The organism is Streptomyces capillispiralis (assembly GCF_007829875.1).
Taxonomy (GTDB): Bacteria; Actinomycetota; Actinomycetes; order Streptomycetales; family Streptomycetaceae; genus Streptomyces; species Streptomyces capillispiralis.
Window position 1 is genome coordinate 115,029 of the sequence record NZ_VIWV01000001.1, and the last position, 230,686, is coordinate 345,714.

The window sequence follows — 230,686 nt, forward strand, 5'->3', positions numbered from 1 at the left end:
AGCAACCCGCCCGCCGTCTGCTGCTGCGCTCCGCGCTGACCGGCGCCGCGGCCGTCGGCACCGGACTCGCCGTCGGTGCCGCTCCGGCCTCCGCGACTCCCCGGAAGCGCCGGCGGCCCGAGACCCCCGAGGAGGCCCTGCGCGAGCTGGCGGCCGGCAACGCGCGCTGGCGCACCTTCCGGGAGAAGCACCCGGACGAGACACGTGCCGTGCGCGAGGAACTGGTCGCGGGCCAGCACCCCTTCGCCGTGGTGCTCAGCTGCATCGACTCCCGCGTCCCGCCGGAGCTGGTGTTCGACCAGGGACTCGGCGACCTGATCACCGTGCGCAGCGCCGGCGAGGTGCTGGACGAGGCGGTGCTCGGCAGCGTGGCCTACGGCGTGCTGGAACTGGAGATACCCCTGGTCCTGGTGCTCGGGCACCAGTCGTGCGGTGCCGTGCGCGCGGCGGTCGAGTCCGAGGAGTCCGGGGAGCCGCTGCCCGCGCACATCCAGTACCTCGCCGATCAGATCGCCCCGGCCATCGACCACGGCAAGCAGGGCGAGGCACGCATCGACGCGACCATCGACGCCAACATACGGCGGGTCCGCGAGCACCTGGCGGCCGAACCGGACCTGGCCGCCCGGGTGTCCGCCGGCCGGCTGGCCGTCGTGGGGGCCCGCTACGAGCTGACGAACCAGCTCGTGCACCGAGTGGACTGAGGAACCGCGTCCACCCCGGGACGAACGGGCCCGCGCCGGGCGGTGAACGGCCGCCGCTCCCCCGCGCCGCGTCGGCCTCTCCCACCAAAAGAAGTTCTCCATTCAACATTCATGGAAGGATGACAGGGCACCGAGCGGAGACCGCACGACGAAGGAGTCCACGTGACAGAGACGGCGGCGAGGACCGGAGAGCACCGGGTCTACATCGACAAGCAGAGCCCCGACGCGTACCGGGCCCTGCGGAACGTGTCCGAGACGGTCCGGGGCGTCGCCGCCTCGGCCGGGCTCGACCGCCTGCTCGTCGAACTGATCAACATGCGGGTCTCCCAGCTCAACGCCTGCGCCTACTGCCTGAGCGTGCACACCGCGGCCGCGCTGCGCGCCGGTGAGACCACGCAGCGGCTCGGTGTCCTGCCGGCCTGGCGCGACACCGAGCTCTTCTCGCCCCGCGAGCGCGCCGCCCTCGCCCTGGCCGAGGCCACCACCGACCCCGCCGACGGCAGGGCGCAGTCCGAGGCGTACGCCGAGGCCCGGTCGGTGCTGACGGACGACGAGATCTCCGCCGTGATCTGGGTGGCGATCACCATCAACGCCTTCAACCGGCTGTCGGTCATGAGCAAGCACCCGGTCCGCGGCACCTCCACGCCGGCGTCGTGAGAGCCGGGTGCCGGGCCCGCCCGCCGGTCACGCCGTGACCGTCGGCTCGGAGCAGCCGGACTCCTGCCGGCACAGGGGGTAGAGCGGCGCGGGCAGCGTGGTGCCGGTCTGCGCACCGCGAACCCCGCGCCGCCCGGCAGACACACCCGCCACCCGCGGCGATCACCGGCCAAGGCACCGAAGCCACCTCCTCGCGCCACCCTCCCCCGGCACGCCACGTGCGGCCCGGGTACCGGCGGACGATTTTGCAGAGCATGCATTTTTGCATAGCATGCAAGACATGACGGGCAAGGACAGCGGGAGCGGTGGGCTGCGGGAGCGCAAGAAGCGGGCCACCCGTGCCGCCCTCACCGAGGCCGCAGTGCGCCTCGCCGCCGAACAAGGGGCGGACAACGTCACGGTCGAGGCCATCAGCGCGGCGGCCGGGGTGTCCGTGCGGACCTTCTTCAACTACTTCGACTCGCGGGACGACGCCTTCGTCGTCATCGACGCGGACGCGGGCCTGCGCGTCCGGCGGGCGCTCCTCGACGCCCCGGCGGCCCTCTCCCCCCTGGACGCGCTGCGGGAGGCGCTCGCCGTCGAGCTCTCGGAGGCCGAACGGCAGCACGAGCTGTGGAGCCTGCACGCCGAGGTGCTGCGCACGTCCCCGCACCTGCTGGTGCGCAGCCTCGGCGCCCACATGGCCGACGAGACGGGCCTCGCCGAGGTGATCGCACAGCGGCTCGCCGCCGGTGGCGTCCCCCTGGAGGACGGGGCCGACGGGGAGCGCCGGCCCGTGCTCGACCTGTACCCGAGGCTGCTGGCGGCCGTGGCCGGCACGGCGGTGCGGGTCAGCGTGCAGCACTGGTGCGAACGGCAGGACGAACACGCCTTCGCCGATGTATTCCGTGAGGTGTTCGCCCTGCTCGCTGCCGGTCTGCCGGCCCCGGCCCGGTAAGCGCGCCGCACAGGCGGACGGCGCACGCCGGCTCCGCCGCGGGTCCGCCCCGGCACGCCCCGCCCGACCTTCCCACGCCCCCGCCCCGGCCGGGGCACGACCCAGCTTTCGTCACCGACCGTTGAGAGAGAAGCCGTGACCGCAGCACAGGCGCCCGACGTGGCGCCGCCCGCCCCCATGTCCCACCGACAGATACTCCAGGCCATGTCCGGGCTCATGGCCGGCATGTTCGTGGCGATCCTGGCGGGCACGGTGGTGTCCAACGCACTGCCCACGATCATCACCGACCTGGGAGCCAGCCAGTCCTCCTACACCTGGGTCGTCACCGCGGAACTGCTGGCGATGACGGCGACCGTTCCGCTCTGGGGCAAGCTGTCCGACCTGTTCGACAAGAAGCTGCTGCTCCAGCTGTCCCTGGCCCTGTTCGTGGTCGGCTCGCTGCTGGCCGGCTTCTCGCACGGCGTCGAACTGCTGATCTTCAGCCGCGTGGTGCAGGGCATCGGCGCGGGCGGACTCACCGCGCTCGCCCAGGTCGTGATGGCCGCGATCATCCCGCCCCGCAGGCTCGGCAAGTACGCCGGCGTCTTCGGCGCCGTGTTCGCCGTGGGCACGGTGGCCGGCCCGCTGGTCGGCGGCGTGCTGGTGGACACCTCCTGGCTGGGCTGGCGCTGGTGCTTCTTCATCGGCGTGCCGTTCGCGCTGCTCGCCATCGTGCTGCTCCAGCGCACCCTGAACCTGCCCGTGACACGGCGCGAGGTGAAGATCGACTTCCTGGGTGCCTTCCTCATCGTCGCGGGCGTCTGCGCCCTGCTCATCTGGGTCTCCCTGGCGGGCAACCAGTTCGACTGGGCCTCCTGGCAGACCGCCGCGCTCACCGGCGGCGGCCTCCTGCTGCTGGCCGCCGCCGTGGTCGTCGAGGCCCGGACCGCCGAGCCGGTCATCCCGCTGGACATCTTCCGCAACCGCACCGTGACGCTCACCACCGTCGCCAGCCTGCTGGTCGGCGTCGCCATGTTCGGTGGCACCGTCTTCCTCTCCCAGTACTTCCAGGTGTCCCTCGGCAAGTCGCCCACCGTGGCGGGCCTGATGAGCCTGCCGATGATCCTGGGCCTGCTGGTGTCGTCCACCGTGGCCGGGCAGCTGATCAGCAGGACCGGCGTCTGGAAGCGCTACCTGGTGGCCGGTGCGGTGACCATGACGGTCGGCCTCGGTCTCCTCTCCACCATCGGCGCGGACACCTCCTTCACCCTGCTGAGCCTCTATATGGCGGTGCTCGGCGTCGGCGTCGGCCTGCTGATGCAGAACCTGGTGCTGGCCGCCCAGAACGACGTGCCCGCCAGTGAGCTGGGCGCGGCGACCTCCGTGCTGTCCTTCTTCCGCAGCATGGGCGGCACCATCGGCACCAGTGTCCTCGGCGCGATCCTCGCCAACCGGGTCGCCTCCGAGATGGCCAAGGGCATGGACGCGGCGGGCGTCCCCGCGGGCGGCGGCTCGGGCGGCGGCCACGCCGTGGTCCCGGACATGAGCACCCTGCCCGAGCCGGTGCGGGCGGTCGTGGAGCACGCCTACGGCGTCGCCACCGCCGACCTCTTCCTCATCGCCACCCCGTGTGCCCTGCTGGCCCTGATCACGGTGGTGTTCATCAAGGAGAAGCCCCTGAAGACGACCAGCGGCATGGAGCGGCTCGCCGAGGAGTCCGGCCCGGCGGCCGCGGCGGACGCCGACCCGGCGGCGCTCCGCCACTGAGCACGGGCCCGGGCACCCCACGTGCCCGCGATGGCCGAACGGTCCGGGGCGGGGAGGGGCCTCGCCCCGGACCCCGCCCCGGACCCGCCCCTGGACCCCGCCTCGGGCTCCGCCCCGGACCGCTGCGCGGGCGTCACTGGCCGCCGAGGCCGGTCGTCGCCACCGACTTGACGATGTGCCGCTGGAAGAAGACGAACACCAGCACCAGGGGCAGGGCGGCCAGCACCGAGGACGCCATCGTCTGGGCGTAGTTGACGCCGTACGCGTCCTTCACCGCGGTGATGCCGACCGGCAGGGTCATCAGCGCGGGGTCGGACGTCGAGACGAACGGCCACAGGAAGTTGTTCCACGCCCCGATGAACACGAAGATCGACACGGCGGCGAGCATCGGCCGCGACAGCGGCAGCATCACCGACCAGAAGATCCGCGCGTGGCCGGCGCCGTCGATGCGGGCGGCCTCCTCCAGCTCGCGCGGGATCGTGTCGAAGTGCTTCTTGAGGATGAAGACCATCACCGGCGCGACCGTCTGCGGCAGGATCACCGCCGCGTAGGTGTCCACCAGGTCCAGGGTCAGCATCTGCTGGAACCACGGAACGATCAGCAGCTGCGGCGGCACCAGGATCGACGCGATGGTGACCGTGAACAGCCACCGCCGCCCGCGGAACAGCGTCCGGGAGAAGGCGTAGCCGGCCATCGCCGACACGACCACGGTGACGACCGTGACGGCCGCGGCGATGAGGAAGCTGTTCAGCATCCACAGCGGCAGGTCGCCGCGTTCGATCACGGTGCGGAAGCCGTCCAGGGTGAAGCCGCCCTGCGGCCAGATCCAGTGGAGGGGATCGCTGGCGTCCTGCTCGGACTTGAACGCCGTGAACACCGCCCAGGCCATCGGCAGCAGCCAGAACAGCGCCATGACCGCGAGGGCCGCCAGTGCGAGCGTGCGCGACAGCCGGCTCGCGCCGAGGGTGAGGTTGGGCCCGCGCTGCACGGCCGGGCGGCCGCGGTGGGCCCGGCGGGCGGCGGGGAGCGGGGAAACCGTGCGGCGCGCGGGCCGTGTCGGGACGTCGGTGGAGGTCATGTCACTTCTCCCTGCGGCGAAGGGCGACGAACTGCACGGCGGAGGCGAGGACGATGAGGGCGAAGAAGATGTAGCTGATGGCGGAGGCGTAGCCGAGGCGGTAGCCGGTGAAGCCCATGTCGTAGAGGTACTCGACGACGGGGCGGGTGGAGCCGTTGGGCCCGCCCTTGGTGAGCAGGTACACCTGGTCGAACACCTTCAGCGAGGCGAGGATCTGCAGGACCGTGATCACGCCGGTGATGCGCCGCAGCTGGGGCAGCGTGACGTGCCACAGCCTCCGCCAGGCGCCCGCCCCGTCGAGGGCCGCCGCCTCGTAGAGGTGGTCGGGCACGGACTGCAGAGCCGCGAGGAACAGCAGGAAGTTGAAGCCGACGGTCCACCACACGGTGGCGATCACGATCGCGTACAGGGCGATGGACTCGTCGCTCAGCCAGGCGTAGCCGTCCAGTCCGACCGCCTGCAGCAGGTGGTTGTAGAGGCCGAGGTCCGGCTGGTACAGCCAGAGCCACAGCAGGCCGATCACGCCGACCGGCAGCAGGTACGGGGCGAAGAACGCCAGCCGCCACACCCACTGCCCGGGAAGGCCGGTGTACACCAGCAGGGCCATGGCGAGGGCGACGGCCACCAGGGGCACGGTGGAGACGACGGTGAACCACGCGGTGTGCCCCATCGCGCGCCACATCTCGGCGTCGCCGAAGGCCTCCGTGTAGTTGTCCAGGCCGATGAAGGACGGGTCGTGGGCGGAGAGCGAGGTGTCGGTGAGGCTCATCCAGATGCCCTGGGCCATCGGCCAGAGCATGAAGAGGACGAACAGGACGAGGAACGGCAGGGCGAAGAGCAGTCCCGGCGGGACGACGCGGCGCAGTGTCGCGCCGAGTCCTGTGGCGGTCCGGTCGGCCCGCGGCCGGCCGGGGGAAGCGAGGTGAGTGGACATCTGCTGCCTCCTTCGCGGCGGTTCAGGCCGGACTGGGCTGGGACAGGGCGGTGTTCATCCGCTCGACCATGGCGCGGGCCGCCCGGTCGGGCGCCAGGCCGTCGAGCATCGACTGCTGGAGCACCTGGGACATGGAGTTCTGGAAGTCGGACCCGGCTCCGGCGAACCAGACGGCCGGGTCGAGGACCACGTGGTCGGCCGCCTGTGCGTACCGGGCCTGCGGCTCGAGCCGGGCGTACTCCCCGGTGCGGGTCACCGGCCGGTACGCCGGGATGTGGCCGGCCTTCGCCCAGACCTGGCCGGCCCTGAGGATGGCGGCCACCGCCTGGTGGGTGCGCCTGCGGTGGGCCTCGTCGGGGTCGGGGCGCCTCGGCAGGACGAAGGAGTGGGAGTCCGCGTAGACCGCCGGGGTGCCGAACACCGTGGGGAAGGGTGCCGCACCGACCTCGGGGTCGGCGGCGCGGAAGGTGCCCAGTTCCCACTCCCCGGAGAGGATCATCCCGGTCTGCCGGTTGGTGAAGGCGGCGATGGCCGCCGGGTAGTCGAGGCGGCGGGGGTTGGTCCGTCCGTCGACCAGCTTCTGCATGAAGGCGATGACCTCGGTCATCGCGTCGAGGTCCGCCGTGGCCCGGCCGCCGACGGGCAGGCCGAAGTCGTTCCCGGTCTGCCGGTAGAGCCCGTAGAACAGCCGCCAGCCCTGCGCCGTGTCGTTGGCGTAGCCGAAGGCGATGCCCTGCCGGCCGGAGGCCCGGGCCAGTTCCCGGCCGGCCTCCAGGAAGCGCTCGGGTGTGGAGAAGGCTTCCTGGTCGAGGGCTCCGTCGCCGGTCAGGAGCCCGGCCTCGCGGGCGGTGTCGGGGTGGAAGAAGACGATGAACGGGTGGGTGTCCAGCGGTACGGCGTAGGTCCGTCCCCGGTGCTGGGTGCGGCTCCACACCGCGTCGGCGAAGTCCTGCTCCCGGACGCCGAACTCGGCGAGCAGAGCGGTGTCCCAGGGGTCGAGCAGTCCCAGGGGCGCGTACCCCGCCAGGCGCGACATGTGGGAGACGGCGACGTCCGGGCCGCGCCCGCCGGCCGAGGCCATGGCGAGTTTGGTGTAGTACGGCGTGCCCCATTCCAGCACGGTCCGGTCGACCCGGGTGCCGGACATGTCGGGCCGTGCGATGTCGATCAGTTCGTCGAGCAGGGCGCCGTCGGCGCCGCTGAACAGGTCCCACATGCGCACGGTGCGCGGGTCCGACGCGGCTGCCGCGGAACCGCAGCCGGCGAGGGCTCCGCCGCCGAGGAGGACGGCGGCCGAGGCCAGCGAGGCGCGGAGCACGCCTCGTCGGGACGGTCCGGCGCGGTTACCTTCCGGCCTGGCGGAGGCGGCCCGTGGGCCAGGCAGGTCGACCATGGCACTACCTTTCTCTACATCGATGTACATCGCCGACGGGGTACTGCGGACGTGTCGTGCGCGCGGACCCGGTTCCGGTCGTCCGCCGGACCGGGTCCGGCGCCGTCAGCCGGTGGTTTCGCAGGCGGCCGGGCGCTGTTGGACCCGGCGCAGTACGGCGGTGTCGAACTTCTCGCCGCGGTCGAAGCCGTAGACGCCGTTGCGCTCCTGGAAGACGTCGGTGAGCTGCGTGTAGCAGTAGCCGAACATGTCCGGGTCGTCGAGCAGGACGTCCACCAGTCCGGTGAAGCGGGCCACGAACTCCTCGGCGGTGCGCGGCCGTTCGCCGTACCCCCAGGAGGTGCCGGTCTCGTCGCCGGCGGCGGTCGCGGCGGCCGCCGCGTCCCACCAGATCCCGCCGAACTCGCTGCAGAAGTAGGGCTGTCCGCGGTAGGGCACCGACCAGGTGCGGCCGTCGGGGCCGGTGTTGACGTACGGGCGGTCCTCGGCGAGGCCGGCCATGGTCCTGGCGAAGGCCTCGGGGTCCTGCTCGTAGCAGTGCGAGTCGTACACGTCGGTCTCCGGCACGCGGTGGGCGTAGCCGGAGGCGTCGATCACCGGGCGGCTCGGGTCCGCCTGCTTGGTGGCGAGGAACATGGCCCGGGTCACGTCATCGAGCTGGGTGATGCGGTCGTGGAGGTGCTGGTACGTCTCGTTCAGCGGGCACCAGCCGATGATCGACGGGTGGGAGTGGTCGCGTTCCAGGGCCTCCAGCCACTGGGCGACGTAACTGGCGTCGGGGCGCTGGTTGTCGTCGCGGACGCCGGTCTCGCAGCCCCAGTCTCCGAACTCGCCCCAGACCAGGTAGCCGAGCCGGTCGGCGTGGTAGAGGTAGCGCTCCTCGAACACCTTCTGGTGCAGCCGGGCGCCGTTGAAGCCGGCCCGCAACCCGAGTTCGATGTCGCGCACGAGGTCGGCGTCGGTGGGAGCGGTCATCAGGCCGTCGGGGTAGTAGCCCTGGTCGAGGACCAGCCGCTGGAACACCGGCGCGCCGTTGAGCAGCACCCGCTTGCCGTGCACCGCGACCGAGCGCAGACCGGCGTAGGAGGTGGCCTCGTCGACCACGCCGCCCTCGGCGTCGAGGAGTTGGAGGCGCAGGTCGTACAGGTGCGGGTCGGCCGGCGACCAGGTGCGCAGCCGGTCCTCGGGCACGGTCAGCACCAGTTTGGGGCACAGGTCGAGGTCGGCGCGGGCGGAGGCGCTCACCACCTCGCCGTGCCGGTCGGAGAGCACGGCCCGCACCCGGTGGCCGGGCAGGTTGCCGGTGACCGGGAGGTCGACGTGGAACGATCCCGATCCCAGGTCGGGGGTGATCCGCGGGCGCTTGAGGCGGGCAGCGGCCGGTACGGGCTCGAGCCACACGGTCTGCCAGATGCCGGTGGTGCGGGTGTAGTGGCAGTGCGTGTTGGCGTACCAGGTGGCCTGCTTGCCGCGGGCCTGCGGGCCGTGCCGGCTGTCGCGGGCGCGGACCACGATCACGGCGTTCTCGCCGGGCGCGGCCACCCCGCGCAGGTCCGCGGTGAACGGGGTGAAGCCGCCGCGGTGACGGGCCACCTCGGTGCCGTTGACCCAGACGGTGGCGTCGTGGTCGACCGCGCCGAAGTGCAGCAGCACGTCGGAGCCGGACCACTCCTCGGGGACGGTCACCTCGCGGCGGTACCAGACGGCCTCCATGAAGTCCGTGTCGCCGATCCCCGACAGTTCGGACTCGGGGCAGAAGGGGACGACGATCTCGCCGGTGAGGTCGCGGTCGCGCAGTCCGCGCTCCAGTCCGCTGTCCCCGCGGTCGGTCTCGAACTGCCAGCGGCCATTGAGATTCAGCCATGCCTCGCGGACGAACTGGGGCCGGGGGTACTCCGGACGCGGGACGTCCAGGGGCAGGGGCATGCTCATGCTGCTCCTCATCAGTGCAGGTGCGCTCGGTACGGGGTCATGCGACCATACGATTACATCGATGTAAATGGCCGCGGCGAAAAGTTTTCGGTGACCGATTCACCCCTCGCGCGACCGGGCCCCGCGACGCTGCCGTTACGATCCGGGGGCACGAGGAAGAACGAGAAGGGAAGCATGGGCAGGCCCAGGATCAAGGACGTCGCGGAGTACGCCGGCGTCTCGGCCAAGACGGTGTCGAACGTCCTCAACGACTACGAACACGTCTCCGAGCAGACCCGGGCCGCGGTCCGCGAGGCCATCGACGCCCTCGGTTACCGGGTCAACATCGCCGGACGCCAGCTGCGCCGCGGCCGCACGGGCATGGTCGCGCTCGCCGTGCCGGACCTGGACATCGCCTACTTCGCCGAGCTGGCCCGGCACGTCATGGCGGAGACCGAACGCCTCGGCAGCACCACCCTGCTGCTGGAGACCGGCGGGCGGCGCGAGAAGGAACTGGCCGCCGTGCGCGGCTTCGACGTCCAGTTCACGGACGGCGTCATCCTCTCGCCGCTCGCCCTGCAACCCCGCGACCTGGCGGACCGGGACACGCGGCTGCCGCTGGTGCTGCTGGGCGAGTGCAATCTGCCGGGCAGCGCCGACCACGTGGCGATCGACAACGTCGCGGCGGCGCGCGAGGCGACCGAGCACCTGCTGGCGCGGGGGCGCCGCCGCATCGCGGTGATCGGCGGCGACCTGCGCGGACAGCACAACACCAGCCGCCTGCGCACCATCGGCCACCAGCAGGCCCTGACGGCGGCCGGGCTCGCCGTGCCGTCCGGCCTGGTGATGCCGGTGCCCGAGTTCCGCTGGGCCGACGGGGCGGCAGCCGCCCGTACGCTCATGCGGCTGCCGGACCGGCCGGACGCGCTGCTCTGCCTCAACGACCACCTGGCCCTCGGCGCGGTGCGGGCGCTCCACGAGGACGGCTGGTCGGTTCCCAAGGACGTGGACGTGGTCGGGTTCGACGACATCGAGGCCACCCGGTTCAGCATCCCCACCATCACCACCGTCGCTCCCGACAAGCCCGGCATCGCACGGCGGGCGGTGCAGTTGCTGCTGGAGCGGATCGACGCCGGCGCGCCGGGCGGGCCCGCGGTGGACGAGACGGCGGGGCACCGGCTGATCGTGCGGGAGAGTTCGGGAGGATGAGGGGGCCGGGCCTCCGGCGGGCCGCACGGCCCGGCGGCCGGGCCTCCGGCGCGGCCCCTGGCACCGGCGGCGACAGGCGTCCGGAACGGCGCTCCCCCGGCCTTGTCAGTGTCACGGACGGGCATGTATAACGTTGTAAAACTTGAGCCCGGCGGCTCGGCGCACGGCTCATGGTCAGGGCACCGTATCCGCACCGACCGACCGAGTCGGGCCGCTCACGAAGGGATTGCCGTGCGGGTCAGCCTCAAGGACGTCGCCGCGCACGCGGGGGTCTCCATCAAGACCGTCTCCAACGTGGTGAACAACTACCAGCACGTCACCCCGGCCATGCGCGAGCGTGTCCAGAGGTCCATCGACGCGCTCGGCTACCAGCCCAACCTCGCCGCCAGGCATCTGAGGAAGGGGCGTACGGGCATCATCGCGCTCGCCCTGCCCGAGCTGGGCAACCCCTACTTCGCCGAACTGGCCGCCTCCGTCATCGACACCGCGGCCCAGCACGACTACATCGTGCTCCTCGACCACACCGGAGGGCTGCGCGAGCAGGAACTCCTGGTGAGCCAGGGCTTCCGGGCCCGGGTGATCGACGGTCTCATCCTCAGCCCGATCGAGCTGGAGACCGAGGACCTGCGCGACCGCGCCCAGGACGTGCCGCTGGTGCTGCTCGGCGAACGGGACTACGACCTGCCGTACGACCACATCGCCATCGACAACGTCGCCGCGGCCCGCGCCGCCGTGCGGCACCTGATCGGTCTGGGGCGCCGGGAGGTGGCGTTCATCGGAGCCCGGCGCCGGCGCAGCGAGCCCGCCCAACTGCGCGTGCGGGGCTGGCGCGAGGAGCTCACCGCCGCCGGGCTGCCGGCCGACGAGGGGCTCGTCGCGGCCACCGACGGCTGGGGGCACGCCGACGGGGCGGTGGCCATGAACCACATCCTGGACAGCGGACGGCGGCCCGACGCGGTGTTCGCCTACAACGACCCGATGGCGATCGGGGCGATGCGGGTGCTGCACGAACGGGGCCTGCGGGTCCCCGAGGACATCGCCGTCGTCGGCTTCGACGACGTGATCGAGGGACGCTTCGGCGCGGTCACCCTCACCTCCGTGTCACCGGACAAGGCCGCCATCGGCCGCCTCGCGGTGGAGTCCGTACTCGCCCGGCTCAACGACCGGGCGCCGGAACACCGCCGCATCTGGGCGGACTACCAACTCGTTGAACGCGAAAGCACCGTGGGGCGCCCGGCTGGCACCGGCCGGGGAACCGTCTGACACATCCGCCCTGCCGCGCCCGCCCGGCCGGGAACCGCCTGCCATATCCACCCCGTCCCGCCCGGCTGGGGAACCGCCTCACGCGCCCGGGACCGCCGCCCGACCGGGGAGACCGTCAGACGCGTACGTCCCGCAGCGTCCGACCGGGAGGACCGTCGGACGCGCACAGTCCGCACCGTCCGACCGGGAGGACCGTCAAACACGTACGTCCCGCACCGTCCGACCGGGGGAGCGTCTGACACACATCCGCCCTGTCCCGCCCGGCCGGGGACCGTCCGACACATCCGCCCTGCCCCGCCCCGCCCCGCCCGGCCCCGCCCGGCCGGCCGGGGATACCGTCGGACGCGCCCATCCCGCCGGCACCGCCAGGCCTGGCCACCGGCCCGGCGGGACGTTCGGCGGGCGTTCGGCGTTCCGTGGCGGCAGGCCCGGGCGTGCGGCCACTGAGGGCCGCCGGGCGAGTCCGCAGCCCCGGAGCCCGGTCTCGGGCGAGGGCCGCCCGAAGCCCGCTCTCCGGGGAGGGCCCGCTGCGGCGTCACGCTCCACCGAACGCCCTCACACCGTCGCCCCCACCACCGGCGCGCGGTCACCGGACCGCGAACACCCCCTGCCGCGACCGCACTTCACCGAGCCCCCCCGACCGGGCAGTCCAACCCGCCCCGCGCGGCAAGCGCTTCCCGCGCCGTCCCGTCGCCGACCGAGCACCCGGAGGCCGCCACGGCGGGCCTCCCCCTCCCCTCCACCCCCGGTTTCGCACCTTGTGCGCAAGGGGTTTACAGCATCCTTCCAACGATGTAAAACCTCCTTGCGGCGCACCGGACGCCGCCCTGCACAGGGGGAGCAGCTCCACTCATGCGCGTCCTTCGGCTCCCCAGTTACCTTTTCAGCGTCACCCGGATCGGGGTCACCATGCAGCGCACCACTCACCGTTCCCTCCTCCTCGCCCGTCCCGTGGTCGTGGCCTTGGCCGCCGCCGTGGCCCTGACCGCCACCTCCTGCGCCAAGTCGGAGGACGACGCGTCGGACGGCAAGAAGTCGTCGTCGGCCGCGGCCGACGCCGGCCAGAAGGTCGTCGAGCCGAAGCCGGGCAGCAAGTCCTGCACCATCGACGCCTACGGCGGCGAGAAGATCGACCTCAAGGACGCCACCGTCGGCTTCTCGCAGTCGGAGAAGGAAGCCAACCCGTTCCGCATCGCGGAGACCCAGTCCATCAAGGACGAGGCGGCCAAGAGAGGCGTCAAGCTGCTGACGGCCAACGCCCAGTCGCAGTTCTCCAAGCAGATCAGCGACGTCCAGGACCTGCTCGCCAAGGGCGCCGACCTGCTGGTGATCGCCCCGCTCAACTCCGACGGCTGGGACCCGGTGCTGCAGGCGGCGGCCGCCAAGAAGGTCCCGATCGTCACCATCGACCGCAAGATCAACGCCACGGCCTGCAAGGACTACGTCTCCTTCATCGCCTCCGACTTCGTCGAGCAGGGCCGGCGCGCCGCCGACCAGATGATCGAGGCCACCGGCGGCAAGGGCGAGGTCGCCATCCTGCTGGGCTCGGCCGGGAACAACGTCACCACCGAGCGCACCAAGGGCTTCAAGGAGCGCGTCGCCGAGAAGGCCCCCGGTCTGAAGGTCGTCTTCGAGCAGACCGGTGACTTCACCCGCGAGAAGGGCCAGCAGGTCACCGAGCAGCTCATCCAGTCCAAGCCCGGCATCAAGGGCATCTACGCGGAGAACGACGAGATGGGCCTGGGCGCAGTGGCCGCGCTCAAGGGCGCCGGCAAGAAGGCCGGCGACATCAAGATCGTCACGGTCGACGGCACGCGCAACGCCGTCCAGGGCGTCGTCGACGGCTGGATCAGCGGCGTCATCGAGTCCAACCCGAGGTTCGGTCCGCTGGCGTTCCAGACGCTGGACACCTTCACCCAGGGCAAGGAAGTCCCGCAGGACATCGTCATCCAGGACAGCGCCTACGACGCCGGCAACGCCGAGCAGGACCTCGGCAAGGCCTACTGATCCGTCGCGGGGCCCGGTCTCCGGGCCCCCCTGTCCGTCCGTCATCCCTTCCTGTCATCCCTGGAGGCACAGGTGGCTCCCCCCGCCGAAGTCCTCGCCGTCCGCGGACTGAGCAAGACCTTCCCCGGCGTCCGGGCCCTGGACGACGTGGACCTGACCCTGCACCCGGGCGAGGTCCACGCCCTGATCGGCGAGAACGGCGCCGGCAAGTCGACCCTCATCAAAGTCCTCACCGGTGTGTACCGGCCCGACGCCGGTGACATCGTTTTCCTGGGCGGCGCGGTCTCCTTCGGCACCCCGCTGGACGCCCAGAAGGCCGGGATCTCGACCATCTACCAAGAGGTCAACCTCATCCCGCTGCTGAGCGTGGCCCGCAACCTCTTCCTGGGCCGCGAACCGCGCAACCGCTTCGGCCTGCTGGACTTCGCCCGTATGAACCGGGAGGCCGAGGAGACGCTGCGCGCCTACGGCGTCCGGGTGGACGTCCGCCGGCCGCTGCGCACGCTCGGTGTCGGCGCGCAGCAGATGGTCGCCCTGGCGCGTGCCGTGGCGAGCGAGGCGCGGATCGTCATCATGGACGAGCCGACCTCCTCGCTCGAACCGCGGGAGGTCGAGACGCTGTTCTCGGTCATCCGCCGACTGCGCGACGACGGCATCGCCGTCATCTACGTCAGCCACCGGCTCGACGAGCTGTACGCCGTGTGCGACACCGTCACGGTGCTGCGCGACGGCCGTCGCGTGCACCACGGCCGGCTCGCCGACCTCGACCGGCTCTCCCTGGTGTCCACGATGCTGGGGCGGGAGTTGGGCGAGGTGCGCGCGGAGGGCCTGACCAAGTTCACCGGCGACCGTCACGCCACCGACACCGAACCGGTGCTTGACGCCCGTGACCTGACGGTCCCGCACCAGCTGCACGGCGTCTCGGTGAGCATCCGTCCCGGCGAGGTCGTCGGGCTCGGCGGGCTGCTCGGCTCCGGGCGCACCGAGACGGCCAAGGCCATCTCGGGTGCGCTGGCGACGAGTTCGGGCAGTGTGACGGTGGCCGGGGTCCCGCTGCGCGGCGGCTCCACGCCCGCGGCGATCCGGGCGGGCGTCAGTCTGCTGCCGGAGGACCGCAAGAGCGAGGGCATCGTGCCCGGTCTGTCGGTCCGGGAGAACATCTCGCTGGCCGTGCTGCCCCGCCTGTCCCGCTTCGGGCTGGTCTCCGAGGCGCGCGTCGACAGCATCGTCGACACCTTCATCGAGCGGCTGCGCATCAAGGCGTCCTCGCCGCAGCAGAAGGTCGGCGAACTGTCCGGCGGCAACCAGCAGAAGGTACTGCTGGCCCGCTGGCTGGCGATGAACCCGAAGGTGCTCCTGCTGGACGAGCCCACCCGGGGCATCGACGTCGGTGCCAAGGCCGAGGTGCAGAAACTCGTGGACGAACTGGCCGCGGACGGCCTGGGCGTCCTGCTCATCTCCTCCGACCTGGAGGAACTGATCGAAGGGTCCGACCGCGTGGTCGTACTGAAGGACGGTGCGGTCGTCGGCGAGCTGACCGGCGACGAGGTCACCGAGGACAAGCTGATGCGGACCATCGCCGGGCACGCCCCGGCCGGGGACGCGGTCGAGGAGGCGGCGACCGATGGCTGAAGCCACCGTCCGGACCGTCGCGCTGGACCGAACGCGCGTCCTGCAGTGGCTGCAGACCTACGGCGTGTACGCCGGTGTGGCGCTGCTGCTGGTCGTCAACATCGTCATCACCCCGCACTTCCTGACCGCGGAGAACTTCCGCACCCAGGCCGTGCAGGTCGCGCCCGTCATCATCGTCGCGCTCGGCATGGCCCTGGTGATCGGGACCGAGGGCGTCGACCTGTCGGTGGGCGCCGTCATGGCGCTGGCGGCGTCCGTGACGGCGCTGTACCTCGGCTACGGGCTGCTGCCGGCGCTGCTCGTCGTGGCGGTGTTCTCCGCCGGGGTGGGGCTGGCCAACGGGGCGCTGGTGGCGTTCGTCGGGGTGCAGCCGATCGTGGCCACCCTGGCCCTCATGGTCGGCGGCCGGGGCCTGGCCCTGGTGCTGCTGCCGCAGCTGGAGGACCTGCGCAACCCCGCGCTGGCCTCCCTCGGCTCCGGTGACGTGCTGGGCGTCCCGTATCTGATCCTGATCGCGGCGGTGCTGGCCCTGCTGGTGGCGTTCGTCGTCCGCCGCACCACCTTCGGACGGCAGTTGCTCGCCATCGGTGACAGCCGTCCCGCCGCGCAGCTCGCCGGGCTGCCGGTGCGCCGGGTGCTGATCGTGGTGTACGTGGTCTGCGCGCTGCTCGCGGCGGTGGCGGGTGTGCTCGCCACGGCGCGGCTGCAGGCCAGTGACCCGACGTCGCTGGGCAATCTGATGGAGCTGTCCGCCATCACCGCCGTCGTGGTCGGCGGGACACCGCTGACCGGTGGCCGGGTGAACATCGCCGGCACCGTGGCGGGAGCCGTCCTCATCCAGCTGCTCACCGCCACCCTCATCAAGCACGATCTGCCGCCCTCGTGGACCCAGATCGCGCAGGCCATAGTGATCGTGTGCGCGGTCTACGCGGCACGGGGACGGGGGAAGCGATGACCGTCACGAAGACGGACGCGCGGGTGACCGCGGCGGGCGGCGGGGAGCCGGCGGCGGCCGCCGAGCCCGCGGGCCCGGCCCGTTCCGAGCGGCTGACGGCGCTGGTGCAGCAGCACGGCGCGCTGGCGGTGCTGGTGGTCGTGTCGCTGGTGGCGTCGTTCAGCTTCGACTCCTTCGCCACCGGTGACAACGTCGGCAACATGGCGACGAGTTCGGCGTTCCTCGCGATCGTCGCGCTCGGCATGACCTTCGTGATCATCACCGGCGGCATCGACCTGTCGGTCGGCTCGCTGTTCGCGCTCGGCGGGGTCCTGGCGGCCTGGGGTTCCCGGCACGGGACGCTGGTGGCGCTGCTGCTGCCGCTGGTGGTGTGCGGGGCCATCGGTGTCGTCAACGGTCTGCTGGTGGCCCGTTCGCGGCTTGCGCCGTTCATCGTCACGCTGGCCGCGATGCTGGGGGCGCGGGGCCTGATGCTGGCCCTGACCGACGAGGGCGCCAACACCTATCTGATCGGCAAGGGTTCGTTCCTCGCGGAACTCGGCCAGGGCTCGGTCCTCGGCATCGGCAACCCGGTGTGGATCACGCTGGCGCTGTTCGTCGCCGGGGCCGTCGTCCTGCGCCGCACGCGCTTCGGACAGCATGTGTACGCGGTCGGCGGCAACGAGGACGCGGCGGCCCTGATGGGCGCCCCGGTGGCCCGCACCAAGATCCTCGTCTACACCCTGTCCGGAGTGCTGGCGGGGCTGGCGGGCGCGCTCAACGCCGCCTGGCTCGCCTCCGGGGTGACCATCCTCGGCAACGGCATGGAACTGGAGGCCATCTCCGCCGTCGTCATCGGCGGCACCCTGCTCACCGGCGGGCTCGGCTACGTCAGCGGCTCCCTGGTCGGTGTGCTGCTGCTGAAGGTGATCCAGAACGTCATCAACCAGATCGGCTCCCTGGACTCCTCCTACCAGCAGGTCGTCAGCGGCGCCTTCCTGGCGGTCGTGGTCGTCGCCCAGACCTGGCTGGGCCGCCGGCGGCAACTGATGTAGAGCTCCGGACGCGGCGGTCGGGCCCCTCCGACTCCCGCTGCCGCGTCCGGGTACCGGGCGGCCGGTCACGCCCCACCGCGCGACCGGCCGCTTCTCGCACGCGCACGTCTCCCACCCCCACTTCCCAAGGAGTGACGATGCGTCGAGTACCCGCCCCGCTCCCACCCCTCCCCCGGCCGCGACGGCGGTCACGATGGGCCACCACCGTGCTCGCGGTGCTGGCCCTGCTCGCCGGCACCGCCCTCACCGTCTCCGGCGTCGCGGCCGCCGCGCCGCAGGCGTGGACGCCGAAGCCCGCGCCGATGACCACCCCCTGGACGAACCAGGTCCCCGTGGACATGCCGCTGCCCGAGTACCCGCGGCCGCAGCTCACCCGCCCCGACTGGGCCAATCTGAACGGCATCTGGGACTTCGCCGTCACCGCGGCGGACGCCGGACGGCCCGCGTCGTTCCCCGAGCAGATCCGCGTCCCGTTCGTCGCCGAGTCGGCGCTCTCCGGCATCCAGCGCAAGATCACGCAAAACGACAAGCTCTGGTACAAGCGCACCTTCACCGTCCCGTCGGGCTGGAACGGCCGCCGCGTCCAACTCCACTTCGGTGCCAGTGACTGGCGTACGACGGTGTGGGTCAACGACCGGCAGGCCGGGGCCACCCACGACGGCGGCTTCGACTCCTTCTCCCACGACATCACCGCGCTGCTCAACAGCGGCACCAACACCGTCGTCATCTCCGTGTGGGACCCCACCCAGACCGGTACGCAGGCGGTCGGCAAGCAGCGGCTCAACGATGTCACGCCGCATCCGGGTGGTGGCATCTTCTACACCGCCGCGTCCGGCATCTGGCAGACGGTGTGGCTGGAACCCGTGGCCGCCGCCCACATCACCCGCCTCGACATGGTGCCCGACCTCACGAACAACCGCCTCAGGGTCACCGTGCGGGGCGCCGGAACGAGCGGCCACCAGGCCCGTGTCACCGTCTCCGCCGGCGGCACCACCGTCGGCACCGCGACCGGTCCGGTCGGCGGCGAGTTCACCGTCCCGGTGCCGAACGCGCGCCGGTGGAGCCCGGACGACCCGTTCCTCTACGACGTCAGGGCCGACCTGCTCTCCGGTACGGCGGCCGTCGACTCCGTGGGCAGTTACGCCGGGATGCGCTCCATCGGCCTCGCCCGGGTCGACGGCGTCCTGCGGCCCGTTCTCAACGGCGAGTTCGTCTTCCAGACCGGCACCCTGGACCAGGGCTACTGGCCGGACGGCATCTACACCGCGCCCACCGACGCCGCGCTCCGGTACGACCTGCAGAAGCACAAGGACCTGGGCTTCAACATGGTCCGCAAGCACATCAAGGTCGAACCGCAGCGCTGGTTCCACTGGGCCGACCGGCTCGGCCTGCTGGTGTGGCAGGACATGCCCTCCATGGAGCGCACCCCGGACGCCGCCGGGCGCACCCAGTGGGAGGCCGAGTACGACCGGATCATCGACCAGCACCGCAGCTCGCCGTCGCTGGTGATGTGGGTCAACCAGAACGAGGGCTGGGGCCAGTACGACCAGGCCCGCATCGCCGACGAGGTCAAGGCGTACGACCCGTCCCGCCTCGTGGACAACATGAGCGGCGTCAACTGCTGCGGCGCGGTGGACGGCGGCAACGGCGATGTGGTGGACCACCATGTGTACGTGGGTCCCGGCACCACGGTGCCCAGCGCCACCCGTGCCGCGGTGCTCGGCGAGTTCGGCGGACTGGGCCTCAAGGTGGCCGGCCACGAGTGGTATCCGGGCGGCGGCTTCAGCTACGAGGACCAGCCCGACCCGGCCCACCTCGACGACCGGTTCGTCGGGCTGATCGACGGCATCCGCGAGGTGCGCCTGCCGCGGGGACTGTCCGCGTCCGTCTACACCGAGATCACCGACGTGGAGAACGAGGCCAACGGCCTGCTCACCTACGACCGGCAGGTGGTCAAGGTCGACGAGGCGAGGGTCCGGGCCGCCAACCGGGCCCTGATCGACGCCTCCCGCTCACCGGCCGCCCCCGTGACGCTGCCCACCGGCCAGTACCGGTCCCTCCGGGTGACGACACCGGGGTACACCGACCGCTACCTGCGGCACCGGGACGGCGCCGCGTTCACGGACGTCGTGAACGGCGGCAGCGACGCGCTGCTGAGGAGTGACGCCACCTGGAGGATCGTCCCGGGGCTGGCCGACAGCACGTGCTACTCGTTCGAGTCGCGCAACTACCCGGGCGAGTACCTGCGTCACCGCGACCACCGCGTGTACAAGGAGGGCGGCAGCGGTGACCTGTTCCGCGCCGACGCCACCTTCTGCCCGGTGCGCGGCGCGAACGGGGGCGTGCGGCTGTCCGCGCACAACTTCCCCGGGCAGTACCTGCGCCACTTCGGCGCCGAGCTGTGGCTGGCCACCCCGGGCGGAACGCACACCTGGGACAGCCCCTCCCGCTTCACGGAGGACACCACCTGGGCCGTGGAGGCCCCGTGGGCCCCGTGAGCGCGGCGACGCCGCGCCAGTGAGAAGAGCGGTGGCGGCCCGCCGGGCCGCCACCGCACCCGTTCCCGAACGCATTGGAGTTCCTGGACGATGACTGCCCGAACGACCGGACTCACCGCCGCCTGCTGCGCCGCGGTACTCGTCGGCGGCCTCCTGACAACGCTGTCACCCTCGGCCGCCGCCGCCACCACCGCCACCGCCGCCGCCGCGCCCAAGGTGCCCGAGTACAGCACCGCCGAGGCCGGCAACCCCTTCGTCGACGGCTGGTACGCCGACCCGGACATGGCGGTCTACGAGGGCGCCTACTGGGTGTTCCCCACCACCTCCAGGCCGTACGACGAGCAGACCCATCTCGACGCCTTCTCCTCCACCGACCTGGTGCACTGGACCAAGCACAGCGACGTCCTGACGAAGGCGAGCATCTCCTGGGCGCGGCGCGCGATGTGGGCGCCCGCCCCGATCGAGCGCGACGGCAAGTACTACCTGTACTTCGCCGCCAACGACATCCAGAACGACTCCCAGCTCGGCGGGATCGGGGTGGCCGTCGCCGACCGTCCCGAGGGCCCCTACGAGGACGCCATCGGGGCGCCGCTGATCTCGCGGTTCCACAACGGCGCCCAGCCCATCGACCAGGACGTCTTCATCGACGACGACGGCCAGGCGTACATGTACTACGGCGGCTGGGGCCACGCGAACGTCGTCAAGCTCAACCCGGACATGACCAGCCTCGGCACCTTCGACGACGGGTCGACGTTCAAGGAGATCACCCCGGCCGACTACGTCGAGGGCCCGCAGATGTTCAAGCGGGGCGGGAAGTACTACCTGATGTGGTCCGAGGGAGGCTGGACGGGGCCCGACTACTCGGTGTCGTACGCCATCTCCGACTCGCCGACCGGGCCCTTCGAGAAGATCGACAAGGTGCTGGCCCAGGACCCGGCGGTCGCCAAGGGCTCCGGGCACAACTCGGTCGTCAACGTGCCCGGCACCGACATCTGGTACATCTTCTACCACCGCCGGCCGCTCGGTGAGACCGACGGCAACCACCGCCAACTGGCCTACGACCGCATGCACTTCAGGCCCGACGGTACGATCCGGCGGATCGACATGAAGGTCCGGGACAACTTCGCGGACCACAACGCGCTGGGCTGGAAGACGTACGGCGGCTCGTGGACCGCGGCCGGCGGCCGCTACCGGGCCGGCCGCTCGCTCGGCGGCAAGGCACTCCTCGACACCAACTTCGCCGACTTCACCTTCGACGCCGACGTCACGCCCGCCTCCGGCCGGGGCGACGCGGGTCTGGTGTTCCGGGCGAGCCGGCCGGGCACGGGCGTCGACGGCTACTCCGGGTACTACGCGGGCATTGGAGGGGACGGCAAGGTGGTGCTCGGACGGGCGAACGACTCCTGGACCCCGCTGGGCACCGCCCGGGTGTCCGTCGCCCCCGGCACCTCCCACCGGCTGCGCGTCACGGCCGTCGGCTCGTCCATCAAGGTGTACGTCGACGACCTGCTGACGCCGAGGATCTCGGTCACCGACGACACGTACCGCAGCGGTGCGAACGGCGTCCGGGTCTTCGACACCGCCGCCTCCTTCGACAACGTGGCGGTCGGTCCCGCCACGTGACACGGCGCGGTCCCGGCGGGAGGGCGTGGTGCCCTCCCGCCGGGACCGCCGGCCCGGAAGCCCGGTGACTACGGCTTCTCCCCGCCGTACAGGGCGCTCACCTCCTCGGCGGTGAGCGCCTTGTCGTAGGCGCGGACCTGGTCCACCGAGCCGTTCCAGAAGTCGGTGTTCTCACCGTTCCACTGGGCGCGGCCCACGGCGAGGGGCCCGGTGCCGACGTAGGCGGGTCCGGCCGTGGAGGTGGCGGCGCGCTTGCCGTCGACATACAGCGTGATCTGCTGGGTGGCGTCGTCACGGACGCCGACCAGGTGGTACCAACGGCCGGTCTCGGGCCTGGTCTCCAGCCGGGCGCGCTGTCCGTCGGGGGTGCTGAAGGCGAAGGCGCCCTGCCCGTACTGGAGGTAGAACGGGCTGGCCTGGCGGCGTCCGTCCTGGCTGACGGCGGTGGCGTAGTTGCCGGGGAGCGCGTCGAGGGTGACCCAGGCGGAGATCGTGTAGCTGCCGGTGGTGTCGAGCACCGGGGCGTCGGTCTGGGCGTACTGGCCCTGGCCGTCGAACTTCAGCGCGCTGCCGCTGACCCCGTCCGTCCAGCCGGTGCCCTCGGAGAGCTTCAGCGGGAGGTTGTTGGGGCCGTCGTCCTTCGCGGTGGTGCCGGTGCCCTCGTCGAGGGACCAGGAGCCGCCGCCCTTCAGCGGTTCGCGCTCGCCGGCCGCGGCGCCGGCCGCGATGACCTTGCGGTTGATCTCACGCACCGGGGCCGGGTCGACCTTGATCTCGCGTCGGTCGTAGGTGTAGAGGCCGTTGAGCTCGTTCTCCAGGTCGGAGATCTGCGTGTAGACGGATCCGGAGAGTTCGGCGCCCGCCTGGTCGAGGTAGAACTTCTCGGTGTTCTCGACGTACTTGCGGGTCAGCGCCGCCTTGTCCGCGACACCGCTGTAGATCACGGTCGGGGTGCCCGGCCACATGTGGCCCGGGGTGCGCAGCGTGAAGCCGCCGTGCTCACCGTCCATGGCCGCCCGGTGGTCGGGGAAGGGCGGGTCCTCGTTGTTGTAGTCGTGGTGGTCGATGATGTCGCCCTTGCCCGAGTCACCCTTGGAGTTGCAGCAGTTGACTCCGCTGTGGGCGTTGACGATCCGGGACGGGTCGGCTGCCTTCACCGACTCGGCGATACGGCCGCTCTCCTCGCGGTTCCACTCGCCCCAGCCCTCGTTGAAGACGATCCAGCCGATGACGGAGGGCGCGTTGTGGTGCTGGCGCATCATCTCGCGGCCCTGGTCGACGAAGGCCTTCTGCCCGGTCTCGTTGGTGAGGTTCCCGGAGACGAAGTCCTGCCAGACCAGCAGACCGAGCTTGTCGGCGTGGTAGAACCAGCGCGGCGACTCGACCTTGATGTGCTTGCGGACCGCGTTGAAGCCGAACTTCTTGTGCGCCTTCAGGTCGAAGGCGAGTGCGGCGTCGCTCGGCGGGGTGTAGAGGCCGTCGGGCCAGAATCCCTGGTCGAGGGTGGCGAGGGAGAAGATCGGCTTGCCGTTGAGCACCAGTTTCTGGAACCCGCCGACTTCCTCGATCCCGATCTCGCGCATGCCGAAGTAGCTGCCGACCCTGTCGGTCGACCTGCCGTCGGTCAGCCTGACGTCGAGGTCGTAGAGGTAGGGGTCGTCGGGGCTCCACAGGTGCTGCTTCGCCACCGGCAGGCGCAGTTCGCTGTTGGCCGGGCCGCTCACCTTGCCGACGACCTTGCCGCGGGCGTCGCGCGCCACGGCTTCGACCCGGGCCTCCTTGGAGGCGCCGTCGGACTCGACGGTCACCGCCAGGGTGCCGGTGTCGATGTCGGGCGTGGTGACTACGTTGTCAATGGAGGCGTCGGCGACGGGCTCCATCCACACGGTCTGCCAGATGCCGGACGTCTGGGTGTAGAAGATGCCGCCGGGGTTGGTGGACTGCTTGCCCATCGGCTGGTTGGCGCCGCCGGTGTCGGTGACCGCGACCACGATCTCCTGCGGTCCGCCGCCCTTGAGGGCGTCGGTGATGTCGGCGCTGAAGGCGTTGTAGCCGCCGGTGTGCTCGGCGACCTTCCTGCCGTTGACGAAGACGCGGGCCTGGTAGTCCACCGCGCCGAAGTTGAGCTTGAGCCGCTTGCCGCTCTTGCCGACCTTCCAGCTGTCCGGCACGTCGACGAGCTTGCGGTAGAACATGTGGTCCTCGTGCCGCTCGAGCCCGGAGAGCTGCGACTCCACCGGGAACGGCACGATGATCTTCTCGTTCAGGTCCTTGCCGAAGACGGGCTCCTCACCGGCCTTCGCGCCGCTGAACTGCCAGGGCCCGTTGAGGTTCTTCCACTGGGCGCGCACCTGCTGGGGGCGCGGGTACTCCGGCAGCGGGTGGTTCTTGTCGAGCTTGTCGCCCCACGGGGTGGTGATCCGGTGGGTGGACGTGTTGGAGGCGTAGCGGACGATCCGGGGCACGGCCTTGCCGCCGGCCTGGAGGCCGCCCTCGCCGTCGTAGGTGAACCGCACCTGCTGGTTCTTCTGGATCGGCTCGGAGAGCGTGACGAGGAGGGAGTCGCGGTCGTCGCGGGCGACCGCCACCGACTTGACCGGCATGGCGGTCGTGTCGGCCTCGATCTTGAGGTGCTCCGCGACGTTCTCGATGCCACCGACCGCGTCCTCGAACCGGACGCGCAGCCGCCGGCCGTCCTCGGCGACGGTCGGTTCCACGGGGAAGACCTCGAAGCCGGCGGGCGGGGTGAACGCGGACGTCGGCACAAGCTGCTTGGGCATCGTCGGGGTCGACCAGCGCAGGAACATGTTCGCGCCACCGACGTCCTGGAACATCTCCATGCGGAAGTCGTACGTCTGGCCGGCCGTCAGCCTCACGGGCGCGCTGGTCTGCTCCCGGTCCCAGTCGCCCACCCAGTGGTCGATGACCGGCTTGCCGTCGATGAAGAGGCGGAAGCCGTTGTCGCCGATGGCGTGGAAGGTGTAGTCACCGGTCTCCGGCGCCTCGATCTGGCCGGTCCAGCGGGCGGTGGTGTGCTCCGCCTGGCCGGTCAGCTCCTCGAAGGTGCTCGTCAGCCCGGAGAAGTTGATCTGGGGCTCCAGCAGGGTGCCGCCGAGTTCGGCGAAGTCCCGGGCGCCGGGGGCCGACATCTTGAAGTACTCGCCCTTGAGGCCGTGCACCTGCACGTCGGAGTCGGCGGCCGAGGCGGCGGACGTGCCGGCCGTCGGGACGACGGCCGAGGCGGCGGGTGCCAGCGCGCCCGTGGACAGGGCCAGGGCGGACACGGTCAGCAGGGCCCACCATCTGGATCTGGGGCGGGTGAGTTGTCTGTTCATCGAACCTTTCCTCGCGCAGAGGGCATGGGGCCATGGCGAAGCAGGGCGGCCACCGCCTCGGCCCAGGATTCCCTTCCAACGTTGGAAATCCGGTGTGCAGCGGAATGACAACACGCCTCCCGACGGCTGTCCAGGCTTCGCGCACAGCTGACGCACCGTCAGTCCGCGCCCGGGAAAGCAAGGGTGGCCTGTCCAGGCACGAAGCACCCCGGCCCGGGCGACCCCATTGACATGTCCTCGCCCCATCACCATCCTGTGAGGGCTGTTCCATCGATGTAAATCCGGGCTTGGAGGTGCGCAACCTGTGGCCAGACCCCCACAGCGGACGACGAGGCTTTCCGGCCGACGGGCCGGTGTCCTCGGCTTCGTCCTGTCCGCGGTCCTCGCCGCCGTGATGAGCCTGACGTCCGCCGAGCCCGCCCGGGCGGACCAGACCGCCCTGCGGGCCGCCGACCCGAGCGTGATCCGGGTGGGCGGCACCTACATCTCCGTGCAGTCGTCCGGCGGGGGGATCGCCGTACGGCAGGCATCGTCCACGTCCGGGCTGGCTTCGGCCACCCCGCGCCAGGTCTGGTCGGACACCCGCGACCGCGGTGAGGTCTGGGCCCCGGAGATCGTGATGGACGGCGGCCGGTACTACATCTACTTCACGGCCGGCCGCGGGGCGGCCCACCGGATGTACGTGATCAGCTCCGCCAGCCCGGCCAGCGGCTACTCCGCCGAGACCCGGCTCGCGCTGCCGGACGACAAGTGGGCCATCGACGGCGCGCTGTTCACCTTCAACGGGCAGCGCTGGTTCGTCTGGTCCGGCTGGGCCGGGGACACCAACGTCGAGCAGAACCTCTACATCGCCCGGATGAGCAGCCCGACCACGCCGACCGGCGGGCGGTACATCATCTCGCAGCCCCGGGAGAGCTGGGAGCGGGTGGTGGGCAACCCGTTCATCAACGAGGGGCCCGAGCCCATCAAGGACCCGAACGGGCAGCTGCACATCGTGTACTCGGCCAACGGCAGCTGGAGCGACCAGTACTGCCTGGCCGACCTGCGGCTGCGGGCCGGGGGCGACCCGACGCACGTGTGGGACTGGTACAAGTCCAACGGCTGCCTGTTCGGCTCGAACCGGGCGACCATGATGTCCGGATGGGACCCGACGCTGTACGTCAACGGCCCCGGCCACCACAGCTTCGTCCTGCTCCACGGCGACATCGGCACCAGCCCGCCCGCCGGGCCGCGGTTCCCGCTGATGTTCCACGCGGTGCCGAAGGGCACGCCGTACACGTGGGAGAACCGCTACTGGTACACGGGCTCGTTCGCCTGGTGGGGCAACACCACCTACAGCCGGGCCAACGTGCCGGGTCCGAACACCGATACGGGCTGGAGCCTGAAGTTCTTCGAGTAGGTCACGCCCTGCCGCCCGCGAAGGGGCCCTGCGCCGCGAAGGCGTGGGCGGCGAAGCGCTCCCCGATGCGGCGGTGGGTGGCCGCGTCGGGGTGCAGTTCGTCGGGCAGCGGCAGTTCGGCGTAGTCCGCCTCGCCGTAGAGGTCCCGGCCGTCGAGGTGGTGCAGGTTCGGGTCGTCCGCGGCGCGCTGCTCGACGACGCGCTTCAGCTCGTCGCGGACGGCGGTGAGGGTCAGCTTGCCCTCGGCCCGCTCCGCGGCGTCACCCGTGGCGGTGAACCGCAACCGCCCCTCGGCGAGGCGGCTGAAGTCGTAGGCGGTGGGCCCGGGCGTGTCCTCGTGCAGGGGGCACAGGAGGGGCGAGACGACCAGCAGCGGCGCGGTGGGGTGGCCGTCGCGAATGGTGTCGAGGAAGCCGTGGACGGCGGGCGTGAAGGCGCGCATCCGCATCACGTCGGCGTTGACCAGGTTGATGCCGATCTTGACGCTGATCAGGTCGGCGGGGGTGTCGCGCATGGCCCGCGCGGTGAACGGGTCGAGCAGGGCGCTGCCGCCCAGCCCGAGGTTGACCAGATCCACTCCGCCCCGTGCCGCGGCCAGCGCGGGCCAGGTGGTGGTGGGGCTCGCGGCGTCGGAGCCGTGGCTGATCGAACTGCCGTGGTGGAGCCACGTCCTGCGTCCGGAGGGGGGCGCGGGCTCGACGGGGGCGTCGGTGCGCAGGGCGACGAGTTCGGTGGTCTCGTTGTGCGGCAGCCAGATCTCGACGGTCTTGGCGTCCGCGGACAGTCCGGTGAAGCGCAGGGTGGCGACCGGTCCGGTCCGGTGCTCGACGGTTCCCGTGCTCATGTCGATGATCACGCTGTTGCCGCCGGCCGCCACGGCCTGTCCGGCGGGCCGACCGTCGACGAGCAGGTCGTACAGGCCGTCGGGGCGGGGCGGCGCGCCCACGTAGACGCGTTTGGTGGGCAGCGTGTCCAGCTCGACGGCGGTCGCCCGGGTGCGGAAGACCAGTCGTACGCCGGAGGGCTGCGACTCGGCCATGGCGAGCTGCGCGTCGGAGCACTGGGCGCGGGCCCGGGCGGGCAGGCGGTGCGGCAGGAGGCCGTGCGGGGTGCGCTCGAGGTCGAGGGCGCCGCGCACGAAGTCCTCGGTGAGGGGCGTGGTGATCCAGGGGGGCGGGGTGGAGGCCATGGGTCCGGTCCGGTCCGTCTGTAGGGGTGGGCTGATCGCCTCGGGGCGATCGCGGGGAGGGGTGCGGTCGGCTGTCAGGGGCGGGTCTGACCGCGGGAAGGGTTGGTCCGTCGTCAGGGGCGGGTCTGGTCACGGGAAGGGTTGGTCCGCCGTCAGGAGCGGGCCTGATCGCGGGAAGGGGTTGGTCCGCCCTCAGGAGCGGGTCCGACCGCCGGGGGGTTCCGGTCCGCCGTCAGGAGCGAGGCTGGTCGCGGGAGGGTTGCGGTCCGCCGTCAGGGGTGGGCCTGGTCGCGGAGGGGCTCCCGTCCGCCGTCGGGGGCGGGCCAGTTGCGCAGGAGCGCGTCCAGCGCGTCGAGGATGCGGGTCCAGGTGTCCTGGGTGTCGGGAGCGCTGTGGCTGAACCCCCCGCCCATTTCGAGGCTGACGTAGCCGTGGAAGACGCTGCCCAGCAGCCGGACCGCGTGGGTCTGGTCCGGCTCCGTCAGGTCGTAGCCGCGCAGGAGCGCCCGGGTCATCTGGGCGTGCCGCACTCCGGCACTCGCGGCGGCGTCCTCGGGACCGAGCCGGAACTGGGCTGCGGCATAGCGGCCGGGGTGCTCGCGGGCGTAGTCGCGGTAGACGTTCGCCAGCGCGGTCAGGGCGTCCTTGCCCGCCCGTCCGGCCAGGGCGTCGGCGGCCCGGTCGGCCAGTTCCTCCAGGGCGAGCAGGGTGATCCTCGTCTTCAGCTCCTGGGAGTTCTTCAGGTGGGAGTACAGGCTCGCCACCTTGACGTCGAAGCGCCGGGCCAGCTCGGAGACGCTCACCCGCTCGAACCCGACCTCGTCGGCCAGCTCCGCCCCCGCCCGGGTCAGGCGCTCCGGGGTCAGCCCTGCGCGTACCATAACCGTCCTCCCATTCGACTGAATCGATTATGCACATACCTAAAGCCTTTAGGCAAATGGCAGAGGCGCATGGGGCGGTCGAGGTCGTTGTCAGTGGTGGGCGGCAAGATGCGACGCATGACAACACCTGCAGCAGTGATCGTGGATGCCGCCGCCTACGCCCAGGCGGTCGAGGACGCCGTACGTGCGGCGGCCGCCTACTACACGGGGGGCACCTCGCCACTGGACGACGACGCGTACGACCGGTTGGTGCGCGGGATCGCCGACTGGGAGGCCGCGCACCCCGATCGCATACTGCCGGACTCCCCCACGGGGAAGGTCGCCGGTGGCGCGGTGGAGGGCGACATACCGCACACGGTGCCGATGCTCAGCCTGGACAACGTGTTCTCCGCCGAGGAGTTCATGGCGTGGACCGCTTCCCTGTCCCGCCGTACCGGCCGTGAGGCGACGCGGTTCAGCGTGGGTCCGAAGCTGGACGGGCTCGCGATAGCCGCCCGTTACGTCGACGGCCGGCTGACCCGGCTGATCACCCGCGGCGACGGGACGGCCGGGGAGGACGTCTCGCACGCGATCGGCACCGTCGAGGGACTGCCCGAGAAGCTGGGTGAGCCGGTCACCGTGGAAGTGCGCGGCGAAGTCCTCATGACCACCGCCCAGTTCGAGTACGCCAACGAGGTGCGCACCGGACACGGCGGGCAGCCGTTCGCCAACCCGCGCAACGCGGCGGCGGGCACCCTGCGGGCCAGGGAGCGCGTCTACACGGTGCCGATGACGTTCTTCGGCTACGGCCTGCTGCCGCTCCCCGGCACCGACACCGCCCTCGCCGAGCGGCTGGACGAGCTGGCGTACAGCGACGCGATGGCGCTGGTCGCCCAGCTCGGGGTGCACACCAGCGCCCGGACGGCGGTCCCGGACATCGTCGCGGAGACCGCCGAGGAGGTGCTGGTCCGGGTGAAGGAGATCGCCGCGCTCCGCGCCGAGCTGCCGTTCGGCATCGACGGGATCGTCGTCAAGGCCGACCTCGCCGCCGACCAGCGGGCCGCCGGGAACGGCTCGCGCGCGCCCCGCTGGGCCATCGCCTACAAGCTGCCGGCCGTGGAGAAGATCACCCGGCTGCTGGAGGTGGAGTGGAACGTCGGCCGCACCGGCATCATCGCCCCGCGCGGCGTCCTCGAACCGGTCGTGATCGACGGCTCCACCATCACCTACGCCACCCTGCACAACCCGGCCGACATCACCCGCCGGGACCTGCGCCTGGGCGACCACGTCATGGTGCACCGGGCCGGCGACGTCATCCCCCGCATCGAGGCGCCGGTCGCCCATCTGCGCACGGGCGAGGAGCGGCCCATCGAGTTCCCCGAGCGGTGTCCGCGCTGCGGTTCGGACATCGACACCGGCGAGGAGCGCTGGCGGTGCGCGCAGGGCCGGAACTGCCACCTGGTCGCCTCGCTCGCCTATGCGGCGGGCCGTGACCAGCTCGACATCGAGGGCTTGGGCGCCACCCGCGTCGTCCAGCTCGTCGAGGCGGGGCTGGTCGCCGATCTCGCCGACCTGTTCACCCTCCGGCGCGACCAGTTGCTGGCGCTGGAGCGGATGGGCGAGACCAGCACCGACAACCTGCTCGCGGCGCTCGCGAAGGCCAAGGAGCAGCCGCTGTCGCGGGTGCTGTGCGCGCTGGGCGTGCGGGGCACCGGACGGTCCATGTCCCGGCGCATCGCCCGGCACTTCGCCACCATGGACGCCATCCGTGCGGCCGATGCCGCAGCGATGCAGCAGGTCGAGGGGATCGGGACGGAGAAGGCCCCCTCGATCGTCGCCGAGCTGGCCGAACTCGCCCCGCTCATCGACGCACTCGCCGCCAACGGCGTCAACATGACCGAGCCCGGCGCCACTGCGCCACCGCCCGCCGACGCCGCCGCCCCCGACGGCGAGGCCCCGGCCCCGGCCGCCGCGGCGGGCGGCCCGCTGGCGGGGATGACGGTGGTGGTGACGGGCGCGATGACCGGAAGCCTGGAGAAGCTCTCCCGCAACGAGATGAACGAACTCGTCGAACGGGCCGGCGGACGCTCCTCCTCCAGCGTCTCGAAGAAGACCACCCTGGTGGTCGCGGGCGAGGGCGCCGGCTCCAAGCGTGCCAAGGCCGAACAGCTGGGGGTCCGTCTCGCCACGCCGGACGAGTTCGCCGCCCTGGTCGCCGACTTCCTCGGCTGAGCCGGGGCTGCGGCCCGCGCCCGGCCGTCAGCGGGCGCAGGCCTCGGCGATGGCCAGGCTGTTCTCGTAGAGGTGGTGCCGGGTGATCCGTCCGTCCTCGACGGTGAGGTGCAGCGCGAACGGGCCGGCGAAGGACTTGCCCGTGGCGCGCACGGTCCCCGACAGATGTCCCATGAGGACCGCGTCCCTCCCGTCGACGAGGAAGGTGTCGACGCGGGCCCGCGCGTCCTCGGGCACGGTGTGCTCCATCAACTCCGTGAACTGGGCCGCGCATTCGGCGGCGGTGGACCGGGGGCGGATCCACGGGACGACGGGGTTCTCGGCGAGCAGCCAGTCGACCTCGTCGGCGAAGAGCTCGGCCAGCCGCCCGGTGTCCCCGGCCACCCGCGCGGCGAGGAACTCCCGCACGACGGCCCGGGTGGCGTCGGGCGTCGAGGAACCGACGGTGGCGGCAGGGGACTTGGCGGACATGGTGTTCTCCTCGTGGCTGCGGCCGGATCCGGGCGGTCGGGGTGGTGCCGATGGGCTCCATGCTGCCGCGGGAGGACGGAGCGGTCGATTACCCCGGGGGTCATGACCGGCCTGCCGCGACGGCGCACCGACGCCGCGATGTCCTCCGCGTCCCCCAGCAGGAACGTCGGCCCGGACAGGGCTCAGCGCGCGGGGTGCGGCGGGAGCGCGTCGGCGGGTACGGCCACGGCGAACTGCCGTCGCGGGCCGCAGCGTATGAACTCCTCCTCCTTCCCGGCCGTCGGCCTCAGCTTCATCAGCAGGGGCGGCTCCACCGTGCGCAGGTCGACGAGGGACGCCTCGTCCGGGAGCCCGGCGATCACCGCGGCCAGATCGGGGTCCTCCGTGCCGCGCAGCTCGGCCACGGGGACGCCGACGGCCTCGGTCCTCAGGCCCCACACCGACTCACAGGGATACCGGATGTTGAATTCCTCAGCGCTCCAGTTCCCGCAGTGCCCCGATCGCGTCCTGCGCGGTGACGGCCATCGTCGTCCTCCCTCGTTCCGTGCGGTACGCGCAGAGCGTACGGAACGCCTCTGACAGCGGGCGGCGCGCGCTCGCGTGCGGTCGCGTCCGCGCACCGGGCGGGGATCATGAAGTGCGGCCGTGCTGTGTCCCTGTCGAGGAGGAACGCGATGGGCAGAATCGTCATCAGCGAGAACGTCACGCTCGACGGTGTCGTCGAGGACCCGACCGGCGAGGAGGGCTTCCGCCACGGCGGCTGGTTCCTCCGGCTGGGCGACAAGGACCGCGCGGCCTGGGCCGAACTGGAGCTGACGGAGGCCCGGGCCACCGAGGCCTTGCTCCTCGGCCGGCGGAGCGACGAGTGGTTCGCCGCGCGGTGGCCGGCCCGCAGGGGCGCGTGGGCGGACAGGCTGAACGGCCTGCCCAAGTACGTCGTCTCCACCACCGCCCGGGCACCCGAGTGGAGCAACGCGACGGGCTGCGAGGGCAAGGTGCTCAACGGCGACCCGGTGGAGGAGGTCCCGGCACTGAGGGAGGAGCTGGACGGCGACATCGTCGTGTACGCCAGCATCCGGCTCGCACAGACGCTGCTGGAGCACGGCCTCGTGGACGAACTGCGGCTCACCGTGTTCCCGTTCGTGCTCGGGGCCGGGCGGCGCCTGTTCGACGGGACGAGCCTCAGCGACCCTCTGCGCCTCGTCTCCACCCGCACCGTGGGCGACGATCTCGCCCTCCTCACCTACCGGCCCGCCCATGGGAGTCGACGTCGACGGTCGTGACCCGGGCGACCCCCTGGTCACGCAGTGCCCACCCGCTCGTGCGCGGCGCCCGCCGGCAGTCCGACCGCCCCGCCCGGGCCGGCGGACGACTGTTACGTTGAACCACATCCTGATCACTCTCGTCGAGGGGACATCATGCCCGGCACCGACGGCCCGTACGAGATCCTGGACGAACGCTTCCGCACCGGGCGCTGTGTGAACGGCGACAGCAGGCTGGAGGTGCTGCACGACGGCAGCCGCTGGGCGGAGGGTCCGCTCTACGTGCCGGCCTGGCGCCAGCTCATCTGGTCCGACATCCCCAACGACCGCATCCTGCGCTGGGACGAGGCCACCGGCACGGTCGGTGTCTTCCGCACCCCGGCCGGGCACAGCAACGGCAACACCCTCGACCGGCAGGGCCGCCTCGTCACCTGCGAGCAGGGCAACCGCCGCGTCACCCGCACCGAGCCGGACGGGACCGTGACCGTCCTCGCCGACCGGTTCGACGGCAAGCGCCTCAACAGCCCGAACGACTCGGTCGTACGCTCCGACGGCACGATCTGGTTCTCCGACCCCGACTTCGGCATCACCAGCGACTACGAGGGCCACCGCGCCGAGTCTGAGATCGGCGCGTGCAACGTGTACCGGATCGACCCGGTGTCGGGGCGCGTGCACCTGGCCGCGGACGGGTTCGCGGGGCCCAACGGCGTCATCCTGTCCCCCGACGAGCAACGGCTCTTCGTCTCCGACTCGCGGGCGGCCCGGATCCACGCCTTCGACATCCGCGAGGACGGCACGCTCGCCGGCGGGAAGGTGTTCGCCGAGGGCCGGGGCGACGTCCACTTCGACAACATCCGCTTCGACGACGAGGGCCGTCTGTGGGCGGCCGCCCTCGACGACGGCGTCCACTGCTACGACCCCGACGGCACCCTCATCGGCCGGCTGCGCGTGCCCGAGCCCGTCTCGAACATCGCCTTCGGCGGCCCGAAGAACAACCGCCTGTTCATCACGGCCACCACCTCCCTGTACTCCCTGGTGATGTCGGTGACCGGTGCGCCTCGCCTGTGACGGGGCGCACCGGCCTCACACGACCGGTTCGCCGACGCCCAGCAGATTGCCCTCGCTGTCGCGGAACCAGGCACCGCGCTCACCGCGGGCACCCTTGCTCGGGTAGTTGCCGTCGATCTCGGCGATCCCGTCCCGGGTGCGGAACCCCGGCACGTCGACCTCTTCGAACACCACGCCGCGCCGTTTGAGTTCCGACACGACGCGTTCGAGGTCGTCGACCTCGAACGCCATCTGGGTGAAGGTGCCCGGCGAGGTACCCGTCGACCGGAACAGCGCGAAGTCCGCGCCGGCGCACCGGTACAGCAGCCCGCCGGGCCGTTCGTCGACGGGTTCCAGACCGAGCCGCTCCGCGTAGAAGTGCCGGGCCCGGTCGAGGTCCTGTGCGGGAAGCCTGGTCGCCACGCGTGCCCCGGCCAGAACGCTGTCGTTGTCTGTTGTCATCCCTCCACTGTGCCGTGACGGCGGGCCCGTTCCTCGGCGCACGCCTCCGGTGTCAGCCGGTTGGCCCGGCCGCACCCTCGCCACCGGCGGCCGGGACCGCACGGTCCGCCGGTGGGACGTCACGGGCCCCGGCCGGGTCAGACCCGCTGGGCGCGGAGCTGAGCGGGCACCGGGGCGGGGTCACCTCCGTGCGTTCTCCCCGGACGGGCGCACCCTGGCCGGCGGCAGCGAGCACCGCACGGTCCGCTGTGGAGCGTCGCGGAGCCCGCCGCGGCCGGGCCCTACGGGCACGAACCCGCCGGCCATCCGGAGACCGTCACCTCCGTCGCGTTCAGTCCCGACGGCGGTTCCCTCGCCCCCGCGCGCTACGCCCTCACGGCCCGGGGGTGGACGCTCGGCGCGGGCCGGGCCGTCGGCCTGGTGAGAGCCCGCACCGGCGGCGGCCTCGCCCGGAAGGCGTGGGAGGACCTCCCGCCGGGCCCCGGGTACCGGCCCACGCCCTGAGCGCACTGGTGCGGGGAGGTTGGTGCCGGGCCGATGACGGTTACCCGGAACCGAGGGCCGAGGAAGGGAGCGAGCCGTGCGATTCCGAAGCCGTGAGCAGGCCGGCCAGGAACTGGCCGTCAGGCTGCTGGAGTGGGCGAGCAGCGGCGATCTTGCGAACGTGACCGTGCTGGCGCTGCCGCGGGGCGGCGTGCCGGTCGGGGCGGAGATCGCCCGGGCGATGCGGGTCCCCCTGGACGTCCTCGTCGTCCGCAAGATCGGGGTACCCGGGTCCCCCGAAGTGGGTATCGGGGCGATCGCCGGGGACGACCCGCCGGTGTTCGACCGCACCGGACTGCGGATCATGGACCTCTCCGAGGACCGGCTGGGCCCCGAGGTGGCCCGGGAGCGGGTCGAACTGCACCGGCGCGAGCAGCTCTACCGCGGCGGCCGCCCCGCGGCGGACGTCCGCGGGCACAGTGTCGTGGTGGTGGACGACGGGCTGGCCACCGGGATCACCGCCCGCGCGGCGCTGCGGCATCTGCGCCGCCGCGAGCCGCTGCGTCTGACGCTGGCGGTGCCGGTCTGCGGTCACGGGACCGCCGCGGCGCTGCGCGACGAGGCCGATGACGTCGTCGCGCTGTTCCAGCCGCAGCACCTGCGGTCCGTGGGCGAGTGGTACACCGACTTCCACCAGGTCTCCGACGAGGAGGTGCTGGCCGCCCTGCGGGAACTGCACCCGGCCGGGTGACGGAGGATCCGGCGGCGGCCGGCGGGAACGGTTCCGCGGGCGCCCGCCGGCCGGCGGGCCGGCTCAGCCCTGGGCCGGGGTGAGCAGCACGAAGTCCGCGGAGGCCGGGTCGAGGCAGACGGCCAGACGGCCGACGCCTTCCGCGTCCTGCGGCCCCATCTGCACGCTGCCGCCGTTCTCGGTGACCTTGGCGACCGCGGCGTCGCAGTCGGCGACGGCAAAGACCGGGTGCCAGTACGGCCGCCCGTTCGCCAGGGCGAGGTCCTCCTCGCGGAGCTGCATGACACCGCCGTGCATCCGCTCCTCGGGCAGTCCCGCCGGGGTGATCAGGGAGTACGTGCCCCCGCCACCCGGCAGCTCCATGTCGCTGAACCGCCAGCCGAGGACTCCGCCGTAGAACTCCTTCGCGGCCGCCGCGTCGCTCGTGTACAGCTCGGTCCAGGACAGGGATCCCGGCTCGTCCACCAGGTCGACGCCCTTGGTCTCCTTGGGCTGCCAGACGGCGAACTGGCCGCCCAGCGGGTCGCTGTACTGCGCCATCCGCCCCCATTGTTCGAGGTCCATCGGCGCCACCCGGACCGTGCCGCCCGCGCGCTCCACGGCCTGGGTGGTGGCGTCGGCATCGGTGACGCTGTAGTAGATCATCCAGGCGGACCGCGCGCCCTCCTCGGTGAGCTTCCCGAGTCCGGCGACGATCTTGCCGTCCTTGCGGAACATCCCGCCTTCCATGTCCTCCCCCTCCCCCATGGACTCGTAGTCCCAGCCGAGGACCGCGCCGTAGAAGGCGGCGGCGGCCCGGACGTCGGGGGCGCCCAGGTCCAGCCAGCACGGGGAGCCGGGGGCGAAGTCAGTGGTGATCACCGCGATGTCCTTTCGGAGATTCCCTTTGACCTCAGCGTGCCACCGGGCACTGACACGCGCCCTTCGGCGAGGCCCGTGAAGCAGCCGGAGCCCTGCCGCCCGGTGTGGACGGCAGGGCTCCGGCCCCGGTCGCCTCGGATTAGCTCAGCGGCTCGATGCGGATGTTGCGGTAGCGCACGGCGTTCCCGTGGTCCTGCAGCCGGATGGCACCGGCGGCGGGACCCTCGGCGGCTCCGCCGCCCGTCGGGCTGTCGATCGCGACGTCGTCGTGGATGGTCTTGCCGTTCCACACCACGGTGACCCGCGCGTCGGCCGTCTTCCTGCCCTCCGCGTCGTAGCGCGCCGCGCGGAAGACGATGTCGTACGACTGCCAGGTCTCGGGCGCGGTCGCGGCGTTCACGTCGGGGGCCTTCTTCTGGTAGAACGCTCCCGCCTCGTTGTCGGCGAGCGTGGTGTCACCGAAGGAGTCCAGGATCTGCAGCTCGTAGCGGTCCTGGAGGTAGACGCCGCTGTTGCCCCGGTCCTGTCCCGTCACGTCCGGCGGGAGCTTGGGGACCCGGAACTCCAGGTGCAGCTTGAAGTCGTCGAAGCTGTCCTTGGTGCGGATGTCCCCGCAGCAGACCTCCATCGCGCCGTCGGCCACGGGCCACTCCACCGGCCGCCCGTCGGTGTGCTGCCAGCGGTCGAGTCCGTCGCCGTCGAACAGCGTGACGGGGCTGCCGTGCCGGTCGACGGTGATGAGGTCGATGTTGACGTGTCCGGTGTCCCCCTCGTCGTAGCGGTAGGCGATCGTGTTGTGGCCGGCCCGCAGGGGCAGGGCCTCCCGCTGCGTCGACCAGGTGTCCCAGTCGCCGGTGTCGCGGAGTTGTGTCTGCTTCACCTTCTTGCCGTTGACGTACAGGGAGAGGGACTTGGTGCCCTTGAAGGGGTTCGGGCCGTTGGAGTAGCGCAGCCCCACGTCGTACGTGCCGCGTTCGGGCACCTGGACGTCGAAGGTCGTCGTGACGCCCTGGGTGGCGTACCGGTCGACGAAGCCGCTGCCGGAGTAGCCCCGGTGGTCGGTGTTGATGCCGGCCGCTCCGGTGATCGACGCCTCCTCGGCCTCGTAGAGCGAGGACGGCGCCGGCTGCTTGCCCGGCATGGCGTTGAGCGTGTACCAGGCCTCCGTGCTCCACAGGGACTCACCCGACGCCGAGCTGAACGGGCGCGGGGACCGTACGTGCACCACGCGGCCCGGCTGGAGTCCCTCGATCTTGAGGGTCACCTTCTTGCGGTCGTCCGACAGCACGGCGGACGTCACCTTCAGGGTCTCCTCGGCGATCTTGGGGCCGCCGTAGTCCTGGGTCGGGGTGTAGCGCCACTGCTGGGCCTCGTAGTGGCTGACAAGGTTGTCAGCGGTCTCGTCGGAGAGCGGCTGGGTGTACTCCAGCTCGAAGCCGCCCTTCTTCGCCCGCATGGCCTGGATGTCGAAGGTGTTGCCGCCGTTGGGCGACAGCTTCTGCAGGCCGTACTTGAGCTTGCCCTCCTGGCCCCAGTTGCCGTCCGCGCCCAGACCGCCCGCGTAGATGGCGCCGTCGGGACCCATGGCGATGCGGTTCACACCGGCTTCCAGGCCCTGGGTGAAGCGGAACACCGCGCCCTGGTACTGGCCCTTGACCTTCTCCAGGTAGGCGCGCTGGATACCGCCGTAGGTGACGTCACTGATCAGCATCTGGCCCGCGAACCTGCCCTTGGTGAGGTACAGGGGCGTGCTGGGCGAGTTGGCGATCTCGTTCTGCGGGAGCCAGAGCACCGGCTGGGTCACCGGGTTGGAGTCGAAGGGGCCCGCGGGGTTGGTGTAGTGGTTGAAGAAGCGGTCCTGCTTGATGTGGACCAGCTTCGAGGCGGGCAGCCAGCCGCCCTGGTTGTCGGTCGTGAAGATGTCGCCGCCCGGGCCCCAGCCGATGCCGTTCGGCGTGCGGAGTCCTCCGGCGATGTAACTGACCTTGCCGGTCTTGCGGTTGACCTTGATGGTCGCGCCGCGGCCGGGTGCGGGCTGCGGATCGGTGGTGGCGCCGCCGTAGTTGATCGCCACGGACAGGTTCACGTAGAAGTGGCCCTTGCGGTACAGCAGTCCGAAGGCGAACTCGTGGAAGTTGCCGCCGTAGGGCCAGGTGGCGATCGTCTTGGACTTGTCCATGATGCCGTCGCCGTCGCTGTCGCCCAGCTCCGTCAGCTCGTGCTTCTGGGAGACGAAGATGGTGCCGTCCACGACCTTCAGGCCCATCGGCTCCTTCAGGCCCTCGGCGATCCTGGTCGCCTTGACCTTCTCCGGGCCGGTGCTGCCGCCGGTGTCGTCGAGGACGTAGACCTCGCCGGCCGTGTTGTCGCTGCCGCCCCAGGTGCTCACCACCAGACGGCCGTCGGGCAGCCAGTCCATGCCGGTGACCTGCGGTTCGAAGCCCTCCGGGCGCAGATCGGTGAGGGTGTGGTCGGGGCGTACGGAGTTCAGCGGAAGGCCGTCGCCCGGCGCGTCGCGGAAGCCCTCGCACTCCTTGCGGCCCGGGGCGGTGACCCGGACCACGCCGGCGTCGGTGCTCAGCGCCGACTGCGGGACGGTCTCGACACCGGCGGCGCCCGGGGGCTGCCAGCCGAGGGTGAGCACCTGGTCCCCGCCGCGCTCGAAGTGGTCGATGCGCAGCGAGTGCATGCCCTCGGTGAGCTCGACGGTGCCGTCCTTGGGTTCGGCGCCGTGCAGCCCGTCGTGGTCGACGACCACCTTGTCGTCGATCAGCAGCCGTGAGCCGTCGTCACTGGTCAGCCGGAAGGTGTACGTGCCGTCGGACGGCGCGTGGATGTTGCCGGTGACCTGGGTGACGAAGTTGTCGTTGAAGCCGCCGAAGTCGCCGGTGGTCCTCCAGTCGACGGTCGGCATCAGCCGGTCGACGTTGGGGGTCTGACCGGGCTTGAGGGTGCAGATCTTGTCGAGCGGGACCTGGACGTCGAAGACGCGCAGGGTGACGCCGGGCTCCTGGGGCGGCACGTCGGCCCGCGCCGCGGTGCCGGGCTGGGCAGCGGCCAGGGGAGATCCCCAGAGCCCACCCGCGACGAACGCGCCGACGAGCAGCCCTGTGAGGCATCTTCGGGCGCGCTGGGGCAGCCGTGCGCTCATGCTTCCTCCTGTGGGTCGACCGGAGGGCCGGAAGACTCCGGTACCGAAAAATGCCAACGGTTGCGGCCGACACGCTAGGAGACTTCTGCTCAGCGCGTCCATACTTTGTCATCAAGAAGTTCAAAGTCGGCTCCGGGCCGAACAATGCGATGGGCGCGCCGGTTTGGCGCGCCCATGGACGTTTCGGGTGGAGTCGCTACGCGGTGGTGGGGAGCCGGTAGACGGAGACGTGGGAGGGGGACTCGGCGGTGAACGCGGTGCCGGTCCAGTCAGCGTGTCTGGATTCCAGTTCCAGGCCGGCGAGTCGGGCCATGAGGTCGAGTTCGGCCGGCCAGATGTAGCGGTGCGGGCTGCGGAACAGCTCCGCCTCCCGGGTTCCGTCGAACCCGAAGTGGTGCGACACGACGTGCTGCCGCAGGACGTCGTAGGTGTCGACGAGGAGGTAGCCGGGCTCGGAGCGGCACACGACGCCCGCCTGGCCCGGTGGCAGTCTGCGCAGTTCGGGCACCCAGAGCTCGACCACGAAGCGCCCGCCGGGGCGGAGGTGGCGGGCGGCGTTGCGGAAGCACTCGACCTGCTCGTCCTGGGTGAGCAGATTGGAGATGGTGTTGTAGACGAGGTAGACGAGGGAGTACTCCCCCGGGGCGGCCGTGGTGGCCATGTCGCCGACGATCACGGGGATCGTGGTGTCGTCGGCCTTGGTCCGCAGTTGCTCGATCATCGGCCCGGACAGCTCGATGCCGGTGACGGGCACTCCGCGTCCGGCGAGGGGGACGGCCACCCGGCCCGTCCCGATGGCGAATTCCAGTGCCCGCCCGTCCCCGGCCAGCCGGGCGAGACGGTCCACGGCCGGGTCCAGCACCTCGGGTGCGAACATGCCGGTGCCGGGCGTGTCGTAGCGCCGGGCAGCGTCGGCGTCCCAGATCTGCTCCTGGCCGCGCTCCTCTTCCCTTTCCATGTGGCCAACGCTCGCCGCCTGCCCCGCGCTTGTCCAGCCGATTACGTCAGGGCTTGCGGGCCAGGCCCCCGTGCTCACCGATGGGTCCCGGGGCGGGGGAATCGGCGTCCGGGCGCCACAGCGGCACCGTGACGACTCCGGGTTCGACGAGGTCGAGCCCGTCGAAGTACGCCGTGATCTGGTCGACGGTGCGCAGGTTGTAGGGGACGGCACCGCTCTCGTTGTAGGCGTCCTGGGCCTCCTCGAAGACGGGGTCGACGCCCCGCGAGCCGTCGTTGACGCAGAGGTAGCTGCCGGACGGCAGGGCCGCCATCAGGCGGGTGACGACGGAGCGCGCCTGGTCGTGGTCGGCGATGTGGCCCAGGATGTTGCTGAGGATGAGGGCGGTGGGTCGGCTCAGGTCCAGGGTGCCGGCGGCGGCCTCCAGGATGCGGTCCGGGTCCAGCACATCGGCGTCGATGTACGACGTCGCGCCCTGCGGGGTGGAGTAGAGCAGGGCGCGTGCGTGGGCCAGGACCATCGGGTCGTTGTCCACGTAGACGATCCGGGCGTCCGGGGCGATCCGCTGGGCGACCTGGTGGGTGTTGTCCGCCGTGGGAAGACCGGTTCCGATGTCCAGGAACTGCCGGATACCCACCTCGGCGGCGAGATACGTGATGGTGCGGCGCAGGAAGGCGCGGCTGCTGCGGGCGATGGTGACGATGCCGGGGAAGACGGCGGTGTACGCGTCACCGGCCTCCTCGTCGACGGGGTAGTTGTCCTTCCCGCCCAGCCAGTAGTTCCAGATGCGGGCAGAGTGCGGCACCGAGGTGTCGATCTTCTGGTGCGCCGCTCCGGGCGCCCCGGCCGGGTCGGTCATCGTTACCGTCCGTTGTCCATCGGGGGCATGCTTTGGCCAACGCCTAATCTACGGTCCCACAGGCCGTCGGCGCAGCCACTCAGGATCTGTCCGGCTCAGACTCCGGCTCCGGCTCCAGCTCCGGGACCGGGACCGGCGGTCTCAGGCCGTGCCGTCGCACGGCCCGTACGAGCCCGAAGAGGGTGACCAGCACCGCGACGAGGGCGGCCCAGGCCATCCGGCCCCACCACGCGGGGACGAGTTCGTGGGTGGTGCCGCTCGGATAGACGCACGTCGCCTGCGGCGGGAAGACCGCCCGCCGCACCTCGGAGGCCTTCTCGTAGACACCGGTGCCGAACGCCGAGCAGGTGGACAGCGGCTCCCGGCCGGGCGGGGCCATCACCAGGGGCACGCAGGCGCACAGGACCGCGAGCACGACGGACGCGACGATGGCGAGGACCCCGAACCGCACGACGGACCGCGCCTGTCCCAGCCCGGCGAACTCGACCACGCCCGCCAGCACGGCACACGCGGCGGCGACCACGACACACGCCCACAGCACCCAGCCCGGGAAGTCACCGGCCGAGACCGTGGAGCCGTCGGCGAACACGCAGCGCACACCCGGGGGAAAGCCGCTGCGCTCCACCCGGAAGCTCCCCCCGGGGCCCACCATCCCGTGGGCACACCTCTCGTCCAGCTCCGACACCCCGACGACCAGCCACCCGAGCATCCACGTCAGGACTGCCGCACACCCGGCCAGCCCGAAAGCGGCCCACAGTCCGTTCGCGGACCCGAACGGTCCCTGTTTTCCCGGCATGAAGCCGGACCCTATCCGTCCGGCCACCGGCCCGGCGGAACGGGTCCGGCCGCTCCGCCCCCGTCGGGCTCAGGTGAGTTCGGCGAGCAGGTCGCCGCCCTCCACCTGCTGGATGCGGGTGATGGCCAGCCGGGTCACCCGGCCCGCCTTCGGCGCGGTGATCGAGGCCTCCATCTTCATGGCCTCGATGGTCGCCACCGTGGCACCGGCCGCCACCTCGTCGCCCTCGGCGACGGCGAGGGTCACCACACCGGCGAAGGGGGCCGCGACATGGCCGGGGTTGGCGCGGTCGGCCTTCTCCGTGACCGGGATGTCGGAGGCCGCCGCCCGGTCGCGGACCTGGATCGGCCGCAACTGGCCGTTCAGGGTGGCCATCACGGTCCGCATGCCGCGTTCGTCGGCCTCGCCCACGGCCTGGAGTTCGATGAGCAGCCGCACCCCGGGATCGAGGTCGACGCCGTACTCCTTGCCGGGGCGCAGTCCGTAGAAGAAGTCCTTGCTGTCCAGCACGCTGGTGTCGCCGAAGGTCTGGCGGTGTGCCTCGAACTCCCGGGTGGGGCCGGGGAAGAGGAGGCGGTTGAGCGTCGGCCGACGGTCCTTCGCCAGTCCGGCGCGGTCGTCGGCGGTCAAGTCCTGGACGGGCCCGGGCTCGGCACGTCCGCGCAGGGCCTTGCTGCGGAACGGCTCCGGCCAGCCGCCGGGAGGGGTGCCCAACTCGCCGCGCAGGAAACCGATGACGGAGTCGGGGATGTCGAACCGGTCGGGCTCCGCCTCGAAGTCCGCCGGGGAGACGCCCGCGCCGACCAGGTGGAGCGCCAGGTCACCGACCACCTTCGACGAGGGGGTGACCTTCACCAGACGGCCGAGCATCCGGTCGGCGGCGGCGTACATCGCCTCGATGTCCTCGAAGCGGTCGCCGAGGCCGAGGGCGATCGCCTGGGTGCGCAGGTTGGACAGCTGCCCGCCGGGAATCTCGTGGTGGTAGACGCGGCCGGTCGGTGAGGCGAGCCCCGCCTCGAAGGGCGCGTACACCTTGCGGACGCTCTCCCAGTACGGCTCCAGGTCGCCCACGGCCTGGAGGTCCAGGCCGGTGGGCCGCTCCGAATGGTCGGTGGCGGCGACGATCGCCGACAGGGACGGCTGCGAGGTGGTGCCCGCCATGGACGCCACCGCCCCGTCGACCGCGTCGGCGCCGGCCTGGACCGCGGCGAGGTAGGTGGCGAGCTGACCGCCGGCGGTGTCGTGGGTGTGCAGGTGGACGGGCAGGTCGAACTCCCGGCGCAGCGCCGACACCAGGGTGGCCGCCGCGGGTGCCCGCAGCAGGCCGGCCATGTCCTTGACGGCCAGGACGTGGGCGCCGGCGGCCACGATCTCCTCGGCCAGGCGCAGGTAGTAGTCCAGCGTGTAGAGCCGCTCGGACGGGTCGGACAGGTCGGCGGTGTAGCACAGGGCGACCTCGGCGACGGCGGTGCCGGTCTCGCGTACGGCGTCGATGGCGGGCCGCATCCGGGAGACGTCGTTCAGCGCGTCGAAGATGCGGAACACGTCGATGCCGGTGGCCGCCGCCTCCTGGACGAAGGCGTCGGTGACCTCGGTCGGGTACGGGGTGTAGCCCACGGTGTTGCGGCCGCGCAGCAGCATCTGCAGGCAGATGTTCGGTACGGCTTCACGGAGGGCGGCCAGGCGCTCCCACGGGTCCTCGGCGAGGAAGCGCAGGGCGACGTCGTAGGTGGCGCCGCCCCAGCATTCCAGGGAGAGCAGCCCGGGCAGGGTGTGCGCCACCACGGGGGCGACGGCGAGCAGGTCCTTGGTGCGGACCCGGGTGGCCAGCAGGGACTGGTGGGCGTCGCGGAACGTGGTGTCGGTGACGCCGATGACGGGCGACGCGCGCAGCCATCGGGCGAAGCCGTCGGGTCCGAGTTCGGCGAGCCGCTGCCGGGAGCCGGCCGGGGGTGCGCCGGCGGGCAGCGGCGGCAGCTTGGTCAGCGGGTCGATCAGCTCGGGCCGTTCGCCGTGCGGCTTGTTGACCGTGACGTCGGCGAGGTACGTGAGGAGCTTCGTGCCGCGGTCGGCGGAGTGGCGGGCGGTGAGCAGCTGCGGGCGCTGCTCGATGAACGACGTGGTGACCTGTCCGGCCTGGAAGTCCGGGTCGTCGAGGACCGCCTGGAGGAAGGGGATGTTGGTGGCGACGCCGCGGATGCGGAACTCGGCCACGGCGCGCCGGGCCCGGCCCACGGCGGCGGCGAAGTCGCGGCCCCGGCAAGTCAGTTTGACCAGCATCGAGTCGAAGTGGGCGCTGATCTCCGTACCGGCGTGAGTGGTGCCGCCGTCCAGGCGGATGCCGGAGCCGCCGGGCGAGCGGTAGGCACTGATCCGCCCGGTGTCGGGGCGGAAGCCGTTGGCGGGGTCCTCGGTGGTGATGCGGCACTGCAGCGCGGCACCGCGCAGGGTGACCGTCTCCTGGGCGAGGCCGAGGTCGGAGAGGGTCTCGCCGGCGGCGATGCGCAGCTGGGACTGCACCAGGTCGACGTCGGTGACCTCCTCGGTCACCGTGTGCTCGACCTGGATGCGCGGGTTCATCTCGATGAAGACGTGGTTGCCGTCGCGGTCGAGCAGGAACTCCACCGTGCCCGCGTTGCGGTAGCCGATCTGCCGGGCGAAGCGGACGGCGTCGGCGCAGATGCGGTCGCGCAGCGCCGGGTCGAGGTTGGGTGCGGGCGCGAGTTCGATCACCTTCTGGTGGCGGCGCTGCACCGAGCAGTCCCGCTCGAACAGGTGGATGACGTCGCCCTGTCCGTCGGCGAGGATCTGCACCTCGATGTGGCGCGGCTCGACGACGGCCTTCTCCAGGAACACGGTGGGGTCGCCGAACGCGGAGGCCGCCTCCCGGGACGCCGCCTCGATGGACTCCCTGAGCTGGGCGGGTTCCTCGACGCGGCGCATTCCGCGCCCGCCGCCGCCCGCGACCGCCTTGACGAAGACGGGGAAGCCGATGCCGTCGGCCGCGCGGACGAGTTCGTCGACGTCGGTGGAGGGTGCCGAGGAGCCCAGGACCGGCACGCCGGCCTCGCGGGCGGCGGCCACGGCGCGCGCCTTGTTCCCGGTCAGTTCCAGGATCCTGGCGCTCGGTCCGACGAAGGTGATGCCGGCCTCCTCGCACGCCCTGGCCAGCTCGGGGTTCTCGGAGAGGAATCCGTAGCCCGGGTAGACGGCGTCGGCGCCGGCCCGCCGTGCCGCGCGGATGATCTCCTCGACGGAGAGGTAGGCCCGCACGGGGTGTCCCGGCTCGCCGATCTCGTACGCCTCGTCGGCCTTCAGGCGGTGCAGCGAGTTGCGGTCCTCGTAGGGGAAGACGGCGACGGTTCGGGCGCCCAGCTCGAAGCCCGCGCGGAACGCCCGGATCGCGATCTCACCACGGTTGGCGACCAGCACCTTGCGGAACATTCTGGATCCCTTCAGCCTGCCGGTGACGAAGACCATCGTGTCGGTGGCAGGTCCGGTACGCCATGTGAGCCGGGCCACTCACCGCACCACCGGGGCCGGGAGGGGCCACAGGGGACGGTCCCCCTGCGACCCCTCCCGGGTGTCGGCTGCCCGTGGCCGGGCCGCGTACTACTCGGTGATCTTGAGCAGCTTGTTCGCGGTGCCGGTGCCGGGGTTGCTGATCTTGTCCGCGGTGGCACCGCCGGTCAGTGCCGTCGCCACGGCCGCCGGGTCGGCGTCGGGGTGGCCGGCCAGGTACACGGCGGCCGCGCCGGCCACGTGGGGGGAGGCCATCGAGGTGCCGGATATCGTCTTGGTGCCCTCGTCGCTGTCGTTCCACGCCGAGGTGATGTCGGAGCCGGGCGCGTAGAGGTCCACCGCCGAGCCGAAGTTGGAGAAGTCGGACTGGGCGTCGTCCTCGGTGCTGGAGGCGACGGTGATGGCCTCCGGTACGCGGGCGGGCGAGCCCTGTCCGGCGTCGGTGGACTCATTGCCGGCCGCGACGGCGAAGGTGACCCCGGAGGCGATGGCCTTCTGCACGGCCGCGTCGAGGGCCGGGTCGGCGCCGCCGCCGAGGCTCATGTTGGCCACGGAGGGTCCCTGGTGGTTCTCGGTGACCCAGTCGATGCCGGCGATGACCTGCTCGGTCGTGCCGGAGCCGTTGTCGTCCAGGACTCTGACGGCGACCACGTCCGCCTTCTTGGCCACGCCGTGCGCGGCTCCGGCGATGGTGGCGGCGACGTGCGTGCCGTGGCCGTTGCCGTCGTCCGCGGTGTCGTCCTTGTCGACGGCGTCGTAGCCGTGGCTGGCCCGGCCCTCGAAGTCCTTGTGGGTGACGCGTACGCCGGTGTCGATGACGTAGGCGGTGACGCCCTCTCCGGCCTGGTCGGGGTAGGTGTACTTGCTGTCGCCCGCGGTGTCCTCCTGGTCGACCCGGTCCAGGCCCCAGGAGGGCGGGTTGTCCTGGGTGGCCGTGGTGTGGAGCGTGCGGTTGGCCACGACGGCGCCGACCGCCGGGTCTGCGGCGAGGCGCTTGGCCTCGGTCCGGCTCAGGCCGGCCGCGGCGAAACCGTCGAGGGCCGCGCCGTAGGAACGGCTGAGCTTGCCGCCGTACTCCTTGGCCAGGTCCTTCTTGGCGTCGGACGTGGACTTCTCGTCGAGCAGGACGATGTAGCTGCCCGCGACGGCGTCTTCGGCGTTCAGGCCGTACACGGTGCCCTGGGCGGGCTCGGCGGCGTGGGCGGACGACGCCCCGAGAAGGGCTGCCGTGGTCGCGGCCGTCATCGCGCAGGCGGCTGCGGTGACCTTCAGCGCGACGATGCGCATCTGATGCGTCATGAAGAGGGATCTCCTCGTCAGGTGTGGGGGGTTGACCTCCGGCGCGGTGTCACGCGGAGGCTGACGAGAAGACTGACTACTTGTCGCGATCAGATCAATGGCGGCTGTCCGCGTCCGGCGCGGCCCGACCGCGCATCTCCACAACGTCCGCCCATGTCAGAGCCAACCGACGGACAAAAGTCGAGCTGAACGCGTTGGTTGAATGGGACGACAGATGACTGGGCGAGATCTGTGACCATCTCCTCACCCAACCCTCACCGCACCGGACGTTTTGCCTCCGTGACGCCACTGGGAGCGGGCGGGGCGGGCGACCTGCGACACCCTCGGGCGTGGACTGCGGGGGCCGTGCGCGGACTTCGCCGCGGCTGCGCGCCCCGGCCGGGCGTCTCGCCGGGCCTTCCGCCTCGGCGGGCGCCACGCCTCGCCGGGCGCTGCGGCGCGGCAGGCGCGGCGGCGCGGCAGGGGTGCGTCAGCTGGCGGGACGGGGCCGTCGTGCCGGCCCCGTGGGGTGGCGTCGGGGCGCATGCCGCTGCGGCGGCGGGGGGGCGCCGCGGGGTGGCCGGGCGGACGCAGGACACGGGGGTGCCGACCCGCCCTTCGCGCGCCTTGCCGCACGGGCCCGTGCACGACCCGTGGGGGGGGCGGGGCGGATCAGGTCGTCATGCGTACGACGCGAGTCGCCCGGCCCTCAAGCGCGCCGCCGTCCGTTCGTCCAGGCCCGACCCGTCCCGTTCAGGCCTGCCCCGTCTCGAAGCGGGAGATGCGGCCGTCGTCGTCGACGGTGAAGGTCCACCGGGTGCGCATCTCGCCCCAGGTGTCGTTGCGGTAGCGGGCCAGGAGGCGGCGACCGCCGTCGGACTCGTTGTCGACCTCCAGATGACCGTGGGAGGAGAAGATCTCCCGGTCGGTCCACTCCTCGAGGTCGCGCTCGGAACCGTCGTCCGCCATGGTGGCGCCGGGCGCCAGCAGGGCCATGAACCCCTCCCGGTCGTGGTTGTTGACGGCCGCGACGAAGGCGCGGACGGCCGGGTCGCTGAGGCGGGTGGTCTGGATCGTCATGCCGCCCAGCGTCGTACCGGCCGCCGTGCCCCGCCACCCGCGTCACCCGAACGGCGATCCGCGGCGGGCCGGGCCCGCGGTGGGGGTGGGACGGTGGTCGGGCAAGCCACTGCCCCCGGGAGACGACGTGACCTGTTACGACCGACGCGATCTGGGACTGCTGCTGCTCCGGCTGGGAACGGGCGGGGTGCTCGCGGCGCACGGCGCGCAGAAGCTGTTCGGCTGGTTCGGCGGGGGCGGTATCGAGGGCACCGGCCAGTTCATGGAGTCCATCGGCTACGTCCCCGGCCGGGCCAGCGCCATGGCGGCGGGGCTCGCGGAGGCGGGCGGCGGCACGCTGCTGGCGCTCGGGCTCGCCACCCCGGCGGCGGGCGCGGCCGCGGCGGGGGCGATGGTGGGCGCGTCCGCCGTGCACGCGCCCAACGGCTTCTTCAACCAGGAGGGCGGATTCGAGTACGCCGCGTCGCTGGGTCTGACGGCCGCCGGTCTCGCCGTCATCGGCCCCGGCCGGCTGTCCCTGGACCACGCCCTCGGCCATGCGGTCAACCGGGGGTGGATGCTTCCGGCGGCCTTCGCGGTGACCGCGGCGGCCACGGTGGTGACCGTGGGGGCGCGCAGCCGGCGGCTGCGGAAGGCCAAGGAGGGCGAGCAGGAGACGCTGTTCGAGGAGTAGGAGAGGAGCGGCGGGCGCGTGACGTCGTGGCGGCGGGGGGCGTCGGCCGGTTGTGCCAGGCTCGCCCCATGAGCGATCACCTGAGCGATCACCCGAGCGATCATCTGCCCCCGCCCCGGACCCCGGAGCCCGCCACCGGTCTGTGGGAGTCCATCGACGAGCTGTGCGGCTGGCTGGACGCCAGCCGTCCCGTCGACGGCCGCGACGCTCTGCTGCTGCGCATCCTGAAGCTGTCCGAGGAGGTCGGCGAGGTCGCCGAGGCCGTGATCGGCGCGACCGGCCAGAACCCGCGCAAGGGTGCCTCCCACACGTGGGACGACGTCCAGTCCGAGCTGTGCGACGTCGCCGTCACGGCGCTGGTGGCGCTGCGCACGCTCACGCCCGACGCCCGCGAGGTCTTCACCCGTCATCTGGCCCAGGTGACCCGGCGCTCCCTCGGCTCCGGGGCCGGCTGAGGCACGCCCCGCTCCTGACGTCCCCGCCCCTGCCGCGTACCGCACGGGCGGAGGGCGTCAGCAGCCCGTCGGCTCCCCGCAGGGGCCGGCCTCGGGCAGGTACCGCTCGGCCCAGGTGCTCAGTTCCCTGAGCGCGGGTTCCAGCGCCGCCCCCGCTTCCGTCAGACGGTAGGTCACGCGCAGCGGCGGGCCCTCGTCGACCTCACGGACCAGCAGTCCGGCGGCCCCCAGTTCCGTGAGCCGGTCGGAGAGCATGCGCTCGCTGATGCCGGGGACGGCCCGGCGCAGATCGGCGAAGTACGCGGGCTGCTCCACCAGCACCGCCACGATCGGCCCCGTCCACCGCTTTCCGAGCAGCTGGAAGACGCGGGTGATGCCGCCGTCCACCCGCTTGCACGCCGATGCCTCGTGAACCTGCTCGACCGCCATGCCCCCAGGGTACTACCCCGACGCCAGGGGATGAAAAAAAGTAAGTACCTGTGTTATTCATAGTCGAGTACAAAACTTCAGTGGTGGCGGAGACGCCTCCGCCTCCTTTTCATCCCCTTGGAGAAAACCCGCGATGGCCACCCTTCTGCACATCGACTCCTCCGTGTTCCCGGCTTCCGCCTCCGCGTCCCGCGCCGTGGCGGAGACCTTCCGCAAGGCCTGGGAGGAGCAGCACCCCGAGGGCACGGTGATCTACCGCGACCTCGCCTCGGACCCCGTTCCGCACATCACCGCCGACGCCCACACGGCGGGCTTCGCGGACCCGTCGGCGCACACCCCCGAGCAGGCCGCGGCCTTCGCCGAGCGCCTGAAGCTGATCGAGGAGTACGAGCGGGCGGACGCGCTGCTGATCGGCGCCCCGATGTACAACTTCACGATCCCCTCGACGCTCAAGGCGTGGCTGGACAACGTGATCCTGATGGGCCGCACCGCGGGCGAGAACCCCTCCGGCAAGGGCACCCCGGTCACCGTGATCGCCAGTCGCGGCGGTTCCTACGCGCCGGGGACCCCGCGCGAGGGCTACGAGTACGTCCAGAACTACCTGCGGGCCGTGATGGTCGACTTCCTCGGTCTCGACCTCGACTTCGTCGTCCCGGAGCTGACGATGGCCCCGCACAGCCCGGCCATGACCGAGCTGGTCCCGCTCTTCGAGAGCTCCCGTGAGCGCGCCCACGAGGACGCGGCCGCCCGGGGCAAGAGCCTCGCGGAGCAGCTGGCGGCCTAGGCGGTCTCGTCTGCATCGGTCGGTCGTTGGTCCGGGTGTGCCCTTGACTGCCCTGGAGGGGGCGGGGGTTGAGCCGTTGCTCCCGGACCGGACGCCGAGGCGGGGTGGCCGCCGGCGGGACCACCGCGAGGTGATCGACGCGATCGCCCACGAGTTCCGGACTGCGGCTGCGGCTGCGGCTTGACGTTCACACGTGCCCGTGCCGGAGCCGAAGCCATGGGCGATGCGGGCCGATCCTGCCGGTGCCCACCACGCCTGAGCAGGCGTCGTCGCCGTTGCGAACCCCTCTCGGCCAGCACACCACCCACTATCGTGAGGGAGGAAGGCGCGTGATCCGGGTGCGCCCGCGCGAGCCGGTTGGAGGCAGCGATGAGCGGGGAACGGCGCGGGCCGTCGGAGCAGCACCTGCCCAAGCTGCGCCTGGACGAGTTGCTGGACGAACTGCAGGCGCGGATCGACGCGGCGCGGGGCACCCAGGATCGCGTGCACAGCCTGCTGGAGGCCGTGCTCTCCGTCGGGCGGGAACTGGATCTCGCGCACGTGCTCCGAAGGATCGTCGAGGCCGCCGTCGTGCTCGTCGACGCCGAGTACGGTGCCCTGGGAGTCATCGGCGGCGACCGCATGCTCTCCGAGTTCCACACCGTCGGCATCAGCGGCGAGCAGCGGGCTCGGATCGGGAACCTGCCCAGCGGGCACGGCATCCTGGGCGAGCTGATCCGGCACCCGGAGCCACTGCGGCTGACGGAGATCTCCGAGCACCCGTCCTCGTACGGCTTCCCGCCGCACCACCCGCCGATGCACTCCTTCCTCGGCGTGCCCATCCGGGTGCGCGACCACGTCTTCGGCAACCTGTACCTCACCGAGAAGCGCAGCGCGGCGGAGTTCGACGCCGAGGACGAGTCGGTGCTCTCCACTCTCGCCGTGGCGGCGGGCGTGGCCATCGAGAATGCCCGCCTGTACGAGGAGACCCGGCTCCGCGAACGCTGGCTGGGGGCCAGCTCCGACGTCACGCGTGCCCTGCTGTCGGGTGCCCCGAGCACGGACGTGCTGGAGCTGATCGTGGAGCAGGCCCGCCGGATCGCCGATGCCGACGCCGGGATGATCGCCGAGCGGGTGCCCGAGGAGAACGCGCTGCTGCCTCTGCTCGCCGTCGGCCTGGACGCCGAGCGGCGCAGTGGCCTGGTGATGTCCGGGCAGGACGGGTTCGTGGCCGCGGTCCTGACTACGGCGGAGCCGGCGGTGAGTGCCGACATTCGGGAGGACCCCCGGACCAGCGGGGAGGCGGCGCAGTGGGCGGGGCTCGGGCCCGTGGTCGGTGTGCCGTTGGAGGCCGGTGGCAAGGCGGGCGGTGTGCTGTTGCTGGGGCGCGCGGTGGGTCGTACGCCGTTCACGGACGCCGATACCCGTCCCCTGCTCGGGTTCGCCGGGCAGGCGGCGCTGGCGCTGGAGCTGGCCGAGCGGCGCCGCGACGCCGAGCAGATCGCACTGCTGCGGGACCGCGACAGGATCGCGCGCGATCTGCATGACCTGGCCATCCAACGGCTGTTCGCGGCCGGGATGACGCTGCAGAGCACCCAGCGTTTCGTCGACCATCCGGAGGCCGTGGAACGGTTGTCGCGGACCGTGGACGACCTGGACGAGACCATCAAGATCATTCGTTCCACCATCTTCGGACTGCGGGCGCACGGCGGCGGTACGAGGGCGGGCAGCGGCCTGCGCGGCCGGGTCTCGGACGCGGTGACGGCGGCGGCCTCGTCGCTGGGCTTCACTCCCGCGGTGCGGCTCGAGGGGCTGGTCGACACGGATGTGCCGGGGGAGATCGCCGATCACGCGCTCGCGGTGCTCGGTGAGGCGCTGAGCAATGCGGCCCGGCACTCCGGGGCCCGTTCCGTGGACGTGCGTCTGCGGTGCGCCGAGGGCGAGTTGACCCTCGCGGTGGCCGATGACGGCCGCGGGATGCCCGCCGGTGTCGCGCGCAGTGGGCTGAAGAACATGGAGGAGCGGGCCGTCTCGCTCGGTGGGGAACTCCGGCTCGGTGAGCGGCCGGAAGGAGGCGGCACCCGGGTGGTGTGGCGGGTGCCGGTGCGACCGGCACGCGGGTGAGCGGGCTCAGCGAGCCGGGTACCGCTCACCCTCGGGTTGCTCCAGGTGCGATGCGAGGACCGCGGCCTGGACACGTCGCTGCACGCCGAGCTTGGCCAGCAGCCGGGAGATGTGGTTCTTGACGGTCTTCTCGGACAGATACAGCTTCTTGCCGATCTCGCGGTTGGTGAGCCCGTCCCCGATCAGAGCGAGGATGTCCCGCTCGCGCGGCGACAGGCTCGCCAGTTCGGGAGCGATGGCCGGTTCGCCGGACGGGTCGGCGCGCAGCGAGCGCATCAGCCGGGCGGTCGTCTCCGGGTCGAGCATGGACCGGCCGGAGGCGACCGTGCGTACCGCCGAGACCAGGTCGGAGCCCTTGATCTGCTTGAGCACATAGCCGGAGGCCCCGGCCATGATCGCGTCGAGCAGCGCCTCCTCGTCGTCGAACGAGGTCAGCATCAGACATGCCAGCTCGGGCATGCGGCTGCGCAGCTCACGGCAGACGGTGATGCCGTCGCCGTCCGGCAGGCGTACGTCGAGAACCGCCACGTCGGGGCGGAGCGCCGGGCCCCGGGCGAGCGCGTGCTCGACGTTCTCGGCGTCCCCGACCACGGAGATGTCGGGTTCCGCGTCCAGGAGGTCGGCCAGACCGCGGCGCACGACCTCGTGGTCGTCGAGCAGGAAGACCCGGATCGGGTGCTCCTCGGTGAAGGTGCGCGGCTCGGTCATGTCGACCCCTCGTTCCCCGGAATGCCGGAAGGGTGGCCTGTGGACAGCCCCCTGACCACGATCATCGCCCGAGGGGAGCGGAAGCGATAGGGCCGATCGGCCCCGTCGTGCGGATGGCGCCCCGGGCCCGGGCATCGGCCGGGTTGAGGGCGCCGGTCCCGGACGTGGGGCGATGCCGACCCGGCGGCCTTGTCGCCCCTCCCGCGCACAGGCGTCACCTTCAGCCGTCGTACCTCAGGACGTGCCCCGGCGGGGCCCGCCAAACCAGCCCTCCGGGAGGGCCGGCCGGCCCCGTGAGTGCGGACCTTCGGCATCCGGTGAGCACCGGCAGGGCGGCGCGAGTGTGAGGGATGCCAGGCAGGACGCCGCCTTCCCCCGAAAGCCGCCGGCTGCGCTGACCGCGGCAGGCGCGGGGCGGCCCTGTCCGCGGGCCCTGTCCGCGGCCCCCGTCCGGCCGTGCGGTAGGGCCGGTCGGTCCCTGCGGGGGACCTGCGGCCTCTCCAATGCGCCGACCCTCGAAGCGAGACTCGAAGCGTCAGCCGTGAGAAGGAGGCGGAGGGTATGTCCCGCACGGTCGACGTGGGCTTCGTGGGCTTCGTGGGCTTCGTGGGCTTCGTGGGCTTCGTGGGCTCGCTCGAGAGCCGGGCCGCCGTGGAGTGGGCGGTCCGGGAGACCGAGCCCCCGTGGTCTGCGCCTCCGTCACGGAGGGCGGGGTCAGGCTCGTCGGACCGGCCGGAACGCGGGAGCGAGACGGAGACCGGGGGCTGCGTGAGCCGGCAGACCGACAGCGGGTCGCCGTCGCCGGCAAGCCCACCCCGCCCCGCACGGCGTGGCCGACGACTGGCCGCGCAGACGTGAGAGGAGGCGGACCATCATGGCGACGAACGTGCTGGTCACCTACGGAACGACGAACGGGTCGACGGCCAGGATCGCCGAGGCCGTCGCCGAGGTCCTGCGCACGGACGGGCTGACGGTCGACGCACTCCCGGCCCGCTCCGTGCCGAGCGCGGCGTCGTATGACGCCGTCGTGGTCGGCGGCGGAGTATACGCCGGCCGCTGGCACAAGGACGCCCGCCGCTTCGTGCGGCGCGAAGGCAAGGCTTTGGCCGAACGCCCGCTGTGGCTCTTCAGCAGCGGCCCGCTCGACGCCTCGGCCTCCGAGCGGGACATCCCGCCCGTGCCCGGGGTGCGGAAAGCCATGGTCCGGCTCGACGCCAGGGAGCACATCACCTTCGGCGGCTGTCTGGAGGAGGGCGCGAAGGGCTGGGTCGCCCGCATGATCCTTCGCGGCGGAAAGGGCGGCGACTTCCGCGACTTCGAACGGATCGAGGAGTGGGCGGCGAGGATCGGCCGTGAGCTGACGAGCTGACAGGGACGCGGAGAGCCGAGCCCCAGCCGCCGGCCGCAACCGGTGCCAGGCGCATCGCCGATGTCCGGCGGGCGGAATCCACCACGGCCCCGCGCCCCGCACCGGGCACCGGTCCCGCTGCGGGCCGAACCGAGCCATCCCACACCCTGCCCACCGGTCGGTGCGGTGCCGGTCCAGCCGCCGTCGCGCGAGCGCTCTCGTACGGTCCCGTGCGGCCGGTGGAGGGGGCCGACCGGCCTAAGCGCCGCCGGCCAGTCCGCGGCACGCTGGAAGCACGGTGCCATACGGTCGTCCCCGCCCGGGCGGCCCGGCGAAGAGAGAGGTGACGGGCCATGACCGAACAGGTTTCATCGCACGCGGTGGTGGGGCGCTCTGTCGGCGACCTGGGGCGCCGGATCACCCAGCGGCGCACGGAACTCGGCCTGACCCGGCAGGAGACGGCCGCTCGGGCGGGTGTGGCGCCGGCCTACCTGCAGTACCTCGAGGAGCAGCCGACCGCGTCCCCGGGCGCGGGCACCCTCCTCAGGCTGGCCGAAGCGCTGAAGACCACGGTGTGGCACCTGACCGGCGGCGACACCGAGCTGCCGCCCGGCCTCGGACGTGCCGCCCGCACACCCCGGTTCACCGAGCTGACCGACGCGGAGTGCCGCGCCCTGCTCTCGACGCACGGGGTGGGACGCCTCGCCGTGCCCACGGCACCCGGGCCGGTCGTCGTGCCCGTCAACTACAGCGTCATCGACGGCGAGCTCGTCTTCCGGGCCGCTCCCGGCACGACGCCTTCACAGGCGGCCGGCCATCAGGTCGCCTTCGAGGTCGATCGCATCGACGAGGCCTTCAGCGAAGGCTGGAGCGTGCTGGTGCGAGGCCGCGCCCGGGCCGTGACGGACCCCGACGAGGCGCGTCGGCTCGCGGAGCGGGCGTACAGCACGCCGTGGGCGGGCGGCCGGCGGGACCTGTGGCTGCGTATCGAGTCCGCCGCCGTCACCGGGCGCCGGATCACGGTCTGACGCGGGTCGTTCTCCGGCAGGGACGGGGCCGATGGGGCTGCGTGCCGGGCCCCTCGGCCGGCGGACGACGCGAGGAGATCAGGAACTACCGCTGATCAGGAACTACCGCTGCACCAGGTGAACGACGAAGCGGCTGATGCACCGCAACGCCGGCTTCCGTCGCGCTGCGGACGTCGGCGACTTCGCACCTGGTGCACGCGATCGACGGCACGGTCGTCGCCTTCGAGGCCGACGAGGTGCACGCGGTGGCCCACGCGGGCTGGAGTGCGGACGTCACGGGCCTGGCCTCAGTGTTGTCCTTGCCGCCCGCTGCTGCGTGCCTGCCTCCGTCGTCGGGTCACCTCGTGTCGCTCGTGGTGTCCCCGGCTCCGGTCGCCCGCCCGGCCTCCAGGCGGGCGACCGGGACACGGAACGGCGAGCAGGAGACGTAGTCGAGTCCCGCGGCGTGGAAGAAGTGGACGGAGCCGGGGTCGCCGCCGTGTTCACCGCAGACACCGATCTTCAGGTCGGGGCGGGCGGCACGGCCCTCGCGCACGGCGATGCCGACCAGGCGGCCGACGCCCTCGCGGTCGATCGTCTCGAAGGGGGAGGCGGCGAACACGCCCTTGTCGAGGTAGGCGGAGAAGAACGCCGCCTCGACATCGTCGCGGGAGAAGCCCCACGTGGTCTGGGTGAGGTCGTTCGTGCCGAAGGAGAAGAACTCGGCCTCCTCGGCGATCCGGCCCGCCGTGAGGGCGGCCCTGGGCAGCTCGATCATCGTGCCGACCGGGCAATGCACGGGAATGCCGGAGGTGTCCGCGACCCGTGCCAGGACCTGTTCCGCTTCCTCGCGGACGAGCCGCAGTTCCGTGACGTCCCCGACGAGCGGCACCATGATCTCCGCCTTGGGCGAGCCGCCGGCCCTCGTGCGCTCCACGACTGCCTCGGCGACGGCTCGCACCTGCACGGCGAACAGCCCGGGAACCACCAGGCCGAGGCGTACGCCGCGCAGGCCGAGCATCGGGTTTTCCTCGTGCATGCGCCGCACCGCGTCGAGGAGTTCGGCGTCGCGGGGGTCGGGCTGCTCACCGCGGGCCTCCGCAACACCGACGCGGAGGGCGAGCTCCGTCCGGTCGGGCAGGAACTCGTGCAGCGGCGGGTCGAGCAGACGGATGGTGACCGGCAGACCGTCCATCGCCGCGAGGATGCCGACGAAGTCCTGTCGCTGCAGGTGCAGCAGCGCGTCCAGCACACGGTCGCGACCCGCGGCGTCGCGGGCCAGGATCATCTCCTCGACCAGCGTGCGGCGCTCGCCGAGGAACATGTGCTCGGTGCGGCACAGCCCGATCCCCTGCGCGCCGAACCGGCGTGCGCGGGCCGCGTCCGCGGGTGTGTCGGCGTTGGCCCGCACCTCCAGCCGCCGTACGTCGTCGGCGAGGCGCAGGGCGTCGGCCACCGCGTCGACGACACCACCGGTGCGCTCGCCGGTCTCCAGGTGGCGCATGACTGCCGAGTCGACCAGCGGAGCCGCCCCCGCGTACATGGCCCCGGCGGAGCCGTCGACCGAGATCACCGTTCCCTCCTCGACAACGGCTCCGCCCTTGGTGGTGAAGCACTTCGCCGCGGTGTCCACGGTGAGTTCCTCCGCGCCGCACACGCAGACCTTGCCCATGCCGCGTGCGACGACGGCCGCGTGCGACGTCTTGCCACCGCGGCTGGTCAGCACGGCCTGGGCGGCGACCATACCGGGCAGGTCGTCGGGGGTGGTTTCCTGGCGTACGAGCACGACCCGGTCGCCGGCCGCGGCGCGCCGTACCGCCTCGGCGGAGTCGAAGACCGCCGCGCCGACCGCGGCGCCGGGCGAGGCCGCGATGCCATGGGCGAGCGGATCGCCGGTCGCGGACGTGTCGAAGCGCGGGAACATCAGCCGAGCGAGCCCGTCACCGCTCACCCGGGCCAGCCCCTCCTCCCGAGTGATGAGCCTTTCGTCGGCAAGCTCGGACGCGATCACGAACGCGGCCTCGGCGGTGCGCTTGCCGACGCGGGTCTGCAGCATCCACAGCGTGCCGCGCTCGATGGTGAACTCGATGTCGCACATATCCCGGTAGTGCCGCTCCAGCGTCCGCATGTGGTCGTGCAGCTGCCGGTACGAACGTGGGTCCAGCCGTTCCAGTTCGGCGAGGGGCACGGTGTTGCGGATGCCGGCCACGACATCCTCGCCCTGCGCGTCGGGCAGGTAGTCGCCGTACAGGCCGGGGCGTCCGGTGGCCGGGTCGCGGGTGAAGGCGACGCCACTGCCGGAGTCGCGGCCGAGGTTGCCGTAGACCATGCGCTGCACGGTGACGGCGGTGCCCAGGCTCTCGGGGATGTGCTCGCGCCGGCGGTAGAGGCGGGCGCGTCCGCCGTTCCAGGAGCGGAAGACCGCGAGGATCGCCCGGCGCAACTGCTCGGCTGGGGACTGCGGGAAGTACTCCCCCGTCACCTCATGGATGAGCTGCTGGTACCCCTCGACGAGTTCGGCGAGGTCGGCGGCGTCGAGGTGCAGGTCGTCCGGGGCGCCCCGCGCCTCCTTCAGCCGCGTCATCACCTGGTCGAACAGTGCCCCGTCGACGCCCATGACCGTGCTGCCGAACATCTGGACGAGGCGGCGGTAGGAGTCCCACGCGAAGCGTTCGTTCCCCGAGACCTTGGCCAAGCCCCGGACGGAGGCGTCGTTGAGGCCGATGTCCAGGACCGTCTCCATCATCCCGGGCATGGAGAAGCGGGCCCCGGAGCGCACGGACACCAGCAGCGGGTCGTCCGGCTGTCCCAGCCGCCGTCCGGCGTCGGATTCCACGGCCGACAGGTGCCGGGAGACCTCCCGCGACATGCCCTCCGGTGCGGCGCCGGTGGCCAGGAAGGCCCGGCACGCTGCGGTGGAGACGATGAAACCCGGCGGGACCGGAAGGCCCAGCCGGGTCATCTCGGCGAGGTTCGCACCCTTGCCGCCAAGCAGGTCGGCCAGGTCACGACCGCCCTCCGTGAAGTCGTACACGTAACGGACCATGAGACCGCGCTCCTTCGGCTCCGCAGCTCCGTACGGCAGCTGTGCCGGCTTTCCGTCTCTTCCAGCGTCGGACGGCCGTCCCCCTCAGGGCAGGTGCCGCCCGACCCGTCCGGTGGGGCCGGTCGGCCCACGCGGCGGCCGGGCGGTTCTCCTGTCCCGGTGGAGGATTGCCACGCCGGGACGCGCGGTCGCCGACGCTCTGCGGTCGCACGGGTCCCGTGGCCTCACCGTGGCCCGGTCGGAGCGGACGACCCGACGAGGTGGCACTCGACGTCCACCACGCCCTCGACGGAGCGGACCAGGCGGGCCGCGACGGGCACGAGGGAGGTGTCCCGGATGCGGCCGGTGAGAGTGACGGCTCCGTCCCGCACATCCACCTGGACCGACTCGGCGGGGAGGGGGAAGAGGTGGGCCACGACCTCACAGCGAACCTCCTCCGCGAGCTCCTCGTCGCTCCTCAGGAACACCTTGAGCAGGTCGGCCCGGCTGACGATGCCCTCGAGGACGCCCTCCTCGTTGATGACCGGCAGCCGTTTGACCCCGCGCTGGGCCATGACGCGTGCGGCCTGGGCCAGCGTGGCATGGGCGCGGACGGTGACGGCCGGGGTACTCATCAGCTCCTGCGCGGTCAAGCCGCCCGCCTTGGCCAGGTCGGACAGCCGGCGGAGCTGGGTGCAGCGGTCCGGGTCGCTGTCCCGGAACTCCTCCTTGGGAAGCAGGTCGGCCTCGGAGACGACTCCGATCACCCGGCCTTCGCCCTCCAGCACGGGAAGCGCGCTGACCCTCCACTGCTGCATGAGCTTGACGATGTCCTTGAAGGGGGCCTCGCGGCCGACCGCCACGACGGTGTGCGTCATGACACCGCTGACGGTGCGCGGGCTGCCGAGCATGGTCGTTCCCTCCTCGGTCCGTCAGGTGCGGGTGATGCTCATGAGCGGCTCCCGCTGCCGTACGGGGCGTACAGGTCGAGCAGCCGGATGCGCGACGCATGCAGGCGGGCGGCGACCACACGGCCGACCCAGACCGCGATCGCGCGGCCGAACTCGGCGTCCTGCGCGCACAGGGCCCGCACGGCCTCCGCGTCGAACTCGTACGCCCGCACCGGACTCATCGCTTCGGCGCCCAGGTGCCACACGTACGGCGGGAAGTGCCAGGACCAGCCGACCAGTTCGCCGTGCCCCAGCGACTCGATGACGGCGGCCCGCCGACCGGGCACGTGGAGGTCGAGGCCGACCGTCCCGGTGCGCACGATCCAGAACCGGTCCGCGCGCCGGCCCTCCTCGAAAAGGCGTGCGCCCATGTCGAAGGACACCTCGCGGGCGATCCGGATCAGATGCTCGCGGTGCTCGGCGGGGAGGGCCACGGCCAGGGTGGTGGTGGAGGTCATCCTGCGGCTCCTTTCATCGTCCTGCCGCAGCCGGGCGGCGAGTTGGTCGTGCGGCACGTGCTTCCTCGGCGATGCCGATGCCGATCCCGAGGGCCGGCGGCTGCTGATTCCAGGCTGCCTCCCGGCCGTCACGCAGGACCACGGGCCGCCTGGCCCCGACCAGGGGCCGTTGGGCCCTATGACCGGCCTCGTGCCGCCGCTCCCGCACCCAACCCGGGGCCCATGGCCGGCGTGCCGCAGCGGGTGTGAGCGCGGCCGCGCAGAGGGCCGGACAGTGAGCCGTCGCGGGGGCCGGACAGCCTCCCCGACGGGACTCTTGGCCCCTGTCCCATGGTCCAGGACGGCATGACGCTGGTGGCGGAAGCCGAAGTCGGCCGAGCTTCAGGAGGTGTGCGTCATGGCGCAGCCCGTAGTCGCCGGAGTCGACGGATCCGCGGACGGCCCGGCCGTCGCGGAGTGGGCGGCACGTGAGGCCGTGGGCCGTGACCGGCCACCGCGGCTGCCGCACGCTTGGAACCTCCGCCCCCGCCGGCAGGAGGGCCCATACGGCGGGCGCCGCGCGGCAGCGCCTCGCGCGCCGTTGCCGGCGCCGGGCGGAGGAACGGCTCCGCGCCACGTGCCCGGATGACCGCTTCCCGACGAACGGGGCGAGGGGGCCCCAGCAGTCCCGCACACACGAGGTGACCAGGGAGGTGACGGTCATGAACAGGCCAGTCGTGGCCGGTGTCGACGGTTCACGCGAGGGATTCGCCGCAGCCGACTGGGCCGCCGGGGAAGCCCTGCGCCGGGGACTGCCGCTCCGGCTCGTGCACGCCTGGGAGGCGGGCCTGCCGGAGGGCTCCCCCGAGGCGGCGCTGCCGGAGCTGAGGGCCCCTCAGTACCATGCCCGCCAGGTGCTGCGCAGCGCCCTCGACCGGCTGGTCGAGCGATACCCGCGGCTGTCCATCACCGCGGAGCAGGTGCCCCAGCCGCCCGTTCCGGCCCTGCTCGCCGAAGCGGAGAACGCCGATCTCCTGGTCATCGGCAGCCAAGGGCCCAGCGGCCTGGGCGGGTTCGTCTCGGGGTCGGTGGCCATGGCCACCGTGGCCCGCAGCGAACGGCCCATCGTCCTGGTACGCGACGGTGAGACCGTTGAGGACGAGCATCTGCCGGCAGGCGACGGACAGTTGTCGGTCCGCACGCCCGGCCGTGACGTCGCGGTCGCCGTCGACATCGACGGTCAGTGCGATGAGGTGCTGGACTTCGCGTTCCACGCTGCCGAGTTGCGCCGGGCTCCGCTGCGAGCGGTGCACGCCTGGCACGTGCCGCTCTCGCGCGCCCTCCCGGACGCCGCGCAACGCACACGGCGCCGGAGCGAGGCGGAACGCGAGCTGGCTCAACTGCTCGCACCCTGGCGCGAGCGGTACCCCGCGGTCGTGGTCGAGGAGGTCCTCCACGAGGGACGCCCGGCACACGTCCTCGTCCGGGCCGCGGACGGTGCGGATCTGCTGGTGGTGGGCAGCCGGAGGCGCCGAACGGTGGTCGGCTCGCGCACCGGGCCTGTCGCGCACGCGCTGGTACACCATGTGCGCTGTCCGGTGGTGCTGGTTCCCCACGACTGAGAGAACGCCACGTACCGTAAACCCCGCTAGAGAGCACGTCGAAGCGCCGGGCCAGCCCCGACCAGCCGGAAACCGGCTCAGCCCGCTGATGACCCAGCCCTGCACACGATCCCGGTCCGCGAAGTACAGGGCTGTCTCGCCGCGCCCGCCGGTGACCATCCATCGGACAGGTCGGCCGCCCTTCCGTACACCAACAAGCCCCCATCCGAGCGCCGGACCCGGATGGCAGGGTGCTGCTCGTCGAGCGCCGCTGGGAGCCGTTCACCGGCTGCTGGGGCCCTGCCCGGCGGGCACCGTGGAACCGGGGCGCGCAGAGGGGGCGGTGTTAGACTAGTGGGGCACATACTCCCATCCGGGGCCGTGGATTCCTTCCGGTCCCCGACGGGCCGGGACGGTCAGGCCGCTCCGCGCCGCGCCGACATTTCTTCCTCTCGGATCGTCCCGACATCCGGTGCGCGATCCCTGGCCGGACGGGACGGAGCGACACCGGTGCCAGTCCGCTGCCGCACGTACGCGCATCGACCTTGCGGGACCATCGCGTACGGAGATGCCCGAACGTCACACCGTGTGAAGAGGCCTCGTCATGACCAACCCGCAGCAACAGGACCCTGTCCCGGCAGTGCGCCTCATCTTCGAGTACGAGGGCGATGCGGTACGCCTCGTCTCCCAACAGCCGGTCGACACAACCGTCAGTGACTTCGAGACCGGCGCCACGGCGCGTCCCGGTGACTACGTCGTGGAGACGCGAGACGACCACGGGGAGCGCCTCGCCCGTGTCCCCGCCCGGGGAGCCTTCCGGGACAGCGCCGAGGTCTTCCCCGAGGATCAGCAGAAGCCGATCACCCGGGTGGACGTGGAGGCGCGGGGCGCGTTCACCGTGGTCGTGCCCGCACCGGCCGAGGCCGCTGAGGTCGCCGTGGTCCATGTCGAGCCACCGGAGCGCGAGCCACGGGCCGAAGACGTCATCGGTCCGCCTGCCGAAGTGAGACAGGACGTCGACCTCGCCACCTTTCGGCTTGAGCGATAGGGGACCGCGATGACCACCTCCGACGGCTCCGTCCAAGGCCGCACCCAGATACACGGAAGGGCACCGCGCAACCGGGCGTTCACGGTCGTGCTGCTCGGTGACGGGTTCACCTCCACCCAGCAGACAGACTTCAACACCGCCTGCACCAACTTCGTCACCGCGCTGACCACCACCCCGCCGTACGACAAGATCGGGAGGTCGGTCAACATCTGGCGGGTCAACGTCACGTCCACCGACTCGGGCGCCGACGACCCGGTCGGTGCCGGCGGCACCGGCGCGACGGCCCGCACGTACTTCGACTCCACCTTCGGCGCGAACAACATCAGACGGCTCCTGGTCTGCGACAGCTCCACGGTGCTCCAGACGGCCGCCGCCCAGGTCCCGGAGTTCACTGTCGCGATCGTCGTGGTGAACTCCACGATCTACGGAGGAAGCGGCGGCTCGATCGGCACGTACTCCCTCGCGCCCGGGGCGACCGAGATCGCCATTCACGAGCTCGGCCACACGGCGTACGGTCTGGCCGACGAGTACGCGTGCTACGCCTGCACCAGCGGCGAGACCGGGCACGACGTCCACCCGACCGGTGAGCCGACCGAGCCGAATGTCACGCAGAACACCCGGCGCGACACCCTGAAATGGGGCTGGGCGGTCGATCCGGGCACGGCGCTGCCCACGATGTCCAACCCGAACTGTGCGACGGTGGATGATCGGCCGAGCACGGTTCCCGCCGGCACGGTCGGCTGCTTTGAGGGCGCGCACTACTACCACTGCGCCGCCTTCCGGCCCGAACACGGCTGCAAGATGCGGACTCTGGGCGTCCCGTTCTGTCAGGTCTGCAGTCAGGTGATCCGCGCCCGGACGAAGGTGGCCAAGAACATCTGCGCCCTGACTCCGAGCAGGAACGCGGTCTACCGCTACGACGGTTCGGGAACCTCCTGGACGAAGATAGGCGGCCCCGCCGGCACCCTCTACGCCGGCGGCTGGGGACTCGTGGCAACCAATCCCAGTTCCGGCGACCTGTACCGCTACCTGGGCACACCCGACAGCTGGCAGCTCATCGGCAGCGCGGGCGCCCAGTTCGCCATCACCAACGACACCGTCTACGGACTGACCCCGAGCAAGAACGCCGTCTACCGCTACGACGGTTCGGGAACCTCCTGGACGAAGATAGGCGGCCCCGCCGGCACCCTCTACGCCGGCGGCTGGGGACTCGTGGCAACCAATCCCAGTTCCGGCGACCTGTACCGCTACCTGGGCACACCCGACAGCTGGCAGCTCATCGGCAGCGCGGGCGCCCAGTTCGCCATCACCAACGACACCGTCTACGGACTGACCCCGAGCAAGAACGCCGTCTACCGCTACGACGGCTCGGGAACCTCCTGGACGAAGATAGGCGGCCCCGCCGGCACCCTCTACGCCGGGGACTGGGGGCGAGGCCTCCTCGCCACGAATCCCAGTTCCGGCGACCTGTACACCTACCTCGGCAGGCCCGACAGCTGGCGGCTCACCGGTAGTGCGGGTGCGCAGTTCGCCGTCGCCAGTGACACGGTCTACGGGCTGACTCCGAGCAGGAACGCCGTGTACCGGTATGAGGGTTCCGGACTGGCCTGGACCAAGGTCGGCGACGCCGCGCACTCCGTGGTCGCGGGCGACATCTAGTTCTCGTAGCGGGTGGCCATGCAAGGCAGGCGCGTCACCGGACCGTCCCGCGGTCAGGAGGAACGCGAGAGGCCGGCAACGCCCGCTGAGCATCGGTCACCGGCGACGGCGGCATCGGGGCGGTCCGGCCCGGTCGACGCCTCCTCATATCGCGCAGGTCAACGGAAGATCACCTACCGGTCTCGGTGGACCCCGTCCGTGCCCTCTTCGAGACCCACCTGCAACACCGCGCACCGCACGTTCCGGCCCGCCGTCCCGTCACAGTCACAGAAGTCGGCGTCAACCAACCAAGGGGGCACGGACGATGAAGTGGCACGGGACACGACGACTGGGCGGAGCGCTGCTGGCGCTCACGGCGGCGGGCGGACTGCTGCTCACCGGATGCGGCGGAGGAACGGACGACGGTTCGAAGGCGAGTGACAACGCCTACGACCGCGGGCGCGACGGCTGGGCCCCGCCACCGCCCGCGCCCGAGCGCGGCCCGGGCGAGCAGGACTCCCGCGAGGTCGCCCCCGACCCCGACTACCTGTCCACGTTCGCGCTGGACGTCGACACCGCCTCGTACGGCTACGCCCGCCGTACCCTCGGCGAGGGCCGGCTGCCCGACCCGTCGACCGTCCGTCCGGAGGAGTTCGTCAACAGCTTCCGGCAGGACTACGAGCGGCCCGGCGGCGACGGCTTCACGGTCACCGTGGACGGCGCCCGCACCGACGAGGAGGACTGGTCCCTGGTCCGCGTGGGCCTGGCCACCAGGCCCGCCGCGCCGAGCGGTGAACGCCCGCCCGCCGCCCTGACCTTCGTCATCGACATCTCGGGGTCGATGGCCGAACCGGGCCGCCTGGACCTCGCCCGGGAATCCCTCACGACCATGACGGAGCGGCTGCGCGACGACGACTCCGTCGCGATCGTCACCTTCAGCGACGAGGCGGAGACCGTACTGCCGATGACCCGGCTCGGCGGCAACCGGGGAGAGGTCCACGACGCCGTCGACAGCCTGGAGCCGACCGACTCCACCAATCTCGGGGCCGGTGTGGAGGCCGGGTACGAGACCGCCGTCGAGGGGCTCCGCGAAGGCGCCACCAACCGCGTCGTCCTCGTCTCCGACGCCCTCGCCAACACCGGGGAGACCGACGCCGACGCGATCCTCGAACGCATCGCGGACTCCCGCCGCGAGCACGGCATCACCCTGTTCGGCGTCGGCGTGGGCAGCGACTACGGGGACGCGCTCATGGAGCGGCTCGCGGACAAGGGCGACGGCCACACGGTGTACGTGTCCGACGAGGAGGACGCCCGCGAGGTCTTCAGCGAACAGCTGCCCCGCAACATCGAGCTGACGGCCCGGGACGCCAAGGCGCAGGTCGCCTTCGACCCGGAGACGGTCGCCGAGTTCCGCCTGGTCGGCTACGACAACCGCCGGGTCGCCGACGAGGACTTCCGCGACGACCGGGTGGACGGCGGTGAGGTCGGTCCCGGCCACACCGTGACCGCCCTGTACGCGGTGCGGACCCGGGCGGGGGCCGAGGGGCACCTCGCCACGGCGACCGTGCGCTGGCTCGACCCCGACAGCCGGGCCCCGCACGAGGAGACCGGCGACCTGGAGACCGACGGCCTCGCCGGCTCCGTCTGGGAGGCGCGGCGCGGTCTGACGGTCACCGCGACCGCGGCCTACTTCGCCGACGCCCTGCGCTCCCACGACCAGCGGTACGGCAGCCTGCCCGGCGCGCCCGGTCTCGGCGAACTCTCCGAGCGCGCCGGGAGCCTGGCGGACAGGAGCGAGGACGAGGACGTCAGCGCGCTGGCCGAGGCGATCCGCGCGGCGGACCGACTCGCCTGACCCCGGCCCATTGACTCCTCCTTACGCGCGGGTAAGTTGACTCCCGAGTAAGTAAGCACGGCAGTACGAGCACGAGAGCATCAGCCGCGACCGGGAGCCGTCATGGGCGTACGCAAGGATCTGAAACGGGCGAAACGACGCACCGAGCTGGCGGGCCGCACCAGAGTCGAGACCGTCAGGGACGAGCGGGGCGTCGTGCGCGAGGCCCGCACCGCGGCCCTCGCCGCCCGGCAGATCACCGGCACCGTCGCCGACATCCCGTACACCAACGCGGCCGAGGCGCCCGACGCGGTGGTCCTGCGGCGCGAGGAGCGCGGGACCTGGCACCCGGTCACGGCGGCGGCCTTCGCGCGGGAGGTCACCGCCGTGGCCAAGGGGCTGGTCGCCGCCGGCGTCGGACCGGGCGACCGGGTGGCCGTGATGTCCCGCACCCGCTACGAGTGGACGGTCCTGGACTTCGCGATCTGGTCCGCCGGCGGCCGGACGGTACCGGTGTACGCCACCTCGTCCGCGGAGCAGGTGGAGTGGATCGTCCGCGACTCCGGCGCCCGGTACGTCGTTACCGAGACCGCGGAGAACACCGCCACGGTCACCACCGGCACCGCCGTCCACCCCGCGCCCCCGCGCGTGTGGGAACTGGACGCGGGCGCCCTCGCCGACCTCACGGCGCTCGGCGCGGACGTCCCCGACGAGGAGGTCGCCAAGCGCCGCGCCGCCCTCACCCCCGACACCGCCGCGACCCTCTGCTACACCTCCGGCACCACCGGGCGGCCCAAGGGCTGCGTCCTCACGCACGCCAACCTGTACGCCGAGGCCGCCAACACCGTCGAACTGCTGCACCCGGTCTTCAAGGAGGTCACCGACCAGACCGCCTCGACCCTGCTCTTCCTCCCGCTCGCCCACATCCTCGGCCGCACCATCCAGATCGCCTGTCTGCTGGGGCGCATCGAGATCGGTCACTGCCCGAGCATCAAGCCGGACGAACTGCGGCCCGCGCTCAAGACGTTCCGCCCGACGTTCCTGGTCGGGGTCCCCTACCTCTTCGAGAAGATCCACGACACCGGCCGGGCCACCGCGGAGAAGATCGGCCGCGGCGCCTCCTTCGAGCGCGCCCACCGCATCGCCGTACGCTTCGGCGAGGCCCACCTCAACCGGTTCCTGGAGCGCGGCAAGGGCCCCGGCCCCGCCCTGTACGCCGCCTGGGCGCTGTACGACCTGCTGGTCTACCGCCGGGTCCGCAAGGAACTCGGCGGGCGCCTGCGGTACGCCATCAGCGGCGGCTCCCCGCTGGAGCGCGATCTCAATCTCTTCTTCTACGCGGCCGGGATCATGGTGTACGAGGGCTACGGCCTGACCGAGACCACCGCCGCCGCCACCATCGTCCCGCCGCTCGGCCCGCGCCCCGGCACGGTCGGACTGCCGGTCCCCGGCACCTCGGTGCGGATCGCCGACGACGGCGAGGTGTGCGTCAAGGGCGGCATCGTCTTCGGCTCGTACTGGAACGACCCGGCCGCCACCGAGGCAGTGCTGGACGACGGGTGGTTCCGCACCGGCGACCTGGGCGCCCTGGACGAGGACGGCTACCTCGCCATCACCGGCCGCAAGAAGGACATCATCGTCACCTCCGGCGGCAAGAACGTCTCCCCCGCCGTCCTGGAGGACCGGCTGCGCAGCCGTCCGCCCGTCGGCCAGTGCCTCGTCGTCGGCGACAACCGCCCGTTCGTCGCCGCGGTGATCACCCTCGACCCCGAGACGGTCGCCCACTGGCTGGCGGTGCGCGGGATGCCCGCGGACACCCCGATGTCGGAGGTGGTCCGCGACCCGCGGATGCGCGCCGATGTGCAGCGGGCCGTCGACTACGCCAATGAGGCCGTCTCGCGGGCGGAGTCCATCCGCGCCTTCACCCTGGTCGAGGGGGAGTTCACCGAGGAGAACGGGCTGATGACCCCCTCGCTCAAGGTCAAACGGCAGGCGGCGCAGGAGGCCTACGCGCGGGAGATCACGGAGCTGTACTCCTGACCCCGCGGTCGCCCAGGAAGGCGGCCAGGCCCGTCAGGAGGCGGTCGACGTCCTCGTCGTCGGTGTAGGGGGCCAGGCCGAGGCGGAGCCCTCCGGTGTCGCCCAGGCCCAGGTGGCGGGACGCCTCCAGGGCGTAGAAGTTACCGGAGGGCGCGTGCACGCCGCGGCCGGCGAGGCAGCGGTAGGCGTCCTCGGTGCGGTGGCCGTCCAGGGTGATCAGCAGGGTCGGGGTGCGCCGGGCGGCGCGGGAGTGGACCGTGACCCCGTCGAGGGCCGCCAGGCCCTGTTCGAGCCGGTCGCGCAGGGTGTGCTCGTGCTCCTCCACCGCCTCGAACGCCGAGGCCAGCCGTTCGCGGCGGCTGCCGCCCGGCCGCCCGGCCAGGCCGGCCAGGAAGTCGACGGCCGCACGGGTGCCCGCCAGGAACTCGTAGGGCAGCGTGCCGAGTTCGAAGCGCTCGGGGACCGCGTCGGTGGAGGGCAGCAGCTTGTCCGGGCGCAGTGTCTCCAGCAGCGCGGGGCGGGCGGCCAGCACGCCGTGGTGGGGGCCGAGGAACTTGTACGGGGAGCAGACGAAGAAGTCCGCGCCGAGCGCCTCGACGTCGACCGGGACGTGCGCGGTGTAGTGCACGCCGTCGACGTACAGCAGGGCGCCCGCCTCGTGCACGATCCGGGCGATCTCGGTGATCGGGGGAATGGTCCCGATCAGGTTGGAGGCGGCGGTGACCGCCACCAGCCGGGTGCGTGCGGAGAGCACGGCCCGGATGTGGTCGGCGGTCAGTTCACCGGTGGCCGGGTCGAAGTCGGCCCGGCGGACGGTGACGCCGGCCCGCTCGGCCGCCTGCACCCAGGGGCGGATGTTGGCGTCGTGGTCCAGCCGCGTGACGACCACCTCGTCGCCCGGTGCCCAGGTACCGGCCAGCGTGCGGGAGAAGTCGTAGGTGAGCTGGGTGGCGCTGCGCCCGAGGACGATGCCCGCCGGGTCGGCGCCCAGCAGGTCGGCCATGGCCCGGCGGGTCTCCACGACGAGGGTCTCGGCGTTCCGCTCGCCGGGCAGGCCGTCGCCCCGGATCGACAGCGGACGGGACAGCGCGTCGCTGATCGCCTCGATGACGGGCCGCGGCATCTGGGTGCCGCCGGGGCCGTCGAAGTGCGCGGTGCCGGCGGCCAGCGCGGGGATCCGGGCGCGCAGGGCGGTGAGGTCGTACGTCATGGGGCTTCCTGTCGTCGCGGCTGGAGTCGGTGTGCCGGTCGGCCGGTCAGGTGGGTGTGCCGTCGGCCACCGGTTCCGGCGGGTCGGCGAGCTGTTCGCGCAGATAGTTCCAGACGACCGCGACCAGCGCGGCGACCGGTACGGCGAGCAGGCTGCCGACGATGCCGGCCAGGCTGCCGCCCAGGGTCACCGCGAGCAGGACGACCGCCGCGTGCAGCCCGAGACCGCGGCTCTGGATCATCGGCTGGAGCACGTTGCCCTCGAGTTGCTGCACCCCGACGATGATGGCCAGCACGATGAGCGCGTCCGTCAGCCCGTTGGACACCAGCGCGATCAGCACCGCGACCAGGCCGGCGAACAGGGCGCCGATGATGGGCACGAACGCGGCCACGAAGGTCAGCACCGCCAGCGGGAGCACCAGCGGTACGCCCAGGATCCACAGGCCGAGGCCGATGAGGACCGCGTCGATCAAGCCGACGAGCGCCTGGGACCGGACGAACGCGCCCAGGGTGTCCCAGCAGCGGGCGGCCACGACCGGGAGGTCGGTGGCGAGGCGGCCGGGGAGCTGCCGGCCGAGCCACGGCAGGAAGCGCGGGCCGTCCTTGAGGAAGAAGAACATCAGGAACAGCCCCAGGACGGCGGTCACCACACCGTTGAAGACGGTGCTGACGCCGGTGACGACCGTGCTGACGATGGTTCCGGCGCTGTCCTGGACGCGGGCGGTCGCGGTGTCGAAGGCCCCGGCGATCCGTTCCTCGCCGATGTTGAGCGGCGGCCCGGCGGCCCACTCCCGCAGCCGCTGGATGCCCTCCACGACGCCGTCGGTCAGTTCACCGGACTGCGACGCCACGGGGACCGCGATCAGCGCCACGGTGCCCGTGGCCACCAGCAGGAACAGCACGGTCACCAGTGACGCGGCGAGGGCCGGAGGCAGGCCGCGCCGGCGCAGGAAGCGCGCCGGGGGCCAGGTGAGCGTGGTGAGGAGCAGACCGACTATGAGCGGCCAGACCACCGGCCACATCCGGCCGAGGACCCAGAGCAGCACCGCGGCCGCCACCAGGACCAGCAGCAGCTCACCGGAGATGCGCGCCGACGTGCGCAGCGCGGCGCGGGTTCTTCCCGCGTTCAACGTGGCAGACATGGGGGCACCTTATGGGGCCCGCCGGTGAGGTGATCACCCGGGAGGTGTCCGGTGGTGCTCCACCGTGTCGGCCGGGGAGGGGCCGGGGCGGGTGGGGCAGACTGAGGACATGGGCGATGTCGATGCCCGCGGGACACCGTCCCGCCGGTTCCCCCGGACACCGGGGAGTGTGGCGCGGGCCCGGCGGTTCGTGCGGGCCGCCCTCGGCGATGTCGCGCCGGAGCTGACGGACACCGCCGAGCTGCTGGTCAGTGAGCTGGTGACCAACGTGGTGCTGCACGCCCGCACGGAGGCCGAGGTGGCGGTCCGCGTCGACGGGGGCACCGTCCGGGTGCGGGTGGGCGACGGCAGGCCGGACCGTGTGCTCGTGCCGCAGGGCGCTCCCCCGTACTCCGGTACGGGCCAGGGCCTGCCGCTGGTCGCCCGGCTGTCCTCGCGTCACGGTGTGGAGACGGGCGAGCGGGGCAAGACGGTGTGGTTCGAGCTGGGGCCCGAGGGACCGCCCCGGTACCCGCAGGACTGGGAGCCCGTCGCGGCGCCCTTCGGGCCCGGCGCGAGCGTGACGCTGCTCGACGTGCCGGCGGCGCTCTGCTCGGCGGCGCAGCAGCACCGGCACACCCTGCTGCGCGAGACGGCGCTGGCCGTGGCCGCGGGGCATGATCTCGGCGTGCCGCCGCAGGACCTCGCCGTCGCCCAGGACATGAGCAACGTGATCACCGCCGCGGTGGCGGGCGCGCTGCGCCGGTGGCCCGCCGGGGAGCTCGTCCGGTCGCTGCCCCTGGCGCTGCCGCCGGACGCCGGGCCGGCCGTGCGGACCCTGCGCGCGGTGCTGGACCTGGCCGAGGAGGGCGCCCGCGCGGAGCATCTGCTGACCCTCCCGGCCCTGCCCCGGCAGCGCCTCTTCCAGCAGTGGCTGCTCGATCAGATCGCCGGTCAGCTCGCCGGGGTGGACCCCACCGCGTGGACGGTGGTGCCCGGGGAGCCCGGTGCCGGTCCCTCGGAGCAGGCGCCGTGGGACGCCGGGCAGGTGGCGGCGAGCAGGGTCCCGACGATCGCCGCCGACGAGCGGAACCGGATCGTCGCGGCCAACGGGCCGGCGGCGGACCTGCTCGGCTGGAACGCGGACGACCTCGTCGGCCGGCCGCTCACCGCCCTGATCCCGGAGCACCTGCGCAGACGGCACCTCGCGGCCTTCACCTCGCTGCTGCTCAGCGGCCGGCCGCGGATCCTGGGCCGCTCGGTGCCGCTCCCGGCGCTGCACCGCGACGGCCGGCTGGTTCCCGTGCGCCTGGTCATCCTGCCGCAGGAGACGGCCGACGGGCGCACCGTCTTCGTCGCCCAACTCGCCCCGCGGGCCTCCGCTCCCGGTCCCGCCGCCGGTCCGGCCGGCCGCGCCCGGTCCGCGTCGCGGCGGGAGCCGGACCGGTCGCCGTCCCCGGGCGCCGGCGAGGACGGCCGGGACCAGGGCCGGTCGGACAGGTCCGCGCTGGAGCGGCTGACGCTGCTGGCCGACACCGCGACCGCGCTGAGCAACGCCCCGGACCTGGACGGGGGCCTGCGGGACGTGGGCCGGATCCTCACCCGGCGCCTGGCCGACTGGTGTGCGGTGGACCTGTTCGTGGACGGCGCCCAGGTGGAACGGGTCTCCATCACGCACCGCTTCCCGCACGGCCCGCGGCCGGAACGGTACGGGGGCCTGCTGCCGACGGTGTCGGACACCGCCCGGGGCCCGCTGGCCCGCGCGCTGCGCGGGGCGGGCCCGCTGCTGCTGTCCGGGCCCCCGTCGCCCGGCGAGGTCACCAGTCCGCTGGACGCCCACTACGTGGGACTGTTCCGGACCATGGGCGCGGACAGCGCGGTCGTCGCCCCGCTCCGGGCACGCCGGCAGATCATCGGCGCCCTCACCATCGCCCGCCGCGGAGGGGACCGGCCGTTCACGGAGGAGGACCTGCCGCTGGTCCGCGACCTGGTGAGCAGCCTCGCCCTGGGGGTCGACAGCGCCCGGCTGCACCAGGAGACCCGCGACATCGCCGAACGCCTCCAGCGTTCACTGCTGCCGGTGCTGCCGTCGGACGGGCCGCTGCGGCTGGCCGCCCGCTACGCCTCGTCGTCGGCCACCGCCCAGGTGGGCGGCGACTGGTACGACACCTTCGTCCTGCCCAACGGGGACACGGCGCTCGTCATCGGCGACGTCACCGGGCACAACCTCGACGCGGCGATCGCCATGAGCCAGCTGCGCAGCATGCTGCGGGGCATCGCCGTGGACCGTCAGGAGCCGCCGGACGTCGTGCTGCGCCGCCTGGACATGGCCAACCACAGCCTGTATCCGGACGCCACCGCCACCTGTATCTACGCGCTGGTCAAGAGCACCGGGGACGGTCCGTGGGAGCTGGTGCACTCCTCCGCCGGCCATCTGCCGCCGCTGCTCATCGGCCCGGACGGCCGCGCCCGTTACCTGGAGGACGGTTCGGGGCTGCTGCTCGGGGTGGCCCCCCACCGGTCACGCCCCCGGGCCAGGCATCCGATCCCGGCCCACACGACGGTGCTGCTGTACACGGACGGCCTCATCGAACGCCGCGACGAGTCCCTGGACGCGTCCCTGGACCGGCTTCGCCGGCACGCGGCCGCGCTCGCCCGCGAGCCCCTGGACGTGTTCTGCGACGAGTTGCTCATCGGCCTCGGCGCCGACAGTGAGGACGACATCGCCGTCCTCGCCCTGCGGCCCACTCCGCCGCACGGGTCCGCCGGGCACTGAGGTGCGCGGACGGCAACTGATCCGGCCGTGTGATCGTCCTGGTGGACATGGTGAGGGTGAGAGGGGAGGGGTGGTTCGACCGGACGCGGGGGCGGGTGATCGCCGCGTCGGCGGTGGCCGCCGCCGGGCTGCTGGTGTTCCACCGGGCGGTGCCCGACTCCGGGGTGGGCGCGGGCAGTCTGCTGGAGTCGTTCCTGCCGTGGCTCGGCGCGGTGGTCGTCGTGCTGCTGGTCCTGGCGCTGCTGCGCCGGTCCGCCGTCGCGCTGGTGGCGCTGCTGCTGCCGGGGGCGGCCTGGACGTATCTCTTCGGCGGGCTGCTGCTGCCCGGTTCCGGGGCGGGTCCGCGCGACCTGGTGGTGGTGCAGCACAACGTCAGCGACGAGAACACCGACCCCGAGGGCACGGCCCGTGTGCTGGCCGATGCCGGGCCCGATCTCATCGCGCTGCAGGAGCTGGTGCCCGGAGCGCTCCCCGCCTACCGGCGGGCTCTCGCCGCGGACTACCCGCACCACGCGGTGCGGGGCACCGTCGGGCTCTGGTCGCGGTACCCGCTGGCCGATGCCCGGCACGTGGACATCAAACCCCGTGAGGTGACGGAGAGCTGGAGCCGTGGGCTGCGGGCCGTGGTGCGCACGCCGCACGGCGACATCGCGGCGTACGTCGCCCATCTGCCCTCGGTACGCCTGCGGGCGGGCGGATTCGCGTCGGCCCGGCGGGACGAGAGCGCCCGTCTGCTGGGCCGGGCCGTCGCCGCCGAGGAGCTGGACACGGTCGTGCTGCTCGGTGACCTCAACGGCACCGTCGACGACCGCGGTCTGGCCCCGCTGACCCGCCGGATGAACGTGGCCGAGCGGGGTTTCGCCCTCAGTTTCCCCGCCGCTTTTCCCGTGGCCCGGATCGACCAGGTGATGGCCCGTTCGGCGACCGTGGAGCGCATCGGTACCCTGCCCGCCACCGGCAGCGACCACCTGCCGGTCGTCGCCCGCATCACCCTCGGCTGACCTCCCTGGCCCGACGGGGACCGGGGTGCCCGCGAGGAGCGGGCCCGCGAGTGGTCGCCGTACCCGCCCGCCCCGAGCGGAGCGGGCGGGAACGCGCCGGACGAGGGCCCGGTGGTCGTCACCGGTGGCGGCGCCTGCCGCGGCAGACGCGCCGCCACCGGTGCGTCTGCCGCACGGGAGCGGTCAGCTGAACGGGTCGAGCGTGATGGAGGCCTGGCGCGGGTTGCCGTCGTGGACGAGCGACTCGTGGTGGCCCACGTCGTCGAAGGCGAACGCGTAGGCCTTGCCGTCGACCATCTGCGCGTGGATGGCGCGGGCGTAGTGGTTGGTGACGGAGTCCTGGTAGAAGCCGGCCGAGCCGGAGTCGGGCTGGTTGGGGTTGCTCAGGAGGGTGGAGCGGTTGAATCCCGCGCACAGGGTGCGCGAAATGGGGCCGCGTACCTGGTCGTTCGGCGCGTCGAGCCGCCTGTGGCAGCCGAAGACGGACGAGGCGTCCGGCTTCTGGAAGCTGGTGACGACGGCGCCCGACGTGTTGGTGAAGTTCATGACGTCACCCGAGACCCGGCCGAAGTACTTGATGTCGGGCCGGTCGCCGAAGGGGGTGACCGTCAGGGTCGAGGTGGCGTACTTCTGCCAGACGCGGTTGATGTAGCTGTCCATGACCGACGCCGGCAGGGCGCCCGTCTCCACTCCGTACAGCGGGGACAGTGCGCGCAGCACGGTGCCGTCGGACCGCGTGTGGATCAGGTTGGCCCAGCCTCCGGACTGTCCCCTGAGGGTGTTGAAGACCCCGTTGTAGCCGCCCGCCTTCAGCCGGCCGGTGGTCGTCGTGCTGCCGTCGGCGCGCTGCACGCCCACCGAGTAGGGCGCGGAGAACATGTCGACCTGGGTGCTGTTGAGCCACAGCCCCGAGTCGTTGAGCGTGTACTCCGTCCAGTTGAACAGGATGTTGCGGTTGGGGTCGCTCGGGTTCTGCACCGCGGGCTGCACCAGGCCGCCCGTGGTCAGCTTGAACACGAGTTTCTGGCCGTAGGAGAAGTAGATGCGGCCGGAGAACTTCGGCATGCGGATGGTCGTGGACTGTCCTGCGGCCGGGCCCGTGATCGACGCGTCGGGGGCGGGGGTGGGGGGGTTGCCGCCCGCCGGCCAGGGGTGGAAGGTGCCGCTCGCGTCGGCCCAGCCCTGGCGGCCCGTCGACAGCTCGGTACCGAGGTTGTAGACGTAGACCTGCTCGCCGCGGCCCGAGTTGTTGGTGATCTGCAGGGGGATGGTGGCCGGGACGGCTGCCTCGGCGGCCCCGGCCGGCGCGGCCGTCCCGGCGGTGAGCAGCGAGCCGGCGAGCACCGTGGCGACGGCGGTGCCCACGGTGAGGATGCTGCGTCTGAACAAGCGGAACATGCTCTGTCTCCATTCGACTTCGTCGGTGGGGTAAGAGTGTGAGAGCGCTCTCAGAGTTCCCCGTTTGACGTACACCTGTCAACGGGATGGAGTGGACGTGCGCCGTCCGTACAGGGCGGGTCACCGTCCGCCACGCCCGTCCCCGGGCAGGACGGGCGTGAGCTACAGACGTTCGGCCGGAAGCGAGGCGTAGCGTTCGGCGAGTCCGGTCACCACCGGGTGATCGGCGGGGAACCGAAGGTCGTCCACCTGGGTGACGGGCACCACGCCGACGGCGGCGTTGGTGGCGAACACCGCCTCGCACGCGGCGAGTTGCGGCAGGGTGACACGGGCGTCCGTGCCGGCTCCGGCGCGGCGCAGGAGTTCCCTGGCGGTGCCCGCGAGCGCCGGGCCCGCGGGCCAGACGACCCGGCCGTCACGGACGACGCCGACGTTCCAGGTGCCGCCCTCCAGCACCGTCGCGTCCCCGTCCGTGAACAGGACGTCGTCGAAGCCCGACCTGCGGGCCCAGCGCCGCAGCCGCAGGACACCGAACAGACCGACGCCCTTCACCTCGGGCAGGTCCCTGAGGTACACGGCGGAGCGCACCCGCAGGGGTTCCGGCACGGCGGCGGGCGCGGGCCTGGACGTCACCAGGACCCGCGGGTCCGCGTCCGCGCCGATGGTGCCGAGGTGCAGCGACGGGTCGAAGACGGTGATCCGCACGGTGCACCGGCCGGTCGTCGGCACCGCCCGCCGGGCCCAGGCGCGGACCCGTCCGAGGTCGAGCGGCGCGTCGAAGAGCACACGGCAGTCGCGGACCAGACGCGCGAGGTGCAGGTCCAGTCCGCGGACCGCGCCGTCCTCGGCCGTCAGGGTGGTGAAGTGGCCGTAGTTGGTCAGGGCCAGGGCCCGCAGCGCCTCCGGCCCGGCGGGCGATCCGTTCAGTTCGGTCAAAGTGCCCACCGTGCCGGTCTGTTCGGTCGTGGGTTCCACCGTGCCGCCGTCGGGTCCGCTCGCGGGCCCCACCGTGCCGTCGGGTTCGGTCATGGGACCCACCGTGCCAGGTACGGGGAGGATGTCGTGCACCGGCCGCCGCCCCGGCGGGGCGCGGGCCGGCGGGCCCGAACCACGCTCACTTGATGTAGTCCTCGACGACCTTGGGCGGCCAGGTGCCGACCTTGAGGACGCCCATGGAGTAGGCCCGGGACACCAGCGCGGCCCGGTTCGGCACCTTGAGCTTACGGAGCAGGCCGGAGACGTGGTACTCCACGCCCTGCCGGCTCAGGTAGAGGCGCGAGGCCAGCGGCACGGTGGAGACACCGGCGGCTATGCCTTCGAGGATGCGGGCGTCGACCTCGCTGAGCAGCTTCTTGCGGGGCATCACGACTCCGGAGTCCGCGCTTTCGCCGTCCGCCGGGGGCAGCATCACGAGGATCGCCGCGACGTCGGGGATGTGGCTGCCGCGCACCGCCACCGCGGTGAGCGGAAGGGTGTGGGCGGTGTCCTGGCCGACGGTGATGACCTCGGTGGTGAACCGGTGCCGCTTGCCCTCCAGCAGGCGGGCGAACTGCTGCATCAGGGGCTGCTGGACGCTGGGGTGCACCAGGTCGCAGAAGGGCCGGCCGCAGAGGTCCGCCACGGGGCTGCCGAACCGGCGGTCGAACTCCTGGTTGACCTGCTGGATCGTCAGACCGGGGTCCAGACAGGCCACGGAGGTGTGGGCGCCTTCGATGTCGAGCGGACCACGGTGTGCGTCAACGACATGCGAACGGTCCAAGACGAGGTCGTGGGGGGAAACCATCAAGGAACTCAGCCCTTCTGCGTTGTGCGACAAGGCGAACCAGGAACACGGTGGTCATTCAGTGGTGGCGTGGTCGCGCTCGATCCGCTGAATCGCCGTGCTGGGAGTGGAATGGCTCGGAGATTACGGAGACGGGTATCGGCCGGTCAACGAAAACCGGGGCAGCCCCGCCAATACTGTGGTGGCCCCTTCGGTAGGTACGGTCCCGTACCGAAGGGGTTCGGTGTGCGGGGGTTCGGTGTGATCGTGCCGCCCCCAGGGCAGGCACACCTCCCCCACCGGGCCGAACGGCCGGTGGGAGCACGCGGGGGAAGGGACCGGCTACGCGGGGTCGTCCCGTCCGGTCCGGTGCGGCGCCCTCGCCCGTCCCGAACGGGCGGGGCGTCGCACGACCGGCCCTCCTGCCACATCGAAGGCCCCGCACACGGAAACACCCGGGCGCGGTCGTTGAATTGCTCCAACCGTTCCCGGGCGTTCAGGGGCGACTCATTCGCCCCGGACCGGATGAATTTCAGGCGCCGGAAATGAGGGCGATGAGTTCTCGTCGCCCGGCGATCCCGAGTTTCCGGTACGAATGGGTGAGGTGCTTCTCCACGGCCCGGGAGCTGACCCCGAGGGTCTCCGCGATCTCCTGGTTCGTCAGCCCTTTGCAGGCGAAGGCGGCCACGCGGCGTTCGGTCCGGGTGAGAACGGCGTCCGGCACGGGGACGGCGGACAGGGACTGCCCCCCGCCCACGGCGGCGCGTTCCGCCAGCCACGGGGCGCCGCACGCGGTGGCGAGGGTGGCGGCCTCGCGGGCCAGTGCCTCCGACTCGACTCCCCCGCCCAGCCGTTCGGCGAGCGCGAGCAGGGCACGGGCGAGTTCCAGCTGGTTGGCGGAGCCGCGCAGCACGGCGACCGCTTGACGCAGCAGGGCCGTTCCCCTGCCGCCCTCCTCCAGACGGCCGAGCAGCCGCAGCGACCGGCCGAGGCCCACCGGGGCGCCCCACTGTTCGGCCCGGGCGTGCTCCTCCTCCGCGAGGGCACGCGCCGCGCGCAGGTCACCGAGGCGCCGGTGCACCCCGATGGCCCAGAGGCGCCAGGGGAACAGCACCGGGTTGTGCCAGCCCGCGGCCTCGAGACGACGGCCGCAGGAGCGCAGGGAGTCCAGGGCTCCGGTGAGGTCGCCGGCGGCCAGGTCCCCGGCGGCCTGCAGCAGACGCAGCATCGCGGTGACCGTCAGGCCCTGGGGGCGGATCTGCTCGGCGCGCCGGAGCACCCGCCGGGCCGGCAGGGGGTCCCTGGTCTCCAGCGCCACCATGGCGTGGGCGAGGGTGGCGAGGGTGCCGAGGCTGTGCCGGTCGGATTCGGTCATGCCGAGGGCGGTCTCGGACTGTTCGAGGGCCTGGGCGAGCCGGCCGCGGCCGATGTGGATCAGGGCCCGCTCGATGTGCACCAGCGCGTCGGCGGGCGTGGCGTGCCGTTCCCTGGCCCGGTACTCGACGGCGAGCCAGGAGTCGAGGGCCTCCACGGAGTCGGCGGCGACCATGGTGATGACCACCAGGGGAAGGGTGGACTGGACGCGGGCGGAGGTCGCGGGTTCGCGGTCGAGGACCCGTTCGGCATGGCGCACCACCTCCGCGGCCGGCAGGCTGCCGCCGAAGGTGGCGGCGACGAGCAGGGCGATGGTCAGTTCCCGCTCGCCCCCGGTCTCCAGCGGCGGTTCGGGACCCAGTCTCCTCAACCGGTCGGCGGCGTCGACGAGTTGGTGCGGGTCCTCGTAGGCGCAGTGGCGCAGCCGGGCTTCCAGGCGCAGCGCGAGGTCGCGTTCGGTCCCGGTGAGCGCCGCGGCGGGCCCCAGGTCGTCCGCGGCCTGGTGCAGCAGGTCGACGACGCCGGACGAGGCGGGCCCGAGCGGGGTGGGCGCGATGCGCAGCACCGCCGCGGCGCGGTCCCGGGGCTCCGGCAGCAGGGCCGTGGCCTGCGCGATGTGGCGTTCGCAGGCGAGCAGGTCGAAGGAGCGTTCGGCGCTGCCGAGTTCGACGAGCAGCCGGGCGCGGTCGATCCCCTGGGCGGCGCTGTCGAGCAGGGCACGGCGCAGGTAGCGGGCCGCCGCGTCGGGGGCCCCGCGGCGCAGGGCGGTGTCGGCGGCGGACCGCAGGACGTCCACGACCCAGGGCTGATGGCGGGTGACGGCGGCCATGAGCTGGGCGGCGACCTGCTCGGCGGGACGGCCCGCGCGGTACAACAGGGCGGCCGCGTCGTCGTGGAGCTGTTCGCGCTGGACCATGGTCAGGGTCGACTCGGCGGCGTCCCGCACGACGCGGTGGACGAAGCGCGGCCGGCGGTCCGAGGTGACGAGCCCGAGGGCGACGAGGGTACGCAGCGCGGCCGCGTAGCCGACGGGGTCGAGGCGGGCCAAGCCGGCGGCGTTGTCCGGGTCGGCGTGTTCACCGAGGACCGCGATGGCGGCCGCGAGGTCACGGACCGGCTGTGCCTGGGTGCGCAGGATCGCGGCGAGCCGCTCCCGCAGCAGAGAGGGACGCAACGACCGTGCCCAGTCGGCGTGTTCGGCGAGGGGCCGCAGACCGTCGCGTTCCATGCCGAGCAGGATCGACATCAGGAACAGGGGGTTGCCGACGGAGGTCTCGTGACAGGCGCGGACGAAGACGTCGTCGCCGGGCTCGCCGAACCGTTCTGCCACCAGCAGACGGGTGGCGTCGAGGCTGAGGGAGGCGGGCCGCAGGGACTGGGTCGCGGCCTCCCTCACCTCCCGCACCAGGGTGTGGTGGGTGCGCGGATCCCCGTCCCGCAGGGCGCACACGACCACCGCGCGCAGTCCGTGCAGCCGTTTCGCCAGGTAGGTGAGCCAGCGCAGGGAGGGCACGTCGGACCACTGGAGGTCGTCGACGAGGACGAGGAGCCTGTCGTCGGCACTGACGTTGGCGAGGAGGGACAGCAGGCCGTGCAGCACCGCCTCGGTGGCCGCGACGGCCTGGTCGGCCCCGGGTGAGCCGGTGTCGTCGGCGAAGACGTGCCGGGCGAACGACGCGTGGGCGTCCATCCAGCCGGCGCGGACGTGCTCGGGCGAGACGGACAGCAGGCCCTCGAAGAGCTGCCGTACGACGCCGAAGGCGAAGTCCTGCTCCATGGGGGCCGCGTTGGCGCGCAGCACCCGGACGTCGTCGTGACCGTCGGCGAGCGCGGGCAGCGACCGCAGCAGGGCGGACCGGCCGATGCCGAGCGGTCCGGTGACCAGTATCAGGGACGATGCTCCCCGGTCGGCGGCGGCCAGTGCCGCCTCGACCAGGGACGTTTCGGTGGTGCGTTCCAGCAGCATGCGGTCAGTCGTCCTCCGTGCCTCGGGCCAGAACGCGCAGTTCGTGGCGTCCTCGGATACGCAACTTCCGGTAGACACTGCTCAGCCGCAGTTCCACGGTGCGGGTGGTGACCGACAGCGTGGTGGCTATCTCCCGGTTGGCGAGCCCCCGGGCGGCGAGCACGGCGGCTGCCCGTTCCCCCGGTGAGAGGGACGGCCAGAGGTGCGGCGGCGCGTCCGCGGGGAACCCCGCGGCCGGGGACACCGGTGCGGACGGCTGCCGTGCGCCGACCGCGTGCGGGCCGGCGGCGCCTGCGGCCGGCGCGACGGCGGCGACGGCGTGCTCGGACCGCTCGGTGTTCTCGGCGGAGGCCAGTGCGACGACCGCGCGGGTGTAGGCGGCCCGGTCGGAGGTCCTGCCGAGGTGGTCGACGGCCGACCGGAGCCGCTCGACGCGGTCCTCCCCCCTCATCGTGGCGAGGCAGAGCTGGGCCGTACCGATCGCGCCGGGTGCCCCCCAGCGTTCGGCGAGTCGCAGCTCCTCGTGCGCCAGCCGCAGCGCCCGGTCGGTGTCGCCGAGGGCGTGGGCGGCCTCGGCGACCCGGGAACGCCAGGGCAGCAGGGCCGGGTTGACGCAGCCGTACTGCAGGAGCCAGCGTCCGGCGGCCCGGAAGAGGGCGGCGGCGCGGCGCGGATCGTCGTCGGTCTCCGCCAGCAGACCGCGGACGTACAGCAGATGGGCGCCGCCCACGTATTCGTCGGCCCGCTGCGGCACGGGACGCTCGGCGGCGGCACGGGCCCGCTCCACCCGGCCGTTGGCGAGGTCGGTGGCGATGCCGAGCGCCGTCCAGTACGGGTAGGACAGGGGATGCCTGCTGTCCGGGGGGAGTTCCAGATCCGCGGCGGCCACGTCGCGGGCGGCCAGGTCGGGGCGGCCCTGCCGCAACCACAGTCGGGCGCGGAGGGCGAGCACCCGCGCGGCGGCCACGGGGCGGCGTTCGCGGTGGGCCTCGGTGAACAGGGCGCACAGGTGGGTCTCGGCCTCGTCCACGTCCCCGGTGAGCAGCAGCGTGCGGCAGGCCAGCAGCCGGGGCACGGTGAGCGGGGGCCGTCCGGCGGAGCCGGGTTCCAGGGCGGCGCGGGCCAGTCGGCGGGCCTCCTCGCGGCCGGTGCCCCGCACGGCCGTCTCCCACGCGCGCACACCGCTCATGGCGGGGGTGTGCGACGCGTCGGACGGTTCGGGCGCGGGCGGGGCGGCGATCTCGGCCGGGGTGCGGCGCAGCGGCTGCGCCACCCGCAGCAGGGCGGTCAGTTCCTCGCGCCGGGCCTCGGCCTCCCGGACGGCGGCGGAGTCGGACGGTGCCGGCCGGCTGCCGTCCGGGTCGGCGGCGAGGCCGTCGGTGAGGACCTGCCAGGCGGTGTCCGTGTCGCCGCCGAGGAGATACAGGTCTGCGGCGCGGGACCGGTGGGCGGCGGCCGCCTCCCCCGGCTCCCGGATGAGGCCGTGCAGACGGCGGCCGGCGGCGACCGGCGCGATCGCCATTTCCGTGTGCGCCAGCCGGAGCAGGACGCGGGCCCGGGTCTCCGGGGCCGGCGGTTCGTCCAGGGCACGCACGAGGTAGGCGGCGGCACGGTCGCGGTGGCCGCCGCGCAGCGCCGCGGCGGCGGCACGGCACAGGGTGTCCACCGCCCACACGGCACCGCCGGGGCGGGCCCGCAGCAGCAGTTCGCCGATGCCCTGGTCGTCGGCGGCGGCTCGGTGGGCCAGTTCGGCGGCGCGCGCGTGGAGGGCGGAGCGCTCGGCGGCGGGCATCTCCTCGACGATCCGGTCCCGTACGACGGGGCCGGTCACCCGCAGCCGGCCCTCGGACACGGTGACGAGGCCGCTGTCCAGGAGGGCGGCGCGGAGCCGGTCCTCCGGAACGGCCCCCGATCCGGCGAGGGCGACCACCAGCGGGAAGTCGAGGAGGTCGCCGCAGACCGCGAGGGCCCGCAGGACGTCGAGGACGGCGGGGTCGCGCAGCGCGCCGAGCGCCGCGGCGGCGTGCTCGCCGGTCACCTCGGCCGCGATGACGCGGACGTGGTGCACGTGATCGGCGTCGGGGGTGTGTCCCGCCTCGGTGAAGCGGCGCAGGGTGTCGCGTACGACGGTGGGGTTGCCCCCGGTGGCGGTGGTGAGGGCGTCGATGAAGGAGCGGTCGCCGACGGTGGAGCAGACGGCGCGTACGGCGGTGCCCGTGCCGGTCCGGGTGAGGCCGGGCAGCGCCATCCGCACGGTGGTGACCGAACCGGTGAGGGGGCTGCCGGTGCACCAGTCGGGGCGGGTGTCGGTGGCGCTGCTGCTGCCGGTGAGCAGTGCCAGCGGCGCGTGCGGCAGCCGGCGCACCAGGGCCTCCAGCCAGCGCCGCGAGTCGGGGTCGAGCCGGTGGACGTCCTCCACCACCAGCAGGGTGGGCCGTTCGCGGGCCACGGTGAGCAGGCGGGACAGCCCGGGGAACCGGCCGGGCCCGTCCTGGTCGAGGAAGAGAGGAGGCAGTTGGGAGGCGAACGCCTGGTGGGCGGCGAGGAGCTGTCCGACCACGCCGAAGCGCAGATCCTGTTCCGCGGGTGTGGCGCGGGCGGTGAGGACGCGGACACCCCGGTCGGCGGCGTGCCGGACCGCCCATCGCAGCAGTTCGTTCTGTCCCGCGCCGGGCTCGCCCGTGACCGTGACCACGGCCGGGCGGCCCGCGCCCAGTTCCGCGATAACAGTGGACAGCAGTGCCTGCTCTCGGTCGCGTTCCAGGAGCAGGAGCCCGCCGGGCGACAGGACACTGTCGCCGGGGCGGTGGTCGGACCGCCGGTGGTCAAGCCGTGCGGTGTCGTCCAGGTCGCCATGTTCCCCCATGGCGCTCACCCGGCCGGTTCGGATCCGGCGGGCCGGCCCGGTGAACCGGGCCCGGGCGGTGAACCGTATCCGGGCGGGGCGGCGGGGCCGGGTGGCGAGCCGGGCCCCGGAGGGGCCTCCTGGCCGGGTGGAGTCGTCGTACCGGAGGAACCGATGCCCGGCAGTCCGGCCGTAGCGGACGAGGGGCCGGGTCCGGACGAGGCGCCAGGGCGGGGCGGGGCGGCGGGGCCGGGCGGGGCGGCGTCGCCGCGCAGGACGCCCGCCAGGTCGGCCCGGCGGGTGACACCGAGCTTGCGGTAGACGCTCGTGAGGTGGAGTTCGACCGTGCGCACGGTGACGAACAGCGTCTCCGCGGCCTCCCGGTTGCTCACCCCCGAGGCGACGAGGGCGGCCACCGTGCGTTCCGTGCCGGTGAGCATGTCCACCGGTGACACGGTGATTTCCCGCATGCGTCCGCCCGCCGCGACCAGTTCCTCCCGGGCCTGCCGGGCGAGCGCCGAGCAGCCGCAGCGCAGGGCGACGGCCACCGCGTCACGCAGGTGTTCGCGGGCCTCGCGCGCCGCGCCGCCGGCCAGCAGCGCCCGGCCCAGCAGCAGCAGCGCGCGGGCGTGGTCGGCTCTGGCCGGCGAGGCCGCCAGCCGGGCCACCGCCTCCTCGAGCAGGGCGGTTCCGGCCGGGCCGGGCGTGGCGGCACCGCGGGCGAGGGCGGCGTAGCCCAACGCGCGGGCGGTGCCCCAGCGTTCGGCCAGCACGGTGCCGTGGGCCGCCGCCCGCCGGGCCTCGTCGAAGCGGCCGGACTCCGCCAGGAGGCAGGCCGCGTCCAGCCACCAGGGGGCGAGGACCGGGTTGGCCAGTCCGGCCCCGGCGAGGGAGTCGCCGCAGGCGCGCAGGATGTCGAGAGCGCCCTCGGTGTCGCCGAGCGCGCGGCGGGCCCGCGCCCTGGCCATGAGGTACGAGTGGTACTCCCAGGCGAACTCCTCGATCCGCGGCCTCTTGACGGTGTCGAGCACCGCTTCGGCGCGTCCCGGCTCGCCGCGTTCGGTCAGGGCGAGCGCCAGGGTGGTCTGCGGCATGACGGCGCCCGCTCCCCACTCCTCCCCCTCGCAGAGGTCGACGGCCGTCTGGGCGTCCGCCATCGCCTGGGGGATGCCGCCCTGGTCGAAGTGGACGGAGGCGCGGGTGGCCAGCGCGAGGACGCAGGTCCACACGGCCGCGGTACGGCGGCTGTCGCGCAGCACGGTGTCCAGGGCGTCGAGCGCCTCACCGCTCTCGTCGGCGAGGGAGAGCGCGAGGGAGGCGGGCAGCAGGGACCACGTGCCGAGCGGTACGTCCGGTGAGCGCAGGGCGCGCCGGGCCTGCCGGACCGACTCGGCGGCGGAGCGGCCGTCCATGGCGGTGAGCACGGTGAGCATGGCGAGTTGCTGGCGCTGGGCGGGCGTGTCCCCCGGCGGCGTGGTGAGCCGGGCGGCTCGCTCGCGCACCGCGGGCAGGGTGGCCTTCTCGTCGGCGCCGACGGTCAGCAGGGCCGATTCGACCAGGGTGAGGAGTTCGCGGTCGGCGGGTTCGGGGTCGGTGCCGAGCTCGTCGGTGAGGGCGTCCAGCGCCTCGGTGAGCACGCGGGCGCCCTCGGGCGACCGCTGGACGCGCAGGCAGGTCAGTCCGAAGCGGACCGCGACCGTGGCCCGGGTGCGCACGTCACCGGCGAGGTCCATGGCCTCGCCGAGCAGGGTCAGGGAGCGGGCGGGATCGGTCTCGGAGAGGACCGCGGCGAGCCGCATCCGGACCTCCGGCGCGTTCGGCCGGGCCCGCACGACGCGTTCCAGGTAGCGGACGGCGGCCTCGGGGGCGCCCCGCTGCTCCGCCTGCGCGGCGGCGTCCAGGAGTACGGCGGTCATCCACGGCTGGTTCGCCCGGGGCAGGAGCAGCAGCTGGCCGGCGATCTGCTCGGGGGACCGTCCGACGTCGCTGAGCAGCTGGGCGGCCCGGGTGCGCAGCGCGGTGAGGGCCGCGGGGGCGACCGTGGACAGGACCGCCGCGCGCACCATGTCGTGCACCAGCTCGTTGCGGTCGGGCTGGACGAGGGCTGCCCGCCGCAGGATGTCGACGGCCTCCTCGGCCTGGACGACGGACACCCCGGCGAGGGCGGCGAGGTGTTCGGTCCGCTCCGGACCGAGCACGGCGAGGGCGCGGGCCATGTCACGGACCTGCTCGGGCCGGCCGTCCAGCATCTCGTGCACGGTGGAGGCGACGACCCGTCCGCCGAGTTCGGTGACCCGCCGGGCGCCGTGGTCGTCGGGGTCGACGCCGGCGAGGCGCAGCCGGTGCAGGAGCCGGTGCAGTTCCAGGGGGTTGCCGCCGGTCACGTCGGTGAGGGCGGCGACGAAGGAAGGCCGCGGCGCGTGGCCGGGGAAGGCACGGCGGGCGAGTTCCCCGACGTCCTCGGCCGGCAGTGCGGCCAGCGGCAGGGTGTGGGGCCGGTGGTGGGCCACCAGGTCGCTCAGGGCGGGCCCGGCGGCGCCGGAGTCGGTGCGCTGGGCGAGGACGACGAGCAGGGGCATGCCGTCGGCTCGGCGCAGGAGGAAGTCCAGCCAGCGCAGGGAGCGTTCGTCGCACCGGTGGGCGTCGTCGAGGGCCAGCACCAGGGGGCGTTCCGCCATGAGGTTGGCGGCGAGCCAGTACAGACCGTTCAGGACCGGGTAGGTGGCGCCGGGGGTGCTGTCCACGTCGGCCGGATCGGGGGTGAGCGCGGGCAGGGCGTGGCGGGCGCTGCCGCGCAGCAGGGCGGCGGAACGTCCCCTGCGCGAGGTGAGGTTGAGCTGGCCGAACAGACCGCGCACACCGCTGTAGCCGATGCCCGAGTCGACCGCGCGGCAGGTTCCGTACAGCACGGTCATGCCGTCGAAGGGGCCGCCGTGGTCGAGTGCGGCCCGGAGCAGCGAGGTCTTGCCGACCCCCGCCGGCCCGTCGAGGACGATCATCTGGTGCTGCCCGCCCCGGGCCGCTGAGGCCCGGGCGGCAAGCGTCCCGAGGTGGGCCGAACGGCCGACCAGGGGAAGGGACGGGCCTGCGACCCGTTCCCGGTTGGTCACGTGATCTCCCTTGCGGTCGTACTGGGGCCGGACGGAATGTCGGTGGCATCCTCCGGCGTCGCTGTATACGGGAACGCACGGTGCGCCCACCGTACAGGCAACATCAATTTCCTGGACGCGGCCGCACCGGCGCTCTTCCGCCCGGTCCCCGTCCGCGGGCGAAGTCTAAGGATTTCCCGGTTCCGGCCATGAGATCAAGGTGTGGTGCGGTCGGCGCCGCCCAGTTCGGGCCCCGGCCGACGGGCCGCACACGGACCACTCCGTCCTGCCCGCCGGGCCGTGCCCGCGCGGGCGGCGGCGGCTTCGGCAGTCATTCGGTGAAGGTGAAAGGGCCCCCATGGAATCCGCCGCACGGCCGATCCTCTTCGTCGGTCTCCCCGAGAGCGGGCTGCTCAATCCGCTGCTGGTGCTGGCCGGCGAACTGGCCCGGCGTGGTGTGCCCGACCTGTGGTTCGCCACCGACGAGCACCGGCGCGAGGACGTCGAGGCGCTGTCCGCCGACTCCCCGGTGTCGTTCGCCTCGCTGGGCGAGGTGGTGTCCGAGCTGTCGGCGGTCACCTGGGACGACGCCGTGTACCGGGAGGTCACCCAGTCGTCCCGGTTCAAGGCGCACCGCGCGGTGGTCCGGCAGTCGTACCGGCCGGCGCTCCAGGCGCGCAAGTACCGCGCGCTGGAGAAGGTGGTCGAGGAGGTGCGGCCGGCGCTGATGGTGATCGACTGCGTGAGCGGCTTCGGCGTCGACCTGGCGCTCACGCACGGGATCCCCTACGTGCTGTCGGTGCCCTTCGTCCCGAGCAACGTGCTGACGTCGCACAACCCGTTCGGCGCGTCGTACACCCCGAAGAACTTCCCCGTCCCCAACTCCGGCCTGCCGCTGGAGATGACGCCCCGGCAACGGCTCGCCAACACACTGTTCAAGTGGCGGACACTTTTCATGTTCCTGCATCCGTCGATGGGCAAGGTGCTCAAGGAGGACGCCGCGATCCGCAAGGAGCTGGGCATCGCCCCGCCGAACGCCCTGACCCGGGTGGACGCGGCCGAGATGGTGCTGTGCTCCTCGATCCCGGAGCTGGACTACCCCTTCGACGTGCCGGAGAAGCTGCGGCTGGTGGGCGCGCTGCTGCCGCCACTGCCCGAGTGCCCGGACGACGAGGACCTCGGCGGCTGGCTGGACCGGCAGTCGTCGGTGGTCTACATGGGCTTCGGAACCATCACCCGGCTGACCCGTGAGGAGGTCGCGGCGCTGGTGGAGGTGGCCCGCCGGATGTCGGACCGGCACCAGTTCCTGTGGAAGCTGCCGAAGGAGCAGCAGCACCTGCTGCCGCCGGCCGCCTCGCTGCCGGACAACCTGCGGGTGGAGAGCTGGGTACCGTCCCAGCTGGACGTGCTGGCCCACCCGAAGGTGTCGGTGTTCTTCTCGCACGGCGGCGGCAACGCCTACCACGAGGGCGTCTACTTCGGTAAGCCGCAGGTGGTGCGGCCCCTGTGGGTGGACTGCTTCGACCAGGCGGTGCGCGGCCGTGACCTCGGCTTCAGCCTGACGCTGGACCGGCCGGGGACCGTCGACCCGGACGACGTCGTCGACAAGCTCACCCGGGTCGTCGAGGACCCCTCCTTCCGCGAGCGGGCGGAGCGCCTCGGCGCGCTGCAGCGGGCGGCAGGCGGGCGCAAGGCGGCGGCCGACCTGATCCTGGGCCTGCTGCCGCGGCCCTGACGCCCGGCCGCCGGCCCCTGCTCCCGAGTGACCGCCCTTCCCTTCCGGTTATCGCACGCACCATCGCAGCGAGGACGCATGTCTTTCACCCAACCCGTTTCCCGGCCCACTCTGGGCGGGCGTGAACTGGAGTACGTCACCGACGCCGTCAGCGGCGGCTGGATCTCCTCGCAGGGCCCCTATGTGCGGCGCTTCGAGGAGGCGTTCGCCGAGTGGAACGGTGTGGCGCACGGCGTCGCCTGTTCCTCCGGCACGGCCGCGCTGACCCTGGCGCTGCGCGCGCTGGGCATCGGACCGGGCGACGAGGTGATCGTGCCGGAGTTCACCATGGTGGCGTCCGCGTGGGCGGTCACGTACACCGGGGCGACGCCCGTCTTCGTGGACTGCGGCGACGACCTGAACATCGACGTCTCCCTGATCGAGGAGAAGATCACTCCCCGCACCAGGGCGCTGATGCCGGTGCACGTCTACGGGCGCCGCTGCGACATGGACGCGGTGATGGACCTCGCGCACCAGTACAACCTGCGGGTGGTCGAGGACTCGGCGGAGGCGCACGGGGTGCGGCCGGTCGGGGACATCGCGTGCTTCTCGCTCTTCGCCAACAAGATCATCACGGCGGGCGAGGGCGGCGTCTGCCTCACCGACGACCCGCGGCTGGCCGAGCAGCTCGCGCATCTGCGGGCCATGGCGTTCACCCGTGACCACAGTTTCCTGCACAAGAAGCTGGCCTACAACTTCCGCATGACGGCCATGCAGGCCGCCGTGGCGCTGGCGCAGGTGGAGCGGCTGGACGAGATCCTGGCCGCCCGCCGTGAGATCGAGGCCCGCTACGACGCGGCACTGGGGGACGTCCCCGGTGTGACGCTCATGCCGCCGCGGGACGTGCTGTGGATGTACGACATCCGTGCGGAGCGCCGCGAGGAACTCCGCGCCCACCTGGCCGAACGGGGCGTCGAGACGCGGCTGTTCTTCAAGCCGATGAGCAGGCAGCCCGGTTACCTCGACCCGGTGTGGCCGTCCCTGAACGCGCACCGCTTCAGCGAGGACGGCCTGTACCTGCCCACCCACACCGGACTGACCGCCGCCGACCAGGAGTACATCACCGGCGCCGTCCGCGAGTTCTACTCCGCGGGCTGAACCGCCGGGGCCCGACCGCGGCTTCGCGCGGCACCCCTGGACACCTCAGGAAGAGGAAGAAGGAACGGACATGACGACCAGCACCGACCCCACGGTGGTCGGTTTCCCCCGGCGCACGCCGGAGGAACCGCTGCCCCTGTCCCAGTACGCGAGCCACCGCGAGCAGAACGGTCTGGTGCTGTCCCACCTGCCGAACGGGGTACCGATCTGGCTGGTGACCCGGCACGAGGACGTACGCGCGGTGCTCACCCACCCCAAGATCAGCGCCAACCCGGACAACGAGGGCTTCCCCAACGTCGGCGAGACGATGGGCGTGCCCAAGCAGGACCAGATCCCGGGCTGGTTCGTCGGCCTGGACTCGCCCGAGCACGACCGGTTCCGCAAGGTGCTCATCCCGGAGTTCACCGTGCGGCGCGTCCGGGAGCTGCGGCCGGCGATCGAGCGCACCGTGGACGAGCGCATCGACGCGATGCTTGCCGCGGGCGACCACGCCGACCTCATCAGCGAGTTCGCGCTGCCGGTGCCGTCCCTGGTGATCTCCTCGCTGCTGGGCGTGCCGCCGGCGGACCGTGACTTCTTCGAGTCGCGCACCCGCACCCTGGTCGCCATCCGCACCTCCACCGACGAGGAACGGGCCACTGCCACAAGGGAGTTGCTGCGCTACATCAACCGGCTGATCGCCATCAAGGAGAAGTGGCCCGGCGACGACCTGATCAGCCGGCTGCTGGCCACGGGGCAGCTCACCAGTGTCGAGCTGTCGGGGGTGCTGCTGCTCCTGTTGATCGCGGGCCACGAGACCACCGCCAACAACATCGGCCTCGGTGTGGTGACCCTGCTCGGCAACCGGCAGTGGATCGGCAACGAGCGGCTGGTGGAGGAACTGCTGCGGCTGCACTCGGTGGCCGACATGGTGGCGCTGCGGGTCGCGGTGGACGACGTGGAGATCGCCGGTCAGCTCATCCGCAAGGGCGAGGGCATCGTGCCGCTGCTGGCCGCCGCCAACCACGACACCGAGGTGTTCGGCTGCCCGCACGCCTTCGACCCGGAGCGTTCCGAGCGCCGCCACGTGGCGTTCGGCTACGGCGTCCACCAGTGCCTCGGCCAGAACCTGGTGCGGGTCGAGATGGAGATCGCCTACCGCAAGCTGTTCGAGCGCATCCCGACGCTGGAGCTGGCCGTCCCCCTGGACGAACTGGCCTTCAAGTACGACGGGATCCTGTTCGGACTCCACGAGCTGCCGGTGCGCTGGTAGGCCACCGGCACCCGGGTGCCGCCGGACGGTCCCGGCGGCACCCGGCACCCCACCGGTCCGGGCCCCGCCCGGACACCCAGGTTCCCGTCACCATCCCTCAAGGAGCAACGAACATGCGCGTCACCGTCGACAGCGAGCGGTGCGTCGGAGCGGGCCAGTGCGCGCTGAACGCGCCGGAGGTCTTCGACCAGGACGAGGACGGGATCGTCGTCCTGCTGGTACGGGAGCCGCGGGAGGCGGACGCGGAGGGCGTCCGGGCCGCGGGCGACCTGTGCCCGTCGGGCTCGGTCACCGTCCACGAGGACTGACCGACCGTCCATGAGCACCGGCCCGTCCACGGCGGCCGCCCGCCCGGGACCGCCGGGCGGGACGCACGGGACGGTGGACGGAACGACTTCCGCGGCGGGACGGGGCCACGGCGCCGACCCGGCCGCGGACTCCGCGGCGCGGCGTCCGGGTTCCAGAGGGGCCGGACACCCCGCCGGGACGCAGGGGCCCGTGGCGGTCCGGCGCGGGAGGTGCGCCCGTCCCGGACCGCCACGGACCCGCCCGGCCGGCGGAGCACCGCCGGCCGCAGCATCACCGAAGGGACTCATACCGTGACCACCGCTGACGACACCGGGGCCCTGTGGCTGCGGCGCTACCACCCGGCCGACGCCGACGCGGTACGGCTGGTCTGCTTCCCCCACGCGGGCGGTGCGGCCAGCTTCTACCACCCGGTCTCGGCTCGGTTCGCCCCGGCCGCCGAGGTGCTGTCGCTGCAGTACCCCGGCCGCCAGGACCGGCGCAAGGAACCCTGCGTGGAGGACCTCGGCCGGCTCGCCGACCTGGTCACCGAGCAGTTGCTGGCGCTGGACGACCGCCCCAGCGTGTTCTTCGGGCACAGCATGGGCGCGGCGCTGGCGTTCGAGACGGCGTGGCGCTTGGAGCAGAAGGGCGCCGGGCCGCTCACCGTCATCGCCTCCGGCCGGCGCGGCCCCTCGACCACGCGGGCCGAGGAGGTGCACCTGCGGGACGACGACGGCATCGTCGCCGAGATGAAGCGGCTGAACGGCACCGCGGCGGGGGTCCTCGGCGACGAGGAGATCCTGCGCATGGCCCTGCCGGCGCTGCGCGGCGACTACCGCGCCATCGAGACGTACTCCTGCCCGCCGGACCGGAGGGTGCGCTGCGGGATCACCGTGCTCACCGGCGACGGCGACCCGCTCACCACGGTCGAGGAGGCCGAGCGCTGGCAGGACCACACCGAGGGCCCGTTCCGCCTGCGGGTGTTCACCGGCGGCCACTTCTTCCTCACCCAGCACCTGACGGCGGTCAACGGCGAGATCGCCGACGCCCTCGCCCCGGCACGGTCCGCCCCGGCGTCCTGACGTCCGCCCGGGCGGTGCCGCCGGACGGCGCCGCCCGGGCAGGCGCAGGAGTCGTGGTCGACCCACCACCGGAGAGCCCGCACACGGCCGGACCGCCACCCGCGTCCGTCACGTTCCCCGTCACTTTCCGCTCACGCGCCTCCTGGACAAGGAAACGCTCATGCGCACACTGCTCGTCGACAACTACGACTCGTTCACCTACAACCTGTTCCACTACCTGTCCCGGGTCAACGGGCGCGAACCGGAGGTGATCCGCAACGACGACCCGGCGTGGCGGCCGGGCCTCCTCGACTCCTTCGACAACGTGGTCCTCTCCCCCGGCCCCGGCACACCGCACCGGCCCGCCGACTTCGGGCTGTGCGCGGGCATCGCCGAGGAGGGCCGGCTGCCCGTGCTCGGGGTGTGCCTGGGCCACCAGGGCATGGCGCTGGCCCACGGGGCGTCGGTGGGCCGGGCCCCCGAACCGCGGCACGGCAGGGTCTCCGCGGTGCGGCACGACGGCACCGGACTGTTCGAGGGGCTGCCGCAACCGCTGGAGGTGGTGCGCTACCACTCCCTGGCCGTGACGGACCTGCCGCCGGAACTGGAGGCCACGGCGTGGTCGGCGGACGGGGTGCTGATGGGCCTGCGCCACCGGACGCTCCCGCTGTGGGGCGTGCAGTTCCATCCGGAGTCCATCGGCACCCGGGAGGGGCACCGGCTGCTGGAGAACTTCCGCCGGCTCACCGAGGAGCACGGCCGCCCCGGCGGGCCCCGGCCGGCCGGCCCGGCGGTCGTCCCCGCGCAGCGGCGCTCCCCGGAGACCGGCACCGCCGCGACCGCGGCACCGGACCACGCAACCGTGGCACCGGACCACGCCGCGGCCGCCGGTGCGGCGGGGGGCGGAGCACCGCGCCGGCTGCGGGTGGTCGCCGAGCGGCTGCGCACCCGGTGGGACGCGGAGGTCGCCTTCGATTGGCTGTTCCGCACCGGGGACCACCCGTTCTGGCTGGACAGCAGCCGCCCGGGCGGACGACTGGGGCAGCTGTCCGTGATGGGGGACGCGTCCGGCCCGCTGGCCCGCGTCGCCTCGGCGGATGTGGAGGCCGGCACCGTGACCGTCACCGAGGGCGGCACCACGCGCGTCGAGCAGTCGCCCTTCCTGTCCTGGCTGGAGCGTGACCTCGCCGGGCTGACCACCGAAGTCCCGGACCTCCCCTTCGACTTCGCGCTGGGCTGGGTCGGCTGCCTGGGCTACGAGCTGAAGGCCGAGTGCGACGGCGACGCGGCGCACCGCTCCCCCGACCCGGACGCCGTCCTGGTCTTCGCCGACCGCGCCCTGGTGCTCGACCACCGCACCGACACGACGTATCTGCTGGCGCTGGCCGAGGACGGTGACGAGGAGCCGGCCCGGTCCTGGCTGGCGTCGGCCGCCGGCGCCCTGGAGACCCTCGCGGGCCTGGAACCCGAGCCCTACGAGGCGCCCGCGGCCGGCGGTACCGGCCCGGTCGTGCTGCGCCACGACCGTGACGCCTACCTCAAGCTGATCGACGTCTGCCAGCAGGAGATCGCGGCCGGCGAGACGTACGAGGTGTGCCTGACCAACATGGCCGAGGCGGACACCGATCTCGACCCCTGGCAGGCGTACCGCTGTCTGCGCCGGGTGAGCCGGGCGCCGTTCGCGGCGTTCCTGCACTTCGGGCCGATGGCCGTGCTGAGCACCTCGCCCGAGCGGTTCCTGCGCATCGACCGGCACGGCGTGATGGAGTCCAAGCCCATCAAGGGCACCCGGCCGCGCGGCGCCGATCCGCGGGAGGACGAGCGGCTCGCCCGGGACCTGGCGGCCAACGAGAAGGACCGCGCCGAGAACCTGATGATCGTCGACCTGGTCCGGCACGACCTCGGCCGGTGCGCGCAGGTCGGCTCGGTCGTCGCCGACCCGGTGTTCCAGGTGGAGTCGTACGCGACGGTGCACCAGCTGGTGAGCACGGTGCGGGCACGGCTGCGCCCCGGCCTCGGTCCGGTCGCCGCCGTGCGCGCCGCGTTCCCCGGCGGCTCGATGACCGGCGCCCCGAAGATCCGCACCATGCAGATCATCGACCGGCTGGAGGGTGGCCCTCGCGGTGTGTACTCGGGCGCCATCGGCTACTTCTCGCTGACCGGCGCGGTGGATCTGAGCATCGTCATCCGCACGGTGGTGCTCAGCGGGAACCGGCTGCGCTACGGCGTCGGCGGCGCCATCATCGCGCTGTCCGACCCGGCGGCGGAGTTCGAGGAGACGGCGGTCAAGGCCGCGCCGCTGCTGCGGCTGCTCGGCGCCGTCTTCCCGGGGCGCGAGGAACTGGCCGCCGGGGCCGTGTCCGACGTGACGCCGACGGGCCCGTAGGCGGGGCGCTGGCCCGTGGATGCAGCAAGGGCCCGCGGCGGGGCGGGGCCCGTGGGCGGGGCGGGGCCCGTCCCCCGTGCCGCGCCCCCGTAAGCCTGCGGCGGCCCATGTCTAGGGAAAACCCGGGGCGTTGGGCAACAGCCTGAGAGGGTCCCCGTTCGCCGGAAACGCTCGACCCCCCGGGAGTGATGGTGCCCGTCCACGCTGACGACTACGTGATCCAGCCGCCCGGTGCCCGCGAGGGCGAGCTGGACGGCCTCACCCTGCCCTCGGTTCTCGCCGACGCCGTGCGGGCCGGGGGCGACGCGGTGGCCCTGGTGGACGGGGATCGCGAACGCACCTGGCGGGAGGTGCGGGACGACGTGGACGCGCTGGCCCGCGCACTCCAGGAGGCCGGCGTCCGGCCCGGCGACGTGGTCGCCCTGCACCTGCCCAACTGCTGGGAGTACGTCACGCTGCACCTGGCGGCCGCGTCGGTCGGCGCGGTCACCCTGCCCGTGCACCAGGGCAACGCCCCCGCCGATGTCCGGGCCCTGCTGGAGCGGGTCGGTCCGGCGGTGCTCGCGCTGCCGGCCGCCACCCAGGAGCCGGACGGACCGCTGACCGCGGAGGCCCTGCGGGAGTCGCTGCCGTCGCTGCGGGCCGTCCTCGTGACCGGCGGCGGCCCGGCCGAGGGCACCGAGTCGGTGCAGGGCCTGCTGGACCGCTGGGCGGGCGAGCGGCCCCGGCCGGTGGAGGTGCTGCCGGACGCGCCGTTCCTGCTGTTCCCCTCGTCCGGTACGACGTCCGCGCGGCCCAAGATCTGCCTGCACACCCACGACTCGCTGCTCACCAACTCCCGTGCCGCAACCGAGGACAGCGCCGAGTCGTACGCCGGCACCCTGATCACGGCGTGCCCGCTGACCCACTGCTTCGGCCTGCAGTCGCTGTACTCGGCGCTGTTCCGTGCCGGCCGGCAGGTGCTGCTGCGCTCCTGGGACGTGGACCGGTTCCTGGAGCTGGCGCGTGCGGCGCGGCCGAGCGTGGTGGTGGCCGTGCCGGCGCAGCTGCACGACGTGGTGGCGCGGGCCCGTGCGTCGGCGGCAGGCGCCGGATTCCGCCCGGAGAGGGTGCTCACCGCCGGTGCCGCCCTGCCCGCCGCCCTGGTGCGGGAGGTGCGCGAGACGCTGGACACCGCGCTGATCGTGGTGTGGGGCATGTCGGAGGCCGGGAACGGCACCAGCAGTCTGGCCGGTGACCCGCCGGAGGTCGCCGCGCACAGCGTGGGGCGGCCGGTCCGCGGCGCGCGGATGCGCGTCCTCCGCGAGGACGGCACGCCCTGCGCCCCGGGCGAGGCCGGGGAGCTGTACTACCGCAGTCCCAGCATGTTCCGGGGCTACTACGGGGAGCCGGAGCTGACCCGGTCGGTGGTGTCGGAGGACGGCTGGCTGCGCACCGGTGACCTCGCCTCGATCGGCGAGGACGGCCTCGTGGCGTTCCACGGCCGCTCCGCCGAACTCATCAACGTGGGCGGCCGCAAGTTCAACGCCGTGGAGATCCAGGGCCTGCTGGCGGACCTGCCGGACATCGGTCCGCTGGCGGTGGTGGCCAAGCCCGACCCGCGGCTCGGCGAGTACCCCTGCCTCGTGGTGACCGCGCGCCCGTCCGGTTCCCCGGCGGACCCCGGTGACGCCGGTGACGCCGGTGACGCCGGTGACGCCGGTGACGCGCCGGCCGGTACCGTCGGTACGGTCGGTCTCGGGGAGGTGACGGCGTTCCTGCGGGAGCGCGGGGTCGCCGAGTACAAGATCCCGTTGGAGCTGGTGGTGCTGCCGGCCCTGCCGCGCACCCCCGCCGGGAAGATCAACCGGCGGGCGCTGGAGCAGATCCTGGCCGACGCCGCCGCGCGGCCGGAGCCGGTTCCCGACGACGCGCCCCGCCCGGACCCCGGCACCGCGCTCGACCTGGTCGTGGCGGCGGTCGCCGAGGTGCTCGGCGCGCGGGGCGCGGACGACGCGGGTCCCATCGGACCGGACGTCACCTTCCGCGCGCACGGCCTGGACTCGGTGGCGTCGGTGCGGCTGCGCACCGTGCTCGCCGAGGCCACGGGCCTGCCGTTGCCGGCCGCCGTGGCCTTCGACTTTCCGACCCCGGCGGCCCTGGCCAGGGAGCTGGCCGGGCTGAACCGTCAGGAGGAGGAGCCGGTTTCCGGCCCGGAACTCCATGACGAGCCCGTGGCGATCGTGGGCATGGCCTGCCGGCTGCCCGGCGGCACCGCCTCCCCGGAGGCGCTGTGGGCGCTGCTGAGCGAGGGCGGCGACGCCGTCTCCGCGTTCCCCGCCGACCGCGGCTGGGACCTGGACACCCTCTTCGACGACGATCCGGAGCACCCGGGCACCACCTACGCCCGTGAGGGCGGATTCCTGCGCGACGCCGCCCACTTCGACGCGGGGTTCTTCGGCATGTCGGCGCGGGAGGCACTCGCCACCGACCCGCAGCAGCGGCTGCTGCTGGAGACCGCCTGGGAGGCCGTGGAGCGGGCCCGGATCGATCCGCTGTCGCTGCGCGGCAGCCGTACCGGCGTGTTCACCGGCGCGATGTACCACGACTACGCGACGGGGGTGAGTGACCCGTCCGGGGAACTGGAGGGGCTGCTGCCGGTGGGTACCTCCGCCGGCGCGCTGTCCGGGCGGATCTCGTACACCCTGGGCCTGGACGGCCCGGCCCTGACGGTGGACACGGCCTGCTCCTCGTCGCTGGTGGCGCTGCACCTGGCGTGCCGGTCGCTGCGGTCCGGGGAGTCGGAGCTGGCGCTCGCCGGAGGAGTGGCGGTGATGGCCACGCCGGCGCCGTTCGTCGGTTTCTCCCGGCTGCGGGGCCTGTCGCCGGACGGCCGCTGCAAGTCCTTCGGCGAGGGCGCGGACGGGGCCGCCTGGTCGGAGGGCGCCGGTCTGCTGCTGCTGGAACGGCTGTCGGACGCGCGCCGCAACGGCCATCCGGTGCTCGCGGTGATCCGCGGCTCGGCGGTCAACCAGGACGGCGCCTCCAACGGCCTGACCGCGCCCAACGGTCCCGCGCAGCGCCGGGTGATCCGCCGTGCGCTGGCCGACGCGGGGCTCACCGCGGCGGACGTCGACGCGGTGGAGGCGCACGGCACCGGTACGACACTGGGCGACCCGATCGAGGCACAGGCACTGCTCGACACCTACGGACGGGAGCGTCCCGAAGGACGCCCGCTGTGGCTGGGCTCGGTCAAGTCGAACCTGGGACACACCCAGGCGGCGGCGGGCGTGACCGGGGTGATCAAGATGGTGCTGGCGCTTCAGCACGGCGTGCTGCCGCGCACGCTGCACGCGGACATCCCCAGCTCCCGGGTGGACTGGTCGGCCGGGACCGTCCGGCTGCTGACCGAGGCACGCGCGTGGCCGGCCGGGGAGGGCGGGCCGCGGCGGGCGGCCGTCTCGTCGTTCGGCATCAGCGGCACCAACGCCCATCTGGTGCTGGAGGAGGCCCCGGCCGGTTCCGGGGGCGCACCGGCCGCGCGGGAACAGGACGCCGAGGGGCCCGTCGTGCCGTGGCTGGTGTCGGCGCGGGACGCGGCGGCGCTGCGGGGCCAGGCGCACCGGCTGGCCGCGTACGCCGAGGCCCACCCGGAGGTGCCGGCCCGCGACATCGCGTACTCGCTGCTCACCACCCGCTCCCTGCACGCCCGTACGGCGGTGCTCTCCGGGGCGGGGCGGGACGCGCTCACCGCGGCGGCGGCCGGATTCGCCCGGGACGGCGTCGCCGGGGTGACCGGCCGGCGCGCGGGCGGCGGTCCGGCGGAGACCGCGTTCGTGTTCACCGGTCAGGGCAGTCAGCGTCCCGGCATGGGCCGCGCGCTCGCCGCCGCGTTCCCGGTGTTCGACGCCGCGCTGCGCGAGATGTGCGCGGAGCTCGACCCGCTGCTGGAGCGGCCGTTGACGTCGGTGATGTGGGCGCCCCCGGACAGCGAGGAGGCGGGGCTGCTGCACGGGACCGGCTGGGCGCAACCCGCCCTGTTCGCCTTCCAGGTGGCCCTGTACCGGCTGCTCGGGTCCTGGGGGGTGACGCCCGCCCGGCTGGTGGGCCACTCGGTGGGCGAGATCGCCGCCGCGCACGTGGCGGGCGTACTGAGCCTGCCGGACGCGTGCGCGCTGGTCGCGGCGCGCGGCCGGCTGATGCAGTCGCTGCCGACGGGCGGGGCGATGGTCGCGGTCGGCTGCTCCGAGGCCGAGGTGCTGCCGTGGCTCGCCGGGCGCGAGGAGCACCTGGCCGTCGCCGCGGTGAACGGGCCGCGCTCGGTGGTGCTGTCCGGCGCGGAGGCCGCGCTGACCGGCCTGACGGGCGAGCTGACGGCCGCCGGGTACAAGACGCGCCGCCTGGTGGTCGGTCACGCCTTCCACTCACCCCTGATGGACCCGGTGCTCGCCGAGTTCCGGGAGACCGTGGCGTCGCTGTCCTTCGCCGCGCCGGAGATACCGCTGGTCTCCGGCGTCACCGGCCGCCCGCTCACCGCCGCGGAGGCCGCCGATCCGGACCACTGGGTGCGGCACGCGCGGGAGGCGGTCCGGTTCGCGGACGCGGTCGTCCACCTCGCCGACGCGCGGACCGGCGTCTACGTCGAACTGGGTCCCGAGGCGGCGCTCACGCCCATGGTGGACGAGTGTCTGGCGGAGCACCTCGGGCAGCGGGAGCCGGGGAACGGCCCGGTGGTGGAACCGCTGCTGCGGGGCGGGGAGGACGAGGCGGGGGCCCTGCTCGCCGCCGTCGTGCGGCTGCACGCGCACGGACTGCCGGTGGACTGGCCGGCGGTGCTGCCGGACGCGCGGACGGTCCCCCTCCCCACGTACGCGTTCCAGCACGAGGCGTACTGGCTGGCCTCGGTGCCGGCCGGCACGGTGGCCGTGGCGAGCCCGGAGACGGCCGGGGCCGCCGAGGCGGCGCCCGCGCTGGCCGGGCGGCTGGCCGGCCTGACGGACGCGGAGGCCGAGGCGCTGGTGACGGACCTGGTGCGCGGCGAGCTGGCGGCCGTGATCGGCGGGGAACTGCCGCCGGACGCGGGTGACGGCCTGGCCTTCACCGAACTGGGCGTCACCTCCGTCACCGCCGTCGAACTGCGCAACCGGCTCACCGCCGTCACCGGGGTCCGGCTGCCGTCGACCCTGGTCTTCGACCATCCCTCCGCCGCCGCGGTGGCCCGGCTGGTGTGCGACACGCTCCGGCCGTCCGGGCCGGTCCGTGCCCGTGACGCATCCGGTCTGGTCGACGAGTTGGAGGCGCTGCTCACCTCGGGCGCCGACCTCGACTCCGGGACGGCGGGCCGGCTGCGGACGCTGGCCACGCGCTGGGCCCCGGCCCGCGCCGGCGGCGCGGAACCGGCCGCGGGCCCCGTGGACCTGGCGGACGCCACCGACGAGGAGCTGTTCCGCCTCATGGACGGGGCGGGGCCGTCCGGTCCCGTGGACGGGGCGGGCGGCGGCGACGAGGACCTGTTCGGCCTCCTGGACGGAGTGGACGGCACGGACGCTCCGGGCGGCGGCCGGTAGGCGCCGGTCGGCGTGTCCCCACGTTTTCCACGTCCCCACGTCCCACGTCCCCACGGTCCGTCGCCCGGAGGGCGGCGGGCGTCACGGGGCCGGCCGCCGGCCGGCCCTCCACCCAGCGCACACCCACCAGCGGGAGATCACCTCATGAGCGGGCTCGTCATGCCCACCGGCACCCGGTCCGGAGCGGGGGCCGGATCCGGCCCGGACTCCGGCCCCGGCGGCGGCGATCAGATGATCGTGGCGGAAGGCGTCAGCAAGGCGTTCGGATCGGTCCATGCCCTGGACTCGGTCAGTGTCAGTGCCCGCCGGGGCACGGTCCTGGCTCTCCTCGGCCACAACGGGGCCGGCAAGACCACCCTCGTCAACATCCTGACCACCTCGCTGCCGCTGTCGTCGGGACGGGCCTCCGTCGCCGGTTACGACGTGACCCGCGAGCCCTTCGAGATCCGCCGCCGCATCGGCCTCACCGGCCAGTTCGCGTCGGTGGACACGCAGCTGAGCGGACGGGACAACCTCGTGCTGATCGCCCGGCTGCTCGGTGCGGGCCGGCGGGCCGCGCGTTCCCGGGCCGACGACCTGCTGGAGCTGTTCGAGTTGACCACGGTCGCCGACCGGCGCGCGAGCGGCTACTCGGGCGGCCTGCGACGCCGGCTCGACCTGGCCGTGTCGCTGGTCGGCGGCCCGCGGGTGATCTTCCTCGACGAACCCACCACCGGCCTGGACCCGTCCAGCCGCCTGAAGCTGTGGGAGATCGTCGAGGGCCTGGTCCAGCAGGGGGCCACGGTCCTGCTGACCACGCAGTACCTGGAGGAGGCCGACCGGCTCGCCGACTCCATCACGGTGCTCTCGGCCGGCAAGGTCGTCGCCTCGGGCACCGCCGACGAGCTCAAGGCCACCGTCGGCCGGCGCACCGTCACGCTGACGCTGGACGGCGCCGACGCGCCCGCGCGGGCGGGGGCCGCGCTGCGCGGCGCCGGGTTCGCGCCGGTCGGCGGCGAGGACGGCACCCGCGGTCTCGTCGTCCCGATCGACACCACCCGGGACATCGCGAACGTCGTCCGCGCGCTGGACCGGGCGGGCGTCGAGGCCACCGAGCTGACGTTCGGCGAACCGACCCTGGACGACGTGTACCTGACCCTCGCCGAGCAGCACGCCAGGACCCCGGCGTGACCGCCGCCCGACGCCCTCTGTGGAGGACTTCTTGACCACGCACCTCACTCCCGCACCGCGCCCGGCCACGCCCGTGGCCGTCGCCCTCGAGGCACCCGACTTCGGCGGGAGTTCGTTCGCCGTCCAGGTGCGGGTGCTCACCGGACGGTCGCTGCGGGCGATGGTGACCGACCCGGGCATCGTGCTGTTCGGCCTGATCCAGCCGGTCGTCATCCTGTTCGTGCTGACGCAGGTGTTCAGCAGGATGGGCATGCCCCCGCACTTCCCGGAGGGCGTGAGCTACCTCGACTTCGTCCTCCCCGCCGTGCTGGTGGACAACGCCGCGCAGTCGGCGATGCAGTCCGGGGTGGGCCTGGTGGAGGACCTGCGCAACGGCATGGTCGCCAGGCTGCGGACGTTGCCGGTGCGTCCCGGGGCGCTGCTGGTGGCGCGCAGTCTGGTGGGGCTGGTGCGCAGCGCCGTGCAGATCCTCGTGATCATGGTGCTGGCGATGACGGTCCTGGGCTACTCCCCCAACGGAGGCGTCGCCGAACTCGCCCTGTCCGCCGGGCTCACGCTCTTCCTCAGCTTCGCCCTGGGCTGGGCCTTCATCGCGGCCGGCGCGTGGCTGCGGCGCGCGGAGCCCCTGCAGAACCTCGCCCTGATCGTGATCTTCCCGCTGATGTTCGCCTCCAGCGCGTACGTGCCGGTCGCCGACCTGCCCGGCTGGCTGGCGGCCGTGGCCCAGGTGAACCCGCTGACGTACGCCATCGACGCGACCCGCGCCCTCGCGCTGGACGTGCCGGGCCTGGACCACGCGATTCCGGCGCTGGTCATCGGCGGGGTCATCAGCGCGGCGGGCGTGTTCGCCGCCCTGGCCGGCTTCCGCCGGCCCCTCTGACCCCCGCGCCACTCTCCCCCCGGGGCGCGGGACCCGGCCCGCAGGTGCCTACAGGCGACCTGCGGGCCTTTTTCGTGCGCGGGTGCGAGGGCGGGGGCGGCCCGGGTGCGGGGGCGGGGGCGGCCCGGGTGCGGGGGCGGGGGCGGCCCGGGTGCGGGGGCGGGGGCGGCTCGGGTGCGGGGGCGGGGGCGGCCCGGGTGCGGGGGCGGGGGCGGCTCGGGTGCGGGGGCGGCTCGGGTGCGGGGGCGGGTGCGTGTGTTGTATGGCGCCGGCACGGGCACGGCATCGGCACGGGAAACGGGCGCGCCGAGGCGGCGATCCGGGCGGGCGAGGGGGCCCGGGAGGGGCTGGACTACGGGAGTCCCGTGGGAGGTGGCCGTGGTCCCGCCCGCGGCGAGGGTCGCGGGACGCTTCCGGTGCGCTGCCTGGTTTCGGTCACCGCTCGGCGCGAAACAGGCGGTGGTGGGTGCAGGGGTGAGGGAAGAATCGCTGGTCAACGGACGGGACGGCTGCCCGGACCGCCTCCAGGCGGGCAGCCGGAAACCGGTAAACGGGTCAGCCACCCTGTTTTCACCTCCCGTCGGCCCGAGTCCCGGGGTGACCGGGCGCGCACGATGGCGCCTCCCCGAGGGTGGTCCGGGCCCGCCCCCAATGGCCGGTCCGCCCTCACCGTCCCCGACCCGGAGCCTCCGTAGCCGCTGCCGCGAACCCGGGCCGCCCTCGGCGTACTTGACACGGCCGACGCGGGCGGATGGTGCCGGCCCGACTGTCTCTGCCCGTACGACAGGGCCCGGACCGGCCTTCACGACGGTGGCGGCCGTCGTGAAGGCCGGTCCGGGCCCTGGGGGTGGCGGGCCGGGCCGGGGCTCGCCCCGGCCCGGCACCGCGGCTACGAGAGGCCGAGTTCGTTGTCGAGCATGTCGAAGACCTCCTCGTCCGTGGCCGAGTCGAAGTCGAACGCGTCGTCCTTCTCCGTGGACGCGGCGGACGCCTCCGTGCGCAGCGACTGCCACTTGCTGCGCAGCACCTCCAGTCGGCCCGCGACCTGTTCGAAGAGGTCGGCACCCACTTCGATGCCCGTGATGCTCTTCTCCAGCCGGTCCAGTTCGGCCAGGACCGCCTCCGGCCCGTCGGCCGGTGCCGGTGCGACGCGCGCGTACAGGTGGGCGACGAGTTCGCCGGGCGTGGGGTAGTCGAACAGGAGGGTGGCGGGGAGGCGGGTGCCGGTGAGCGCGCCGAGCCGGTTGCGCAGTTCGACGGAGGTCAGCGAGTCGAAGCCGAGGTCCTGGAAGGGACGGGTCGGTTCGACGTCGGCCAGGTCCCCGTGACCGAGGACGGTGGCGATCTGACCCCGCACCAGTTCCAGCAGTGCCTCGCGGCCTTCCGCCGGCGTGAGTCCGGACAGCCGCTGGGTGAGGTCCGCCGCGGCGGCCTCCGCTCCCGCCGCCGGGGCCGCGCGGCGGGACGCCACCCGGATCAGCGAGCGGAACAGCGGCGGGATCTCGCCGAGGGACCGCAGGGCCCCCAGGTCCAGTCGTACGGGCAGGACCGCGGCCCCGGCGTCGGCGTCGGCGGTGCGGAGGACGTCGAACAGGGCAAGACCCTGCTCCGGCTCCATCGGCGGCATGCCCGCCCTGGTCATCCGGGCGATGTCCGCCTCGCCGAGTTCGCCGGTCATGCCGCTGCCGCGGGTCCAGGGACCCCAGCCGAGGGACAGGGCGGGCAGGCCCTGGGAGCGGCGGTGCCGGGCGAGGGCGTCCAGGAAGGCGTTCCCGGCCGCGTAGTTGGCCTGGCCGGCGTTGCCGAGTGTGCCGGCGACGGAGGAGAACAGCACGAAGGCGTCGAGCGGCAGGCCGCGGGTGGCCTCGTGCAGGTGCCAGGCGGCGTCCGCCTTGGGCCGCAGGACGGCGGCGAGCCGTTCGGGCGTGAGGGTGTCGATCATGCCGTCGTCCAGGACGCCCGCCGCGTGGATCACGGCGCGCAGCGGCCGGTCGGCGGGCACCTCGGCGAGCAGGCGGTCGACCGCGGCGCGGTCGGTCACGTCGCAGGCGGCGACAGTGACACGGGCTCCCTCCGCCTCGAGCGCTGCGGCGAGTTCGGCGGCGCCGTCGGCGGCGGGGCCGCTCCGGCTCACCAGCAGCAGGCTCCGCGCACCGTGCTCGGTCACCAGGTGGCGGGCGACGGCGGCGCCGAGGCCGCCGGTCCCTCCGGTGACGAGGACGGTTCCCCCGGCGTCCCAGCCGGCCGTGCCCCGCTCCGCGGGCGTGGTGGCCCGCACCAGCCGGGGCACCAGCACCCGGCGCTCGCGGACGGCGAGCTGCGGCTCGTCGGAGGCGGGGGCGAGGACGGCGGGCGGGAGGTCCGTGCCCGCGTCGGCGTCCTCCAGGTCGAGCAGGGTGAACCGGCCGGGGTGTTCCGCCTGGGCCGCGCGGATGAGGCCCCACACGGCGGCGGCGGCCGGGTCGGTGCCGTCGGTCGCGCCCCGGGTGACGACGACCAGGCGGGAGGCGGTGAACCTCTCGTCGGCGAGCCAGGTGCCGAGCGTCCCGAGGACCCGGGTGGTCGCGGTGTGCGCGGCGCCCGCCATGTCGGCCGGGGCGGGGCCGGCCGCTCCGGTCCCGGTGTGGACGGGCAGGAGGACGACCGGCGGTACCGGGCCGTCGGCCGCCGTGTCGGCCAGTGCCGTCAGGTCCGCGTACCGGTCGGCGGCGGCTCCGGCGGCGCGGACGGCCGCGTCGAGGGCGCCGTCGTCCGGGCCGCCGATCAGGGCGACCCGTACCGGCTCGGTGCCGGCGGCGTTCGCAGCCGTCGTGGCTTGCTGCTCCGGTGCCGGGATCCAGTCCAGGGCGAACAGGGAGTCCCGTTCGGCATCCGTCCCGGCCCCGAGCTGCTCCGCCGAGATGGGGCGGGTGACCAGGGAGTCGACGGTGGCCACGGGCGCGCCGGCGGTGTCGGCGACGGCGATCGCGAGGGTGCCGTCGTCGGCCCGGGAGAGCCGGATGCGGACGGTGGACGCGCCGACGGCGTGCAGGGACACGCCGTTCCAGGCGAACGGAACCCCGCCGCCCTGTGACGTCCCGCCGCCCCGCGGTGCGTCGCCGTCCTGCGGTGCCTCGCCGTCCTGCGGCGTGTCACCGTCGGCGGCCGTGCCGGCCAGCGCGGTGGCGTGCAGGGCGGCGTCGAACAGCGCCGGGTGCAGGCCGTACGCGCCGCCGTCGGTGCCGTCGGGCAGGGCGACCTCGGCGAACACCTCGCCGTCGCGCCGCCAGGCGGTCCGCAGTCCCCGGAACACCGGTCCGTAGACGAAGCCGGCGTCCTCGAAGCGCTCGTACAGGCCGTCCGTGTCGAGCGGTTCGGCCTTCTCGGGCGGCCAGACGGACGCGTCGAAGTCCGTGGCGGCCGAGGCCGCGGGACCGGTCGCGAGGACGCCCTCGGCGTGGGTCGTCCAGGTGGCGGCGGGGTCGTCGGCGGGCCGGGAGTGGATGCCGAGCGGGCGGCGGCCCGTGTCGTCGGGGGCGCCGACGCCGACCTGGAGTTGGACCGTGCCGCGGGCGGGCAGGACCAGCGGTGCGGCGAGGGTGAGTTCCTCCACCAGCTCGCAGCCCAGGGAGGTGCCGGCGTGCACGGCCAGCTCCAGCAGGGCGGTGCCGGGCACGAGGACGGCGCCCATGACGACGTGGTCGGCGAGCCAGCCGTGGGTGCCGACCGACAGCCGTCCGGTGAACAGGTGACCGTCGGTTCCGGCGAGTTCCACGGCCCCGCCGAGCAGCGGATGGTCCGCGGTCGTCAGTCCGGCGGCTTCCGCACCGGCGCCCAGGTGCATCTCGGTGGGCCAGAAGCGGCGCCGCTGGAAGGCGTACGTGGGCAGGGCGACCCGGCGGGCGCCCAGGCCGGCGAAGAACCGGGCCCAGTCGACGGGCACGCCGTGTCCGTGGAGCCGGGCGAGGGCGTCGACGAGGGCGGTCTCGCCGGGGGTGGTGCGCCGCTGGGCGGTGACGGTCACGGCGGTGTCGGGCAGGGTCTCGCGGGCCATGGCGCAGGCGACGCCGTCGGGTCCGAGTTCCAGGAACCTGGTGACGCCCTGTTCGTGCAGGGTGTTCACCCCGTCGGAGAAGCGGACGGCCTCGCGGACGTGCCGTACCCAGTAGTCGGCGGAGCAGAGTTCTTCCGCGGTGGCGAGGGCGCCGGTGAGGTTGGAGACCACGGGCAGGGCGGGCGGTTGGGGCGACAGCCGCTCCAGCACGGCGCGGAAGTCCTCCAGCATCGGTTCCATCAGCGGCGAGTGGAAGGCGTGCGACACCCGCAGGGCGGTGGTGCGGCGGCCCTGTTCGCGGAAGACCGCGGTCACCTTCTCGACGTCCGGCCCGGAGCCCGACACCACGACGGAGGCCGGGCCGTTGACGGCCGCGATGCCGACGCCGTCGGTGAGGTGGGGCAGCACCTCAGCCTCGGTGGCCTGGACCGCCGCCATGGCACCGCCGGCGGGCAGCGCCTGCATGAGGCTGCCGCGGGCGGCGACCAGCGCGCAGGCTTCCTCCAGGGTGAAGACCCCGGCGACGTGGGCCGCGGTGATCTCCCCGATGGAGTGTCCCGCCACGTATTCGGGGACGACGCCGAACGACTCGGCGAGCCGGTACAGCGCCGTTCCGAGGGCGAAGAGGGCGGCCTGGGTGTAGGCGGTGGCGTTCAGGGCGTCCTCGTCGTCGCCCCAGACGACCTCGCGCAGGGGCCGTTCCAGGTGCTCGTCCAGCCCGGCGCAGGCCGCGTCGAAGGCCTCGGCGAACACCGGGAAGCGCTCGTACAGGTCGCGTCCCATGCCGAGCCGCTGCGAGCCCTGGCCCGGGAAGAGGACGGCGAGCAGTCCCTCGCGGGCCGTGGTGGCCGGCTCCTCGCCGCGTGCGACCGCGCCCAGGGCGGCCAGCAGTCCGTCGCGGTCCGCGCCGACGACCGCGACGCGGTGTTCGAACGCCGCTCGGGTGGTCGCCAGCGAGTAGGCGACGTCGAGCGGGCGCGGCGCGTCCGCACCGGCCGTCCCGGCCTCCTGGACGTGTGCCAGCAGGCGTCCGGCCTGGGCGCGCAGAGCGTCCTGGTCGCGCGCCGACAGCAGCCACGGTACGACCGCGGCGGGCGCCGGCCTCGCGTCGTCGTCCGCCGCACCGGGGACGGCGGGGGCGGTGGGCGCGGCGGCGGGTGCCTGCTCGACGATGACGTGGGCGTTGGTGCCGCTGATGCCGAAGGAGGAGACACCGGCGCGGCGCGGGCGGCCGGTGCCGGCCCATTCCCGCTGCTCGGTCAGCAGCGCGACGGAGCCGGTGGTCCAGTCGACCTGGTCGCTGGGCGCGTCCACGTTGAGGGTGGCGGGCAGCACACCGTGCCGCATCGCCATCACCATTTTGATGACGCCCGCGACGCCGGCGGCGGCCTGCGTGTGGCCGATGTTGGACTTCACCGAGCCGAGCCACAGGGGGCGTTCCTCGGGCCGGTCCTGGCCGTAGGTGGCGAGCAGCGCCTGGGCCTCGATCGGGTCGCCGAGCGTGGTGCCCGTGCCGTGCGCCTCGACCGCGTCGATCTGGTCGGCGGCGAGCCGCGCGTTGGCGAGGGCCTGCCGGATCACGCGGCGCTGGGAGGGACCGTTGGGGGCGGTGAGTCCGTTGCTGGCGCCGTCCTGGTTGACGGCGGAGCCCCGGACCACGGCCAGCACCTCGTGCCCGTTGCGCAGTGCGTCGGACAGCCGCTCGACCACCAGGAAGCCCGCGCCTTCGGAGAAGCCGGTGCCGTCGGCCGCCGCGGCGAACGACTTGCACCGTCCGTCGGGCGCGAGCCCGCCCTGTCGGCCGAACTCGACGAACACACCGGGCGTGGCGAGCACGGTGACACCGCCGGTGACGGCGAGCGAGCAGTCGCCCTGCCGCAGCGCCTGCACCGCGAGGTGCAGCGCGACCAGGGAGGACGAGCAGGCGGTGTCGACGGAGACCGCCGGGCCCTCCAGGCCGAGCTTGTAGGAGATGCGGCCGGTGACGACGCTGCCGTTGCCGTCGCTGCCGGGGTAGTCGTGGTACATCACGCCGGCGAAGACACCGGTGCGGCTGCCCTTGAGCGAGCCGGGGTCGATGCCCGCGCGCTCCAGCGCCTCCCAGGACAGTTCCAGCGCGAGCCGCTGCTGCGGGTCCATCGCGAGGGCCTCGCGGGGCGAGATGCCGAAGAACCCGGGGTCGAAGTCGGCCGCCCCGTCGAGGAAGCCGCCCTCGCGTGCGTAGTAGCCGTCGGGGTGCTTGGCCTCCGGGTCACGCAGCATCGACAGGTCCCATCCCCGGTCCTCGGGGAACGGCGTGATGGCGTCCGCGCCGTCCGTGACCAGCCGCCACAGGTCCTCGGGCGAGGTCACTCCGCCCGGGTAGCGGCAGGCCATGCCGACGATCGCGATCGGCTCGTGCTGGGCGGCGGTGAGCCGCCTGTTGTCCCGGCGCAGCCGCGCGGTCTCCGCGCGTGCGGCGCGCAGGGCGTCGGGGGTCGCGGAGTTCCCGGAAGTTCCGGGAACGCCGGAAGCCTCGGTGAGTGGGACGTCCTGGGCGGCCGGGCCGGTGTCGACGGCTCCGTCCGGTCCGTCGTACAGGTCGGTGTCCTGCTCCTCCTGGTCCGCGAGAGCCTCCGCGTGCGCCGACACACCGCCGTCGTCGTCGGCGAGTTCGAGGAGGACGTCCATCAGGCCCGCGTCCCGCAGCCGCCGGGTCGGGATCGACCGGAGCGCGCGGCGGACGCCGTCCTCTCCGGCGTCGCCGTCCGCCTCGTCGCCCGACTCCGGGTAGGCGGCGGCCAGTTCGGCCTCCACGAACTCGGTGACGGCGAGGGCGTTGGGGTGGTCGAAGACCAGGGTGGCGGGGAGCCTGAGGCCGGTGAGACTGTTGAGCTGGTTGCGCAGTTCGGTCGCGGCGAGCGAGTCGAAGCCCAGCTCCTGGAAGGCACGGTCGGGTCCGATCGCCTCGGCCGAACCGTGTCCCAGCACCGCCGCCACCTGCGAACGCACCAACCGCAGCACGGTGCGGTGCCGTTCGGCGGCCGGGAGGGCGGCCAGCCGCTGGGCGGGGGCCTCCTCCCCCGCCGGGCCGGCGGTCCCCGCGGCGGCGGCGCGGCGCACGGTCGGGGCGAGGGCTCGGAGGAGGGCGGGGACTTCGTCGGTGCGGGTGCGCAGGGCGGCGGTGTCGACCCGCAGCGGAACGACGGTGGCCTCGCCGTGGTCCAGTCCGGCCGCGAACAGCTCCAGCCCGGCGTCGTGGGAGAGCACCGGCAGACCCTGCGACGCCATCCGCCGACGGTCCACCTCGCTCAGGTACTGGCCGAGGCCCGCGCCGACGTCCCAGAACCCGTACGCCATCGACGTCGCCGGCAGACCCTCCGCCCGCCGACGCGCCGCCAACGTGTCCAGGAACACATTCGCCGCCGCGTAGTTGCCCTGACCGGCCGTCAGCACCAGACCACCGGCCGACGAGAACAACACGAACGCGGCCAGATCCAGACCACGGGTGGCCTCGTGCAGCCACCACGCCGCGTCCGCCTTCGGAGCGAGCACACCGTCCACCCGCTCCGGCGACAACGCACCCACCAGCCCGTTGTCACCCACACCGGCAGCATGGACGACCGCCAGCAGACCACGGTCCGAGGCCAGGGAGCCGACGAGCCGGGTCACCGTGTCCCGGTCGGACACGTCACAGGCGAGGACCTCGACCCGCGCGCCGAGCGCGGTGAGTTCGTCGGCGAGTTCCGTGGCGCCGGGGGCGTCGGGCCCGCGCCGGGACGTCAGAACCAGGTCCCGCACCCCGCGCTCCGCCACCAGGTACCGGGCGACCACCGCACCCAGACCACCGGTACCGCCGGTGATCAGCACCGCGCCGGTGCCGTCCAGTGCGGCGACCGGGCGGTGCGCTTCCGGCTCGTCATCGGGCGCGGGCACGTCCTGCGGTGCGGGCGAGGGCAGGCGGGTCAGACGCGGCACCAGCACCGCACCGCCCCGTACGGCCACCTCCGGCTCACCCGCGACCACGGCCGCTACCGCCGCGTCCACATCCGTGTCCACATCCGTGTCCGTGTCCGTGCCGCCGTCGCCGTCGACGTCGGCCAGGGCGAAACGGCCCGGGTTCTCCGACAGCGCCGCACGCACCAGACCCCACACCGGAGCCTGCACCACATCACCGGCCGAACCCACCGGCACCGCACCCCGCGTCACCACCACCAGACGCGAACCCGCGAACCGCTCACCAGCCAACCACTCCTGCACCACACCCAACACCCGGTGCACCACCGACCGCACACCCACCGGCACATCCACACCGCCATCGGCACCGGTATCGGCACCGGCACCGCAGTCCAGGACCACCGTGCCCGGGATATCGCCGTCCGCCGGCAGTGCCTCCCACGGTGCCCATTCCGCGGCAGGTGCGGCGGAGGGTCCCGGCACCCATTCGATGCCGTACAGCGCGCCCGCGTCACCGGACGCCGTGCCCAGCTGGTCCGCCGACACCGGCCGGCCCACCATGGACCCGACCGACATCACAGGCGCACCCGACACATCGGCGACCGCGATGCGCATGCCGCCGTCGTCGGACCTGTCGATGCGGACGCGGACGGCGGAGGCGCCGACCGCGTGCAGACGCACACTGTTCCAGGCGAACGGAATCACCGTCTCACCCTCACCGTCGTTCAGGATCGCCGCATGCATCGACGCGTCCAGCAACGCCGGATGCAGACCGAACCCACCCGCCTCACCCACCGACTCCTGCGGCAGAGCGACCTCCGCGAACAACTCCTCACCCCGACGCCACACCGCACGCAACCCACGGAACACCGGACCGTAGCCGTAACCACGCTCACGGAAGACCTCGTACGCACCCTCAACCGGCACCACCTCCGCACCCACCGGAGGCCACTGCGCCAGATCAAACTCCGCCGGCACCACACCCTCCACCAGGAACCCGGAGGCATGAGTGGACCAGTCCTGCGGGGTGTCCTCGGGGCGTGAGTAGACGGCGACCGTACGGCGTCCGCCGTTCTCGGGGCCGACCACCACGCGCAGCTGGACGCCGCCGTGTTCGGGCAGCACCAGCGGTGCGGCCAGGGCCAGTTCCTCCAGGGTCCTGAAGCCCACGGCCTCGCCCGCCGTCAGGGACAGTTCGACCAGTACGGCGCCGGGCAGCAGCGTGCGGCCCAGGACGACGTGATCGGCCAGCCACGGCTGCGCTTCCACCGACAGCCTGCCCGTCAGCACCACACCACCCGAGTCCGGCAGCGCCACCACCGCACCCAGCAACGGGTGATCGGACGCGTCCAGACCGGCGCCGGCGGGTACCCCGGTGGCGCCGTCCGTGGCGTGCAGCCAGTAGCGCTGCCGCTGGAAGGCGTAGGTCGGCAGATCGACGGTGCGTGCGCCGGTGCCGGCGAAGTACGCGGCCCAGTCGACGAAGGCGCCGTCGCTGTGCAGGCGGCCGAGGGCGGTGAGCAGGGCGTCGGCCTCGTCCCGGCCCTTGCGGGCGGTCGGCACCAGCAGGACGCCGGTGTCGTCGAGGCAGGTGCGGGCCATGCCGGTCAGCACCGCTTCGGGTCCGACCTCGACGTAGCGGCCCACCCCGGCGGCACGCAGTGCCTGGACTCCGTCGGCGAAGCGTACGGCCTCACGGACGTGGGTGACCCAGTAGGCGGGCGTGGTGAGTTCGCCGGGCGCGGAAATGCGGCCGGTCACGTTGGAGACGACGGGCAGGAGCGGGTCGGCGTAGGAGAGGTTCTCGGCAACCGTGCGGAAGTCGTCCAGCATCGGTTCCATCAGCGGGGAGTGGAACGCGTGCGACACCCGCAGCCGGGACGTACGACGACCCTGTTCGCGGAACACTCCGGCGACGGCCTCGACCGCCGCTTCGGTGCCCGAAATCACCACCGAGGAGGGGCCGTTGACGGCCGCGACCGACACCTCGTCGGTCAGGTGCGGCAGCACCTCGGCCTCCGACGCCTCGACGGCCACCATCGCACCACCAGCCGGCAGCGCCTGCATCAGCCGGCCACGAGCGGCCACCAGCGCACACGCGTCCGCGAGGGAGAAGACACCCGCCACGTGCGCGGCGGTGATCTCGCCGATCGAGTGTCCGGCGACGTAGTCGGGGCGCACGCCCCAGGCGTCGAGCAGGCGGTACAGCGCCACTTCCAGGGCGAACAGCCCGGCCTGCGCATAGGCGGTCCGGTTCAGCGCGTCCTCGTCGTCACCCCAGACCACGTCGCGCAACGGCCGGTCCAGGTGCTCGTCCAAACCCGCGCACACCGCGTCGAACGCCTCCGCGAACACCGGGAAACGGGCGTGCAGTTCACGGCCCATACCGAGCCGCTGCGAACCCTGACCCGAGAACAGGAAGGCGGTCGAGCCGCCGTCCCGCGCGGTGCCGTGGAGGACGGCCGGGGTCGAGTCGCCGCGGGCGAGCGCCCGGAGTCCGTCGAGCAGGTCGGCACGGCCGGCACCGAGTACGACGGCGCGGGACTCCAGCACGGTGCGGGAGGTGGCCAGTGCGTAGGCCGTGTCCAGCGGGTCCTGGTCGGGGCGGTCCGTGAGGTGAGACAGCAGCCGTCCGGCCTGGGCGCGCAGCGCCTCGGGGCTCGCGGCGGACACGGTCCACGGCAGCGGGGGCGCCGGGCGTGTGGTGCGGTCGCCGTCCTCCGCCGGTCGCGTCCCGGCGGCCGGGGCGGGCGCGGGGGCCTGTTCCAGGACGACGTGCGCGTTGGTGCCGCTGAGCCCGAACGCGGAGACACTCGCACGGCGCGGGTGTGCGGCGTCCGGCCACGGCCGTGCCTCGACGACCAGTTCCGCGTTGCCCTCGGTCCAGTCGACGTGCGGCGAGGGCCGGTCGACGTGCAGCGTGCGCGGCACCGCTCCGTGCTCCATGGCCATCACCATCTTGATGACGCCGGCGACTCCGGCGGCGGCCTGGGCGTGACCGATGTTCGACTTGATGGAACCGAGGAGCAGTGGCCGGTCGGCGGGTCGGTCCTGGCCGTAGGTGGCCAGCAGGGCCTGGGCCTCGATCGGGTCGCCCAGCGTCGTGCCCGTGCCGTGCGCCTCGACGACGTCGACCTCGGATGCGGCCACGCCGGCTGCCTCGAGCGCCTGCCGGATGACGCGCTGCTGGGAGGGGCCGTTGGGGGCGGTGAAGCCGTTGGAGGCGCCGTCCTGGTTGACGGCGGTGCCCCGGACGACCGCGAGGACGCGGTGCCCGTTGCGTACGGCGTCGGAGAGGCGCTCGACGAGGAGGAGGCCCACGCCCTCGGACCAGCCGACGCCGTCGGCCGCCCCCGCGAACGCCTTGCAGCGGCCGTCCACGGACAGGCCGCGCTGCCGGCTGAACTCGACGAACATGCCCGGCGTCGACATCACCGTGGCACCGCCGGCCACCGCCAGCGAGCACTCGCCCGAGCGCAACGCCTGGACCGCGAGGTGCAGGGCCACGAGGGAGGACGAACAGGCGGTGTCGACGGTGACGGCCGGGCCTTCCCAGCCGTACGTGTACGACAGCCGGCCGGACACCACGCTGCCTCCTGCCGTGCCGGAGGGCGACACGTTGAGGGCGTAGTCGTGGTACATCACTCCGGCGAACACACCGGTGCGGCTGCCCCTGAGCGAGGCCGGGTCGATGCCCGCCCGCTCCAGAGCCTCCCAGGACGTCTCCAGGAGCAGTCGCTGCTGCGGGTCCATGTAGAGGGCCTCGCGCGGCGAGATGCCGAAGAATCCGGGGTCGAACTGGGCGGCGTCGTAGAGGAAGCTGCCCCGGCGGGTGTAACTCTTGCCGTCCGCGCCGGGCTCCGGGTCGTACAGGCCCTCCAGGTCCCAGCCGCGGTCGTCCGGCATGTCGGAGACGGTGTCGACGCCGTCGGCGACCAGGCGCCACAGGTCCTCGGGCGAGGCCACTCCGCCCGGGTAGCGGCAGGCCATGCCGATGATGGCGATCGGCTCGTTGGCGGCGAGCCGCACGCTCGCATCCGTTCGGCCGGAGGCGGTGGACCTGGTGCCCAGGCCCGCGAGCTTCTCCTCGATGTGTTCGGTGACGGCGAGGGCGTTGGGGTGGTCGAAGACGAGGGTGGCGGGGAGCCTGAGGCCGGTGAGACTGTTGAGCTGGTTGCGCAGTTCGGTCGCGGCGAGCGAGTCGAAGCCCAGTTCCTGGAAGGCACGGTCGGGTCCGATCGCCTCGGCCGAACCGTGTCCCAGCACCGCCGCCACCTGCGAGCGCACCAGTTGCAGGACGGTGCGGTGCCGCTCACCGGGGGTCAGCCCGGCCAGCCGGTCCGCGAGACCGCCGGCCGGGGTGACGGTGTTCGCGGCGGGGGCCGCGTGCCGTCGTGTCGCCGGCGCGAGGGCCCGGAGGAGGGCGGGGATCTCGTCGGTGCGGGTGCGTAGGGCGGCGGTGTCGACCCGCAGCGGGACGACGGTGGCCTCGCCGTGGTCCAGTCCGGCCGCGAACAGCTCCAGCCCGGCGTCGTGGGAGAGCACCGGCAGACCCTGCGACGCCATCCGGCGCCGGTCCACCTCGCTCAGGTACTGGCCGAGGCCCGCGCCGACGTCCCAGAACCCGTACGCCATCGACGTCGCCGGCAGACCCTCCGCCCGCCGACGCGCCGCCAACGCGTCCAGGAACACATTCGCCGCGGCATAGTTGCCCTGACCGGCCGTCAGCACCAGACCACCGGCCGACGAGAACAACACGAACGCGGCCAGATCCAGACCACGGGTGGCCTCGTGCAGCCACCACGCCGCGTCCGCCTTCGGAGCGAGCACACCGTCCACCCGCTCCGGCGACAACGCACCCACCAGCCCGTTGTCACCCACACCGGCAGCATGGACGACCGCCAGCAGACCACGGTCCGTCGCGAGTGACGTGACCAGGGCTCGAACCGCTTCCCGGTCCGACACGTCACAGGCGACGATGTCGACGCGGGCTCCCCTCCCCTGTAGCTCTTCGGCGAGTTCGGTGGCACCGGGGGCGTCGGGCCCGCGCCGGGACGTCAGGACCAGGTCCCGCACCCCGCGCTCCGCCACCAGGTACCGGGCGACCACCGCACCCAGACCACCGGTACCGCCCGTGATCAGCACCGCGCCCGGGGCGTCCAGCGCGGGCACGTCCTGCGGTGCGGGCGAGGGCAGGCGGGTCAGACGCGGCACCAGCACCGCACCGTCCCGTACGGCCACCTCCGGCTCACCCGCGACCACGGCCGCCACGGCCACGTCCACATCCGCGTCCGTGTCCGTGCCGCCGTCGCCGTCGACGTCGGCCAGGGCGAAACGGCCCGGGTTCTCCGACAGCGCCGCACGCACCAGACCCCACACCGGAGCCTGCACCACATCACCGGCCGAACCCACCGGCACCGCATTCCGCGTCACCACCACCAGACGCGAACCCGCGAACCGCTCACCAGCCAGCCACTCCTGCACCACACCCAACACCCGGTGCACCACCGACCGCACACCCACCGGCACATCCACACCGCCATCGGCACCGGTATCGGCACCGCAGTCCAGGACCACCGTCTCCGGCACGTCCTCGGCCTCCGCAACCTCTTCCCACGGCGTCCACGCCGCACCGGCAGCACCGGCAGTCCCCGGGACCCACTCGATGCCGTACAGCGCGCCCGCGTCACCCGACGCCGTACCGAGCTGGTCCGCCGACACCGGCCGGCCCGCCATGGACCCGACCGACATCACAGGCGCACCGGTCACGTCGGCCACGGACAGGGTGACGGCACGGCCGTCCAGCTTGCCGATGCGGACGCGGACGGCGGAGGCGCCGACCGCGTGCAGACGCACACTGTTCCAGGCGAACGGAATCACCGTCTCGCCCTCACCGTCGTTCAGGATCGCCGCGTGCATCGACGCGTCCAGCAACGCCGGATGCAGACCGAACCCACCGGCCTCACCCACCGACTCCTGCGGCAGAGCGACCTCCGCGAACAACTCCTCACCCCGACGCCACACCGCACGCAGCCCCCGGAACACCGGGCCGTAGCCGTAACCACGCTCACGGAAGACCTCGTACGCACCCTCAACCGGCACCACCTCCGCACCCACCGGAGGCCACTGCGCCAGATCGAACTCCGCCGGCACCACACCCTCCACCAGGAACCCGGAGGCATGAGTGGTCCACAGGGCGTCCTCGGCGTCTTCCGGACGGGAGTAGACGGCGAGCGTGCGGTGGGCGGCGTCCTGCGGTCCCACCACGACACGGACCTGGACGGCACCCCGCTCGGGCAGTACCAGCGGTGCGGCCAGCGTCAGTTCGTCCAGCGTCGCGCAGCCCACGGCCTCGCCGGCCTTCAGGGCGAGTTCCACCAGCCCCGTGCCGGGCAGCAGGGTGCGGCCGAGGACCACGTGATCGGCCAGCCACGGCTGCGCCTCCACCGACAGCCTGCCCGTCAGCACCACACCACCCGAGTCCGGCAGCGCCACCACCGCACCCAGCAACGGGTGATCGGACGCGTCCAGACCGGCGGCGCGGGCGTCGGCCGCCGCGGTGACCGTGCTGTTCTCCGGCCAGTACGTACGGCGCTGGAAGGCGTAGGTCGGCAGGTCGACGGTGCTTGCGCCGGTGCCGGCGAAGTACGCGGCCCAGTCCACCCGGGCCCCGGCCACGTGCAGTCGGGCCAGCGCGGTCAGCGCCGCCGACTCCTCGCCGCGGTCCTTGCGCAGCAGCGGGATCAGGTGGGCGTCGTCACCGGCGCTCTCGCGGGCCATGCCGCTCAGCACACCGTCCGGGCCCAGCTCGACGAAGCGGGTGACACCCTGAGCGGCCAGCGCACGGACACCGTCGTCGAAACGCACGGCCTCACGGACGTGGGTCACCCAGTAGGCGGGCGTGGTGAGTTCGCCGGGCGCGGAAACGCGGCCGGTCACGTTGGAGACGACGGGCAGGAGCGGGTCGGCGTAGGAGAGGTTCTCGGCGACCGTGCGGAAGTCGTCCAGCATCGGTTCCATCAACGGGGAGTGGAAGGCGTGCGACACCCGCAGCCGGGTCGTACGACGACCCTGCTCACGGAACACTCCGCCGACGGCCTCGACCGCCGCTTCGGTGCCCGAAATCACCACCGAGGAGGGGCCGTTGACGGCCGCGACCGACACCTCGTCGGTCAGGTGCGGCAGCACCTCCGCCTCCGACGCCTCCACCGCCACCATCGCACCACCAGCCGGCAGCGCCTGCATCAGCCGGCCACGAGCGGCCACCAACGCACACGCGTCCGCGAGAGAGAACACACCCGCCACATGCGCGGCAGCGACCTCACCGATCGAATGCCCGGCCACGAACTCCGGCCGCACACCCCACGACTCCACCAGCCGGAACAACGCCACCTCAACCGCGAACAACCCGGCCTGGGCATAGGCGGTCCGGTTCAGCGCGTCCTCGTCGTCACCCCACACGACCTCACGCAACGGCCGGTCAAGGTGCTCGTCCAGGCCCGCGCACACCGCGTCGAACGCCTCCGCGAACACCGGGAAACGAGCGTGCAGTTCACGCCCCATGCCGAGCCGCTGCGCACCCTGCCCCGAGAACAGGAACGCCGTGCGGCCGGTTCCAGCCACGCCGTCCACGAGACCCGCGTCCGGGAGACCCGCAGCGAGCGCCTCCAGTGCAGTGGCCTTGTCCTGCGCCAGCACCACGGCCCGGTGGTCGAAGAGGGAGCGCTGCGTGGCCAGCGCGAACCCGAGGTCCACGCCACGGACCTCCGAGCCGTCCGCCGCCACGAACTCCCGCAGCCGCTCGGCCTGCGCACGCAGCGCGGCCTCACTCTTTCCGGAGAGGACCCACGGCACCAGGACGGCCGTGTCGGTGTCGTCGGCGTCGGTTGCCGCCGAGACGCTTTCGCCCGGGAATTCGGGTTGTTCGAGGATGACGTGCGCGTTGGTGCCGCTGATGCCGAACGACGACACACCCGCACGGCGCGGCCCCGAACCCTGCGCCCACTCCACCGGCTCGGTCAGCAACTCCACCGCACCCGCCGACCAATCGACGTGCGACGACGGCGCATCCACGTGCAGCGTGCGCGGCAGCACACCGTGCCGCATCGCCATCACCATCTTGATGACACCCGCGACACCCGCGGCAGCCTGCGTGTGACCCAGGTTCGACTTCACCGAACCCAGCCGCAACGGCCGGTCCTCGGGACGTTCCTGACCGTAGGTGGCGATCAGCGCCTGCGCTTCGATCGGGTCACCCAGCGTCGTACCCGTACCGTGCGCCTCGACGACATCCACGTCACCGGTGGACAGCCCACCACTGGCCAGCGCCTGACGGATCACCCGCTGCTGCGACGGACCGTTCGGCGCCGTCAACCCGTTCGACGCACCGTCCTGGTTCACCGCACTGCCCCGCACCACGGCCAGCACCCGATGACCATTGCGCCGCGCGTCCGACAACCGCTCCAGCACCAGTACACCGGCGCCTTCGGACCAGCCGGCTCCGTCGGCGGTGTCGGAGAAGGCCTTGCAGCGGCCGTCGGCGGAGAGGGCTCCCTGGCGGGAGAACTCGACGAAGGCGGTGGGCGTGGCCATGACGGTGACACCACCGGCCACGGCGAGCGAGCACTCACCCGAGCGCAGCGCCTGCGCCGCCCAGTGCAACGCCACCAGCGACGACGAACACGCCGTGTCCACCGTCACCGCCGGACCCTCGAACCCGAACGTGTACGACACACGCCCCGACGCGATGCTGCCCGCGCTGCCGTTGCCGCGGTAGCCCTCGTACTGCTCGTCGGCGAGGATGCTTCCGTAATCGCTGTACATGACGCCGGCGAAGACGCCGGTCTGGCTGCCCCGCAGCGACACCGGGTCCATCCCGGCCCGCTCGATCGCCTCCCACGTCGTCTCCAGCAACAGACGCTGCTGCGCGTCCGTCGCCACCGCCTCCCGCGGGCTCATCCCGAAGAAGTCCGCGTCGAAGGCACCCGCGTCGTGCAGGAAGCCACCCGAGCGCGTGTACGACGTCCCGGACACACTCTTGTCCGGGTTGTAGAGGGACTCGACATCCCATCCGCGGTCGGCCGGGAAGTCCGACACCGCGTCGACGCCGTCGGACACCAGCCGCCACAGATCCTCCGGCGAGGACACACCACCCGGATAACGGCACGCCATCCCCACGATGACCACCGGGTCGTCCGCCACCGACGGCAGCGACCCGACCGGCACCACCACGTCGCGCACGGTTCCGAGCACGGTGTCGAGGAGGTGGTCGGCGAGGAGTTCCGCCGTCGGGTAGTCGAAGACGACGGTGGCGGGCAGGCGCAGTCCGGTCGCCTTGCCCAGCCGGTTCCGCAGCTCTACCGCCGTCAGGGAGTCGAAGCCCAGGTCCTGGAAGGCCCGGTTGGGGTTGACCGTCTGTGCGCCCGAGTGGCCGAGGACGAGGGCGATGTGTCCGCGCACCAGGTCCAGCATCACCTCGTGGCGCTCGGTCTCGCCGAGCACGGTCAACCGTTCGGCCAGTCCGGTGGTCTCGACGGAACCCGTGGCCGCCGCGCGGCGGGCGGACGTCCGGATCAGCCCGCTGAGCAGCGGCGGAATCTCTCCCTGCGCGCGGAGCGCCGGGAAGTCGAGGCGCACGGGGAGGACGACCGCCGCGTCGGCGGCCATCGCGGCGTCGAACAGGGCGACGCCCTGCTCCACCGTCACCGGGGGGAGGCCGGCACGGGTGATGCGACGTCGGTCGGTCTCCGACAGCGTCCGGGTCATGCCCGCGTCCTGCGACCACGGACCCCACACCAGCGACACCGCCGGCAACCCCAGCGCACGACGCCGACGCACCAGACCGTCCAGGAACGCGTTACCGGCCGCATAAGCCGACTGACCGGCACTGCCGAACGTCCCCGCCACCGACGAGAACACCACGAACGCCGTGAGATCGAAGTCCTTGGTCGCCTCATGCAGATGCCAGGCCGCATCCACCTTCGGACGCAGCACCCGTGCGAGCCTCTCCCCCGTCAGCGACTCCACCACACCGTCGTCCAGCACACCCGCCGTATGCACCACCGCCCGCACCCGATACCGGCCCACCAGACCCGCCACCGCAGCCGCGTCGGCCACATCACAGGCCTCCACCGACACCCGCGCACCCAGCCCGGACAACTCGCCGACCAGAGCCTCAGCACCCTCGGCAGCCGCACCACGACGACTCACCAGCAACAGATCACGCACACCGTGCTCAACCACCAGATGCCGGGCCACCACACGACCCAGACCACCCGTACCACCCGTCACCAAAACCGTGCCCTCAGCCACATCCCAGGCGGACGCAGCCGAAGCGCCCCGCTCGGAGGACACGCGCGCCAGGCGAGGCACCAACACCTCACCACCACGCACCGCGACCTCGACCTCGTTCACCGCCAGGGCCGCACCCGGCAGTTCGGCGGGAAGCCCGGTTTCGGGTTCGATGTCCAGCAGACCGAACCGGCCCGGGTGCTCCGAGACAGCCGACCTCACCAGACCCCACACTGCGGCACCCGCCAGGTCACCGCCGTCCGTGGCGCCGCGCGTCACGAACACCAGACGCGACTGCGCGCACCGCTCGTTCGCCAGCCACGACCGCACCAGCTCCAGCGCCCATACGGCCGCATCGTGCACGGATCCGACGACACCGTCCGCGGTGCCGGGCACGGTGGCCAGCACCGTTGCCGGCACCTCGCCCTGAACCAGCGCCTCGAGTTCGGCCGCCCCCGAGACCGTGACCGGTGCGGAGGACGCTTCGGCGGCGCGCGTGCCCCGCGCCTGCACCCAGTCCACCTGGTAGAGGGAGGCGTGGGCCGTAGCGCTCAGCTGTCCGGCCACCAAGGGCCGGACGACCAGGGAGTCCACCGAGGCGACGGGAGCGCCTGCCGGGTCGGCCAGCTCCAGGGCCATGGTGCCGTCGGCGTCCCGGGTCAGCCTGACGCGCAGGGCCGAGGCGCCGGAGGCGTGCAGTGTCACTCCGGTCCAGGAGAACGGCACTCCCCCGCGGCCGTCGTCGTCGAGCGCGAAGGCGTGCAGGGCGGCGTCGAACAGGGCCGGGTGGAGACCGAAGGCGCTGCCGTCCGTTTCTTCGTCGAGGGCGACCTCGGCGAACAGCTCGTCGCCTCGGTGCCATGCGGCACGAAGGCCGCGGAACGCGGGGCCGTAGGCGAACCCGGCGTCGGCCAAGCGCTCGTAGCAGTCCGTCACATCGACCGCGCGGGCGTCCTTAGGGGGCCACACGGACGCGTCGAAGGCGGACCGCACCTCGTTCCCGGAAGCCGCAGAAGCCTCGGGAGCCACAGAAGCCGCAGAAGCCGCAGGAGCCGCAGGAGCCGCAGGAGCCGCAGGAGCCAGGATTCCGGTGGCGTGGACGGTCCACGGGGCCTGGACGTCGTCCTCACCCCGCGCGTGTATGCCCAGGGTGCACCGGCCGTCGACGTCGGGTGTGCCGATCCGCACCTGGATGCGGGTACCGCCGTGGTCGGGCAGCACCAGCGGCGCGGAGAGGGTCAGTTCCTCGACCGTGTCGCAGCCGACCTCGTCGGCCGCGCGGATCGCCAGCTCCAGCAGGGCCGTGCCCGGCACAAGCACCGAGCCCCGCACCGCGTGGTCGGCCAGCCACGGGTGGGACTGCACCGACAGCCGTCCCGTGAACACCACCCCCTCCGAGCCCTCGGTACCGGCCAGTTCGACGGCTGCGCCCAGCAGCGGGTGCTCGGCCGCTCCGAGCCCGGCGAACCGCACGTCCCCGGCCCGGGTCAGCGCACCGGCGGGCCAGTAGCGCTGCCGCTGGAAGGCGTAGGTCGGCAGGTCGACGGTCCCGGCCCGTGCACCGGTGCCGGTGAGGTAGGCGGCCCAGTCCACCCGGGCCCCGGCCACGTGCAGTCGGGCGAGCGCGGTCAGCGCCGCCGTCTCCTCGTCGCGGTCCTTGCGCAGCAGCGGGATCAGGTGGGCCTCGTCGCCGGCGCTCTCACGCGCCATGCCGCTGAGCACACCGTCCGGACCCAGCTCCAGGAAGCGTGTGACACCCTGCTCCGCCAGGACACGGACTCCGTCGTCGAAGCGTACGGCGTCACGGACATGGGTCACCCAGTACGCGGGGGTGCTGAGTTCTCCGGCTGCGGCGAGACCTCCCGACACGTTGGAGACCAAGGGCAACCGGGGCTCGCTGAACGTCAAATCCTCGATGACCGTGCGGAAGTCGTCCAGCATCGGCTCCATCAGCGGCGAGTGGAACGCGTGCGACACCCGCAGCCGGGACGTACGACGCCCCTGTTCGCGGAACACCCCGGCGACGGCCTCCACCGCGGCCTCGGCACCGGATATCACCAGGGAGGAAGGGCCGTTGACGGCCGCGACCGACACCTCATCCGTGAGGTGTGGCAGGACTTCGGCCTCCGACGCCTCCACCGCGACCATCGCACCACCAGCCGGCAACGCCTGCATCAGCCGGCCACGAGCGGCCACCAACGCACACGCGTCCGCGAGAGAGAACACACCCGCCACGTGCGCGGCGGCGACCTCGCCGATCGAGTGTCCGGCGACGTAGTCGGGGCGCACGCCCCAGGCGTCGAGCAGGCGGTACAGCGCCACTTCCAGAGCGAACAGCCCGGCCTGCGCATAGGCGGTCCGGTTCAGCGCGTCCTCGTCGTCACCCCAGACCACGTCGCGCAGCGGCCGGTCCAGGTGCTCGTCCAAACCCGCGCACACCGCGTCGAACGCCTCCGCGAACACCGGGAAACGCGCGTACAGTTCACGGCCCATGCCGAGGCGCTGCGACCCCTGCCCCGAGAACAGGAACGCCGTGCGACCCCCATCGGCCAGGCCCTCCACGACACCCGCGTCCGGGAGACCGGCGGCGAACGCCTCCAGTGCAGTGGCCTTGTCCTGCGCCAGCACCACGGCCCGGTGGTCGAAGAGGGAGCGCTGCGTGGCCAGCGCGAACCCGAGGTCCAAGCCACGGACCTCCGAGCCGTCCGCCGCCACGAACTCCCGCAACCGCTCCGCCTGCGCACGCAGCGCGGCCTCACTCTTACCGGAGAGGACCCACGGAACCACACCGGAGGCGGTCTCGGGATCCCGCGCCGCCTCCGGCGCCCCCTCGATGTCGGCGTCCGGCTGTTCGAGGACGACGTGCGCGTTGGTGCCGCTGATACCGAAGGACGACACCCCCGCACGGCGCGGCCCCGAACCCTGCGCCCACTCCACCGGCTCGGTCAGCAACTCCACCGCACCCGCCGACCAATCGACGTGCGACGACGGCGCATCCACATGCAGCGTCCGCGGCAACACACCGTGCCGCATCGCCATCACCATCTTGATCACGCCAGCCACACCCGCAGCCGCCTGGGCGTGTCCGATGTTCGACTTGATAGTGCCCAGCCGCAACGGCCGGTCCTCCGGGCGGTCCTGACCATACGTAGCGATCAGTGCCTGCGCTTCGATCGGGTCACCCAGCGTCGTACCCGTGCCATGCGCCTCCACCACATCCACGTCACCGGTGGACAGTCCACCACTGGCCAGCGCCTGACGGATCACCCGCTGCTGCGACGGACCATTCGGCGCCGTCAACCCGTTCGACGCACCATCCTGGTTCACCGCACTGCCCCGCACCACCGCCAGCACCCGATGACCATTGCGCCGCGCATCCGACAACCGCTCCAGCACCAGCATGCCCACGCCCTCGGACCAGCCGACCCCGTCGGCCGCATCCGCGAACGAACGACACCGCCCGTCCGCCGACAACCCACCCTGGCGCGAGAACTCCACGAACGTCATCGGCGTCGACATCACCGTCACACCACCGGCCACCGCCAACGAGCACTCACCCGACCGCAGCGCCTGCGCCGCCCAGTGCAACGCCACCAACGACGACGAACACGCCGTGTCCACCGTCACCGCCGGACCCTCGAACCCGAACGTGTACGACACACGCCCCGACGCGATGCTGCCCGCGCTGCCGCTGCCCTGGTAGCCCTCGAACTCAGGGCCGGTCAGAAGGGTGGCGTAGTCGTGATACATGACGCCGGCGAAGACGCCGGTCTGGCTGCCCCGCAGCGACACCGGGTCCATCCCGGCCCGCTCGATCGCCTCCCAGGTCGTCTCCAGCAGCAGACGCTGCTGCGCGTCCGTCGCCACCGCCTCACGGGGACTCATCCCGAAGAACTCGGGGTCGAAGTCCCCGGCGTCGTGCAGGAAGCCGCCCGAGCGGGTGTACGACGTCCCGGACACACTCTTGTCCGGGTTGTAGAGGGACTCGACATCCCATCCGCGGTCGGCCGGGAAGTCCGACACGGCGTCGACGCCGTCGGACACCAGTCGCCACAGATCCTCGGGGGAGGACACACCGCCCGGATAACGGCACGCCATCCCCACGATCACGACCGGGTCGTCCGCCACCGACGGCAGCGACCCGACCGGCACCACCGCGGCCGGCTCCACCACACCGAACAACTCGTCCAACAGGTAACCCACCAGGGCGTTCGCCGTCGGAAAGTCGAACACCACCGTCGCCGGCAGGCGCAACCCGGTCGCCTTCCCCAGCCGGTTCCGCAACTCCACCGCCGTCAGCGAGTCGAAACCCAGATCCTGGAACGCACGCCCCGGATCCACCGTCTGCGCACCCGAATGACCCAGCACCACCGCGATCTGACCCCGCACCAGATCCAGCAGCACCTCACGCCGCTCGTCCCGGCCCAGACCCTCCAACCGCTGCACCAGACCCGCCGTCGCCACCGAACCACCGGCAACCGACCGCCGCGCCCGCACCCGGATCAGACCACGTAGGAGGGTGGGTACCTCTTCCTCTGCGCGGAGTGCTGCCAGGTCGAGGCGCACGGGCAGGACGACGGGTTCACCGCCGGCCAGCGCGGCATCCATCAGCTCGGTACCGAGTGCGGGAGTCAGCGGCGGCATACCGGCACGGGTGATGCGACGTCGGTCGGTCTCCGACAGCGTCCGGGTCATGCCCGCGTCCTGCGACCACGGACCCCACACCAGCGACACCGCCGGCAACCCCAGCGCACGACGCCGACGCACCAGACCGTCCAGGAACGCATTACCGGCCGCATAAGCCGACTGACCGGCACTGCCGAACGTCCCCGCCACCGACGAGAACACCACGAACGCCGTGAGATCGAGATCCTTGGTCGCCTCGTGCAGATGCCAGGCCGCGTCCACCTTCGGACGCAGCACCCGTGCGAGCCTCTCCCCCGTCAGCGACTCCACCACACCGTCGTCCAGCACACCCGCCGTATGCACCACCGCCCGCACCCGATACCGGCCCACCAGACCCGCCACCGCAGCCCCATCAGCCACATCACAGGCCTCCACCGACACCCGCGCACCCAGCCCGGACAACTCGCCGACCAGAGCCTCAGCACCCTCGGCAGCCGCACCACGACGACTCACCAGCAACAGATCACGCACACCGTGCTCAACCACCAGATGCCGGGCCACCACACGACCCAGACCACCCGTACCACCCGTCACCAAAACCGTGCCCTCAGCCACATCCCAGGCGGACGCAGCCGAAGCGCCCCGCTCGGAGGACACGCGCGCCAGGCGAGGCACCAACACCTCACCACCACGCACCGCGACCTCGGCCTCGGCCTCACCCGCCGCCAGCACGGCACCCAGCAGCTCGGCCGACAGCACCGCACCAGGCTCGACATCCAGCAGACCGAACCGCCCGGGATTTTCCAGCCTGGCGGAACGCACCAGTCCCCTGACCGGGGCGTCCGTCAGTTCGCCCGTGCCGTCGGACGCGCCGACGACGAAGATCAGACGGGACGCGGCGAACCTCTCGTCCGCCAGCCAGTCCCGCACGAGGTCCAGGGCCCGAGCGGCCGCCCGGTGCGCCGACTCGACCACGTCCGGCAGGGAGTTCGTCACGGCGACCAGCACCGTGCCGGGTACCTCGTTCGCCGCCAGTGCCTCGAGGTCGCCGGCGATGACCAGTCCGTCCGCGTCGGCGCCGATCACAGCGAGGATCTCGTCACCGAGCAGTGCGACCGGTTCCGGGGACCGGGTGCCGGTCGCGGCACGGGCGGGCACCCAGTCCACGTGGTAGAGGGGCTTCGCGTTGTTCACGGACCCGCCGTCGGCGGCCGAGGCGGACCGCACGACGAGGGACTCGACCGAGGCCACGGGCGTACCGGCCGGGTCGACCAGCTCGACGGCCAGGGAGTCGTCACCGGTCCTGGTCAGCCGGACGCGCAGCGCGGAGGCGCCGGACGCGTGCAGGCGCACCCCCTCCCAGGAGAAGGGCACACCGCCGAGCGGGGTGTCGTCACCGTCTTCGCCGGTGAAGGCGAAGGAGGCGTGCAGGGCGGCGTCGAAGAGCGCGGGGTGGAGCCCGTAGGTGCCGCCGTCGACGTTGTCGTCGAGCGCCACCTCGGCGAACACCTCGTCGCCCCGGCGCCAGGCGGAACGCAGGCCCCGGAAGACCGGTCCGTAGCGGAGGCCGGCTTCGGCGAGTACGTCGTAGCAGTCGGTGACGTCGACCGGTCGGGCGCCCTCCGGGGGCCACACGGACGCGTCGAAGCCGGAGCGCACGACGGTCGTCCCGTCGGCCAGCGTGCCCGAGGCGTGCAGGTTCCAGGAGCCGCGGTCGTCGTCCGCGTCGTGTCGGGAGTGAACGGCGACGCTGCGACGCCCCGTCTCGTCCGGCTCACCGACGGTGATCTGGATGCGGGTGCCGCCGTGGTCGGGCAGCACCAGCGGTGCGGAGAGGGTCAGTTCCTCGACCGTGTCGCAGCCGACCTCGTCGGCCGCGCGGATCGCCAGCTCCAGCAGGGCCGTGCCCGGCACCACCACCGAGCCCCGCACCGCGTGGTCGGCCAGCCACGGGTGGGACTGCACCGACAGCCTGCCGGTGAATACCACCCCGTCGGCGCCCGCCAATTCGACGGCCGCCCCCAGCAGCGGGTGTCCCGGGGTGCCGAGGCCCGCGAGGCGGATGTCACCGGTGCCGGTGACGGATCCGGCGGGCCAGAAGTACTCGTGCTGGAAGGCGTACGTGGGCAGGTCCACGGGGCGGCCGCCGGTGCCGTCGAGCACGGCGGCCCAGTCGGCGTGGCCGCCGCGGACGTACAGCTCGGCCAACGCCCGCAGGGCGGTCGTGATTTCCTCGCGGTCCTTGCGCAGCAAAGGGACGAGGAGGGCGTCGTCGCCGGCGCTCTCACGCGCCATGCCGCTCAGCACACCGTCCGGGCCCAGCTCGACGAAGCGGGTGACGCCCTGAGCGGCCAGCGCACGGACACCGTCGTCGAAGCGCACGGCCTCGCGGACATGGGTCACCCAGTACGCGGCGGAAGCAAGCTGTTCGTCGTCGGCCGGCGTGCCCGTGACGTTCGAGACCACGGGGATACGGGGCGCACGGAACGACAGTCCTTGCACGACCGTGCGGAAGTCGTCCAGCATCGGTTCCATCAGCGGGGAGTGGAAGGCGTGCGACACCCGCAGCCGGGACGTACGACGCCCCAGCTCGCGGAACACCCCGGCAACGGCCTCCACCGCCGCCTCAGCGCCCGAAACCACCACCGACGACGGGCCGTTGACGGCCGCGACCGACACCTCGTCGGTCAGGTGCGGCAGCACCTCCGCCTCCGACGCCTCCACCGCCACCATCGCACCACCAACCGGCAACGCCTGCATCAGCCGGCCACGAGCGGCCACCAACGCACACGCGTCCGCGAGAGAGAACACACCCGCCACATGCGCGGCAGCGACCTCACCGATCGAATGCCCGGCCACGAACTCCGGCCGCACACCCCACGACTCCACCAGCCGGAACAACGCCACCTCAACCGCGAACAAACCGGCCTGGGCGTAAACGGTCTGATTCAGCGCGTCCGCGTCCTCACCCCACACGACCTCACGCAACGGCCGGTCAAGGTGCTCATCCAGGCCCGCGCACACCGCGTCGAACGCCTCCGCGAACACCGGGAAACGAGCATGCAGCTCACGCCCCATACCCAGCCGCTGCGCACCCTGCCCCGAGAACAGGAACGCCGTGCGGCCCTGTTCGGTCGCGCCGACGATCGCGGCGGGGTCGCTCTCCCCCACGCACACCGCGGCCAGGCCGCGCACGGCGGACTCACGGTCGTCGGCGAGGACGACGGCACGGTGGTCGAAGACGGAGCGCTGCGTGGCCAGGGAGCGGCCGAGGTCCACGGCGCGCAGTTCGGGGGCGGCCTCGACGCGGGCCAGGAGGCGCGCGGCCTGGGCGTGCAGGGCGGCCTCGGTCTTGCCGGAGAGGACCCACGGAACCACTCCGGGCGCGAGGGAGGCGAGTCCGCCGCTTCCGGCGTCCTCCTCATCCGCCCTCTCGTACTCGGGCTGTTCGAGGACGACGTGCGCGTTGGTGCCGCTGATACCGAACGAGGACACACCCGCACGGCGCGGCCCCGAACCCTGCGCCCACTCCACCGGCTCAGTCAGCAACTCCACCGCACCCGCCGACCAATCGACGTGCGACGACGGCGCATCCACATGCAGCGTCCGCGGCAGCACACCGTGCCGCATCGCCATCACCATCTTGATCACACCCGCGACACCCGCAGCCGCCTGCGTGTGACCCAGGTTCGACTTCACCGACCCCAGCCACAACGGCCGGTCCTCGGGACGGTCCTGACCGTAGGTGGCGATCAGCGCCTGCGCCTCGATCGGGTCACCCAACGTCGTCCCCGTGCCATGCGCCTCCACGACATCCACGTCACCGACCGACAGCCCACCACTGGCCAGCGCCTGACGGATCACCCGCTGCTGCGACGGACCGTTCGGCGCCGTCAGACCATTCGACGCACCATCCTGGTTCACCGCACTGCCCCGCACCACGGCCAGCACCCGATGACCATTGCGCCGCGCGTCCGACAACCGCTCCAGCACCAGCATGCCCACGCCCTCGGACCAGCCGACCCCGTCGGCCGCATCCGCGAACGAACGACACCGCCCGTCCGCCGACAACCCGCCCTGGCGCGAGAACTCCACGAACGTCATCGGCGTCGACATCACCGTCACACCACCGGCCACCGCCAGCGAGCACTCACCCGACCGCAGCGCCTGCGCCGCCCAGTGCAACGCCACCAGCGACGACGAACACGCCGTGTCCACCGTCACCGCCGGACCCTCGAACCCGAACGTGTACGACACACGGCCGGAGGCGATGCTGGGGGCGCTGCCGTTGCTGCGGAAGCCTTCGTACTGCTCGTCGGTGAGCATGTTGCCGTAGTCGTTGTACATGACGCCGGCGAAGACGCCGGTCTGGCTGCCCCGCAGCGACACCGGGTCCATCCCGGCCCGCTCGATCGCCTCCCACGTCGTCTCCAGCAACAGACGCTGCTGCGCGTCCGTCGCCACCGCCTCCCGCGGGCTCATCCCGAAGAAGTCCGCGTCGAAGGCACCCGCGTCGTGCAGGAAGCCACCGGCCTTGGTGTAGCTGGTGCCCGAGGCCTCCCGGTCGGGGTTGTAGAGGACGTCGGCGTCCCATCCGCGGTTGACGGGGAACTCGGACACGGCGTCGACGCCGTCGGACACCAGTCGCCACAGATCCTCGGGGGAGGACACCCCGCCCGGATAACGGCACGCCATCCCCACGATCACGACCGGGTCGTCCGCCACCGACGGCAGGGACCCGACCGGCACCACCGCGGCCGGCTCCGCCACACCGAACAACTCGTCCAGCAGGTAACCCACCAGGGCGTTCGCCGTCGGATAGTCGAACACCACCGTCGCCGGCAGGCGCAACCCGGTCGCCTTCCCCAGCCGGTTCCGCAACTCCACCGCCGTCAGCGAGTCGAAACCCAGATCCTGGAAGGCACGCCCCGGATCCACCGTCTGCGCACCCGAATGACCCAGCACCACGGCGATCTGACCCCGTACCAGATCCAGCAGCACCTCACGCCGCTCGTCCCGGCCCAGACCCTCCAACCGCTGCACCAGACTCGCCGTCGCCACCGAACCACCGGCAACCGACCGCCGCGCCCGCACCCGGATCAGACCACGCAGCATGGGGTGGATGTCGCCCTGTTCCCGCAGGGCGGGGAGGTCGAGGCGCACGGGCAGGACGAGGGGTTCACCGGTGTCGAGTGCCGCGTCGAAGAGGGCCGCGCCCTGCTCGGCGGTGAGTTCCGGCATGCCGGCGCGGGCGATGCGGTGTACGTCGGTGTCGGAGAGGGTGCCGATCATGCCGGCGTCCTGGGTCCACGGGCCCCACGCGAGGGACGCGGCGGGCAGGCCGAGCGAGCGGCGGTGCCGGGCCAGGGCGTCGAGGAACGTGTTGCCCGCAGCGTAGTTGGCCTGGCCGGGGCCGCCGAGGATGCCCGACATGGAGGAGTAGAGCACGAAGGCGGTGAGGTCGAGGTCCTTGGTGGCCTCGTGCAGATGCCAGGCCGCGTCCACCTTCGGACGCAGCACACCCGCCAGCCTCTCTCCTGTCAGCGACTCCACCACACCGTCGTCCAGCACACCCGCCGTATGCACCACCGCCCGCACCCGATACCGGGCCACCAGACCCGCCACCGCAGCCCCATCAGCCACATCACAGGCCTCCACCGACACCCGCGCACCCAGCCCGGACAACTCGGCGACCAGAGTGTCCACACCCTCGGCAGCCGCACCACGACGACTCACCAGCAACAGATCACGCACACCGTGCTCAACCACCAGATGCCGGGCCACCACACGACCCAGACCACCCGTACCACCCGTCACCAGAACCGTGCCCCCGGCCACGTCCCAGGCGGACGCAGCCGAAGCACCCCGCTCGGGGGACACGCGTGCCAGGCGAGGCACCAACACCTCACCACCACGCACCGCGACCTCGGCCTCGGTCTCACCCGCCGCCAGCACGGCACCCAGGAGTTCGGCCGACAGCACCGCACCAGGCTCGACGTCCAGCAGACCGAACCGCCCGGGGTGCTCCGACGCGGCCGACCTCGCCAGGCCCCACACACCGGTCCCGGTCAGGTCGTCACCCGTGACCGCGCCCCGCGTCACGAACACCAGACGCGACTGCGTGCACCGCTCGTCGGCCAGCCACGACCGCACCAGCTCCAGCGCCCACGTGGTGACGTCGTGCACGGCGTCCACCACCGCGGCGTTCTCGCGCGCGGCGGGCTGCGGTACGACGGCGAACACCGTCGCCGGTACCTCACCGGCCGTGAGGAGCGCGCCGATGTCGGTGTGGCGGGGTCCGGGCAGTGCGGCCAGGAGGTCGCCGGTGGTGGTGTCGAGGACGGCCGTGGTGGCGGTCTCGGTGCCGCTCGCCGGTGCGGCGGCGGGGGTCCACGTGAGGTGAAAGAGGGCGTCCCGGGTCGTGGTGTCGACGGCGGTGCCGGAGGCGACGGCGCGCAGCACCAGGTTCTCGATGGTGGCGACCGGTGCTCCGGTGGGGTCGGCGACGGCGACGGACGCGGACTCGTCGCCGGTCCGGGTCAGGCGGACGCGGACGGCCCGGGCGCCGGTGGCGTGCAGGGTGACGCCTTCCCAGGAGAACGGGACGACTCCCCGCGCGAGTCCGCCGAGGGCGGAGATCTGCACGGACGCGTCGAGCAGCGCCGGGTGCAGGCCGAAGCCGGCCGCGTCGCGCTCGGCGGAGTCGGGGAGGGCGACCTCGGCGAACACGTCGTCGCCCCGGCGCCAGGCGGCGCGCAGGCCCTGGAAGAGGGGGCCGTACTCGTATCCGCCCTCGGCCATGCGCTCGTAGAGGCCCGTCAGGTCGACGGGCTCGGCATCGGCGGGCGGCCAGACGGCGGTGTCAAAGGCGGCGGTGTCGAAAGCGGGAGCCGTGCCCGGGGCGAGGACGCCGGTGGCGTGCTCGGTCCAGGGCCGGTCGTCCTCGCCCTCCGGCCGGGAGCGGGCGGTGAGGACCCTGCGGCCCGCGGCGTCGGCCGGGCCGACCTGGAGGTGCAGTTGGACGCCGCCCTGTTCCGGAAGGACGAGGGGGGCCGCCAGGGTGAGTTCCTCGACGCGGTCGCAGCCGACCTCGTCCCCGGCCCGCACCGCGAGTTCGACGAAGGCGGTGCCGGGCAGCAGGACGTTGCCCATGACGACGTGTTCGCCCAGCCACGGGTGGGTGCGCAGGGAGAGGCGGGTGGTGAGGAGGAGACCGTCGGAGTCGGAGAACTCGACGGCCGCGCTGAGCAGGGGGTGGCCGGCGGAGCGCAGACCGGCGGACTCGACGTCCCCGGAGGATGCGTCGGGCGTGGGCCAGTAACGCTGGTGCTGGAAGGGATAGGTGGGGAGGTCGGTGAGCCGGGCTCCGGTTCCGGCGAGGTAGGCGGTCCAGTCGACCGTCTGGCCGTGTACCGCGAGCCGTGCGAGGGCGGTGAGGGCCGTGGTCTCCTCATCGCGGTCCTTGCGCAGAAGAGGTACGAGGAGGGCATCGTCGCCGGCGCTCTCACGCGCCATGCCGCTCAGCACACCGTCCGGACCCAGCTCGACGAAGCGCGTGACACCCTGAGCGGCCAGCGCGCGGACACCGTCGTCGAAGCGCACGGCCTCGCGGACATGGGTCACCCAGTAGGCGGGCGACGTCAGCTCGCCGGGCTCCGCCACAGCACCCGACACGTTCGAGACGACGGGCAGGCGCGGCTCACCGTAGGACAGCCCCTCCGCTACCGTGCGGAACTCCTCCAGCATCGGCTCCATCAGCGGCGAGTGGAAGGCGTGCGACACCCGCAGCCGGGACGTACGACGCCCCTGCTCACGGAACACCCCGGCTACGGCCTCCACCGCCGCCTCAGCGCCCGAAACCACCACCGACGACGGCCCATTGACGGCCGCGACCGACACCTCACCCGTGAGGCGCGGCAGCACCTCCGCCTCCGACGCCTCCACCGCCACCATCGCACCACCAGCCGGCAACGCCTGCATCAGCCGGCCACGAGCGGCCACCAACGCACACGCGTCCGCGAGAGAGAACACGCCCGCCACATGCGCGGCAGCGACCTCACCGATCGAATGCCCGGCCACGAACTCCGGCCGCACACCCCACGACTCCACCAGCCGGAACAACGCCACCTCAACCGCGAACAAACCGGCCTGGGCGTACACGGTCCGGTTCAGCGCGTCCGCGTCCTCACCCCAGACCACATCGCGCAACGGCCGGTCCAGGTGCTCGTCCAAGCCCGCGCACACCGCGTCGAACGCCTCCGCGAACACCGGGGAACGAGCGTGCAGTTCACGCCCCATACCCAGCCGCTGCGCACCCTGACCCGAGAACAGGAAGGCGGTGGAGCCGCCCTGGGCGGTGCCTTCGAGGACGGCGGGGTGGGGTGCGGCGCCGGCGAGGGCGGTGAGGGCCTGGGCGGTGGTGTCGGGGTCGGTGGCGAGGATCACCGCGCGGTGCGGGAGCGGGGCGCGGCTGGTCGCCAGGGAGAGGGCGATGTCGGCGTGCCGGGGGCCGGCGGCCGGGGTGTCGACGTGTGCGAGGAGGCGTTCGGCCTGGGCGCGCAGCGCGGTCTCGGAGCGGGCGGACAGCAGCCACGGGGTCACGGCGGGGTCGACGGCCGGGGCCTCCGTGCCCGTGCCCTCGGATGCTTCCACTTCCTCGGGGAGGGGGGCCTGTTCCAGCAGGACGTGGGCGTTGGTGCCGCTGATGCCGAAGGCGGAGACGCCGGCGCGGCGGGGGTGCTCGGCGGTGGGCCAGTCGGTGGCCTCGGTGAGGAGTTCGACGGCGCCGGCGGTCCAGTCGACGTGGGAGGTGGGCGCGTCGACGTGCAGGATGCCGGGGAGGACTCCGTGGCGCATCGCCATGACCATCTTGATGACGCCCGCGACACCGGCCGCCGCCTGGGCGTGGCCGATGTTCGACTTGACGGCGCCGAGGCGCAGCGGCCGGTCGGCGGGCCGGCCCTGGCCGTAGGTGGCGAGGAGGGCCTGGGCCTCGATGGGATCGCCGAGGGTGGTGCCGGTGCCGTGGGCCTCGACGGCGTCGACCTGGTCGGGGGTGAGGCGGGCGTCGGCGAGGGCGGCCTCGATGACCCGGCGCTGGGAGGGCCCGTTGGGGGCGGTGAGGCGGCTGCTGGCACCGTCCTGGTTGACGGCGGTGCCGCGGATGACGGCGAGGACCTGGTGGCCGTTGCGGCGGGCGTCGGAGAGCCGTTCGACGAGGAGGACGCCGACGCCCTCGCCCCAGGCGGTGCCGTCGGCGGCCTCGGCGAAGGGCTTGCAGCGGCCGTCGGGGGCGAGGCCGCGCTGGCGGGAGAACTCGGTGAACAGTTCGGTGGTCGGCATCATGGCGACGCCGCCGGCCAGGGCGAGGGAGCACTCGCCGGCGCGCAGGGCGCGGGTGGCGAGGTGGAGGGCGACGAGGGAGGAGGAGCAGGCGGTGTCGACGGTGACGGCCGGGCCCTCCAGGCCGAGGGTGTAGGAGATGCGGCCGGACAGGACGCTCATGGCGCCGCCGGTGAGGTTGTGGCCCTCGGTCTCCTCGGTGGTGCGGGCGAGGGAGCCGTAGTTGGTGTCGGCGCCGCCGACGAAGACGCCGGTGTCGGTGTTGCGGAGGGAGGCGGGGCTGATGCGGGCGCGTTCGACGGCCTCCCAGGCGGTCTCCAGCAGGAGCCGCTGCTGCGGGTCCATGGCGAGGGCTTCGCGGGGGGCGATGCCGAAGAGGTCGGCGTCGAAGTCGGCGGCGCCGTCGAGGAAGCCGCCCTCGCGGACGTAGCTCTTGCCGGGGGTGCCCGGGTCGGGGTCGTAGAGGGAGTCGAGGTCCCAGCCGCGGTCCTCGGGCAGCGGGCCGACGGCGTCGGTGCCGTCGGCGACGAGCCGCCACAGGTCCTCCGGGGAGCGGACGCCGCCGGGGAAGCGGCAGGCCATGCCGATGACGGCGATCGGCTCGCTCTGGCCGGCCTCGACGGACTCCAGCCGCTGACGGGTGCGACGCAGGTCTGCGGTGACCTTCTTGAGGTAGTCGCGGAGCTTGTCTTCGGAGCTTGCCATGGGGGTGGAATCCTCTGGTTCTGGCTGGAAGGACGCGGGGCCGGGCCGGGTGGGTCAGGCGAGGCCGAGTTCGTTGTCGATCAGGTCGAACATCTCGTCGTCCGTGGTGGTGTCGAGGTCGGTGTCGTCGCGCTCGCCGGTGGTCTCCGTGGTGGCGTCGAGCTTCCACTGGAGGGCCTGGAGGCGCTTGGCCAGGCGGGCCCGGTCCTGGTCGTCGAGTTCGGTGCCGTGCACGGCGGCTTCGAGGTCGGCCAGTTCGGCGAAGACGGGCTGGTCCGCGTCGCCGGGTCCGGTGCCGCCGGTGCCGAGTTCGTCCCGCAGGTGGCGGACGAGGGCGGCCGGGTCCGGGTGGTCGAAGATGAGGGTGGTGGGCAGGGTCAGGCCCGTCTCCGCGTTGAGCCGGTTGCGGAGTTCGACCGCGGTCAGGGAGGACATGCCGAGGTCGAGGAAGCCGCGCCCGGAGTCCAGGGCCTCGGCGGAGGCGTGGCCGAGGACGGCGGCGACGTGGCCGATGACCGTGCGGTGCAGCAGGGCCTGCTGCTGGGGGCCGCTGAGCGCGGCGAGCCTGCGGCGGAAGTCCTGCGGTCCGCCCGTGGTCGCGGCGTCGGCGGCGCGGCGGGCGGCCGGCCGGGCGAGGGCCCGCAGCAGCGGGGGCACCTGGTCGGCGCGCAGGGCGCACGGGTCGAGTCGTACGGGCACCAGGTGGGCGGTGTCCAGGGCGGTGGCCGCGTCGAGCAGGCCGAGGCCCTGGTCGGCGGTGAGGGGGCGGATGCCGGCCCGGTCCAGTCGGGCGAGGTCGGCTTCGTCGAGGGTGCCGGTGAGGTCGCTGCGGTCCTCCCAGAAGCCCCAGGCGAGGGAGACGGCTGTGAGGCCGCGGGCGCGCCGGTGCTGGGCGAGGGCGTCGAGGAAGGCGTTGGCGGCGGCGTAGTTGGCCTGGCCGGGGCCGCCGGCGAGGCCCGCATAGGAGGAGAACAGCACGAACGCGGAGAGCTTGGTGTCGCGGGTGAGTTCGTGCAGGTTCCAGGCGGCGTCGGCCTTGGGCCGCAGGACGTGGTCGAGGCGTCCGGGGGTGAGGGTGTCGAGGAGGCCGTCGTCGAGGACGCCGGCCGCGTGCACCACGGCGGTCAGGGGGTGCTCGGCGGGTACGGCGGCGAGGGTCGCGGCGAGCTGGTCGCGGTCGGCGGCGTCGCAGGCGACGACGGAGACCTCGGCGCCGAGGGCGGTGAGTTCGTCGCGCAGGGCCGCGGCGCCGGGGGCGTCGGGGCCGCGGCGGCCGGTGAGCAGCAGGTGGCGTACGCCGTGCCGGGTGACGAGGTGGCGGGCGACGAGCGCGCCGAGGACGCCGGTGCCGCCGGTGACGAGGACGGTGCCGGTCGTCGTGTCGTCGCCCCACGGGGTGCTGTCCGCGGGTGTGGTGCTGTCGCGGCCGGCGCGGACCAGGCGGGGCACGGTGACGGTGCCGGAGCGCACGGCGAACTGGTGCTCGCCGGTGCGGCCGGTCGCGGCGACGGCGGCGAGCAGAGCGGTGGCCGACGGGTCGGCGTGGTCCGTGCCGTCGGCCGCGCTGTCGGCCGCGCTGTCGGTGGTCGGATCGAGGTCGGCGAGGAGGAAGCGGCCGGGGTGTTCGGTCTGGGCGGACCGCAGCAGGCCCCAGACGGTGGCGTCGGCGAGAGCCGGGACGCTGTCGTCGGGTCCGGTGGCGAGGGCGCCCTCGGTCACCACGAGGAGCCGGGTGGCCGTGTGGCGCGGGTCGCTCAGCCAGGTGGTGGCCAGGTGCAGTGCCCGGTGGGCGGAGGTGTGGGCGGCGGTCACCACGTCCTGGGCGGCGGTGCCGGTGGCGTGGGTGTGGGGGACGACGACCACGGCCGGCTGTTCGGTGTCGCCGCTGTCGAGGGCGGCGGTGAGGTCGTCGAGGGTGGGGTGGACGTGGACGGTGGCGCCGGCGCGTTCGAGCGCGGCGGTGAGGCGTCCGGGGCTTCCGACGACCGCCCAGGGGCCGGTGAGGTCGGCCGGGTCGGTGTCGCCGGTCCACGGGGTCCACTCGACGCGGTGCAGGGCGTCGGGGGCGGTGGCGGCCGGGAGCCGGTCGGGGGTGGCCGGGCGGGTGGTGGCGGTGGCGGTGAGGACGGGGGCTCCGGTGCCGTCGTGGGCGTGGACCGTCCAGGTGTCGCCGTCGCCGGTCAGCCGCAGGCGCAGCCGGGTGGCGCCGGTGGCGTACACGGTGACGTCCTGCCAGCGCTGCGGCAGTGCGGGCGCGTTGGCGTGCTCGGGGGTGGCGGCCAGGGCGAGGGCCGTCTGGAGCAGCGCCGGGTGGACGCGGAACCGGTCGGTGTCGGCGCGGGCGTCCTCGGGGAGTTCCACGTCGGCGAGGAGGTCGGTGCCGTGCCGCCACACCGCGCGCAGGGTGCGGAAGGCGGCGCCGGTGTCCAGGCCGCTGCCGTCGAGGCGGTCGTGCGCCCGGTCGGGGTCGGCGGGGCAGGCGCCGGCGGGCGGCCAGGTGACCGGTCCTGCCGGGGCGGGCGCCGGGTCGCCGGCGGTGAGGGTGCCGGTGGCGTTCAGGGTCCAGGGCACGTCGGTGCCGTCCGGGTCGGGGGTGCGGGAGTGGACGGTGAGGGTGCGCCGGCCGGGGTCGTCGCCGGTGCCCTCGGGTGCGGAGACGGTGATCTGGAGGTCGACGCGGCCCCGTTCGGGGACGGCGACCGGGGTGTGTTCGTCGAGGGTGGTGACGGTCGGGCTACCGGTCTCGTCGCCGGCCCGTACCGCCCAGTCGAGCAGGGCGGTGGCGGGGACGACGGCGGTGCCGTGCACGCGGTGGGCGTCCAGCCAGGGCTGCGCGGTCAGCGACAGTCCGCCGCCGAGGACGGCGCCGCCGTCGGCGAGCCGTACGACCGTGTCGAGTCCGGTCGGGTCCGCCTGGGCGCCGGTCGCCTCCAGCCAGTACCGCTCGCGCTGGAAGGCGTAGGTGGGCAGGTCCACCGGGCGGCCGTGGGCGACGGCGGGCCGCCAGTCGACGGGGACGCCGGCGACGTGGGCGGCGGCCAGCGCGGTCAGCACCCGGTCGGTGCCGCCGTCGTCGCGGCGCAGGGAACCGAGGGCGACCGCGTCGGCTCCGGCGGCGGTGACGGTGTCCTCGATGCCGACGGTGAGCACCGGGTGCGGGCTGCACTCGACGAACACGTCGTGGCCCTGGTCGAGGAGGGCGCGCAGGGACTCCTCCAGACGGACGGTGCCGCGCAGGTTGCGGTGCCAGTAGGGGGCGTCCAGGTCGGTGCCGGGCAGCCAGTCGGCGGTGACGGTGGAGAAGAACGGGATGTCGCCGTCGCGGGGTTCGACACCGGCCAGGGCCGCGGGCAGGCTCTCGGCGAGCCGGTCGACGTACGCGGAGTGGGAGGCGTAGTCGACGGGGATGCGGCGGGCGCGCACGCCCCGCTCCGCGCAGCCGGCGAGGAGGGTGTCGAGGCCGTCGGTGTCGCCGGAGACCACCACGGAGGAGGGGCCGTTGACGGCGGCGACCGACACGCCGGGCAGGTCGGCGACGAGCGCGGCGACCTCGTCGTGCGGTGCGGTGACGGCCACCATGCCGCCGTGACCGGAGAGTTCGCGGGCGATGGCGAGGCTGCGCACGGCGACGATCCGCGCGGCGTCCTCGAGGGACAGGGCGCCGCTGACGGCGGCGGCGGCGATCTCGCCCTGGGAGTGACCGAGGACGGCGGCGGGCTTGAGGCCGTGGGCACGCCACACCTCGGCGAGCGCGACCATCACCGCCCACAACGCGGGCTGGGCGACGTCGACCCGGTCGAGGGAGGGCGCGCCGTCGGCGGCGCGCAGTACGTCGGTGAGGGACCAGTCGACGTGCGGGGCGAGGGCGTCGGCGCAGGCGGCGATCCGTGCGGCGAACACCGGTGAGGCCTTGAGGAGTTCGGCGCCCATGCCGGCCCACTGGGAGCCCTGGCCGGGGAAGACGAGGACGGCCCTGCGGTCGCGGCCGGCGCCCCGGCCGCCGCTGGTCACGGCGGGCGAGGGGGTGCCGTCGGCGAGGGCGGCGAGGCCGGCGCGGAAGTCGCCCGTGGTGGTGGCGACGACGACGGCGCGCTTCTCCAGGGTGGCCCGGCGGGTCACGAGGGACAGGGCGATGTCGGCGGGCGCGAGGCCGGGGTGGGCGTCGAGGTGGGCGAGGAGGGCGCGGGCCTGGCCGCGCAGGGCGGCGTCGCTGCGGGCGGACAGGATCCAGGGCAGCGGGTGCTCGGCGCGGCCTTCCGGTGCGTCGTCGGTGTCGCTTCCCGCCCCGTCGGCGGACTGCGGGTCGGCCGGGGCCTGTTCGAGGATGACGTGGGCGTTGGTGCCGCTGATGCCGAAGGATGACACGGCGGCGCGCAGGGGGCGGGGGGTGGCCGGTTCGGGCCATTCGGTGGCCTCGGCGAGGACGCTGACGGCGCCGGTGGACCAGTCGACGTGCGGGGTGGGCGCGTCGACGTGCAGGCTCTTGGGCAGCAGGCCGTGCCGCAGGGCGAGGACCATCTTGATGACGCCGGCCACGCCCGCGGCGGCCTGGGTGTGCCCGATGTTCGACTTGACGGAGCCGAGCAGCAGCGGCCGTCCGGGGTCGCGGTCCTGGCCGTAGGTGGCGAGGAGCGCCTGTGCCTCGATGGGGTCGCCGAGGCGGGTGCCGGTGCCGTGCGCCTCGACGGCGTCGACCTCGGCGGCGCCGACGCCGGCGTCGGCCAGGGCCTGGCGGATGACGCGCTGCTGGGCGGGCCCGTTGGGGGCGGTCAGGCCGTTGGAGGCGCCGTCCTGGTTGACGGCGGAGCCACGGACGACGGCGAGGACCTGGTGGCCGTTGCGGCGGGCGTCGGAGAGCCGCTCGACGAGGATCAGGCCGACGCCCTCGGAGAAGCCGGTGCCGTCGGCGGCGGCGGCGAACGGCTTGCAGCGGCCGTCGGCGGCCAGACCGCGCTGGCGGGAGAAGTCGACGATGATCTCCGGCGAGGACATCACGGTGACGCCGCCGGCCAGGGCCATGCTGCACTCGCCGCGGCGCAGCGCCTGGAGCGCCATGTGCAGGGCGACGAGGGAGGAGGAGCAGGCGGTGTCGACGGTGACGGCCGGGCCCTCCAGACCGAGGGTGTAGGCGACGCGGCCGGAGACGATGCTGTTGGCGTTGCCGTTGTTGACGTAGCCGGCGATCTCGTCGGGGACGTGGGTGACGCGCTTGAGGTAGTCGCTGGAGGACAGGCCGGCGAAGACGCCGGTGCGGCTGCCGCGCACCGACCGGGGGTCGATGCCGGCGCGTTCGAACGTCTCCCAGGCGGTTTCCAGCAGGAGCCGCTGCTGCGGGTCCATGGCGAGGGCCTCGCGCGGGGAGATCCCGAAGAAGTCGGCGTCGAAGTCGGCGGCGTCGTGCAGGAAGCCGCCCTCGCGGGTGCGGGAGGTGACCTGGTCGCCGGGCAGGGCGTCGTAGAGGCCGTCGAGGTCCCAGCCGCGGTCGCCGGGGAACTCGGCGATGGCGTCGGCGCCGTCGGCGAGGAGCCGCCACAGGTCCTCCGGGGAGCGCACCCCGCCGGGGAGGCGGCAGGCCATGCCGACGATCGCGAACGGCTCGTCCCCTCCGGCGGCGGCCGGGAGCGGTGCCGGGGCGGCGGGCGCGGTGGCGGGGGCGCCGCCGGAGAGTTCGCCGTCGAGGTGGGCGGCGAGTTCGGCGAGGGTCGGGTGGTCGAAGACGAGGGTGGCGGGCAGCCGCAGCGCGGTGGCGGCGTTGAGCCGGTTGCGCAGTTCGACGGCGGTCAGCGAGTCGAAGCCGAGGTCGCGGAAGGCGCGGCCGCCGTGCAGCTGGTCGGGGTCGGTGTGGCCGAGGACGGCGGCGGCGTGGGTGGCGACGAGGTCGCGCAGCAGGGTGAGCCGGTCGTCGGCGGTCAGGCCGGCCAGGCGCAGCCGCAGTCCGTCGGTGCCGTCGGCGGCGCCCGCCCGGGCGGTGCGGCGGACCGGGCCCCGGTACAGGGCGCGCAGCAGGTGCGGGATCTCGCCGTCGCCGGTGCGCAGCCGTCCGGTGTCGAGGCGGACGGGCACCAGGTGCGGGCGCTGTTCGGCGAGCGCGGCGTCGAAGAGGGCCATGCCGTCGGCCGCGGACAGCGGCAGGACGCCGGAGCGGCGGACACGGGCGAGGTCGGTGTCGTCGAGGTGGCCGGTCATGGCGCTGGCGTCGGCCCACAGGCCCCAGGACAGGGAGGTGGTGGGCAGGCCGTCGGCGCGGCGGCGGTGGGCGAGGGCGTCGAGGTAGGTGTTGGCGGCGGCGTAGTTGGCCTGTCCGGCGTTGCCGAAGACGCCGGCGCCGGCGGAGAAGAGCACCAGGTCCGCGAGGTCGAGGTCGCGGGTGAGGCGGTGCAGGTGGCGGGCGGCGTCTGCCTTGGGCGCGAGGACGGTGCGGAGCCGGTCGGGGGTGAGGTGTTCGAGGGCGCCGTCGTCGAGGGCGCCGGCCGCGTGCACCACGGCGATGAGCGGGTGGTCGGCGGGTACGGCGGCGAGGGTGGCGGCGAGCTGGTCGGCGTCGGCGGCGTCGCAGGCGGCGACGGTCACCCGGGCGCCGAGGGCGGTGAGTTCGTCGCGCAGCTCGGCGGCGCCGGGGGCGTCGGGGCCGCGGCGGCCGGTGAGCAGCAGGTGACGCATGCCGTGCCGGGTGACGAGGTGGCGGGCGAGGATGCCGCCGATGGTGCCGGTGCCGCCGGTGATGAGGACGGTGCCGTCGGGGTTCCAGGCGCGCGGCACGGTGAGGACGATCTTGCCGTAGTGCTTGGCCTGCGCCATGTGGCGGAAGGCGTCGCGGGCGTGGTGGACGTCCCAGGTGACGGTGGGCAGCGGGCTGAGGGAGCCGTCGGCGAAGAGGCGGGTGAGGTCGGCGAACATCTCCTGGATGCGGTCCTCGCCGGCCTCGCGCAGTTCGTACGCCTGGTAGAGGGCGACGCCGGGGTGGTCGGCGGTGACCTGGTCGGGGTCACGGACGTCGGTCTTGCCCATCTCGACGAGGCGTCCGCCGGGGGCGAGCAGGCGCAGCGAGGCGTCGACGAAGTCGCCGGCCAGCGAGTTCAGTACGACGTCGACGCCGCGACCGCCGCTGGTCTGCCGGAACCGGTCCTCGAAGTCGAGGGTGCGGGAGGAGGCGAGGTGGTCGTCGGCCCAGCCCTCGGCGCGCAGCAGGCGCCGCTTGTGGTCGCCGGCGGTGCCGTAGACCTCGGCGCCCCAGTGCCGGGCGAGCTGGGCGGCGGCCATGCCGACGCCGCCGGCTGCGGCGTGGACGAGGACGGACTCTCCGGCGGTGAGGCCGGCGAGGTCGCGCAGGCCGTAGTAGGCGGTGAGGAAGGCGACGGGGACGGAGGCGGCCTGGGTGAAGGTCCAGCCGTCGGGCACGGGGGCGACCATGCGGGCGTCGGCGACGGCGTGGGTGCCGAAGCCGCCGGTGACCAGGCCCATGACGCGGTCGCCGGGGGCGAGGCCGGTGACGCCGGGGCCGGTGGCGGTGACGACGCCGGCGGCTTCGGCGCCGAGGAGGACGGCGGGGCCGGGGTACATGCCGAGGGTGTTGAGGACGTCGCGGAAGTTGAGTCCGGCGGCGCGGACCTCGATGAGGACGTGTCCGGGCGCGGGCGCGTCGGTGATCTCGGGGCAGGGCACCAGTTCCAGCTGGTCGACGGAGCCCTTGACGGGGATGTCCAGGCGCCAGGCGGCGGCGCCGTCGGGGGCGGTCAGGGTGTCGGCGGTGCGGGGGCGGGCCAGCCGGGGCGCGTGGGCGGTGCCCTGGCGCAGGGCGAGCTGCGGTTCGCCGGTGGCGAGCGCGGCGGGCAGGGCCTGCCAGGAGTCGTCGTGGACGTCGAGGTCGGCGAGGACGAGGCGGCCGGGGTGCTGCGACTGCGCGGAGCGCACCAGGCCCCAGACGGCGGCACCGGGCAGGTCCTGCGCGGGGTCGCCGGGTCCGGTGGCGACGGCGCCGCGGGTGACCACGACGAGCGGGATGTCCGCGGTGCGGTCGTCGGCGAGCCAGCCGTTGACGGTGGTCAGGACCTCCGCGAGGACGGTGTCCGGGGCGGCCGGGGTGTCGTCGCCGGGTGCGGCCGTCGCGTTCCCTCCGGCGAACAGCAGGACGGTGCCGGGCGGTCGGCCGGTGGTGGTGTCGAGCGCGGTGAGGTCGGCTAGGGCAGGCAGCGGGGTGCCGGTTCCGTCGGGGGCGGTGACGGGGGTGCCCGGCGTGCCGAGCACGGCCCAGCCGGTCGCGTCGGCGGGGGTGGCGGCGGGCGTGAGGGGGGTCCAGTCGAGGTGGAACAGCCAGTCGCGGGCGGCCCGTGCGGACGGGTCGAGGGTCTCGGCGGCCACCTCGCGGACGGCCAGCGCGTCGATGACGGCGACGGGCGCGCCGCTCGGGTCGGTCAGGTGGACGGTGACGGTGTCCTCGCCGGCCGGGGAGATCCGTACGCGCAGCGCGGTGGCGCCGGTGGCGTACAGGGAGACTCCGGACCAGGCGAAGGGGACGACGGTGCGGTCGTCGCCGCCGGGGGCGAGCCCGGCGGCGTGCAGGGCGGCGTCGAGCAGGGCGGGGTGGATGCCGAACCGGGCGGCGTCGCCGCGCACCTGGTCGGGCAGGACGACCTCGGCGAACACGTCGTCGCCGCGCCGCCAGGTGGCGCGGACGCCCTGGAAGGCGGGGCCGTACTCGTAGCCGCGGCCGGCGAGCAGGTCGTAGAAGCCGTCGGCGGCCAGGGCGGTGGCGCCGGGCGGCGGCCAGGCGGTGAAGTCCTCGGGCCGCGCCACGGCGGGGACGCCCGGTTCGGCGAGGGTGCCCTGGGCGCGCAGGGTCCACAGGTCCTCGGTGTCGCCGTCGGGTCCGGTGGCCCGGGTGTGGACGGTGACGGGGCGGCGGCCGGAGTCGTCGGCGTCGCCGATGCCGATCTGGACCTGGACCTCGCCGCGTTGCTGGAGGACGACGGGGGCCTGGAGAGTCAGTTCGTCGACGCTGCCGACGCCGAGGACGTCACCGGCGCGGATGACGGACTCGACGAGGGCGGTGCCGGGGACGATGACGGTGCCGGAGACGGCGTGGTCGGCGAGCCAGGGCTGGCCGCGCAGGGACCAGCGGGCGGTGGCGACGAGTCCGTCGCCGCCGGCGAGTTCGACCGAGGCGCCGAGCAGGGGGTGGTCGGGGGACTCCAATCCGGCGGAGGTGACGTCGCCGGCGGAGTCGGCGAAGCGGGGCCAGTAGTGCTGCCGCTGGAAGGGGTAGGTGGGGAGGTCGACGCGGCGGGGGCGGGTGCCTTCGTAGAACGCGTCCCAGTCGACGTCCGCGCCGTACGCCCACGCCTCACCGAGCGACAGCGTGAAGCGCTCCCAGCCGCCCTCGTCACGCCGCAGCGTCCCCACCACACCGGCCGGAACACCCGCGTCCTCGATCGTCTCCCGCACCCCCGTCGCCACGACCGGATGCGCACTCACCTCCACCAGCACCCGGAAACCATCCGCCAGCAACGCACGCGTCGCCGCCTCGAACTCCACCGTCCCCCGCAGATTCCGGTACCAGTAACCCGCATCCAGCGAAGCGGTGTCGATCACACCACCGGAGACCGTCGAATAGAACGGCACCTCACAGGAACGAGGCGTCACCGGAGCCAGCAGCTCCGCCAACTCACCCTCGATACGCTCCACATGAGCCGAATGCGACGCGTAGTCCACCGCCACCCGACGGGCCCGCACCCCCTCCGCCTCACACACCACCAGCAGCTCGTCCAACGCGTCCGCGTCACCCGACACCACCACCGACGACGGCCCGTTCACCGCCGCCACCGACACCCGGCCCTCCCACCGGCCGACCAACTCCCGCACCACCGACACACCACGCGCCACCGACACCATGCCGCCAAGCCCCGACAGAGCGCGCAGCGCACGCGAACGCAACGCCACCACCAGCGCCGCATCCTCCAACGACAGAGCACCCGCCACACACGCGGCCGCGATCTCACCCTGCGAATGACCCACCACCGCAGCAGGCCGCACCCCACACGACCGCCACACCTCCGCCAACGACACCATCACAGCCCACAACACCGGCTGCACCACATCCACCCGCTCCAGCGAAGGAGCACCCTCCACACCCCGCACCACATCCAGCAACGACCACTCGACGTGCGGTGACAGGGCGGCCGCGCACTCCGCCATGCGGGCGGCGAACACCGGGGAGGTGTCCAGGAGTTCGACGGCCATGCCGGTCCACTGGGAGCCCTGGCCCGGGAAGACGAACACGGCGCCCGGTCCGGTCTCGGCGACGCCGTCCACCACGCGGGCGGACGGCTCGTCGGCGGCGAGCGCGTCAAGGCCGGAGAGGAGGCCGTCGAGGTCGCTGCCGACGACGACCGCGCGGTGGTCCATGGCGACGCGGGTCGAGACCAGCGAGTGCGCCACGTCCAGCGCGCCCGCGCCACTGTCGCGCACGGATCCGGCCAGCCGCGCCGCCTGCTCCCGCACCGCCTCACGCGACTTCGCCGACACCACCCACGGCAGCCACGCCGGAGCCCGGACCGGCTCGCCGTCAGCCCCGTCGGCCGGCTCCGGCTCCGGGGCCTGTTCGAGGATGAGGTGGCCGTTGGTGCCGCTGATGCCGAAGGAGGAGATGCCCGCGCGGCGTGGCCGGCCGGCGTCCGGCCACGGGGTGGCCTCGGTGACCAGGCGGACCGCACCGCCGGACCAGTCGACGACCGAGGTGGGTTCGGTGATGTGCAGGCTCCTGGGCACCATGCCGTGCCGCATCGCGAGCACCATCTTCATCATGCCGCCGACACCCGCGGCGGCCTGGGTGTGGCCGATGTTCGACTTCAGCGAGCCGAGCAGCAGCGGCCGGTCGGCGGGACGGTCCTGGCCGTAGGTGGCGAGGATGGCCTGCGCCTCGATGGGGTCGCCGAGCGGGGTGCCGGTGCCGTGCGCCTCGACCACGTCGATCTCGGTGGCGGACAGTCCGGCGTTGGCGAGGGCCTGGCGGATGACGCGCTGCTGCGAGGGCCCGTTGGGGGCGGTGAGGCCGTTGGAGGCGCCGTCCTGGTTGAGGGCGGAGCCGCGCACCACGGCGAGCACGGGGTGGCCGTTGCGGCGGGCGTCGGACAGGCGCTCCAGCAGGACGAGGCCGACGCCCTCGGCGAAGCCCATGCCGTCGGCGCCCTCGGCGAACGCCTTGCAGCGGCCGTCGGGGGCGAGGCCGCGCTGCCGGGAGAACTCCACGTAGGGCTCGGGGGTGGACATGATGGTGACGCCGCCGGCCAGGGCCATGGTGCACTCGCCGGTGCGCAGCGACTGCAGGGCCAGGTGCAGGGCGACCATGGAGGACGAGCAGCCGGTGTCCATGGTGACGGCGGGGCCCTCGAAGCCGTACGTGTAGGACAGTCGGCCGGAGGCGATGCTGGAGGCGTTACCGGTCATGAGGTGGCCGGCCAGCTGCTCCTGGGCGGCGGCGCCGCCGAGGCGGACCTGGTAGTCGGTGTTGATGGTGCCGACGAAGACCCCGGTGGCGGTGGAACGCAGGGTCTCCGGGTCGATGCCGGCGCGTTCGAACGTCTCCCAGGACGTCTCCAGGAGCAGGCGCTGCTGCGGGTCCATGGCGAGGGCCTCGCGCGGGGAGATCCCGAAGAACGCCGGGTCGAATCCGGCGACGTCCTGGATGAAGCCGCCCTCACGGCTGTAGGTGGTGCCCTGCCGTTCGGAGTCGGGGTCGTACATCGAGTCGAGGTCCCAGCCGCGGTCGGCGGGCGGGGTGGACACCGCGTCGACCTCGGCGACCATCAGGTCCCAGAGTTCCTCGGGGCTGGTGACCCCTCCGGGGAAGCGGCAGGCCATGGCGACCACGGCCATCGGCTCGTCGGTGACGCCGGCCGCGACGACCACGGGTGCGGCGGCGGGCCGCTGTCCGCCGAGCAGCCGGTCCTTGAGGTGGTCGACGACGGCGGCGGTGTTGGGGTGGTCGAACAGGAGCGTCGTGGGCAGCTTGACGTCGGTGGCGGCGGTGATGCGGTTGCGCACCTCGACGGCGGTGAGCGAGTCGAAGCCCAGGTCCTTGAAGGCGCGGTGCACGTCGACGGCCTCGGGCGAGGCGTGGCGCAGGGCGGTGGCGACCTCGGCACGGACCAGGTCGGTGAGCAGGCGGTCCTGGTCGGCGGGGGCGAGACCGCGCAGCCGGTCGCGCAGGGCGTGGGTGTCGGGCGCGGCGGCCTTCGCGGCCTCCAGGGCGCGGCGGACCTCGGGCAGGTCGCCGATGAGGGGGCTGGGCCGGGCGGCGGTCAGGACACCGGCGTACGAGGGCCAGTCGACGTCGACGACGGTGGCGTGCGAGGCGCCCTCGGTGACGGCGGCGCGCAGTGCGGCGACGGCGGTGTCGGGCGCCATCGGGGTGAGTCCGTCGTGGCGCATCCGGTCGGTGAGGACGTCGGCGGTGGCCATGCCGGCGTCGGCCCAGGGGCCCCAGGCGACGGAGGTGACGGGCAGGCCGGCGGCGCGGCGCTGCTCGGCGACGGCGTCGAGGTAGGCATTGGCGGCGGCGTAGTTGGCCTGTCCGGCGTTGCCGAGGACGCCGACGACGGAGGAGAACAGCACGAACATCGACAGGTCGTGGTCGCGGGTGAGTTCGTGCAGGTGTGCGGTGCCGAGGGTCTTGGGGCGCAGGACGGCGTCGAAGCGGTCCGGGGTGAGCGCGTCGAGGACGCCGTCGTCGAGGACGCCCGCGGCGTGGACGACGCCGGTGAGCGGCAGGTCGGCGGGGAGGGAGCCGAGGAGCGCGGCGAGCTGGTCGCGGTCGGCGACGTCGCAGTCGGCGACGGTGACGCGGGCGCCGTGGGCGGTGAGTTCGGCGGTGAGCTCGGCGACGCCGGGAGCGTCGGGGCCGCGGCGGCTCGTGAGGACCAGGTGCCGGGTGCCGGCGGCGGCCAGGGAGCGGGCGACGTGGGCGCCGAGGGCGCCGGTGCCGCCGGTGATCAGGACGGTGTCGTGCGCCGCCCAGGTGCCGGTGGGGTCGGCGTCGCCGGCGGGTTCGGGCAGCGGCATCCGGGCGAGCCGTCGGGCGTAGGAGCCGGCGGCGCGCACGGCGAGCTGGTCCTCGGTGCCGCCGAGGAGGCCGGGCAGGCGGTCGAGGGCGCGCGGGTCGGGGGTGGGCGGCAGGTCGACGAGTCCGCCCCAGGTGTCCGGGAGTTCGAAGGCGACGGCGCGGCCGAAGCCCCAGGTCTCGGCCTGGACGGGCGAGGTCAGCGGGTCCCGGCTGTCGACGGAGACGGCGCCGCGGGTGAGCGCCCACAGGCGGGTGCCGGTGCCGGCGAGGGCGTGCGTCAGGTCCTTGACGGCGGCGAGGCCGCGCGGGAGGGCGGGGTGGTCGGGGTGCGGTCGCTCGTCGAGGGCGAGCAGCGACAGCACTCCGGCGGGGTCCTCGCCGTCGGGGGTGGTGAGCAGGGCGGTGAGGGCGGCGGTGTCCTCGTCGCCGGTGAGGTCGTGGCGTTCGACGCGCAGGCCGCGGGCGGTGAGGACGGTGAGGACGTCGTCGACCCAGGGGTCGTCGGCGTGCCCGGCCGGGACGAGCGCGGGCCAGCGGCCGGCGGGGGCGGGGCCGGCGGCGCCGGTCAGCGGGGTCCAGTGGACGCGGTGCCGCCAGGAGTCGAGGGTGGTGCGCAGGGTGCGGCGGCGGCGCCAGGAGGCGAGTGCGGGCAGCAGGCTGCTGAAGGCCTCGGTGTCGTCGCCGGTGATGTCCAGGACGGTGGACAGACGGGTGACGTCACCGCTCTCGACGGCGGACCAGAACTCGCCGTCGGCGGGGTCGCCGCCGGTGCCGGTCGGCCGGTCGGTCTCGTCGGGGGTGAGCCAGTACCAGTCGCGGCGGAAGGGGTAGGTGGGGAGGTCGACGCGGCGGGGGCGGGTGCCTTCGTAGAACGCGTCCCAGTCGACGTCCGCGCCGTACGCCCACGCCTCGCCGAGCGACAGCGTGAACCGCTCCCAGCCGCCCTCGTCACGACGCAGCGTCCCCACCACACCCGCGGCGACACCCGCGTCCTCGACCGTCTCCCGCACCCCCGTCGCCACGACCGGATGCGCACTCACCTCCACCAGCACCCGGAAACCGTCCGCCAGCAGCGCACGCGTCGCCGCCTCGAACTCCACCGTCCCCCGCAGATTCCGGTACCAGTAACCGGCGTCCAGCCCGGCCGTGTCGAACACACCACCCGACACCGTCGAATAGAACGGCACCTCACACGAACGCGGCGTCACCGGAGCCAGCAGCTCCGCCAACTCCCCCTCGATACGCTCCACATGAGCCGAGTGCGACGCGTAGTCCACCGCCACCCGACGGGCCCGCACCCCCTGCGCCTCACACACCACCAGCAGCTCGTCCAACGCATCCGCGTCACCCGACACCACCACCGACGACGGCCCGTTCACCGCCGCCACCGACACCCGGCCCTCCCACCGGCCGACCAACTCCCGCACCACCGACACACCACGCGCCACCGACACCATGCCGCCCGCACCCGACAGAGCACGCAACGCACGCGAACGCAACGCCACCACCAGCGCCGCATCCTCCAACGACAGACCACCCGCCACACACGCGGCCGCGATCTCACCCTGCGAATGACCCACCACCGCAGCAGGCCGCACACCACACGAGCGCCACACCTCCGCCAACGACACCATCACAGCCCACAACACCGGCTGCACCACATCCACCCGCTCCAGCGAAGGAGCACCCTCCACACCCCGCACCACATCCAGCAACGACCACTCGACGTGGGGGGCGAGCGCGTCGGCGCAGGCGGACATCCGCCGGGCGAACACCGGGGAGGTGTTGAGGAGTTCGTTGGCCATGCCGGTCCACTGGGAGCCCTGGCCGGGGAAGACGAAGACGACGCCGCCGCCTTCGGTGGCGGTGCCGTCGACGAGGCCGGGGGCGGGCCGGCCGGCGGCAAGGGCGTCGAGTCCGGCGAGCAGGTCGTCGAGGCCGCTGCCCACGACGACCGAACGGTGCTCCATCGCGACCCGCGTCGACACCAGCGAGTGCGCCACGTCCAGCGCGTCCGCGCCGACGTCCGCGCCGCGCACGGACGCGGCCAGCCGCGCCGCCTGCTCCCGCACCGCCTCACGCGACTTAGCCGACACCACCCACGGCAGCCACGCCGGAGCCCGGACCGGCTCGCCGTCGGCCCCGTCGGCCGGCTCCGGCTCCGGCTCCGGGGCCTGCTCCAGCACCAGGTGGGCGTTGGTGCCGCTGACGCCGAAGGAGGACACGGCGGCGCGGCGCGGCCGGCCGGTCTCCGGCCAGTCGGTGTGCTCGGTGAGCAGGTCGACGGCGCCGCCGGCCCAGTCGGCGTGCGGGGTGGGCGCGTCGATGTGGAGGCTCTTGGGCAGCGTGCCGTGCCGCATGGCCTGCACCATCTTGATGACGCCGCCGACACCGGAGGCGGCCTGGGTGTGGCCGATGTTCGACTTCAGCGAGCCGAGCAGCAGCGGCCGCTCGGCGGGACGGTCCTGGCCGTAGGTGGCCAGCAGCGCCTGGGCCTCGATCGGGTCGCCCAGGGTCGTGCCGGTGCCGTGCGCCTCGACCACGTCGACCTCGGCGGCGGACAGTCCGGCGTCGATCAGGGCCTGGCGGATCAGGCGCTGCTGCGAGGGCCCGTTGGGGGCGGTGAGGCCGTTGGAGGCGCCGTCCTGGTTGATGGCGGAGCCGCGGATGACGGCGAGGACCCGGTGGCCGTTGCGGCGGGCGTCGGAGAGCCGCTCCAGCAGGACCATGCCGACGCCCTCGGACCAGGCGGTGCCGTCGGCGGCGGCGGCGAACGCCTTGCAGCGGCCGTCGGCGGCCAGGCCGCGCTGGCGGGCGAACTCGGTGAACATCTTCGGTGTCGACATGACGGTGGCGCCGCCGGCCAGGGCGAGGGAGCACTCCCCCTGGCGCAGGGAACGCACGGCCAGGTGGAGGGCGACCAGGGAGGAGGAGCAGGCGGTGTCGACGGTGACGGCGGGGCCCTCGAAGCCGTACGTGTAGGACAGACGGCCGGAGGCGACGGCGACCGTGTTGCCGGTCAGGAGGTGTCCGGCGACCTCCTCGTGACGGCCGCGCGCGGCGCCGTCGTAGTCGCCGTGCCCGGTGCCGACGAAGACGCCGGTGGGGCTGCCGGTGAGGGAGTCGGGGAGGATGCCGGCACGCTCCAAAGCCTCCCAGGAGGTCTCCAGGAGCAGGCGCTGCTGCGGGTCCATGGCGAGGGCCTCGCGCGGGGAGATCCCGAAGAACGCCGGGTCGAACTCGCCGGCCTCGTGCAGGAAGCCGCCCTCGCGGGTGTAGGTGGTGCCGTGGTGGGCGGGGTCGGGGTGGAAGAGCCGGTCGAGGTCCCAGCCGCGGTTGGCGGGGAACGCGGAGATGGCGTCCACGCCGTCCCGGGCCAGCTCCCACAGTTCCTCGGGCGAGCGGGCACCGCCGGGGTAGCGGCAGGCCATGGCGACGACGGCGACGGGCTCGCGGTCGCGGTTCTCGGCCTCGCTGAGCTGCTGCCGGGCCTCCTGGAGGTCGGCGATCGCCCGCTTGAGGTACGCGCGGAGCTTGTCCTCGTTCGACATCAGGTGCCCACCTCTCACTCGGATTCCGGAAAACGCGGAGAGCGGCGATGTCCGGATCCACGCCCCGTCCCTGTCGGAAGGACCGGCGGTGCGCGGGGAGCGCCGACCGGCGGTCTTCCGGTCCGGGTCGCAGGCCGACCCGGTCCGGTGGTCAGTCTGGCCGTCACGGACTGCGGGTTTCCCTAGAGCCTCGGAGGAAAGAGGGGGCCGGGCGCCGTGGTGGGTGCCACGTGCGCCCGGCCCGGGGTGGAGAACTGGTGAATTCCCTCGTGCCGGCTCGGTTATGGGGCTGCTCGGCCGTTCATCGGTCGGCGGCCGCCGGGGCCTCCAGCTCGGTCAGCCACTCGTCGATGAGGGCGGCGGCCGCGCCGGAGTCCTCACGGATCACGGAGAGGTGGTCGGCGTCGACGGGCCGTACGGTGGCCGACGGCACAAGCGGCCGGTGCAGGGTGTCGGCGTCCGGTGCGGGGACGCCCTCGATGAGGGCGCGGGTGCACTTGATCTCGAGTACGGGCGCGGTGGTGGGGTGCACGTCGAGGGCGTTGAGCAGGACCATCCAGCGGCCCATCGCGGACAGCCGGGAGTTGGTGAGCCGGACGGGCGAGTCGTCGACGGCGGTGAAGTTGAACCGCATCATGCCCGAGAAGTCCACGCCCTCGTCGTTCTTGTGCTGGATGCTCAGGGTGTCGAGCAGTACGACGGCGGCGGGGCGGATGCCCCACGTGGTCTCCAGTACGCCGGCGGCGGCGTAGGCGAGGGAGCCGCCCGAGGAGTGGCCGACGAGGACGAAGGGCCGTCCGTCGGCGGCCTGCAGGGCGCTCTCGGCGATCACCCGGGCGGCGGCCTCGGGCCCGGCGGGCAGGGCCTCGCCGGTGGCGAAGCCGACCAGCGGCAGTGCGGCCACGTCGCGGCTGCCCCGGAAGTGGGCGGAGAGCTGGGCGTACTGGTGGACGCCGCCGTTGGCGGTGGGCGCGCTGACGCAGACCAGTCTCGAGGCGGCCGGGCCCTCGGCGAGCGTCACCGGCCAGGGCAGGTCCTCGAGTTCGGCGGTCGCCTCGAAGGTGGGCCGCAGGGCGGCGACGGTGGCCAGCATGCGCTGTGCCTCCCGGGTCTTGCCCTGGGCGAGGCCGTCGAGGAACAGCCGCTCCATCGAGTCGTTCTCGACCGGGCCGCCCGGCACGCCGCCGCCCCGGGGGACGGAACCGCCGCCCTGGGTGCCCAGTTCGGTGAGCAGCCAGGAGGTGAGGCCGTTCGGGGAGCCGCTGTCGTAGACGATGCCGGCGGGCAGTTGGAGGCCGGTGGCCTCGCTGAGCCTGCGGCGCAGTTCGATGCTGATGAGGGAGTCGAAGCCGAGCTCCAGGAAGTCCCGTTCGGGGTCGACCTCGGAGGTGTCGGGGTGGCCGAGGAGTTCCGCGGCGCAGGTGACGACCAGGTCGTGCAGGGCTTGTTCCTGTTCGGCGGCGCCGAGGGTCGTCAGCCGGTCGCGGAAGGACGCCGGGTCGGCGGCGCCGACCGGCACCGTGGAGACGGTCGCGGCCGGGCGGGCCGTGCGTGCGGCGGGTGCGGCGGACCGGTCGGCGGCGCCGGGGCCGAGCAGCCGGGCGGCGGACGACGGGCGCAGGGCCAGTGCCTCGACCGACAGGACGGGCCGGCCGGCGGGGTCGACGGCTGCGATGGACACGGTGTCCTCCCCCGCCTTGGCCAGGCGCACCCGCAGCCGGGCGGCGCCGGAGGCGTGCAGGGACACCCCGGACCAGGCGAACGGCAGCAGGCCCTGGTCGGCGTCCTTCAGTTCGACGAACTCCACGGCGTGCAGTGCGGCGGTGAGCAGGGCCGGGTGCAGGGCGAACAGTTCGGCGTCGTCCGTGCGGCCGGGCAGTTCCAGTTCGGCGAAGACCTCCTCGCCGCGGGTCCAGGCGGCGCGCAGGCCCTGGAAGAGGGGACCGTACTCGGTGCGCTCGTAGAAGCCGGTCAGGTCGAGGGGTTCGGCGCCCTGCGGCGGCCACGGGGCGGCGTCGAACTCGACCTGCCGCTCGTCGGGGGCGAGGACGCCGGTGGCGTGCCGGGTCCACGGCTCGTCGGGGGCGTCGGCGGAGCGGGAGTGGATGCCGAGTTCCCGGTTGCCGGACCCGTCGGGGGCACCGACGCGCACCTGGACGGCGACGGCGCTCCCGGCGTCGAGCGCGAGCGGGGTGGTGAGGGTGAGGTCCTGCACCCGGCCGCAGCCCACCTGGTCGCCGGCGCGCACGGCCAGTTCGAGGAAGCCGGTCGCCGGGAAGAGGACCATGCCGCCCATGGTGTGGTCGGCGAGCCAGGGGTGGGTGCGCAGGGACACCCGCCCGGTGAGCAGCACTCCGCCGGTGTCGGCCAGTGCCACCGCCGCGCCGAGCAGGGGGTGTTCGGCGGGGGTGAGTCCGGCGCCGGCCACGTCCCCGGCGAAGGCGAGGGGCCGCGGCCAGTAGGCGCGGTGCTGCCAGGGGTAGGTGGGGACGTCGGTGCGGCGGGCGCCGCTTCCCTCGTAGAAGGCGGCCCAGTCGACGCGGACGCCCGCGACGTGCAGTTCGGCCAGCCCGGTGAGCAGTGCGGTCTGTTCGTCGCGCCGGGCGCGCAGGGCGGGTGCCGCCACGGCGTCCGCCTCGTCCCCGAGGGTCCCCCGGGTCAGGGCGGTGAGGACGGCGCCGGGCCCCAGCTCCAGGAAGGCGTCCGCTCCCCCGTCGGCCAGCGCGCGCACGCCGTCGGCGAAGCGGACGGTGCCGCGGACGTGGCGCACCCAGTAGTCGGCCGAGCACAGCAGCTCGGGGCCGGCGATCTCGCCGGTCACGTTGGAGACGACGGGGATGGCCGGTTCGACGTACGTCAGCTTCTCGGCGACCGCGCGGAAGGCGTCGAGCATCGGCTCCATCAGGCCCGAGTGGAAGGCGTGGCTGACGGAGAGGCGCTGCGTCTTGCGGCCCTGCGCGGCGAACTCCTCCGCCAGCGCCACGACCTCGGACTCGGCGCCCGCGATCACCACCGCGTCCGGACCGTTCACCGCCGCCAGGGCGATGTCATCGGTCAGGCGCGGGGTGATCTCCTCCTCGGTCGCCTGCACGGCCACCATCGCGCCACCGGCCGGGAGTTCCTGCATCAGCCGGGCACGCGCCGCGACCAGCGCGCACGCGTCCTCCAACGACAGCACCCCGGCCACGTGCGCGGCGGTGATCTCACCCACGGAATGCCCGGCCACGAACTCCGGCCGCACACCCCACGACTCGACCAGCCGGAACAACGCCACCTCGACGGCGAACAGCGCGGGCTGAGTGAACCCGGTCGTGTCCAGGAGTCCCGCCTCGGGCGTGCCCTCCTCCGCGAACAGCACCTCCCGCAGCGGACGCTCCAGCTCCGCGTCGAGGTGGCGCAGTACGGCGTCCAGGGCCTCGGCGAACACCGGGAAGGCGGCGTACAGTTCACGCCCCATCCCGGCCCGCTGCGAACCCTGGCCCGAGAACAGGACGGCGAGCGAGCGCTGTGCCGCGCGACCGCGCGCGACCTCGACGGGCCGCTCGCCCTCCGTGCCCGCGAGGAGGACCGCCCGGTGCTCGAACACCGACCGCCCCGACGCCAGGGAGAAGCCCACGTCCAGTGCGGTGGCGTCGGTCAGGGCCGACACACCCGCGAGCTGTGCGTCCAGGGCGCCCTTCGTCTTGCCGGCGACCGGCCACGGCACGACCGTCGGGTGGGCCGTCGGTGCCGCGGGCCGCTCCGGCTCCTCCGGTTCGGGGGCCTGCTCGACGACCAGGTGGGCGTTGGTGCCACTGATGCCGAAGGACGACACGGCGGCGCGGCGCGGCCGACCGGTCTCCGGCCAGGGGGTGCGTTCGGTGAGGAGACGGACGTTGCCCGCGGTCCAGTCGACATGGGTGGAGGGCGCGTCGACGTGGAGGGTCTTGGGCAGCACGCCGTGGCGGATGGCCAGGACGGTCTTGATGACGCCGGCGACACCGGCGGCGGCCTGGGAGTGGCCGATGTTGGACTTCACCGAGCCGAGCAGCAGCGGCCGGTCCTCGGGGCGGTCCTGGCCGTAGGTGGCCAGCAGTGCCTGTGCCTCGATGGGGTCGCCCAGGGGTGTGCCCGTGCCGTGGGCCTCGACGGCGTCCACGTCGGCGGGTGAGAGTCCGGCGCTGGCGAGGGCCTGCCGGATGACGCGCTGCTGCGAGGGCCCGTTGGGGGCGGTGAGCCCGTTGGAGGCGCCGTCCTGGTTGACCGCGGAGCCACGGACGACGGCGAGGACCTGGTGCCCGTTGCGGCGGGCGTCGGAGAGCCGTTCCAGGACGAGGACGCCGGCGCCCTCGGACCAGCCGGTGCCGTCCGCGGAGTCGGCGAACGCCTTGCAGCGGCCGCTGGTGGAGATGCCGCCCTGGCGGGTGAAGCCGGAGAAGCCCATCGGGGTGGACATGACGGTGACGCCGCCCGCCAGGGCGAGGCCGCACTCGCCCTGGCGCAGGGACTGGGCGGCCAGGTGGACGGCGACCAGGGAGGAGGAGCAGGCGGTGTCCACGGTGACCGCCGGGCCGGCGAGGTCGAAGGCGTAGGCGACGCGGCCGGAGACGACGCTGGCGGTGAGGCCGGTGGTGGCGTGGCCCTCCGCGTCCTCGCGGGAGTTCATCACGACGCCGACGTAGTCGACGCCGGCGGTGCCGACGAACACGCCGGTGCGGGAGCCGCGCAGGGACACCGGATCGAGGCCGGCGCGTTCCACCGCTTCCCAGGTGGTCTCCAGCAGCAGTCGCTGCTGCGGGTCCATGGCGACGGCCTCGCGCGGCGAGATGCCGAAGAACCCGGCGTCGAAGGCGGCGGCGTCGACGAAGCCGCCCTCGGCGGCGGCGCTGCTGCCCGCTCCCTCGCCGCCCAGGGCGTCGAGGTCCCAGCCCCGGTCGGTGGGGAACGGGGCGATGCCGTCGCGGCCCTCGTCCAGCAGCCGCCAGAAGTCCTCCGGGGAGGCGACCTCGCCGGGCAGCCGGCAGGCCATGCCCACGATGGCGATCGGCTCGTGCCGGCTCGCCTCGGCCTCCTCCAGCCGCCGACGGGTCTTGTGCAGGTCGGCCGTGACCCACTTGAGGTAGTCGACGAGCTTTTTGTCATCGGACATGACGGGAGAACCCTTCCTGTGGTGAATCGGCTCGTCTCAGTGGTCGCCCATGCGGCCGAGCTCGTTGTCGATGAAGGCGAACACCTCGTCGGCGCTGGCCGATTCGAAGGCGTCGTCCACGGGAGTGCCGGTCGACTCCGGCGCGCTGCCGCGCACCTTGTCCAGCATCTGGCCGAGCCGGAGGGCGAGTCCCGCGCGGGTGATCTCGTCGTGCTCGCCCGCCGTGAAGAGCGCCTCCAGGCGGTCGAGTTCGGCGAGCAGCGAGGGGCCCTGGGGGCCCTCGTCGCCGGGGGCCAGCTCGGAGACGAAGTGTTCGGCGAGTGCCGTGGGGGTCGGGTAGTCGAAGACCAGGGTGGCCGGCAGGCGCAGCCCGGTCGCCGTGGAGAGGTGGTTGCGCAGTTCCAGAGCGGTCAGCGAGTCGAAGCCGAGTTCCCGGAACTCCTGGGTCACGTCGACGGCCTTCGGCGTGGCGTGGCCGAGCACCCGGGCGGCCTGCTCGCGGACCAGGTCGGTGACGTAACGGACGCGTTCGTCGGCGCGCAGTTCGCCGAGCTTGGCGCCGAGGGCGGCGGCCGCTCCGGCCGCGTCGGTGGCGGCCGCGGTGCGGCGGCTGCTCCTGACCATGCCGCGGAAGAGCGGCGGCAGGTCCTCGGGGGCGGCGCCGCGCATGGCGCCGGGGGCGAGGCCGACCAGGACCAGGAACGACTCGTCGGAGCCGCGTGCGATGTCGAAGAGGCCGAAGCCCTGGTCGACGGAGAGCGGCGGGAGGCCGCCGGACTGCATGCGGCGCATGTCGGTGTCGGAGAGGGTGCTGGTCATGCCGCCGTCGTGGGACCAGGGGCCCCAGGCGAGCGAGGTGCCGGCCAGGCCCTGGGAGCGGCGGTGCGCGGTCAGGGCGTCGAGGAAGGAGTTGGCCGCGGCGTAGTTGCCCTGGCCGGGGCTGCCCATGACGCCGGCGATGGACGAGAACGGCAGGAACGCGGCCAGGTCCAGGTGGCGGGTGAGTTCGTGCAGGTGCCAGGCGGCGTCGACCTTGGGCCGCAGGACGGCGGCGAGCCGTTCCGGGGTGAGCGAGGCGACGACGCCGTCGTCGAGGACGCCCGCCGTGTGCACGACCGCGGTGAGCGGGTGTGCGGCGGGGACGCCGGCGAGGAGGGCGGCGGTGGCGTCGCGGTCGGCGGTGTCGCAGGCGGCGACGGTCACCTCGGCGCCCAGCTCGCGCAGTTCGGCGGCGAGTTCGGCGGCGCCGGGCGCGTCCGGGCCCCGCCGGCCGGCCAGCAGCAGGTGCCGCATGCCCGAGGCGGCGAGGCGGCGGGCGAGGTGTCCGCCGAGCGCGCCGGTGCCGCCGGTGATGAGGACGGTGCCGTCGGGATTCCAGCGCGGCGGCATCGTCAGCACGATCTTGCCGACGTGCCTGGCCCGGCTCATGAACCGGAACGCCTCGCGTGCCCGCCGCACGTCCCACACCTTGAGCGGCAGGGGCCGCAGGGCGCCCTCGGCGAACAGGTCGAGGAGTTCTTCGAGGAGTTCGCGGTTGCGGGCGGGTCCGGCCTCGCCGAGGTCGAAGGCCCGGTAGGTCACGCGGTCGATCGAACGCTGGTCGCGGATGTCGGTCTTGCCCATCTCCAGGAACCGGCCGCCGTCCGCCGTCAGCCGCAGCGACGCGTCCACGAACTCGCCCGCGAGCGCGTTCAGTACGACATCCACACCCCGGCCACCGGACACCGCCCGGAACTTCTCCTCGAAGCCCAGATCACGCGAGGACGCGATGTGGTCGTCGTCCAGACCGAGCCCGCGCAGCGTGTCCCACTTGCCCTCACTCGCGGTCGCGAACACCTCCGCGCCCAGATGCCGGGCCAACTGCACCGCCGCCATACCGACACCGCCCGCACCGGCGTGCACCAGCACCGACTCCCCCGCCCGCAGACCCGCCAGGTCACGGAAGGCGTACAGGGCGGTGAGGAACACCAGCGGCACGGAGGCCGCCTCCTGCTGGGTCCAGGCGTCGGGGACGCGGGCGAGGTAGTGCTCGTCGGCGACGACGACCGGCCCGAACCCGCCGGGCACGGTTCCGAACACCCGGTCGCCGGGCCGCAGTTGGGTGACGGCGGAACCCACGGCCGTGACCGTACCGGCGGCCTCGGTGCCCATCGGGCCGGACTCGCCGGGGTACATGCCGAGCGCGTTGAGGACGTCGCGGAAGTTCAGACCGGTCGCGTCGACGTCGATCCTCACCTCGTGGTCGTCGAGCGGTCGCAGCACCTCCGGGCACGGGGCGAGGACGAGGTTGTCCAGGGTGCCCTTGCCGGTGGTGTCGAGCCGCCACGGCACGTCGACGGGCGGGAGCAGTCCGGCGCCGGTGGCGAGGCGGTCCAGCCGGCCGACGCGGACGGTGCCCCCGCGCACGGCGAACTGGGCGTCGCCGGTGGCGAGCAGGGCCGGCAGGTCCGGCAGCAGTGCCTGGACGTCGTCCTGTCCGTCGAGGTCGACGAGGACGAACCGGTCCGGGTTCTCGGACTGGGCCGAGCGCACCAGACCCCAGGCGGCACCCGCGGCGAGGTCCCGTACGGTCTCGCCGTCGGCGGCGGACACCGCGTCACGGGTGACGAAGACCAGGCGGGTGCGGTCGAACCGGTCGTGGTCCAGCCACTGGCGTACGAGTTCCAGGGTGCGGGCGGTGAGGGCGTGGACGGCGCCGGGGACGTCCGTGCCGGGTGCGGCCGGGTCGCCGCCGCCCGCGTCCGTGCCGTCCGGGGCCGTGTACTCCCCGTGGAGCGGGACGAGGACGTAGTCGGGGGCGTCGGCCGGGTCGGTGAGGTCGGCGAGGGACGACAGTGCGGTGCCGGTGCCGAAGACGTCGGCGCCCAGGGTGACGGCCCGCAGCCCCTCGGTGGGCTTGACCTCGGGGGCGGTGACCCAGTCGAGGCGGAACACCGGTTCCTGGCCGCCGGTGGCCACCGGGGCGCGCGGCACGCTCGGGGCGCGCAGCACCAGGGCCTCGGCGGACAGCACGGGCGCGCCCTCGGCGTCGACCGCCGTGAGCGTGACCGACTCGTCGCCGAGCCTGGTGATGCGGGCCCGCAGGGTGGTGGCGCCGCCGGCGTGCAGCGAGACGCCGTTCCAGATGTACGGCAGCAGCGGGTTGTCCTCGCTGCCGACGCCGAGGTAGCCGTTGGCGTGCTGGACGGCGTCGAGCAGGGCCGGGTGGATGCCGAAGTACTGGGCGTCCCCGGCGATCTCCTCGGGCAGGGCGACCTCGACGAAGGCCTCCTGTCCGCGGATCCACACCTTGCGCATCCCCTGGAAGCAGGGGCCGTACTCGGTGCGCTCGTAGGTGCCGTCGATCGGCATCGGCTGGGCGTCCGCCGGCGGCCAGACGGGGACGTCGAACGGGGCGGTGTGCTCCGCGGCGGCGAGGGATCCGGTGGCGTGCCGGGTCCAGGGGGCGTCGGTGGCGTCGGACGGGCGGGAGTAGAACGCGATGGTGCGGGTCCCCTCCTCGTCCGGGGCGCCGAGGACGACCTGGAGGGCGGTGGGCACCTTCTCGTTCAGCACCATCGGGGTGGACAGGACGAGTTCCTGGACCCGGCCGCAGCCGACCTGGTCGGCGGCGCGGACGGCCATCTCCAGGTAGCCGGTGCCGGGCAGGACGACCGTGCCGCCGACCTTGTGGTCGAGCAGCCAGGGGTGGACCCGCATGGAGATCTGGCTGGTGAACAGCGCGCCCTCGGAGTCGGCCAGCGGCACGGCGGCGCCGAGCAGCGGGTGGTCGGCGGAGACCAGGCCGGCGGAGCTGACGTCGCCGGTGAGGGCGGCCGGGCGGGGCCAGAACCGCTCCCGCTGGAAGGGGTAGGTCGGCAGTTCGGTGCGGCGCGCCCCGGTGCCCTCGAACCAGGCCGCCCAGTCGACGCGGACACCGGCCGTGTGGAGCCGGGCGAGCGCGGTGAGCAGCGCGGTCTCCTCGTCGCGGTCCGCGCGCAGCGCGGGCACGGCGACGGCGTCGAGGCCGGTGTCCAGGCAGCGCTGGGTCAGCGCGGTGAGGACACCGCCGGGTCCGGCCTCCAGGAACGCGCTCACTCCGGCGTCGGCCAGGGCGCGCACGCCGTCGGCGTAGCGGACGGTGCCGCGGACGTGGCGCACCCAGTAGTCGGCCGAGCACAGCAGCCCCGGGTCCGCGATCTCGCCGGTCACGTTGGAGACGACGGGGATGCGCGGTTCGGCGTACGTCAGTCCCTCCGCGACGGCGCGGAAGGCGTCCAGCATCGGCTCCATCAGCGGCGAGTGGAAGGCGTGACTCACCGTCAGGCGCTGCGTCTTGCGGCCGTCCGCCGTGAACAGGGCGGCGAGGGTGAGGACGTCCTCCTCGGTGCCGGCGACGACGACGGAGTCGGGTCCGTTGACGGCGGCCAGCGCCACGCCGTCGGTGAGCCTGGGGGTGATCTCCTCCTCGGTGGCCTGTACGGCGATCATGGCGCCGCCGGACGGGAGTTCCTGCATCAGCCGGGCGCGGGCGGCGACCAGCGTGCAGGCGTCCTCCAGCGACAGGACACCGGCCACGTGCGCGGCCGTGATCTCACCGACGGAGTGACCGGCCACGTAGTCGGGCCGCACGCCCCAGGACTCGACGAGCCGGTACAGGGCGACCTCGACGGCGAACAGCGCGGGCTGGGTGTAGCCGGTGGTGTCGAGGAGGGCCGCCTCGGGCGTGCCCTCTTCGGCGAACAGGGCGGTGCGCAGGGGGACTTCGCCGACGGTGTCCAGGCGGGCCAGTACGGCGTCCAGGGCCTCGGCGAACACCGGGAAGGCGGAGTACAGTTCGCGCCCCATGCCGGCCCGCTGGGAGCCCTGGCCGGAGAACAGGACGGCGGTGGTGCGGTACGCGGCGCGGCCCCGCGCCACCTCGAGGGGTTCCCCGCCGGGTCCGGTGAGGAGGACCGCGCGGTGATCGAGCAGGGCGCGGCCGGTGGCCAGGGAGTGGCCCACGTCCAACGGGGACCTGCCGGTCAGGGCGGCGATGCGGGCCACCTGGGCGTCCAGGGCCTCCTCGGACTTCGCGGAGACGGGCCACGGGACGACCGAGGGGGCCGGGGCGGGGGCCGCCGTGCCGGTCGTCGCGGAGCCGGCCGGTTCGGGCCCCGCCTCGGGCTCGGGTGCCTGCTCGATGATGGTGTGGGCGTTGGTGCCGCTGATGCCGAACGACGAGATGCCCGCGCGCCACGGCCTGCCGGTCTCCGGCCAGGGGGACGGCTCGGTGAGCAGGCGCACCGCGCCGGCCTCCCAGTCGACGTGCGTGGAGGGCTTGTCGACGTGGAGGGTCTTCGGCAGGACGGCGTGCCGCATCGCCATGACGGTCTTGATGATGCCGGCGACGCCGGCGGCGGCCTGGGTGTGGCCGATGTTCGACTTGAGGGAGCCGAGCAGCAGCGGGCGCTCCGGGTCGCGGCCCTGGCCGTAGGTGGCCAGCAGGGCCTGTGCCTCGATGGGGTCGCCCAGCGGGGTGCCGGTGCCGTGGCCCTCGACGGCGTCGATGTCGGCGGGGGTGAGTCCGGCGCTCGCCAGGGCCTGGCGGATGACGCGCTGCTGCGAGGGGCCGTTGGGGGCGGTCAGGCCGTTGGAGGCGCCGTCCTGGTTGATGGCCGAGCCGCGGACCACCGCGAGCACCTCGTGCCCGTTGCGGCGGGCGTCGGAGAGCCGCTCCACGACGATCAGGCCGACGCCCTCGGACCAGCCGGTGCCGTCGGCGGCGTCCGCGTACGCCTTGCAGTGGCCGTCGGTGGCGAGGCCGTTCTGCAGGGTGAAGCCGGAGAAGCCGGACGGGGTGCTCATGAGGGTGACGCCGCCCGCGACGGCGAGGTCGCACTCGCCGGCCCGCAGCGCCTGGAGCGCCCAGTGCAGGGCGACCAGGGAGGAGGAGCAGGCGGTGTCGACGGTGACGGCCGGGCCCTCCAGGCCGAAGGTGTAGGCGAGCCGGCCGGAGACGACGCTGGCGGCCAGTCCGGTGCCGGCGTGGCCCTCCAGGTCCTCGCGGGAGTTCATGACGAGGGTGGAGTAGTCCTGGCCGTTGGTGCCGACGAACACGCCGGTGCGGCTGCCGCGCAGTCCGTCGGCGTCGATGCCGGCCCGTTCGAACGCCTCCCAGGTGGTTTCCAGGAGCAGGCGCTGCTGCGGGTCCATGGCGATGGCCTCGCGGGGTGAGATCCCGAAGAAGCCGGCGTCGAACTCGGCGGCGCCGTCGACGAATCCGCCCCGGAGGGTGGCGCTGCGGCCGCGGCCGTCCGCGCCGCCGGTCGCCAGGGTGGCGAGGTCCCATCCCCGGTCCTCGGGGAAGGCCTCGATGCCGTCGCGGCCCTCGCTGAGCATCCGCCACAGGTCCTCGGGGGAGCGCACGCCGCCGGGGAGGCGGCAGGCCATGCCGACGATGACGATCGGGTCGTCGGACAGCCCGGCGGCGTTCACCCGGTCGGGGCCGGCCGTGGTGTCCTGCTCGCCGAGGAGTTCGGCGAGCAGGTGCTCGGCCAGGGCCCGCGCGGTCGGGAAGTCGTAGACCGTGGTGGCGGGCAGGCGCAGACCGGTGGCGAGGGCGAGCCGGTTGGGCAGCTCGATAGCGGTCAGCGAGTCGAAGCCCAGGTCGCGGAAGTTGCGGTCGGGGGCGACGGCCTCCGGGCCCGGGTGGCCGAGGACGGCGGCGGCGTGGGTGCGGACCAGGTCGTCGAGGACCGCGGTGCGGTCGGCGGCGGGCAGTTGTCGCAGCCGCGCGGCGAGCCCGGAGGCGGCCGTCTCGGTCTGCTGCCGCGCCGCGGCCGCGTCGGCCAGCGCCTGCCGGGCGTCCGGCAGGTCGCGCAACAGGGCGTTGCCGCGGATGCCGATGAGGCCGTCCAGGACCTGCGGCTGACGGGGGTCGAAGACCACGGGCGCCGGCTCCGGCCGGGTCACCGCCTGCCGCAGGGCGGCGAGCGCGAGGTCCGGGTGCACGGCCGGGTGACCGGTGGTGCGGGCCGGGCGCGCGGAGGCGGCGCCGGTGTCGGCGTCCGTCGCGCCGGTGACCGTGGGGGCCGTGCCCGGCTCCGCGTCGGTCCAGGCGCCCCAGGCGATGGAGGTCGCGGGCAGGCCCTCGCCCCGGCGGCGACGGGCGAGCGCGTCCAGGACGGCGGTGGCGGCGGCGAGGCCCGCGCGTCCCGCGGTGCCGACCGTGCCGGCCACCGAGGAGCAGAGCACGAACGCCGTCAGGTCCAGGTCCCGGGTCAGTTCGTCCAGGTGGAGGGCGGGCGCGGTGCGGGCGCGGTGCAGCGCGGCGAACCGCTCCGGCGTGAGGTCGTCGAGCACTCCGTCGTCGACGACGCCGGCGGCGTGCACCACTCCGGTCAGCGGGGTGTCCTCGGGGATGTCGGCGAGGACGGCGGCGAGGGCGTCGCGGTCAGCGGCGTCGCAGGCGGCGACCGTCACCTCCGCGCCCAGCTCCCGCAGCTGGTCGGCGAGTTCGGCGGCGCCGGGCGCGTCAGGGCCGCGCCGGCTGACCAGCACCAGGCGGGCGGCGCCGGCGGCGGCGAGCCAGCGCGCCACGTGGGCGCCCCGGCCTCCGGTGCCCCCGGTGACCAGGACGGTGCCGCTGGGCTCCCATCCGGCGTCGGGTGCGGCCTCCGGCGCGGGCACCAGCCGGCGGCCGAAGACGGCCGAGTCGCGCACGGCCACCTGGTCCTCGCCGTCGTGTCCGGCGAGGACGGCGGCGAACCGCCGGGCGGCGCGGTCGTCCAGGGCGGCGGGCAGGTCGATCAGCCCGCCCCACCGCACGGGGAGTTCCAGTGCCGCGACCCGGCCGAGGCCCCACACCGCCGCCTGGCCGGGGGCGGTGAGCCGCTCCGTGCCGGCCACGGCGACGGCGCCGCGCGTCACACACCACAGGGGCGCGCTGATCTCGGCGTCCAGCAGGGCCTGGAGCAGCACCGCCGTCGGGACGGCGGGGGTCTCGGCGGTGTCCGTGAGGGCGAGCAGGGACAGCACTCCGGTGAGCGCGGCGCCCTCGGACAGCAGGCCGCGCAGCCGCCGGGCGAGCGCGTCGCGGTCGTCGTGGTCGTCGGTGCCGACGGTGAGTTGCACGACGTCGGTGCCCACGCCCGCCAGGACGGCGGCCACCCACGCGTCGTCGGCGAGCGCCTCGGGGACGACGGCCAGCCAGGTGCCGGTGGGGGCGGGCGCGGTGGAGGGCAGCGACAGCGGCTTCCACACCTCGTGGTGCCTGGTGCCGTCGACCATCGCCTGGTCGCGCTGCCTGCGCCGCCAGGTGGACAGGGCGGGCAGGACCGCGCCCAGCGCGTCGGTGTCGACCGCGAGATCGGCGGCGAGCGTGGTCAGGTCCTCGCCCTCCACGGCGGTCCAGAACGCCGTGTCCAGGAGGTCGGCCCCGGTTCCGCCCGCCGTGGAGCGCTGGGCGTCGGGCCAGTGCCGGGACCGCTGGAAGGCGTAGGTCGGCAGTTCGGTGCGGCGGGCGCCGGTGCCGTCGAAGCACGGCCGCCAGTCGACGCGTACGCCGTTGACGTGGAGCCGGGCCAGCGCGGTGAGCAGCGCGGTCTCCTCGGGCCGGTCCTTGCGCAGCACCGGCACCGACACGACGTCCTCGCCGCCGTCCAGCACCCGCGCGGCCATCCCGGTCAGGACACCGTCCGGGCCCAGCTCCAGGAAAGTGTTCGCCCCGGCACCGGACAGCGCGCGCACACCGTCGGCGAACCGCACCGTGCCACGGACATGACGCACCCAGTACTCCGCCGAACACAGCAGGGCGGCGTCGGCGATCTCGCCGGTCACGTTGGACACGACGGGGATGCGCGGTTCGGCGTACGTCAGTCCCTCCGCGACGGCGCGGAAGGCGTCGAGCATCGGGTCCATCAGCGGCGAGTGGAAGGCGTGGCTGACGGACAGGCGCTGCGTCCTGCGGCCCTTGGCGGCGAACGCGTCGCCCAGTGCGACGACTTCGGCCTCGGCGCCGGACACGACGACGGACTCGGGACCGTTGACCGCGGCCAGGGCGGTCCCGTCCGTGAGGTGCGGGGTGATCTCCGCCTCGGTGGCCTCGATCGCCATCATGGCGCCGCCGGCCGGGAGGTCCTGCATCAGCCGGGCACGCGCCGCGACCAGCGTGCAGGCGTCCTCCAGCGACAGCACCCCGGCGACGTGCGCGGCCGTGATCTCACCGACGGAGTGACCGGCCACGAACTCCGGCCGCACACCCCACGACTCGACCAGCCGGAACAACGCCACCTCGACCGCGAACAACGCGGGTTGCGTGAACCTGGTCGTGTCCAGGAGTTCCGCCTCGGGCGTGCCTGCTTCCGCGAACAGCACCTCCCGCAGCGGACGGTCCAACTCGGCATCGAGCCGGTCCAGTACGGCGTCCAGGGCCTCGGCGAACACCGGGAAGGCGGCGTACAGTTCACGCCCCATCCCGGCCCGCTGCGACCCCTGACCCGAGAACAGCACGGCGAGCGACCGCTCCACCGCACGGCCGCGCGCCACCTCGACGGGGGCACCGCCCTCCGCGTCGGCGAGGAGCACCGCCCGGTGCTCGAACACCGACCGTCCCGACGCCAGCGAGAAGCCGACGTCCAGCGCGGACGCGGTGTCGGGGTCGAGGGAGGTGATCCGCTCCAGTTGGCCCGCCAGGGCCTCCTCGGACTTGGCCGACACCGGCCACGGCACGGTCCCGGGAACGCGCCCGGGCTCCACGGCCGGTGTGACCGGCTCGGTCTCCGGGGCCTGCTCGATGATGGTGTGCGCGTTGGTGCCGCTGATACCGAAGGACGACACACCGGCCCGGCGCGGACGCCCGGTCTCCGGCCAGTCGACGGTCTCGGTGAGCAGGCGCACCTCGCCCTCGGTCCAGTCCACGTGGGTCGACGGGGCGTCGATGTGCAGGGACTTGGGCAGCAGGCCGTGGCGGAGGGCCATGACGGTCTTGATGACGCCGGCAACTCCGGCGGCGGCCTGCGCGTGGCCGATGTTCGACTTGATGGAGCCGAGCAGCAGTGGCCGGTCGGCGGGCCGGTCCTGGCCGTAGGTGGCCAGCAGGGCCTGTGCCTCGATCGGGTCGCCCAGGGTCGTGCCGGTGCCGTGCGCCTCGACGGCGTCCACGTCGGCGGGCGTGAGCCCCGCGCTCGCCAGGGCCTGGCGGATGACGCGCTGCTGGGACGGGCCGTTGGGGGCGGTCAGGCCGTTGGAGGCGCCGTCCTGGTTGACGGCGGAGCCGCGCAGCACGGCGAGCACCGGGTGGCCGTTGCGGCGGGCGTCGGAGAGGCGTTCGACGACGAGCATGCCGACGCCCTCCGACCAGCCGGTGCCGTCGGCGGCGTCCGCGAACGCCTTGCAGCGGCCGTCCGGGGCGAGGCCGCCCTGCCGGGTGAAGCCGGCGTAGCCCATGGCGGTCGACATCACGGTGACGCCGCCCGCGAGGGCGAGGCTGCACTCGCCGGAGCGCAGCGCGTGGGCCGCCCAGTGCAGGGCCACCAGGGAGGAGGAGCAGGCGGTGTCGATCGTGACCGCCGGGCCCTCCAGGCCGAAGGTGTAGGACAGACGCCCGGAGATGACGCTGGTGGCGAGGCCGGTCGGGGCGTGACCCTCGGCGTCCTCGCTGGAGTTCATGACGAGGGTGGTGTAGTCCTGGCCGCTGGTGCCGACGAACACACCGGTCTGGCTGCCGCGCACGGTCGCCGGGTCGATGCCGGCGCGTTCGAACGCCTCCCAGGACGTCTCCAGGAGCAGACGCTGCTGCGGGTCCATGGCGAGGGCCTCGCGCGGGGAGATCCCGAAGAAGCCGGCGTCGAAGTCGGCGACGTCGTACAGGAACCCGCCCTCGGAGGTGGCGCTGCGGCCGTGGCCGCCGTGTCCGCCGCGCATGAGGGTGTCCAGGTCCCAGCCGCGGTCCGTCGGGAAGGCGGAGATGCCCTCGCGGCCCTCGACGACGAGCCGCCACAGTTCCTCGGGCGAGCTGACGCCGCCGGGCATCCGGCAGGCCATGCCGACGATGACCACCGGGTCGTCGGCGACGTCGGCGGCCACGAGGGGGGCGCCCGGGTCGCCGTGTTCGTCGAGGAGTTCGGCGAGCAGGTGCTCGGCGAGCACGGTGGGCGTCGGGTAGTCGAAGACGAGGGTCGCTGGGAGCCGCAGGCCGGTGACGGCGGTGAGGCGGTTGCGCAGTTCGACCGCGGTGAGCGAGTCGAAGCCGAGGTCGTGGAAGTCGCGGTCGGCCTCGACGGCCTTGGCCGAGGAGTGGCCGAGTACGGCGGCGGCCTCGCCGCGGACCAGGTCGAGCAGGACGCGGACGCGCTCCTCCTCCCGCGTCTCCAGGAGTCGGCGGGTGAGGTCCGCGGCGACCCGGGCACCGCCGACGGCGGTGGCGGCGGCGCGCCGGGTGCCGCGCACCAGGTTGCGCAGCAGCGGCGGCACCTCGCCGAGCATCCGGGTGGTGCCGGAGGCGCCGATGGGCACGAGGTGCGGCTCGTCGGAGACCACGGCGGCGTCCCAGAGCGCGAGGCCCTGCTCGACGGTGAGGGGCGGCGCGGCCGAGGCGGCCATCCTGCGGGCACTGGCGTCGGAGAGGGTGCCGGTCATGCCGCCGTCCTGGACCCAGGCGCCCCAGGCCAGGGAGAGGGCGGGCAGGCCGGCGGCGGCCCGCTGCTGGGCGAGTGCGTCCAGGAAGACGTTGGCCGCCGCGTAGTTGCCCTGACCGGCGCTGCCCATCACACCGGACACCGACGAGTACATGACGAAGGCGGCCAGGTCCAGGTCCCGGGTCAGCTCGTGCAGGTGCCAGGCGGCGTCGACCTTCGGCCGCAGCACCTCCGAAACCCGCTCCACCGACAGGGAGGTGACCACGCCGTCGTCGAGGACGCCCGCCGTGTGCACGACCGCGGTGAGCGGGTGTGCGGCGGGGACGCCGGCGAGGAGGGCGGCGGTGGCGTCGCGGTCGGCGGTGTCGCAGGCGGCGACGGTCACCTCGGCGCCCAGCTCGCGCAGTTCTGCGGCGAGTTCGGCGGCGCCGGGCGCCTCCGGACCGCGCCGGCCGGCCAGCAGCAGGTGCCGCATGCCCGAGGCGGCGAGGCGGCGGGCGAGGTGTCCGCCGAGCGCGCCGGTGCCGCCGGTGATGAGGACGGTGCCGTCGGGATTCCAGCGCGGCGGCATCGTCAGCACGATCTTGCCCACGTGCCTGGCCCGGCTCATGTACCGGAACGCCTCACGCGCCCGCCGCACGTCCCACACCGTCACCGGCAGGGGACGCAGCGCACCCTCGGCGAACAGGCCCACCAACTCCCGCAGCATGGCCTGCGTACGGTCAGGACCCGCCTCACCCAGATCGAAGGCACGGTAGGCCACCCGCTCCACCGACCGAGGATCCCGGATATCGGTCTTGCCCATCTCCAGGAACCGGCCGCCGTCCGCCGTCAGCCGCAGCGACGCGTCCACGAACTCGCCCGCGAGCGCGTTCAGTACGACATCCACGCCCCGGCCACCGGACACCGCCCGGAACTTCTCCTCGAAGCCCATATCACGCGAGGACGCGATGTGATCGTCGTCCAGCCCCAGACCCCGCAGCGTCTCCCACTTGCCCTCACTCGCGGTCGCGAACACCTCCGCACCCAGATGCCGCGCCAACTGCACCGCGGCCATGCCCACACCGCCCGCACCGGCGTGCACCAGCACCGACTCCCCCGCCCGCAGACCCGCCAGCTCGGTCAGGCCGTAGTAGGCGGTCAGGAAGACCAGCGGCATCGACGCCGCCTGCTCGTCCGTCCATCCGTCGGGGACCGGGACCAGGAACCGTTCGTCGATCAGGACGTCGGTGCCCAGGCCGCCGGGCACCATGCCGAACACCCGGTCGCCGGTCCGCAGCCCGGTGACCTCGGGGCCGGTCTCCGTGACGACACCGACGGCCTCGGCGCCGAGGAGTCCGGCCTCGCCGGGGTACATGCCGAGCGCGTTGAGCACGTCGCGGAAGTTCAGCCCGGCCGCCCGCACCGCGAGGCGCACCTGCCGGCCCTCCGGCGCCCGCAGCACCTCGGGGCAGGCGGTGAGGGTGAGGGCGTCCAGGTTGCCCTTGGCGGTGCTGTCCAGCCGCCAGGGGCCATGGGCCGGGGGCAGCAGTCCGGCACCGGTGACCGCCCGGTCGAGGCGGCCGACGAGTACGTCCCCGTCCCGTACGACGAACTGGGCGTCGCCGCCCGCCAGGAGTTCCGGCAGCAGCGGCAGCACGGTCTCGACGCGGCTGTCCGCGTCGAGGTCGAGCAGGGCGAAGCGGGTGGGGTTCTCGGAGTGCGCGGCGCGCAGCAGACCCCAGACGGCCGCGGCCGCCAGGTCCTCGACCCGGTCGCCGTGCCCTGAGCACATCGCGCCCCGGGTGACGAACACCAGCCGGGCCGTCTCGAAGCGGTCCTGTCGCAGCCACTCCTGCACCAGGTCGAGGGCGTGCGCGAGAAGCGTGTGCGTGGCCCCCGGTACGTCGTCGCCGTGACAGTCGCCGGACACGGGGACGCACACCAGGGTCTCGGCGCCGGTGAGACCGTCCAGGGCGGCCGCGGCGGCGTCGGTGCCGAGCGCGGGCAGCACGGCGTGGCGGACCGAGGGGTCGGCGGCGGTCTCGGGGGCGGCGGTCCACTCCAGGCGGAGCAGCGAGTCCAGCTCGGTGCGGTGGGCGGCGGGCGCCCGCATACCGGCGGGGACGCGCAGCACCAGCGACTCGGCCGACAGGACGGGCGCGCCCTCGACGTCCACGGCGGCGATCGACACCGAGTCCTCACCCGTGCGGGCGACCCGGAAGCGGACCACGGAGGCGCCGCCCGCGTGCAGCGACACCCCGGACCAGGAGAACGGCAGCAGCTTGTGCTCGTCGTCCAGGCCGGCGAAGCCGACGGACTGCACGGCCGCGTCCAGCAGCGCCGGGTGCATGCCGTAGTAACCGGCGTCGTCCGCCTCCGCCGGGAGCGCGGCCTCGACGAACGCCTCCTCACCGCGCTTCCACACGGCGCGGATGGTGCGGAAGACGGGACCGTACTCGGTGCGGTCGTAGAAGCCTTCCAGGTCGGCGGCGACCGCGTTCCGCGGGGGCCAGACGCTCGCGTCGAAGCCGGTGGTCCGCGCGTCCGTGCCGAGCACGCCGGCCGCGTGCTCCGTCCAGGTCGCCTCCGGCGCGTCGGCGGCCCGCGAGTACAGGCTCACCTTGCGGGCGCCGGACTCGTCGGGCGCCCCGACCCACACCTGGACGACGACGGCCCCGTCCTCGGGCAGCAGCAGCGGCGTGGCGAGGGTGAACTCCTCGACGCACGCGCAGCCGACCTCGTCACCGGCGCGCACGGCCAGTTCCAGGAAGCCGGTGGCCGGGAAGAGGACCATGCCGCCGCCGACGGTGTGGTCCGCCAGCCAGGGGTGTGTGGTGAGCGACAGGCGCCCGGTGAACAGCACGCCCTCGGAGGCGGCGAGCGCCGTGGCGGCGCCCAGCAGCGGGTGCTCGGCGGGGCGGAGCCCGGCGCCCGTGACATCGCCGGTGTGGGCCGCCGGGCGGGGCCAGTACCGCTCGTGGTGGAAGGCGTACGTCGGCAGCGCCACCCGGCGCGCACCGGTCCCCTCGAAGCACGGCGCCCAGTCGACGTCCACGCCGGTGACGTGGAGCCGGGCCAGCGCGGTGAGCAGGGCGGTCTCCTCGGGGCGGTCCTTGCGCAGCACCGGCACCGACACGACGTCCTCGCCGCCGTCCAGCACCCGGGCCGCCATTCCGGTCAGGACACCGTCGGGGCCCAGTTCCAGGCACGCGTTGACACCGGCACCGGACAGCGCCCGCACACCGTCGGCGAACCGCACCGTGCCCCGGACGTGGCGCACCCAGTACTCCGCCGAACACAGCAGCCCCGGGTCCGCGACCTCACCGGTCACGTTGGACACGACCGGGATGACCGGCTCGGCATACGTCAGCCCCTCCGCGACGGCGCGGAAGGCGTCCAGCATGGGCTCCATCAGCGGCGAGTGGAAAGCGTGACTCACGGACAGGCGCTGCGTCTTGCGACCCCTCTCCGCGAACTCGTCGGCGAGCGCGAGGACTTCCCGCTCCACACCCGCGACGACGACCGCGCCCGGTCCGTTGATCGCCGCGAGGGCGGTGCCGTCCGTCAGCCTCGGAGCGATCTCCTCCTCGGTCGCCTGCACGGCCACCATCGCGCCACCGGCCGGGAGTTCCTGCATCAGCCGGGCACGCGCCGCGACCAGCACGCACGCGTCCTCCAGGGAGAGGACACCCGCGACGTGCGCGGCGGTGATCTCACCGACGGAGTGACCCGCCACGAACTCCGGCCGCACACCCCAGCTTTCGACCAGCCGGAACAACGCCACCTCGACGGCGAACAGCGCGGGCTGCGTGTAACCGGTCGTGTCCAGGAGTCCCGCCTCGGGCGTGCCCTCCTCCGCGAACAGCACCTCCCGCAGCGGACGTGCCAGCTCCACGTCCAACCGGGCCAGTACGGCGTCCAGCGCCTCGGCGAACACCGGGAACCGGGCGTACAGCTCACGCCCCATCCCGGCCCGCTGCGAACCCTGACCCGAGAACAGCACGGCGAGCGACCGCTCCACCGCACGACCATGCGCCACCTGCACGGGAGCACCGCCCTCCAGGCCGGTGCCCGCGAGGAGCACCGTCCGGTGCTCGAACAGTGACCGCCCGGAGGCCAGCGAGTAGCCCACGTCCAGGACGGACCCCGCGTCGAAGGAGGTCACCCGGTCGATCTGGCCCGGCAGGGCGTCCTCGGACCGTGCCGAGACCGGCCACGGCACCAGGACCGGCGAGACGGACGGCGCGGTGGCCGGCTCCGGGTCCTGCGCGGCCGGTTCGGGCTGTTCGAGGATGACGTGGGCGTTGGTGCCGCTGAGGCCGAAGGACGAGACGCCCGCGCGCCACGGCCGGTCCGTGTCCGGCCACTCGGTGGGCTCGGTGAGCAGCCGTACCGCGCCGGCCTCCCAGTCCACATGGGTGGAGGGCCGGTCGACGTGGAGGGTCCTGGGCAGGGCGCCGTGGCGCATGGCGAGCACCATCTTGATGACGCCCGCGACGCCGGCGGCGGCCTGGGTGTGGCCGATGTTCGACTTGATGGAGCCGAGCAGCAGCGGGCGCTCCGGGTCGCGGCCCTGGCCGTAGGTGGCCAGCAGGGCCTGTGCCTCGATCGGGTCGCCCAGGGTCGTGCCCGTGCCGTGCGCCTCGACGGCGTCCACGTCGGCGGGCGTGAGTCCGGCGCTCGCCAGGGCCTGCCGGATGACGCGCTGCTGGGACGGGCCGTTGGGGGCGGTGAGGCCGTTGGAGGCGCCGTCCTGGTTGATGGCCGAGCCGCGGACCACCGCGAGCACCTCGTGCCCGTTACGGCGGGCGTCGGAGAGGCGCTCCAGGACGAGCATGCCGACGCCCTCGGACCAGCCGGTGCCGTCGGCCGCGTCGGCGAACGCCTTGCACAGGCCGTCGCCGGCCAGGCCGCCCTGCCGGGTGAAGCCGGAGAAGTTCATCGGGGTCGACAGCACGGTGACGCCGCCCGCGAGGGCGAGGGAGCTCTCCCCGCTGCGCAGGGACTGGGCGGCGAGGTGCAGGGCGACCAGGGAGGAGGAGCAGGCGGTGTCGACGGTGAGCGCCGGGCCCTCCAGGCCGAGGGCGTAGGAGACCCGGCCGGAGATGACACTGGTGGCGAGGCCGGTACTGGCGTGCCCCTCGACGTCCTCGCGGGAGGTCATCACCAGGGTCGCGTAGTCCTGGCCGGTGGTGCCGACGAAGATGCCGGTGGCGCTGCCGCGCAGGCTCTGCGGGTCGATGCCGGCGCGTTCGAACGCCTCCCAGGACGTCTCCAGGAGCAGACGCTGCTGCGGGTCCATGGCGAGGGCCTCGCGCGGGGAGATCCCGAAGAAGCCGGCGTCGAAGCCGCCCACGTCGTGCAGGAAGCCGCCGCGGCGGGTGGCGCTGACGCCCCGGTTGTCGTGGCCTCCGCCGAACAGGGCGTCCAGGTCCCAGCCGCGGTCGGTCGGGAACGCGGTGATGCGGTCCTCGCCGTCGGCGAGCATCCGCCACAGTTCGTCGGGGGTGGTGATGCCGCCGGGCATGCGGCAGGCCATGCCGACGATGACCACCGGGTCGTCGGCGACGTCGGCGGCCACGAGGGGGGCGCCCGGGTCGCCGTGTTCGTCGAGGAGTTCGGCGACCAGGTGCTCGGCGAGGCCGTGCGGGGTCGGGTAGTCGAAGACGAGGGTGGCGGTCAGCCGCAGGCCGGTGGCGGTGGTGAGGCGGTTGCGCAGTTCGACGGCGGTGAGCGAGTCGAAGCCGAGTTCGCGGAACTCACGGCCGGGTTCGATCGCCTTGGGCGAGGAGTGGCCGAGCACGGCGGCGGCCTCGACCCGGACCAGTTCGACGAGGTGGCGGACGCGCTCGTCCTCGGGAAGGGCCAGCAGGCGGCGCGTCAGATCGGCGGCGGTGCTCGCGCCGCCGACGGCGGTGGCGGCGGCGCGCCGGGTGCCGCGCACCAGGTTGCGCAGCAGCGGCGGCACCTCGCCCGGGATGCGCAGGTCGCCGCCGGTGGAGCCGATGGGGACCACGAGGGGTTCGGCGGAGCCGGTGGCGGTGTCGAAGAGGGCGAGGCCGCGCTCGACGGGGAGGGGGGCGGCGCCGGAGGCGGCGATGCGCTGCATGTCGGCGTCGGAGAGGGTGCCGGTCATGCCGGCGCTCTGCGCCCAGGCGCCCCAGGCCAGGGAGAGGGCGGGCAGGCCGGCGGCGGCCCGCTGCTGGGCGAGCGCGTCCAGGAAGACGTTGGCCGCCGCGTAGTTGCCCTGGCCCGCGCTGCCCATCACACCGGACACCGACGAGTACATGACGAAGGCGGCCAGGTCCAGGTCCCGGGTCAGCTCGTGCAGGTGCCAGGCGGCGTCGACCTTCGGCCGCAGCACCTCCGAGACCCGCTCCGCCGACAGCGACGTCACCACGCCGTCGTCCAGGACACCGGCGGCGTGGACGACCGCGGTCAGCGGATGCGCCGTGTCGATCCCGGCGAGCAGTGCCTCGACCGCCTCGCGGTCGGCCATGTCGCAGGCGGTGATGTCGACGACCGCCCCGGCGGCCGCGAGTTCGTCCCGCAGCTCGGCGGCGCCCTCGGCCTCGATGCCCCGGCGGGACACCAGGAGGAGGCGGCGTGCGCCCCGCGCGGTCACCAGGTGGCGGGCCAGTTCCCGGCCCAGGCCTCCCGTGCCGCCGGTGATGAGGACGGTGCCGTCGGGATTCCAGCGCGGCGGCATCGTCAGCACGATCTTGCCCACGTGCCTGGCCCGGCTCATGTACCGGAACGCCTCACGCGCCCGCCGCACGTCCCACACCGTCACCGGCAGGGGACGCAGCGCACCCTCGGCGAACAGGCCCACCAACTCCCGCAGCATGGCCTGCGTACGGTCAGGACCCGCCTCACCCAGATCGAAGGCACGGTAGGCCACCCGCTCCACCGACCGAGGATCCCGGATGTCGGTCTTGCCCATCTCCAGGAACCGGCCGCCGTCCGCCGTCAGCCGCAGCGACGCATCCACGAACTCGCCCGCGAGCGCGTTCAGCACGACATCCACACCCCGGCCACCGGACACCGCCCGGAACTTCTCCTCGAAGCCCAGATCACGCGAGGACGCGATGTGATCGTCGTCCAGCCCCAGACCCCGCAGCGTCTCCCACTTGCCCTCACTCGCGGTCGCGAACACCTCCGCACCCAGATGCCGGGCCAGCTGCACCGCAGCCATCCCCACACCGCCCGCACCGGCGTGCACCAGCACCGACTCCCCCGCCCGCAGACCCGCCAGGTCACGGAAGGCGTACAGGGCGGTGAGGAACACCAGCGGCACGGAGGCCGCCTGCTCGTCCGTCCATCCGTCGGGGACGTGGACGAGGTAGCGCTCGTCGATGAGCACGGTGTCGGCCAGGCCGCCGGGCACCATGCCCATCACCCGGTCGCCGGCCCGCAGCCCGGTGACCTCGGGGCCGGTCTCCGTGACGACACCGACCGCCTCCGAGCCGAGGAGTCCGGCCTCACCCGGGTACATGCCGAGCGCGTTCATCACGTCGCGGAAGTTCAGCCCGGCCGCCCGCACGTCGAGGCGCACCTGCCGGCCCTCCGGCGCCTGGAGCGCCTCCGGGGAGGGGGCGAGGGTAAGGGCGTCGAGGGTGCCGCGGTCGTCGCTGTCGAGCCGCCAGGGCAGTCCGGCGACCGGGAGCAGGCTCGCGCCGCTGGTCAGCCGGGCCAGCCGGGCGACGCGTACGGTGTCGTCGCGGACGAGGAACTGGGTGTCGCCCCCGGCCAGGAGTTCCGGCAGCAGCGGCAGCACGGTCTCGACGCGGCTGTCCGCGTCGAGGTCGAGCAGGGCGAAGCGGCCCGGGTTCTCTGCCTCGGCGCTGCGGACCAGGCCCCGGGCGGCGGCAGCGGCGAGGTCGTGCACCCGTTCGCCGGTGCCGGCGGCGACGGCACCGCGCGTGACGAACACCAGCCGGGACGGTCCGGACGGGTTCAGCTCCAGCCACTCGCGCACCAGGTCGAGGGCGCGGGCGGTGAGGGTGTGGGCGGCGGCGGGCAGTTCGCCGTCCGTGCCGTCCAGTGGTACGAGGACGAGGTCGGGCGGCGGGGTGACGGCCGGGCAGTCGGCGAGAGTGGTGACGGCGGTGCCCGGCAGTCCCGTCCCGGCGCCGAGGACGGCGCAGTGGACGTCCGTGCCGTCGCCGGTGTCGGGGGCGGGGGTCCACTGGAGGCGGAGCAGGCCGTCCTGTTCGCTGCCGCGCAGCGCGGGGGCCTGGATGGCGGAGGGGACGCGCAGGATCAGCGACTCGGCGGAGAGCACGGGCGCGCCCTCGACGTCGACCGCGGCGATGGAGACGGAGTCCTCGCCGACCCGGGCGACGCGGACGCGGACCACGGAGGCGCCGCCCGCGTGCAGGGACACCCCGGACCAGGAGAACGGCAGCAGCTTCTTGCCGTCGCCGAGGCCGACGAAGCCGACGGACTGCACGGCCGCGTCCAGCAGCGCCGGGTGCATGCCGTAGTACTCGGCGTCGTCGACCTGGCTCGGCAGGGCCACCTCGACGAACGCCTCGTCGCCGCGCCGCCAGACGGCGCGCAGTCCCTGGAAGACGGGGCCGTACTCGGTGCGTTCGTAGAAGCCCTCGAGGTCGGCGGCGACGGCGCCGCGCGGGGGCCAGACGCTCGCGTCGAAGGGGGTGGTGCGCTCGCCGGTGGTGAGGACGCCGTTGGCGTGCTCGGTCCAGCGCTGCTCCGGGTCGTCCATGGTCTGCGAGTAGACGGTGACCTTGCGGGCGCCGGTCTCGTCCGGGGCGCCGACCCACACCTGGACGACGGCGGCGGCGTCCTCGGTGAGGATGAGCGGCTTGGCGAGGGTGAGTTCGTCGATGCGGTCGCAGCCGACCTGGTCGCCGGCGCGGACGGCGAGTTCCAGGAAGCCGGTGGCGGGGAAGGCGACGACGCCGCCCACCGTGTGGTCCATCAGCCAGGGGTGGGTCTGCGCGGAGAGGCGTCCGGTGAACAGGACCCCGTCGAGGCCCGCGAGGGAGACCGCGGCGCCCAGCAGGGGGTGTTCGGCGGAGACCAGGCCGGCGGCCGACACGTCGCCGGCGGCGGCCATCAGGACGGGCCAGTACCGCTCGTGCTGCCACGGGTAGGTGGGCAGGTCGGTGCGGCGCGCGCCGGTCCCGTCGAAGCAGCGGGCCCAGTCGACGCGTACGCCCGCGACGTGCAGCCGGGACAGGGCGGTGAGCAGAGAGCGTTCCTCGGCGCGGTCCTTGCGCAGGGCAGCCGCGGACACGGTGTCGGCGGCGCCGTCGAGCACCCGCGCGGCCATCCCGGTGAGGACGCCGTCGGGGCCCAGTTCCAGGAAGGCGTCGGCGCCGGCGGCGGCCAGGGCGCGCACGCCGTCGGCGAAGCGCACGGTCTGCCGTACGTGGCGCACCCAGTAGTCGGCGGAGCACAGCAGGTCCGGGTCGGCGATCTCGCCGGTCACGTTGGAGACGACGGGGACGACGGGCTCGTGGTAGGTCAGGGCCTCCGCGACCTCGCGGAAGGCGTCGAGCATCGGCTCCATCAGCGGCGAGTGGAAGGCGTGGCTCACCGACAGGCGCTGCGTCTTGCGTCCCTGGGCGGCGAACTCGGCGGCGAGGGCCCGGACTTCGGACTCGACACCGGCGACGACCAGGGCTTCCGGTCCGTTGACGGCGGCCACGGACACGCCGTCGGTCAGCTTGGCGGTGATCTCCTCCTCGGTGGCCTGGACGGCCGTCATGGCGCCGCCGGCCGGGAGGTCCTGCATCAGCCGGGCGCGGGCGGCGACCAGGGTGCAGGCGTCGTCCAGGGACAGGACGCCCGCCACGTGGGCGGCGGCGATCTCGCCGACCGAGTGGCCCCCGACGAACTCCGGGGTCACGCCCCACGACTCGACGAGCCGGTAGAGCGCGACCTCGACGGCGAAGAGGGCGGGCTGGGTGTAGCCGGTGGTGTCGAGGAGGGCCGCCTCGGGGGTGCGGCGTCCGGCGAAGACGATGTCGCGCAGCGGGCGGTCGAGCTCGCGGTCGAGCCGGTGCAGTACGGCGTCGAGGGCTTCGGCGAACACCGGGAAGCGGGCGTACAGTTCCCGGCCCATGCCGGGCCGCTGGGAGCCCTGGCCGGAGAACAGGACGGCGAGTGACCGTTCCGTGGCCCGGCCGCGGGCCGCCTCGGCGGGTACGCCGTCGGCGCCGGTGAGCAGCACGGCCCGGTGCTCGAAGACCGAGCGTCCGGTGGCGAGGGAGTAGCCGGTGTCGAGGGCGGTGGCGTCGGTGGGTGCGGTGATCTGCGCGAGCCGGTCCCGCAGGGCGTCCTCGGTCCTGGCGGAGACCGGCCACGGCACGACCGCCGGGGTGAGGGACGGGGCGGCGGGCTCTTCGGGCTCCGGGGCCGGCTCGGCCTGTTCGAGCAGGACGTGGGCGTTGGTGCCGCTGATGCCGAAGGAGGACACGCCGGCCCGGCGGGGGCGGCCGGTCTCCGGCCAGGGGGTGCGCTCGGCCAGGAGGCGGACGGCGCCCGCGTTCCAGTCGACGTGCCGGGACGGCCGGTCGGCGTGCAGGGTGGGCGGCAGGACGCCGTGGCGCATGGCCATGACCATCTTGATGACGCCGGCGACGCCGGCGGCGGCCTGCGCGTGGCCGATGTTCGACTTGATGGAGCCGAGCAGCAGGGGCCGTTCGGGGTCGCGGCCCTGGCCGTAGGTGGCGAGCAGGGCCTGGGCCTCGATGGGGTCGCCGAGGGGGGTGCCGGTGCCGTGCGCCTCGACGGCGTCGACGTCGGCGGTGGTGAGGCCGGCGGTGTGCAGGGCGCGCTGGATGACGCGCTGCTGGGAGGGGCCGTTGGGGGCGGTGAAGCCGTTGGAGGCGCCGTCCTGGTTGACGGCGGAGCCGCGGATCACGGCGAGCACGGGGTGGCCGTTGCGGCGGGCGTCGGAGAGGCGTTCCAGCAGGAGCATGCCGACGCCCTCGGACCAGCCGGTGCCGTCGGCGTCGTCGGAGAAGGCCTTGCACCGGCCGTCGCCGGCCAGTCCGCCCTGGCGGCTGAACTCCATCAGGGAGCCGGGCGCGGACATGACGTTGACGCCGCCCGCGAGGGCGAGGCCGCACTCCCCGGCGCGCAGGGCGTGGGCGGCGGCGTGCAGGGCGACCAGGGAGGAGGAGCAGGCGGTGTCGACGGTGACCGCCGGGCCCTCCAGACCGAGGGTGTAGGACAGGCGGCCGGAGGTGGCGCTGGCGGCGATGCCGGTGCCGATGTCGCCGGTGGCGTCGGCCAGGGAGCGGACCAGCAGGTAGGCGTAGTCCTGGCCGTTGGTGCCGACGAAGACGCCGGTGGTGCTGCCGCGCAGGCTCTGCGGGTCGATGCCGGCCCGCTCCAGGGTCTCCCAGGACGTTTCGAGCAGCAGGCGCTGCTGCGGGTCCATGGAGACGGCCTCGCGGGGCGAGATCCCGAAGAAGGCGGCGTCGAAGTCGGCGACGCCGTCGAGGAATCCGCCCTGCTGGCTGACGGAGTGGCCGCGGGCGTCCGTACCGGCGTCACGCAGGGCGTCGAGGTCCCAGCCGCGGTCGGTGGGGAAGCCGGAGATGGCGTCGGTGCCGGACTCGACGAGCCGCCACAGGTCCTCGGGGGAGGCGATGCCTCCGGGGTAGCGGCAGCTCATCGCGACGACGGCGATGGGTTCCGCGGCGGCTGCCGCGAGTTCCCGGTTCTGCCGTCGCAGCCGTTCGGTCTCCTTGAGCGAGGCCCGGAGAGCTTCGACAACTTTTTCGCTGGGCGTGGTCATGGTCGCTCCGTCAGTCCCGCTGTTCGTCAAGGTTGCCGTTGAGTGCTGCCTGCACGAGGTCGTCGACCTCCATGGCGTCGATGGACGCGTCGGACACGTCCTCGGCGCCGGTGCCCTCCGCCTGTGCCCGGGCCGCCGGTTCCTGGGCCCGCCCTGCGAGCTTCAGGAGCGGTTCCAGGACGCCGATCTCACGCAGCCGGTCGAGGGGCACCGAGGCGAGGACGGCGCGCAGCGCGGCCTCGTCGGTGCTCTCGCCGCCCGGCGTGTCGCCGGGCAGCAGCTCGCGGAGGATGTGCTCGGCGAGGGCGGCGGGGGTGGGGTGGTCGAAGACGAGGGTGGCGGACAGGGTGAGTCCGGTGGCGGCGCCGAGCTGGTTGCGCAGCTCGACGGCGCCGAGTGAGTCGAAGCCGAGGTCGCGGAAGGCCCGGTCGGGGCCCACCAGGTCGGTTCCGGTGTGGCCGAGGACGTCGGCGGCGCGTTCCCGTACCAGGGTGAGCACGGTGCCCAGGCGCCGGTTGCCGGGCAGCCGGGTCAGCCGGTCGCGCAGTTCGGGCGCGGCCCGGTCGGCGTCGTGTCCGGCGGCGGTCGTGGTGGCCGTGAGGGCGGCGTGGGCGGGCATCTCCGTCAGCAGGGCGCTGGGCCGCACCGTGGTGAAGGCCCGCACGAACCGCTTGGGGTCGACGTCGGCGACGACCGCGACCGGGTCGCTGTCGGTGACGGCTTGGCGCAGCGCCAGGACCGCGAGGTCCGGGTCGAGCGGCCGGATGCCGGTGCGCCGGGCGAGGGCGGCGGCGCGTCCGTCGCCGGCCATGCCGTCGCCGCCCCAGGCGCCGTAGGCGATCGAGGTGGCGGGCAGGCCTTCGGCGCGGCGGCGTTCGGCGAGGGCGTCGAGGACCGCGTTGGCCGCCGCGTAGTTGCCCTGGCCGGGGTTGCCGACCGCGGCGGACGCGGAGGAGAACAGGGCGAAGACGTCCAGGTCGTGGCCGCGGGTCAGCTCGTCCAGGAGGAGCGCGCCGGTGACCTTGGCGTGGAAGACCGTCTCGAACCGCTCGGGGGTGAGGCTGTCGAGCACACCGTCGTCGAGGACGCCCGCGGTGTGCACGACGCCGGTGAGGGGCGCGTGGGCGGGGAGGTCCGCGAGGACGGCGGCCAGGGCGTCCCGGTCGGCGACGTCGCAGGCGGCGAAGGTGGCCTCGGCGCCGAGTTCGGCGAGTTCGGCCCGGAGCTTGCCGGCGCCGGGCGCGTCGGGGCCGCCGCGGCTGAGGAGCACCAGGTGGCGGGCCCCGGCGCCGGCGAGGCGGCGGGCGACGTGGGCGCCGAGGGCGCCGGTGCCGCCGGTGATCAGGACGGTGCCGGAGGGCTGCCAGTCGCGGGGGGTGCCGGGCCGTACGGCGGCGAGCCGGCGGCCGAAGACGGCGGCGGGCCGGATCGCGAGCTGGTCCTCGCCCTCGGGGTCGGCGAGGACGGCCGCGAGCCGCTGCGCGGACCGCTCGTCGAGGGTCTCGGGCAGGTCGACGGTGCCGCCCCAGCGGTGCGGGTACTCCAGCGCGGCGACCCTGCCGAGGCCGTGCACGGCGGCCTGGAGCGGCGCGGGCACGTGTTCGCCCGGTGAGACGGCTACGGCGCCGCGGGTGAGGCACCACAGCGGTGCGTCGACGCGGGCGTCGCCGAGCGCCTGGAGCAGCGCGGTGGTGAGGGTGGCGCCGTGCGGGGTGCCGGGGGCCTGCGGGTCACCGCCCTCGGCGAGGGCGAGCAGCGACACCACGCCGGTGAACGAGGCGTGCCCGTCCCGGAGTTCGCGCAGCCGGGCGGCGAGGCCGGCGCGGTCGGCGCCGGTCGCCTCCAGGCGGACGGTCGCGGGGCCGAGGAGGCGCAGCACCTCGGCGGTCCACGGGTCGTCGGCGCCTCCGGCGGGCAGCACGGCCAGCCATGTGCCGGCCGGGGCGCCGGTGGTGGCGGACCGGTTCAGGGGGCGCCAGGCGATGCGCTGGCGCCAGCCGTCCACGGTGGCCCGGTCGCCGCGCTTGCGGCGCCAGTCCCGCAGGGCGGGCAGCACCCGGGACAGGGACTCCCCGTCGACCCCCAGGTCACCGGCGAGGGCGTCGAAGTCCTCGCCCTGGACGGCCGCCCAGAACGCGGCGTCGCCGTCCCCGGCGCCGGCCGGGATGTCCGGGGTGGCGGGGGCCGCGTCGGGCCAGAAGCGGCGGCGCCGGAGGGCGTACGTCGGCAGGTCCACGCGGCGGGCGCCGGTGCCGTCGAGCAGCGCGGCCCAGTCGAGGGGCTGGCCGGCGGCGTGCAGCCGGGCGACCGCGGCGATCAGGGACCGCTCCTCGTCGCGTCCGGTGCGCAGCGCCGGTACGGCGGCCGGGGCCGGGCGGTTGTCGTCGGCGAGGGCGTCGAAGGTGTCCTGCGCCAGGGAGCAGAGCACACCGTCGGGCCCGAGTTCCAGGTAGCGGGTGGCGCCGCGGGCGGCGAGGGTGCGTACTCCGTCGCCGAACCGGACGGCGCCGCGGACGTGTTCGACCCAGTACCCGGGGTCGCACACCCGCTCCGGTGCGGCCGTCTCCCCGGTGAGGTTCGACACCAGGGGCAGCGTGGGCGCGGTGTACGACACGCTCCGGGTGACCTTTGCGAAGTCCTCGAGCATGGCGTCCATGTGCAGGGAGTGAAACGCATGGCTCACCCGCAAACGCCTAGTCTTCCGGCCGAGTGCGGTGAACTCCTCGGCGAGGGCGGTGACCGCGTCCTCGTCGCCGGAGACCACGACCGCGTCGGGGCCGTTGACGGCGGCCAGCGACATCCGGTCGCCGAGCCGTGCGGCGACCTCCTCCTCGCCCGCCCGTACGGCGATCATGGCGCCGCCGGCCGGGAGGGCCTGCATCAGCCGGGCGCGGGCGGCGACGACCGTGCAGGCGTCCTCCAGGGTGAACACCCCGGCGACGTGGGCGGCGGCGATCTCGCCGACGGAGTGCCCGGCCAGCAGGTCCGGGCGGACGCCCCAGGACTCGACCAGCCGGTACAGGGCGACACCGAGGGCGAACAGCGCGGGCTGGGTGTAGCCGGTGGTGTCCAGCAGGGCCGCCTCGGGCGTGCCCTCCGGCGCGAACATCACCTCGCGCAGCGGCCGGTCGAGCTCCGGGTCGAGGCGGGCCGCGACGGCGTCCAGGGCCTCGGCGAACACCGGGTACCGGTCGTACAGTCCACGGCCGGCGCCGGGCCGCTGGGAGCCCTGGCCGGGGAAGAGGAACGCGGTCCGGCCGCCGGGGGCGGCGCGGCCGCGCAGGACGTTCGGAACGGTGCGGCCCTCGGAGAGCGCCGTGAGCGCGTCGAGGAGTTCGGCCCGGTCGGCGGCGACGAGCACGGCGCGGTGCTCGAACGCCGAGCGGGTGGTGCCGAGGGACAGCGCCAGGTCGGCGACCGAGGCGGTGGAGGCGGTGGAGTGCGCGGCGGCCGGGTCCGCCGCCTCGGTGAGCCGGGCGAGCAGGCGGTCCGCCTGCTCGGCCAGGGCGTCCCGGGTGACGGCGGACAGGGCGACCGGCAGCGGTCCCGTGGCCACCGGGTCCTCCCCGGCGGACGGGGCCGGGGCGGTGGTGTCGGCCGTCGGCTGCTCCAGGACGACGTGGGCGTTGGTGCCGCTGGCGCCGAAGGAGGACACGCCCGCGCGGCGCGGACGCCCGGTCTCGGGCCAGGCGGTCGCCTCGGTCAGCAGCCGTACGGCGTCCGGGTCCCAGGCGACGTGCGAGGACGGCGTGCCGACGTGCAGGGTCTTCGGCAGGGTGCCGTGCCGCATCGCCAGGACCATCTTGATGACGCCGGCGACACCAGAGGCCGCCTGCGTGTGGCCGAGGTTGGACTTCAGCGAGCCGAGCAGCAGCGGCCGGTCGCGGTCCTGGCCGTAGGTGGCGTGCAGGGCCTGCGCCTCGATCGGGTCGCCGAGCGCGGTGCCGGTGCCGTGCGCCTCGACGGCGTCGACGTCGCGGGCGGTGAGACCGGCGGCGGCCAGTGCCTTGCGGATGACGCGCTGCTGGGAGGGGCCGTTGGGGGCGGTGAGGCCGTTGGAGGCACCGTCCTGGTTGATCGCGGAACCGCGCAGCACGGCGAGGACCTGGTGGCCGTTGCGGCGGGCGTCGGAGAGCCGCTCGACGACGAGCATGCCCACGCCCTCGGCCCACGCGGTGCCGTCGGCGTCGTCGGAGAAGGCCTTGCAGCGGCCGTCCGGGGACAGCGCGCCCATCTCGCCGAACTCGACGAAGCCGACCGGCGTCGACATGACGGTGACACCGCCCGCGAGGGCGATGGAGCACTCGCCGTTGCGCAGGGCCTGCGCCGCGAGGTGCAACGCGACCAGCGACGACGAGCAGGCCGTGTCGACGCTGACCGAGGGCCCTTCCAGGCCGAGGGTGTAGGACAGGCGGCCGGAGAGCAGGCTCGCCGACTGGGCGGTCTCGACGTGCCCGACCTGGCCGATGGCCGGACGGTAGTCGCCGCTGCCGCCGCCGACGAACACGCCGGTGTCACCGCCGCGCAGCCCGGCCGGGTCGATGCCGGCCCGCTCCAGGGCCTCCCAGGCGGCCTCCAGCACGATCCGCTGCTGCGGGTCGATGACCAGGGCCTCGCGCGGTGAGATGCCGAAGAAGTCGGGGTCGAAGTCGGCGACGTCGTACAGGAAGCCGCCGTGGCGGGTGACGCTGCGGCCCCGGCCGTCCCGGTCCCCGTCGAGGAGCCGGTCCAGGTCCCAGCCGCGGTCGGTGGGGAAGGCCCCGATGGCGTCGGTGCCGGCGACGGCCAGCTTCCACAGGTCCTCGGGCGAACGCACTCCGCCCGGGTAGCGGCAGCTCATGCCGACGATGACGACCGGGTCGTCGGCCGTCGCGGCGTCCGTGCCGTGCGCGGCCGGGGTGGCCGGGCCGGTGTCCTCGCCGAGGAGCCCGGTCAGCAGGTGCGCGGCGAGCGCGGTGGGCGTCGGGTAGTCGAAGACCAGGGTGGCGGGCAGGGTGAGCCCGGTCGCGGTCGCGAGTTGGTTGCGCAGGTCGACGGCGGTCAGCGAGTCGAACCCGAGGTCCTTGAAGGCCTGTTCGGCGGGTACGGCGTCGGCGCCCGCGTGGCCGAGCACCGAGGCGACCTCGGTGCGGACCAGGTCGAGGGCGTACGGGAGCCGGTCCCGCTCGTCGAGCTGCCGCAGCCGGGTGCGGAGCGCGTCGGCGGTGCCCGCGTCCGCGCGGTCGCCGCCGCCGACCGCGTCCAGCGCGCGCCGTGCCTCGGGCAGTTCGGTGAACAGGCGGCCGGGGCGGGTGCGGGTGAAGGCGGGCGCGAAGCGGTCCCACAGCACGTCGGCGACGGTCACCGAGGCAGAGGCCGACGGGTCGGCGACGGCGTCGCCGACGACCGCGCCGAGCACGGTCAGGGCCCGGTGCGGGTCCATCGTGGGCAGGCCGTTGGCGCGCAGGTGGGCGGCGAGCCCGTCGGGTCCGGTGCCGGTCCAGGCGCCCCAGGAAACGGCGACCGCGGTACGGCCGTCCGCCCGGCGTTCCCGGGTGACGGCGTCCAGGTAGGCGCCCGCGGCGGCGCCGGCTCCCTGACCGCTGACGCCCCAGACCCCGGAGATGGAGCCGAACACGACGAAGGCGTCAAGGTTCCGGTCCCCGGTGGCCGCGTCCAGTGCGTCGAGGTCCCGGCGCACGGCGGCGAGGAGGGCGTCCGCGCCGGGCGCGTCGGCGCCTGCGGCGGGGGCGCCGTCGTCACCGGTGTGGATCACGGCGGTGAGCGGACGGCCGTCGGGCAGGGCGTCCACCGCGCCGGTGAGGGCGGAGGGGTCCGCCGGGTCGTGCGCGACCACCGTGAACTCGGTTTCCAGTTCGGCTAGTTCGGCACGCAGCGCGTCGAGCGCCTGGGCGTCGGCTTCGCCGCGGACGGCCAGCAGGACGCCGGTGGCTCCGTTCCCGGCCAGCCAGCGGGCGACGTGGCCGGCGAAGCCCTCGGGGCCGCCGGTGACCAGCACGGTGCCGGTGGGCCGCCACGGGGCGTCCGGGCGCTGTGCCGCCGCCCGGACCAGCCGCCGACCGTAGGCACCGGAGGCGCGCAGCGCGACCTGGTCCTCGGCGTCAGGACCGGTCGCGGTCAGGACGGCCCGCAGACGCTCGGCGGTGCGGGCGTCGGCCACGTGGTCGACGTCGACGAGGCCGCCCCAGCGGTCGGGCCGTTCCAGGGCGGTGACCCGGCCGAGGCCCCAGACCGCCGCCTGTCCGGGGTCGGTTCCGGCGTCGGAACGGCCCACAGAGACGGCACCCCGGGTGAGGACCCACAAGCGGCCGGTGATCCCGGCTCCGTCCAGGGCGTCCAGCAGGGCGTCGGGCCAGGCGGCACCGGACGGCAGGGCGCGGTCGTCGCCGCCCGCCGCGGCGAGCAGGGAGACCACACCGGCGTACTCGGTGCCGTCGGCGGCCTCCGTCAGACGTGCGCCGAGTGCGGCACCGTCCGGAGCGTGGACCACGCGCACCGCGTCGGCGCCGAGGGCGCCGGCGACGGCCTCGGCCCACGGGTCGCCGTCGAGCACGGTGGGGATCAGTACGAGCCAGGGACCGTCGGCGGCCGGGGACTTGACGGCACCGGCCGTCAGCGGACGCCAGCTCTCCCGGTACCGCCAGCCGTCCACCAGGGACCGCTCGCTGAGCCCGCGGCGCCACGAGGAGAGGGCGGGCAGCACGTCCGACAGGACGGTGTCGTCCAGGTCGAGCGTGGCGGACAGCGCCTGGAGGTCCTCCCGTTCCACGGCGGCCCAGAAGGCGGCGTCCACCGGGTCCTGCCCGGCACCCGCGCCGGGCGCGGCGGCCGGTTCGGGCCAGTAGTGCTCACGCTGGAAGGCGTAGGTGGGCAGTTCCGTACGACGGGCGCCGGTCCCGCGGAACCAGGCGTCCCAGTCGATGTCGACGCCGGTGACGTGGAGCCGGGCCAACGCGGTCAGCAGGGCGGTCTCCTCGGGCCGGTCCTTGCGCAGCACCGGCACGGACACCGTGTCGGCGGCTCCGTCCAGCACCCGCGCGGCCATCCCGGTCAGGACGCCGTCGGGGCCCAGCTCCAGGAACGCGTTCGCTCCCCCGTCGGCCAGCGCACGCACGCCGTCGGCGAACCGCACCGTGCCACGGACGTGGCGCACCCAGTACTCCGCCGAGCACAGCAGCCTCGGGTCCGCCACCTCACCGGTCACGTTGGAGACGACGGGGATGACCGGCTCGGCGTAGGCGAGGCTCTCGGCGACCCGGCGGAACTCCGCCAGCATCGGGTCCATCAGCGGCGAGTGGAAGGCGTGACTCACCGGCAGGCGCTGCGTCTTGCGGCCCTGTGCGGCGAACTCCTCCGCCAGCGCCACGACCTCGGGCTCGGCGCCCGCGATCACCACCGCGTCCGGTCCGTTGACCGCCGCCAGGGCGGTGTCGTCGGTCAGGCGCGGGGTGATCTCCTCCTCGGTCGCCTGCACGGCCACCATCGCGCCGCCGGCCGGGAGTTCCTGCATCAGCCGGGCACGCGCCGCCACCAGCGCGCACGCGTCCTCCAGCGACAGCACCCCGGCGACATGCGCGGCCGTGATCTCGCCCACGGAGTGACCCGCCACGAACTCCGGCCGCACACCCCAGCTTTCGACCAGCCGGAACAACGCCACCTCGACGGCGAACAGCGCGGGCTGAGTGAACCCGGTCGTGTCCAGGAGTTCCGCCTCGGGCGTGCCCTCCTCAGCGAACAGCACCTCCCGCAGCGGCCGTTCCAGCTCCACGTCCAACCGGGCCAGTACGGCGTCCAGCGCCTCCGCGAACACCGGGAACCGGGCGTACAGCTCACGCCCCATCCCGGCCCGCTGCGACCCCTGACCCGAGAACAGCACGGCGAGCGACCGCTCCACCGCACGACCACGCGCCACCTCCACGGGGGCGCCCTCCGCGCCCGCGAGCAGCACCGTCCGGTGCTCGAACGCGGTGCGGCCGACGGCCAGGGTGTAGGCGGTGTCGAGGGCCGGGACGTCCGGGTGGGCGGCGGTGAACGACACCAGCCGCCCGGTCTGGTCCGTGAGGGCCTCGGTGGTGCGGGCGGACACGAGCCAGGGCACCTCGGCGGGCACCACGGGAGCCGCGTCGCCGCGCGACTCGACGTCCGCCGGGGCCTGCTCCAGCAGGACGTGGGCGTTGGTGCCGCTGACCCCGAAGGCGGAGACGCCGGCGCGGCGGGGCCGGCCGGTCTCCGGCCAGGCCCGGCGCTCGCGGAGCAGGGAGACCGTGCCGCCGGACCAGTCGACGTGGGTCGACGGGGTGTCGACGTGGAGGGTGCGGGGCAGTTCGCCGTGGCGCAGGGCGAGGACGGTCTTGATGACGCCGGCGACACCGGCGGCGGCCTGGGTGTGGCCCAGGTTGGACTTGACCGTGCCGAGCAGCAGCGGGTGCTCCGGGTCACGCTCGGTGCCGTAGGCGGCGATCAGGGCGTGTGCCTCGATGGGGTCGCCGAGGGTGGTGCCGGTGCCGTGCGCCTCGACCACGTCGACGTCGGCCGGGGTGAGGCGGGCGTCGGCGAGGGCGGCGCGGATGACGCGCTGCTGGGCGCGGCCGTTAGGGGCAGTCAGGCCGTTGGAGGCGCCGTCCTGGTTGACGGCCGCGCCGCGGACCACGGCGAGCACGGGGTGCCCGTTGCGGCGGGCGTCGGAGAGCCGTTCCAGGACGAGGACGCCGGCGCCCTCGGACCAGGCGGTGCCGTCGGCGGAGTCGGCGAAGGCCTTGCAGCGGCCGTCGCCGGCGAGGCCGCCCTGGGCGGTGAACTCGACGAAGGCGTCGGGGCTGGACATCACCGAGACGCCGCCGGCCAGGACCAGGGAGCACTCGCCGGAGCGCAGCGCCGTGGCGGCCATGTGCAGGGCGACGAGCGCCGAGGAGCAGGCCGTGTCGACGGTGACCGCCGGGCCCTCCAGGCCGAGGGTGTAGGACAGCCGGCCGGACATGACACTGGCGGTGGTGCCGGTGGCGGCGTGGCCCTGCACGTCGGTGGTGCCGCGGCGCAGCATGGTGGCGTAGTCCTGGCCGTTGGTGCCGACGAAGACACCGGTGGCACTCCCGCGCAGGCCCGCCGGGTCGATGCCGGCGCGCTCCAGGGCCTCCCAGGACGTTTCCAGCAGCAGGCGCTGCTGCGGGTCCATGGCCAGGGCCTCGCGCGGGGAGATCCCGAAGAAGGCGGCGTCGAAGAGGCCGGCGCCGTCGAGGAATCCGCCCTCCAGGGTGGCGGAGCCGCCGCGGGCGAGGGTGTCGAGGTCCCAGCCCCGGTCGGTGGGGAAGCCGGTGATCGCGTCGCGGCCGTCGTACAGCAGGTCCCACAGGTCGTCGGGTGAGTCGACGCCGCCGGGGAAGCGGCAGCCCATGCCGACGATGACCACGGGGTCGTCGTCGCTCGCGCGTCCGGTGGTGTCCGCGGTGGCGCGGCCGTCGGCCGGCTCGGGCAGGGTGCCGAGCAGTTCGGTGAGGAGGTGGGCGGCCAGGTCGCGGGTGGTGGGGTGGTCGTAGACGAGGGTGGCGGGCAGCCTCAGGCCGGTGGTGGCGTTGAGCGTGTTGCGCAGTTCGACGGTGGTCAGCGAGTCGAAGCCGAGGTCGGTGAAGGCCTGGTCGGGTTCGACGGCGGCCGGGTCGGAGTGGCCGAGGACGCCGGCGACCTGGGCGCGCACGAGGTCCAGGACGTACCGCTGCCGGGCGGGTCCGGTGAGCGTGGCGAGTTCTCGGCCGAGCGCCGGACCGGTGGTGGTGGCCGCGGTCGTGGGGGCGACGGTGGTGGCGCGCAGTTCGGGCAGGTCGCGGACGAGGGGGCGGTGGGCGGCGAAGACCGCCGCGTACCGCTGCCAGTCGATGTCGGCGACGGTGAGCGCGGTGTCGCCGTGCTCGACGGCGGTGTCGAGGGCGGCGAGCGCGTCCTCGGCGCTCATCGGGGTGAATCCGCCGCGCCGTACGCGGTCCTCCACTCCGGTGCCGTCGCCGGCCATGCCGGTGCCGGCCCAGGGCCCCCAGGCGACGGAGGTGGCGGGCAGGCCGACGGCGCGGCGGTGTGCGGCGAGGGCGTCCAGGTAGGCGTTGGCGGCCGCGTAGTTGCCCTGGCCGGCGGCGCCGAGGCTGCCGGCGGTGGAGGAGAACAGCACGAAGTCGGTGAGGCCGCTGTCGCGGGTCAGTTCGTGCAGTTGGGCGGCGGAGTGGGCCTTGGCCCGCAGGACGGTGTCGAACCGCTCGGGGGTGAGGGTGTCGAGGACGCCGTCGTCGAGCACGCCGGCGGTGTGGACCACCGCGGTGAGGGGGTGTGCGGCGGGTACGGCCGCGAGGACGGCGGCGAGGGCGTCGCGGTCGGCGGTGTCGCAGGCGGCCACGGTCACCTCCGCGCCCAGCTCGCGCAGTTCGGCCGCGAGTTCGGCGGCGCCGGGCGCGTCGGGGCCGCGGCGGCTGACCAGCAGCAGGTGCGGGGTGCCGCGTCCGGCGAGGCGGCGGGCGACGTGGGCGCCGAGGGCGCCGGTGCCGCCGGTGATCAGGGCGGTCCCCTCGGGGGCGAACCGCCGGGGGGCGGGGCCGTCGGGCGCGGGGTGGTGGGCCAGGCGGCGGGCGTAGGTGGCGGAGGCGCGGACGGCGAGGTCGGTCTCGTCGCCCGGTTCGGCCAGGAGGTGGGCCAGGCGGCGCACGGCCTGGGTGTCGAGGTGTTCGGGGAGGTCGACGGCGCCGAAGCGGCGCTCGGGGTGTTCCAGGGCGGCGACGCGGATCAGGCCGCGTGCGGCGGCCTGCCCGGGGTGGGCAAGGTGGTCGGCGCGGCCGGTGGTGACGGCCCGGCGGGTGAGGATCCACAGCGGGGCGTGGATCCCCGAGTCGCCGAGGGCCTGCACGGCGGTGGCCGTGGGCAGCACACCGCCGAGGCCGGCGGGGTCGCCCGCACCGGAGTCGTCGGTGCCGAGGGCGAGCAGGGACAGGACGCCGGTGAAGCCGCCGTCGGGCGCGGGGAGTTCCCGCAGGAGGTCGGCGAGGCCCGCGCGGTCCCGGCCGTCGGTGGTCACGCGTACGGCGCGCAGGCCGAGGGCGTCCGGCAGTTCGGTCACGTCGGTGTCGGGGCCGGTGGCCGGGAGCAGGACGAGCCAGGTGCCGACCGGTCGCGCGGTGGGGGCGCCGTCCAGCGGCTTCCACACGGCGCGGTGGCGGCGGGCGTCGGCGGCGGCCCGCTCGGTGCGGCGGCGCCGCCACGCGGACAGGGCGGGCACGAGGGCGGCGAGGGTGTCGTCGTCGAGGCCGAGGTCGGCGCCGAGGGCGGGCAGGTCGGCGCGCTCGACGGCGGACCAGAACGCGGCGTCCGCGCCGTCGGCCGGGCCGGCCGCGGTCGTCGGGACGGGTCCGTAGGTGGTGTCGGGCCAGTAGCGGCTGTGCTGGAAGGCGTAGGTGGGCAGGTCGACGCGGCGGGCGCCGGTGCCGTGCAGGACGCCGGACCAGTCGACACGGGTGCCGTGGACGTGGAGGCGGGCCAGGGCGGCGGTGAGCGCGGTGACCTCGTCGCGGTCGCGGCGCAGCGCGGGCACCGTGGTCACCTCGGTGTGCGCCGCGGTGAGGTCGGCGGCGTCGAGGGTGTCGCGGGCGGCGGCGGACAGGGTGCCGTCGGGGCCGATCTCCAGGAAGGAGGTGTGGCCTTGGCGGGCGAGGGTGCGTACGGCGTCGGCGAAGCGGACGGTGGCGCGGACCTGGTGCACCCAGTAGTCGGGGGTGCGCAGTGCGTCGGTGTCGGCGGGTTCGCCGGTGACGGTGGACACCAGCGGCACGGACGGCAGGTGGTAGGTGAGGCCGCGGGCGACCCGGGCGAAGTCGTCGAGCATGGCGTCCATGCGCGGCGAGTGGAAGGCGTGGCTGACGCGCAGGGCGCGGGTCCTGCGGCCGTCCCCGGAGAGCCGGGCGGCGATCCGGGTGACGGCGTCCTCCTCGCCGGACAGGACGACGGAGCGGGGGCCGTTGACGGCGGCCAGGGAGACCCGGTCCTCCAGACCGTCCAGCAGCGGCAGCACCTCGTCCTCGGCGGCCTCTACGGCGACCATGGCGCCGCCGGCCGGCAGGGCGGCCATGAGGCGGCCCCGGGCGGCGACGAGGACGCAGGCGTCGTCCAGCGAGAGGACGCCGGCGACGTGGGCGGCGGCGAGTTCGCCGACGGAGTGGCCGGCGACGCTGTCGGGGACGGTGCCCCAGGACTCGACGAGCCGGTAGAGGGCCACTTCGAGGGCGAACAGGGCGGGCTGGGTGTGGGCGGTGTCGTGCAGGAGGGCGGCGTCCGGTGTGCCGTCCTCGGCGAACAGCACGTCCCGCAGCGGGCGTTCGAGTTCCCGGTCGAAGCGGGTGAGGACGGCGTCCAAGGCGTCCGCGAAGGCCGGGTGGCGGTCGTACAGTTCGCGGCCCATGGCGGCGCGCTGGCTGCCCTGCCCGGTGAACAGGAAGGCGAGGCGGCCCCGGGAGGGGGCACCGGTGACGAGGGCGCCGTCGGGGGCGCCGTCGCGCAGGGCGGTCAGGGCGCGCAGGACCCCGTCGCGGTCGCCGGCCAGGACGGCGGCGCGGTGTTCCAGGGTGCCGCGGGTGGTGGCCAGGGAGTGGGCCACGTCGAGCAGCGGGACGTCCGGGTGGGCCTCGGTGTGGTCGAGGAGCCGGCCGGCCTGGGCGCGCAGGGCGGGGGCGGTGCGGGCGGACAGGACCAGCGGCACGCCGGCCGGCAGGGTGCCGGGGTCCGTGGCGGGCACGGTCCTCGGCTGCTCCGCGTCGGGGGTGTCGGGGGCCTGTTCGACGACGGTGTGGACGTTGGTGCCGCTGAGGCCGAAGGAGGAGACGGCGGCGCGGCGGGGCCGGCCGGTCTCGGGCCAGGGCACGGTGTCGGTGGCCAGCTCGATGGCGCCGGAGTTCCAGTCGACGTGGCTGGAGGGGGTGTCCACGTGCAGGGTGGGCGGGACGGTGCCGTGGCGCATCGCCATGACCATCTTCATGACACCGGCGATGCCGGACGCCATCTGGGTGTGGCCGATGTTGGACTTCACCGAGCCGAGCAGCAGCGGCCGGTCGGCGGGCCGTCCCTGGCCGTAGGTGGCGAGCAGGGCCTGCGCCTCGATCGGGTCGCCGAGCGCGGTGCCGGTGCCGTGGCCCTCGACCACGTCGACGTCGGCCGGGGTGAGGTTCGCGTTGGTGAGGGCCTGGCGGATGACCCGGGCCTGGGAGGGGCCGTTGGGAGCGGTGAGGCCGTTGGAGGCGCCGTCCTGGTTGACGGCGGAGCCGCGGATCACGGCGAGCACGGGGTGGCCGTTGCGGCGGGCGTCGGAGAGCCGTTCGACCAGGACGAGGCCGACGCCCTCGGCGAGGCTCATGCCGTCGGCGCCCTCGGCGTACGCCTTGCAGCGGCCGTCGGGGGCCATGGCGCGCTGGCGGCTGAAGCCGGTGAAGGCGCTGGGGGTGGCCATCACGCTGACGCCGCCGGCGAGGGCGAGCGTGCTCTCGCCGTTGCGCAGCGACTGGCAGGCCAGGTGCAGCGCGACGAGCGAGGAGGAGCAGGCGGTGTCCAGGGTGACGGCCGGTCCCTCCAGGCCGAAGGTGTAGGCGAGGCGGCCGGACATCACGCTGGAGATGGTGCCGGTGATGAGGTGGCCCTCGGCGCCCTCGGTCGAGGCGCCGCCCGCCGTGTAGTCCTGGTAGCTGGCGCCGATGAAGGTGCCGGTGAGGCTGCCGCGGAGGGTGGCGGGGTCGATGCCGGCGCGTTCCAGGACCTCCCAGCCGGTCTCCAGCAGGAGCCGCTGCTGCGGGTCCATGGCGAGGGCCTCGCGCGGGGAGATGCCGAAGAAGCCGGCGTCGAAGTCGGCGACGTCGTGGAGGAAGCCGCCCTGGGTGGAGTAGGTGGTGCCGGGCTTGTCGGGGTCCGGGTCGTAGAGGGCGTCGGCGTCCCAGCCGCGGTCGGCGGGGAAGCCGGTGATGGCGTCGCCGCCGGCCGCGACGAGGTCCCACAGGGCCTCGGGGCTGGTGATGCCGCCGGGGTAGCGGCAGCTCATGGCGACGACGGCGATGGGCTCGTCGTCGACGGCGGCGGTGCTGCGCACCGGTCCGTCGGCCTCGGTGCCGGGGCCGCCGACGAGGCCGCGCAGGTGCGCGACGAGGGTGAGCGGGTCCGGGTAGTCGAACACGAGGGTGCTCGGCAGGGTGAGGCCGGTGACGGCGGCGAGCCGGTTGCGCAGGTCGACGGCGGTGAGCGAGTCGAAGCCGACGTCGCGGAAGGCGCGGCGTTCGGACAGCACCTCCGGGGAGGCGTGGCCGAGGACGGTGGCGGCCTCGGAGCGGACCAGGTCCAGCAGGAGACGGTCCTGTTCGGCGGCGGGCAGCGCGCGCAGCCGGCCGGCGAACTCGCCGCCGTCGGCGGCACGGGCCTCGGACTCCTCGGTGAGCCGCCGTACGTCGGGGACGTCCTCGAACAGGTCGGTGGGCCGCGAGGAGGTGAACACCGGGTGGTAGCGGTCCCAGTCGACGTCGGCGACGGCGAGGACGCCCTCGTCGGCGTCGAGGGCCCCCCGCAGTCCGGCGAGGGCCAGTTCGGGGTTCATGAAGACCAGTCCGCTGCGGCGGATCTGGCCGGGGTCGACGCGGCCGAGCTTCATGTCGTCGGCCCAGATGCCCCACGAGATCGCGGTGGCGCGGGCGCCGCGGGCACGGCGGTGCTCGGCGAGCGCGTTGAGGTGGGCGTTGGCGGCGACGTACGCGGCGTGCCGGCCGCTGCCCCACAGGCCGGCGGTGGACGAGTACAGGACGAACGCGTCGAGCTGGTCGTCGTCGAGGAGTTCGTCGAGGTGGGCGGCGCCGGCGGTCTTGGCGTGCACGACCTTGGCGAAGGCGTCCAGGCTGGTCTCGTCGATCGACTGGAGTTCGATGACGGCGGCGGTGTGGAAGACGCTGCGGACGGTGCGGCCCTCGGCGGCGAGCCCGTCCAGGAGCGCGGCGACGGCGTCCCGGTCGGTGACGTCGCAGGCGGCGACGGTGGCGGTGCAGCCGCGTTCGGCGAGCTCGGCGACGAGGTCGGCCGCTCCGGGCGCGCTGTCGCCGCGGCGGCTGGTGAGCACCACGTCGCGGGCGCCCCGGTCGGCGAGCCAGCGGGCCAGGTGGGGGCCGAGGGTGCCGGTGCCGCCGGTGACCAGGACGGTGCCGCGCGGGCTCCAGCCGGGGCCGCCGGCGGGGGCGGGCGCCGGGGCGACGCGGCGGGCGAGTACGCCGGAGGCGCGGACGGCGAGCTGGTCCTCGCCGGTGCTGCCGGTGAGGACGGCGGCGAGCCGCTGGGCGGCACGGTGGTCGAGGGTTTCGGGCAGGTCGACGGTGCCGCCCCAGCGCTGCGGGTGTTCCAGCGCGGCGGTCCAGCCGAGGCCGTGCACCAGGGCCTGCGCGGGCCGGGTGAGCCGGTCGGCGCGGCCGGTGGAGACGGCGCCGCGGGTCAGCGCCCACAGGGGCGCGTCGATCCCGGCGTCGCCGAGGGCCTGGATCAGGGTGACGGAGAGCGCGAGCCCGGCGGGCAGCACGGGGTGGAGGGTGCCGGTGTCCTCGGCGGCGGCCAGCAGCGAGACCACGCCGGTGGGTTCGGGCAGCTCGCGCAGGCGGGCGGCGAGATGGGCGCGGTCGGTGTCGGCGGCGTCGAGGCGCAGCGGCACCGGATCGGCGCCGTGCGCGGCGAGCGCCTCCCGCACGGCGGCGGTGTGCCCGGGGTCGGTGCCGTCGGCGGTGACCAGCAGCCAGGTGCCGGTGAGGGCGGCGTCGGGCAGGGCGCCGAGCGGCTTCCAGGTGGCGCGGTAGCGCCAGGAGCCGACGGTGGAGCGGTCGCGGCGTTGCCGTCGCCAGGTGGACAGGGCGGGCAGGACGGGGGCGAGGGCGTCGCGGTCCAGGTGCAGGCGGGTGGCGAGGGAGTCGACGTCCTCCTGCTCGACCTCGGTCCAGAACTCGTCGTCGGCGGGGTCGCCGTCGCCCGCGGCGCGCGGCGGCGCCGCCTCGGTCCACAGGTGTTCGCGCTGGAAGGCGTAGGTGGGTAGGGGTGTCCTGCGGGCGCCGCAGCCGGCGTAGACGGCGGCCCAGTCGGCGCGTCCGCCGCGGACCCACTGCTCGGCGAGGGAGGTCAGGAAGCGGCCGGTGCCGCCCTGTTCGCGGCGCAGGGTGCCGGTGACGGCGACGTGGTCGCCGCTCTCCTCGGCGGTGGCCTGCACCGCCATGGTGAGCACGGGGTGCGGGCTGATCTCGACGAACACGGTGTGTCCGGAGCCGAGGAGGGCGCGTACGGCATCCTCGAAGCGGACGGTCTGCCGCAGGTTGCGGTACCAGTAGGCGGCGTCCGTGGCGGCGGCGCCGAGGATCTCGCCGGTGACCGTGGAGTGGAACGGCACGCGTGCCTGGCGGGGTGTCACGGGGGCGAGCAGTTCGAGGAGTTCGTCGTGGATGCGCTCGACCTGCGGGGAGTGGGAGGCGTAGTCCACGGCGACGCGGCGGGCACGGATGTCGCGGGCGGTGAACTCGGTGTGCAGGGCGTCGAGGGCGTCGGGGGTGCCGGCGAGGACCACGGAGCGGGGTCCGTTGACGGCGGCGACGGAGACGGCGCCGTCGTGGGCGGCCAGGTACTCCTCGGCCTCGGCGGCGGGCAGCTGGACGGACATCATGCCGCCGGCGCCGGCCAGGACGCGGCCGATGGCCTGGCTGCGCAGGGCGACGACGCGGGCGCCGTCCTCCAGAGACAGGGCGCCGGAGACGACGGCGGCGGCGATCTCGCCCTGGGAGTGGCCGACGACGGCGTCCGGGGTGACGCCGTGGGCGCGCCACAGCTCGGCCAGGGACACCATCACGGCCCAGGTGGCGGGCTGGACGACGTCGACGCGGTCGAAGCCGGGCGCGCCGTCGGCGCCGCGGATCACGTCGGTCAGGGACCAGTCGGTGAACGGGGCGAGCGCGGCGGCGCACTCGTGCAGCCGCTCGGCGAAGACGGGTGAGGTGTCCAGGAGTTCGGCGCCCATGCCGGCCCACTGGGAGCCCTGGCCGGGGAAGACGAACACGGTGCGGCCGTCGGTGTCGGCGGTGCCGCTCACCACCTGGGCGGTGGACTCGCCGTCGGCGAACGCGGTGAGCGCGCCGGTGAGTTCACCGGCGGTGGTGCCGAGGGCGACGGCGCGGTGCTCCAGCACGGAGCGGGCGGTGATCAGGGTGTGGCCGACGTCGGCCGGGTGCGGTCCGGCGGCGGTGACGTGCGCGGCGAGGTTGCGGGCCTGGTCGCGCAGCGCGGCGGGGGCGGCGGCGGACAGGATCCAGGGCAGGGTGCCGCCGGCCGGGAGGGCGGGCTCGGGGTTCTCGGCGGGTTCCGGGGCGGTCGGCGCCTGCTCCAGGATGGCGTGGGCGTTGGTGCCGCTGATGCCGAAGGAGGAGACGGCGCAGCGCAGCGGGGCGTCGTCCTTGTGCCAGTCGGTGGTCTCGGTGACCAGGCGGACGGCGCCGCTCGACCAGTCGACGTGGGTGGACGGCCGGTCGGCGTGCAGGGTGCGCGGCAGGGTGCCGTGCCGCATCGCCATGACCATCTTGATGATGCCGGCGACGCCGGCGGCCGACTGGGTGTGGCCGATGTTGGACTTCACCGAGCCGAGCAGCAGCGGGCGTTCGGGGTCGCGGTCCTGGCCGTAGGTGGTGAGCAGGGCCTGCGCCTCGATGGGGTCGCCGAGCGCGGTGCCGGTGCCGTGCGCCTCGACCACGTCGATGTCGTCGGCGGCGAGCCCGGCGGCGTTCAGGGCCTGGCGGATGACGCGGACCTGGGAGGGGCCGTTGGGGGCGGTGAGGCCGTTGGAGGCGCCGTCCTGGTTGATGGCGGAGCCGCGGACGACGGCGAGGACCTCGTGGCCGTTGCGGCGGGCGTCGGAGAGGCGTTCCAGGACGAGGACGCCGATGCCCTCGGCGAGGGTCATGCCGTCGGCGTCGTCGGAGAACGCCTTGCAGCGTCCGTCGCGGGCCAGGGCCCGCTGCCGGCTGAACGCGATGAACGACATCGGGTTGGTCATGACGGTGGCGCCGCCCGCGAGGGCGAGGCTGCTCTCGCCGTTGCGCAGCGACTGGCAGGCCAGGTGCAGCGCGACCAGGGAGGAGGAGCAGGCGGTGTCGACGGTGACGGCCGGGCCCTCCAGACCGAAGGTGTAGGCGAGGCGGCCGGACAGGACGCTGGGGCTGGAGCCGGTGACGGCGTGCCCTGCGGAGCCGTCGTCCATGGCGACGCCGTAGTCCTGGTAGGTGGAGCCGATGAAGGTGCCGGTGGGCGTGGAGTGCACCGCGGCGGGGTCGATCCCGGCGTGTTCGAACGCCTCCCAGGTGGTCTCCAGGAGCAGCCGCTGCTGCGGGTCCATGGTGACGGCCTCGCGGGGCGAGATGCCGAAGAAGCCGGGGTCGAACTCGCCCGCGTCGTGCAGGAAGCCGCCGAGGGTGGAGTAGGTGGTGCCGGGGTGGTCGGGGTCCGGGTCGTAGAGGGCGTCGGCGTCCCAGCCCCGGTTGACGGGGAAGTCGGAGATGGTGTCGGTGCCGTCGGCGACGAGCCGCCAGAACGCGTCGGCGGAGCGGGCGCCGCCGGGGAAGCGGCAGCTCATGCCGATGATGGCGATGGGCTCGTCGGTGGCGGCCGGGCCGGCGGTGGCGGGCTGTGCGCTGTCGCCGGTGCCGAGGAGTTCGTCCCGCAGGTGGCGGGCGAGGGCGGCCGGGTTGGGGTGGTCGAAGACCAGGGTGGTGGGCAGGGCGAGGCCGGTGAGCGTGGCGAGGCGCTTGCGCAGTTCCACGGCGGTCAGTGAGTCGAAGCCCGCGTCGCGGAAGGCGCGCTTGGCGGGGACGCCGTCGGCGGAGGTGTGGCCGAGGACGACGGCGGCCTCGGAGCGGACCAGGTCCAGGAGCAGTCGCTGCTGCTCTTCGCCGGTCAGGCCGCGCAGGCGCCCGGCCAGTTCGGAGACGGTCGCGGTGGTGTCCGCGGGGGCGGCGAGGGCGCGGACGGTGTCGATCTCGTCGAACAGGCGGCTGGCGCGCACGGCGGTGAAGACCGGGTGGTACTGCTCCCAGTCGACGTCGGCGACGGTGACCGCGGTGTCCCGCTGGACGAGGGCGCGGCGCAGCTCGGTGACGGCGGTGGCGGGGGCCAGCAGGCGCAGTCCGCTGCGTTCGAGGGTGTCGGAGACGGAGTGGTGCGCGTGGGCCATGCCGATCTCGGCCCACGGGCCCCAGGCGACGGCGGTGGCGGCCAGGCCGCGGGCGCGCCGGTGCTCGGCGAGGGCGTCGAGGTAGGCGTTGGCGGCGGCGTAGGCGCTCTGCCCGGCGCTGCCCCACACTCCGGCGACGGACGAGTAGAGCAGGAAGAAGTCCAGGTCGTGGCCGTCGAGCAGGGCGTCGAGGTGGGCGGCGCCAAGGGTCTTGGCGGCCATCGCGGCGGCGGTGTCGGCCAGCGGGGTGGCGGACAGGGGCGCGGCCTGGCCGACGCCCGCGGCGTGCACCACGCCGGTGAGCGGGGCGTCCTCGGGGACGGCGGCGAGGACGGCGGCGAGGGCGTCGCGGTCGGCGCTGTCGCAGGCGACGAGGGTGACGCGGGTGCCCGACTCCTCCAGTTCGGCGGCGAGTTCGGCGGCGCCCGGGGCGTCGGGGCCGCGCCGGCCGGTGAGGATCAGGTGGGCGGCGCCGGCCCGGGCCAGCAGGCGGGCGGTCTCGGCGCCGAGTCCGCCGGTGCCGCCGGTGATCAGGACGGTGCCGGAGGCGGTGAGGGCGTCCTCGCGGGGGAGGTCGGCGCCGGGGTGGCGGACGACGCGGCGGGCGAGCACGCCCCAGGCGCGGACGGCGACCTGGTCGTCGCCGTCGCGGGCGGCGAGCACACCGGCCAGGCGCTGCGCGGCGGGCGCGTCGAGGACGGCCGGCAGGTCGACGAGGCCGCCGGGCTGCTCGGGGCGTTCCAGGGCGGCGACCCGGCCCAGGCCCCAGTGGGCGGCGCGGGCGGGGTGGGTGAGCGGGTCGTCGGCGCCGGTGGAGACGGCGCCGCGGGTGACCGTCCACAGCGGGGCGGTGGTGCCGGTGTCGCCGCAGGCCTGGGCGAGGACCACGCCGAGGGCGAAGCCGGGCGGGAGGCCGTCGGCGGCGGTGTCCCCGGATGCCCCGTCGGTGGGGTGGGGGCCGTCGGCGAGCGGCAGCAGGTTCAGCACGCCGGTGGCGTCGGCGGCCCCGGCGGCGCGCAGGGCGTCGGCGAGCCGCTCGCGGTCGAGGTGGGAGGCGTCGAGTTCGAGGCGCCGGAGCAGGGCTCCGTGGCCGCGCAGCGCGTCGAGGACCTCGCCGGCCTCGTCGCCGGCGGTGGTGACGGCCAGCCAGGTGCCGTCCAGGACGGGGGCGCCGGTGGTGGCGGGCCGCCAGGCGACCTGGTAGCGGGCGGCGTCCAGGACGGACTTCTCCTGCCGGGCACGCCGCCAGGACGACAGCGAGGGCAGCAGCGCGTACAGGGAGGCGTGCTCCTCGTCGCGCAGGCCGAGCAGTCCGGCGAGCCCGTCGGCGTCGCCGCGTTCGACGGCGGTCCACAGGGCGGCGTCGGCGGGGTCGAAGACGGCGCGGCGGGCGCCGGGGGCGGTGGTGTCGGGCCAGTACGTCTCGTGCTGGAAGGCGTAGGTGGGCAGTTCGACGGTGGTGGCGCCGGTGCCGGTGTGCAGGGCGGACCAGTCCACGCGGACCCCGCGCACGTGCAGGCGGGCGAGGGCGGCGAGCGCGCTGGCCTCCTCCGGGCGGTCGGTGCGCAGCAGCGGGACGGCGTCGGTGCCGGCGTCGTCGCCGAGGGTGTCCTCGGCGAGGGCGGCCAGGGAGCCGCCGGGGCCGAGTTCGAGGAAGGTGGCGGCGCCCGCCTCGTGGGCGGCGCGCACGGCGTCGGCGAAGCGGACGGTGCCGCGGACGTGGCGCACCCAGTAGTCGGCGGTGCGCAGGTCGTCGCCGGTGGCGGGGCGGCCGGTGAGATCGGAGACGACCGGCACGGCCGGCTCGTGATAGGTCAGGCCCTCGGCGACCCGGCGGTAGGCGTCGAGCACGGCGTCCATGCGCGGCGAGTGGAAGGCGTGGCTGACCCGCAGCCGGCGGGTGGTGCGGCCCTGGCCGGCGAAGTGGGCGGCGACGCGCTCGGCGGCGTCCTCGTCCCCGGCGACCACGAGGGAGCCGGGGCTGTTGACGGCGGCCAGGGAGACCTGGTCCTCCAGGCCGGCCAGCAGCGGCAGCACCTCGTCCTCGGTGGCCTGTACGGAGTACATGGCGCCGCCCTCGGGGAGCGCCTGCATGAGCCGGGCGCGCGCGGCGACCAGGGCGCAGGCGTCGTCCAGGGAGAGGACGCCCGCGGCGTGGGCGGCGGTGATGCCGCCGATGGAGTGGCCGAGGAGTACGCCGGGGCGCACGCCCCAGGAGCGGACCAGGTGGTACAGGGCGGTTTCGAGGGCGAACAGGGCGGGCTGGGTCCAGCCGGTCTCGTAGAGCGCGGCGGCCTCGGGGGTGCCGTCCTCGGCGAAGAGGACGTCCTTGAGGGAGCGCGGCGCGGCGTCCGCCTCCGGGTCGGTGAGCAGCGGGTCGAGCTTCGCGACGACCTCGTCCAGCGCCTCGGCGAACTGCGGGTGGCGGGCGTACAGTTCGCGGCCGGTGCCGGGGCGCTGGCTGCCCTGCCCGGTGAACAGCAGGGCGGTGCGGCCGGCGCCGCCGGTCTCGCCGAGGACCAGTGCCGGGTCGGGCCGGTCGGCGGCGAGGGCGGCCAGGGCCCGCCGTACGTCGTCGGGGGTGCCGACGGCGACGGCGCGCTGCTCGAACGCGGGCCGGGTGGTGGCCAGGGAGAGGGTCACGTCGGCGGGCGCGAGGGCGGGGTGCTCGTCCAGGTGGGCGAGCAGGCGGGCGGCCTGGGCGCGCAGCGCGGGCCGGGTGCGGCCGGACAGGACCCACGGCAGGACGGCGGGGGCGTCAGCGTCCGTGCCGGTGGTCGCGGTGTGGGGCGCGGGCTGCGGTGCGGGCTGTTCCAGGACGACGTGGGCGTTGGTGCCGCTGATGCCGAAGGAGGAGACGGCGGCGCGGCGGGGGCGGTCCGTCTCGGGCCAGGCGGTGTGCTCCTGGAGGAGCGCGACCGCGCCGGACTCCCAGTCGACGTGGCGGGAGGGGCGGTCGGCGTGCAGGGTGCGCGGCAGTTCGCCGTGGCGCATCGCCATGACCATCTTGATGACGCCGGCGACACCGGCGGCGGCCTGGGTGTGGCCCAGGTTGGACTTCACCGAGCCGAGCAGCAGGGGGCGTTCGGGGTCGCGGTCCTGGCCGTAGGTGGCGAGCAGGGCCTGGGCCTCGATGGGGTCGCCGAGACTGGTGCCGGTGCCGTGCGCCTCGACGGCGTCCACGTCGGCGGGGGTCAGTCCGGCGGCGCCGAGGGCCTGGCGGATGACGCGCTGCTGGGAGGGGCCGTTGGGTGCGGTGAGGCCGTTGGAGGCTCCGTCCTGGTTGACGGCGGAGCCGCGCACCACGGCCAGGACGCGGTGGCCGTTGCGGCGGGCGTCGGAGAGGCGTTCCAGGACGAGGACGCCGACGCCCTCGGACCAGCCGACGCCGTCGGCGTCGTCGGAGAACGCCTTGCAGCGGCCGTCGGGCGACAGGCCGCGCTGGCGGGAGAACTCGATCAGGGAGGTCGGCGTGGACATCACGGTGACGCCGCCGGCCAGGGCGAGGGAGCACTCGCCGGAGCGCAGCGCCTGCATCGCCCAGTGCATGGCGACCAGGGAGGAGGAGCAGGCGGTGTCGACGGTGACCGCGGGGCCCTCCAGGCCGAGGGCGTAGGAGACCCGGCCGGAGGCGATGCTGGGCGCGGTGCCGCTGCCCTGGTGGCCCTCGAAGCGCTCGTCGGCGAGGGTGGCGGAGTAGTCGCTGTACATGACGCCGGCGAACACGCCGGTGCGGCTGCCGCGCAGGGAGACCGGGTCGATGCCGGCGTGCTCCACGGCGGTCCAGGACGCCTCCAGGAGCAGCCGCTGCTGGGAGTCGGTGGCCAGCGCCTCGCGGGGGCTCATGCCGAAGAAGCCGGGGTCGAAGTCGCCCGCGTCGTGCAGGAATCCGCCGTGGCGGGTGTACGAGGTGCCGGGGTGGTCGGGGTCCGGGTGGTACAGCGAGTCCAGGTCCCAGCCGCGGTTGACGGGCAGGCCGCCGACCGCGTCGGTGCCCTCGGTGACCAGGCGCCACAGGTCGTCGGGGGAGCTGACGCCGCCGGGGTAGCGGCAGCTCATGCCGACGATGACGATCGGGTCGTCGGCGGTGGGCGCGGCGGTGGCCGCCGGGGCGCCCGTGTCCGCGTCCGCGTCGCCGGTCAGCTCCTCCAGCAGGTGGGCGGCGAGCGCGGACACCGTGGGGTAGTCGAAGACGACGGTGGCGGAGGTGCGCAGACCGGTGACGGCGGCGAGCCGGTTGCGCAGCTCGACGGCGGTCAGGGAGTCGAAGCCGAGGTCCTGGAAGGCGCGTTCGGGGTCGATGTCGGTGGCGGAGGCGTGGCCGAGTACGGCGGCCACCTGGGCGCGCACCAGGTCTGTGACGGTCTCGGTGCGGGCCTCGGCGTCGAGCCGGGACAGCCGCTGGGTGAGGCCGAGGGCGGCCTCGGAGCCGGTGCGCACGGTGCGGCGGCGGGCCCGGATCAGGCCCCGCAGCAGCGGCGGCACTTCTCCCTGGCCACGCAGCGCGGCCAGGTCGAGCCGGACGGGCAGGACGGCCGCGCGGGGCAGGGCGAGGGCGGTGTCGAAGAGGGCCAGGCCGTCCTCGGGCGTGAGCGGGGGCGTGCCGGAGCGGGACAGGCGGCGCAGGTCGTGCTCGGTCAGTTCGCCGGTCATGCCGGTGCCGGGCGCCCAGGGGCCCCAGCCGAGGGACAGGCCGGGCAGCCCGGAGGCGCGCCGGGTCGCGGCGAGGGCGTCGAGGAAGGCGTTGGCGGCGGCGTAGCCGGCCTGGGCGGGGGCGCCGGCGGTGCCGGCGAAGGAGGAGAAGACGACGAACGCGGCGAGGTCGAGGTCGCGCGTGGCCCGGTGCAGGTGCCAGACGGCGTCGGCCTTGGGCCGCAGGACGGCGGTGAGGCGGTCGGCGGTGAAGGACTCCACGAGTCCGTCGTCGAGGACGCCCGCGGTGTGCACCACGGCGGTGACGGGGTGGTCCTCGGGAATGGCGGCGAACAGCGCGGCGACGGCGTCGGGGTCGGCCGCGTCGCAGGCCCGGAGGGTGACCTCGGCGCCGGACTCGCGCAGGGCGTCGGCGAGTTCGGCGGCACCGGGCGCGTCGGGCCCGCGCCTGCCGGCGAGGAGCAGGTGCCGTACGCCGTGTTCGGCGACGAGGTGGCGGGCGAGGACGGCGCCCAGGCCGCCGGTGCCCCCGGTGATGACGACGGTGCCGTCGGGGTCCCAGGCGGGGGTGTCCCGCTCGGCGGGCGGACGGACGCGGGCGAGGCGGGCGCCGAGGACCGCGCCGTCGCGGACGGCGGTCGCCGGCTCGTCGGCGGTGAGGGCGGCCGCGAGGGCGGCGGGGTCGGCCGTGGATGCCGGGTCGAGGTCCAGGAGGCCGAAGCGGCCGGGGTGTTCGGTCTGCGCGGAGCGAACCAGGCCCCAGACGGCCGCCGCGGCGGGGTCGGTGACACCGCCGCCGTCCGTGGCGACGGCGCCCCGGGTGACGAAGACCAGCCGGGAGCCGGACCGGGACGGGTCGTCGAGCCAGTCCTTCAGGTGGCCGAGGGCGCGTGAGGTGACCTCGTGCACCGAGGTGAGCATGTGGTCGTCGCCCGCGCCGGCGACGGGGGCGAGGACCAGGTCCGGCGTGCCGTCGCCGACGTCGGTGACCGTCACGCCGGCGGCGGTCAGGGCGGCGGTGAGGCCGAAGGGGTCGGTGCCGAGCAGACCGGCGGCCGCGGGCAGGGCGGTGCCGTCGGCGGAGGCGGTGATCCGGGTCCAGTCCAGGGCGAACAGCGCGTCCCGCTCCAGGGCGGAGGCCGCGGTGGCGCGCGCGTCCGGGGCGGTGCGCAGCACCAGGGAGGCCACGGAGGCGACGGGCGCGCCGGTGGCGTCGGTGACGGCGATCGACACGGCGTCGTCACCGGCCGGGACGAGCCGTACGCGGGCCTCGGTGGCACCGCTCGCGTGCAGGGTGACGTCCTGCCAGGAGAACGGCAGGCCGCCGCGTCCGTCCTCGCCGAGCGGGGCGAAGGCGGTGGCGTGCAGGGCCGCGTCGAGGAGCGCGGGGTGGAGGCCGAAGGAGGCCGCGTCGCCGGCGGGTCCGGCGTCGAGGGCGACCTCGGCGAAGGTCTCCTCGCCGCGCCGCCACACCGCCCGCAGGCCGCGGAAGGCCGGGCCGTAGCCGAAGCCGGTGTCGGCGAGCGAGTCGTAGAAGCCGTCCAGGTCGACCGACTCGGCGCCGGCCGGGGGCCACACGGCCGCGTCGAAGCCGTCCTCGTGGCGGGCGCCGGGGGCGAGGGTGCCGGTGGCGTGCCGGGTCCAGGGCCGGTCGTCGTCGCCGTCGGGGCGGGCGTAGAGGCTGAGGGTGCGGCGGCCGGTGTCGTCGGGGCCGGCGATCCACACCTGGACCTGGACGCCGCCGTCCTCGGGCAGGGCGAGCGGGGCGGCGAGGGTGAGGTCCTCGACGCGGTCGCAGCCGACCTCGTCGCCGGCCCGTACCGCCAGCTCCAGGAAGGCGGTGCCGGGCAGCAGGACGGTGCCGCGGACCGCGTGGTCGGCGAGCCAGGGGTGGGTGCGCACCGAGAGCCGGCCGGTGAGCAGCAGGCCGTCGGAGTTGGCGAGGGTGACGGCGGCGGCCAGCAGCGGGTGGTGGGCGGCGCCCAGGCCGGCGGCCCGTACGTCGCCGGCCGTGCCGGTGACGCCCTTGGGCCAGTACCGGCGGTGCTGGAAGGCGTACGTCGGCAGGTCGGCGCGGCGGGCGCCGGTGCCGTCGAACCAGCGTTCCCAGCGCAGCGGAACGCCGTGCAGGTACAGGCCGGCGGCGGTCTCGGTGAGCGCGGTGGGCTCGGGGCGGTCCTTGCGCAGCGCGGGCAGGACGGCGGCGTCCTCGTGTCCGGCGGCGTCCAGGCAGGCGCGGGCGAGCGCGGACAGGGTGCCGTCGGGGCCGAGTTCGAGGAAGACGCCGGTGCCGTGGCCGGCCAGCCAGGACACGCCGTCGGCGAAGCGGACGGTATGGCGGACGTGGTCGGCCCAGTAGTCGGCGGAGGTGAGCTGTTCGACGGTGGCGGGGGCGCCGGTGAGGTTGGAGACCACGGGCACCGCGGGTGCCTGCGGGGACAGTCCGGCGACGACGTCGCGGAACTCCGCGAGCATCGGCTCCATCAGCGGCGAGTGGAAGGCGTGCGAGACGCGCAGCCGGCGGGTGCGGCGGCCGAGCCCGTCGAAGTGCGCGGCCACGGCGTCGACGTCGTCGGCGGCGCCCGCGACGACCACGGCGGAGGGGCCGTTGAGGGCGGCGATCGACACCCGTTCGGCGCGCTCGGCGACGAGCGGGGCCACCTCGTCCTCGGTCGCCTCCACGGAGACCATGGCGCCGCCCTCGGGCAGCGCCTCCATCAGCCGGCCGCGGGCGACGACCAGGGCGCAGGCGTCCTCCAGGGAGAAGACGCCCGCGACGTGCGCGGCGGCGATCTCGCCGACGGAGTGGCCGGTGACGTGGTCGGGGGTCAGGCCCCAGGACTCGACCAGCCGGTACAGGGCGACTTCGAGGGCGAAGAGGGCGGGCTGCGCGTATCCGGTGCGGTCGAGCAGGGCGGCCTCGGCGGTGCCGTCCTCGGCCAGCAGCAGGGGGCGCAGCGGGCGGTCGCGTCCGGCGTCGAGGTGGCCGAGGACCTCGTCGAGGGCGTGCGCGAAGACGGGGAAGCGGGCGTACAGGTCGCGGCCCATGCCGGGGCGCTGGGAGCCCTGGCCGGAGAAGAGCACGGCGAGCTTGGGCCGGCCGCGGGTCCGGCGGACGGTGAGGCCGGGCGCGTCCTCGCCGGCGGCGAGCGCCGTGAGGGCGGCGAGGGCGGTGTCGCGGTCGGCGGCGGTGAGGGCGGCGCGGTGCTCGAAGGCGGAGCGGGTGGTGGCCAGCGCGTGGGCGGTGTCGAGGGCGGTGAGCGCCGGCCGGTCGCGCAGGTGGGCCAGCAGCCGGCCGGCCTGCTCGCGCAGGGCGTCGGTGGTGCGGCCGGACAGCAGCCACGGCAGGACGCCGGGCTCGACGGCGGGGGCGTCCTGCGCCTGGGGAGCGCCGGACTCCCCGGCGGGCGTCTGCGCGGGGGCTTCCTCGATGATGGTGTGCGCGTTGGTGCCGGACAGGCCGAAGGAGGAGACACCGGCGCGGCGCGGGGCGTTGTCGCGGCGCGGCCAGGGCGCGGGCTCGGTGAGGAGCCGGACGGCTCCCTCGGTCCAGTCGACGTGGGTGGACGGCCGGTCCACGTGGAGGGTGCGCGGGAGCAGGTCGTGGCGCATCGCCATGACCATCTTGATGATGCCGGCGACACCGGCGGCGGCCTGGGTGTGGCTGATGTTGGACTTCACCGAGCCGAGGAGCAGCGGCCGTTCGGGGTCGCGGCCCTGGCCGTAGGTGGCGAGCAGCGCCTGCGCCTCGACGGGGTCGCCGAGGACGGTGCCGGTGCCGTGCGCCTCGACCGCGTCCACCTCGGCGGCGGAGAGGCGGGCGTTGACCAGGGCGGCCTCGATGACGCGCACCTGGGAGGGGCCGTTGGGGGCGGTGAGGCCGTTGGAGGCGCCGTCCTGGTTGACGGCGGAGCCCCGGACGACGGCGAGCACGGAGTGGCCGTTGCGGCGGGCCTCGGAGAGCCGTTCCAGGACGAGGACGCCGACGCCCTCGGACCAGCCGGTGCCGTTGGCGGCGTCAGCGAAGGACTTGCAGCGGCCGTCGCCCGCGAGGCCGCCCTGGCGGGCGAACTCGACGAAGGTGGTGGGGCTCGCCATCACGGTGACACCGGCCGCCAGCGCCAGCGAGCACTCCCCCGCGCGCAGCGACTGGGCGGCCAGGTGCAGGGCGACCAGGGACGACGAGCAGGCGGTGTCGACGGTCACGGCGGGGCCGACGGCGCCGTAGAAGTAGGAGAGCCGGCCGGACAGGATGCTGGTGGCGTTGCCGGTCAGCTGGAAGCCCTGGACGTCGTCGTCGGGGCCGACGCGGTAGTCCTGCGGCATGGCGCCGACGAACACGCCGGTACGGCTGCCGCGTACGCCGGACGGGTCGATCCCGGCGCGCTCGAAGGCCTCCCAGGAGGTCTCCAGGAGCAGCCGCTGCTGCGGGTCCATGGACAGCGCCTCGCGGGGCGAGATGCCGAAGAAGTCCGCGTCGAAGGCGGACGCGTCGTGCAGGAAGCCGCCGGCGAAGTCGGCGGGCCCGTCGCCGATCGCCGCCTCCCAGCCGCGGTCCTCGGGCATGGGGGTGATGCCGTCCTCACCGGCGACCAGCATCCGCCACAGGTCCTCGGGGCTGTTCACGCCGCCCGGGTAGCGGCAGCTCATGCCGACGATCGCGATGGGCTCGGTGGCCGCCGCCTCCAGCTCGCTCACCCGCTGCCGCGAACGCTTCAGATCGGCGCTCGCTCGCTTGAGGTAGTCCCGGAGCTTCTGTTCCTTGTCCATTTCAACGCAACCCATCTGGAAGAAGACCGGCGGACGGCTGGCCATCCGGTGGGGACACCGGGTGTTCGGTGCGGCCGTTCGGCGGGACGACCGGGGTGTCCGGGGGAAGAGGGAGAGCGGGGGCGGGGCGGGCGTGCCCGGCGCGGGACGTCACGCGCCGGGCAGTCCGGGTCGTCCGTGGTGCCGGGGCCCGCCTGTCCGCGGCGGATCCCCGGCACGACGCCGGGCGGGGACCGCCGCGGCAACTCCTCCGGAGCACGCGCGCAGCGCGCGTGCCGTGCACCCAGTTCCGCAGACCATGCGCCCAGTCTCGGGCGGTACGTCTGCGGAAATCCCTAGTGTGTGCGGCCGGAGCGCGGGACCCGACGGCCCGAGAGGCCTACCAGGTGCCGGCGGCCGCCACCAGCCGGCTGTAGTCGCGGTCGCGCGAGGCCTGGCGCAGGTCGGACTCGACCATCATGCGCATCAGCTGCTCGAAGTCGACCTCGGGCTCCCAGCCCAGCTCCTTGCGGGCGTTGGTGGTGTCGGCGCACAGCGTCTCGACCTCGGCGGGACGTACCAGCTTGGGGTCGATGACGACGTGGTCGCGCCAGTCCAGGCCCACGTGCTCGAAAGCGATGCGTGCCGCGTCGCGCACGGTGTGCATCCGCCCGGTGCCCACGACGTAGTCGACGGGCTCCTCCTGCTGGAGCATCAGGTGCATGGCACGCACGTAGTCGCCGGCGAAGCCCCAGTCGCGCTCGGCGTCCAGGTTGCCGAGGCTGACCTTGTCCATCAGGCCCAGCTTGATCTGGGCCACCGCCAGGGTGATCTTCCGGGTCACGAACTCGGCTCCGCGGCGCGGGGACTCGTGGTTGAAGAGGATCCCGGAGACGCCGTACATCCCGAACGACTCGCGGTAGTTGCGGGTGATGTAGTGGCCGAACGTCTTGGCCACGCCGTACGGGCTGCGCGGGTGGAACCGGGTCGTCTCGCTCTGCGGGCTCTCCACGACCTGCCCGAACATCTCCGAGGAGGACGCCTGGTAGAAGCGGATCTGGCCGCGGGAGGCGCCGCCGGAGGACTTGCTCAGTCCGCTGACCATGCGGATGGCCTCGAGCATGCGCAGCACGCCGGTGCCGTTGACCTCGGTGACCAGTTCGGGCTGCTGCCAGGACATGGGGACGAAGGAGATCGCCCCCAGGTTGTAGACCTCGTCGGGCTGGACCAGGTCGACCGCCGAGACCAGGCTGCCCTGGTCCATCAGGTCGCCGTCCACGAAGGACAGACCGGGGATCATCTCGGCGATCCGGTCCTTTCGCGGGTTGGCCTGCCCACGGCAGAGCCCCCACACCGCGTACCCCTGGCTCAGCAGGTGTTCCGCCAGGTAGGAACCGTCCTGTCCGGTGATTCCGGTGATCAGTGCGCGCTTGGACATCTTCTCTCTTTCCACCGCCAGGGAGAGGACCGGTCGGCGTGGAGCCGGCACCGCGCCCGCAGACCGGAAGCGGCTTCATCCGAGGCGGGACGCGCGTCCTGAGGCGCACCGGTGCCTGTCCGGTCCTGCCGCATACCGAGACGCACGGCCTGCGCTGACTCACGAGCCGTCCTCGTGACGGCCATGCAAGCACCGAAACCCCTAAGGAATTTCCGAGTCTTCGCCGCCGAACCGCGCCGGGAGCACACTCGTGTCCCCGCCGAGACCAACCGCCGAAACACCGGACGCGAACCACCGGACGCGAGGCGCCCGACACCGGCCACGGGACGCCGGGCGGGCCGCGGGCATCAGATCTCCGGAGGCCGGACGGGCTGTCTGCGGCGGATCCTTTTTCACACCGGTCAGGCCTCGGGCCTCAGCCAACCCCGCACCGGGCGGGCACGGGACGCCGGTCGGCCCCGGGACGCCGAGCGCCGCGGCCCTGCGGCCGGCCCGGGCTCGGACTCACAGCTCCTGACGGAGTGACCGAGTCAAGGCTGAGCTCGACTTCCTCCGAAGGTCGGTGTCAGGTAGAGGGGACAAAACTCCTGCTCGTAGGGGATCTTGCGCCCGTAGGCTGCACACGTGGCGAAGGAAGACGAGATCAACCCGGTTGTCCGCGTCGGAGGTGACCGGTATCGGACGATCAGCCTGCGATGGTTCGTGAGGTGTCCAGGGAACTGGCGAAGTCAGCCAGCGTGTGGAAGTCGTTCTCCCGTAGGCCGATCCGCGGATTGACGTGGTGCAGGAGCCCGGGCCCTTGATGATGGGCGGCCACGTACGACTGATCCAGCTCACTCTGCTCATCGTCCACCCAGGCGAAAGGACGGCCGCCTGCGTAGTCCACCAGCCGCCCGGTCTTCCAGTGAACTCCATCAGGGCGTTCTTGGAGCAGGACGTCGCCGAAGTCGACGAAGGGAAGTTCGGGAAGGCCGAGGACCGGTGCGATCCACCGGTTGGCGTCGTCCATCCATGTGGTGGCCCAGCACAGCTCGAAGCCGAGCCGGAGCAGGATTCGTCCGTGCTCTGGGTTGAGCCAGACACGCAGGGGGCGTCGTCGGGACGAGAAGCCCCTGTCGTACTCATGGGTGTCGTTCCGGGGAACTCTGAGTGTGGTGTAGCCGTCGGGACGCCTCTCCGGCTGGGCCGCGTAAGGGTTGAGTGGCCCGTCCACGTCGAGGAACAGCAGCGGTCTCTTCACGGTTTCCCCCGGTCTTGCTCACTGTGGACTGCCCCGATCAGCGCAGCTGTGGGATTGTCTCGGCATTGGGCCAGCTTGATTGATGATCATGATGTGGGGAGTGCGATCACGGCATCGCAGCCTGGATAGCCCCGTTCACGGGGGCTGAGCCCGCGCCGCTTCGGCAAGCTGCTGACCACGTTGCGGCGCGATGGAGCAGATGTGGTCCACCGAGGCCGGCCGTGGAGTCTGCCGCTGGAGGACCAGGCGGTGGCCCGCTGTGCCCGAGGCGGCCCAAAGATCCTCACGGGACAACCCTTAGTGACAGGATCGAGGTGTGCTGATCAAGGGATACGACGTCGGCCCGTTGGTGCCGGGCGAGTCATTGCTGGTCCACCCGGGCTTCTGGTCGAACTACCTCCTGGCGATGTGCGGCGACGGGGGGTGTCCCGAGAGCCCGGTTCCAGAGTGGTTCGGCGAGGACGGCGCCGACGTCGATGCCCTGTCCGGGGTCCTCTTCGATCCTGAGCACTGGCCAGCGTTCAGGGTGCCGGCAGAAGACGGCCCCGGAGCCGTGGTGATCTACCGCAACCTGGATGGCGAATACGGCACCGACTACCTCCTCACCCGTCCGGACGGAAGCCACGCCGAGCACATCGCGAGCTGGGACGAAGATTTCTCGGGTACTGGTCTGACATGGCACGAACTGATCGGGATCGCTGACAGCCCGTCGCTCGCGGACGAAGGCGTCCAGGACACGGCCACCCGCTTCCTGCTGCTGCTTCCCCTCCTCACCGACCCGGACGTGCCGGAAACAGCATCAGCAAGGCTCGTCGCCGCCCTGACCGCAGTCGGCGCGCCGCAGGACACTGCCTCCATCGCGGCGGAGCACCTCCTGGCCCACCTCACGAGGAGATCCCGACACGACCCCACGTGGGCGTCTCCGCTGAGCGGCAGCTGAGAGGTGGGCCGAGCCGCCAGTCACCCCATGGAACGATCTTGGTCCGGCTGGTGTGATCACGGCAGCGGAATCTTCCTGGACAGCCCCGTTCCCCGGGCTGAGCCCTCGCGCCTTCGGGAAGCTGGTAGCGCTTCTGCGGCGCCGAGGTGCGGACGCGGTCCGCACGGGCCGGTCGTGGAGCCTTCCGCTGCCAGACCGGGCCCTGCTGGTCGCGGCCCAACGACAGTCGAAGTGCCGCGAAAGGGCCACATGTGACCAGCAGGGATGGCGTACCGCAACTGGAGTACTGGGACGTGGTTGCCCCGCACCGACGCGGGCCCGCCGGGGCACCGCGACGCTCCCGCCGACTCACCCGTCCCGCTGCACCACTGCCCGCGGGGAGAAGGTCACCGGCCCGCCGGACAGCAGGTCGCCCGGAGGGATGCCCGGCTGGTGTCCCACCGGTGGCTCCGTCGGCGCGGCGGCCGGGCCGAGGGTGAGCCGGGAGACGATGCGGTACCTGTCCCCCCGGTAGAGCGAGTGGACGTACTCGACCGGCCGGCCCGTGGTGCCGGTGGTGAGGCGTTCGAAGAGCAGGGCCGGCGAGAGCTCGGGGACGTCCAGCAGGTCCGCCTCCGCGCGGGTCACCACCGTGGGTTCGATGGACTGCACCGCCTCACCGACCTGCACCCCGTGCCGGTCGCGGAAGTGCTCGTACAGATCTCCCTGTTCCAGTTCCTCCCTGGTCAGTTCCGGCACGAGGTCCGCCGGGACGTGCAGATGCTCGATGGCCATGGGCGAGCCGTCGACCAGCCGGAGACGGGCCACGTAGCGGATCCGGGCGGCCGGCGACACGCGCAGTCTGCGCCCCACCCGGGCACCCGCCGGCAGGGTGCGCAGCTCCAGGACCTTGCTGGTCCACACGCCGCCGGCCCGGGGCAGGGTGAAGGAGTTCCGCTCCGGGGCCAGTTCCTGGGTGATCTTCTCGGCGGCCACGAACATGCCGCGGCCGTGCTCGCGCACCAGCAGTCCCGCCACGACCAGTTCGTCCACCGCGGCGCGCAGCGTCGGGCGCGACACGCCGAGCCGGGCGCACAGGCTGCGCTCCGAGGGGATGGCGTCGCCGGGGCACCGGGCGTCGATGAGTTCGAGGATCGCGTCGCGCACCCGTTCCCGCTTGAGCACGGCACCTGAGGCGGCGGGATCGATCTCCATGCGGGACTCCCGTTCGTCGTCGGATCGGTGGGCCGTCGGATCGGTGGGCCGTGTGACCTTCGGGGCACTGCTGCGGCTTCGACCATAACCGGTCCACCGGTCGGGTCCATTCGGCCCGGCACGTCAATTCCCCGATGTGCGGGGAGGGTTGACGGCCACATTGGTCTATGCCACCTTCGACGGCATCGACTGGTAAAGCCCCGGGGCCAACTGGTCAACCCCGGCGGCCGTGCGGTCCGCCGCTCGTGCTCCGCCCGCGGGCCGACGCGTCCCGCGGGAGACGGACCATCGGCCTCCGGTCCACGGCGGGCGGCACCGCCCCGCACACCGCCCGGACGCTCCACCGTGCGCCACCCCCCACTGCGAAAGGAACACGGATGAGTACTCGTCCCACCGGCCGCCGCACCCGCGCGGCACTCGCGCTGACCGCCCTGCTCGGCAGCGCCGCCCTGGCGGGTCTTCCCGCCGGCACCGCCGCCGCCGCGGACGGCAGCCTCTCCGTGCAGTACCGCACCGGGTCGGGCGGGGCCACCGCCGACCAGAGCGAGCCCTGGCTCAAGGTCCGCAACACCGGTGCGGCCACCGTCCAGTTGAGCCAGGTGAAGATCCGCTACTACTTCAAGGCGGACTCCCCCGACGCCACGTACGCCTTCGCCTGCTCCTGGGCGGTCAGAGGCTGCTCCGCCATCACCGGCACGTTCGGCACCCTCGCCCGCCCCACCGCGACGGCCGACCGCTACCTGGAGATCGGGTTCACCTCCGCCGCCGGATCCCTGGCCCCCGGCGCCGACACCGGGGACATGCAGCTGCGCTTCCACCGGACGAACTGGCAGACACTGCGGCAGAGCGACGACTACTCCTTCAACGGCACCCAGACCTCCTACGCCGACTGGAACAAGGTCACCGCTCGGCTCTCCGACGCCACGGTGTGGGGCACGGCCCCCGAGGGCAACGGCTCCACCGATCCGACCGACCCGCCGGCCGGCGGCCAGGCCCTGTTCGACGACTTCTCCTACACCTCCCACACCGACCCGGCGATCTCCGCGCACGGCTGGAGCGTGCGCGCCAACTCCGGCGGCCCGGGGGTGCCCGGCGCGACCTGGGACCCGTCGAAGGTCACCTTCAGCGCCTCGGGCGGCAACTCGGTGATGAACCTGGAGACCTCCACCGCCGGCACCGGCGCCTCCACCGTCCACACCGAAGTGCTCACCAAGAGCATGAAGTTCAAGAACGGCACCTACGCCGCCCGCGTCCGGTTCTCCGACACGCCGAAGTACGGGCCCGACGGCGACCGGATCGTCCAGGCCTTCTTCACCATCAACGACCTCAAGGCCCCCATGGCCGACGACTACGCCGAGTACGACTTCGAGTACCTGCCCAACGGCGGCTGGGGCGAGCCGGCCAACATCCTCTACACGACCTCCTGGGAGACCTTCAACCCGGACCCCTGGCAGGCCGTCAACCAGCACACCGAGAGCCGGCAGAGCTTCAGCGGCTGGCACGACCTCGTCGTGACCATCGACAACAGCGCCATCACCTACTACGTCGACGGCCGGCACTTCGGCACGCACGACGCGGCCTATCTGCCCGAGCGCCCCATGTCCATCAACTTCAACCAGTGGCTGATCGACCTCCAGGGGCAGACCTCGACCACGCCCCGCGCCTACGACCAGCAGGTCGACTACGTGCTGCACGTGAAGGACCAGGTCCTCACCCCGGCGCAGGTGGCCGCGAAGGTCACCGCCTACCGCGACGCCGGCACGTCCTTCGTGGACGAGGTCCCGGCCCCGTGACGGCCTGACGGTCGCACACTCCCCGCGACGGTGCGGCCGGGGACCGGCCGGTCCCCGGCCGCACCGTCGCGCGTGACTTCTCCCGGAGTTCACGTGATCTTCTCCGAGGGCTTCCGCCCACGCGTCCGGAGAGCTGGACCGTGGGGCGCGGCCCGGCAGCCGGGCCGCGGTTGGACAACGTTGTCACGTCCATGGAGAGCAGGGATACGCACACCATGCGCAACGCCACCGAGCCACATCCGCCGACGCCCCCGCCGGGCCGTCGCAGACTCCTGTCCGCCGCGCTGATCCTCGGCACGCTGGTCGCCGGTCTGACGCCCGTGTCCGGCGCGGCGGCCGCCCCCGGCCGCGACATCGCGGCGTTCGACGCCGTCGACCCGTTCATCGGCACGCGCCTGGACACCACCCAGAACAAGGGCAACAGCGCCTACGGCAACACCTGGCCGGGCGCCACCGTGCCGTTCGGCATGGTGCAGTCCTCCCCCACGACGTACCGCTCGTCCGACGGGGACCAGAAGGGCGGGTACGAGTACACGGCGGACAAGATCCGCGGCTTCGGCATGACCCGGCTCTCCGGCACCGGCTGCGAAGGCCGGTACAGCGGCTTCGACTTCCCGGTGCTGCCCTACACCGGCGGGCTCACCGACGGCGCCCTGCCGTCCAGCCCGGCCGACCGGGTCACCGACTACTACGTCGGTTTCGACCACGCCGACGAGAAGGCCGACCCGGGCTACTACGCGGTGGACCTCGCCAACGGCGTCGAGGCGGAGCTGACCGCCACCACCCGCACGGCCGTGAGCCGCTTCGACTTCCCCGCCGACGGGGACTCCACCCTGCTGTTCGACGTGGCCGGCTCCAACAACCGGGTCTTCGGCAGCGAGGTGAAGGTCGACGGCGACACCGTCAGCGGCTGGGTGGAGACCGCCTCGGTGTGCGACGAGGGCGGCCGCTACCGGGCGTACTTCTCCACCACGTTCGACCGCCCCGTCAAGGCCCACGGCACCTGGCAGGGCTCCGAGGTGCGGCCCGGTTCGGCCGGCGCCTCCGGCGGGACCACCGAACACGGCGCGGGCGCCTACCTCGTCTTCGACCGGGGCGCGAAGGTCACCGCGAAGACCGGGCTCAGCTACGTGAGCGTCGAGGGCGCGGCCCGCAACGCGGACTCCGAGACCCGCGGCCGTCCCTTCGAGGCCGTGCGCGCGCAGGCCGCACGCGTGTGGCGGGACGCCCTCGGCACCGTCGACGCGGACGGCGGCACCCGCGACGAGCGCGTGAAGTTCTACACCGCGCTGTACCACTCCCTGCTGCACCCGAACGTCTTCGACGACGTGGACGGCCGGTACACCGGCTACGACGGGAAGGTCCACCGGGTCGCCGAGGGCCGCCACCACTACGTCACCTACGCGGGCTGGGACGTCTACCGCAGCCAGGCGCAGTTGGTGGCGCTGCTGTTCCCCGAGGTCGGCAGCGACATCAACCAGTCGATCACCGACATGGTGACGCAGACCGGCACATGGCCCAACTGGCCGCACCTCAACCAGGCGCAGCAGAAGATGAGCGGGGACTCGCTGCAGTCCGTGGTCGCCTCGATCGACGCGTTCGGCAGCACCGGGTACGACCGGCGGGCCGCGCTGGAGTCGATGAAGGCCACCCAGGGCCTGCCCGCCGATTCGACGCTGCGCCGGCACGCCTACCAGTACGCCACGGTCGGCTTCGTCGAGAGCCGCAAGGGCGACTCGGCGACGTCCAAGACGCTCGAGTACGCCGTCGACGACTTCGGCATCGCCCAGCTCGCCCGGCGCCTCGGCGACCGGGAGACGTACGACCGGTACATGGTCCGGGCGCAGAACTGGCGGAACGTGTTCGACGACGCCAGTGACCACATCCGCCCGCGCGACCGGGCCGGTTTCGACCGGGGATTCGACCTGGGTGAGCGCGGCAACCAGTTCGAGCAGGCCACCGGCTACCAGTACGGCTGGATGGTCCCGCACAACGTGGGCGCCCTGATCGAGAAGCGGGGCGGCGCCGAGGCCACCGCCAAGGCCCTGGACGACCACACCCGGGCGCTCGACGCGGGCGTCCACCACACCTCGGGCGCGTATCTGAGCAACCAGCCCAGTTTCACCATGCCGTTCGTCCACAACTGGCTGCGCCGGCCGCACCGTACGGCGGACGTGCTGCGCCGGGCGGTGGACGAGATGTACGACACCACGCCGTCGGGGCTGCCCGGCAACGACGACCTCGGCTCGCTGAGCAGCTGGTACGTGTGGGCGGGCATCGGCCTGTTCCCGGCAGTGCCCGGCACCGCCGACCTGGTGGTGAGCGGCCCGATGTTCGACCGGGTCGTGGTGGACAGCGCCGACAGCCGGCGCCGGATCGTCCTCGACGCGCCGCGCGCCGACGAGGCGCCCTACGTGAGCGCGCTGAAGGTCGACGGCCGGGCCACCACCCGGTCCTGGCTCCCGGCGGACTTCACGCGCGGGGGTGGCGAGCTGCGCTTCACGATGTCGGCGGCGCCCGGCCCCTGGGGCACCGGCGCGGCCGACGTCCCCCCGTCGCACACGGACGGCACGGACGCCCGGAACAACATCGGCGTCACCCCCGACGGCCGGGGGAACCTGGGCTCCCTCGACCTGAGCGACAACTCCCTGTCCCGGGAGCGGCTGGCGGCGGCCGGAGCGGCGCCGGGCGCGAAGCTGCCGCTGAAGGACACCGGCGTCGAGTTCACCTGGCCGCGCACCGAGGCCGGGCAGCCCGACAACTGGATCCCGCACGGCCAGCGCGTCCCGCTGGGCGGGGAACACGCGACCGGCATCTCGTTCCTCGGCCTGGCCACCAACGGGCCCGCGCAGGGCACGGCCGTGGTGGAGTACACCGACGGCTCCACCCAGTCCGTGCCGGTGGGCTTCACCGACTGGACGCCCGGGACGACCTACCAGTTCGGCAACGAGCCGTTGGTGACCACCACCGGCCGCAACCGGGCCGCGGGCGGCTCCGACACCGTGCAGACCAAGGTCTTCGGCACGCGTCCGCAGCTGCTCGACCCGGCGAAGCGGGTCGCCGCCGTCGTCCTGCCGCAGGGCACCGACCGCGGCGTCATGCACGTGTTCGACGTCGCGCTCACCGACAAGCCGGACCTGGAGGTGCCCGGTTCGACGCCGGAGCGCATCGTCCTGACGCCGACGGAGAAGCCGGCGTCGTCGCAGGCCGTCACCTGGAGCACGGCCGCCGCCCTGACCTCCGGCGAGGTGCGGGTGCGCGAGGCCGGGACCGGGCAGTGGCGGACCGTGGCGGCCCGGGCCAACGAGGAACGCAGTGCGGGCGGGGTGCGGGTGCGCACGCACTCCGCGGTGATCGACCGTCTCTCCCCGGGCACCGAGTACGAGTACCGGGTGGGCACGAACGGACGTTTCAGTCCCGCCCACCGCTTCACCACCGCCCGCGCCGCGGGCGAGGAGTTCACGTTCCTGTACTTCGGAGACGCGCAGAACGACCTGTCGGCGAAGTGGGCGCCCGTGGTGAAGCAGGCGTACACGCGCTTCCCGGACGCCGTCGGCAGCGTCAACGCGGGTGACCTGGTCAACAGCTCGGGCAACGACAGCGAGTGGCGCGACTGGTTCGGGGCGATGGACGGCTACAGCCAGACCACCAACGTCATCGCCGCGCCGGGCAACCACGAGTACGCGGGCGACACCTTCCTCACGACGTGGAAGTCGACGTTCGAGTACCCGGGCAACGGTCCGGTCGCCTCGCCCGCCGCCGGTGACTCCCCCGCCGAGCGGCAGCGCGCCGCGTACGAGGCGCACATGGCGAAGGCGCTCGCCGAGACCGCGTACTACACCGACTACCAGGGTGTGCGGTTCATCGCGCTCAACGCCTCCACGCACGACGCCCGTTCGCTGATGACGCCGGAGGACCTGCCGGAGTGCGGCGAGGGCTGTCCCGACCCGGAGAAGCTCTGGCTCGATCTGCAGGGCCGCTGGCTGGACCGGATCCTCGCCGACAACCCGAACAAGTGGGCGGTGGCGGTGTTCCACCAGCCGGTGTTCTCCGGTGCCGAGGGGCGTGACGAGAAGGCGGTGCGCGACGCCTGGCTCCCGGTGCTCCAGCGCGGCGACATCGACCTGGTGCTCATGGGTCACGACCACGTGTACGCCCGTGGTCACGTGAACGCCGACGCCACCTCGACTCCGGGCGTCACCACCGGCCCGGTCTACACGGTCGCCGTCTCGGGGCCGAAGTACTACGAGGAGGCCCCCGAGGACGACAACGTGTGGACCCGCAACGGGGCCACCCAGGTGGTCCGCGCCGGGCACACGTCCACGTTCCAGGGGATCACGGTCTCGAAGGACCGGATCCGCTACGAGTCGGTCGTCGCCGCCAAGTGGGACGACCGGTCGACCACGGACAAGGAGGTCGGCGAGGTGCTGGACGCGTTCACCGTCACCAAGTACGACGACGGCACCAAGTACGTCACGGAGGACGGGGTGCCCGTGCCGCCCGCCGGGTCCACCGGCGGCTGACCGCCGCCGGCCGGCCCCCGTTCCGCCCGGACGCGTCCGGGCGGGGCGGGGGCCCCGCTCTTGCCTGCGGCGGTGGGCCGGGGCAGGCTGGTCCCATGGGTGGCGGCCCCACGCTCATCGGCTCCGTGCAGCGTGCCTTCCGGCTGCTGGAGGCGGCGAGCGCCCATCAGAACGGCGCGCCGGCGAAACAGCTGGCACGGGAGACGGGCCTGCCCCTGGCCACCGCCTACCACCTGCTGCGGACGCTGGTGCACGACGGGTACCTGCGCAAGCTGGACGACGGCGCGTTCGTCCTGGGCGACCGGCTGCGCACCCTGCACACGGCGGGCCCCGGACAGGCACTGCTGAGCCGGGTCCGGCCGGCCCTCACCGCGCTGCGCGACGAGCTGTCCATGGCCGCCTACCTCACCTTCTACGAGGACGGCGAGATCCGTGTCGCCGACATCGCCGACAACGCCCGCATCCCGCGCGCGCCCCTGTGGGTGGGGTTCGAGGACGCCGGGCACGCCACCGCGCTGGGCAAGTCGGTGCTGCGAGAGCTGGACGGCGAGGCGCGCCAGGAGTACCTCTCCCGGCACCCCCTGAACGACCTCACGCCCCGCACGATCACCACGGCCGAGGAACTGGTCCGCCGGCTCGACACCACCGCGCTGGCCCCGGCCGTCACCGATCTGGAGGAGTACTCCCTGGGGACCGTGTGCGTCGCGGTGCCCGTGTACAGCGGCACCACCCTGGGCTCCCTGGGCGTGTCGATGCCCAGGGACCGGCTCTCCCGGCTGGCGGAGATCCGCGAACGGCTCCTGCCTGCCGCAGCACGGGTGACGAGGGGCCTGTCTCTCACTATGTGAGGCCACCGGCGCCCTTTCGCGCACGATCCGAAGGCGAGGTGTCCGGAGGCCCGTCGTTCACTATCTGAAAAGCACACCCTTGTGACGTCTCCGACGATCACCTTTCCTGATTAAGCAGACATTTCGGGACGCGCGCACGCCGCGTAAAGGTGAGGACAGCGGACGACACATGAGTCACGCCCGTCAGCTTGGTCGCGACCATTGGCCGTTTCGGCACTACAAGAGGGGGGTCGGTCCTGCATCGTCACCCCGGGCATGGGCCGTGGCCCACTGGGCCGCGGCGACCCCGGCACTGCCCCTACTGATCATCTTCGTCGTCGTGTTCACCGACCTCGCCGACGGAACCGGGAAGATCTGGCTGCCGCTGCTGGCGGCCGCGCCTGCTCTCGCCGCGGCCACCAGCCGGCCCCTCGGGGTCCTCGGCGTCGGCCTGCTCGCCTCGCTCCTCGGCGCGGTGATCGGCGTCCGGCACGGCATGCCCGTCTCGGAGCTGACCGTCGTCCTCGCCGCGCTGATCACCGTCGCCGGGGCCGGCGCGCTGGCCAGCGCCCTGCGCGGACGCCGTGAGCGGGTGCTCGCCGCGGTGCGCTCCGTCGCGGAGACCGCGCAGCACGCCCTGCTCAAGCCGGTGCCGGAGACCGTCGGCCCGTTCCAGGTTGCCGTCCACTACAGCGCCGCCGCGGCGGAGGCTCGTATCGGCGGTGACCTCTACGCCCTGATTCCCACCCCGTACGGGGTCAGGATGATCGTCGGCGACGTGCGCGGCAAGGGACTGCCGGCCGTCGGGACGGCCGCGCTGGTGCTCGGTGTCTTCCGGGAGGCCGCCTACGACGAACCCGATCTCCTGGACGTGGTCTGCCGGATCGAGCGCAGTCTGGCCCGCAATCTCGGCCACGACGACTTCGTCACCGCCGTGGTCGCCGGCTACCCGGAGCCGGGGCGCCTGGAGATGGTCAACTGCGGCCACGCGCCGCCGCTGATGGTCAGGGGCACCGAGGTGGTGGCGGTGGACCCCGTCCGCCCGGCGCCGCCGATCGGCCTGCGGGCGCTCTCGGGCGAGTCGCCCAGTCTCCAGGTGGTGCCCTTCGGTGAGGGTGAGCAGCTGCTGCTCTACACCGACGGTGTCACCGAGGCCCGCGACGCCGGCCGCGCGTTCTACCCGCTGGCCGACGGCCTGTCCCGGCACCTGTGCGACGATCCGGCCCGGACGCTGGCCGCGCTGCACGAGGAACTGCTGGACCACGTGGGCGGCCGGCTGCACGACGACGCCGCGCTGCTGCTGGTCCGCAAGCCCGTCGTCGCGGACCCGGCCGTGCCCGCAGGCCCGGTCCCGGGCGGCCTCGCCCTGACCGGCACCTGTGTGGTCCGGCCGCTCACGGACCTGCCGGAGCCGGCCGGCGGCGACGCCCTCGACGACCGCGAGGGCGCCGCCTGAGCCGGTGGCCCCGGTGCGTCAGGCCCGCTGGGCGGCGATCATCCGCCGGTACCAGTGGTAGCTGTCCTTCGGGGTGCGCCGCTGGGTGGCGTAGTCGACGCGGACGATGCCGAAGCGCTTGTCGTACCCGAAGGCCCACTCGAAGTTGTCGAGCAGGGACCACACGTAGTAGCCGCGGACGTCGACCCCGGCGTCCATCGCGGCCCGCAGGGCGGCAAGGTGGTCGCGCAGATAGGCCACGCGGCCGGTGTCGTGCACCGCGCCGTCGGGGCTCACCTCGTCGTCCTCGGCGGAACCGTTCTCGGTGATGTGGATCGGCGGCAGGGCCTGCCCGTACTGCTCCTTCAGCTCCACCAGGAGGTCGGTGAGCGTGCCGGGGGCGACCGGCCAGCCCATCGCGGTGTGCCGGACGCCGGGCATCGGCGTCTCGGCGTAGCGGTTGTCGGTCGCCACGCGCAGGGCGGGGTCGCTCTCGCGGTACGGGGCGTCGGCGACGACGATCGGGCGGTAGTAGTTGACGCCGAGGAAGTCCAGCGGCCGGTTGATCAGCTCCAGGTCGCCGTCGCGGCGGACGTCCTGTCCGGTGATCAGCTCGCCCCAGGTGTCCTCCTCGGTGTCCGGGTAGCGCCCGGCGAGGATCGGCTCCGTCCACACCAGGTTGTGCAGGGTGTCGGCGCGGACGACGGCTTCCCGGTCGGCGGCGGAGTCGGTGGCGGGCAGGTGGTGGTCGAGGTTGAGGGTGATGCCCACCTCGCGGACTCCGGCTGCCCGCAGCGCCCGCACGGCCAGCCCGTGGCCGACGAGCAGGTGGTGCGCGGCGGCCAGCGCGCCCCGTCCCTCACGGGCGCCAGGCGCGTGCCGGCCGACGGAGTAGCCGAGGAAGGCGCTGCACCACGGCTCGTTGAGGGTGATCCAGCGGGGCACCCGGTCGCCCAGGTGCCCGGCGACGACGGCCGCGTACTCGGCGAACCGTTCCGCGGTCTCCCGCACCCGCCAGCCGCCCCGGTCCTCCAGGGCCTGCGGGAGGTCCCAGTGGTAGAGGGTGGCGGCCGGCTCGATGCCGGCGGCGAGGAGTTCGTCGACCAGGCGGGAGTAGAAGTCCAGGCCCTTGGGGTTCACCGGGCCGGTGCCGTCGGGCACGATGCGCGGCCAGGCGATCGAGAAGCGGTACGAGCCGACGCCGAGGTCCTTGAGCAGGGCCACGTCCTCGGGGTAGCGGTGGTAGTGGTCGCAGGCGACGTCACCGGTGTCGCCGTTCGCGACCAGGCCGGGGGTGTGGCTGTAGGTGTCCCAGATCGACGGGCCGCGGCCGTCCTCGTACGCCGCGCCCTCGATCTGGTACGAGGCGGTCGCGGCGCCGAGGACGAAGCCGGGCGGGAAACGGGGGAAGTCGGTCATGTGGTGCGAGTCCATCCCGGTGCGTGCGGTGATCACTTGACGGAGCCCCCGGTGATCCCGGCGGCGATGTACTTCTGGGCGAGGACGAGCAGGATCGCGGCGGGGACGGCGGAGAGCACGGAGGCGGCCATCACCGCGCCCCAGTCGCCGACGTGGGCGCCGATGTACTGGTAGATGCCCAGCGTGACCGGCTTGACGTCGTCGGTGGTGTTGAGGGTGAGGGCGAACATGAAGTCGCTCCACGAGAACAGGAACGCGAACAGCCCGGACGTGATCAGGGAGTTGCGGCTCATCGGCAGCACCACCCGCAGGAACGTCCGTACCGGACCGGCGCCGTCGATCTCGGCGGCCTCGATGACCTCGCCCGGGATGGACACCATGAAGGAGCGCATCAGCACGATGGAGAACGGGATGCCGAGCGAGGCGTCCGCGAGCATCAGGCCGAAGTAGGAGTTCACCAGGCCCAGGTCGACGTAGGAGTTGTAGAGGGCGTTGGCGATGACGATGCCCGGCACCATCTGCGTGATCAGCGTGCCGAACACGATGGTGCGCGAGCCGCGCAGCCCGAACCGGGCCAGCCCGTAGGCGGCCGGGGCGGAGATCGCCAGGCAGATGGCGACGGCGCCGAAGGAGACCAGCAGGGAGGTCAGCAGGTGCCCGCCCTGGTCGTCGAGGGCCTTGGAGAAGCCGGACAGGTCCAGGCCGGCGGGCACCGGGTCGACCTGGAGCAGGCCCGACTCGGGCTGGAGCGCGGTGTTGAGCATCCAGTACAGCGGGAAGAGCATCACGCCGAGGACGAGGACACCGGCGACGGTGGAGCCCCAGCGGCGCCGGGACGCGGTGGGCGCGTGGGCGGCCATGTCGGTCACTTCCCCTCGGTGCGGTTGGCCCGCAGGTAGAACACCGCGAACACCGCGGAGACGAGAATGAGGACGTTGCCGACGACCGCGCCGGCGCCGAAGTCCAGCTCCACGAAGGAGTTCTGGTAGGTGAGCGTGCCCAGGGTCTGGGTGGCGTCGGCGGGGCCGCCGTCGGTGAGGGCGAGGATCAGGTCGAGGATCTTGACCGTCGACATGAAGCCGAGCACCAGGACCACCGTGATCACCGGCTTGAGCAGCGGCAGGGTGATGGAGCGGAAGGTCCGCCAGGCCGGGGCGCCGTCCAGGGCCGCCGCCTCGTACAGCTCCTTGGGAATCTCCTGGAGACCGCCGTAGAGGATGACCATGTTGAACGGGATGCCGATCCAGATGTTGACCAGGATCACCGAGAGCAGGGCCATGTCGGGGCTGGTCAGCCACGGGGTGTCGCCGTCGAGGCCGAGCGTGCCGAGGAAGGTGTTCAGCACGCCGGTGTCCTGGTCGAGGATGCGGCGCCACACGATGCCGGAGACCACCATGGGCACCAGCCAGGGCAGCAGGATCAGCGACCGCAGGACGCCGTTCAGGGGGAACCTGCGGGTGAAGAAGACGGCGAGGGCGAGGCCGATGCAGAACTGGCCGAGCAGGGAACCGGCGGTGAAGACGAGGGTGTGCCACAGGGCCTTGCCGAAGAGGACGTCCTGGAAGACGGACGACCAGTTGTCGGTGCCGTTGAACGGGGCCTCGCCGGTGAAGAACGTCTTCGGCGTGTAGTGCTGGAAGCTCATCAGCACGTTGCGCACCAGCGGGTAGCCGAAGAACAGCAGCATGAAGACGACGGCGGGGGCGACGAAGCCCCAGCGGGCGACGCGGCGGCGCAGGCGCGCGCGGGCGGGGTCGGGAGCGGACTTCCCGGGGGTCGGTGCGGGGGCCGCGGCGGTGACGGTGGACGTGGTCATGGGCGCGTACCTCAGTTCCCGCTCGTGGCCCGCTGCTGGGCGCGCTTCAGGGCGGCCTCGCTGGACTGGCCGGTCAGGGCGGACTGGAAGGCGCTCTGCAGGGCGAGCGAGACGCCCGACCAGCCGGCGCCGAGCTTGGCGGTGCGGGAGCGGGCGGCGGCGACCTGGTCGGCCAGCGCGTCCAGTTCGGGCACCTGGGCACGCCACTGGGCGGCGGCCTTCTCGTTGGCCGGGACCATCCAGCTGTTGCGGGCGTAGGTGAGCTGTTCGCGCTCGCTCGCCAGACACGCGACGATCCGGCCGGCCGTCCGCTCGCGCTCGGTGTCACCGGTGCGGGGGACGGTGAGCACCGCGCCGCCGAGCGGTCCCACCGAGTCGGCGCCCGCCTCGGGGACGGGGATCCGCGCGATCTCCCAGTGCAGCGACTTCTTGGTGTTGAGGGTCTCGACCTGCCACGGGCCGTTGATCATCATGGCGGCGTTGCCCGCCATGAACTGGTCGTTCACGTCGGCCTGCGTCCAGTTGACCGTGGACTTGGACAGCGAGCCGTCCCGCAGCAGCGCCTTCCAGTAGTCGAGCGCCCCGACGACCTCCGGGCTGTCGAGGTCCGTCTCGTCACCGCCGTTGGACCACATGAACGGGGTGAACTGGAAGACGCCGTCCTCGGCGCCGCCCGCGCTGAGCGCCAGTCCGTACCGCTTGCCCTCGGTCAGCCGCTTCGCCGTCTCCCGCAGCTCGTCCCAGGTGGTGGGCACCTTCACCCCCGCCTCGTCCAGGATGTCCTTGTTGTAGAAGAGGGCGAGGGTGTTCACGGAGCGGGCCGCTCCGTAGTAGGTGCCCCGGTACGAGCCGAAGTCGACGATGCCCTCGGGGACGTCCTCGGTGCTCAGGCCCAGGGTGCGCAGGTCGACGAGTCCGCCGGCCTCGGCGAAGGTCGGCATCTCGGAAGCGTCGAACTGGACGATGTCCGGCAGCGACTTCGAGGAGGCCATGCGCAGCGCCTTGGTCATCACCTGGGCCGCGGGGACGCTCTGCTGCTCGACGGTCACCCCCAGCCGCTCGCCGCAGCGGGCCATCGCCTCGGCGTCCCAGCGGTGGTACGTCTCGTCGGTCGAGGAGTTCATCACGGTGTACACGTCGCTGTCGCGCTGCTGTGCGCAGCCGGTCAGTGCCGCTCCGCAGACCAGGACGGAGACGGCGGCGAACGACGTGACGGCCCTGCGCGAGCGTCCACGCGCGCGGGGGGCGGCAACCGGAGGATGTGCTGTCACGGTGGGTGCCCTTGTGTGGGACCGGCTCGGCACACGCCGAGCCGGTGACTCTTTCGGGGAGGCCGGTGAAGCGCTTCGACTACTGGCGGCTCCAGCCAAGGTGTTGCCTGGCGCTGCACCGGGTGTAATTTGTTTTGCCTGATTACTAATACGTCAGTGGAAGCCGGTCGCGCTAGACCCCCAGCGATACGATCTGCTTGCGCCAGGGCGTGACAGGTTCTGCGGCTCCTGTCATAGTTCCTGGTCAGAGGCTTCCTCCCGCGCCTCGTCCGCCCTCCCCCTCCGAGGAAGATCATGAAATTCACCGACGGATTCTGGCGCATCCGCGATGGCGTCCAGATCGCGTACGCCACGGAAGTGCGTGATGCGCGCCCGGAATCGAAGCGCTTCACCGGCTACGCCGCCGTAAAGCATGTGACCCGCAGGGGCGACACCCTCAACGCGCCGCTGCTGACGGTCGAGTGCTTCTCCCCCGCCGAGGGCGTCATCGGCGTGCGGGTCACCCACCACGCCGGCAAGCACCGCCCCGGTCCCGACTTCGCGCTCACCGGCGCGGCGGACGGCGCGGGCACGGTGCGCCGGGACGGCGGCGTCACCGAACTGACCAGCGGCCCGCTGACGCTGCGCCTCGACGGGGCGGGCCCCTTCGCCCTCACCTTCCACGACGCGGACGGACGCGAACTGACCCGCGCCGGGGCCAAGAGCACCGCCTTCGCCACCACCGCCGAGGGCGCCCACCACGTGCTGAGCCGGCTGGCGCTGGGCGTCGGCGAGCAGATCTACGGCATGGGCGAGCGCTTCACCCCGTTCGTCAGGAACGGCCAGACCGTCGACATCTGGCAGGCCGACGGCGGCACGAGCAGCGAGCAGGCGTACAAGAACGTCCCGTTCTACCTGTCCTCCCGCGGCTACGGCGTCTTCGTCAACCACCCGGGCGCCGTCTCCTTCGAGGTCGGCTCCGAGTCCGTCGGACAGGTGCAGTTCAGCGTCGAGGACCAGTCACTGGAGTACTACGTCGTGGCCGGCCCCACGCCGAAGGAGGTCCTCACCCGCTACACGGGCCTCACCGGCCGCCCGGCCCTGCCGCCTGCCTGGTCCTTCGGCCTGTGGCTGAGCACCTCCTTCACCACCTCCTACGACGAGGAGACGGTGACGTCGTTCGTCGACGGCATGGCCGACCGCGGCATCCCGCTGTCGGTGTTCCACTTCGACTGCTTCTGGATGCGCGAGTACCAGTGGTGCGACTTCCAGTGGGACCCGGACGTGTTCCCCGACCCGGACGGCATGCTGGCCCGGCTCAAGGAGAAGGGCCTGCGGATCAGCGCCTGGATCAACCCGTACATCGCCCAGAAGTCCCCCCTCTTCGACGAGGCCGCCGCCCTCGGGCACCTGGTGCGGCGCGCGAACGGCGACGTGTGGCAGTGGGACCTGTGGCAGGCGGGCATGGGCCTGGTCGACTTCACCAGCCCCGACGCCCGCGCCTGGTTCCAGTCGAAGCTCAAGCCCCTCCTCGACCAGGGCGTGGACTGCTTCAAGACGGACTTCGGCGAGCGCATCCCCACCGACGTGGTCTGGCACGACGGCTCCGACCCGGAGCGGATGCACAACTACTACACCCACCTCTACAACCGGACGGTCTTCGAGCTGCTGGAGAAGGAGCGCGGGCAGGGCGAGGCCGTGCTCTTCGCGCGGTCCGCGACCGCGGGCGGGCAGCAGTTCCCGGTGCACTGGGGCGGCGACTGCTGGTCGTCCTTCGAGGCGATGGCCGAGTCGCTGCGGGGCGGTCTCTCCCTGTCCCTGAGCGGCTTCGGGTTCTGGAGCCACGACATCGGCGGCTTCGAGGGCACCCCCGACCCGTCGGTGTTCAAGCGCTGGCTCGCCTTCGGCCTGCTGTCCTCGCACAGCCGGCTGCACGGCTCCTCGTCCTACCGGGTGCCGTGGGAGTTCGGCGACGAGGCGGTCGACGTCGCCCGGCGCTTCACCCTGCTCAAGCACCGGCTGATGCCGTACCTGTACGGCGCCGCCGCCGAGGCCCACCGCACGGGCGTCCCGATGATGCGGCCCATGGTGCTGGAGTTCCCGCACGACCCGGCGTGCCGCACGCTGGACCGCCAGTACATGCTGGGCCCCGACCTCCTGGTCGCGCCGGTGTTCGACGAGGACGGCGCGGTGGAGGTCTACCTGCCCGAGGGCACCTGGACCCACCTGCTCAGCGGCGAACGGGTCACCGGCCCCGCCTGGCGCACCGAACGGCACGGTTACGACAGCCTCCCGCTGTACGTCCGGGAGGGCGCGGTGCTGCCGCTGGCGGGCGACGACTCCCGGCCGGACGGCGACTGGCTGGACGCCCCGGTCCTGCTCGCGCACCCCCCGGCCGCGTCCGGCTACTCGGCCGAGGTCACCGTGCCGGACGGGACGGGACTGCCGGCCGCGACGTTCCGGGTCCGGCGGGACGGCGACGTCCTGCGGGTCACGGCGTCCGGGACCGACCGCCCGTTCACGGTGCGGGTGGCCGGCGGGCCGGAGGCGTCGGGCACGGGCGAGGTGACGGTGCCGCTGGGCTGAGCACGGCCGGCGGTCAGCCGTCCGGGTGACTGCCCGGGCCGTGACCGGGACCGGCCAGGGGGGTCGGTGAGAGGGCCGCGGGTTCCTCACCGGCCTCCAGCAGGGTGTCCGCCGAGCCGACGATCAACGGGTCCGGCTTGCCCAGGGCGGCGTGGTCCTTGGCCGGGTAGTCGCAGCGGTCGAGGAGGGAGCGCATGGCCTCCAGCCGGCCCCGCCGCTTGTCGTTGTTCTTCACGACCGTCCACGGCGCGTGCGGGGTGTCCGTCGACCGGAACATCTCGACCTTGGCCGCCGTGTAGTCGTCCCACAGGTCGAGGGAGGCGAGGTCCATGGGGGACAGCTTCCAGCGCCGCACCGGGTCGACCTGGCGGATGGCGAACCGGGTGCGCTGCTCGGCCCGGGACACCGAGAACCAGAACTTCACCAGCATGATGCCGTCGTCGGTGAGCAGCCGCTCGAACATCGGAGCCTGCTCGAGGAATTGGCGGTACTCGGTCTCCGTGCAGAACCCCATGACCCGCTCGACTCCGGCGCGGTTGTACCAGGAGCGGTCGAAGAAGACGATCTCGCCCCGGGCCGGCAGGTGGGCCACGTAGCGCTGGAAGTACCACTGCCCCGCCTCCCGCTCGGTGGGCTTCTCCAGGGCCACCACGCGGGCACCGCGGGGGTTGAGGCGTTCCATGAACCGCTGGATGGTGCCGCCCTTGCCGGCCGCGTCCCGTCCCTCGCAGATCACCACGATGCGCTGGCCGGTGTCCTTCACCCACCGCTGCATCTTCAGCAGCTCGATCTGCAGGATGCGCTTGGTCCTGTCGTACTCCGCCCTGCGGATCCTGCGGTCGTAGGGGTGGTTCTCGCGCCAGGTCTCGATCGGGGTGCCGTCGGCGTCGAGCAGCACGGGCCGCTCCGGGCGCCGGTCGTCCACCTCCAGCCCGTGGAGCAGGTCGTCGCCGGTCGTGCCGGGGTGGTTCCCCTCGGCCCGCGTCCCGCCGTCCGGCAGGTCCCCATGCTCGGCCGTCACGTCGTCTCCCGCCTCTTCGAGTGCGCTACAAGAAGCGTATGCCCACCGGCCCCTTCGCGGTGATTCGGCCGCCGTGGTCCGGGGAAACAGCAGGACCGGGCGGGCAGCGCGCACAGGCACCCGGTGCGCGGGCGGCGCCTTCCTACCGCATCCCGGCAGAGGGGACACAGGACGTGCAGATCGACCTGACGGGCCGCACAGCGCTGGTCACCGGTTCCACCCAGGGCATCGGTGCCGCGATCGCCACCGGGCTCGCGCGGGCGGGCGCCCGGGTCGCGGTCAACGGGCGCTCGACCGAGCGCGTACGGGAGGCCGCCGCCGCCCTGGAGCGGGAGGTGCCCGGCGCCGACGTGGTGCCCGTCGCCGCGGACGTGGCCACCGGGGCCGGCGCCGAACGGGTGGCCGCGGCGCTGCCCCGGGTGGACATCCTCGTCAACAACCTCGGCATCTTCGGGTCCGCGGACCCGCTGGAGATCACCGACGAGGAGTGGCGGCGCTACTTCGAGGTGAACGTCCTGGCCGCCGTTCGGCTGACCCGGCTCTTCCTGCCGGGGATGACCGGGCGCGGCTGGGGGCGCGTGCAGTACATCGCGAGCGACTCGGCCATCGTCACCCCCGCCGAGATGATCCACTACGGGATGTCGAAGACGGCGGTGCTCGCCGTGAGCCGCGGCTTCGCCAAGCAGGCCGCGGGCACCGGCGTCACGGTGAACTCGGTCATCGCCGGCCCGACGCACACGGGCGGGGTGGAGGACTTCGTCTACGAACTGGTGGACCGGGAGCTGCCGTGGGAGGAGGCGCAGCGGGCCTTCATGCGCGAGCACCGGCCGCAGTCGCTGCTGCAGCGGCTGATCGAACCCGAGGAGATCGCCAACATGGTCGTCTACCTCAGCTC

General features: G+C 73.6%; 90 protein-coding genes and 2 pseudogenes (2 of these 92 only partly in view). 48 read left to right on the forward strand and 44 right to left on the reverse strand.

The annotated features are described in order from the left end of the window. The 4 genes from FHX78_RS00450 to FHX78_RS00470 form a co-directional block, all read left to right on the forward strand. On the forward strand, positions 1-701 hold the 3' portion of the coding sequence (locus FHX78_RS00450; RefSeq protein ID WP_229924082.1) for a carbonic anhydrase. The gene continues 40 nt to the left of window position 1, outside the view; only the last 701 of its 741 coding nucleotides appear in the window; its start codon lies beyond the left edge, outside the window; the stop codon is at positions 699-701. A gap of 162 nt (positions 702-863) precedes the next feature. Then, positions 864-1,358: a carboxymuconolactone decarboxylase family protein gene (locus FHX78_RS00455; protein ID WP_145865463.1), complete on the forward strand. Its 495-nt coding sequence runs from the start codon at positions 864-866 to the stop codon at positions 1,356-1,358. A gap of 271 nt (positions 1,359-1,629) precedes the next feature. Next, positions 1,630-2,295: a TetR/AcrR family transcriptional regulator gene (locus tag FHX78_RS00465; protein WP_145865464.1), complete on the forward strand. Its 666-nt coding sequence runs from the start codon at positions 1,630-1,632 to the stop codon at positions 2,293-2,295. 177 nt (positions 2,296-2,472) lie between these two features. Beyond that, a complete protein-coding gene (locus FHX78_RS00470; RefSeq protein WP_189908691.1) occupies positions 2,473-4,041 on the forward strand; it encodes an MDR family MFS transporter in 1,569 nt (522 codons plus the stop codon). Positions 4,042-4,174: 133 nt separating this feature from the next. On the opposite strand, the gene FHX78_RS00475 is transcribed toward FHX78_RS00470, so the two are convergent. From FHX78_RS00475 to FHX78_RS00490, 4 genes are all read right to left on the reverse strand, one after another. Beyond that, positions 4,175-5,119, reverse strand: coding sequence for a carbohydrate ABC transporter permease (locus FHX78_RS00475; protein ID WP_145865466.1), 945 nt, complete (start codon positions 5,117-5,119; stop codon positions 4,175-4,177). Position 5,120: 1 nt separating this feature from the next. Further along, the gene (locus FHX78_RS00480) at positions 5,121-6,053 is read right to left on the reverse strand and encodes a carbohydrate ABC transporter permease (protein ID WP_145865467.1); all 933 of its coding nucleotides are present in this window, start codon (positions 6,051-6,053) and stop codon (positions 5,121-5,123) included. A gap of 22 nt (positions 6,054-6,075) precedes the next feature. Then, positions 6,076-7,446, reverse strand: coding sequence for an extracellular solute-binding protein (locus tag FHX78_RS00485; RefSeq protein ID WP_373313084.1), 1,371 nt, complete (start codon positions 7,444-7,446; stop codon positions 6,076-6,078). Positions 7,447-7,551: 105 nt separating this feature from the next. Beyond that, positions 7,552-9,378: a glycoside hydrolase family 2 protein gene (locus tag FHX78_RS00490; RefSeq protein ID WP_145865468.1), complete on the reverse strand. Its 1,827-nt coding sequence runs from the start codon at positions 9,376-9,378 to the stop codon at positions 7,552-7,554. 174 nt (positions 9,379-9,552) lie between these two features. Here FHX78_RS00490 and FHX78_RS00495 point away from each other — a divergent pair, with 174 nt between their 5' ends. The 8 genes from FHX78_RS00495 to FHX78_RS00530 all read left to right on the forward strand — a co-directional run bounded on the left by FHX78_RS00495 (position 9,553) and on the right by FHX78_RS00530 (position 21,578). Further along, positions 9,553-10,566 carry a LacI family DNA-binding transcriptional regulator gene (locus tag FHX78_RS00495; protein WP_145865469.1) on the forward strand — a complete coding sequence of 338 codons (1,014 nt, stop codon included), beginning with the start codon at positions 9,553-9,555 and terminating at the stop codon, positions 10,564-10,566. 231 nt (positions 10,567-10,797) lie between these two features. Further along, positions 10,798-11,829 (forward strand): LacI family DNA-binding transcriptional regulator, encoded by a 1,032-nt coding sequence (locus FHX78_RS00500; RefSeq protein ID WP_145865470.1) that lies wholly within the window; start codon positions 10,798-10,800, stop codon positions 11,827-11,829. Positions 11,830-12,738: 909 nt separating this feature from the next. Next, on the forward strand, positions 12,739-13,836 hold the full coding sequence (locus FHX78_RS00505) for an ABC transporter substrate-binding protein (RefSeq protein WP_145865471.1): 1,098 nt from the start codon (positions 12,739-12,741) through the stop codon (positions 13,834-13,836). A gap of 72 nt (positions 13,837-13,908) precedes the next feature. Beyond that, positions 13,909-15,468 carry a sugar ABC transporter ATP-binding protein gene (locus FHX78_RS00510; RefSeq protein ID WP_145865472.1) on the forward strand — a complete coding sequence of 520 codons (1,560 nt, stop codon included), beginning with the start codon at positions 13,909-13,911 and terminating at the stop codon, positions 15,466-15,468. Then, positions 15,461-16,423 carry an ABC transporter permease gene (locus tag FHX78_RS00515; RefSeq protein WP_145865473.1) on the forward strand — a complete coding sequence of 321 codons (963 nt, stop codon included), beginning with the start codon at positions 15,461-15,463 and terminating at the stop codon, positions 16,421-16,423. Before FHX78_RS00510 ends, FHX78_RS00515 begins: the two co-directional genes overlap by 8 nt. Continuing rightward, complete coding sequence (locus tag FHX78_RS00520) at positions 16,420-17,457, forward strand: ABC transporter permease (RefSeq protein ID WP_145865474.1); 1,038 nt, start codon at positions 16,420-16,422, stop codon at positions 17,455-17,457. The genes FHX78_RS00515 and FHX78_RS00520 overlap by 4 nt, the downstream gene beginning before the upstream one ends. 137 nt (positions 17,458-17,594) lie before the next feature. Next, on the forward strand, positions 17,595-19,955 hold the full coding sequence (locus FHX78_RS00525; RefSeq protein ID WP_145865475.1) for an AbfB domain-containing protein: 2,361 nt from the start codon (positions 17,595-17,597) through the stop codon (positions 19,953-19,955). A gap of 90 nt (positions 19,956-20,045) precedes the next feature. Next, positions 20,046-21,578, forward strand: a complete 1,533-nt coding sequence (locus FHX78_RS00530) for a glycoside hydrolase family 43 protein (protein ID WP_145865476.1) — start codon at positions 20,046-20,048, stop codon at positions 21,576-21,578. A 68-nt stretch (positions 21,579-21,646) separates the two neighbouring features. On the opposite strand, the gene FHX78_RS00535 is transcribed toward FHX78_RS00530, so the two are convergent. Further along, positions 21,647-24,913 carry a LamG-like jellyroll fold domain-containing protein gene (locus FHX78_RS00535; RefSeq protein ID WP_145865477.1) on the reverse strand — a complete coding sequence of 1,089 codons (3,267 nt, stop codon included), beginning with the start codon at positions 24,911-24,913 and terminating at the stop codon, positions 21,647-21,649. A gap of 394 nt (positions 24,914-25,307) precedes the next feature. Between FHX78_RS00535 and FHX78_RS00540 the strand changes: the two genes are divergently transcribed. Next, positions 25,308-26,312, forward strand: coding sequence for a glycoside hydrolase family 43 protein (locus FHX78_RS00540; protein WP_145871532.1), 1,005 nt, complete (start codon positions 25,308-25,310; stop codon positions 26,310-26,312). Position 26,313: 1 nt separating this feature from the next. Here the strand turns inward: FHX78_RS00540 and FHX78_RS00545 are convergent, their stop codons facing one another. After that, positions 26,314-27,501: a GDSL-type esterase/lipase family protein gene (locus tag FHX78_RS00545; RefSeq protein ID WP_145865478.1), complete on the reverse strand. Its 1,188-nt coding sequence runs from the start codon at positions 27,499-27,501 to the stop codon at positions 26,314-26,316. 272 nt (positions 27,502-27,773) lie between these two features. Then, entirely contained in the window at positions 27,774-28,382 is a 609-nt protein-coding gene (locus FHX78_RS00550; RefSeq protein WP_145865479.1) for a TetR/AcrR family transcriptional regulator, read from the reverse strand. A gap of 117 nt (positions 28,383-28,499) precedes the next feature. On the opposite strand from FHX78_RS00550, the gene ligA reads away from it, so the two are divergent. Further along, positions 28,500-30,593, forward strand: coding sequence for an NAD-dependent DNA ligase LigA (gene ligA, locus FHX78_RS00555; RefSeq protein ID WP_167531653.1), 2,094 nt, complete (start codon positions 28,500-28,502; stop codon positions 30,591-30,593). A gap of 27 nt (positions 30,594-30,620) precedes the next feature. Here ligA and FHX78_RS00560 read toward each other — a convergent pair whose 3' ends face one another. Together FHX78_RS00560 and FHX78_RS00565 are read right to left on the reverse strand one after the other, a co-directional pair. Further along, positions 30,621-31,064: a nuclear transport factor 2 family protein gene (locus FHX78_RS00560; RefSeq protein ID WP_145865481.1), complete on the reverse strand. Its 444-nt coding sequence runs from the start codon at positions 31,062-31,064 to the stop codon at positions 30,621-30,623. A 182-nt stretch (positions 31,065-31,246) separates the two neighbouring features. Beyond that, on the reverse strand, positions 31,247-31,504 hold the full coding sequence (locus FHX78_RS00565) for a hypothetical protein (RefSeq protein WP_145865482.1): 258 nt from the start codon (positions 31,502-31,504) through the stop codon (positions 31,247-31,249). Between the two features lie 234 nt (positions 31,505-31,738). On the opposite strand from FHX78_RS00565, the gene FHX78_RS00570 reads away from it, so the two are divergent. Beyond that, complete coding sequence (locus FHX78_RS00570) at positions 31,739-32,347, forward strand: dihydrofolate reductase family protein (protein WP_145865483.1); 609 nt, start codon at positions 31,739-31,741, stop codon at positions 32,345-32,347. Between the two features lie 135 nt (positions 32,348-32,482). After that, entirely contained in the window at positions 32,483-33,394 is a 912-nt protein-coding gene (locus FHX78_RS00575; protein WP_145865484.1) for an SMP-30/gluconolactonase/LRE family protein, read from the forward strand. A 15-nt stretch (positions 33,395-33,409) separates the two neighbouring features. Here FHX78_RS00575 and FHX78_RS00580 read toward each other — a convergent pair whose 3' ends face one another. Continuing rightward, complete coding sequence (locus tag FHX78_RS00580) at positions 33,410-33,835, reverse strand: VOC family protein (RefSeq protein WP_145865485.1); 426 nt, start codon at positions 33,833-33,835, stop codon at positions 33,410-33,412. Between the two features lie 580 nt (positions 33,836-34,415). Here FHX78_RS00580 and FHX78_RS00585 point away from each other — a divergent pair. Continuing rightward, positions 34,416-35,069: a phosphoribosyltransferase gene (locus FHX78_RS00585; protein WP_145865486.1), complete on the forward strand. Its 654-nt coding sequence runs from the start codon at positions 34,416-34,418 to the stop codon at positions 35,067-35,069. 63 nt (positions 35,070-35,132) lie between these two features. Here FHX78_RS00585 and FHX78_RS00590 read toward each other — a convergent pair whose 3' ends face one another. From FHX78_RS00590 to FHX78_RS00625, 8 genes are all read right to left on the reverse strand, one after another. After that, on the reverse strand, positions 35,133-35,930 hold the full coding sequence (locus FHX78_RS00590; protein ID WP_145865487.1) for a VOC family protein: 798 nt from the start codon (positions 35,928-35,930) through the stop codon (positions 35,133-35,135). A 139-nt stretch (positions 35,931-36,069) separates the two neighbouring features. Beyond that, on the reverse strand, positions 36,070-39,081 hold the full coding sequence (locus FHX78_RS00595; RefSeq protein ID WP_145865488.1) for a 3-keto-alpha-glucoside-1,2-lyase-like domain-containing protein: 3,012 nt from the start codon (positions 39,079-39,081) through the stop codon (positions 36,070-36,072). Positions 39,082-39,277: 196 nt separating this feature from the next. Next, complete coding sequence (locus FHX78_RS00600) at positions 39,278-40,039, reverse strand: class I SAM-dependent methyltransferase (protein ID WP_145865489.1); 762 nt, start codon at positions 40,037-40,039, stop codon at positions 39,278-39,280. A 46-nt stretch (positions 40,040-40,085) separates the two neighbouring features. Continuing rightward, positions 40,086-40,898 carry an SAM-dependent methyltransferase gene (locus tag FHX78_RS00605; RefSeq protein WP_145865490.1) on the reverse strand — a complete coding sequence of 271 codons (813 nt, stop codon included), beginning with the start codon at positions 40,896-40,898 and terminating at the stop codon, positions 40,086-40,088. 79 nt (positions 40,899-40,977) lie between these two features. Continuing rightward, positions 40,978-41,694, reverse strand: coding sequence for a hypothetical protein (locus FHX78_RS00610; protein WP_145865491.1), 717 nt, complete (start codon positions 41,692-41,694; stop codon positions 40,978-40,980). 69 nt (positions 41,695-41,763) lie between these two features. After that, positions 41,764-45,138: a pyruvate carboxylase gene (locus FHX78_RS00615; RefSeq protein ID WP_145865492.1), complete on the reverse strand. Its 3,375-nt coding sequence runs from the start codon at positions 45,136-45,138 to the stop codon at positions 41,764-41,766. A gap of 168 nt (positions 45,139-45,306) precedes the next feature. Continuing rightward, positions 45,307-46,515, reverse strand: coding sequence for a S8 family peptidase (locus FHX78_RS00620; RefSeq protein ID WP_145865493.1), 1,209 nt, complete (start codon positions 46,513-46,515; stop codon positions 45,307-45,309). Between the two features lie 732 nt (positions 46,516-47,247). Beyond that, positions 47,248-47,574 (reverse strand): nuclear transport factor 2 family protein, encoded by a 327-nt coding sequence (locus FHX78_RS00625; RefSeq protein WP_145865494.1) that lies wholly within the window; start codon positions 47,572-47,574, stop codon positions 47,248-47,250. 127 nt (positions 47,575-47,701) lie between these two features. Here FHX78_RS00625 and FHX78_RS00630 point away from each other — a divergent pair, with 127 nt between their 5' ends. Together FHX78_RS00630 and FHX78_RS00635 are read left to right on the forward strand one after the other, a co-directional pair. Next, positions 47,702-48,247 carry a DoxX family protein gene (locus FHX78_RS00630; RefSeq protein WP_145865495.1) on the forward strand — a complete coding sequence of 182 codons (546 nt, stop codon included), beginning with the start codon at positions 47,702-47,704 and terminating at the stop codon, positions 48,245-48,247. Between the two features lie 68 nt (positions 48,248-48,315). Continuing rightward, complete coding sequence (locus FHX78_RS00635) at positions 48,316-48,702, forward strand: MazG-like family protein (protein ID WP_229924081.1); 387 nt, start codon at positions 48,316-48,318, stop codon at positions 48,700-48,702. Positions 48,703-48,759: 57 nt separating this feature from the next. On the opposite strand, the gene FHX78_RS00640 is transcribed toward FHX78_RS00635, so the two are convergent. After that, on the reverse strand, positions 48,760-49,131 hold the full coding sequence (locus tag FHX78_RS00640) for a winged helix-turn-helix transcriptional regulator (RefSeq protein WP_145865496.1): 372 nt from the start codon (positions 49,129-49,131) through the stop codon (positions 48,760-48,762). Between the two features lie 133 nt (positions 49,132-49,264). Here FHX78_RS00640 and FHX78_RS00645 point away from each other — a divergent pair, with 133 nt between their 5' ends. Together FHX78_RS00645 and FHX78_RS00655 are read left to right on the forward strand one after the other, a co-directional pair. Beyond that, positions 49,265-49,915, forward strand: coding sequence for an FMN-dependent NADH-azoreductase (locus tag FHX78_RS00645; protein ID WP_145865497.1), 651 nt, complete (start codon positions 49,265-49,267; stop codon positions 49,913-49,915). Positions 49,916-50,284: 369 nt separating this feature from the next. Then, entirely contained in the window at positions 50,285-52,018 is a 1,734-nt protein-coding gene (locus tag FHX78_RS00655; protein ID WP_145865499.1) for a sensor histidine kinase, read from the forward strand. 6 nt (positions 52,019-52,024) lie between these two features. On the opposite strand, the gene FHX78_RS00660 is transcribed toward FHX78_RS00655, so the two are convergent. Beyond that, entirely contained in the window at positions 52,025-52,726 is a 702-nt protein-coding gene (locus FHX78_RS00660; RefSeq protein WP_145865500.1) for a response regulator, read from the reverse strand. 874 nt (positions 52,727-53,600) lie between these two features. On the opposite strand from FHX78_RS00660, the gene FHX78_RS00665 reads away from it, so the two are divergent. Both FHX78_RS00665 and FHX78_RS00670 read left to right on the forward strand, forming a co-directional pair. Continuing rightward, entirely contained in the window at positions 53,601-54,095 is a 495-nt protein-coding gene (locus FHX78_RS00665; RefSeq protein ID WP_145865501.1) for a flavodoxin domain-containing protein, read from the forward strand. Positions 54,096-54,427: 332 nt separating this feature from the next. Beyond that, positions 54,428-55,102, forward strand: a complete 675-nt coding sequence (locus FHX78_RS00670; protein ID WP_145865502.1) for a helix-turn-helix domain-containing protein — start codon at positions 54,428-54,430, stop codon at positions 55,100-55,102. 337 nt (positions 55,103-55,439) lie between these two features. On the opposite strand, the gene ppdK is transcribed toward FHX78_RS00670, so the two are convergent. From ppdK to FHX78_RS00690, 3 genes are all read right to left on the reverse strand, one after another. Continuing rightward, positions 55,440-58,127, reverse strand: coding sequence for a pyruvate, phosphate dikinase (ppdK, locus tag FHX78_RS00680; RefSeq protein WP_145865503.1), 2,688 nt, complete (start codon positions 58,125-58,127; stop codon positions 55,440-55,442). A gap of 224 nt (positions 58,128-58,351) precedes the next feature. After that, positions 58,352-59,017, reverse strand: a complete 666-nt coding sequence (locus tag FHX78_RS00685) for a CBS domain-containing protein (protein WP_145865504.1) — start codon at positions 59,015-59,017, stop codon at positions 58,352-58,354. A 38-nt stretch (positions 59,018-59,055) separates the two neighbouring features. Further along, positions 59,056-59,514 (reverse strand): cyclic nucleotide-binding domain-containing protein, encoded by a 459-nt coding sequence (locus tag FHX78_RS00690; protein WP_145865505.1) that lies wholly within the window; start codon positions 59,512-59,514, stop codon positions 59,056-59,058. 701 nt (positions 59,515-60,215) lie between these two features. On the opposite strand from FHX78_RS00690, the gene FHX78_RS00695 reads away from it, so the two are divergent. The 5 genes from FHX78_RS00695 (at position 60,216) to FHX78_RS00725 (ending at position 67,654) form a co-directional block, all read left to right on the forward strand. Further along, on the forward strand, positions 60,216-61,115 hold the full coding sequence (locus tag FHX78_RS00695; RefSeq protein ID WP_145865506.1) for a universal stress protein: 900 nt from the start codon (positions 60,216-60,218) through the stop codon (positions 61,113-61,115). A 583-nt stretch (positions 61,116-61,698) separates the two neighbouring features. Next, the gene (locus tag FHX78_RS00705; RefSeq protein ID WP_145865507.1) at positions 61,699-62,142 is read left to right on the forward strand and encodes a hypothetical protein; all 444 of its coding nucleotides are present in this window, start codon (positions 61,699-61,701) and stop codon (positions 62,140-62,142) included. Positions 62,143-62,151: 9 nt separating this feature from the next. Then, a complete protein-coding gene (locus tag FHX78_RS37130) occupies positions 62,152-63,801 on the forward strand; it encodes a M64 family metallopeptidase (RefSeq protein WP_208766174.1) in 1,650 nt (549 codons plus the stop codon). Between the two features lie 304 nt (positions 63,802-64,105). Continuing rightward, positions 64,106-65,635, forward strand: a complete 1,530-nt coding sequence (locus FHX78_RS00720) for a vWA domain-containing protein (protein ID WP_145865508.1) — start codon at positions 64,106-64,108, stop codon at positions 65,633-65,635. A gap of 102 nt (positions 65,636-65,737) precedes the next feature. Next, entirely contained in the window at positions 65,738-67,654 is a 1,917-nt protein-coding gene (locus FHX78_RS00725) for an AMP-dependent synthetase/ligase (RefSeq protein WP_145865509.1), read from the forward strand. Here FHX78_RS00725 and FHX78_RS00730 read toward each other — a convergent pair. After that, on the reverse strand, positions 67,635-68,864 hold the full coding sequence (locus FHX78_RS00730; protein ID WP_145865510.1) for a cysteine desulfurase-like protein: 1,230 nt from the start codon (positions 68,862-68,864) through the stop codon (positions 67,635-67,637). The two genes, FHX78_RS00725 and FHX78_RS00730, sit on opposite strands and share 20 nt — an antisense overlap. A 46-nt stretch (positions 68,865-68,910) precedes the next feature. Then, positions 68,911-70,005 carry an AI-2E family transporter gene (locus tag FHX78_RS00735; RefSeq protein ID WP_145865511.1) on the reverse strand — a complete coding sequence of 365 codons (1,095 nt, stop codon included), beginning with the start codon at positions 70,003-70,005 and terminating at the stop codon, positions 68,911-68,913. Positions 70,006-70,114: 109 nt separating this feature from the next. On the opposite strand from FHX78_RS00735, the gene FHX78_RS00740 reads away from it, so the two are divergent. Together FHX78_RS00740 and FHX78_RS00745 are read left to right on the forward strand one after the other, a co-directional pair. Further along, a complete protein-coding gene (locus FHX78_RS00740) occupies positions 70,115-72,760 on the forward strand; it encodes a SpoIIE family protein phosphatase (protein ID WP_145865512.1) in 2,646 nt (881 codons plus the stop codon). 47 nt (positions 72,761-72,807) lie between these two features. After that, complete coding sequence (locus tag FHX78_RS00745; RefSeq protein WP_145865513.1) at positions 72,808-73,761, forward strand: endonuclease/exonuclease/phosphatase family protein; 954 nt, start codon at positions 72,808-72,810, stop codon at positions 73,759-73,761. Positions 73,762-73,944: 183 nt separating this feature from the next. Here the strand turns inward: FHX78_RS00745 and FHX78_RS00750 are convergent, their stop codons facing one another. The 6 genes from FHX78_RS00750 to FHX78_RS00775 all read right to left on the reverse strand — a co-directional run bounded on the left by FHX78_RS00750 (position 73,945) and on the right by FHX78_RS00775 (position 86,216). Next, positions 73,945-75,159, reverse strand: coding sequence for a glycoside hydrolase family 64 protein (locus FHX78_RS00750; RefSeq protein WP_145865514.1), 1,215 nt, complete (start codon positions 75,157-75,159; stop codon positions 73,945-73,947). Positions 75,160-75,321: 162 nt separating this feature from the next. Continuing rightward, positions 75,322-76,095 (reverse strand): aminotransferase class IV, encoded by a 774-nt coding sequence (locus FHX78_RS00755; RefSeq protein WP_145871537.1) that lies wholly within the window; start codon positions 76,093-76,095, stop codon positions 75,322-75,324. A 178-nt stretch (positions 76,096-76,273) separates the two neighbouring features. After that, positions 76,274-76,942, reverse strand: a complete 669-nt coding sequence (locus FHX78_RS00760; RefSeq protein ID WP_145865515.1) for a PAS domain-containing protein — start codon at positions 76,940-76,942, stop codon at positions 76,274-76,276. A gap of 511 nt (positions 76,943-77,453) precedes the next feature. Then, positions 77,454-80,261 carry an ATP-binding protein gene (locus tag FHX78_RS00765; protein WP_145865516.1) on the reverse strand — a complete coding sequence of 936 codons (2,808 nt, stop codon included), beginning with the start codon at positions 80,259-80,261 and terminating at the stop codon, positions 77,454-77,456. Between the two features lie 4 nt (positions 80,262-80,265). After that, positions 80,266-83,127, reverse strand: a complete 2,862-nt coding sequence (locus tag FHX78_RS00770; RefSeq protein WP_229924080.1) for an AAA family ATPase — start codon at positions 83,125-83,127, stop codon at positions 80,266-80,268. Positions 83,128-83,132: 5 nt separating this feature from the next. After that, the gene (locus FHX78_RS00775) at positions 83,133-86,216 is read right to left on the reverse strand and encodes a helix-turn-helix transcriptional regulator (RefSeq protein ID WP_145865517.1); all 3,084 of its coding nucleotides are present in this window, start codon (positions 86,214-86,216) and stop codon (positions 83,133-83,135) included. 337 nt (positions 86,217-86,553) lie between these two features. Here FHX78_RS00775 and FHX78_RS00780 point away from each other — a divergent pair, with 337 nt between their 5' ends. The 9 genes from FHX78_RS00780 (at position 86,554) to FHX78_RS00820 (ending at position 101,650) form a co-directional block, all read left to right on the forward strand. Then, the gene (locus tag FHX78_RS00780; RefSeq protein WP_145865518.1) at positions 86,554-87,930 is read left to right on the forward strand and encodes a glycosyltransferase; all 1,377 of its coding nucleotides are present in this window, start codon (positions 86,554-86,556) and stop codon (positions 87,928-87,930) included. Positions 87,931-88,008: 78 nt separating this feature from the next. Continuing rightward, on the forward strand, positions 88,009-89,067 hold the full coding sequence (locus tag FHX78_RS00785) for a DegT/DnrJ/EryC1/StrS family aminotransferase (RefSeq protein ID WP_145865519.1): 1,059 nt from the start codon (positions 88,009-88,011) through the stop codon (positions 89,065-89,067). Positions 89,068-89,137: 70 nt separating this feature from the next. Continuing rightward, a complete protein-coding gene (locus tag FHX78_RS00790; protein WP_145865520.1) occupies positions 89,138-90,319 on the forward strand; it encodes a cytochrome P450 in 1,182 nt (393 codons plus the stop codon). Positions 90,320-90,432: 113 nt separating this feature from the next. Beyond that, complete coding sequence (locus tag FHX78_RS00795; RefSeq protein ID WP_145865521.1) at positions 90,433-90,627, forward strand: ferredoxin; 195 nt, start codon at positions 90,433-90,435, stop codon at positions 90,625-90,627. A 291-nt stretch (positions 90,628-90,918) separates the two neighbouring features. Beyond that, the gene (locus FHX78_RS00800) at positions 90,919-91,689 is read left to right on the forward strand and encodes a thioesterase II family protein (RefSeq protein ID WP_145865522.1); all 771 of its coding nucleotides are present in this window, start codon (positions 90,919-90,921) and stop codon (positions 91,687-91,689) included. Between the two features lie 160 nt (positions 91,690-91,849). Next, entirely contained in the window at positions 91,850-94,054 is a 2,205-nt protein-coding gene (gene pabB, locus FHX78_RS00805) for an aminodeoxychorismate synthase component I (protein ID WP_145865523.1), read from the forward strand. Between the two features lie 188 nt (positions 94,055-94,242). Beyond that, positions 94,243-99,600, forward strand: a complete 5,358-nt coding sequence (locus FHX78_RS00810) for a type I polyketide synthase (protein WP_145865524.1) — start codon at positions 94,243-94,245, stop codon at positions 99,598-99,600. Positions 99,601-99,744: 144 nt separating this feature from the next. Then, complete coding sequence (locus FHX78_RS00815) at positions 99,745-100,770, forward strand: ATP-binding cassette domain-containing protein (RefSeq protein WP_373313082.1); 1,026 nt, start codon at positions 99,745-99,747, stop codon at positions 100,768-100,770. Positions 100,771-100,801: 31 nt separating this feature from the next. After that, positions 100,802-101,650 (forward strand): ABC transporter permease, encoded by an 849-nt coding sequence (locus FHX78_RS00820; protein WP_145865525.1) that lies wholly within the window; start codon positions 100,802-100,804, stop codon positions 101,648-101,650. A gap of 889 nt (positions 101,651-102,539) precedes the next feature. Here FHX78_RS00820 and FHX78_RS00825 read toward each other — a convergent pair. The 7 genes from FHX78_RS00825 to FHX78_RS00855 all read right to left on the reverse strand — a co-directional run bounded on the left by FHX78_RS00825 (position 102,540) and on the right by FHX78_RS00855 (position 210,987). Beyond that, on the reverse strand, positions 102,540-134,582 hold the full coding sequence (locus FHX78_RS00825) for a type I polyketide synthase (protein WP_145865526.1): 32,043 nt from the start codon (positions 134,580-134,582) through the stop codon (positions 102,540-102,542). 54 nt (positions 134,583-134,636) lie between these two features. Next, on the reverse strand, positions 134,637-151,193 hold the full coding sequence (locus FHX78_RS00830) for a type I polyketide synthase (protein WP_373313073.1): 16,557 nt from the start codon (positions 151,191-151,193) through the stop codon (positions 134,637-134,639). A gap of 298 nt (positions 151,194-151,491) precedes the next feature. After that, positions 151,492-156,318 (reverse strand): type I polyketide synthase, encoded by a 4,827-nt coding sequence (locus FHX78_RS00835; protein ID WP_145865528.1) that lies wholly within the window; start codon positions 156,316-156,318, stop codon positions 151,492-151,494. Between the two features lie 36 nt (positions 156,319-156,354). Then, positions 156,355-179,673: a type I polyketide synthase gene (locus FHX78_RS00840; protein WP_145865529.1), complete on the reverse strand. Its 23,319-nt coding sequence runs from the start codon at positions 179,671-179,673 to the stop codon at positions 156,355-156,357. Positions 179,674-179,683: 10 nt separating this feature from the next. Continuing rightward, positions 179,684-208,330: a type I polyketide synthase gene (locus tag FHX78_RS00845; protein WP_145865530.1), complete on the reverse strand. Its 28,647-nt coding sequence runs from the start codon at positions 208,328-208,330 to the stop codon at positions 179,684-179,686. Positions 208,331-208,709: 379 nt separating this feature from the next. Continuing rightward, a complete protein-coding gene (locus FHX78_RS00850; protein ID WP_145865531.1) occupies positions 208,710-209,747 on the reverse strand; it encodes a GDP-mannose 4,6-dehydratase in 1,038 nt (345 codons plus the stop codon). 685 nt (positions 209,748-210,432) lie between these two features. Beyond that, positions 210,433-210,987, reverse strand: a complete 555-nt coding sequence (locus FHX78_RS00855) for a hypothetical protein (RefSeq protein WP_145865532.1) — start codon at positions 210,985-210,987, stop codon at positions 210,433-210,435. Positions 210,988-211,100: 113 nt separating this feature from the next. Here FHX78_RS00855 and FHX78_RS00860 point away from each other — a divergent pair. The 3 genes and pseudogenes from FHX78_RS00860 to FHX78_RS00870 all read left to right on the forward strand — a co-directional run. Further along, positions 211,101-211,239 (forward strand): annotated as a pseudogene (locus tag FHX78_RS00860) (IS5/IS1182 family transposase); the annotation flags it as partial. 64 nt (positions 211,240-211,303) lie between these two features. Continuing rightward, positions 211,304-211,927, forward strand: coding sequence for a hypothetical protein (locus FHX78_RS00865; protein ID WP_145865533.1), 624 nt, complete (start codon positions 211,304-211,306; stop codon positions 211,925-211,927). Positions 211,928-211,979: 52 nt separating this feature from the next. Beyond that, a pseudogene (locus FHX78_RS00870) lies at positions 211,980-212,144 on the forward strand (IS5/IS1182 family transposase); the annotation flags it as partial. A 131-nt stretch (positions 212,145-212,275) separates the two neighbouring features. Here the strand turns inward: FHX78_RS00870 and FHX78_RS00875 are convergent. Then, positions 212,276-213,121 (reverse strand): GntR family transcriptional regulator, encoded by an 846-nt coding sequence (locus FHX78_RS00875; protein WP_145865534.1) that lies wholly within the window; start codon positions 213,119-213,121, stop codon positions 212,276-212,278. A gap of 377 nt (positions 213,122-213,498) precedes the next feature. Between FHX78_RS00875 and FHX78_RS00880 the strand changes: the two genes are divergently transcribed. The 4 genes from FHX78_RS00880 (at position 213,499) to FHX78_RS00895 (ending at position 221,720) form a co-directional block, all read left to right on the forward strand. After that, on the forward strand, positions 213,499-214,914 hold the full coding sequence (locus FHX78_RS00880) for a cellulose binding domain-containing protein (protein ID WP_145865535.1): 1,416 nt from the start codon (positions 213,499-213,501) through the stop codon (positions 214,912-214,914). A 215-nt stretch (positions 214,915-215,129) separates the two neighbouring features. Further along, entirely contained in the window at positions 215,130-219,437 is a 4,308-nt protein-coding gene (locus FHX78_RS00885) for a GH92 family glycosyl hydrolase (RefSeq protein WP_145871542.1), read from the forward strand. Between the two features lie 95 nt (positions 219,438-219,532). Beyond that, on the forward strand, positions 219,533-220,285 hold the full coding sequence (locus FHX78_RS00890) for an IclR family transcriptional regulator (protein ID WP_145865536.1): 753 nt from the start codon (positions 219,533-219,535) through the stop codon (positions 220,283-220,285). 169 nt (positions 220,286-220,454) lie between these two features. Then, positions 220,455-221,720 (forward strand): PP2C family protein-serine/threonine phosphatase, encoded by a 1,266-nt coding sequence (locus tag FHX78_RS00895; protein WP_145865537.1) that lies wholly within the window; start codon positions 220,455-220,457, stop codon positions 221,718-221,720. A gap of 18 nt (positions 221,721-221,738) precedes the next feature. On the opposite strand, the gene FHX78_RS00900 is transcribed toward FHX78_RS00895, so the two are convergent. From FHX78_RS00900 to FHX78_RS00915, 4 genes are read right to left on the reverse strand one after another with little or no spacing between them, the layout of a single operon-like run. Then, positions 221,739-223,118 (reverse strand): GH1 family beta-glucosidase, encoded by a 1,380-nt coding sequence (locus tag FHX78_RS00900; RefSeq protein WP_145865538.1) that lies wholly within the window; start codon positions 223,116-223,118, stop codon positions 221,739-221,741. 32 nt (positions 223,119-223,150) lie between these two features. Continuing rightward, a complete protein-coding gene (locus FHX78_RS00905) occupies positions 223,151-223,978 on the reverse strand; it encodes a carbohydrate ABC transporter permease (protein ID WP_145871544.1) in 828 nt (275 codons plus the stop codon). A gap of 5 nt (positions 223,979-223,983) precedes the next feature. Further along, positions 223,984-224,934, reverse strand: coding sequence for a carbohydrate ABC transporter permease (locus tag FHX78_RS00910; RefSeq protein WP_145865539.1), 951 nt, complete (start codon positions 224,932-224,934; stop codon positions 223,984-223,986). A gap of 11 nt (positions 224,935-224,945) precedes the next feature. Beyond that, complete coding sequence (locus FHX78_RS00915) at positions 224,946-226,205, reverse strand: ABC transporter substrate-binding protein (RefSeq protein WP_145865540.1); 1,260 nt, start codon at positions 226,203-226,205, stop codon at positions 224,946-224,948. Between the two features lie 294 nt (positions 226,206-226,499). Between FHX78_RS00915 and yicI the strand changes: the two genes are divergently transcribed. Continuing rightward, a complete protein-coding gene (yicI, locus tag FHX78_RS00920) occupies positions 226,500-228,770 on the forward strand; it encodes an alpha-xylosidase (protein WP_145865541.1) in 2,271 nt (756 codons plus the stop codon). A gap of 13 nt (positions 228,771-228,783) precedes the next feature. Here the strand turns inward: yicI and ppk2 are convergent, their stop codons facing one another. Beyond that, positions 228,784-229,791, reverse strand: coding sequence for a polyphosphate kinase 2 (ppk2, locus tag FHX78_RS00925; RefSeq protein WP_373313070.1), 1,008 nt, complete (start codon positions 229,789-229,791; stop codon positions 228,784-228,786). Positions 229,792-229,964: 173 nt separating this feature from the next. Between ppk2 and FHX78_RS00930 the strand changes: the two genes are divergently transcribed. Next, positions 229,965-230,686 carry the 5' portion of an SDR family NAD(P)-dependent oxidoreductase gene (locus FHX78_RS00930; RefSeq protein WP_145865542.1) on the forward strand. It continues 73 nt past the right edge of the window, so only the first 722 of its 795 coding nucleotides appear in the window; it begins with the start codon at positions 229,965-229,967; its stop codon lies beyond the right edge, outside the window.

Excerpts from the sequence above, each read along its gene's own strand:
- FHX78_RS00580 (WP_145865485.1), bottom strand. The coding sequence starts at position 33,835 with ATGACAACAGACAACGACAGCGTTCTGGCCGGGGCACGCGTGGCGACC.
- FHX78_RS00465 (WP_145865464.1), top strand. The coding sequence starts at position 1,630 with ATGCAAGACATGACGGGCAAGGACAGCGGGAGCGGTGGGCTGCGGGAG.
- FHX78_RS00815 (WP_373313082.1), top strand. The coding sequence starts at position 99,745 with ATGAGCGGGCTCGTCATGCCCACCGGCACCCGGTCCGGAGCGGGGGCC.
- FHX78_RS00750 (WP_145865514.1), bottom strand. The coding sequence starts at position 75,159 with ATGTTCCGCTTGTTCAGACGCAGCATCCTCACCGTGGGCACCGCCGTC.
- FHX78_RS00480 (WP_145865467.1), bottom strand. The coding sequence starts at position 6,053 with ATGTCCACTCACCTCGCTTCCCCCGGCCGGCCGCGGGCCGACCGGACC.
- FHX78_RS00760 (WP_145865515.1), bottom strand. The coding sequence starts at position 76,942 with ATGGTTTCCCCCCACGACCTCGTCTTGGACCGTTCGCATGTCGTTGAC.
- FHX78_RS00735 (WP_145865511.1), bottom strand. The coding sequence starts at position 70,005 with ATGTCTGCCACGTTGAACGCGGGAAGAACCCGCGCCGCGCTGCGCACG.
- FHX78_RS00515 (WP_145865473.1), top strand. The coding sequence starts at position 15,461 with ATGGCTGAAGCCACCGTCCGGACCGTCGCGCTGGACCGAACGCGCGTC.
- FHX78_RS00900 (WP_145865538.1), bottom strand. The coding sequence starts at position 223,118 with ATGACCGACTTCCCCCGTTTCCCGCCCGGCTTCGTCCTCGGCGCCGCG.
- FHX78_RS00485 (WP_373313084.1), bottom strand. The coding sequence starts at position 7,446 with ATGGTCGACCTGCCTGGCCCACGGGCCGCCTCCGCCAGGCCGGAAGGT.
- FHX78_RS00560 (WP_145865481.1), bottom strand. The coding sequence starts at position 31,064 with ATGTCCGCCAAGTCCCCTGCCGCCACCGTCGGTTCCTCGACGCCCGAC.
- FHX78_RS00495 (WP_145865469.1), top strand. The coding sequence starts at position 9,553 with ATGGGCAGGCCCAGGATCAAGGACGTCGCGGAGTACGCCGGCGTCTCG.
- FHX78_RS00615 (WP_145865492.1), bottom strand. The coding sequence starts at position 45,138 with ATGTTCCGCAAGGTGCTGGTCGCCAACCGTGGTGAGATCGCGATCCGG.
- FHX78_RS00785 (WP_145865519.1), top strand. The coding sequence starts at position 88,009 with ATGTCTTTCACCCAACCCGTTTCCCGGCCCACTCTGGGCGGGCGTGAA.
- FHX78_RS00875 (WP_145865534.1), bottom strand. The coding sequence starts at position 213,121 with ATGGAGATCGATCCCGCCGCCTCAGGTGCCGTGCTCAAGCGGGAACGG.
- FHX78_RS00660 (WP_145865500.1), bottom strand. The coding sequence starts at position 52,726 with ATGACCGAGCCGCGCACCTTCACCGAGGAGCACCCGATCCGGGTCTTC.
- FHX78_RS00810 (WP_145865524.1), top strand. The coding sequence starts at position 94,243 with ATGGTGCCCGTCCACGCTGACGACTACGTGATCCAGCCGCCCGGTGCC.
- ligA (WP_167531653.1), top strand. The coding sequence starts at position 28,500 with ATGACAACACCTGCAGCAGTGATCGTGGATGCCGCCGCCTACGCCCAG.
- FHX78_RS00505 (WP_145865471.1), top strand. The coding sequence starts at position 12,739 with ATGCAGCGCACCACTCACCGTTCCCTCCTCCTCGCCCGTCCCGTGGTC.
- FHX78_RS00535 (WP_145865477.1), bottom strand. The coding sequence starts at position 24,913 with ATGAACAGACAACTCACCCGCCCCAGATCCAGATGGTGGGCCCTGCTG.
- FHX78_RS00595 (WP_145865488.1), bottom strand. The coding sequence starts at position 39,081 with ATGAGCGCACGGCTGCCCCAGCGCGCCCGAAGATGCCTCACAGGGCTG.
- FHX78_RS00545 (WP_145865478.1), bottom strand. The coding sequence starts at position 27,501 with ATGGCCTCCACCCCGCCCCCCTGGATCACCACGCCCCTCACCGAGGAC.
- FHX78_RS00770 (WP_229924080.1), bottom strand. The coding sequence starts at position 83,127 with ATGGGGGAACATGGCGACCTGGACGACACCGCACGGCTTGACCACCGG.
- FHX78_RS00470 (WP_189908691.1), top strand. The coding sequence starts at position 2,473 with ATGTCCCACCGACAGATACTCCAGGCCATGTCCGGGCTCATGGCCGGC.
- yicI (WP_145865541.1), top strand. The coding sequence starts at position 226,500 with ATGAAATTCACCGACGGATTCTGGCGCATCCGCGATGGCGTCCAGATC.
- FHX78_RS00620 (WP_145865493.1), bottom strand. The coding sequence starts at position 46,515 with ATGACGCATCAGATGCGCATCGTCGCGCTGAAGGTCACCGCAGCCGCC.
- FHX78_RS00795 (WP_145865521.1), top strand. The coding sequence starts at position 90,433 with ATGCGCGTCACCGTCGACAGCGAGCGGTGCGTCGGAGCGGGCCAGTGC.
- FHX78_RS00490 (WP_145865468.1), bottom strand. The coding sequence starts at position 9,378 with ATGAGCATGCCCCTGCCCCTGGACGTCCCGCGTCCGGAGTACCCCCGG.
- FHX78_RS00655 (WP_145865499.1), top strand. The coding sequence starts at position 50,285 with ATGAGCGGGGAACGGCGCGGGCCGTCGGAGCAGCACCTGCCCAAGCTG.
- FHX78_RS00740 (WP_145865512.1), top strand. The coding sequence starts at position 70,115 with ATGGGCGATGTCGATGCCCGCGGGACACCGTCCCGCCGGTTCCCCCGG.
- FHX78_RS00670 (WP_145865502.1), top strand. The coding sequence starts at position 54,428 with ATGACCGAACAGGTTTCATCGCACGCGGTGGTGGGGCGCTCTGTCGGC.
- FHX78_RS00605 (WP_145865490.1), bottom strand. The coding sequence starts at position 40,898 with ATGACCGACCCGGCCGGGGCGCCCGGAGCGGCGCACCAGAAGATCGAC.
- FHX78_RS00745 (WP_145865513.1), top strand. The coding sequence starts at position 72,808 with ATGGTGAGGGTGAGAGGGGAGGGGTGGTTCGACCGGACGCGGGGGCGG.
- FHX78_RS00665 (WP_145865501.1), top strand. The coding sequence starts at position 53,601 with ATGGCGACGAACGTGCTGGTCACCTACGGAACGACGAACGGGTCGACG.
- FHX78_RS00625 (WP_145865494.1), bottom strand. The coding sequence starts at position 47,574 with ATGACGATCCAGACCACCCGCCTCAGCGACCCGGCCGTCCGCGCCTTC.
- FHX78_RS00765 (WP_145865516.1), bottom strand. The coding sequence starts at position 80,261 with ATGCTGCTGGAACGCACCACCGAAACGTCCCTGGTCGAGGCGGCACTG.
- FHX78_RS00840 (WP_145865529.1), bottom strand. The coding sequence starts at position 179,673 with ATGACCACGCCCAGCGAAAAAGTTGTCGAAGCTCTCCGGGCCTCGCTC.
- FHX78_RS00890 (WP_145865536.1), top strand. The coding sequence starts at position 219,533 with ATGGGTGGCGGCCCCACGCTCATCGGCTCCGTGCAGCGTGCCTTCCGG.
- ppdK (WP_145865503.1), bottom strand. The coding sequence starts at position 58,127 with ATGGTCCGTTACGTGTACGACTTCACGGAGGGCGGTCGTGACCTGGCC.
- FHX78_RS00835 (WP_145865528.1), bottom strand. The coding sequence starts at position 156,318 with ATGTCCGATGACAAAAAGCTCGTCGACTACCTCAAGTGGGTCACGGCC.
- FHX78_RS00905 (WP_145871544.1), bottom strand. The coding sequence starts at position 223,978 with ATGGCCGCCCACGCGCCCACCGCGTCCCGGCGCCGCTGGGGCTCCACC.
- FHX78_RS00570 (WP_145865483.1), top strand. The coding sequence starts at position 31,739 with ATGGGCAGAATCGTCATCAGCGAGAACGTCACGCTCGACGGTGTCGTC.
- FHX78_RS00610 (WP_145865491.1), bottom strand. The coding sequence starts at position 41,694 with ATGCCGGGAAAACAGGGACCGTTCGGGTCCGCGAACGGACTGTGGGCC.
- FHX78_RS00475 (WP_145865466.1), bottom strand. The coding sequence starts at position 5,119 with ATGACCTCCACCGACGTCCCGACACGGCCCGCGCGCCGCACGGTTTCC.
- FHX78_RS00790 (WP_145865520.1), top strand. The coding sequence starts at position 89,138 with ATGACGACCAGCACCGACCCCACGGTGGTCGGTTTCCCCCGGCGCACG.
- FHX78_RS00640 (WP_145865496.1), bottom strand. The coding sequence starts at position 49,131 with ATGGCGGTCGAGCAGGTTCACGAGGCATCGGCGTGCAAGCGGGTGGAC.
- FHX78_RS00645 (WP_145865497.1), top strand. The coding sequence starts at position 49,265 with ATGGCCACCCTTCTGCACATCGACTCCTCCGTGTTCCCGGCTTCCGCC.
- FHX78_RS00850 (WP_145865531.1), bottom strand. The coding sequence starts at position 209,747 with ATGTCCAAGCGCGCACTGATCACCGGAATCACCGGACAGGACGGTTCC.
- FHX78_RS00635 (WP_229924081.1), top strand. The coding sequence starts at position 48,316 with ATGAGCGATCACCTGAGCGATCACCCGAGCGATCATCTGCCCCCGCCC.
- FHX78_RS00530 (WP_145865476.1), top strand. The coding sequence starts at position 20,046 with ATGACTGCCCGAACGACCGGACTCACCGCCGCCTGCTGCGCCGCGGTA.
- FHX78_RS00690 (WP_145865505.1), bottom strand. The coding sequence starts at position 59,514 with ATGACCTCCACCACCACCCTGGCCGTGGCCCTCCCCGCCGAGCACCGC.
- FHX78_RS00685 (WP_145865504.1), bottom strand. The coding sequence starts at position 59,017 with ATGCTCGGCAGCCCGCGCACCGTCAGCGGTGTCATGACGCACACCGTC.
- FHX78_RS00695 (WP_145865506.1), top strand. The coding sequence starts at position 60,216 with ATGAACAGGCCAGTCGTGGCCGGTGTCGACGGTTCACGCGAGGGATTC.
- FHX78_RS00725 (WP_145865509.1), top strand. The coding sequence starts at position 65,738 with ATGGGCGTACGCAAGGATCTGAAACGGGCGAAACGACGCACCGAGCTG.
- FHX78_RS00895 (WP_145865537.1), top strand. The coding sequence starts at position 220,455 with ATGAGTCACGCCCGTCAGCTTGGTCGCGACCATTGGCCGTTTCGGCAC.
- FHX78_RS00525 (WP_145865475.1), top strand. The coding sequence starts at position 17,595 with ATGCGTCGAGTACCCGCCCCGCTCCCACCCCTCCCCCGGCCGCGACGG.
- FHX78_RS00845 (WP_145865530.1), bottom strand. The coding sequence starts at position 208,330 with ATGGACAAGGAACAGAAGCTCCGGGACTACCTCAAGCGAGCGAGCGCC.
- FHX78_RS37130 (WP_208766174.1), top strand. The coding sequence starts at position 62,152 with ATGACCACCTCCGACGGCTCCGTCCAAGGCCGCACCCAGATACACGGA.
- FHX78_RS00540 (WP_145871532.1), top strand. The coding sequence starts at position 25,308 with ATGAGCCTGACGTCCGCCGAGCCCGCCCGGGCGGACCAGACCGCCCTG.
- FHX78_RS00780 (WP_145865518.1), top strand. The coding sequence starts at position 86,554 with ATGGAATCCGCCGCACGGCCGATCCTCTTCGTCGGTCTCCCCGAGAGC.
- FHX78_RS00880 (WP_145865535.1), top strand. The coding sequence starts at position 213,499 with ATGAGTACTCGTCCCACCGGCCGCCGCACCCGCGCGGCACTCGCGCTG.
- FHX78_RS00550 (WP_145865479.1), bottom strand. The coding sequence starts at position 28,382 with ATGGTACGCGCAGGGCTGACCCCGGAGCGCCTGACCCGGGCGGGGGCG.
- FHX78_RS00600 (WP_145865489.1), bottom strand. The coding sequence starts at position 40,039 with ATGGAAAGGGAAGAGGAGCGCGGCCAGGAGCAGATCTGGGACGCCGAC.
- FHX78_RS00720 (WP_145865508.1), top strand. The coding sequence starts at position 64,106 with ATGAAGTGGCACGGGACACGACGACTGGGCGGAGCGCTGCTGGCGCTC.
- FHX78_RS00575 (WP_145865484.1), top strand. The coding sequence starts at position 32,483 with ATGCCCGGCACCGACGGCCCGTACGAGATCCTGGACGAACGCTTCCGC.
- FHX78_RS00730 (WP_145865510.1), bottom strand. The coding sequence starts at position 68,864 with ATGACGTACGACCTCACCGCCCTGCGCGCCCGGATCCCCGCGCTGGCC.
- FHX78_RS00520 (WP_145865474.1), top strand. The coding sequence starts at position 16,420 with ATGACCGTCACGAAGACGGACGCGCGGGTGACCGCGGCGGGCGGCGGG.
- FHX78_RS00705 (WP_145865507.1), top strand. The coding sequence starts at position 61,699 with ATGACCAACCCGCAGCAACAGGACCCTGTCCCGGCAGTGCGCCTCATC.
- FHX78_RS00885 (WP_145871542.1), top strand. The coding sequence starts at position 215,130 with ATGCGCAACGCCACCGAGCCACATCCGCCGACGCCCCCGCCGGGCCGT.
- FHX78_RS00910 (WP_145865539.1), bottom strand. The coding sequence starts at position 224,934 with ATGACCACGTCCACCGTCACCGCCGCGGCCCCCGCACCGACCCCCGGG.
- pabB (WP_145865523.1), top strand. The coding sequence starts at position 91,850 with ATGCGCACACTGCTCGTCGACAACTACGACTCGTTCACCTACAACCTG.
- FHX78_RS00825 (WP_145865526.1), bottom strand. The coding sequence starts at position 134,582 with ATGGCAAGCTCCGAAGACAAGCTCCGCGACTACCTCAAGAAGGTCACC.